This is a genomic window from Bacillus jepli, from assembly GCF_047238305.1.
Taxonomy (GTDB): Bacteria; Bacillota; Bacilli; order Bacillales; family Bacillaceae_L; genus Ferdinandcohnia.
The window spans coordinates 980,416-1,211,101 of record NZ_JBDFMO010000001.1 but is presented as its reverse complement, the minus strand read 5'-3'; the positions used below and the strand labels follow the sequence as shown (position 1 = coordinate 1,211,101).

The window sequence follows — 230,686 nt, the reverse complement described above, 5'->3', positions numbered from 1 at the left end:
GTGAAATGGAAAGTAAACCTCAACAAATTGAATTTGGTCGTATCAATTTAACAAATACTGTAATGAGTAAGCGTAAGTTGAAGCAACTTGTAGAGGAAGGACATGTGGACGGATGGGATGACCCTCGCATGCCAACCATTTCTGGGCTAAGAAGAAAAGGATATACACCTGAGGCAATCCGTACATTCTTGCGTGAGTTAGGTGTCGCGAAAAACAACGGTACCGTTGATACACAAATGCTTGAGCATTTCGTTCGTGAAGATTTAAAGTTAAAAGCACCACGTACAATGGGTATCATTAACCCACTTAAAGTCGTGATTACGAACTATCCGGAAGGTCAAGTGGAAATGCTCGATGCCGAGATTAACCCTGAAAATCCAGATATGGGGATAAGACAAATTCCATTTTCTCGTGAAATTTATATCGAACAAGAGGATTTCATGGAAAATCCACCGAAGAAATACTTCCGCCTCTTCCCAGGTAATGAAGTACGTCTAAAGCATGCTTACTTCATTAAATGTGAAGAAGTCATCAAGGATGAGGAAGGAAATGTAGTTGAGTTGCGTTGTACGTATGACCCTGAAACAAAGAGTGGTACTGGCTTTACGGGTCGTAAGGTAAAAGGTACGATTCACTGGGTTGAGGCTACACAAGCGGTGCCGGCTGAATTCCGTCTTTATGAACCACTGATTTTAGATGCGGAAGAAAATGAGGATGAGGAAGAAAATAAAACATTCCTTGATTATGTGAATCCAAACTCCCTTGAAATTTTAAATGGATTCGTTGAACCAAACATGAAAGATGCGAAGCCACAGGATAAGTTCCAATTTTTTAGACATGGCTACTTCAATGTGGATCCAAAACACTCGACAGAAGACCATCTCGTCTTTAACCGAATTGTTTCATTGAAAACTTCATTTAAATTATAAAAAAGAGACTCGTGCACCCAATGGTGTTGCACGAGTCTTTTTTTAGTATCTGTCCCTAGATCAATCCCTCGGTAAAAGTACTTAAGGATTTCCTAGCCTTTAAGATTGATATTGAACTTGATGTAAATTCGCGAAGATGCCACCCTTTTCAAGTAGCTCATCATGACCGCCTTGCTCGGCTATACCATCCTCTGTAACAACCACGATGCGGTCTGCATTACGAATAGTTGCCAGACGGTGAGCAATCACAAGTGTTGTACGGTTTTTTGAAAGCTCTGTTAGTGCTTTTTGAATAATTTGTTCTGTTTCTGTATCTAACGCTGAAGTAGCTTCATCTAAAATTAAAATGGGCGGATTTTTTAAGAACATCCGAGCAATTGCAATCCTTTGTTTTTGACCACCTGAAAGCTTAAGTCCTCTTTCTCCAACCTGTGTTTCGTAGCCATCCGGTAGGCCGGCGATAAAGTCTTCTAAATGGGCACGTCTTGCTGCTTTCTCAATTTGTTCGTCCGTTGCCCCAAGCATCCCGTACGCAATATTTTCCTTCAATGTTCCTGTAAACAGGAACACATCCTGCTGCACAATTCCAATTTGTGACCGCAACGATTGCTTAGTCATCTTTCGAATATCCATTCCATCAATTGAAATAGCACCACCATCTACATCGTAGAAACGTGGAATTAAGGAACAAATTGTTGTTTTCCCTGCTCCAGACGGACCAACAAACGCGACCGTTTCACCTGCATGAACCTGTAGATTAATATCTTTTAAGACAGGACCCTGCTTTTCATCATAGCCAAAAGTGACATGGTCAAACGCGATATCCCCATGAAGGGATGGAACCGACACCGCATCCTTTGCATCCTCCACCTCTGGCTCCATATCGAGAAGCTCTGTAAATCGTTTGAAGCCTGCCATACCCTTTGGATAAAGTTCTAATAAAGCACTTATTTTATCAATCGGCTTAAAAAGAACATTTGCGTAAAGGACAAACCCGACAAGTTCCCCGTAAGTCAGGTCTCCATTAAAACTCAACCATGCACCGAAAATTAACACGATTAGCACAAACAAACGTGTCATGAGATAGATCCCTGCAGAAGTTGATCCCATTACCTTGTAGGCACCAAGCTTAGAGCGGCGGAACTTACGATTGTCTACCTTAAACCTTGCAATTTCAAATTCTTCATTTGTGAAGGATTGAACCACTCGCGCTCCTGCAACACTGTCCTCTACCCGTGCATTGACATCGGCAATATTGCTATACATCGCTTTCCAGGCACGATTCATGCGGACATTCGAAAATGCAATGAGCCAAATTAAAAATGGCACAACAATGATTGCGATTAAGGCCAGCTTCACATTAATTGTTAGCATAATCCAAAATGCACCGACAAAGGTCATGATGGCAATGAATAAATCCTCTGGACCATGGTGGGCAAGCTCCCCAATATCAAACAGATCATTTGTAATCCGACTCATAATATGACCTGTTTTTGTGTTATCAAAAAAGCGAAAGGATTGCCGTTGCACATGTTGGAACAACTGCTGCCGCATATCCGTTTCAATGTTAATTCCAAGCTTATGGCCCCAGTAGCCCACGATAAATTGCAGCCCTGAACTAACTAAATATAAAACTAATAATCCAATGCTCACCCACACAATTGCTGACCAGTTATTGGTTGGCAGAAGTGAATCAATGAACCACTGCACCGCAAGTGGAAAGGCAAGTTCTAAAATCGCCACAATCACCGCACAGCTGAAATCAATTAAAAATAGCGTCCGGTGCGGCTTGTAATATGTAAAAAAACGTTGAATCATCTTACTCTCTCCTTATGACATATACCTATCTCGAATTATAAGCTGTTACACTTGAATTTGACAAACCATTTTGCCGCTCGAAATAGTTTATTTCAGGTGAGGTACACTCTTTCCACCACTCATGTACACTGTCCCCATTTACCCTTTTCCCAGAACCACAAGAACCGTCCCCTTGGCCCCTGAATAGTTATATAGAAATAACAAAATGGGATGGTGAGTCAAGTGGATCTACCAACGATTTTATCGGGGCCAATCCTGCGTCGTGTTGAGCCTTCTCATATCTATATTTGGATTGCTTTAAGTAAACGATACAAACTTGGTGCAAAGCTGTACCAATTTGAAAATAAAGAGAGTACAACTTTTTCGTACCATGAAATCAAATGTGATTCTGAAGCGACTACATTTCGTGCAGGGAAACAACTTTATATGAGCCTGATCAAACTGGCACCACATGAAACTCATTTTCCTGTAGATACACTACTTGGGTATAATATCCTTTTTCAAAAGAATAGTGACATTCAAGACCTACAGGATTTCGGTCTCTTAGGGAAAGACCAACCATATTCCATTACGTATGGGGACCTTCCGTTACCAAGCTTTTTTATTCCAGACCCCTGCCAAAAACAGACGAATCTCCTATATGGTTCATGTCGTAAGCTTCATGGAAAAGGTGAGGATGCCCTTAGTCAAGGGGACGAAACGATTGAAAGGAATTTCCTTGACCTTGAGAAACGCCCTAGCACCTTATTTTTAATGGGTGACCAAATTTATGCAGATGATGTGCCAGACCCGGTTTTTCCTTTCATGGTGGAAGCCGGTAAAAACCTTATTGGAAAAGGTGAAAAGCTTACTGAAATCGAGCCTCGTCTTAACGAGAAACCTTTTAATAAATCAATCTTTCAAACTCGTGGGAGACAATATATCATGGAACGTTTCTGCAACTTTACCTCCTCGCATTCATGTAATCATGCGATGACATTCGGTGAATATGCAACCTTATATTTACTATCTTGGTCACCTGAGCTTTGGGATTCATTTATAGACAGTGATGATTTCCCATCTTTTAAAGAAGCTACCCAGAAGGAACAAATCTATTTCATATACGAAAAGAAGCAAGAAAACAAACGAAAAAAAGAAGAAAAGATTTACAAAAAAGAATATAAAGAGCATGTGACCGATGTGAAGGAAACGTATCAAACCCTTTCAAAGGTGAGAAGATTACTTGCAAATATTCCAACATATATGATTTTCGATGACCATGATATTACGGATGACTGGAATATTAGCCATCATTGGAAGAACAGTGTATACCAATCTAACCTTGGAAGACATGTGATCGCCAACGGACTCATGGCTTACTGGTTGTTTCAAGCTTGGGGAAATGACCCTGACCGATTTGATCAATCCTTTCTTTGGAAAATGTGGAAATATAGTAAAACCTATGATACTTCTTCACATTCCCATGAGGCTTGGGAGGAATTACTTTGGAATTTTGATGAATGGCATTTTGTCGCACCAACAAACCCTACTTCAGTTTTTCTGGATACACGGACACAGAGAAAATACGATCCTTCCCCACTTCCTGTTTCCTTTGGTCGAAACATCAAAGAAAAGGATCGTCCTCCACAGCTTATCGGTGAACATGGTTGGCAGAGAACGACAGAGAGTTTATACGCAAGTGGATGGAAAAACGGCGAATCGCTCCTAGTTGTTTCCCCAACACCTGTCTATGGAATTGGCTTAATCGAATCTTTTCTCAATCGATATATTTATCCATTAAAAACAATTGGGATCCCTGTCACAACAGCATTTGATTTTGAATCATGGAAGTACAACGGTGAGGGTTTTAGTGAACTCCTATACCAGATTAAGGAGTGGCAACCTAGTCATTGCTTTATTTTATCAGGTGATGTCCATTACGCATCTGCAGTCAAAACCAATGTCGAATTCAATAACGGCGAAAATCTTTGCATCTACCAATTTACAAGCAGTCCAATAAACAATATGAGCTTTTCAGGCATGCAAGGCGGATTAATGAAAGCAATTGTCACAATAAATGCAGCAAAACGAAAAAACAAAGAAATCAACCGATATTGTGATGACACCTATGATATCGTAAAGCAAAAAAGAAAGGAGCCTTGTCCAGCCCATTTTACATGGAAAGAAAAAATCAGGTATCTATCAACAAACCAGGGTTCTGTTATTGAAACCGACAATAATCTCGGACATTTCATCCTCACCCCAGACACTGTTAAAAATGAATTGCTCCAAACTAATCAAGTAATCACCTATGATCCTATTTCACTCTCATAAAAAAATAACCCCGTGCTCACCTTAGCACGGGGTACATATCCTTATTTAATCGGTTTTTTTAGGAATCCAACTAACAGTGCTGTCACAATTGTACCAATGATAATCGCAAGTACATATAACATCCAGCTACCTGTCACAAACGGAATTACAAAAATTCCTCCGTGTGGAGCAGGTAATCCAATTCCAAACAGCATTGTTAAAGCACCCGTTATCGCAGACCCAATCACAGCTGATGGGATAACACGTCCTGGGTCAGCAGCTGCAAATGGGATGGCACCTTCAGTAATGAATGACGCACCCATAAAGTAAGCTGTTTTTCCAGCCTCACGTTCTTGTTTTGTAAATTTATTTTTAAATAGTGTAGTCGCTAAGGCTAGTCCGAGTGGTGGAGTCATTCCACCTGCCATGATTGCTGCATGTGGTGCATAATTTCCAGCATCAATCATCGCAATACCAAAGGTAAATGCCGCCTTATTGATAGGGCCACCCATATCAATCGACATCATTCCACCTAAAATTAATCCAAGTACGATTAAGTTTCCAGTTCCTAATCCTTCAAGCCAAGCAGTCAAACCATCCATGACATATTTTAAAGGACCTACTAGAACGTACATGACAGCGCCTGTAATTAAAATTCCAAAGAACGGATAAATTAATACCGGCTTAAGCCCTTCAAATGATGAAGGTAATCCTGAAACGACTTTCTTCACTAAGAGCACAACATAACCAGCGAGGAATCCAGCAATAAGTCCGCCTAAAAATCCTGCTCCACCCGTTGTCGCCATTAAACCACCAATCATCCCTGGTGCTAATCCTGGGCGGTCGGCAATACTCATTGCGATAAAACCTGCTAATACAGGAATCATTAATTGAAAAGCATTGGCACTTCCGATTGTCATCAATGCTCCAGCGATCGGGTTATAGGATGGATCAGTAGGGTCTGACGCATTGATTCCAAATATAAATGAAATAGCAATTAACAAACCGCCACCCACAACGAACGGAAGCATATTGGAGACACCATTCATTAAGTGCTTATAGAAGCCACTTCTTTCTCCACCTTCCGCTTTTTGCTTCGTTGTTTGTTCGGCATGATACGTTAGCGCATCCTGGTTAACGGCTTTTGTTAACAACTCTTCTGGTATGCGAATCCCTTGAGCAACAGGAACCTGAATGACTTTTTTGCCATTAAAACGAGCCATTTCCACTTGTTTATCGGCAGCAACAATGATCGCAACTGCTTCATCAATATCTTCCGGGGTAAGTGCATTTTTCACACCTGTTGAACCATTGGTTTCAACCTTGAAGTCAATGTTCATCTCTTTTGCCTTAGCTTTTAATGCATCTGCAGCCATATACGTATGGGCAATTCCAGTCGGACAAGCAGTCACCGCAAGAACCTTTTTCTGTCCCTCTTTTTTCTCAATTGGCGCTTCTTCTTCTTCCGTATCACTTTCTTTTTCATTAATCACTTGAATAAGTTCATCTGGACTTTGTACGTTCATTAATTTTTCACGAAAACCAACGTCCATTAACAATGAAGATAAGCTTGATAATGTCTCAAGATGCGCATTATTCGCCCCTTCACTTGCTGCAATCATGAAAAATAAATGACTTGGCTGTCCATCTAATGATTCATAATCAATTCCGTTTGTCGAGCGTCCAAACGCAATCGCCGGTGTTTTCACCGCAGCTGTCTTCGCATGTGGGATGGCAATTCCCTCGCCAATTCCAGTTGTACTTTGGCTTTCCCTTGTTAAAATTGCTTGTTTGTATTGTTCTCTATCTTGAAGTCGTCCAGCTTCATCAAGTTTTGAGACCAATTCGTCGATGACCTCGGCTTTCGATGAAGAAGAAAGTTCTATAATAATCGTATCTTTCTTCAACAGATCCGTAATTCTCATGCTGCATGTTCCTTTCTATAACTTCTTCACTTGTACTTGTGATATTAATTTATTTATTTTCTCTTCTGTTGCTAATCCTTCTAAATAGGCTGTTGCACTGCCTGCTGTTGCCCCAAAGTGAAAGCTTTTAGTTGCGTTTTGATTCTTTGAATACGATGCAATAAAACCTGCCACGACAGAGTCTCCAGCACCAATCGAGTTTATAAGTTTTCCATCTGGAATATTTGCAGAGTAGACTTCGTTTCCTACAAAAAGCAAACTACCCTTGTCTGCCATCGAAACGATTACGTGCTCCGCTCCCATTTCAATAAGCTTTTTCCCATATGGTATGGCTTCTTCTGCATTTTTTATCTCAACACCAAAAATTTCACCTAGTTCGTGATGATTGGGTTTGATTAGAAATGGCTTATACGGAAGGACTCCGACTAATAAGTCTTTTGTAGCATCAACGACAACTTTAACTTCCTTGTCCTTTAAGTTATTGGCGATTTGCTGGTACAATGTGGACGGCAATGATGACGGAATACTACCAGCTAGAACCAACACATCCCCTTTTTGAAGCTGATTAACCTTTTCAAAAAGTTGCTCAAGTTCGACAGATGAAATATTTGGACCAGCCCCATTTAGCTCTGTCTCGATATTTGAATGAAGCTTTACATTAATTCTTGTGTCACCTTCAACAGCAACAAAGTCTGTCTGGATGTTCTTTTCCGTTAACGTATCAACTAAAAACTTTCCCGTAAAGCCGCCAACAAACCCTAAGGCAACACTACTTATTCCGACATTTTTCAATACCATTGAAACATTTATCCCTTTTCCGCCAGGGCTTTTCCGATCGTTTTTAATGCGATTTAGTTCTCCTACCTTAAAATCATCCAACTCGATAAAATAATCGATGGAGGGGTTTAATGTAACTGTGTAAATCATGTTGTCACAACCTTTATGTTGATATGTTCCTGATAGGATGTAAGTTCTTTTTTTGTTAATCCATCATCTGTGATTAAAACGGCATCCTTTAATGAAGATATTTTCGAAAATGAAACCTCATTGAATTTTGAATGATCAGCTAAAATGAAACTTTTCTTGGCCAAGCCCATTGCTGTTTGTTTAATCAGTGCTTCTTCAGGATCAGGGGTTGTAAAGCCGTATTTCAAATCAATCCCATTCACCCCTAAAAAGCATTTATCAAACCGATAAAGGTTTAAGCTAGATAACGCTCTACTCCCAATCATCGCTTTCGTTTGTGGTTTAATAATCCCACCAATGAGATAGGTTGCGATTCCTTTTTCAAGCAATGGCTCAATTAAATGTACGCCATTCGTTACTACTGTAAGTCCTTCGTGGTCAAGAAACGGGATGAGTTCCTGTGTAGTTGTCCCTGCATCTAGAAAAATAGAGTCGCCCTCTTGAATGAGCTGAGAAGCAAATTTAGCGATCGCCATTTTTTCTTTTATATTCTTTGCTGTTTTTTCTTTATAACTCGGCTCTGTTCTATTTCCTTGTAAAAGAGCAGCACCACCGTGAACCCTTTTTAACTGATTTTCTTGTTCAAGTTGCACTAGATCACGACGAATTGTTGATTCCGAAGAATTCGTTCTTTCGATTAACTCTTGAAGTTTCACAACACCGTGTTCCTTTAGTAAGGATAAGATAAGCCGATGTCTTTCTGGAGTTAACATCATGTCACTTCCTTAATGGATTGTACTCTCATTATATTGAAGCCGTTTTTATAAATCAATCAAAAACGTTCATTTCCAATCAAATTCATTCATATGAAATTATTTCCTTTGATCACAAAAAAGCTAAGGCTAGAAATCTAAGAATCCATCATTAAAAAATCGGAAATTCTTTCGTCTTGTTGAGTTATTTCATGAGCAGATGAGCGATTATAGTGAGGGCTATATGCGAGGGCTTGACAACAGTCTTTAGGGAGCCTTTAATCGGCTCCCCAACAATCGACAATCCTCCCCTATTTCCGAGGAAATACAACGAGGGTCAATATTGAAATTTGTCTAAAAATGAGAAATAGTCCTTTAAAAAGTCATAAAAGAGTTGTTCCGTTGGAAGCAATTTTCGTTCTCTGGGAATAATAACACCTACTGAACGGGTTACTTCTGGTTGTACAACTGGGAGCTTTACAGTCGAATGCGGAATATTTTCAATCAAGGTTATTTCAGGTATGATTGTAATCCCAAGTCCTGCCGATACTAGTCCCTTGATTGCATCAATATCTTCTCCTTCGAATGAAACGGTCGGCTGAAAACCAAGTTGATTACATGCTTTAACGATAATATCACGTAACACAAACCCATTAGGAAATAACACAAATTGCTCTTCCTTTAACTGACTTAGACTCAACGACTTATTGGATGACAGTGGGTGTGAGCGATGCAATAGGGCTACCATTCTATCGGTAAACAAAGTGGTTCCGATCAGTTTCTTTTCCTGGTTTGGTACAGGTCCGAGCAATGCCATATCAATTTCACCCGTTTTTACCCGCTCGACTAACGAATAGTAATTCCCTTGTGACAATGAAAACTTCACTTTAGGATGCTTGTCTCGAAATGCCGATACAACCGTTGGCAACGTATGAGCAGCCAAGCTACTTGGAAATCCAATTCGAATCGTTCCGCGTTCTGGGTCTAAATATTCTTCAATCTCGCGTCTAGCATTATCCAATACATTTAATGCCTGCTCAACATGATCTAAAAAAACTCTTCCAATCGGTGTGAGTTTCACATTTCGTCCATCCCGTATAAATAAGTCTACGCCTAATTCGGACTCTAGATTGAATAATTGCCTACTAACCGCTGATTGGGCAATATGCATGGAATTTGCCGCTTCTGTAACATGTTCTCGTTTAGCAACTTCAATAAAATAGGTGAGTTGTCTGAGTTCCAATGGGCTTCCTCCTCGATTCATCTCATTTCGGCATCGTTTATATCTTTTATTAATATTGTTTAGATTAATTATTCATTATACAATAATTAATATCAAGAATTTATAGATAAAAATTTGTCCGTTGATTTTAAATGAAGGGTTTGTTCAAAAAAAGAAGGTGAAAAGTTCACCTGACTTTTTGAACATCCTTGAAAAAATATATAGCAAAGAAAGGGTGAATGTACACGATGGCTATGATCGAACAGTCTATTCCTGTACCAGAGTTAAAACAAGCAACCGATTATATGAACAAAGTATATGAGGAGGTTAAGAAGAGAAATCCTCACGAACCTGAGTTTCACCAGGCAGTGAAAGAAATTTTCCTTTCGCTTGTACCTGTATTTGCTAAAAATCCAAAGTACATGAAGCACGCCATACTAGAAAGACTCGTTGAACCGGAAAGAATGATTACATTCCGAGTACCTTGGGTTGATGACCAAGGCCAAATCCATGTAAATCGTGGCTATCGTGTACAGTTTAACAGTGCACTTGGCCCTTATAAAGGCGGATTGCGTTTCCATCCTTCCGTAAATGCAAGTATCATTAAGTTCCTTGGCTTTGAGCAAATTCTGAAAAACTCCTTAACAGGCCTACCAATTGGTGGTGGTAAAGGTGGATCAGATTTTGACCCTAAAGGAAAATCGGAAAACGAAATCATGCGCTTTACACAAAGCTTTATGACAGAACTAAGCAGACATATTGGACCAGACGTCGACGTTCCAGCTGGAGATATCGGTGTAGGCGCAAGGGAAGTTGGCTATATGTTTGGTCAATACAAAAAGCTTCGCGGTGGCTTTGAGGCAGGTGTACTTACTGGAAAAGGTCTTGGGTACGGTGGTAGCTTAGTTCGTACTGAAGCAACAGGTTACGGCACTGTCTATTTTGTAGAAGAAATGTTGAAAGAACAAGGACTTTGTTTCGAAGGAAGTACAGTAGTCGTATCAGGATCCGGCAATGTATCGATCTATGCCATTGAAAAAGCAGAACAGCTCGGTGCCAAGGTTGTTGCATGTAGTGATTCAAACGGCTATATTTACGACGAGAATGGCTTAAATCTAGAAACAATTAAACGTATCAAAGAAGTAGAACGGAAACGTATTAAAGAGTATGTGGTAGAGCACCCAGAAGCAGAATATGTTGAAGGCTGTACAGGAATCTGGTCGATTCCTTGTGATATTGCATTACCATGTGCAACACAAAACGAAATTGATAGCGAGTCTGCTCAAACTCTTATTTCAAATGGAGTAAAAGCTGTTGGTGAAGGTGCCAACATGCCTTCTACATTGGAAGCAATTGATTTATTCCTTGAAAGTGGTGTTCTCTTTGGACCCGCGAAAGCTGTCAATGCCGGTGGAGTTGCCGTTTCTGCTCTTGAAATGTCACAAAACAGCATGAGACTTTCTTGGTCATTCGAAGAAGTGGACAGCAAGCTACAAGATATCATGGCCTCCATCTATCGCAACAGCATGGATGCTGCTGAAGAATACGGTCATCCAGGAAACCTTGTATATGGAGCTAACATCGCTGGCTTCTTAAAGGTAGCTGACGCTATGATCGCTCACGGTGTAATCTAATATAAGCATAAGCATATAAAACGCTGTTTTCCTATTATGGAAAGCAGCGTTTTTTGTACCCCTTAAAGCAAAAAGCACATGCCCCAATAATTGGAACATATGCCTTATTTAAGATCAACCTTCTAATAATAGATCTTCTGGATCCTCTAATAGTTCTTTTACCTTCACAAGGAACCCTACAGCATCCTTACCGTCGATAATTCTGTGGTCATAAGATAGCGCCACATACATCATCGGACGTACTTCAACAGTGTCTTTATTATCTACAACTACTGGACGTCTTTGGATTTTGTGCATTCCTAAAATACCAACCTGTGGTGCGTTAATAATCGGAGTTGAATTCAGAGAACCGAATGTACCACCGTTTGTAATTGTGAATGTACCACCTTGTAGGTCACTTAAACCTAATTGGTTGTTTCTTGCTTTTTCTGCTAGGCGGGCAATTTCACTTTCAATTCCCGCAAAGCTTAATGTGTCAGCATTACGTACAACTGGTACAACTAACCCTTCTTCTGCAGAAACAGCAATGCCGATGTCGTAGAACTTTTTAAGAAGAATTTCGTTTCCTTGAATTTCAGCATTAACAAATGGATATGCCTTTAATGCACCGATAACAGCTTTTGTAAAGAAGGACATGAAACCAAGTTTGACGCCATGCTTTTTAAGGAAAGCATCTTTACGACGAGCTCTCACATCCATCACAGCTGTCATATCTACTTCGTTAAATGTTGTTAGCATCGCAGCAGTGTGCTGTGCTTCAACAAGACGTTTTGCAATAGTTTGACGACGTCTAGACATTTTAATACGCTCTACACGTGGGTCGTCATTTACTACTGGTGCCGCTGCAGGTTGTTTTGCTGCAGGAGCTGGTGCTGGACTACCTTGTGCTTGCTTATAAGCTTCTACGCCTTCAACACGAACGCGACCAAGTGGATCTTTGTATGGAACTTCATTTAAATCAATTCCAAGCTCTCTTGCTCGTTTTCTAGCTGCTGGTGAAGCAATAGCTTGCTTGCCTTTTTCTTCTGCAGTTTCAGCTGCAGCCGGCTCTTGTTTTTCTTCTGGTGCTGGTGCTGCCGCTTTAGGCTCTTCAGACGGTGCTGCTTCTTGCGGCGGAGCACTTGATTCAGAACCATTTTCATCAAGCTTTGCAATCACTTGACCTACTTCGACATTATCGCCTGGTTGGAATAAAAATTCCTTAATAACCCCTGTATGTTCACTGTTAATTTCAACATTTACTTTGTCAGTTTCAAGTTCAGCGATTGACTCACCTTTGTTAACGAGTTCGCCTTCTTTTTTTAACCATTCAACAATTGTTCCTTCTGTAATGGACTCAGCTAATTCCGGTACTTTAATTTCGATCATTGCTGATTCCCTCCTTTGTCTATATGCAATGCATCTTGCATGATCCAAGCTTGTTCTTGTTTATGAATATCTGGGTCGCCCGTAGCTGGACTTGATCGTTTCGGTCTACCAATATAATCAACTTTAATCCCTTCAGATAAAACATCCATTAATACTGGGTGTAGAGCTGGCCATGCTCCCATATTCTTAGGCTCTTCTTGAACCCAAACAACCTCTTTAAGGTTTGGATACTGACTAACTAATGCCTCTACCTCTTTCTTAGGGAATGGATACAGTTGTTCCACTCTTGCAATATGCAAGCTTTCTGCTTGTTCGGTAGGTAAGTTCGCTGCTTCTGTTGCTAGGTCAATCGCTACTTTACCAGTACAAAGTATTAAGCGTGTTACTTTCTCTTTCTCAGTTCCCATTCCCGGCTGCTCAAGTAATGGCTTGAAGCTTCCATTTGTTAAATCAGCTAGTGATGAAGCTGTTTGTGGGTGACGAAGCAGACTCTTCGGCGTCATGACGATCAACGGTCTTGCTTCATCCGTTGAAGTAAGCATTGATTGTCTTCTTAATAAATGGAAGTATTGTGAAGCACTAGTTACGTTCGCAACAATCCAGTTATATTCCCCGGCTGCATTTAAGAAACGTTCTACTCTACCACTTGAGTGCTCTGGACCCTGTCCTTCATATCCATGTGGTAAAAGCATCACAAGACCTGATTTTTGCCCCCACTTCGCATGACCTGAAGAAATGAATTGGTCAATAATTGGCTGAGCAACGTTCACAAAGTCGCCAAACTGTGCTTCCCAAAGGACAAGCGCATTCTCATCTTGAACACTATACCCATACTCAAATCCAAGAACAGCAGTTTCAGATAATGGGCTGTTATAGATAGAGAATGAAGCTTTAGCTTCTGGGATATTGTGTAATGGGATATATTTTTCATTAGTTTCATAGTCATTAAGCGCCACATGACGATGGGCAAATGTACCTCTTTCACTATCCTGACCCGTTAAGCGAACTGTTTTTCCTTCTGCAAGAACAGATCCGAATGCTAGTGTTTCAGCCAATGCCCAGTCTACTTTATTGTCTTCATCCAGAGCCGTTTCGCGGCGCTTTAATATACGCTCAAGCTTTGGATACACAGATAAAGATTGTGGCCATTGTAGTAATCCCTTATTCATGCTACGTAATAGCTCAGCAGGTACTGTCGTATCGAATTCTGGAATTGCAGATAAAGCTTTTGGCTTCTTCGGCTTCACACGCTCTTCATTTTCGACAAAATCATCATAAATTGTTTGAAGACTTTGCATGAATTCTTCACGTTTTGCAGCAAGCTCCTCAGTTGTCACCACGTTCCCGGCAACAAGTTCATTACCATATTTATCAGCAATAACAGGGTGATTTGCAATTTTCTTGTACAATAGTGGCTGCGTAACACTTGGGTCATCCATTTCGTTGTGACCAAAACGTCTGTATCCAACTAAATCAATTAAAATATCTTTTTCAAAACGCTTACGGTATTCATAAGCAAAATGAATCGCTGAAAGACATGCTTCAGGGTCATCTGCATTGACACGCAAAATCGGAATTTCATACCCTTTCGCTAGGTCACTTGCAAAACGTGTTGAACGAGAATCTGTATTATTGGTTGTGAACCCAACCATATTATTGGCAATGATATGAACCGTTCCGCCAGTTTCATAGCCTTTCAATCTGCTTAAGTTTAATGTTTCGGCTACCACACCTTCACCAGGGAAAGCCGCGTCACCATGAATAAGGACACTAATTGCACTTTGCTTATCTTGAACAGGGTATCCAGCTTTTCTAGTGTTGTCCTGTGCAGCACGGGTAAGCCCTAATACAACAGGGTTAACGAACTCTAGGTGACTTGGATTGTTCGCAAGATTAATACGAGTTACATGCTCCTTAGGACCTTTAAACTTTCGGTCAGCTCCCAAGTGATATTTCACATCACCAGACCAACCATAGTTAATTCCTCTTGAACCTTCAGATGGAATCAAATCTTTGTTTGGTGAATGATGGAACTCGGAGAAAATCAGTTCATATGGCTTGTGAAGAACATGTGCCAACACATTTAATCGGCCGCGGTGAGCCATACCGATCATAATATTGTCGGTGCCATCACTACTGCCTTCTTGAATTAAGCGTTCCAGCATTGGTACCAGCATATCCAATCCTTCGATTGAGAAGCGCTTTTGACCAACGAATGTTTTGTGTAAGAACTTCTCAAAGCCGTCTACATTCATTAGACGCTCTGCAAGTTGTTTCTTTTCATCCGCACTAAGCTTTAAGCCAATTCCATTGATTTCAACCTGCTGTCTTAACCATTGTCTTTCATCTTCAGCATCAACATGTCCAAATTCATAAGCAATGGTTTGCGTATAAACAGCTTTTAAATGTTCATATGCATCCCAACCGGTTTGAACGGATGAAGGAGCTTCCTCCCAAATATATGTCGCTGGAATATCCATTAATTCTTCTTTCGTGAGATTGTAATAACTTGGCTCTAAAAAGCTTGTATCTGGCTTCGGTCTAGTGCGAAGCGGATAGATATCAGCTGCTAAATGCCCATATGCACGAATGTTTTTGATTAATTTACTTCCAGATGTAATTGTCTTGATTGTCTTCGGTGAGATGCCCCCACTTACTACTTCTGCTGTTGTTTCTTGCTCATCTGCTGGTGGTGGACCAAGTTCTTCGAAAAGCGCTTTCACAGATGGGTCTACTGAACTTGGATCATTCTTGTATTTTTCATACATGTCAAAGACATAACCCATATTTGGGCCATAGAATGACTCCCACACATTTTTCCTTTGTTGGTTATCCATTTTGTTGTTAGCCTCCATATTACATTGCATACTTTGTAATACTTAATAGACAAATTTTTATTTTATAGAACTATGACGTCTACCCATACTATACCCCATTACCAGTTAATTTCTAGTAAAATGCTTACATTGTAATTTTCCAGAAAAAAGCCAGAAAAGCAGGCAAAATAAGAGTCATTATATAGTCATAATTCAGATTAAATATGTTATCCTTATCTTATAGTTGAAAGCAGAAAGTTTCCTTGATATAAATCAAGTTTTCAAAGGAATTTTGCTAAAGTAAAATATAAGATTTGGAATAACATAAAGTGAAGTCTCTATTGTAGTACAATATTCCACTTGAAGTAAAGAAACCGTTTAAAAAGTTGTTGATCTATTTGCACTTTTAGAACCAAAGACCGTTTAGACTTCGACAGGGTAGGTAAACTAAAGTACAACAGGAGTCCGCATTTTATGGGCATTTTGAAAGGAGAAAAAGTGTTCTGTATGATTAGCAGTCCACATGATCCAAGCTATATTTGTCAGGTACCTATTTTTCAAGGTTTAAATGAGGAGGAAATGAATCTTTTAAAAAATGTCGTTCAAATTCGTGATTATCACAAAGGGGATGTGATTTTTAGAGAAGGTGACCCTTCTGACACTCTCTATATTATTGGAGAGGGCATTATTAAAATCACAAAGGTGGCAGAGGATGGAAAGGAACAAATTGTTCGCCTGTTATTCCCTGACGACTTTTTTGGTCAGTCTGCGATGCTTCAATCAGAAAATCATTATGCAAATGCGGTTGCAATTAGTGACACCGTTATCTATACCATTCAGAAACAGGACTTTTTTAATACATTAGAACGCAATCATAAAATGGCACTACGCTTTATGCGGGCATTAAACGAAAGAATTTATCAAGCTGACGAGTGGATGAGTTTACTAAGCTTAATGGAGGTCGAGCAACGGTTAGCAAGTGTACTCCTTTTGTTCAATAACCGAGTTCGCTCCAAAGATGGTCGCTTTAAGCTTCCTATTACGAAAAAAGTTTTGGCTTCTCTTATTGGCACAACGCCTGAGACCATCAGCCGGAAATTTGTTAAGTTTATTTCAGAAAACCTCATTGAGGTAAATGGTCAAAGGAATATTCATATCCTTGATCTTGAGGGCTTAAAAAAGAAGGCAAAAACATTATAAAGGTGTATCCCCACATTTTTAAATGTGGGGTGATTTTTGTCTCAAAAGCAAAAACGCCCGACCATCTGAGGTCAGGCGTTTTGCTTCTATCATCAATATGACACATATTGAAGTGGATTAACTGCGTTTGAATGTCCTCCACTGTATTGGGTCGGGCTATATGGTCCGTCATAGATTTCAAAGTGAAGATGTGGCCCCGTTGAGTCACCAGTATTCCCCATGTAGCCAATCAATTGACCTTGTTCTACACGGTCATACTGACTAACAAAACGTTGATCTAAATGGGCATAGACAGTTGTCATTTGACGTCCATTGATATAGTGGGTAATCATGATGACATTTCCATAACTGCTTTCTAGACGAGAGCGTGTAACCGTTCCGCTAGCAGCTGCATAGATTGGAACATTTCCTACACGACCACCTTTTCCAATATCAATCCCAAAGTGCATTTTTCCCCAACGCATTCCAAAACCTGAAGTTAAACGCCCTGTTGTTGGGTTGATAAATGCCCCATTGTTCACAACAGGTGGTGGTGGTGGAGGCGGTGTAGTCCCTTCCACTTCCGCTTTTTTCCGCTCTTCCTCAGCTTTTCTTCGCTGCTCCTCAAGCTCTTTTTGCCTTTGGTTCCACGCGTTGATTTCCATCTGGATCGCCTTTTCCTGTGCGGCTAATAACTCTCCGACATCCTCCAATGCATGAAGCTCATCGTGCATCTTTTGCTCTTCAACCTCTAATTGGGCCATTACTTTATTTTGTTCTTGAATATGACCCTGTAGCTGGACTTCTAACCGATCAAGTTCCTTCAACTGATCTTCCTGTTGCACAAGCAGAGTTTTAACTTCTTCTTTGTTTTCTTCAAGTTGTTTAATGTCCGATTCATGCTCTTTCATGATTTCACGGTCAGCTTGTACGAACGTAGATACTGCGCTTACCCGATTTATAAAGTCATTAAAGCTTTTTGCACCGAGCAATACGTCCACATAACTAACCACTCCACCGCTCTGCTGTAGGCTGCGCATCCGCTCTTTAATAAGCTCGTCCCGCTTGTGAATACGTTCCTCAAGAACCTTCATTTCCGCTTCTAGTCGTTCAATTTCTTCTTTCGTTTCTTGAATTTGTGCTTTTGTACCCTCAATTTTACTGCGCGTTTCACTTACGGCAGTATCAAGTCGTTTAATTTCCTGTTCAACACCGACTTTTTGTTGTTTAATTTCACCGATTTTTTCTTCTTTTTGAGTAATTTCAGACTCTAGCTCTGATTTCTTTTCCTGAACTTCTTTCTTTTCACTTTCTAGCTGTTCATTTTTTTGAGTCGCTAATGCAGTATTAGGCATGGCCGTCAATAAACTTCCGAGTCCTATCGATATACCTACTCCAACCATTAGAAGTTTGCGCTTCAACGAAATAGCATCCCCCTTCTACCAACCTAGCAATCTATCATTTTAATGTGTGAAAAAATATATTTCTTTCACCACAATTATCATATTTTGCTATATATTCTCATGTTTTGTATTATAACATAAAAATTTGTCTCAAAACGTCAAAGTAATATTACAAATATATTTCACATTCTGTTGAAAACACTGGATTTCGCAAAGACTTTTCGACAAATACCAAAGACGCACAGACCGTGTCTCAAAATAAAAAACTCGCCTTATTAGACGAGTTTCCTATCATACTCCAAACATTTATTTTAGACGTTTGCCAGAGCGTAAAATCGATCTCTCCACTAGTACATTCATTGCGTCAATACTATACTTCGCAGCATGATCATTTAATTTTATGCAAGATAATTCCGTACACGCCAAAATGACTATTTTACAATTTTCTTTTTCAACAAGATGCATGATCAAGTCTTCAAGCTCATTCGAATCAACGTCAAGGTCACTTTTGACATTATTATAAATAATGTCCATAACCTTTTCTTGTAAGCTATCATTCGGGGCATGAAGAGTTAGGTTATACTTCTTACAAACATCCGCATAGATTCCGCTCTGAATCGTCCCGTTTGTGGCAAGAATACCAATCCTCGCACCTTCCCCAAACATATCATGAATATCCTTAATGGTCTCTTCGACCATGTTGATAATCGGGATCTTTGTCATCTTCTGCAGCTCATCGTAAAAATAATGAGAAGTGTTACAAGGAATGGCAATGTTCGCGACCCCTGCTTCTTCTAGCAGCTTGAAATCATGTTTGACGTCGTTTAAAAACGTTTCACCTGTATTTGTAAGAATTGCATGGGTTCGGTCTGGAAGGGTTGCATGATTAAGAATGACCATATTGAGATGGTCTTGGTCCTTATGAGCATCTGTTCGATTAACAATCTTATCAAAGAAAACAGAGGTTGCCTTTGGACCCATGCCACCGATAACACCTAATGTTTTTTGTTCCATGTTAACACCTATTTCCTAATTACTTTACTGTCATTGCATGACTCCCTAAGTCCTCATAGCTTGCAAAAAATGCATCTGCATCATAGGTGATTTGTCCCTGCAACGGATCCATGACATGCACCTTGTTACCTATATAGCCATTTAGGACAACTGAGTGTAAATTCGTCGGTGCATTGAACTCTGTGTTTGTGTTGTTAATATTCCAAGAATAATTCACTTTCTTCTTACTTAAGTCTAAAGTTACCCAAATCACTACAGGGTTCCCCTCTTCAAGTTCCATCATGATTTCCTCACGAGAACTCCCACTTAGGTCTATAGGTTCTAACTTAGCTCCCACCTCATCTATGTAAGCCTGAGCTGCCTTTACAATTGGAGGCGCATAGGAAAAGAATCCACTCCATTGCCGTGGGTTTCCAGCATATGCCTTATTCGGATCTGGTCCATACAATACATTGTTGACCGTTTTAAAGGGCTCCTTCGGCAAATAGTTATCAGCCAGGTCTAATTTAGAAACGTTATAGCCATTAAAATTTAAAATAGAAGTTAACGAAGTAATTTCACAGCCGTTCGGTAATTCCGGTAACTGCAGTACCTTTTCAACCGGAATAAATACCTCAATTTTACCATTCAATACTTCTCGATATGGATTCGCTTCCTGGGCATACACAGTTGTAAGCCCTGAAAACACTCCATCGGTTCCAGAAACCACGCTTCTAGCAATTCCCTTAACGGTTTCAACATTTAATAATAAATATATGACACATATGAGATTCAAAAATAATAATCCCGTTACTATTTTTTTCACTTCTATCTGCCCCTCCCCCCACTCTTAACGCGGGTTCCTTTTGCTGAATAAAGTTAGACAATTACTAGAAACCATTTATATGTGAAAAAACTGATTTTATAACTCGATGAAAAATTTCTTATACCATACAAGGAATACATAAACCGTATAGATGTTTCTTGCATAGTTATGTCTTCCATGGTAATGGTCTTCAAGGTATCTCAAAAGCTCTTCTGTTTGGAAGAATTCTTTTGCAATATCGGATTCGAACATTTCTTTTACGATTTTGTAGTATTTCTCTTCACGGAGCCAGTGTCTCATTGGGACTGGGAATCCTACTTTTTCACGTTTTGCCCATTCTTCAGGTAGCACCTTTTCAGATGCAGCACGAAGAGCATATTTGGTATCAATATCATTCACTCGTAAATCACTAGGGATGTGGGATGCCATTGACATGACTTCTTTATCTAAAAATGGTACCCGTAATTCAATAGAGTGTGCCATACTCATTTTGTCTGCTTTTAGGAGGATATCCCCTGGCAGCCAAAGCTTCAGGTCAAGATACTGCATTTTTGTAACGTCATCTTTCCCCTTAACCTTATCATATACTTTTTTCGTAATATTTTGTATAGAAGGGCCTGTTTGATATTCATCTTTTAGGACTTTGCGAGCATCTTCTTCCTCAAATATTCTCGCTTGACCGATGAATTTCTCCTCAACCGGTTGGCCACCCTTCACAAGGAAGTTTGTGATTTTATTTTGCGGTAGCGCAGCACTAATTCCGGAAATCACACGTCGAATTCCATATGGAATCTTTTCGTATTTTTCTAGCTTTCCAGACTTTTGGTACCATGCATAGCCACCAAAAATTTCATCTGCTCCCTCACCGGAAAGAACAACTGTTACATGCTCACTTGCTAATTTAGATAAAAAGTATAATGGAACGGAAGATAGGTTTGATTGCGGCTCATCCATGTGATATTGGATAGTAGGCAGCATTTCAAACGCCTGATCTGCTGTCATCAATTCTTTATAGTTCTCAATTTCTAGGATATCAGATAAATCCTTTGCCAAGTTTGTTTCATTGAAGATTCCCTCGTGATCCTGGAATCCTACAGAAAATGTTTTATTTGGCATTAATAAAGCCGTGATATAACTTGAATCAACCCCGCCTGAAAGGAAGGAACCAACTTTTACATCACTAATTTTATGGTAATTTACCGATTCCTTTAAGGTATTGTTAATTTCTTCAATATAATGGTCAAGCCCTTTATCATCGGAGTCAAAGTCAATATCCCAATAAGGCTTGATTTCGATATTTCCTTTTTTGTAGAGCATGTAATGACCAGGCTTTAATTTATAGACACCTTTGAAAAAAGTCTCATCAAGTACTGAATATTGGAAGGTTAAATAAGGCTTTATCGCATCTTTATTTAACTCTTTCTTAAAAGCTGGCTGTTTTAAAAATGACTTAATTTCAGATCCGAAGATAAGAGAGTTATCTGTTGTATTTTGCGTATAGTATAAAGGCTTTATCCCAAAGAAATCACGTGCTAAAAACATGGATTCATTGTTCTTATCCCAAATCGCAAATGCAAACATCCCGCGAACCTTTTGTAAAAGGTCAACTCCATATTCCTCGTATGCATGAACGACAACTTCACTGTCAGAATCACATTTAAAAATATGCCCTTTTGCAATAAGATCCTCGCGAAGCTCTTGATAGTTGTAAATTTCACCATTGAAAACTAAAACACAGCTACCATCTTCATTGAGCATAGGCTGGTTTCCCTCTTCAGATAAATCAATGATGCTTAGGCGACGAAAGCCTAAGGTTGCTTGATCATCGGAAAAATAGTTACCACTATCAGGACCTCTATGAATAATTGTGTCCATCATATCATTAATTACTTGTACTTTATCTATTTCAAGCTTTGAATCAGCAAAACCAACGAAGCCACACATAGTTTAATCACCTTTTTATTTTTATAAATTTTCTAGTTGACTGTAATTTGAGTTTGTTTTTCCGTATATTAGCTAGTAGTTCGTTCACAATTTCTTTTTCATTAAACGGAATTTCTTTGTTGCCAATTACTTGTGCAGTCTCATGGCCTTTTCCAGCTAGGAGGATAACATCTCCCTCTTGACTGTTTTCAATTGCATATTTAATCGCTTCTCTACGATCAATTTCCACATGATATTTACCGTCTACCTCATTCATGGATTCTACGATTTCTTTCGCGATCACATTTGGATCCTGTTCCTTTGGATTATCTGAGGTGACAATCGATAAATCAGCATATGTAGCTGCAACTTTTCCCATCGCTCTTCTTTTATCACTTCCATCTTTTCCAGGTGCTGCATACACACCAAAGACTACAATTAGTCTTCCTTTCGTATAAGGTCTTAAAGTGGAGAGTGCTTTTTCCAAACCATCTTCTGTGTGAGCAAAATCAACAACGACCTTTCTACCTTTATCTTGGTAGATGACCTCAAGCCTTCCTCTTATTCCTTTTACAGCATTTATTCCTTCTTTAATGTCTTCTAAAGAAATTTGATTTGTGTATGCAGAAGCAATGGCTGCTAAACTATTATAAACATAAATGACCCCTGGTATATTTACTCTTATGTTCACTGAACCAGTTGGAGTATTTAATTGGAAGGTACTGTAATCTGCATAAAAATGAAGATCCGTTGGGTAAATATCTGCTTTCTGATTGATACCATATGTAAGAATGGATTTGTTCGAGTCCTTTGCCATATCGATAAGTCTTCTTCCATATGGATCGTCTACATTTATGACTAAATGTTCCTGAGCTAAATCAAAAAGCTTTGCCTTCGCGTTAAAATATTCTTCCATATTTTTATGAAGTTCTAAGTGATCTGGCGTTAAATTCGTAAAGATAGCCGTATTAAAATCACAATAGGCGACACGATTTAAGTCTAATGCGTGAGAGGAAACTTCCATGATGCAATCTTCAATACCTTCATCTACCATCTTTGAAAAAATACCCTGTAAATTTAATGATTCAGGAGTCGTATTTTTATTTTCAAAATGTCTATTGTTTATTATAGTACCCATTGTTCCGATCAGACCAATGTTTTTTTTTGCCTGTTCAAAGATAGATTTCACAAAATAGGTTGTAGATGTTTTCCCATTCGTCCCTGTAATCCCAATCAGATTTAATTTTTCAGTGGGATTATCATAAAAGTTAGCAGACATTCTTGCTAATGCTAATCTTGTATCGGAAACCTTAATGATTGTCACATAGTCCTCAAGCCAAATATCTGTTTCAACTATAATGACAGCTGCGCCTTTCTTTATCGCATTTTCAATATAATCATGTCCATCAACTGTGAATCCAGAAATGGCAACAAAAACACCGTTCGCTGTTACTTCCCTTGAATCATAAGCGATGGAGGTCACATCTACATCAAGGTTTCCCTTTATTTCGGTATAATCCAGATTACGTAAAATTGATTTTAATTGCATTGTTATCCACTCCAAATTAATGACCTAAACTTAACGAGGATGTTCAAAAAGTCGTCCGAAAATGACACATCGAATTTCTTCGTTGGCTTGCTTCTCCGGTCCTCACGTATTAAATGCATACGCTCCGGTCCTCAAAGCTGCACCGCCTCGAAATTCTCGGTCCTTTTCACCCTCCTTTTTGAACCCGTACTGTTCGCATTATTTCTTTATTTTCTTTAGTAGCTTTTTGGAAATGATACCGGCATATGAAAACGCAGGCTTTGGATCCTTCCAATCCCATATCGCGTATGCTTTCGGTTTAAGGAATGACTTCATGACCTGTGACATCGTTAATTGACCCGTTTTTAAATAACCCTTTATTGCATAGAAGTCTTCATACGCATACCAAAAGACTAGGTTTGTATCATGTTCAATCGCCTTTGGTGGTAATGGGTTACCTGTTAGTTCTCGATATGTAATGTATGGGAAATTAAGCCCGACCTTGTAAAGCATACTATTCAAATTTGTAATCCTTACATTTAATTCAATTAAGTAATACTGACCTGTTTCTGAGTCCTTTTTAAATTCGATCTCTACAAAGCCTTTGAACCCAATTGCTTCTAGAAACTTAGAACCAATTTCATAAAGCTCTGGTACGTACTTTTGTCCAGTGTACACGGATGCACCAAAATTGATAGGATATTGGCGGAATTTCTGACAGGTCATCCAGTGCGTTACCTCGGCATCTTGATTTAAGTACGCATCAAATGTATACATATGGTCATCAAACCCAGGAATGATTCGTTGTACGATGACTTCTTGATTCGCATCTTTTGCTTTTTGTAATGCCTCATCTAATTCCTGACGGTTGTGTACCATAAATAACTTCCTGCGGAAAATAGATACAAACGTAGGAGAATCAGTTGGTTTCACTAAACATGGAAACTTAATATTTTCTTCGATTTTTTCATAAAAGTTTTCTTCTCCAAGATGAACGGTTTCCGGTACCGCAACTCCGTGTTCCACGGCCAATTTATGTAATTCATCCTTATCCATCGTTTTTGTATAGAGTCCTTGCTCCGTTTGAGGGATGAGATAGAATTCTTTTAGTTCATCTAAATATTCGTCTATCACTTCTACATAGGAGTCATGACATGGAATTAACACTGGTTTTGCCGTTTGCTTTCTTGCGTATTCCTTTAAAAAGGCAATAAATTGTTCTTTTTCATTACGATAATGGGGTGCAATTACACGTTCCGAGCAATATTTCGACTCCGCTCCGTACGTATTTTCATAGGAATAATCTACGGCTACCGTATGTATCCCTTCTCTACCCAAACATCTCATTGTGCTTAAGCCTATATAATAATTGTTTCCTAAAACAACTGCTTTATTGTTCATTCGTTACCAGACTCCTTGATTTGCTTCCTAATTTGACTCTTTGTCTAATATTACAATATTGACACAGAATAAGGGGTGTTTCAAGATGAAATACACCTTTATCCCGCTTGTTATTAAGCTGTAACAATTGAAAAATTAAAAACAAAAAATAGAGTACAGTATAGATATTTTCGTACTCTAATCCCCTTTTTCGACGCTTTTCCCCATTTTTAGTAGATTTGTCATCTTTGTTCTATTATATACTAATTCTGTGGTGTCACTCTTTTATGCCTGAATCGGAAAGCAGAATGTTTGATCAGTTGTTCCTGGGCCAGAATAAGTTCGTTCCACATATTGAATTTCTTTATCCGACATTAATAATACGGTAGAGCTTCTCGTCCCATACCCATTTGTTTGAATAAATAATGAAGAAAGAATTCGTTCCCACTCGAGTGACACGCCTGTTTTAGGGAGAAAATGATCATGTGGACGATCCGTGTTTTGAAGTAATTCTAATAGGTTCTCCACTAAATTGTCTCCCTTTATAATGGTAGAAAGCCCTTCTTTTCCTTTTTTCACTTTCGGCCAGTTTGTATCGAGCAAATGGTTACTCAGTCCATGGATACCTGGTTTTACTTTTTCAATGCTCTTTCCAACATTCGAATAATAATAGAGGTTATCCATTTCACCCACTAATAGATTATATCCCGGATACTGAGAGTTCGTCTTCTCTAGCTGCTTCATATATTCTGCAATGGCTCCATTGAAGGTAAGCGCATCTTTTACGAGTTTCCCTCTCGATTGTTTGCCTTCTAACATCTCATTTGGGTCGCGATAGTTTGTTAAGGCAGCAAAACGACCAAATGTAGTTACCCCCATCCAGGTTCCCATTTTCTCAAGGTCTCTTCCAGCCAATAGAGTAGGCTCATCCTCCCAGAAGTGAATCGGAGCTGTTGGTCGCTGTAGAAACTCATCCCGGTTTGCCGCAACAATTAACTTATAGACCGGATGTGCTTGATAGGCGAACAAAATTAAACACATTCTAGCCACCGCCCTTTTTTACAAATTATAGCATTTGTATCCTACTGGCGTAAAAACTTTAGGACTGGCTAAAGTTCCTTTACACAAAAAAGCAAGGGTACACACCCCTGCTAATATGACGAATCTACTTCATTTAAGGTTACATTTTTTAGCTAAATATCCATTTGTACTTTCTTATGAAACCTACTGTTTTTGAAGTTCACGAGCCTTTAGTTCTCTTCTTAAAATTTTCCCGCTGATCTTTGTTTTCGGAAGTTCATCCAACACTTCGATTTCCCTTGGTGCAGCATGAGCGGCAAGATGTTGTTTCACAAATACGCGAATATTCTCCAGTAAATCTGCTGATGGACGATAGCCTTTCTTTAACACAATAAAAGCCTTTACAATTTCCCCTCTTAATGCGTCAGGCTTTCCAATGACACCCGCTTCAGCCACCGCTTCATGTTCAATCAACTTGCTTTCGACCTCAAACGGACCGATGCGTTCACCTGATGAATTAATCATATCATCGCTTCGCCCTTGGAAGAACACATATCCATCCTTATCTAAAATAGCCAAGTCACCAGATATATACCAACCATTTAAAAAATAGGAATGGTATTTCTCTTCATTTTTCCATACTTCTCTCATGATGGATGGCCAGGAAGCCTTGATGCCTAGATGACCGACCTGCCCATTAGGAAGCAAACTTCCATCATCATCTAATACCGCAACTTCAATTCCAGGAATAGGTCTACCCATCGAGCCTGGTTTAATAATCTCTGATGGCAGATTGACAATTAACTGCGCTCCTGTTTCCGTCATCCACCACGTATCATGAATTCTTTTCCCTAATGCGTCAATTCCCCAAACAATGACCTCAGGATTTAACGGTTCACCTACACTTAAAATATGGCGTAGTGAACGAAGATCATATTTTTTAAGTACTTCATTTCCTTCCGCTTTCAGCATTCTAAATGCTGTGGGAGCACTATACCAAACTGTCACACCTGTTTTTTCAATTGTTGAATACCAGGAATCAGCATTAAATCTCCCCCCATTGACCACAATTGTTGCGCGATTTAGCCAAGGTGCAAAGATTCCATACACGGTCCCCGTTACCCATCCAGGGTGTGCTGTGCACCAATAAACATCATCCTCCTTTAGATCAAGGACCCATTTTCCCGTTTGGTACTGCTGAATCATGGCCCGATGTGCGTGTACAATCCCCTTTGGTTTGCCTGTTGATCCGCTCGTATAATGAATATTAAGCCGATCTTCAAGGTCAAGCCATTCAATTATCTGATTCTCGCTTGGAGTTTCAGCTAACACCTCTATAAGTGAGATTTCATTTCCCTCACACTTTTCTGGTCCTTCCGTAATGAACACCGTTTCTAACGAAGGCAATTGTTGTTTAGGAACTCTTTTGACCAACTCAGAATCCGTGATGAGAAAACGCCCCTCGCAGTCAGAAATCCTGTCCTTAACCGCATCCTCCATGAACGCTTCAAACAGTGGACCTGCAATAGCCCCTACCTTAATCGCTGCAATCATCGAAATATAGATGTCTGGATTTTTCGGTAAAAAGATAAAGACGATATCTCCCTTTTTCACTCCGTACTTTTTCAATACGGTTGCTAGGTGGTCAGACTTATCTTTTATCTCTTTAAATGTAAAAATCTGTTCCTCTTCTTCATTAATATAGTGAAGGGCAATCTTGTCCCCATACCCTTCTGCTACATGACGATCGATGCATTCATAGGCCATATTCACTTGCCCTGTTTCATACCAGCTAAATTCCTTTTTAACTTCTTCCCATGAAAAATTCTCGCGAACCTTATCATAATTGTGAAGATTATAATCTCCGTCGAAAGGCTTTATGATATCTAATTTTGTGGTTACCAAATCTGCACTCCCCTTTAACTAACTTAATAGTTCCAATATTTCCGCCTTTAATTGTGCAAGCTTTACATCACCACGGGACCTTGGCTTTGGTTCATCAATTTGAATCGATTGATAGACTTCGCCAGGCTGCCCCTTTAATACGATAATCCGATCACACAAATAAAGGGCTTCATCGATATCATGAGTCACTAATATCATCGTGGATCTGTATGTATCCCAAATGGTCAGCAACAAATCCTGAAGTTGCATTTTCGTAAATGCATCAAGTGCGCTAAACGGCTCATCTAAAAGCAACACTTCTGGTGCTGTGATAAGCGCCCGAGCAATCGAAACTCGTTGTGCCATCCCGCCGGATATATCCTTTGGATAATGATTTTCAAAGCCTAATAATCCAACTAATTTTATATATTCCTTTGCCTTTTCAAGTTTTTGACTATCATTTTTTAAACCAAATGAAATATTTTCAATTACTTTCAACCATGGCATTAAACGCGATTCCTGAAAAATAACGCCTACTTTTTCATGAACAGATGTGATTCTGTCACCGCTGATTTCAACCGAACCTGTGTAATCCGGATCTAATCCAGATAAGACCCGCAATAAGGTACTTTTTCCACAACCACTCGTACCTAAAACACCAATGATTTCACCTTGTTTAGTTTCAAAGCTGATATTTCTAAACCCTGTCGCACCGTTCGAAAAGGTTCGTGAAACATTTTGAACTGCCAGCATTCTTTTTCATCCTTTCACGCCTTTTTTACATAGCTATCCTGCCAATGAAGCGTTTTTTCCTCTGTTTTCTTCAAAATAGAGTCCGATATTTTACCTAGAATCGCAAAAAGCACAATACTAGCAATGACCGTTTCTGGAGAATAGGAGTTTTGGCCAACGACAAGCAAATACCCAATCCCCTGACTAGCCCCCATTAGTTCAGCCGCAACGACAAACATCCATCCTAGTCCTAGCCCGCTTCGAATCCCTACTAAAAAAGATGGAAGGGATGCAGGCAAGATGACTTTTCTAATTAAATCGAACGTAGAGAAGTTATAAATTTTTCCTACTTCAATCAACTTTCGATCAACACCCTGAATGCCAGACACGATGTTTAAATAAACTGGAAAAAATACTCCGACCGCAATTAGTGTAATTTTTGAAGGTTCAGCAATCCCCATCCAAAGAATAAAAAGGGGAACCCATGCTAGTGATGGAATCGAACGGAACGCTTGAAGCATTGGATCTAATAATGCTTCCGCAATTCGAAAATAGCCAACCAATGAACCAAATAGTACAGCAGCTACTACCCCAATAAGAAAACCAAAAAAGATTCGATATAAAGTAATTCCAATGTGCCCCCAAAGACTCCCATCTCCAGCAAATTCAAATATTTTTGCTAGGATGACCGTAGGTGCAGGCATAAGATGTGCTTCAAGGACACCGATATGGCTTAAATACTGCCAAACCACAAGCAAAATGGCAGGTATGATGCTTCCAAATAGAATGACTTTTACATTTCCTGATAAAACAAACTGAGTTTTCGACTTCACCTTTATTTGTCTAGATACCGCTCCACCTTTTATGTTCATAATGCCTCCTCTTATTGCTTTATTACTTTTTGAGCAAATGACGGATTAATCAATTCTTGAACCAATTTTTCTAATTCGACGTCTTTTTTGATAATACTCTGTGCTTGGAGAACCTTACCGGCTTCCGTTAAAGCCTCAATTTGTGCTTCACCAGGCACCGGATTAGAAAAATCATTACGTTCATTTAGTTGCTTGTTTGCTACTTCAATATCAATATTTGCGGATTTTGCTAGGATTTCCGCAGCTTCCTCCGGATTTTCTAGCACCCATGTACGAGCCTTTTCGTAAACTTCTATAACCTTTTCAACATATTCAGGGTATTTTTCAGCAAATTCCGAACGGACATTTAAGGTCCCATACGTATTAAAATCAGCATTGCGATAGAAAAGCTTCGCATCTGTTTCCAATTCAACCCTTGCCATGTGAGGATCTAATCCAGACCATGTATCTACTTGACCAGATGTTAAAGCACTTGCTCCATCTCCATGCTGCAGATTCACAATCTCAACATCTGAAGGACTTAGCCCTTCCTCATTTAAGGCACGCAATAGAAAAATATAAGGGTCAGTCCCAATCGTTGCGGCGACCTTTTTCCCTTTTAAGTCACTTACACGTTGAATCTTTGAGTCTTTATTTGCTACTAATGCTGTCCACTCTGGTTTTGAATAAATATAAACAACTTCAATCGGTGCACCATTTGCTTTAGCCATTAAAGCAGCAGCCCCTGCGGATGAACCAAAGTCTGAACTTCCACTATTCAAAAATTCAAGTGCTTTATTGCTTCCTTGGCTAAGAACAAACTCAACCTTAATTCCTTCTTCCTCGAATGCCTTTTCAGCCCAACCAAACTCTTTTAATACAAGACTTGTTGGCGAGTAAAAAGCATAATCCAAGACGATCTTCTCAGGTTTTTCATTCCCTTCACTAGCTTTACCTGAGGTACTAGAACAACCTACAATTCCGATAAATAACAAAGCAGTGATCAAAACGGCACTTAGTTTCTTCATTTCTCCCTCTCCTTTTCTACTAATATCCCAATCGGAAAACTGAGGATTATACCAATGTAACTCCAAACTTTTATCCCCATTACGATAAAAAAGCCCCCTTCAGTAAGAAGAGGGCTTTTTCCTCCTCTTATCTTTCAGGTAATCATACCTGATGGATTTAGCACCTTTTCAAGAATTACCTTGAAGGTTGCCGGGTTTCGTAGGGCCATGTCCCTCCACCGCTCTGGATAAGAGTTCTTTATTCAATTAGTACGTCTCTGTTTTGCTTTATAAAAGGATTATAGTATGTGAAAAATCAAAAGTCAAACACTTTTAAAAATATTTTATTTTCTTTGAATACTATTATAATTATTAATCAACCCCCTTATTCCTATGTTTCAGCTACTAAAATAAGACCTAAAAATCATTTGTGTCATATTTGTGAAGCCTATTGCTTTTACCTGAAATCCGCTGTATATTAAGAGTGTAGAAAGTTAGTGAAAAACTTCACAAACTAACTACTAAAGCTGGCAGCTAACGCACTCATATTTTTTTACAACCACTTGTGAAGAGTTTCACAAATTAATTATAAGGGGAGATTAAGATGAGAACATTCTTAAAAGGACCTAAAATGGCAGTTATTTGGACAGTATTACGTGTATGGTTAGGAATTCAATGGATAGAAGCTGGTTTTCATAAAATAACAGCAGGTGGATTTGATGCAGGTGGTTTTATCCAAGGTGCCATTGCAAATGCAGGTGGAGATCACCCAGCAGTACAAGGCTGGTATGCAGCATTCCTTGAAGGATTTGCCGTACCAAACATTGAGTTATTCAACGTACTCATTCCTTGGGGCGAATTCTTAGTAGGACTCGGTTTAATTGTAGGTTTTGCAACCATCCCAGCATTACTTGCAGGTGCATTCATGAACCTTAACTTCTTACTTGCTGGTACAACAAGCACTAACCCAACACTTTACACAGTAGCAATCATTCTCTTATTCGCAGGCGCTGCAACTTACTACTACGGTGTAGACAGATTCGCAGTACCTTACCTTACAAAACGAATTAACGACAAAAAAGCGACAAAAACAGCTACAAACGTAGCGTAACGAAAGAAAGTGTTCCTCCTACGCTAGGGGGAACACTTTTTTTGTGACTTTCTAATCAGTTTGAAAAAATGTACACTAGAGAAGGGAAACGGTAAAATAGTTCAAAAAATGGAGGTAAACCTTAGATGCGAAAAATAGAACTAGGAACTAGCTCGTTAGAGGTACCTGTTGTTGCGGTAGGCTGTATGAGAATTAACTCTCTGGAAAAGCCTGAGGCAGAAAAGTTTGTACAAACGGCATTAGATATCGGAGCAAATTTCTTTGATCACGCTGATATCTACGGTGGTGGTACTTGCGAGGAAATCTTTGCAGATGCGATACATATGAATGATGACGTGAGAGAAAAGATCATTCTTCAATCGAAATGCGGCATTCGAAAAGGAATGTTTGATTTTTCAAAGGAGCATATCATTGATTCTGTTGATGGAATCTTAAAACGACTCAAAACGGACTATCTTGATGTCTTACTTTTACATCGTCCAGATGCCCTTGTTGAGCCGGAAGAGGTTGCTGAAGCATTCGACAAATTAGAATCCTCAGGTAAGGTTCGTCATTTCGGAGTATCTAACCAAAAACCAATGCAAATTCAATTGCTTAAAAAATATGTAAAGCAACCAATCGTTGCCAATCAATTGCAGCTAAGCATACCAAATGCTCATATGATTGCAAACGGCGTCTCATCAAATATGCAAATTGACCAATCCATTAACCGTGATGGAGATGTGCTCGATTTTTGCCGATTAAATGACATTACCATTCAACCTTGGTCACCATTCCAATATGGTTATTTCGAAGGTCCGTTTCTTGGCAATGAAAAATGCCCAGAATTAAATCAAAAAATTGATGAAATTGCTGAAAAATACGGTGTATCCAATACAACGATTGCGATTGCATGGCTATTACGTCATCCGGCCAACATGCAGCCAATTATCGGAACCATGAATATTAACCGCTTAAAGGATTCCGTGAAAGCAAGTGAAGTTCAGTTAACCCGTGAAGATTGGTATAGCATTTTTCTAGCTGCTGGCTATCTTCTACCATAACAGAAAGAGGCACCTCAAAAAGGTGCCTCTTTCCTTTAGTTTTCCGTGAATCCTGTAGCAATGACGGTTACAATTATTTCGTCTTTTAAATTGTCATTAATGACCGATCCAAAGATCATATTGAGATCCTCGTGTGTTGCAGACGATATCACATCTGCTGCTTCCTGAATTTCAAATAAACTTAAGTTTCTACCACCTGTAATATTTAAAATCACGCCACGTGCGCCACTTATCGATGTTTCAAGAAGTGGACTATTGATTGCTTTATGTGCTGCCTCAACCGCACGCTCGTCCCCTTTTGCCATTCCAATCCCCATTAGAGCCGTTCCCCTATGGGACATAACTGTTTTTACATCTGCAAAATCCAGGTTAATTAAACCAGGGACAGCAATTAAATCGGAAATCCCTTGAACCCCGCGAAGAAGTACATTATCGGCTTCTCGGAATGCTTCTATCATAGGCGTACGCTTATCAACAATCTCCAATAATTTCTCATTCGGGATGATGATTAAGGTATCCACGGCTGCCTTCATTGCATCAATCCCCGCATCTGCATTGACCGCTCGTTTACGACCCTCAAATCGAAATGGTCTTGTGACAACACCGATTGTCAAAGAACCTAATTCCTTTGCAATTCTTGCTATTTCTGGTGCTGCTCCGGTTCCAGTGCCACCGCCCATTCCAGCTGTCACAAAGACCATATCGGCCCCTCTTAGTGCATCCTCAATTTCTTTTTCACTCTCTTCAACAGCTTTCATCCCAATTTGCGGATTTGCTCCCGCTCCAAGACCACGCGTTAATGTTGCCCCAATTTGAATGGTGACCTCTGCCTTTGATTGATTGAGGGCTTGTCCGTCCGTATTCACCGCAATGAATTCAACGCCTTCTACCCCTGCTTCTATCATTCGATTGACAGCATTATTCCCACCGCCGCCAACACCTACTACTTTTATTCTTGCAAATTGATCTATGTATGGTTCAAACTCGAGCATAATTTTTCCTCCTTACCGCCCAATGCCAACCCCCTAAGAAGAAGTCGGATTAATACTATATGTTTCGTAGTAACACTTCACTTTCTGTCATAATTATCCTCTAAAAATCGAAAAGAAACCACACCAAATACCCAAATCGCATAATATTAAATTTGTTTTACAAACTAATAACAATACATGACGAAAGGAAACGAGCTATGAAAATTAGGATTGCCTTGATAATCGGAGTTATTTTCTTATTTTCACCAATTTATACAGGTGCAAACAGTTACGAAAACACCTATGTCATTCAAGCAGGTGATACATTACCAGGGGTCGCAAAAAGATTTCAAACCACAGTTGATGATTTAAAGATCACCAATGGGCTTCAATCAGATCTATTAGTTGTCGGGCAAAAGCTTTGGGTTCCTTTTTCCTATGAAGTAGCATCTGGAGATACCTTAAAGGAGATAGCCACTCGGTTCCATTCAACTCCTGAGCAAATTAAAAGAACAAATGGACTTTCAGTCGAACAAGTTGTACCTGGGCAAGTATTGAAAATTGTCCCGAAAAAGATGAACATGCACGGGGAACATCTTTTAATGACCAAAGAAGAGTTTAAGGATTGGCTCATGAATCAGAAGATTAAACGAAAAATAACCCTCATCCAACAACATCACACATGGGTGCCTGATTATAGTCGATTTAATGGATCAAACCATTTCGCACTTCTAACAGGAATGGAAAATTACCATAAAAACACAATGGGGTGGAAGCATATCGCCCAAAATATCACGACCTTTCCAGATGGGAAGGTTGCTGTCTCACGGCCACTCTATATTGCCCCTGAAGGCACCATTGGTAACAAGGCCAACTCTGTCGGAATTGCAATTGAACACCTTGGAAATTTTGATATTGGCCACGATGTCATGACGAAAGAACACAGTGACACCATCATTTATGTCAATGCTATTTTGAGCCTTAAATTTGGATTAACGCCTTCGATTGACAGCATTTCCTACCATCATTGGTGGGATTTACGAAATGGAGAAAGGGTGTTGGACAAAGGTCCTGATTATAATGTAAAGACCTGTCCAGGAACAGGATTTTTTGGAGGAAACTCCACAACAAGTGCACAAAAGTATTTCTATCCACTCATTACCCGTAAAATGGACGAACTTCGAAAGGAAATGGAATAAAAATAATCCACTCATCTTATAGAAGGATGGGTGGATGTCATTTCCCTAATAAATCGAAATGCTTTCTTTCTTAAAAAAATTCGGTTGCTCCTTCTTGAATTCATATAAATGAGTAATCCCTTTTGTGATATGTTCATTTACAACTTCTTCTGCTGTTACTACGTCCTTATTTTTTAATGCACTAAAAATGGATTTATGTTCATCCAAAACAGTATTCCATTCCTCAGCCTTTGTTGTGATCAAACTTAGCATTCTAACACGTTTATACTGTCCATTCATTTGGTCAATCCCTTGCCAAATGCGGTCCATTCCTAACCCTTTATAGATGAGTTCATGAAATTCATCATCATGTGATAAAAAATCCTTATGATTTTCTTCCTTTAGAGCAATTTCTTGCATGGTTAAGCTTTTTTCTAATTTATATAATGTTTCAGAACTTAATTTTTCCGTTGCCTCACGAATAACTGCAAGCTCGACAGCCTTTCTCATAAATCTTGATTCCTCAATATTTTTTGGATCAATTAATGACACAAATGTCCCAATTTGTGGCCGTATATCAATTAAATCCTCCTTTGCAAGTTGCATAAGAGCTTCTCTAATTGGTGTTCGGCTAACATTAAGCTGGTTACCAATGTCACTTTCTGAAATGGGCATACCTGGTTTAAGCGATAAATCAATGATTTTATCATATAGATAGGAGTAGACAAACTCTCTTCTTGTACCCCCGCCATTTCGTCTAACTTCATTATATTTCATGGCAATATCTCCCTTGAACGAATACCACTTGCGAGCATTTTCCAGCATGTAGGTGATATATACTAGTAATCTATTACAATTATTTTACACTAAAACGCTTACATGTAACAGCCCCGATTAAAAAAGAAGGTGTCTTTTCTATTATTTTGGCTAGATAACATGGCAACTGCTAGAAAAGGCCGCTTTTCGTAGTAAAAGAAAAAACGACCGATACACATCGGTACCAGTCGTTTAAAATTTATTGCAATGATAACAATTTAATGATCGTTTTCATTACTGCATCTTCTTCGTTTGAGCGAGTAATGAAATTGGCTGCCTCTTTTAATTCTTGTACTGCATTTCGGACAGCAAAACTATAAGTAGCACGAGTCATAAGCTCTAAATCATTAAAGCCATCTCCAAATGCCATTGTTTCCTCAGGTGTCACATTCAACATTTGCTGTAAGTGTTCAACAGTAGTACCCTTATGCACATTGGCATTTGCTATATCAATCCATGCTGCTTCCGAAGCAACAATATAAGCTGATTCAAAAAATGGCGATAATTTTTCCCTCGTTTCCATACATCTTAACAAGGGGTCATGAATGGTAATCTTAACAAAGTCATCTGTTATTTCATTGAAATCAGAGACTTGTCTTACTTGTGCATAAGACCTTCTGACAATCGCAGCTTCTTCAGGAGGAATATTATCTTTAATGACTGCTCCCGTTCTGGTACACGCAATTATGGTATGATCAAGGCTGATTTCCTCTAGCATTCTGATAATTTCCAGTCCTAATTGATTACTAAGCAAGGATTCATAAACAAATTCCCCATTATGCTTGATTCGAGTAGCGCTATCTCCTAGAATCCATAAATCTTTTGCATCGTCCCCAAATAACTCTTCAACGCGCTCACATTGTTTACCTGTAACAGGAGCAAAAACAACCCCTTTTTCGTTCATGAGCTTTTTGACATCCTTGTACAGTTCCCTGTTGAAATCACCGCTATTATTTAAGAAGGTTCCGTCCATATCTGTTAACACTAATTTAATCAAGTTGTTCCCCTCCCGTAAAAAAATCTCTCTCTTCTAGGTATTCGTCGTTATTAAGGACCTCTGGTTAAACATGTAAAAACTTCACACACACTGGGAATGGTACAGTTATGTCTGAATCAACCAAAGATAGTTTTCCGGTTTGTTCATCCCTAGCATATAACACAAGATTGTTTGACTCTTGGTTGGAGCCTACAATGAATTTTTCAGTTGGATCAAATACAAAATCACGTGGCCAATCTCCTTCTGAAGAGACCATTTCTACAAGTGCTAACTCACCTGTGGCTTCATTTACTTGGAAGACAGCGATGCTGTTATGTCCACGGTTTCCAGCATATACAAATTTCCCATCCTTTGATATATGAACGGCACTACCTTGACTGTTTTCTGTAAAATCACTAGGTATTGTTGAGATATATTGAAGCTCGGTAAAGCTTCCAATACTGCTGTCATAAGATAGTGCAACAACTTCATTGCTAATCTCTGTCATGATGTATGCATATTTTCCGTTTGGATGAAAGGCAATATGTCTAGGCCCACTTCCTGGTCGAACCGATAAACTGTTAACCTCTTTTAAAGCCCCATCGATTACCTCATAGGTAATAAGCTTATCGATTCCTAAATCAATCGCAACAATATATTTCTCGTCTGGAGTAAAACCAGAAAAATGAGTATGCGGTTTTTCTTGTCTTTCATGTGGCCCCTTACCTTCATGCGCAACCACTGACAAAGAAGATTCAATGCTGCCAGTTTCGCTGTTCAATGAATATAACTCGATTGTTCCTTTATGATAATTGCCCGTAACAACTTGGTTGTTTGCTTTGTTCACACTAACATGGCAAGGAGATGCCCCTTCTGAAACATCGTTATTTAATTGTTTTAACTCGCCTGTTTGACTATCAACAGAGTAAGCTGCTACACCACCTGCTTCACCGTCTTTTACCACAGAGTAAAGAAAACGATTGTCCTGACTGACGGTAACATATGTAGGATTTCCTAATTCTGCTGCTAGTTTTACGTCTGTTATTTTTTGTTCATCTGTATCTAATGTAAAAGAATAAATTCCTTTGCTGTCCCCTTTTGTATAGGTCCCAACATATCCATTAAATTTGCTCATTTGGTAAAACCCCTTTCGTTAATATGTTCTTATTTTGCCGTTACACGGTATAAGCAATTCTCCTATTCAATTTTACCATTCCACATGATCGTACTTAAGAAAACTGCTCCTAACGAAAAGAAATTTCTTTTTCAAAAAAAAGGCAGCTCATTATGAACTGCCCTAAAACTTTATAGTACCTCACCATTTGATTCAATGACTTTCTTATACCAATAGAAGGAATCCTTTCTGCTTCTATCTAATGTACCGTTTCCTTCGTCGTCTTTGTCAACATAAACGAAGCCATAGCGCTTCGACATTTCACTGGTAGACATTGAGACTAAGTCAATTGGTCCCCAAGCAAGATAACCCATTAAATCTACACCATCTCCAACTGCTTCTTTCATTTGTTCGATATGCTTACGTAAATAATCAATTCGGTACGTGTCATGAATGGCGCCGTCTTCCTCCACCTTATCGTAAGCACCTAAACCATTTTCTACGATAAATAATGGCAATTGATAACGATCATACAATTCATTTAATACAACTCGTAAGCCAATCGGGTCAATTTGCCATCCCCAGTCTGATGCTTCTAGGTATGGGTTTTTTAATGAATTCATTAAGTTCCCTTCAGTCACTTCTCCTTCAGGGGAATCGGAAGACAACATAGACATATAGTAGCTAAATGTAATATAGTCTACTGGATATTGTTTTAAGATCTCATCATCGCCAGTTTCCTTCACGATATGAATGTCATTTTCCACAAAGAAACGTTCCATATATTTTGGATATTCACCACGAGCATGTACATCTGTAAAGAATAGATTTGCTTGATTATCCTGTTGTGCTTTTAATACATCTACTGGATTTGGCGTGTTTGGATAATGACTCATTCTAGCTAACATACAACCCATTTTACCTTCAGGCACGATTTCATGTAGCTTTTTCGTTGCAAGTGCACTAGCAACAAACTGGTGATGTAATCCTTGATATTTTGCTTGAATAGGATTATCTTCTTTATCTGACAAAATACCTGCACCAGTAAAAGGACTAATTGTAATAATGTTAATTTCATTAAATGTCATCCAGTATTTCACTTTATCCTTATAACGTTTAAATACGGTTTCTGCATAACGTACAAAGTGATCAATCGTTTCTCGTCCGACCCAACCGTTATATTTTTCCGTTAATCCATAAGGTGTTTCATAATGAGATAAAGTAACAACAGGTTCTATATTGTATTTTGCTAATTCATCGAAAACATTATCGTAAAATTGTAAACCTGCTTCATTTGGTATTTCGTCATACCCATTTGGAAAAATTCTTGACCAATGAATGGAAAGACGGAAAGCTTTGAATCCCATTTCTGCAAGTAGTGCGATATCTTCTTTATAACGATGGTAAAAATCAATTCCTTCTCGTTTTGGATGACGCGCAGTAGATTCCCCACTTAACGTTCTACGAATTTGTTCAGAAGTGATCTCCATTGCATTATCTTTAGTCCGCTTGTCTTTCGGAATATATTCTACGAAGTCTGCTGCAGATAAGCCTTTGCCATCTTCGTTATATGCTCCTTCAATTTGGTTGGCTGCAGTTGCGCCTCCCCACAGGAAGTTCTTTGGAAATTCAGGAATAAATTTTGTCATTGGTTATTCTCCTCTTTTCACCATATTTTTTCATTAACTAACAATCAAGGGGCTTGAACGCCCACATTGATTGTTGGATTAATGTTATTTCACAATAGTTAGTACTTGCTCTCCTGCAGATACATTCTTAAATTCTGCTGGCAAAACACTTGAAAAGTCATTTGTATTGGTAATAATAACAGGTGTCATTGTTTGATAGCCTGCACCCTTTATGCCTTGAATATCAAAGGTTACCAACTTGTCACCTTTTTTCACTACTGCATCAGGAGCTACATGAGCTTCGAAATGCTTACCTTCTAATTGAACAGTGTCAAGACCAATATGAATTAATACTTCTATTCCATCCTCACTAATTAACCCAATCGCATGCTTTGTCGGGAATAAAGTTGCAACCTTTCCATCAAATGGTGCTACAACAACTCCCTCTGTAGGTTCAATTCCTACACCTTTCCCCATCGCTGCACTCGCAAATACAGGATCATCAACTTTTTCTAACGGAATCATTTCACCATTCATTGGCGAATAAATTTCAACTTTCTTTCCAGTTTCCTGGTTTGGAGTTTCTTGTGGTGTGACATCAACATTTTTCTCTTCTTCATCAGTATCTTTACCACTTTTTCGTCCATCTGTTCCAAAAATAAACGCGAGTATCGTTGCTGCGATAAACGCTGCTCCAATACCAATGCTATAACCAAGTGCGGGATTGTACGCTGGAATCGTTAATACGCTGTTAAATACAAATGTAAATACTCGAACATCAAAAAATGCAACAATTGCTCCACCAATCGCACCTGAAATGAGTACAAGCGGAATTAATCTTCTATAACGTAAAATTAGACCATATAAAATTGGTTCGGTAACTCCGGCTAGAACGCCTGATAAGGTTGCTGCAAAAGATAAAGAGCGTAAATCTTTATTTCTCCTTGCACGCAGGAAGATACCGAATGCAATACCCATTTGTGCAAAAGTAGAAGCGGCGGTAATTGGACCAATCACATCTCCTCCACGTGTGAAGTTATCAATCATGATTGGAACAACACCCCAATGCACACCGAGTATGACAAGGATTGGCCAAATAAGGGCAATCAAAATTCCAGTTAGGATTGCAGAAATGTCTAGCATGAAAGTAACTGCATTTCCAATTGCCAAGCTAATATACTCACCAAATGGACCAAATACTAGGGCTGTAAGTGGAACCATAACTAAAATACCAATCATCGATACAAAAAATAATTGAATCGTATCAGGTGTTACTCGTTTTAGCCATCTTTCCAATGGAGCATAAACCGCCATTGCAATAAGGAGTGGGAATACGGTTGATGAATAATCCGAAACGATTAGTGGTATCCCTAAGAAAGACGTGCCGTCTGTTCTTTCTAGTAAAGCAGTGAAATTAGGGTCTAAAAGGCCAGCGGCAATTACACCACCAACAAACGGGTTTGCTCCTAATTTTTTTGCAGCTGATATACCAACTAAAATCGGTAGGAAATAAAATAGACCACTAGATGCTGCATTTAATACTGAATAGGTTGTTCCCTCTACGTCAATCCAATTAAGGGCAGTCAGAACAGCGAGTAATGCCTTGATCATTCCAGCACCAGCTAATGCAGGAATTAAAGGTGAAAAAGTACCTGAAATATACTCAAATACTTTTGCTATTACGCCAGTCTTTTTTCCACCACCATCGCTATCTTCTTTATCTCCGGAAGCAATATTATGATGATTCATAATTTCTGAATACACTTTTCCAACTTTATTCCCAATCACAATTTGGAATTGTCCGCCTTTCTCTACCACAGTTAATACATCGGGAATATCAGACAATGCATTTTTGTCAGCCTTCTCATGATCATCGAGTTTAAATCTTAATCGTGTTGCACAATGGACTAAAGAGTTAATATTGTCCTCTCCGCCAACTAAATCAACAATTTTATCGCCTAGTTCTTTGTTATTCATAGCTGTTTCTCCTTTGTTTTTTTCAAATAAAAAACCTGAACCAATTTAAACACACAAATTTTAGCGTGTTTAAAATCGATTCAGGTTATGCCCAAATTGGTAACATTCCTTCGAAGGATTATGAAATTCACAAGACGAATATAACATCAAATTTTAACAATGTCAACGTTTTCTTCGACAAAAAACATCATTTTTCGACAAATATCTACCCTTTCCTTTGATTGAGTAAATGTCGATTCGTAACTCGGTGAATATGCACGGTTAAGTAGATTTCTTCTTCCTTGGATATTTCCCAACCAAACTCCTTTTTTAAATAAGTAGCGATTTTTTGGGTACAAGTATAAGCATCTTTATATTTAAGTTTAATCTGCTCATGGAAAAAATCATCTATGGATTCTGCCGACTTTTCCTTGCGCATGTATCTCATCCCAAAGAAGCGTAAATGTGTTAAAAACCGTTCATAATTCAAAGAAGTTTCATCTAGTTCCATTTTAAAGTGGTATTTTACAATGTTTAAAATGTCATTCACCATCTGAGTAATTTGAACGGCAGCCGCCAGGTTTTCCCCGGAGAGCTGACCATTCACCAAATGAAGTGCAATCGAAGCTGCTTCATCTTCATCAAGCCTAATGCCCGTCTCTTTTTCAATCAAGTCCAATGCCTTTAATGCTATTTGAAATTCCCGTTTATAATATTTCCTAATTTCCCATAATAGGGCATTCTTCATTTGAATTCCCTGCTTATGTCTGCTAATCGCAAAGCTAAGGTGATCCGTTAAGGCGACATATAAATAGTCATCGAGTTTATAGGGCAACTTGGTTTTGGCATAATCTAAAATTTTGGATGATATGCTTAAATAAAGCTCTGATGTATCTTCAAGTAATTTGGCAAGCTTTTCGGTAATCCCATGCTTTTGTAGGATAAAGGTTTTTTCAATTTTTGAAGCATCAATTGTATCTCCTGATTTACGTTGAAAAGCTAAGCCCTTGCCCATTGCAACTATTTCTTGATCTAGTTCATTTCTGCACATCACAACATTGTTATTTAAAACCTTCTCAATCTTCATGCTTCCACCCCATGACTAAAACAGATTCCAATAATAAAAAAACCTATATTTGTATACAAGAATATCATTGATGATATTCTTTCACAAACATAGGTTTTGCCTGCCGAACAGTAACAATCCTTTTTATTGATTGCAAACGATTACCTTGTTTATATCAAATATATTTTGACTTGTCAATGAAACCGTTTAGGTATTCCTATAGATTATATTCCCTTAGCATCTCTTCAATCGCAAAAGCGACCCCATCTTCTTCATTTGTTTTCGTCGTATATTTACATAGATTTAAGATCTCTGGGTCAGCATTCCCCATCGCAACACCACGTCCTGCCATTTCGAGCATGCTTTTATCGTTTAAATTATCACCCATTGACATGACATCCCTCATGTCAATCCCCATACCTTTTGCCAATTCCTGGAGAGCTAGCCCTTTTTTAGCCTCTGGATGATTAAATTCAAGATTTAAATATCCTGAGGAGGTAATCACTACTCCGGCTTCATCTTTTAGTTCAGTATACACTTGCTGATAACTTTTCTCTTCTTCCGCAAAGCTTAATAATTTATATATTTTTAAATCCTTCAATGCTTCCAATTGTTCATAGTCCTCAACAAACTGAACACTTTCATTTTGGAAACGGAATTCAATCCTTTGATTGATTTCCTCATCTGTCAAATCAGGATTCACCGTTTTCCACCATCTCGTCATTCTGTCAATAAACCTGTCTCTACCAAATGAAAATAAACCCTTATTCGTAAAAAACTCCGTATACATCTCACCATTGTGACAAGCGGTGTACACTTTTTTACAAACCAATTTATCCATTGGTATATCGCGTAAAATGTTGCCATTTATATCAAATGAACTCGCACCGTTTAAGGTAATAATCGGACAAGTGATTCCTACTTCCTCAAGAGGCATTTTTGCGGCATCATACGATCTTCCAGTTACAACAACAAATTCTACCCCTTTTTCCATCGCCTTTTGAATCGCTCGCACATTTGCCGCGCTTACCTTGCTATCTTCATTTAACAGAGTTCCATCTAAATCAGAAGCAATCAGTTTCATATCCCAAATCCCTCTCTTTATTAAAATCAAAAAAACCTAAATAAACTGTCTCCCAAAACAGAAACACTTTACTTAGGTTTTGCCTGCTTTACCAGTAACAATCCTATGTTCTATTATAACAAGTTAAACGATTATTACAAAGTTCACGATTCATTACATAAAAAAGCTACTTACGATATATCGCAAGTAGCCTTATTCTTATTCTTCAATCGGCTCTGCACTTAGAGCGCCATTTTTGATAATGCTAATTAAATATCCGATTACCCCACCGATTACTGCTGGAACAATCCAACCTAACCCTACTGAATATAAAGGTAGAATCGATTCTAATACATCATTAATAGCTGCAATTTTAACACCAGCTGCATTTAACCCATCATTCAAACTTAAGATAAATGTAACTAAAATACTTACTTGGTATACTTCCTTACGACCTTTAAATAGAGGGTGTAAGAATGTTAATACCATTAAACACATAGCTAACGGATAAAGTGCAACTAGAACTGGAATAGAGAAGCTAATAATTGCATTTAACCCAAAGTTTGAGATAACTGCACTAAATAATGTAAAGATAACTGCCCATTGCTTATAAGAAAGAGCAGGAATTAATTTAGAGAAATACGCCGCACAAGATGTGATAAGTCCAATACTTGTTGTTAAACAAGCTGCCACAACGATTACAGCAAGAATGACTTTACCATACCACCCAAAGAAATGCTGAGATGCAGCTGCTAAAATGGCTCCACCATTGTCTAAAATACCAAGTCCGTCTACACTTGTAGCACCTAAAAAAGCTAATGATGAATAAATAACTGCTAATAATACCCCTGAAACTAAGGCAACTTTACCGGTTGAAACCATGATCTGTTTTCTAGAAGATGCCCCACGGTCTTTCATGATGTTAATAATAATGATACCAAATACGAATGCTGCAAGTGCATCCATTGTGTTATAACCTTCTTGGAAACCTTTAAAGAAACTGTTTGTCATATACGTTTTAGTAGGTTCTTGAATAACTCCAATTGGGTTCACAAATGCCGCGATAATTAAAATGGCAATGACCACTAATAAAATCGGTGTTAACATTTTTCCGACGATATCAACAATCTTACTCGTTTTTAAAGAGAAGTATAATGTTACTCCAAAGAAAACAACTGTAAACAGTAATAATGGAATATTGCTTGATTGATTCTCTAGGAATGGAACAATCCCGATCTCATAAGCAACCGTATTTGTTCTTGGAATAGCAAATAAAGGACCAATTGTTAAATAGAGAGCTACGGTAAAGAAAATTCCATATATCGGATTCACTCGACCTGCTAATGATTCCAAATCACTTTTACCTGAGAAGGCTAAAGCCAATATACCAAGTACTGGTAATCCTACTCCGGTAATGATAAAACCAAGATTCGCTGAAAAAACATTGCTCCCAGCTAATTGACCTAATTGAACTGGGAAAATTAAATTCCCCGCTCCAAAAAATAACGCAAATAACATAAATCCTACCGCTATGATATTACCAAATGAGTCTCTTGATGACATATCTATTTCCTCCTAAAACACCCTAGACATCTATTAATTCCGATAACATATCCAGAGCATAAAATTATTCTAGTAAACTTGCTTGCTTACAAACCTTAAATTGATAGTCATTAATATATCACACAAAATACCCAAAAGCAACACTTTTCAGAAAATAGAATTATATCAAAATATTATTTATAATAAATGTAAGCATTGGAATATAGTCCCATTGTACTAGAAGGGCCAGAGGGACGGTTCCTTTGGTTCCCTAGTTCATTTTTAACCTAAATCACTTGAAGGAAACCCTGCTTCTAATACAGAAGTAGTATAACTAAAAAGATGCAGGTTCTATTTTTCGAAACCAAAGCAAGCATTGAGTTATTAAGAATGTAGTGACGCTGTCTTGATTTGAACTGAGGATTAAAATCAAAAGAAAAGAGACCTTTTTAATTCATCTCCGAATTAAAAGGTCTCTTTTAAAGAATGCTTTAAAAAAGTGGTTCATTAATGTATTACTTCACTACAGTATCGGCCCCACCTTCGCCAAATACCACGATGACCACACATGTCATCCACCTGTCTTTATTATAATTGACAGCGCTTTCATTTTCAATGAAATCCATTCCCTAAAATTCGACACAAGGAACCGCAGGGACGGTTCTTGTGGTCCCTCCATCGAATTCAACCAGTTTCCAAACTTTTATGCTTGTGTGCTCGCCGTTCTTTGAACCACTGAAAAGTCCAAATTGAGAAACCTAGCCACGTGGCACTTGCAAAAAAGCCGCCTATTATATCAGTTGGGTAATGAACACCCAGATAAATTCGACTCATCCCAATTCCGAAAATCATCATTGCACTGAATAACACAAGTGCTGCTCTCCCCCACGATACTGAAATATGACGCCACAACAGGAACGTAATAATCCCATAAAGAGTAAAAGCACTCATTGCATGCCCACTCGGAAAGCTATAACCCGAAATTTCAACCAATCGGTGGAAATCAGGCCTAGCCCGCTTGAACAATTCCTTCAGTAGAAAGTTCAAAATTGATGACCCAACCATTACTCCTATAAACAAAATGAGCTCATAGCGGTGCTTCAACATTTTAAATAGAAAGAACAGAATAAAGATGGATAAAACTATAATAACCGGTGCTGAACCAATAACTGAAAGAAATTTCATCAGGAAAGTGAGCCTCTCGGACTCCACCCCCTGTACCAGCGCTATTACTTGGCTATCAAACCGGATAATATCATGACCATGAACAAAATACGCCAGTCGGCCAAACACGATAAGCGAAAAAAGACATAGAATAAAAGCAATAGATAGCTGACTTTTTAATTTCATATATGGCACTTTCTTTCCTTTAGATTACCTATAGTATTTTTGAATGTATAAAGATTATACAAAATTGGCTACTCCTCAGTAATAACAAGGGTGTGATAAAATAGAAGAACCGATATTGTAAAGGTTGTGTAATGTGTGAAGCGAATGCTTGCGATTAGTGATATTCACGGGGATATAGATAAATTTGAGCAACTGCTAGAGCTTGTACAATATAATCACAAGTATGATCAGCTTTTGTTGTTAGGAGACTATGTGGACCGTGGTCCCAGGTCAAGGGCTGTTTTAGATAAAGTGATGCAATTACGAAATGAAGGCGCGATTGCATTAATTGGAAATCATGAGAAAATGATGTTGGAAGCTTTCCGCGCTGATTCAATGAGCGTTAAAAGATGGTTTTACAATGGCGGAATTAAAACCCTACAAAATTACGGGTACCATATTGAAAAAGATGATGCAAAATATTGGTACACAACTGAAGAAATGCCAAACCTTCTTCAAATAAATGAAGAAATCCGCCCCCATCTAGATATTTTAAAAGAACTTCCTTATTACTATGAAACAGATTCACATATATTTGTTCATGCAGGTATTCATCCGGAGACACCACTGGAATCAACAGACCCTCATCTACTCGTCTGGATTCGAGAGGAATTTCACAATGGATATTCTGGAGAAAAGACAGTCGTATTCGGCCATACCCCTACTAAATACTTACATAAAAGCAATGAAATGTATTTCGGTAAAAATAACATCATTGGCATTGATGGTGGCTGCGCATATGGTGGAAGGCTTTATTGCTATGACGCTAGCCATTCGGAAATTTATTATGTTGATTAAGGATCTGGGACGGTTCACGAGGGACCGAGAGAACCGTCCCTCTGGTTCCTGATGATCTCGACAAATTTAGTAGATGCAGGTGATAGTGGAACATTTTTGACGTAGCAGATGCCGATGCTACGTTTTGGGATTTTTTCGTTGAGTACTACCTCGTGTAAGATGCCCTTCTTTAAATATTCCTGTGAAAACTCCTTGGTAACACACGCAATTCCTAGATTGATTTTCGCAAATTCTAAAAGTAAATCATGAGAGCCAAGCTCAAATTCTGGGGAAATCCTTAAGCCCTTAGATAATAAAAACTCGTCTACATATTTACGGGAAATGGACTTTGGTTCAAGGAAAATTAATGGATGCTTCATTAATTCCGTTACGCTCACTTGCTTTGGTAAGAGTGTTTTATACTTATTTCCACATACAAATATATCGTGAATATCCATGCATGGGATTTGGGCTAAAGTAGGCTCATCCACAGGGAAATTACAAATCGCAAGATCAACCTCACCTAGCTTCAATAAAGAAATCAACTCCTGGGTAGTCCCATTTTCAATTTTAAATTTGATATTGGGATATTCCGTGTGAAAGGATTCTAGATACGTTAGCAAAAAATACTTCGAGATCGTATCGCCCACACCTATTTTTAATTCGCCTTTTGTTAAATTCTTAAATTCTAAAATCATTTCCTCACCAACGTTGAGGAGATTCATTGCAGAATGGACATATTCAAATAATCGCTCTCCCTCATTTGTCAACGTAACCCCCTTTGGCGTTCGATTAAACAACCGTATGTCCAGTTCCCTTTCCAGCTGCATCATCGCTTGACTGACTGCAGGCTGTGTCATAAAAAGGTCCTTTGCTGCCTTTGAAAAACTCCCATTCTTTGCAACCACACTAAAAACTCTATATAAATCTAATTTACCTATCACATAATCTCCCCTTATACCCACCATTAGATATATTAATTTTACTTATAACACATTATAGATGTATAGTACCAATAGATAATATTTACATTAAGTTTATCATTATGTAGGAGTGATTGTTTTGGAAAGAGTAGTAGGAACAGTTGTAAGAGGTTTACGTGGTCCCATCATCAATAGAGGAGACAGCATTGAGCAAATCGTTGTAGATACTGTATTACGAGCTTCCGAGGTTGAAGGCTTTACTATACAAGATAAAGACATCGTAACTATTACGGAATCTATTGTCGCTCGTGCTCAAGGAAACTATGCGACCATTAATGATATTGCGCAGGATGTAGAAGCAAAATTTGGTGACGACACTATTGGCGTGATTTTCCCAATCCTAAGCCGTAACCGTTTTGCAATCTGTCTTCGTGGAATTGCAAAAGGCGCGAAAAAAATTGTCCTTATGTTAAGCTATCCATCAGATGAAGTTGGAAACCACTTAGTGGATCTTGACCTTCTTGATGAAAAAGGGGTAAATCCTTGGACAGACGTTTTAACAGAACAACAATTCCGTGACCTATTCGGACATAATAAACATCCTTTTACTGGTGTAGATTATATTGACTACTATAAATCATTAATCGAAGAATATGGCGTTGAATGTGAGGTTATCTTCTCAAACAATCCAAAAACCATTCTAAACTATACAAAGAGTGTGTTAACTTGTGACATTCATACAAGATTCCGTACGAAGAAAATTTTAAAAGCAAACGGTGGCGAAAAGGTCTTCAGCCTTGACAATATTCTTTCTGAATCAAACAATGGCAGTGGCTTTAATGAAGAATATGGTTTACTTGGTTCAAACAAAGCAACAGAGGAAAGCGTGAAGCTCTTCCCACGTAATTGCCAACCAATCGTTGATAAAATTCAAGAACTACTTAAAGATAAAACAGGTAAAAATGTAGAGGTTATGGTTTACGGAGATGGTGCTTTCAAAGACCCTGTCGGAAAGATTTGGGAGCTTGCTGACCCAGTTGTTTCTCCTGCATATACTGCTGGTCTTGAAGGTACACCGAATGAGGTAAAATTAAAATACCTTGCTGATAACAATTTTGCTGATTTAAAAGGTGAAGAACTTAAAAAAGCAATCTCTGAGTTTATCGCGAACAAAGAAGGTGACCTAGTTGGTCAAATGGAGGCACAAGGTACAACTCCTAGACGACTAACAGACCTTATCGGTTCCCTTTCAGACTTAACATCAGGAAGCGGAGACAAAGGTACTCCATTCATCTATATCCAAGGTTATTTCGATAACTATACAAAATAAATTGGTTCGAGTTCCCTGTAAACATGCAGGGGACTTTTTTTACGCAAACATGTTTTCATTTCAGCCGATTGTGGTATTCTCTTAACTAGGTAAAAAGAAAAGACAAGGAAGGATGATAGTTTGTTCGATTTACTCAGTTTCAATTGGGAAACCTTACTTATTAATATAGGAATCAAAGCTTTAAAGATAATTGGGATCTTCATTGCATTTTTCATTGTTAAAAAAATCGGCAACAAAGTGATTGACCGCATCTTCACTAATTTACAGAATAAACAGAATATCTCAATAGGACGGACTCATACCCTTCAAAAATTAATGGAAAATATTCTATCATATGGGCTAATCTTTATATTAGTGGCTTCCATATTTGGCATTTTTGAGATCCCTGTCGCAAGCTTAATCGCTGGGGCTGGAATTGTGGGACTTGCAGTCGGATTTGGAGCACAAGGACTCGTAAGTGACGTTGTGACAGGCTTTTTCTTATTGTTGGAAAAGCAGATTGATGTGAATGATTATGTCACCATCGGTGCTATTGACGGGGTTGTTGAGGCTGTTGGACTACGAACCACTCAAATTCGAGGATTCGACGGAACCTTACATTTCATTCCCAATCGAGATATTACAAGTGTGAGCAACCATTCGCGTGGAAATATGCGTGCCCTTGTTGATATCGGAATTGCTTATGGCGAAGACATTGATCAAGCGATAACCGTGATGCAGGAAGCATGTGACAAAGTGGCTGCCGATAACCCTGTTATAATTGAGGGACCAAATGTCATTGGCGTTCAAGCACTTGGAGTGTCAGATGTCGTGTTACGTGTCATTGCCAAAACCGAAAATGGGGAACATTGGGGTGTTGAACGTCAACTTCGAAAAGCCATTAAAGAAGCCTTTGATGTACACGGTATTGAAATACCATTTCCACATCAAGTTACCATTCATAAAAATGGGGAAAGTCCACAGAAAATGGGACAAGCATAATGTAAACAAGGGGCACCCAATCAACTGGATGCCCCTTTATCTATTTTATTATTGTGCAGTATATCCACCATCAACAATTAAGCTATTTCCTGTCATGAAAGTAGAATCATCACTTGCTAGGAATAACACAGCCTTCGCCATTTCCTCTGCTTGTCCAAGACGCTTCATTGGAGTCATAGTGCGTAATATCTCTTTGCTTTCTTCAGGAATGATTGGAGTATCAATGAAACCTGGGCATAAAGCATTTACACGAATATTTTGTTCTGCATATTCAAGTGCAAGGGAACGAGTTAAGTTCACTACGCCACCTTTTGCTGCGTTATACGCTGCCGAACCAGGTGATCCAACCCAGCCATACATAGAAGCAGTGTTCACGATTACGCCACCATCTGCTTTTAAGAATTCACGAATGGCTTCACGTGCTACTAAGAAAACACCGTCTAAGTCAACGTTTACTGTATTTCTCCACTCAGAGTATTCTAGTTCATGTGATGGTTGAACACGTCCAATACCTGCGTTGTTGAATACAACATCGACTTTACCAAACGCCTCAATGGTTTGTTTATAAATGTTTGCAACATCTTCTTCACTTGTAATATTTGCTTTTACAAATAAAGCCTCTTTATTTAGCGCTTTCAATTCTGCTTCAAACGCTTTTCCTTTTTCTTCGTTTAAGTCTACAAGAACAACCTTTGCTCCTTCTTCAACGAATAAACGAGCTGTTGCTGCTCCAATTCCTGAAGCTCCACCAGTTATGACCGCTACTTTATCTTGTAATTTCCCCATTATAAATCCTCCCCTTAATATATAATATGGATATAGCGTTACCCTAGAAACGACGCTGTCACCATTTGTTCACAATTTCATTCTACTAGTTTAGTTAGAGTAATCAATCATCAAAGAAAAGCAAACTGTTTATTTAGTAGACAGTTTCATCATAATTGTCTTTTTTTGAGGAGGTTTTTTTAATGAATGATGAAGTAGATATCCTATCGAAACGTCGTAATCGAACAAAAGAACATCTAAAGCTCGCCCTCATCGACCTTATCAAAGAAAAGGGCTATCACTCCATTTCTGTAAAGGACATCGTGAACAAAGCTTCCTATAATCGCAGCACCTTTTATGTTCACTACCAAGATAAAATTGATTTAGCCGAGGACTTGCTAGATTCCATGATGACTGGATTGTGGAATTCTGTTGGAAAACCATACAGACCTGGACAAAAAGTATTTACATTAAAGATTGGTAAGCCATCTTTTCATATTGTTTCCTACATTGATGAGCATCGTAACTTTTTTGAGTTAATTAAATATGAGGACACATTACCAGGGTTACATACAAGTTTCCCTCAAACGATTTTAAAAATTTATCAAGAAAAATTTATTTTTGAAACGATCAATAATATCCCTGTGAACATGGACTATTTTAAACAGTACACAGCCTATGGCTTTTACGGGCTTATCCAAAATTGGATTACTAGTGGTTTCAAGGAATTACAGGAGGAATTTATTGAGGAAGTCATAGAGCTAACCAAAACGCATATATACTCATTTAAATATACGGGCAATTAAAAAGGGCATGTTCTTTCTACTTTTAAGCATCAAATTAATAAGGGAAAGTAGGTTGAACCCATTCTTTCCCTTATTCTATAAATAGATTACTTTTCCATTACTAAGTGTCTTCTTTTTGTAAAGATGAACACTATAACTCCAGACATGAACAAAGAAGCCCCGATTAAAAGCAAATTGTAATAATTAGTTGCGGTTTTAGGTAATTTACCTTTTGATGTATCTTTCTTTGTATCCTTTTTACCATCATCTTTCGGTCCTTTTGAAGGATCTTCGGCAATAGGAGGCGGTGTCCCACCGTCATCCTCTGAATCGTCTACAGGATCTTTAGTAACAGGAGGTGTTTGTTTTTCTACTTGGGCAAACACACCATAGTTTGAAAAATGTGTTACATCTAAGCTAATTGCATGTAACTCCTTATTCTTTTCACCTTGCTGAATCTCCCATTTACCGTCTACTTCATTAAAATGATAAATAGCAATATTGTCAGGGGAGTCAGCATTATACCCCATTAGGAGAGTAAACGTACCTTCATAATCTTCAGATCCCTCTGGGAATTTAAATTCAAAATTCAAAGCATCCCCAAAGCTTTTTAAATTACTTTCTTCCGCTTTTAAAAGTGTATCTTCACTCGTATTAGTAACCGTCAGTTTTGTTCCTTCAGGAAGGTTATCTGGTAATAATAAGGATACATTCGTTTCGTTAATAATGATCAATTGACCTGAGTTTACAAATACCTCTTGGCCTAAATCAATCTTTTGTTCAATTGCAGGAAATGCTTTATTTATCTCAACCATGAACGCACTAGCAAGGGCTTTGTATCCAGCTTCACTTGGATGAATATTCGCTGGGTTTGGGAGATACTCTAAATGCTTTCCTTCGAACAAATGGGCAACAGGTACAAACGTTGCACCGAATCCAGAAGTAGGTGCATTAATTGCCGCATTTAACCCAACAAGCATTGGCTTTGTCATGCTTTCTTGTACTTCAGCAGGTAAATATGGTAGCGCATTATAATAACCCATGACATAAATCTTGGCGGTTGGGTTTACCGACCTAATTAAAGCTAATATTTGTGCTGTATTAGCGCCAACCTCTTTTAGGACCTCTGGGATTCTTACTCCGACTGCTTCTGCCGTTGCTGTTGTTGCAGCAAATTGTGCTGCCTCAGCCTTTACCTGGGCTTCAGTATACGTCTTTACTGCTAGTTTTGCAGATTCAACTTTTGATTTTGCAGAATTTGCTGCTCCATTCCCATCTTTTGCTTTGTCTTTTACTTCTAGGACTTCTTGAATTGGAATTGGAATATTTAATGATTCGATCAATTCTATAAGCGAGTTTAATTTTTGCACCACTACGTCTAAATTACTAACTGCCACTTCTAAGTTGCCTATAGCTTCTTGGTCATTTGTATCAAATGCTTCCCTTGCAGCATCCATACTTACTCCCGTTTTATTTACACTAGTTTTTGCTTCTTGAATAAGACCAAATGCTGAATCTAGTTTAGCTTTCTGATCAGGTGGTAAGATTGGAAAAATCGATTCTATTTTTCCAGCCGCTGAAATTACAGATTCTTCAACCTTCGCAACAGCAGATTGCACTTCATTTACTGACAGTTCCTCCTCACTTAACGCTTTGGACGCAGCAGCTTTCGCACTTTCAGCCGCTCCAGCAGCTGCTTGGGCCACCTGTTGTAAACCAAGTACTGGTTGAAGCACAGCTAAAATATCATTCGCACCAGCACTTATCGTAATTACATCAGCTTTAGCTAATTCTGGAATGTTAGGAACCCCTGCTAGTACATCTACTGTAGTAAAACCACGATAGCCCGCATTATGTACATTTACCTTGTATCCGTTGGTCTCAAGATTATCCTTTATCATCCCAACATATCCAGTTCCGAATGAATTATCAGATAACATTCCTTCCGCCAATGAATCACCTAGCGCAACGTAATTAATCGTATTTACATTTTCCCCTTCTGCTAGTACGGATAATGGTGAAAATGCAAGCATGACCACGAGCATAATCAGTAATGAACGTGATCGTCTTATTAACTTCTGCAACTTAAATCCACTCCTTCCCTTTTCTCTTTTTTTCCTCCAATTTACTTTTACACATAGAAAGATTAGTCGCTGCTGTGCTTAATAAAGAAACAACCCCCTCCGTTTGTTCTTTATATAAGTTTAACAGATATCAATCCCATTTCAATATAGTTGTGAGAATTTTTTTATTTTTCCGATATAACCTTATAAACATATTTTTCTCTATGTAAAAACACCTCCGAACTGTTTCTACCTTGTAAAGGTTTTTACAACTGTCAGAGGTGTGTTTTATATAGTCTTTTCTTATTTGTTAGTACTTGATCTGAACCCGTCCCTTTTTTAAATCTTTTTTTCATTCTGACTCTGCTATTCTTTTTTCTATTCTCTCTTCCAAATGACAATGGATTTGGACTCTATTTAGATTCTTCGCCTACCTTTTGTCCAAAATCTAGTACTCTTCCGAAATCTTGGACACAAAAAAGCCACTTGCTCGTAATTTAAGCAAGTGGCCTTCCTTTCGCTTTTACTCTACCCCATAATTAACAAATAAAGAAAGAACACAACCATCACAACTAAACCAAATGGGGCACCGAATTTTGCCCATTCTTTACTTGTAATTCCAAGTTTGTTTGCTGAAATGATGTTTGGGATATTTCCCGGAATAAGCATTCCACCACTAATGATTAGCCCTAGTAGCAAGAAGCGAATCGTTTCTGTACTCATCGATGAACTAATTTCAGCAGCTGCTAGTGTCGCATTATCAAGAACGGCTGAAATCATATTGATCCAGTATAAAGCTCCTGGTTGTAAATGCAGTAAATATTGATTGACTAATGGTTCATAACCAGCACCCAGTAATGTTAAGCCCATGACAAATAAGTAAATTTTAAAAGAACGAATGACAATCTCAGAGTAGCTTTCCGCTTGGTTGTCCCCACCTAAGCCACCATCACCTTCAACTGGTTTTAAGGTAAAGAACGCTACTACTCCTATCGCAAGAACGGCCACAATAACTTCAACACCAATCAACTGAAAGAGATAAAAGAAATCCTCATTTAATTTGTTTGTAGTTATCGTGGATAATGGTTCCCCCACTGGTGTAAGCACAGCTCCTAATCCAATTGAAAAACACGCTAAGATAACTGCTCTAATTTCAGTCTTACGATCTAAACTTAAGATACTTACAATTGATACAAGCACGATTGCAGCAATAATAGCAGTAATGACACTAGATAATAATCCTAAAATGACAATAATGATTGCAAGAAATAGACGTGTGTCCATTTTGCGACTTACTTTTAAGATGGCTCCTTCAATTGGCTTCTTCAACCATTTGAATAACAAGCCCGCAATAAGGACGGCTAGCGTAATGAAAATGGGGTCTTTTAAGGCATGAACAAATAATTCCCCATTAAAGACGCCACTTACAAGTGCTGCTAGAAAGCCCATGACAAATAAAAAGGGTTCTAAGTTTCGTTCTATTGGTTTTACAACGAAAGGTAAGAATAGAACAAGTAGTAAAATGATAACAAGTCCAGTAGTCATAGTTTTTTCCCCCAATCCCAGTGTTGTCGCGACTACTATTCAATAGTAAACTGTTTGTGAAACAATTCACATAATCCGTTTGATAACGTTATCTCGACTCTTTTTATTTTAACATACTTTTTAGAAGTTACTTCACTAAAAACTTTCCATGTCCAACTTTTTATAAATAATTGCCTACTCTTTTATCAAAAACCGAAAAATCCTCACCCCCTTCATGCTAACAATTCTTTTAAGCATCAAAATAACGTATATTTAAAGGAAACTCAGGAGTATAATTCGGTATTCGGGACTATTTCTAAGATATCGGCAGATTATGTCTACTAGAAGCGCCTTAATGAGTCCTTATCATGAAATACGATGGATTATCACATTTGATTCCTTTGCTTTATTATTGATATACTTACAATCGGTTAAGCGAACCGTACGTTACTATTTATTTTTCAGAATACCTTCTTGTGAAATTATTCACAAACAAAATGAAAAGGAGTTGATAAGATGGGATCTGTTATCCAATCGGAGCAAAATCGCAACGAAGCGTTGAGTGATGATTATTCCTTGGATAGAGTACCACTTAACAAGAGAAACATGAGTTGGTTAAGTATAACGAATATTACATTCGGAATTGCAACGGCTATTTTTTATTTTCAAATGGGATCTGTTATGGCTCTTCAGTTTGGTGCTATTAACGCGATCATTTCCGCTATATATGCGATCATCGTTGCCGGTATTCTTGGAACTTTCATTGCGTACTTATCTGCAAAGTCTGGTATGAACGTCAATCTATTATCAAGGGGTGGCGGTTTCGGTTATATCGGCGCATCATTAACCTCCATTATTTATGCCACAAACTTCATCATGTATTGTGCACTTGAAGGCTTAATTTTAGTTTCCGCAGTCCACGAATTCTTACCTATCATTCCTGAATGGGCTTTAATTCTATTCTTTGGAACCCTTGTCATTCCATTAAATTGGTTTGGAATCAAGCAATTGGACAAATTACAAAAATGGTCATTACCACTATTTGGCGTCTTTTTAATTGCCGCGATTATTGTAGCAGCTATGACACCGTCCTTATATGATGGAAGCTTCTGGTCTTACATGCCAGAAAACGTGCAAGTTGGAGGAACTGCTCTCTTGCTTTGTATTGGGATGCAGCATGGGATTATGGGATTAACTCCCCTACTTGCATCTGATTACGCACGTTTTCTTAAACCTAAGGACACGAAAATTGGCATATTTGCGATTGGATTTATCCCGCAAATCTTTTGTTTCGGTGTGATGGGAGGCTTAGGTATTTGGTTTGGCGTTCGTCTTGGTGAGCCAAATCCTGGTGTGTATATCGTTACGCTTCTAGGTATGTGGGGAGCACTATTTACGATGATTACCCAAGTAAGAATTAACGTTACAAATATTTATAGTGGTTCACTATCACTTTCAAACTTCTTCGAAAATATTTTTCATTTTAAACCCGGACGACGCTTTTGGGTCGTAGTAACCGGAGTATCTGCCATCATTCTAATGCTTACCGATATAGTCAATCACCTTGGCACAGTTTTGACCTTCCAAGGAGTTTTCCTGTTATCTTGGGCATCTATTTTAGTTACCGATGCTGTTTTTGTTAAGAAAATATTAAAGATTGGTCCTCGGTATTATGATGCTAAACAAGAGAACTTATACAAATGGAATCCCGTCGGTGTTGGAGCACTGTTAGTTTCATGTAGTATTGGTACTGTAGCTGCGCTAGGATTTATGGGAACCTTTTTACAAAGTACGGCAGCATTCTTTGCAAGTATTTTAGCATCGATCCTAACGATTATTTTGGCGATTGCTACAAAAGGAAAATATTATGTAAAGAAGGAAGCAACTGATATTAAAAAAGAAGAATACGTCGCTTAACGTGTTAACCCTCTACATTTCATGTGTAGAGGGTTTTTTCTTGTAAACATTTACATTAATCCAAAATTCACCTGGAAAATATATTAAAATAAGATATAATCAATTCTAGATATACAATCTTATGAAAATTGTGAAATGGAGGAATTAATAATGTATCCTAATATTCTTAGACACCCTGGACCTACTCCAATTCCTAAAAAAGTGGAACTTGCAATGGCCCAGAATATGATTAGCCATCGTACAGAAGAATTTGTCAAACTATATCGAGAAACTACGGAACGTGTCAAAACTGTTTTCGGAACGAAACAAGATATTTTACTTCTTCCTTCAGGAGGAACTGCAGCATTAGAAGCAGCTGTTGTAAATACGGTTTCCCCTGGAGATGAAGTAGTTGTCATTACAGTAGGTGCATTTGGTGATTATTTCGTTTCAATCTGTGAAAAATATGGCTTAACTGTACATAAACTTACAAAAAGTTGGGGTGAAGCTTGTACCAAAGAAGACCTAATTGAATTTTTGAAACCGCTATCTACTATTAAAGCTGTGTTTGCTACTTATAATGAAACGTCTACAGGAATATTAAATCCGATCAGTGAATTAGCAGAAGTGGTACGCAATCATTCAGATGCTCTCTTTATCGTCGATGGTGTAAGCTGTATTGGCGGTGCCCCTGCTGAAATGGACGAATGGGGTATTGATATTTTAGTAACAGGTTCACAAAAAGCGATGATGCTTCCTCCGGGACTTGCTCTTTTGGCCGTAAGTGAACGTGCTTGGAAAGTGATCGAGGCTAACTCTACTACTGCCTATTATCTAAATCTATTAAGCTATCGTGACTGGGCGTCAAAAGGAATGACGCCTAATACGCCTGCTATATCTCTCATCATGGGGCTTTCTGCGGTGTGCGATTTGATCGAAGAAGAAGGCGGATTTTCGAAAACGGTTGAACGACATGAAGTCATGAAGAATATGGTTCGGGAATCTATGAAGGCATTATCATTCGGGTTATTAACAAATGGTCAGTATGCATCACCAACAATTACAGCCATCTGCGCACCTGAAGGTTTGAATCTTCCCGCCTATTTAGGACACTTAAAGAAGACATATCACCTTGATTTTGCTGGTGGTCTCGGCCATCTACAAGGTAAAATTTTTAGATTTGGTCATATGGGCTACTGCTTCCCTAGTGATATTCTTCAAGCCGTTTCCCTAATGGAAGCAGGTTTACAGGACTTTGGCTATCAATTTGAGGCTGGTGCTGGAGTAAATGCAGCACAAAAGGTTTTCTTGTCCTCATTAAGGAAATAACTTAAGTAAAATGCCAAACCCCTTTTCATGTATTGCTAGTGACAAGGGGTCTGGCATATTTTCTTTCAAAATATAAGGAAAAACTAACTTAGTCGTGATTCATGTCGACCTCAATTCTACTCATGAATTCCTCTGCTGCGTTATAGCCTTGCTGCCTTAAATACCAGTTGTTCGCAGCCGCCTCAATAAGGCCGGCTACATCACGTCCAGGCTGTAGTTGGATTTCAATCGAGGGAATCTTAACACCCATATACTCCATTGTGTTAATTTCCTGATCCAAATCATTATACAAGCCGTCTATTTCCCATTTTGTCAAATGAATATCAAGGGAAATCCGTGTTTCATCCTGGAATGCCTTCCTTCCATACATGCGAACTACATTTAACAGCCCGATACTGCGGAGAGCCAAAAATTCTTTTGTCTTTTCATCATGTGTCCCCAGAATGGTTTGTGGACTTAGTTTTTTCAAAACAACGATATCATCGGCTACGAGTCGGTGTCCTCTTCGAATTAACGTATGGGCTGTCTCACTTTTTCCGACCCCTGAATTTCCACGAATCAAAACGCCAATCCCAGATACATTCATGCAAACCCCATGTACAGCAATTTTTTCCGCTAATTCTTTTATCAAAAAGGCATCTAATTTTACGATAAAATCAGAAGTAATTTCAGGTTCTCTCGTAACTAATAACGGAATCCCTTGTTCCACACAATGTTTTTTTAAATAAGTGAGCCCTTCTTCACCACATGTTACGATAAAACAAGGAGGATGATATTGAACAACATTCCCAATTCGAATTTTACGTTCTTCTTTTGAGAGTTTATGTAAATACGTAACTTCTTTTTTTCCAAGGATTTGAACCCTCTCTGTTGGAAAAAAGTCGAAGTGCCCAACAAACTCTAGTCCTGGACGATGCACACGTGACTGGCTAATCGTATTCTGTAACTTGCCTTTACCAGCCAGTACCTTTAATGAAAACTTGCGGACCAAGTCTTCTACTGTTATTTCCTTCATCCTTCCATTCACCCGCCCGATAATCTTTTATTAATAGAATTATACTTTATGTACGGTGGAAGCGTCATCATGTTAGAACTTTTTTATCTAATTATTAAGGGGAATTTTCATTTAATCTGATAGATAGCGGTTTGTGTTCGATACTTTTTGACTTTGTCCAACACCTTCATAATGTTTATCCAAAAACTCGAAAAAAGGAGCCCCATATGGAAAGCCCCTACTCTTCTTATTTCTTCATTGACTAGGATGCCCTCTTTAAGGGTCTAATAAAACATGTTCTCCATTTTTCTGTGAGATAGATCTAATCAACGGATTATTCCCGATTCGCTTCTCTGTTCCACCCCAAGGTGGCATATTAGGGAAAATGTTCGTCATACATATGCCAATACAGCCTGCATCTGCTGCCTTCAACCCATATGTACCGCCCCGTAGCCAGTGGTTCGAGTTACGTAACGCAACACAGCCGATTCCGAATTCTCAGGCTAGTTCAACCGCTCTTTCCATCACAATTGTGGCATTGATTGGACCAAATCCCAGTTGCCCATCCCATTCCTCAAGCGTGCCAATCCCATTTCGTTTTTCAGGGCGCATATTTGGTTTAATCGCACCCTCGTCTATCGCCTGCACGATTGAGGGAAACCTGTTCAACCCATGCGAGTAGACACCATCACGGCTATTATCGGCGATAATGGATGCAGCCGTCTCTGCCATATCCTCTTCAAATTCTCTCTTTAAAAGAACCGTTTAATTTCATTTTTCAATTCATCATATGGTACACGCATGTCTACTACTCCCTTTGCCAAAAATGTTATGCCTCTTTCCCTTTTGCTACTGGATTTTCCTTATATGAAACCCAATCACTATAGCTTCCGGCATATAATTTAACATGTTTAAACCCTGCCATTTTTAAGGCAATAACATTCGGAGTCGCTGTTACACCCGATCCGCAATAAACGATGATTTCATCTTCTTTGTTAAGGTCTGCAAACCTCTTTTTCTGTTCATCGTTATTTTTAAAGATGCCATGCTCGATACCCTCAACCCAGCACTTATTAATAGCACCTGGAATATGCCCCGCAACTCGGTCTATCGGCTCAACTTCCCCTAAGTAGCGACTTTCATCCCTTGAATCTATTAAAACGGGAGACTTTTTCTTCTGGTTCACGATTTCCTTTACTTCCTCGTAAGAAGCCAGCATGTCTTCACGAATACGAACTTCAAATGTAGTTGGTTCTCCTTTCGGCACTTCCATCGTCGTTGGGTATCCAGCTTCAGCCCAGCCCTTAAAACCTTCGTTTAATACATATACTTTGTCATGACCAAGATAGGTTAGCAGCCACCAAAAACGAGATGCAAACTGCCCCTCGCCACCATCATAGGCAACTACTACTTTTGAATGGTCGATTCCTGCCTTCTCAATTTCCTGCTTAAACTGCTCCATATCTGGAAGTGGATGTCTTCCCCCATGCTCTGAAACAGGCGCGGACAATTGCTTTTCTAAATCAAAATAAAAAGCTCCTGGAATATGGCTTTCCTGATAAAGCTGTTCCCCTTGGGTTGGATTTCCTAATGCAAACCGGCAATCGACTATTTTTACATCCTTGTTTTGTAGTTGATCAACAAGCCATTCCTTATTCACGGTAAAATCCACTCAAACCGCCTCCATCTTCCATCTATTTACTACATATCCCCATTTTACAATTAATTATGGAAATCATTCAAAGAAGATGAAGAAAAATTGTTTTTTAATTCATTCTAGGAGAAAGATAAGGAAAATGAAGGTCGAAAGGATGAGTTCAATGAAGGCAACTGATCTACTTATAGATTGTTTGGAAAATGAAGGCGTTGAGTATGTGTTTGGCATCATGGGAAAAGAAACGCTTGATCTCATGGATTCATTGTCAAAATCAAAACAAATTACATATATCAATGTACGTCATGAACAAGGCGCTGCTTTTATGGCCGACGTTTATGGAAGATTATCGAAAAAAGTTGGCGTCTGCCTGGCAACATTAGGGCCTGGTGCTACAAACCTTCTAACCGGAATAGCATGTGCTACGCTTGACCATTCGCCGGTTGTCGCGATTACGGGACAAGCAAGCTTTGAAAGACAACATAAGGAGTCCCACCAATATCTTGATATAGTGAAAATGTTTGAACCTGCTACAAAATGGAGCGTTCAAATTAAGGATTCAAAAACCATACCTACAATAATCCGCAGGGGATTTAGGGAAGCTCAAATGGAAAAGCCTGGTGCCGTCTTAATTGAATTACCAGAAAATCTTGCACCTGAACAGACTACCTCCCAGCCATTACCGGTTGTACCTATCCCAAAGGGTAAACCTACTGTAGAGGCAATTGAAACCGCACGAGCTTTAATAGAACAGAGCCAAAAGCCGGTTATAATCGTTGGAAATGGGATAATTAGACAAGAAGCTGTGGCAGAGCTCCATGCATTTGCAGAACAACTTCAATCACCTGTTATCCATAGTTTTATGGCAAAAGGAATTTTGCCAAAAGGCCATTCACTTAATTATTTCACATTTGGATTAATGAAGAAGGATAAAGCCCTACCTTTAATAGATGAGTCGGATTTACTTATTGTCATTGGGTATGATGTAATTGAAAAACCGCCTATGGATTGGAATAAAAGAAAACGTCCCATTTTACATCTCGACCCACTCCCTGCCGAAATGGATGAATACTACCCTGTAAAAGCAGAATTAATTGGAGATTTAAATGAAACCTTACAGGCACTTACTCAAACGGAGCTTCCATCTAAACGCTGGGTTCCAACTGGAAATCTAAAAGAGCGAATGGAAACAGTGTATCAAATTAATCAAGATGTAAAAGGCAAACAAGCACTTTCTATCGAGAATATTCTTACTGTGATCGAATCTCATACAACAGAAAAAACCATCGTGATCTCTGATGTTGGGGCCCATAAGCTAGCCATTGCTCGCACGTTTCAACCAAAACAAGCTGGTCGACTCATAATCTCAAATGGATTAGCCTCAATGGGGATTGCCTTACCTGGCTCCATTGGTGCCAAATTAGCATGCCCAGATGACCCCGTTATTTGTATTACTGGAGATGGTGGCGCTTTAATGAATATTTCGGAGTTAGAGACTGCCAAACGATTGGGGGTATCGATTATTGTGATTGTGTTAAATAATTTGACGTTAAAATTAGAGGAACAAATGATGGAAGAAAAATTCTTTCTCAGCTTCGGAGCTAACTTTGGAAACCCCGACTTTCTGAAACTTGCTGAAAGCTTTGGGGTAAAGGGAGTAAGACCTACTCATTTGAATGAATTTGAACAAGTTTTAAAAGGCGCATTAAATAGTGACGGTGAACTCACACTGATCGATATTCAAATGCAAAGTTAATAAAACAACAAGGGGATGGTTGTTCTGCTTTAATGCAAATGAACCATCCCCTTTTTCAAAGGATTTTAATTTCCCTGGAACGGATTGCTCCATCTATCCATTAAGCTTTTTAATAAACGCAACCTTAAGATAGTTTCCTTCCTTAAACTGTTTAATTGTTTGGAAATCCTGAGGTAGTGAAAATTCCTCGACAATTTTATATTTGCTGTTACTTTCCTTAAATGCCATATCAATAAAACCTTTAAATTTTTTCATATCAAATGCCGCACTATTTGTTGAAGCAACAATGACCCCATTCTTCTCCGTTATCGCAATCGCTTCCTTTAGAAGATTCTTATAATCTTTTTCGGCACTGAAGGTAAATTTCTTCGACCTCGCAAAGCTTGGGGGATCAAGGATTACCATATCAAATTTCAGACCTTTTTTACCCGCATATTTAAAATAGTGAAAAACATCTTCCACGATAATGTCATGGGCTTCATAATCAATTCCGTTTACACTAAACTGTTCAATCGTCTTCGGCAAACTACGGTTCGCCAAATCAACACTGGTTGTCTTTGTAGCTCCGCCCAATGCTGCAAAAACAGAAAATGCCCCGGTATATGAAAAGGTATTTAATACGGTTTTCCCTTTTGCATACTTATCGCGAATGGTCCTTCTCACATCCCGCTGGTCAAGAAATACCCCAACCATTGCTTCCTCGTTAAAATAGACTGCAAAATTGACCCCATTTTCTTTTACAATAATCGGAAACTCTCCTCGCTCGCCATCTACAAATCCATCTTCTTCAATATATTTTCCATCAGCACGAAATCTCTTTTTTTGGTAAATCGCTTTATACTGAACGAGATTTTTTAGTGAGGTAAGCACATCGTCGAAATATGTAAAAATGCCTTCACTATACCAATTAATTAAGTAGTAACCGTCAAAATAGTCAATGGTGAAGCCTCCGATTCCATCTCCTTCTCCATTAAATACTCGAAAGGCGTTCGTTTCCTTATCATGAAAAAAAGACCTTCTTTTATCTAAGGCTGCTTTAAGCTTCCTTTCAAAAAATGATTGGTCAATCTTTTCATCCTTGTTCCTCGTAAGTACCCAACCATACCCCTTATTTTGCTTTCCGTAATAGCCCTTACCTATAAATGCATGATGTTCATCAACAAGGTTAATAAGTACTCCCTCTTCTAAAGAACCGACGTCATTCATTACTTGCTTTGTGATTAGAGGGTATCCTCCCCGATACTTATTCACAAGATTTGATTTTACCTTTATATTCAATTCCGTTCCCATGATCTCCATCCTTATCTCTTACCTACTTTTTACCTATGATACCTTTCTCTAAGCCAATTTAAAAGGGGACAGTTCCACGCTACTTAAAAGTAACGAAGATCTGCCCCTTTTTTTACTTATTCATTGCAGATAGGAAATCCCCTAATAGGCCGTCCAAATCGGAAGTATCTTCATCCGTTTCCTCTTCAACAGGATGATCTTGCTTAGCTGTTTCCCAGTTAAATTGATTTAAATCATCCTCGAACGTATCCACATCATGAATAGAAGTGGTTTCTTCTTCCTGCTTTGAAGCTGCAATTTGCATCTCATTAGTTGTAACTTCCTCTTGGAGGTATAAAGCTTCGTCCAGATCCAAGGATTTGCTATTTAACGAAGCAAGTAGCGCAGTTGCACGAACTGGATCTGATAAGAGATGATAAATGATACTTCCAAGCAAGGCCTCGGAGTGCTCATGCTTTAGCCAATTCCGTTGGGATTTTCTTAATGTATGAGGAAGTGGAACCGTAATGACTTCTCTCTCCTTTGAATAGGACTGGCCCACACCCTGCATAACAAACTCGGCAATTTTACTCGAAAAATTCCTTCGCTCAGTTTCCTTTAACCTTTGTAGATGCTTTAATAAATGATCTGGTGTGTCGGATGGTACGCGAAACGATATCGCTTGGCCCCTTTTCACCTCGGTTGAGGTAGACTTTTTCATAGAATCACCTTATTCTATTTCTTTACTGGTTCTTTCACCGGCTCTTGTGATACCCTTTGCTTCTCATTCTTCCTTACATAATCGGTTATAAGCTTATAATAAGCGTTCGCCATCATCCAAATGCTCTCTTTTTCATCTTCAAAGAATTCAATATTATAGCCATCAAGATTATTATTTAATGTTTTGATATAATCCTTTAATACAATGGACCCGCCACCAACAAAATAGCAAATTTCCGTTTGTGAGTTTTTTAACCATACATTGCGAAGTAACCGATATTGCTTTTTCGCTAATTCGAGCAGGATTCGATCTGTTATATCATGAACGCTTGTCCTGCTCCCTTTTACCATAATATGATTACGGTTGTTTTTTCTAGTGATAATTTCAACTACATCTCGGCGACTATCTAATTCTACTCCGTGCTTGGAGCGGATTTCTTCTCTAATGGCTTCCAATGATTCAGACACCCCAAGATTAAAGCCTTGTGCTTTATCATCATCGACAGTTCGATTTCGAATGACCGCTATATCTGTTGAGAGTCCGCCAATATCTTGGATTAAAATTCGTTTATCAATCAAATCCTTATTGATTACCCTCAGATTATTATCCATTACAAGATTAATATACGCTGCAAAGCCTTCTGGATATATTTTGACTTCATTGAATTTGATATTAACCTTTAGCCCTTGGTATCTTGGTGTTACAAGGAATTCCACCTGATGAACGGAGCCTGTTAGCTTTGAACGATATCCAGCATCCTTTCCTTCCTTTACTTCTCGAAGCGGTAATCCTGTTCCCAACGTGTAATTAGCATCAATCACATTTTTTGAGCGTGGAAAGGAAGCCGTGTTTTCTTCGCTTACCGCATCTAATGCCAATGTAGCAAAAAGCATAATCAATGTTTGATCTTCTTCTGATTTACTGCTTCCTGGGTCCAATTCTGATGCACTGCCACTTTTTGTCGCCAAATGGCCAACACGATAAATCACGTTATTTTCCTTTAAAGCAGGGGAATGGACCTTAATATGTATTCCATCCAACGGATTCTTACTATTTAATTCTTCTATTCCAATTACCGGACGATCCTCGGTGTCTCTAGCGATTATATTAGGTATATTTAATTCGTAATCTAGCTCTCCGAAGATCGCCTTTATGGAGTCATTTCCCACATCAACAGCTGCAATTCTAGACATAGACATTCAAACATCATCCCTTTTAGTAGATTTTTTTATTGCTATGTATGCCTTAATAAAAGGGTATAAGAGATTACTAGATTCCTAAATAACTCTGGACGAAAAGAAACATAACTGTAAACCTGTAAACACCTTGTAAACATGTCGTTATTTGTAAACATTTTTTGTTATCTTTGTGTACAAATTCGTACACATGGCGCTATAACGGGATGTATACATATTTGTAAACATGTATACAGAATTGCACACACCGTGTTTACATTTCGTATACACGTAAACGTTTTTGTAAACATCAAAAAATGAAAAGGGGATGTTCCCAAATATCTTGGAAACATCCCCTACTTTTTGTATTAACTTACCTTATTTGCCCATTTCCCCGGATCGTATATTTCGTAGATGTAAGAGCAGGTAAACCCATTGGTCCACGTGCATGGAGTTTTTGCGTACTAATTCCGATTTCAGCGCCAAATCCGAATTCAAATCCATCTGTAAATCTGGTTGATGCATTATGGTAAACAGCTGCAGCATCTACTTCTGTGAAAAACCGCTCTACATTTTCAATTGATTCAGAAATAATTGCTTCTGAATGCTTTGTTCCATATTGGTTAATATGGGCAATGGCCTCTCCTACATTCTCAACTACTTTTACGGCAATCTCTAGCCCTAAAAATTCCGTACCCCAGTCTTCCGTTTGAGCAGGTGTAATCTCTTTTCCTGTTTGTTGGACTGCTTCATCACCATGAATTTGAACATCATGCTCTTGTAAAGCCGTTATTAATTCCCCTAAATGGTTGGATGCCCAATCCTTTTGTACAAGAACATTTTCAATCGCATTACATACAGATGGTCTTTGAGTTTTCGCATTAATCGTGATCTCTATAGCCATCTTTGGATCGGCTGTTTCATCAATAAACACGTGGCAATTTCCTGCACCTGTTTCTAGTACTGGAACGGTTGAGTTTTGAACGACTGTCTGAATCAATTTTGCTCCACCACGTGGAATTAAGACATCAAGATACTCATTTAGTTTGAACATTTCTGATGCTGTCTCTCGGCTAGTATCTTCTAATAATTGTACGGCCTCAATTGGTAGATTACTTCCTTCAAGCGCGCGCTGAATTACCTTTACAATCGCTTTATTAGAATGGATCGCTGTTGAACTACCTCGAAGCACTACGGCATTTCCTGTTTTTAAACAAAGACTTGATGCATCAACCGTTACATTTGGTCGTGCCTCATAAATCATACCGATTACCCCAAGCGGAACTCGAACCTGAGCGATTTTAAGACCATTTGGACGTTCCCATTCTTCTACCAATTGTCCAATTGGGTCTTCAATTTCTGTTAAGAGAATAAGGGCGTCTGCCATATCTTGAATTCGCTGTTCGTTTAATCTTAATCGGTCCAGTAATGACTCACTCATCCCATTTTCTTTTCCAGCCTGTAGATCCTTTTGATTTTCTTCTACTATAAATGCTTGTTCCTTCAGTAGTTGTTCTGAGATTGTAGAAAGTGCTCTATTTTTTTGTTCTGTCGACGCTTTTGCTAGTACTGCAGCTGCTGTTTTTGCCTTTTTCGCTTTTTCAATTAACTCACTCATACTTAACTCTCCTCCCTTTTTGACTTACCCAATTATCCCTATGAATGACAACGCCTTGATCACTGTTTACCTTTACCATTGCTTTTGTACTAGATAATCCTTTTATTTCTATTAATTGATCGGAAGAAAAATTGACTTTTCCTTTTCCGATAATATCTCCCTTTACGTTCACTACCTCAACAACGTCATTGATTCTAAAATTGCCAATAATATTCGTCACCCCTGCAGGGAGAAGACTTTTACCATGGCTTAGAATGGCCGTTGCAGCGCCCTGATCCACTTCAATTTTCCCACTTGGAATCGAATGTAAAGCTAGCCACTGCTTTGATGTATTCATACCAGTTAGTGAGGAGTTCCCAATGTATGTTCCGTCCCCTTTTCCAGCAACTATATCAACAAATTTCTCTTCACCTGACCCAGAGCCAATAAACACTTTAACCCCGAGGCCCAACGCAGTACGTGCTGCCTCAATTTTTGATTTCATTCCCCCTGTGCCTACCTTTGAACCTGCTTCAGTGGCACCACTTAATAGATCATCATGAATGTTTTCGAGGAAATTGTACCTTTTTGCTTCTGGATGTGTTCGCGGGTTTTGATCGTAGATGCCGTTGACATCAGTAATGATGATTAAAAAGTTTGCATGTACGAGTCCACTTACTAGCGCTGATAACATGTCATTATCCCCGAAATTTAATTCTTCTAGTGACACTGAATCATTTTCATTGATAATGGGTACAACATTTCGTTTTAACAGTTCTGATAAGGTTGCATAGGCATTATTATATTGGTCTTTATAAAGGAAATTCTGCCTAGTTAACAACAATTGTGCAGCAACAATCCCATGTTTTTTAAACTCTTCCGTATAGCCTCTTAAAAGTAAACCCTGTCCAACCGCTGCAGCGGCTTGCTTACCTGCCACGGTTTTAGGTCGAGAAGAATAACCAAGATCCATAAAACCAGCTGCCACAGCACCTGATGAAATGAGAATGACTTCGTGCCCGAGTTCCTTTAATCGCGCAATCGCATCAACGTGCTCACGTAGTTTCTCAATACTAAGACCACCATTTTGATTTGTTAATGAACTACTCCCTATTTTGACAACAATGCGTTTCTTCTTCATTTCATTCACCGCCAAATTGTTATAAAAAAAGGTCCTTCCGTCCCTAAAAAAGGACGAAAAGACCGAATCTTTCGTGGTACCACCTTTATTGACACTAGAAATTCATTCTAGCATCCACTCAAAAACCTTTAACGCGGGCAACGGTTAGGTTTTGCCTAACAGTTCAAGGGACAGGTTCAATAGCATTGCAGGCGCGTAAAATCTTTCAGCCGATGAATTTTACTCTCTTTTACCCGAGGACTATTTACTAGTTCCCTATCATTACCTCTTATTTATTTAACTCCATTACTATTTGTGTTTTATGATTAGGAATATTATGAATCAAATTTGTTGCAATGTCAATGTCGCTAAATGATAATATTATAGGAAGAATTGGGAATGAATGTTTTAACAAATAAAGAAGATACTATTTAATTATAATAATTAATGCTTTATCGTTGACATAAATAATAATATCTATATAATAATTAGTATAAACAAGTAATAATTATAGATTTTTAGTCCATACTACTAATAATCTATTTTTAAATAATATATCATTGGAGGAATTTAACATGTCACTTATTGGAAAACAAGTAGAACCATTCACATTACAAGCTTATAAAAATGGTGATTTCATTGAGGTTACTGAAGAAGATTTAAAAGGTCATTGGAGCATTGTTTGCTTCTACCCTGCAGACTTTACATTCGTTTGCCCAACTGAATTAGAAGATCTACAAGATCAATATCCAGCACTTCAAGAACTTGGTGTAGAAGTATTCTCTGCTTCTAGAGATTCTCACTTCACACATAAAGCATGGCATGATTCATCAGAAGCAATTGGTAAAATTACCTATTCAATGATTGGTGACCCTGCACACGTTCTTTCTCGCCAATTTGATGTATTAAGAGAAGAAGAAGGTGCTGCTGACCGTGGTACATTCATCATTGATCCAGACGGAATCATCCAAGCGGTTGAAATTAATGCAGATGGTATTGGCCGTGACGCTAGTCAATTAATTGATAAAGTTAAAGCAGCACAATATGTTCGTAACAATCCTGGTGAAGTTTGCCCAGCTAAATGGAAAGAAGGCGACGAAACACTTAAGCCTAGCCTAGACTTAGTAGGTAAAATTTAAGGGGTGCTTTAAATGATACTGGATGCAGATATTAAGCAACAATTAGCGCAATATCTTCAGCTTTTAGAAAATGATGTACTGCTCAAAGTCAGTGCGGGCTCCGATAATGTTTCAAAGGACATGCTGTCTCTTGTAGAAGAGTTGACAGCCATGTCTTCAAAAATTACAGTTGAGCACACACAATTAGATAGAACACCTAGCTTTAGTGTGAATCGTGTCGGAGAAGATTCTGGAGTAACATTTGCTGGTATCCCTCTTGGACATGAATTTACTTCTTTTGTGTTAGCACTTTTACAAGTTAGTGGAAGAGCTCCAAAGGTTGACCAAAAGCTTATTGATCAAATAAAAGATATTAAAGGTGAATATCACTTTGAAACTTACGTAAGCCTAAGCTGCCATAACTGTCCAGATGTGGTACAAGCATTAAACGTCATGAGTGTTCTTAACCCTGGTATCACACATACCATGATTGACGGGGCTGCTTATAAAGAGGAAGTTGAAAGCAAAGATATCATGGCAGTTCCAACCGTATTCTTAAATGGTGAAGCATTCGGCGGCGGTCGCATGACTTTAGAGGAAATCCTATCAAAAGTTGGAGGAACTCCGGACGCTTCAGAGTTTGCTGACAAAGACCCATTTGATGTTCTTGTTGTTGGAGGCGGACCTGCGGGTGCAAGTGCAGCTGTTTATGCGGCTCGTAAAGGCATTCGTACAGGTATTGTTGCAGAACACTTTGGTGGCCAGATTATGGACACATTAGGCATTGAGAACTTTATTAGTGTTAAGTACACTGAAGGTCCTAAGTTAGCAGCTAGCCTTGAAGAACATGTAAAAGAATATGACGTTGATGTAATGAACTTACAGCGTGCGAAACGTATTGAAAAGAAAGACCTTGTTGAAATTGAACTGGAAAACGGTGCTGTCTTAAAGAGTAAAACCGTAATCCTTTCAACTGGTGCTCGTTGGCGTAATGTCAATGTACCAGGTGAAGCTGAGTTCAAAAACAAAGGTGTCGCATACTGTCCACATTGTGATGGTCCATTGTTTGCCGGCAAGGATGTAGCTGTTATTGGAGGAGGTAACTCTGGTGTTGAAGCTGCAATTGACCTTGCAGGCATTGTGAAGCATGTAACAGTTCTTGAATTTAATTCAGAATTGAAGGCTGACACTGTACTTCAAGATCGCCTTCACAGTCTTCCTAATGTAACAGTCATTACGAATGCTCAAACTACAGAAATTACGGGCACTGACAAAGTAAACGGAATTTCTTATGTTGACCGTGAAACTAAAAAAGAACATCATATTGAATTACAGGGTGTGTTTGTTCAAATCGGTCTTGTACCAAATACGGATTGGCTAGATGACACAATCGAACGTAATCGTATGGGTGAGATTGTTGTTGATAACCGTGGTGCAACGAGTATCCCTGGAGTGTTTGCTGCAGGAGACTGTACAAATAGTCCATATAAACAAATCATTATTTCAATGGGTTCAGGTGCAACTGCATCTTTAAGTGCATTTGATTACATCATTCGAAATAATTGGGATACAAACGCTGATGAAGCTAATCAGAAAACATTAGTTCATCAATAAGATTATATATAGGAAAGTCACTTTATTGCTACCGGTAATAAAGTGACTTTTTTTAATTCAAAAAAGGTAAGAACGTTTTTGTTCTTACCTTTTGATTTGCATTTTCCCTTTTATTCATGATGATCATTTTCTTTTTTAGGCAATGTGGTTGGTACCTGTGATTCTGTCCCTGGTTCTACCAATAAAAATTGCCCCATCATACCGTCATCTTCATGACGCAATAAATGACAGTGATACATATAAGGAACATTAGGGTCTGAATAATTGCCAAACTCTACAACAATTCTAACCTTTGATCCATTTGGTACAAATACGGTGTCTTTTCTGCCTCTTTCATACTCTTGAGGTTCCCTATCATTAATGTCTAAAATCCGGAAAGCTGCATTATGAATGTGAAAATTATGAGACCAGCCAAAATTATTAATTTCCCAAATTTCTGTTGTACCTGCTGGAACAACCTCATCAATTCGATACATGTCCATCAATTTATCATTAATCTTGTTCTCCATTGTTAACTTGAATTGCCGAACCTGTGCATTCTCTGGAACTTCGATTGGTGGAACGCTTGAAAGCTGTCCATCTATTGGCGCTGACTCTTTTAAATCAGGAGCCGCTATGATCTTCAACAAATCAAAATCCCCATTATCAATGCCGTTATTTCCGCTAAAACTGTGGAGGATGGTCTCCTCCCCTGGCTTAAACTCTACAACAATTTCTGCACGTTCACCTGGACTTAACATGAAACGATCCAAAGAAACTGGCTCTTGAAGGAGTCCCACATCATTTGCGACTAGCTTAAAACTACGGCCATCGGTAAATCCAAAATGGTAGGCTCTTGCATTTGAGCCATTAAGCAATCGAAATCGGACCTGACTTGATGTCACTTCAAGATAGGGGTCATACGTTCCGTTCACTAGTATTTCATCACCAAGTGTGCCGAAAACTCCTTCGTTATCCTCTTTCATTTGGCCATCACTTGTAAACAATTTATCTTGTATGATGAGTGGAATATCATCAACACCGTAATCAGAAGGAAGTTTCTTAGAGTCTTCGTCTTCGATAATAAACATGCCCGCTAGTCCACGATATACATGTTGTCCTGTTTTTCCATGTAAGTGAGGATGGTACCAGGTCGTTGCAGATGGTTGGTCAATTGTCCAATGTGGAGTCCATGTTTCCCCTGCCTCAATCATCTGGTGTGGACCTCCATCCATCACAGCTGGCAATCTCATCCCGTGCCAGTGTAAAGTGGATGTCTCTCCTAAGTTATTCACGACATTAAAAGAAACCTTGTCACCGCGCGAAACTCTAATGGTTGGGCCTAAATAGGTACCATTGATTCCAAATGTGTCTGCAGGCTTGCCTGGCAACAATTCTGTTGTTCCTGTTTGCATCGTTAATGTAAAGTTTTTTGTACCATCAGGTTCTATTGTAGGTTCGACAAGTTCTGGAATTTTTAAGGCTTGCTTAAATTCTAGCTTTCCTACATTTGTTATCATTTCTTCCTTTCCACAACCTGCCAAACTTATCACAAGTAACGTTATTAGTAGTGCAAAAAGTCTATTATATGATTTCAATTTAACCCCTTACTTCCTCTCTTACCCATTTGGGAACTACCCTATTAACCTTGTTTCTACTCTATTTTACTACGTTTTTTCTTTGTCAATTTTGAATCATCGTTTTGTCACAAAATCGCCACATGATTTGTAAATTACCTCAACGTTTCGTCGATTAATTATGTTGTTTTCATTCAATCTTCGACACCTTTTACTTACGTTCCGTGGTACGATCCTGATAATGCTAATTACCTATATAACTAAACTAAATCTATAATCTAAGGAGGCTTGTAATGAAAGATAAAATTGTTTTAATTACAGGTGCAAATTCTGGGATTGGAAAAGCGGCGTCGCTTAAATTTGCCTCAGAAAAATATCATGTTATTATGGCTTGCCGCAATATGGAGATTAGTTCTACTGTCCAAAATGACATTATTGAAACCACAAAAAATACGAATGTAGATTTAATGGAACTTGATGTTTCTTCTTTTGATTCAATTCAAGCATTTTGTACAGCTTTTAAAACGAAATACCCTCGACTCGACATTCTGATACATAATGCTGCTTACTTAAATCACGGAGTAAAAGACTATAAACTAAGTCCAGAGCATATCGAATTGTCTTTCGCAACAAATACAATTGGTCCTTTTTTAATGACTCGTTTATTGATCGATCATCTATCGAAATCATCAGATCCAAGAATTCTTCATGCATGCACAACTAACATCAAACACTTCTTCGATTCTAAGAGGAGTATCGAGTTTGACAATTTGCGAGGAGAACATAAAGATACACGCCCTTATAGCACCTATAAGATGTACGGAGATTCGAAAATGGCATTATTAATGCTTACCTTTAAAATGGCCGAGGAATATAAAAGCTTGGGGATCAAAGTGAACGCTCTTCAAATTAACCGTGTAAAACTATCAAAAGAAACAATCAATAAACTGAATTCCATTTGGAAAGTGCTTGCCTATCTACAAAATTTCACTAATCCTCTACCATCTGGCATGGCGGATACTTATTTTCACATTTGTACATCAGATGAATTTAAACATGTGACAGGACAGCTTATCAATCATAAAAGCGAAATTGTTCATCCTGCTACATCCGAAAAAGGCTTTACCCAATTGAAGAATGTCTTTGGTTCAAACAGGTATCCAATTTACGCAATAGATTCTAATAATGTGGAACAAGTATGGGACATGAGCACTACGCTTACCAAAAATTATATTTTATAAAATGGGAAGACATCTTTTTCGAAGGGAAATTGTCTATGATTGAAGAATTCGGATAAAATAAATTTATATACGTTGCAAATTTTAAGGAGTGGATGAGATGTCTGTAGATGTGTATCTTGTTTTTAATGGGAATTGCCGGGAAGCAGTCGAATTTTACGCGAAGGTGTTTAATAATGAAACACCTCAAATTATGACCTTTGGTCAATCACCACAAAGTCCAGAATACCAGCTTCCCGAGGAAGCAAAAGATTTGGTGATGCACGCACGTCTTAACATCGATGGAAGTAATGTCATGTTTTCAGATAACTTCCCTGGTCAGCCATATACAATTGGCGACAATGTTACACTTGCGTTAATTAGTAAAAATATGGATGATTTAAAATCGTGGTATGAACAATTAAAAGATGGCGGCACAGTTGGTATGGAACTGCAAGAAACCTTCTGGAGCAAGCTCTACGGTCAAGTAACAGATAAATTCGGAATCCAATGGCAAATTAACTATGACAGTGGTGAAATGTCCATGTAAAGAAAGAGATACAGGAATTTTTCTTATGAAAAATCTGTATCTCTTTTTATTTAGCCTATAGCTGCTGTGCTTCTTTTAGCTGGAGAATTGAATGTATTGCAAAACGCCTCCATCGCAGCTGTTCTCCTTTTTTCCATTATCTTGATCGTCGAGAAAGGTTAAAAAGTGAAGTCGAAATACAAAGAAGAAAAAAATATAACCTGCTCCATTAAGAATTGACAGTACAAATATCTCCTTGATGATACCTTTCCAAACCTTTCCAAAGAGATTTTTGTATTGGATGACTTCCAAATAGAACCACTCTTATATAGAACCGAAAAAGACCCGCCTCCCTCCTCTGTATGCTATAATAGTCTAATAGTTTTGCGCAGCAGGAGGTTTCATAATGAAAATAAATAAGGGCATCTTATTTGTACTATTAGGTGCTGGATGTTTTGGTTTCACACCGATTTTTGCCAAATTGGGGTTCAGCTATGGCTATTCCCTTGGCCAAATTAATATCGTTCAAATGATTATTTCTTCATTTTTATTATGGTCGATCACTCTAATTAAACGCCCAAGTTTTAAAGGGCTGAATAAGAAGAATGTCCCACAAATTATGATTACTGGTTGTTTTATCGGATTGACAAGTATTTTTTATTATGGCTCGATGCAATATCTGCCAGCCTCATTAGCCATTATTTTAATGTTTCAATTCGTTTGGATTGGAATTATTTTAGAATGGATCTTCAGCAAAATAAAACCTGCCCCTATCACGATTCTATCGATCGTTTTGATTTTAATTGGGGTCTTTTTTGCTTCGAATATAGTAAATGGCAACATCCAGGGGCTCCCTTTTAAAGGTATCCTATTTGGGATTCTTTCTGCATTCACGTATGCGGGTTTTATATTTTTCAGCGGAAAGGTCGCCGTAGATGTAGACCCTTTAACTCGTACTTCCTTAATGGCAACTGGGTCCACCATCTTAATACTCGTCCTTTTCATGCGTGAAATACCATCTGTACTGCCACTTGAGACAGACTTATTAACGGTTACAGTAGGTGTTTCACTATTTGGAGCCGTTCTTCCCCCACTCTTCTTCGCAGTGGGCTCACCATTGGTTCCTGGTGGGATCGCCAATATATTAACATCCATTGAATTACCTATCGCTATCCTATCAGCCAGCCTTATTTTATCTGAAACGGTTACGGGCCTGCAGTGGTTAGGTACCATTATTATATTGGCAGCAATTGCGTTAAATGAACTTGGTAGTAGACTTAATAGAATGAGAAGGAGACATGTTGAGGGGTAGTGTTTTGGAAGCATTTGTAGAAACGTCCTTCATCTTTAAAGCGTCAAAGACATAGAAGAGTCTCTGACGCTTTTTTAAAATGAACCAATTATCCCTTTTTAACAAACTCTGATTTTAATTTCATTGCCCCAAAACCATCAATTTTACAGTCGATGTTATGATCTCCTTCTACCAAACGTATATTTTTTACTTTGGTCCCTTGCTTTAGTGTGGATGAACTTCCTTTTACTTTAAGGTCTTTAATGACAGTGACCGTGTCACCATCGTTTAATATATTTCCATTTGCATCCTTGACTACATTATTATCTTCATTATTCTCCACTTCTGAACCTTGTGCCCACTCATGATTACATATTGGGCAAACCAATAATGTTCCATCCTCATAAGTGTATTCAGAATTACATTTTGGACAATTTGGTAGATTGCTCATAAATTTAATTCCTCCATTAATTATATTGATATCATCCACTACATATTAGCATACTTTTATACCATACTATGACCCGCGGTATCCCTTTTTAAATACTGCCAGAAATATTCTTGCAATATAATTGCCATAGATGTTACCAAATTAACACCTCCCTGTTCTTTGTCTATCAAAAATCTATGTTACGATTATTGAAAATTAGCAACTAAAGGAACATGGAGGGTAAAAGAATGCTTAAAAAAATGGTCTCAATTTTAGCGGGTACTGTGCTCTCAGTAACAGTAAGTGCTAATGTACAAGCTTCAACGATTACAGTTCAAAAAGGTGATACACTTTGGGATCTCTCACGTGCAAATAACTCATCCGTAAAGAATATTAAAATGGTAAATCAACTTACGACAGACCTTATCCATCCTGGGGATGAACTTACTATAGTACCCGAAAAACAATATGCAGTTAAGCAAGGTGACACATTATGGGATATAGCTAGGGATCATCAGGTTACGGTTTCTCAACTAAAAGAGTGGAATCAATTACATACAGATCTTATCCATCCTGGATTAAATCTAGTCATCTTTGAAGGTGTAAAAGCAACGGCTGCTGTTACTGCGGAAAAACCGGTACAGTCTGTTGAAGTATCAACAAAGGTAAGTGCAAGTTCAGCACCAGCTGTTGAAACACAAAAGGAAACAACAGCTTCGGCACCGACAACTGAAGCTACAAATACTAGTACAGCTGCATCGCCAGCTACTGAAACAGGTAAAACCAGCTCAAAGGAATTTTTAATGGAAGCTACAGCTTACACCGCGACTTGTGAAGGATGCTCTGGCATTACATCAACTGGAATGAATCTATTAGAAAACCCAAATGCAAAGGTGATCTCCGTTGATCCATCTATTATTCCTCTTGGCAGTAAAGTCTATGTAGAAGGCTATGGAGAAGCAATTGCCGGAGACACTGGTGGAGCCATCAAAGGAAACAAAATCGATGTCTTTATTCCTTCTAAACAAGAAGCAATCCATTTCGGTAGAAAACAAGTGAAGGTGACTATTTTAGACTGATTGAACATTGTTTTTTCACACTGATCACTGCAAAATCAAAATGAACAAAGTTTTGCAGTGTAAAATAAATAAGGACAGGTACCCCTGTCCTTACATTATGTGGATGCTGCTGAAGAAGCTGCTGCTTGGTCGGCCTTTACACAATCGATTGCGACAACGATCGCAATAATAATAGCTTCCATCTCTTCATTCAATATTTGAACCTTGTAGCTATCGCCCCATGTGAACCACTCTTTACTCACTTTACCGACAACTTGACCATGCTGTACTACTTGAAAATCCATATCCCACCAATTACCTTGTACCTCAATACCTGCTGCATCAATCGTATAACGTGCTTTAAAGAATGAAAACTCCTTTTTAATCGTTAACACTTCTTGACCATTCACTTCAACGAAAAACTTAGGTAACCAACTGAATACCTTTTTCGTAATGAGTGCAACTTCATCTCGTTTTGTATTCATAATGGAGAAGGTCTTAGGAATTTTCATGAAGCTTCCCTCAACATAATAGACATCCTTCTCCTGCTGATCTTTGACTGTAAACTTTCCACTTAAACTAAATACCTTTTGCTTTATATACAGTTGTTTCATCCAACCCCCCTTTAAATTCTGACATAAATACTATTTTCTATTATAAAATTTTCTTACGATATGAATCCGTACGCCATATATGTTCTACATATTTTTCGAAAATACCTTCCTAATGAAAAAAGGTATACAACTAAAGATAGTTGCATACCCGACTTAGCCATTCAACTTTAAAAAGAACACACTATTTTACATAATTACGAAGTGTACCGATATGTTCAACTTCTACAGAAACAACGTCTCCTGATTTCATTGGACAGCTACCTGAAGGAGAACCAGTAGCGATTACATCCCCTGGCTCCAGTGTCATAACGTTCGAAATCCAACTGATAAGATAAGGAATGGACAAAGACATCTGATTTGTATTACCTTCTTGTACTACTTTCCCGTTTAACGTTGTAACAATGTTTAAATTTGTTGGATCCACTCCTGTCACAATCCAAGGGCCCAATGGCCCAAATGTGTCGAAACCTTTACCTCGTGTAAATTGGGGATCCTTTTTTGTTAGGTCCCGAGCCGTTACATCATTAAATATGGTATAGCCAAAAACAAAATCCAATGCTTCATCTTCTTTAATATTTTTCCCGCGTTTGCCAATAATGAGTGCAAGTTCGCCTTCCATTTCCACCTGCTGCGTTAGGTGTGTAGGAGGAAGAATAATTTCCCCCTCGTTTGGAATAAGGGAAGATGTAGGTTTTAAAAATAAAAAAGGTTCCTTGAGATTGGCCGTCCCCCCAGTCTCCTCTGCATGTTGTGCGTATGTCCATCCAAAATTAATCACCTTTTGGGGTCTAACTGGCTCCAGTATTTTCACATCTTTACCTTTTACTTTTACACCATCAAATGTGAACTTCTCGTTTATAATGTCATTGAAATTACTAGACAACTGTAAAATTTCGTCATTTTCTACAATCCCATAATATTCTTGGTTATTTTGATTCTGATAACGAACGATCGTTTGCGTTTTTTGTAATAACTTCATTCTCATACTAGTACCACCCAATTTTGTCATTTACTCTACTAAACTAGTCTGTTCCTCTATTTTATAGTAACCAAAATCTCCAAAAATGAAAACGTTTCCTTAATAAAATTATTTTCGTCAATTAAATAACATTTTGTACATATTGTTCACAAAAAGTAGAGCTTTTGCTTTTAAAAGGAATTTCAAGCAATCGTATGCTAGAATCATTTTAATAGAAAAGGTACCAAACCTATCAATTACAACCTATTGTTTGAACATCGTTGGAGGAAAGAAAAATGAAAACAAACATAAAAGAATGGAAAAGTGGTTTAAAAAATGGAATTCCCATTGCAATCGGTTATTTTGCGGTTTCATTTACTTTTGGCATTCTTGCCGAGCAAGCAGGGCTAAATCCATTTGAAGCCGTATTGATGTCCGTAACGAATTTAACTTCAGCTGGACAGTTTGCAGGACTAACTTTAATTGCAGGTGCTGCAACAATCGTTGAAATTGCTGTCACACAGTTAATTATCAACTCTAGATATTTTCTCATGTCGTTTGCGTTATCCCAAAAGATTGACCCAAACACATCCTTTTTCCATCGTTCCATCATGGCATATGGGATTACAGATGAGGTCTTCGGGGTGACTGTTGCGGTTCCGGGAAAGCTAAACCCTTATTACGCTTATGGCGTGATGAGTGCTGCGGTCCCGGGATGGGCACTGGGTACATTATTTGGAGTTATTTCTGGCAATATACTGCCACCAAGATTAATTAGTGCCCTGAGTATTGCCCTGTTCGGAATGCTGATTGCTGTTATTATCCCTCCGGCAAAAGGGGATAAAGTCCTTACCGGATTGATTGTCATATCGATGGTACTAAGTCTGCTATTCGCTGAGTTGCCGATCCTTGAATCCATCTCATCCGGTGTGAAAATTATCATCTTAACGATTTTAATTGCAGGCATCGCAGCATTTGCGTTTCCGGTAAAGGAGGATACGTATGAATAATGCTATTTTTTATATTTTGGTAATGGCAGTTGTCACGTACCTCATTAGGGTGCTCCCACTTACCCTTGTCAGAAAAGAAATCAAGAATGTCTATATCCGATCGTTTTTATACTATGTTCCATTTGTGACATTGGCGGTGATGGTTTTTCCGGCCATTTTAGACGCAACAGAATCGACATGGTCTGCGCTAGTTGGCTTTATTGTAGCCATTCTCTTTGCCTACCGGGGAGCAAGCCTAGTAAGTGTCGCCTTATTGGCCTGTTTATCGGTTTTTTTAATCGAACTGTTTTTGTATTAGGTAAGAGATTATATTCAAAACCATATCACCTCCTACAGATTTGGAGGAAGTGATATGGTTTTTTTCTTGGACTAATCCTTTTTAACTATATGCAACTCTCCAATTCAGGAATGCGTGTAAATAGAACCAGGACTAAATAACCAAAATATTTTAAATATTATTAACATTTGAAGCGAATTCTCTTAACATTTGAAGCCTATCATTAGGTTGTACAAATCATTTATCAAATTTTAGGAGGAAATTGTTTATGAATAAGAAAAAATTAGTCATTCCAGTTTTAAGTGCAGCACTTTTATTTCCGACTGCAGCAAACGTATTTGCACAACCAAACAAACCACTTGAGGTTACAAAGGTTGATTTTATAGGTATGGACGCCCCTAAAACACAAGAGGAAAAGTCAGCCATGTACACACATGCTAAAGCACTCGTTACACTATCAGATGGATCTCAAAAAACGGTCGAATTAGACTATCATTCCTTAGCTCAACCTGGTGAAGTTATTAATGGAAAAATTGTTGGTGGCGCCGTGGATGTTAATGGCAATCCTATCACACGTGCAGATGGTAGTCCCATTTTTTCTACTGCACCAGATATGAACTCCCTACTAAGTGTAAACGGAAAGAGTGGAAAATTATATTTAATCAACCATTTTGAAAGCATGCCCAAAAATGAAATTGGTGAAATGCCAAAAGCTGTTTACTTAAATACTGTTGTTCAAAATAAGAAAACGGGTGAATTGAAAATTACGGATATTGAACCAATTGATTTTTCTGCTGATGGTGGCGTATGGACACCTTGTGCGGGCGTTCTATCCCCTTGGAATACCCATTTAGGAAGTGAAGAATACGAGCCGGATGCACGTGCACATGAAGAAAGTCCAGAAAACTCCAAAGTCACACAATTTGCACGTAACTATTATCAAGATGCAAATGCAGTAGGAAATCCATATCTTTATGGACACACAACCGAAATCACTGTATCCCCTAATGGTAAAGCCGAAGCTGTAAAACACTACAGCATGGGTCGTTTATCCTTTGAAAACGTAGCCGTTGCTCCAGATAATCGTACAGTTTATTACGGGGATGACGGTGGTTATGTGATGCCATTCATGTATATTGCTGATAAAGCGGGTGATTTATCGGCTGGTACCTTATACGCCGCTAAGTTTAATCAAACCAGTGCTGAAAATGGTGGTGCAGGTGAATTTGATTGGATTAAATTAGGACATGCAACAGATAAGGAAGTGAAATACCTAGCCCAAAATTTAACCTTCAGTGACATTTTTGAAGCGACTAATGATCCTGCCTACGCTGAGGCGAATGGATTTTCTCATATCAAAACAACGGTTGGTGAAGAATACTTAAAAGTTAAACCAGGTATGGAAAAAGCTGCAGCATTCTTAGAGTCTCGCCGTTACGGGGCAATGCTTGGTGCCACATCTGAGTTTAATAAAATGGAAACTTTGACATTCAATAAAGCTGATAACAAGATTTATATGGCAATGTCCTATATAGAAGGCGGTATGTTAGAGAATCCAAATGACCCTGTTGATGATGTCCGTTTGCCAAAATTAAGAGCCGGAACAATCTATCAAATGAATATCGCAGCTGACCAAAAGGATCGTAACGGAAAAACGATAAATAGTGATTATGTTGTTACTGATATGCATGGAATGTTGAATGGGGAAGATCTCTCCGCTCCGGATGCTGATGGAAATAAGGCACACCCTGATAAGATGGCGAATCCTGACAATATTGTATACGATGAAGAATTAAGAACTCTCTTTATTGCAGAGGATAGTGGCATGCATACGAACAACTTTGGTTGGGCTTATAATATTGACACGAAAGAACTTTCACGAATTCTTTCCGCTCCAGATGGAGGTGAGGTAACCGGACTCCAAGCGATAAACGATTTAAATGGGGAAAATTACCTCATGATTGGTTCCCAAAACCCTGGAAATATCGGATATATCGATCTACCTAATGTTGGGGAAAAAGTAAAACCCGGTAAAAACAAATAATTAATTTCTCATATGGAAGTGAAAATCCGCCCTTGCAATTGCTTGGGCGGATTTTGATATTACAACAATAAATAAAAAAACTCCAAATAACATCTTTTTAAGAAATATTCGTCAATTGCCTACATTCCCTTTTTAATGTTATTCTATCTTTTCAGATATCGTGGTAGCCGAGAATCGTGTCTATTATTATTTCATCAATTTAAGATTGATGTATAGGTTCTTTTTCTAAAACATGGGCAAAATATCCATAGCAATCATAAAAAAGAGGTTGCTATGCGAGCGGTAACGATACTGGAAGCATATACATCATGTTTAAATCATCAGGAGGTTACATATGCAATATGTTATTTCAATTTTAGGTATTCTTGTTGTCTTATTTTTAGCTTGGCTAGCAAGCTCCAATCGAAAAAAGGTAAAAATTAAACCTATTATCACAATGCTTGTCATACAAATTATTTTATCGGTATTCCTTTTAAATACCGAATTTGGACTTATCCTTATCACGGCCATTTCAAATGTATTTAACAAACTGCTTGAATATGCAAGTGAAGGTATTTCCTTTGTATTTGGCGGCATGGCAAACGAAGGAGAGGCTCCCTTCTTTTTAACTGTATTGTTACCCATCATATTTATTTCTGTATTAATTGGAATTCTCCAGCATCTGAGAATTCTTCCGCTTCTTATGAAGGGAATTGGATGGCTATTAAGTAAAGTGAATGGGATGGGGATTCTTGAGTCGTATAACGCAGTTGCTTCATTAATGGTGGGACAATCCGAGGTTTTCATTACATTGAAAAAACAACTTGGTCTTCTTTCGAAACAGCGTTTGTATACTCTTTGCGCTTCCGCAATGTCGACTGTATCCATATCCATAGTGGGTGCTTATATGACAATGCTTGAGCCAAAATATGTCGTCACAGCTTTAGCATTAAATTTATTTGGTGGTTTTATCATAGCTTCTATTATTAATCCGTACGATGTACAGCCTAATGAAGATATGTTAAAAATACAAGAATTTAGAAGGCAATCTTTTTTTGAGATGCTCGGGGAGTACATCCTTGATGGTTTTAAGGTTGCCATTATCGTCGGGGCCATGTTGATTGGATTCATTGCTTTAATGGCGGGAATCAATCACGTGTTTGAGCTCATCTTTCATATTTCCTTCCAGCAAATTTTGGGATATCTTTTTGCTCCAATTGCACTCATTATGGGAATTCCACTTTCAGAGGCGGTTAGTGCAGGAGGAATTATGGCGACTAAACTCGTGACGAATGAATTTGTTGCGATGTTGGATTTATCCGGAGGCAATCATGACTTTAGTACCCGCACACTTGGGATTCTTTCCGTATTCTTGGTTTCCTTTGCCAACTTCTCATCGATCGGGATTATTACTGGAGCGGTCAAAAGTTTGAATGAAGAGCAAGGAAATGTCGTCGCAAGTTTTGGACTAAAGCTCTTATATGGTGCCACACTTGTAAGCATCCTTTCAGGTATCATCGTTAGTTTAGTTTTATAAAACACAGAACCCACTACTTAAAATAGTGGGTTCCTTTTTTGACCTTGCCTATATAAGGAATGGATTAATATCCATTAACAAAGTTATCAATGGTTTCCATTTCATCTTCTGTTAGTTCCCTTTTTACATACTTTTCGTATTCCTCTATTATTTTCGATTTATCACCACTGAACATTTCTGTATATTTCGCAACGGCTCTAAGCTTGGCAACTTCCTGATGATATTCCTCTTTTGAAATAGGCCTTTGGTGCGATGGGATATATGTATCTGCATCAAATAATTCTAACTCGTCTAAAAGCGCAAGGGTTGTCTTAATCGTATAGTTATCTTTCTCTGAGAAAATATCAGGATATATGCAATCACCGAGAAATAGAATCTTTTCTTCTTTGATATACACAATGACTGAGTCGGCTGCGTGATCTCCCCCAACATGTTGAACCACACAGGTTACCCCACCAAGGTCAATTTCTACTCGTTTTTCTATGGTTATATCCGGCAAGACAATCTTTATATCTCGGTGATCTGTATATTCATTCTTAATGGCTTTTGCACAAAATTCAATTTCTGTTCCTTCTCTTACTCGTTCATCTATAGCCTCGTCCGACCATGAAAGCGGAATGAGCTTCTCCATTTCCTCTTTTGTTTTTGTAGAAGCAATTGAAACTGTGTTCGGTAACGCTGAAAGGCCAAAGATGTGATCCCAATGCCAATGAGTAAGAACAACCATATCAGGATGTCCTACCTCATTTTTCAACGTTTCTTTCATAAAGTAATTTGCGTGATCTTCCGAGTTACCTGCATCTATCATTAATGTCTTGTTATTTCCAACTACCATTCCTAAAATAGGTCGGTCAGTCTCCGAGATTGGAGTGATATACCAAAAACTCTTTCCTATCTTGTTAATTGAGTGCATAACGGAGTGGCTCCTTTCTTTTATCATTATCTTTCTTCAAATTGCGGTTAATTACTCCATTTCTCCAAAAGCAAAAAATCTGCATTTACTTATAGTACGGCTCTTGTGTGATTTTTTAAAGGTTATTTTTGCAAACTTGTTACTACCGGTTCGAATTATTTATCTGTAGTACTTACATGATCAGTTTTTCTGCAATATTAAGAGAACAAACATTATTTTTACAAAATATTTACAGTAGGTTAACAGATTACCTATAGAATGGAAATGTTGACTTTGGTAGTACATTTTATTGGGGAGGTTGCACCTTGAAACTAGAGTTAAAAGATATATCCATGAAATTTGATGATGTGACCGCGGTTGATCATTTAAATGTCACGATTAATGAAGGTGAACTCGTTTGTCTTCTTGGGCCAAGTGGCTGCGGTAAAAGTACAACATTATTTATGCTAGCAGGCTTATATAAGCCAACTTCAGGTGAGCTATATTTCGGTGATACATTAGTAAATAACGTTGAACCGGAAAACCGTGGGATTGGCATGGTTTTTCAAAATTATGCGCTCTATCCGCATATGACAGTGCTTAAAAATATTATGTTCCCTTTAAAAATGACAAAAGTACCAAAAAAGGAAGCAGAAGAAAGAGCCATTGAAATGGCAAAGCTTGTTCAAATCGATCATCTTCTCGACCGTAAACCAAAACAACTTTCTGGTGGACAGCAACAGCGTGTTGCAATAGCACGTGCTCTTGTTAAAAAGCCATCATTATTACTTTTAGATGAGCCCCTTTCAAATCTGGACGCACGCTTACGCTTAGAAATGCGTGAAGAAATTCGTCGGATTCAGCAGGAGGTCGGTATCACAACGATATTCGTTACCCATGACCAGGAGGAAGCCATGAGCATCTCCGATCGAATTTTATTAATGAAGGATGGAAAATATCAGCAATATAGTCCACCACAAGAAATGTATGATCATCCGGTCAATACCTTTGTTGCAAAATTTATGGGAAGCCCCCCTATTAATATAATTCCAGTTTCATTTAATCAGGAACAATCGGTTTTTACCGTTGATCAATCGGACGAGTCTTTTACAATTGACCATCCTTTGAATACGGAACTTTCTACATCAAGCAAAATGATTCTAGGTGTGCGTGCCGAAGATTGGATAATTGCTTCCCAAAACGCCACTTTTTCTCTAAAAGCAAAAGTGGAAATGGTGGAGCGAATTGGGCGGGATACATTATTAAGTGCAACTATAGGTGAACACGCAATCCGCGCATTAGTTAGTCCCGAGTTTGAGGTTCGGCCTGGTGACCATGTGGATCTATCCGTTCGAAATAACCGATTCCATTTATTTGATACTCAATCTGAACTCAATTTGAACGTAGATAAGGTACAAGGAGGGCTTGTGGTTGAATCAAAAACCAACATTATCTAGTACATTAAAAGCTCTCTTATACTTAGCACCTGCACTTATTATATTAATTGTATTCAATTTTTATCCGATTATTAAATCCTTTTTAATGAGCTTTTATACAGACTATGACTATTTTAATGACATTGTAAAAGAATACGGGTTTGCTAATTTTATCTATATTTTTCAGGATGAGGAATTTTGGACAGCCATTAAAAACACCTTTATTTTCGTCCTTGGTGTAGTTCCTCTTTCCATCTTAATTTCACTTGGAATTGCCATTCTACTAAACTCAAATATTAAATTAAAGGGCTTATTTCGGTCTATCTACTTTATTCCGTTTGTAACCTCTGTGGTAGCCGTCTCTATCGTTTGGCGCTGGATCTACCATACAGAATACGGGTTAATGAACTATTTTCTTAGTTTCTTCGGTATCGAACCGATTAAATGGTTAACCGATCCGCAATGGGCAATGCCAGCCCTGATCATCATGAGTATTTGGAAAGGATTAGGCTATAACATTATTATCTTCTTAGCAGGCTTGCAGAATATAGACAAGCAGTATTATTTAGCAGCTCAAATTGATGGTGCCAAACCTTTTAAACGTTTTTTACACATCACTGTGCCACTCTTATCACCGACAACATTCTTTGTTTCGATTGTGGCTATTATCAATAACTTTAAAGTGTTCGATGAAATCTTTGCTTTGTTTGATGGTAAACCCGGTCCAGCTTATAGTGCCCAAACGCTAGTTTACTATATTTATGAAAAGTTTTATAACGAGTGGGAGTTTGGTATTGCCTCTGCAGCCGCCTATGTTTTATTTATCATCATCTTCATCTTTACCCTTATCCAACTATACATTGGAAAACGCAGGGTGACTTACTGATTTGAGGGGGAAAGAAAAATGCAGAGAAAAGCAGCACTTTCTAAAGGTTTTATCTATCTTATATTGATTCTTGGAAGCTTATTAATGTTATTACCATTTATTTGGATGCTAAGTACATCCTTAAAGTCTTCCGGTGAAGTAACAGCAATGCCTCCTATTTGGATTCCAGAGGATTTTAAATGGGAAAACTATGCAGAGGCCTTTGAAATGGCTCCTTTTGTTCGATATACCATCAATAGTGTTGTTGTAACGGTACTTTCAACAATTGGGGAATTACTAACGACGATCCTTGCAGCCTATGCATTTTCACGAGTGAATTTTTATGGACGTGATGTGATATTTGCCATATTACTAGGGACAATGATGGTTCCAGGTGAAGTTTTGTTAATTCCCAACTATGTTACCCTATCGAATCTCGGTTGGATTGATCAATACGAGGCATTAATAGTCCCATGGCTTGCAAGTATCTTCTCCATCTTTTTATTGCGCCAATTCTTTTTGGGAATACCGAAAGAATTGTCTTATGCAGCAAAAATTGATGGCTGTCGTGATTTTCGATTTCTGTGGACGATAATGGTACCGTTAGCGAAACCCGCTCTCATTACCATTGTATTATTAAAAGCAATTGGAAGCTGGAATGCATTCCTATGGCCTTTAATTGTCACTCAATCAAAAGAAATGCGAACTCTTCCTGTTGGACTTACCTCCTTCAGTACAGAAGCAGGTACGATTTATGAGTTATTAATGGCTGCATCAACCATGATCATTCTACCTATGATTATCCTTTATATCATTCTGCAGAAGTACATTATTGAAGGTGTTGCGAAAGCTGGTATTAAAGGCTAACAACTCTCATCCTTTTAGGAGGTGATACTCACAAATCTAGTCATCTATCATGTGCTTTATAAAAATTCATATCCATAAAAAATATTACGTTGATTTCTAGGAGGAAACGACTTTGAAAAAAATATTACTAACATTGCTTTTTTCAATTTTAACGGTTGCATTAATGGCATGTAACGGTGGAGAAAAAACGAACACAGATGGCAAGGAAGCTGAAAATAAGAATGAAACAGACGGTCTTGTCACTTCATTAAGTGAACCAGTTGAAATTGAATTCTGGCATGCTATGAGTGGTGGACACGAAGAAGCATTAGAAAAAATCACCAATGATTTTAATGAATCTCAAGATAAGATTACTGTTAAGCTAGTAAATCAAGGTAGCTATGGTGACCTGTCTACCAAAAATATGGCGGCAGCGAAAGCGAAAAATCTTCCTGTTTTAACTCAAGCCTATGAAGACTGGATTACAGAGTATCTAGAAAATGACTTGGTAGCAGATTTAACTCCTTATGTAACCCATCCTGAAGTTGGTTTCAGTGATGATGAATTGAATGATATCGTCGAAGTTTTCCGTGAAATGAATGTTTGGGATGGCAAATATTACGGAATGCCTTTTAACAAAAGTACTCGTATTATGTTTTACAATGTGGATTATTTAGAGGAAGCTGGAGTCGAACCTCCAACAACTTGGGACGAGCTTTATACAGTAGCTGAAAAAGTAACAGGCGAAAAAGACGGAAAAAAAGTGATTGGACTTGGGTTAGAAAACTCTGTAACTCTTGAGTTTAACCAATGGGTACACCAAGCTGGTGGTGTTTATTTCGATGAGGCATCAAAGCAATTTAAGATGAATTCCCCTGAAGGTAAAGAAGCATTAGAATTTGTTTACGGAATGATTGAAGATGGTATTGCTCGTACAGCTGGTGAAGATGGATATATGTCTGAACCATTTGCACGTGGGGATGTAGCGCTATATATTGGATCGTCTGCTGGTATTCCTTATGTAGCTGCCCCTGCTGAAGAAAACGGAATTAATTGGGCAGCAACCGTATTGCCTGAAGGTAAAAAAGCAGCGACTCCATTTGCAGGAACAAACGTATCTGTATTCGCATCTGCTACCGATGAAGAAAAATTTGCGGCTTGGGAATATATTAAATTCCTAATTAACACTGAAAACACAACTTACTGGGCAATGCAATCTGGTTACCTGCCTATTCGTTATTCTGCTTTAGAAAGCGAAGAATGGAAAGCATACACTGCAGAAAAACCGGAATATGGCGTAGGTGAACAACAATTTGATGCTGGCTTCTATGATCCTCGTATTAAAGGAGCATATGCATTAAAAAATGCAGTTGCAAAAGAGCTTGACCGAGTATTACTTGGTGAAATCTCTGTTGAAGAAGGCTTAAAAAATGCAGAAAATGCTGCCAAAAGAGAGCTTGGTCAATAATAGATAATCTAGTAGTTTAACGCGAAGGAGCCTGGGAAAACAGGTTCCTTCAATTTTATTATATGAAGGTGGAAAAAGCATGAATCCTACGACACTTACTTTTCATGGCGGTCTTAGAACAATTGGAGGAACCATCATCTCTTTACAATATGGCGATTCTCGAATCATCTTTGACTTTGGGCTTGTATATAGTCCTCAAAATCATATATTTGATGGACAAATCAAGTTAAGGAAAAACTCGGTTGTTAGAGATTATTTAAGACTGGGACTCATTCCAAGTATTGATGGAGTATACAGCAAAGAAGATCTTGCCGATCATTCAACACTTATTTCAGCTGATTCCTATCCTGGCAATACGGCTATTCTTATTTCACATTTACATTTAGACCATATGGGAGCAATGGGAATGATTGACCCTTCTGTACCTGTCTACATGACCGAAGACTCCTTGAGTTTATATCAAACATTGGACGTAATTGGTGAGGGTGTTCAAGGAAATCGCGGTTATCAATCATGTAAATACAATCAGCCTTTTACAGTCGGTGAAATTTCAATTACACCGATTCAAGTTGACCATGATATTTTAGGCGCTTGTGCCTTTCATATTCAAACACCTGATGGAGCTATCCTTTATACCGGAGATTTGAGAATGCATGGTGCACATCCAGAACGAATTCAATCGTTTATTCAGAAAGCAAAGGAAATTGGATTTGATGCTGTGATTATGGAAGGAACCACTTTATCCAGTGAAGAAGAATTATCTGAAGAAGCGCTTGTTCCTAACAAGGAACTTCCCGAAGATTTAGTCATGGAAATCATGATTCCTGTCAAATTAGCAGAGGTATTAAACGAAACAAAAGGTATCGGTATTTTTAATATCTACCACCGAAATATTGACCGAATACGCGGAATTTTACAGGCGGGAATGGAATCAGGTCGTAAGGTTGTGTTAGAAGCAGAAACTGCTCTAATCGCCTTAAATCATTTAGGCGCAAAAAATTTCCTCGTGTTTGAATCCGAAGAAATGAGACAAGCCTCTGCCCCAAAATGGATCGCTCAGTTACTTGATGGGATTTCCACGGTTTCGTATAAACAAATCAACCAAAATCCCAAGCTGTATTTTGTCCAAAATTCCTATGAACGTTCTTTGGAGCTTTTTGATTTAAATGTCGAGGATGGCGTTTATCTTCACTCAAACGGAGTTCCATTAGGTTCTTTTGATCCTGCCTTTCAAAACCTAGAACGGGTATTGCAGCTTATTGGACTTGAACGAGTATTGATTGGGACTGGCGGACACGCGATTCCCCAGCATTTAAAATATATTGTAGATGAGTTAAATCCAGCAACACTTATCCCGCTTCACAGCTTTTATCCAGAAAGATTAAAGCCGAAAGACGGAGTGCAGCTATTACCGCAATATGGAAAAACTTATCTTTTAAGAGAAGGAAATATAACGGAGCAATAACACGAAGCCGCCATTGAGCGGCTTCAATGTTCTATTTTAGAATATATTTATTGTGAGAAACTTTTTCACAACAGGTATTTATAAGTTTCATGGTTTTATTTTAAAATGTCTTCAATGGAATTCGTCACAATAATAGCCCGTGGTTTATAGGTAGCAAGATAGGTGACTGCCCCTTGTCCGCCAAGGTAGAAGGCTATGTCCTTTTGTTTTTCAGCAAATTGCTCCATACTCTCTAGCAGTTGAGAATCTGTTTCAAATGGTATAGTGGTTGTAGCAGACAACAAAACCACATCCGGCTTTAATTTGCTTACCAATGATTCAATTGCCCCCGGAGCAGGAGATGCCCCGATTAATTGGGTTTTCCACCCTTTCATCATGAACTGCAATAAGGTCAGGTGCAGTGGCACTTCATGATGTTCATATGGAAGGCATGCCCCGAGAACGAATGGTGCATCATCCCGATATTGATAATTTCGTCGAATTTGTACTAAGAAATCTCTTACAACTAGACTCGAAACAGATTCCTGATATTCATCCCACTCATGGTTCTCCCACTTATTCCCTACCTCTTTTAAAAAAGGAACCACGATATTCGTTAAAAAGCGCTCTAACCCTACATGATGGTATGCTTGTTTTAAAATATACGTTAATTCGATTTCATCACAGTGACTACCCTTTTCTAGTAACTGGAGGACATATTCGTTCCACTGTTCATAATTAGGGGATTTTCCCACTTGTATGGGAACTTCAGGATCTTCAGTAAACTCCTTTACAAGAAGAGCAGCTTGTTTAAGCGAGTGACCTTGTTCCGAAAGTAGCTTGATTTTTAAAAGCATTTTGACATCATGTTGACTATATATTCTATAACCATTCTCTAAACGCTTCGGTTGGATAATCCCATAACGTTCTTCCCACTTTCTAATGACTTGTTTGGATAATCCGGTCATATCTGCAACTTGTTGAATGGTAAATAACCCTTTTTCATCTGATTGACTCATTACGTTCATCCCCTTAATGCCTTGTCCAAATCCTGTAGTTATGTTAAGTATAACCAATCCCTCTATCTTGTACAACGTTGTCTAAATAACATTATACAAAGATTTAAGTCAAAGGATTAGCTTCTTAACTATCAAACACTGATACATATGTATATTGTTTACAAAAAATAATTATACAAACATTTGACAAATAAGGTTGTCTTAGTTAATAATGAAGTAAAATATAAATCTAATTTTTACATTACAAAGGGAGTGAAATGGTGTTCTTAGCATGGCAGGAGATTAAAAAAAATAAACTTCGCTTCACCTTAATTACAGGAATTTTAATGCTTGTTTCTTATCTTGTTTTTTTTCTCTCTGGACTTGCAACGGGTCTCGCTAGTCTGAATAGGGAAGCTGTTGATAAATGGAATGCAACTGCGATTATCCTAACTGAGGAATCAGATAAAAGCCTTTACCAATCATTCATGTCCACCAATCAACTTAAAGACATTAAAGCGGAAAAAACGGCTGTAATCGGTCAGCTAAACGCGATTGCCAACAACGGGGATAGCAAGCAAAATATCTCCCTCTTTGGTATTAAAAAAGAAGAATTTCTAATGCCGAATGTGACGGAAGGAAGGCCATTTGAAAGGACCAATGAAGTAATTGCGGACGATTATCTTAAAGAACTGGGATTCAATTTAGGTGATCAATTATCCCTATCTTCCAGTGACCAACAGTTAACAATTGTTGGATTTACAGATCAAGCACGATTCAATGCTGCGCCTGTTTTATATACCAATCTTGAAACCTTCCATCAGATTAAATTTGGCGAAGTAGCTGATCAGAATAAGGATCAAATCAACGGAATTGTTGTACAGGATGAGTCTATTTCAAACCTCACACAAAATGTTGAGTTAGAGACGATCGAAATTCAATCTTTCATCGAAAATTTACCTGGTTATACGGAACAGAAACTCACCTTAAATTTCATGATTTACTTTCTCTTCGGTATTTCGTCAATCATCGTAGCCATTTTCTTGTATGTGTTAACCGTGCAGAAAATCAGTATGTTCGGGGTTATGAAGGCTCAAGGTATTTCTAGTTCCTATTTATCGTTGTCTGTTGTCGCACAAACGTTTATTTTAGCGTTTATCGGGACCATGCTCGGATTTGTCTTAACACTCCTTTCTGGGGCTTTTTTACCCGCAGCAGTTCCTGTTTCATTTGATCTAGCCTTAATGGTATTTTATGGGCTAATCCTAATGGCCGTCGCAACTGCCGGTGCCGTTTTCTCAGTCTTGACGATTGTTCGAATTGATCCACTGAAAGCGATAGGAGGATAAACATGGCAATATTAGAGTTACATCAAGTAAAGAAAAGTTTTGGTAGTGGTCATAAGATGGTAGAAGCCCTAAAGGAAACTGATTTTCATGCCAACCGAGGTGAGTTAATTGCCATCATTGGACCATCTGGGTCTGGAAAAAGTACCTTTCTCACTATTGTTGGAGGGTTATTATCACCTACTTCAGGTGAGGTCATCATCAATGGGCAAAACCTAACCGCTTTGAATGAAAAAGCACGCTCACAAATTCGACTCAAGGAAATCGGATTTGTGTTACAAGCGTCCAACTTAGTTCCATTCCTTACCGTTGCCCATCAATTGAAACTATTGGACAAAGTGAAAAAAGGAAATATGACGAAACATGAGCGAAATCAACTATACGAAGACCTAGGTATTGCTGACTTACTTATGAAGTATCCATCCGACTTATCCGGAGGGGAACGCCAGCGCGTAGCCATTGCGAAAGCTCTGTATAGCAATCCTTCGATTATTTTGGCTGATGAGCCGACAGCCTCCCTCGACTCAGACCGTGCCTATGAAGTTATGGGTCTATTAAAAGAGGTAACGAAGCAGAAAAATACAACGACCATTGTGGTAACCCACGATATTCGGCTTGTAAGTTATTGTGACAAATTTTATAAAATGACAGATGGTGTCCTTTCAACAGCAATAGAGAAACATGTTAAAAGGCCACAGTTCTCATTTGAGGAGAGAACCGATCATATACTCCATTCAGAGGGTTGACATAAATATACGTAAAGCCAAATTGAAACATGTGATATGTCTTCGAACTAAAAGGTAGCTCTAACCTATGCCAGAGCTACCTTTGTTTATTACGACAAAAAACGTAAATCTTTTTTTGGATATAAACATATATCTATAAAAAAGATGGGAGTTGATTACTTGAGCACTTTTTACCCTGAAAAATTATCTGTTGAATATATGGATGGTGTTACCGCTACGGAACCTCTTATACCAAGACGTTATACACTCACCCACTCTGATTTAACTGGAGATCTATTTTTAACAATTGGATTTGATTATGCCTGGAATAAAGTCAATTCAATGAGAGATGAGGTATTAGCTGAATGGAAACCAAATGGAGGTTCGTTTTATTATTGTGTTTATTTATATATTGATCAAGGACAATTTAACCAGAATATAGCAGCAAAACGAAATGAAATATTTAGACGTGAATTACCCCTTGCATTGACTGCTATTCGGTATGGCGATCGGCTTTTTTTCAACACCTTCCCTCAATTAGACCAAGTTCCTATCATTATTCACTTTATGTCCACGTTTCCACAGTTTGCAAGACAGGAAAATTGGGGTACCTTCCAAAAATTTCGCAGTTAAATTTAACTACTCCCATATTGTTATGTTAATAAAGCACTTTAAAGACGCACTCACTTAGGTGTTGCTGTCTTTTCTTTAATTGCAACAATGATACGGTTCACCATAACAGATCCCCGCGTAATTTTTGGCATGTAAAAAAACACCTTGGGTATATTAACTTTATACTTTTTATAACTTGAGGTGATGTTTGTGAATCTACAATCTGGAACATATTATTGGCCCATTACTTTTCCTAATGCTCCATCATATCCAGCATTGGAAGAAGACTTATCTTGTGATGTATTAATTATTGGAGGTGGGAGTTCAGGGGCACAGTGTGCATATTATCTTGCTGATACTAATTTAGATGTGGTTGTGATTGAAAAAGCAAAAATTGGGAGCGGCAGTACTAGTACTAATACAGCCCTCATTCAATACTCCGGTGAAAAAATGTTTACAGATCTGATCAATACCTTTGGAGAAAATTACATAAAGAGGCATTTAGACTTACTAAAAGAAGCCATTAATGAAATTGAAGCAGCATCCAATAACGTCTCAATTGATTGTGAATTTAGTAGAAGAGACACCCTATATTCTGCTAGCTGTGCAGAAGACGTGGAAAGCCTAAAAAAAGAATATGAATTTTTAAAGCAAAATAATTGTGAACTTACCTTTTTAACAAAGGACCATATTGAAGCAAGATATCCTTTTAGCAGGGATGCCGCTATTTATTCGTACAATGATGCAGAAATCAACCCTTTCCGTTTCACCCATGCATTGTTAGACTACTCCACAGAAAAAGGAATCCGTGTATATGAACATACAGAAATGAACGGTCACCATTTTGATAAGGAACAAGGAAAGATGATTGTTTCTACAAAGAATGGATGGTCTATCCAAGCAAGCTATGTTATTTTTGCTGCAGGCTATGAAGGTATGGAAATCAAAAAGGAGAAAAAAGCTTCATTTGTAAGTACATATACGGTTACCACCAATCCAGTTGAAGATCTCTCTGAATGGTACAATCGGACACTTATCTGGGAAACAGCTCGTCCCTATTTATATTTGCGTACAACTAAAGATAACAGAATTATCATAGGCGGACTTGATGATACTACCACGTATCCTGAAGATCGCGACAGTAAATTGATTCACAAAAAGAATAAACTAATTGAAGAATTTAATAAAATGTTTCCCAATATTAGAGTACAGCCCGAATATTACTTGACTGCATTTTATGGAGGTATTTTAGACGGCATTCCGATTATTGGTAAATATGAAGAATATCCTAATAGCTATTTTCTATTTGCCTTTGGTGATAATGGGACGGTTTACAGCCAATTGCTTTCAAAGTTGATTGTAGAGGAGATTGTCGAAGGAAACAGTCCAGATCTCGCTTTATACTTACAGGAACGCCCTTTGCTAAACAAGGGATGAAAAATGGGGTCCCTTCCCCATTTTTTTGTTTTATACAAATTACTCCATCAAGAATGCCCATCTGTTTAAGCTGCAGTTTTTCAAAAGTATACAATCCTTATAAAAATTGTTATTTCCAAATAGCAACTAGAACGATTTACTCGAAAGTTACCATTTAATCTAAATTGAAGGCAGTCCGCCATTTGCCAATCTAGCCCTGAGTTTCCTCAAAATTTATGAATCTTTTAAGATTCCACAACATAAAAATAACTTGGTATTATTTTTGGGAATTGAGAGTTTTGCAAAAATCGCTGGCTTTCAAGAAAGGTGATGCAATTGTGAATATTTTAGAGGTTCGGAATTTAAAAAAATCCTTTGGTTCCATTCAAGCCGTTAAAGATATTAGCTTTTCTGTAAAAGAGGGAGAAATTTTTACCATTATCGGACCAAATGGGGCAGGAAAAACAACAATGCTTGAGATGATTGAAGGCTTGGTTACACCGGATCATGGAGAAATACAATTTGGTGAATTGAACTGGAACAAGCACGCAATAACCATAAAAAAGAAAATTGGTGTACAGCCTCAATCTAGTGCTATGTTTGATTTATTGACGCCTGAAGAAAATTTGAATCTATTTGCTACATTTTATGATAAGGCACGGTCAACAGAGGAAATTCTGAAATTGGTTAATCTGACCGAGCACCGTAAGAATCAAGTCAAAAAATTATCTGGTGGTCAACGGCAACGACTTGCAATCGGGCTTGCCATGATTAGTGATCCTGAAATCGTATTTTTGGATGAACCAACAACCGGACTCGATCCCCAGGCACGACGTAATGTTTGGGAGATTATTCTTGAGCTTAAGAAATTAGGGAAAACGATTATTCTCACCACTCATTACATGGAAGAAGCGGAAAAACTTAGCGACAGGGTGTGCATCGTTGACCAGGGGTTGGTCGTAACCTTGGACTCTCCCACCGGATTAATCGAAAAATTAACAAATGAAAGAGAGGTTAGACTATCCTTCCTTGATGGCGAGAAAGCCGCTCTTGATGCAGAGGTTTTTGCAAAAGCTCTTGATTCTGTGACACGGACGGAACGTGAAGATGCCGCGCTTAAACTGTGGACAATTAAACCCGAGGATTTACTATTTGACCTATTTAAGTTTACAAAAGACAAGGAATATCAAGTCGAACAAGTTTCGATTCACGAAATGAGTCTTGAGGATGTCTTTATTGCTTATACGGGTAAGGAGTGGAGGGATTAAGATGAATAATTTCAAGCAATTTAAACAAATGTTCCTTGCTCAATTAAAATTAACATTCCGTGAAAAACAAGCCTGGTTTTGGGGAATCTTTTTTCCAATTATTCTAATGGTTATCTTTATGACGATCTTTGGCGGTGGCTCAAATGATGATTTCAGCACCAAAGTTGTTATTGTTAATGAATCTTCAAATGAAATGTCTACTATGATGTCCAGTCAATTACAACAAATTCCTATTATTGAAACAAGTGAAAATAATTCTGTTAGTGAAGAGAAAGCAAAAGTTTTAGTAAAAGAGAAGGAAGTCAATGCTGCTATCATCTTGCCAGAATCAGCACAGGCAACATCGATTAAACTGATCGTAAACAAAGAAAATGAACAAAGTGTTTCAACCCAAGTCGTATCAGGTATCCTGGATAAATTCATTCAGCAGGCAAACTTGCAAGCAGTTGGTGCAACCCCAACCTATGAGCAGCAATTTGAAACCATTTCCTCAGGCAGTCCGGAATTAAAGTATACTGATTTTCTCTTAACTGGAATGATTGCTTTATCAATTGCCCAAGGTGGCTTATTCGGAATGGTTGAGTTAGTGGATATGCGAAGAAAGGGGTTAATTAAAAGGCTGCGGATGACCCCGGCAAAAATGGGTATCTTTGGCCTTAGTGATATGGTGATGCGTCTGTTATTTAGCATCGTTCAAATCATTCTCTTAACCTTAATTGGCGTATTCCTATTTGGGGCTAATCTTTTTATTAATTTCCCTAGTTTACTACTCGTATTCTTAATGGGGGCCCTTTCCTTCAATGCAATTGGCTATTTTATTTCTTCTTTTAGCAATACAAATGAGGCCTACATGGGAGTAGCAAACATTATCAGCTTTCTCATGATGTTTTTAAGCGGTATTTTCTTTCCAGTTGAAACAATGCCCGAATGGCTGCAGCCTGTATCAAACATTCTTCCACTCACCTATTTTGCAGAAGGTTTGAGAGACAGCATGGTCTATAATACTTCTATTCTTTCAGCCCCCCTTTGGTTTGGTTTTGGAAACATGCTCCTTTGGGGTGGAATTGCCTTTATCATGGGTTCCTTGTTATATAAAAGAAAATCAATTGTATCAACCAGGTAATGCGATAAACAAAGGACGGTATTATTGCCCCCAATTTATTCATTCTTCATGGGTTATTGAAATTTAACAAAAAAATCTTGCTCCTAATTTCCAAAGGCCCAACTGATTTCTATCCGCTGGGCCTTCTAAGGTGCAAAATTTCTTTAAAAGGCGTAATCAGTCCCCCTTCATTTAAAGCAACGAGGTCTGACCCATAATTTAACATAAATAACTGCAACAGGAAAATAAAAAAATATCACTCAAGCCAAATACAAATTTTTCAAAAACTACTTCTAGTTGTAGATTCGGTCGCCATATTGTTTCTAAATGAAGTTGGGCTATGATCAATATTCTCCCTGCTGACTTGTTAGATGGAATGGAGATAATAGATACATAGGTTTAATTAGTAGAAGGGCGTTTTTTCTGAGGTAAAGGAGGCATCTCATTTACAGAAATTACATCATCCGTCTTTTTTGTTGGTTTTTTCCAATATCGCTCATTATTTGGTAAATCGTCAAACCAAGATGCTGTAGGTGGACAGTCTAGAATCATGAAATTTCCATAATTCCCATCACGTGATTGGTGATATTTAAGGTAGGCCTTTCCATTCTCGATTGCAAGAATTTCAATTTTCCCAGAAGTATGACTCATAACTAATTTGACCCGTTTACCGAGGCCGGAGGTTTTAGCCTTCCCTTCCTCAACGATACGGTATACTTGTTCCAATGGCAGAACAAACGAAGCGTTTCCTGCTACAGGCCGATTCACAAAAAAATAATAAGGAGTAACTCCTGCCCATGATAGTTTATCTAACAATTCGCCTAAAACAGTCGGATCGTCGTTTATTCCCTTCAGTACTGGGGTCTGATTAACAACGGTTACTCCTGCTTCTTGTAGTGCTTCAATTGCTCTAAGAGCCTGAGATGTCATTTCTCGTGGATGATTGATATGGGCCATAACATATATTTTTTTATTCACAGTTGAGTGCTCTTTCAATAAAGCCAGTAGTTCTTCGTCTTCGTAAATCCGCATAGGATTAAAAACAGGTATTTTGGAGCCAATCCTGATAATTTGCACATGGTCAATATTACGTAATTCCTCAAGAATCCATCGCAATTTTGGGGTGCCTAGTATTAGAGGATCTCCTCCTGTAAGAAGTACATTATTAATTTCAGGTGTTTTTCTGATGTATTTAATTCCATCGGTTACATCGGACATAGCCTCTTTTACATCTGAACGAAACAACCGCTTACGAAAACAATATCTGCAGTAGGCCCCACAAACTTCAGAAACCAAGAGTAGAGCAGTAGTAGAGTATTTATGTTGGCAGCCTTTTACAGCATAGTTTGTATCCTCATCAGATGCGTCCCATCTGCCGTATTCCAATAATTCCTCAGAGGAAGGAATCACCAACTTGCGAAGTGGGTCTTCTGGATCAGACCAGTCAATAAGATTTAGATAATATTCATTTATTCGAAAAACAAACTTATTGGTAACGGTTTCGAGTACTCTTTTTTCCTCCTCACTCAATTCTTGTATTTTATTTATATTTGTTATATATTTTGGATTTTGCATGTTAAAAAAACCTCCTAGATAAAATTAAACCCTCATCTTATCTTTCATCTCTAGTCCAACCACGACCGGATTGCCTCGAGAGCGGCCCCCACATTCCCCCCCACCCTTTATCGGAAGAAGTTCTTTTTTGCATATATAAATATTTGGAGAATAATAGTGGATTAAGGAAAGCCTGATGAAACGTCTCTTGATCGTAGGCTTTCATAAGGGAGACTTTTGCTGATTTAGAATTCGGCTCAATAAACCATATCTCTCCTTCTTGATCAATACCAAAATCGATTCCTATTTCTCCAAATGTCCCATACACCTTTTCCAAGGATTCATAAATGGTAAAAAGAAATTGATAAACCCTTTCCATCAATTTCTTTAATTTAATATCAGAATAATTCAGGAATTTTTTAAAAAATATTTCTATAGGGTATGCTGATGAATGAATGGTAATAGGAGATTGCATTTCTCCAATTCTTGCACAAACTCCAATAATATTAATCTTTCCTTCTCCATCTCTCTGTAATTCTGCACGAAAATCAACTTTTCTGTCATTGATTTTAATTAGATTGATCCCTTTCTGGATGATAAATTCCCTTTCACCAAAAAACTTGTAAATTTCTCGAACTAAATCTTTCCAAGATTCTGCTTGACCTGTAAACCTTTTATCCAAATGGTAACTATACTCGAATTTTCCATTTGGCTTCTTCTGGATTCGGAAAATCCATCTCCCCCGTCCACCACGCACTCCTTTTAAATAAACTTCATTATACTTTTGTAATAACTCTCGCAAGTCTCTTTCCTCTTGATATAAAACTGAATATGGGAGGTATTTCCTAACCCTTTTTATTTGACTCAGATCTCGATAAATCTCCCATTTATTGAAGTAGGATTGAGAATTGAACTTTATTACTTGATGTTTATCAAGAACATCTTCGATACGTTTTGTGATAAATTTGCTTGATTTACCACCTGTACGTCGATTGTAGAGAACGTCAGGTAAAGGGAAATAATCTTGCTTCCATTGGTTTGAATTTATATCAAAACTAGTACCCAAAATTACATTCTTCTTAAAATCAAAGTCATTAATTGAGAAGAAAAATAGGGTAACACCTGCCTCAACACTTGCTTTAGCCAATTCTTGAAGTCTTTTGTAGCTGGTGAATTCATAATTCTGTTTGTTCAATTTTTTAATCACTGAATTATTAATAAAAGTACCCACAAGGGGACGTTTTAAAGGCACCATAAGTTCCGTCATCTCCCTGATATTCTATATAGGTATAGTAGCTGTAAGATTCACAAAGAAGCGACATTCACCCATTCATAGATAATTTGTTTTTGAATAGCCTAAATTAATAGCCACTACCTCTAAATAGAGTGACTCACCCACTTTTGTATAATTCAGAATCCGAATTCTAGACGAGTTTCTTTACTTAGCTATTTCCCGCAGAGATTTAATTCTGTTATATAGAGTCTTGTCAGGAAGGAGCCCGAAATTACCTCGAATGAGGGGTTCATTGTTTACTTCATAAATCCAGACCTGCTTCTCCTTGTCCAGCCCAATATCAACTGCAAACTCCCAGTTTCTAGGATAGATGGGACTCACTACTTTTACAGCTTTTAGAATACAATCATGAAGTCTTTCTATCACCTGTGTCTGCTCCTCTTCATTATAATCAAGTAGTTGGGTAAATAATGTCTCCAATGATGCTGGGGTTCCTCCAATGTGAGAAGTTGTGACAATATTTCCAGGTTCACCTACCCTGGCACAAATCCCACCGACCATCCACTTCCCATCTACACGAAGGGCATGACACCTCAGGTCAAAATATCGAGAATCCTTTGTTGTACTATTTATTCCCTGTTGAACGATGTAACGTCTATCCGAAGTTAACTTCTGTACTTCTGACCATAATGAGGTGAAACGATTAAATTCTTGTTGTTTCACTTCATTACTTCTACGAAGAAGATAGGAACTTGAGCCTACTCGTTCGACTCTTAGAACCCCCCTAGATTTTCTGCCTCGATCAGGCTTTAGATATAACTTTTTATATTTTCGGATCATATCCGATAATGTTCTTTCAGAAAGGATCTCTGTAGCAGGAAGATAAATGTTGGTTTCCGAATGACACTGAAGAACATAAGCGACCGTTGACTTACTTTTTACTTGATGCCTTCCAATCGGCATAAAATCACCTACCTATATCAAATTTTCCATATATCACACACGTTCTTCGTTCTCACGAATCCACTTTTTAGCATCAAGATATTTTTGATACGATACTTTATCATTTACTTTTTCGAGACCCTTTGAGTCTGGATTGGTGTTCGCCTCGATAAACCATACCTTTCCTTGCTTATCAATTCCCATATCTAAACCAATCACTAGTAATGGAAAGCTTGAACCCAAAACATGTACGATTTGATGGGATAGATCGGTCAATTCTCGAAGTATACTGATTGGATTCAATTTTTGATCGTTTTTTTGCAAGACTTCTTCCAAGGACAAATCAAAATTTCCCCTTGCTATATTAGTGACTACAGCATCTTTCTGCTTCGCCACAACGCCAGACATGAGAGAAGGCCGCCAGCAATTCTTTACCTTTTGCATAACCACACGAATATGAAAAGGGCCTTCGTTAAAAGTAGCTAAGTCTATTCCTTGCTGGACAAGATAAGACTTCCCAGTACTAAATCTACCCGTTAAATCCTTTACAAGTTCAGGGAAAGAGACTCGCTTAGTAATAGCTTCATAGGATAGCTCATATTCAGATTTGCTGATTCGCTTGACCCGGCTAATCCCCGAACCTTTTCTACCTATATTTGGTTTGATGTAAACTTGAGGATAGGATTGCACCATTGTCTTAAGACTCTCCGTAGAAAACCAATGGGTTTCCGGAACATGACGAGAGAGGATTGGATCCTGCAACAAAGGTATCGTTTTTTTCATCTTGCTTCTAATAATTTTATGCACCTGCAATATTTTAACCTCCTTGTATTGTTTGTCCTTCCCGTCCAACTCTAAGCAAAACAGCTTGGACCTAGAGGATAATTCTATTAACTCCTTAAATAGACAATTTATATTTTACCTGCTTTATTGTATTTGCTTTCTTCAAAAATGTAATAGGTAATCAGCCAATTTATGGGTATCTTTATTGTTTTTTGTCTCTTTTTAAAAATTTCTTATCTTCAATTTCATAAAAAATCGGAGGTTGTAATCGTAGCTTCCCCGTTATTTTTGATAAGGTTCACTGTGGTGTAAACCTTTTTGAGTACAATAAAAACCGCACCTATTTATGGTACGGTTCATTCCTATTAATCCTAAAAGCCCGATACACCTGCTCTACTAATATCAACCTCATCAACTGATGAGGAAAGGTCATCTTTGAAAAAGACAATGTATCATTTGCCCGCTTCATGACTTCCTTGCTTAATCCTAGGGATCCCCCGATGACAAAGGCGATTTTGCTTTTTCCGTAGGTTGCTAGGTTATCAATATCCGCTGCTAGTTGCTCGGACGATTTCATCTTGCCTTCAATCGCTAATGCAATTACATGGGTGTCATCCGATAGCTTTGCTAGAATTCGTTCACCCTCTTTTTGTTTCACCTGCTCCATTTCAGTCTCGCTTAAATTTTCCGGTGCCTTTTCATCAGCAAGCTCTACAATCTCCACTTTCGCATAGGCTGTTAGGCGTTTTAAGTATTCATTGATCCCCTGGATCAAATATTTTTCTTTTAACTTTCCAATCGTCACAATTGTGATGTTCACAGTTATCCCCACTCCACTCACATTTTACAAACAAACTATCCACAGGAGTTATCCACATATCCACATTTTCTATCCACATCTTGTATGGGAATATTAGTTCCCCACAACATATACCGCCTTATTTTGACAAAATTCGCACGTTGTTGATAAGTTTTCATCCTCAATTTTTGTCATAATTGGTGCCACCTCATGCTCGTCCACCACGATATCCAACGCTAATTCGATATGTTCTTCACAACATTTAATCATTTTACTTCCTCCATCTATCTTACCCACAACCCCTTGGGAATTATGGGTATAACTTTTTTCTATTTATTTTTCATTATCCACATGTTATTATCTTACCCATTTTAGCATATATTTTTGTCCACAAAAAACAGGAGAATCCACACTCTCCTGTTTATATTTTCTACATTGATTCTCTAGCCAATTGGATGGTCACCTTTTGCTTTTCGCCCGCTCGATAAAATGTGACCTCCATTTTGTCTCCTACCGATTTTTTATATAAATGCTTTCTTAATTCTACCACCGATGTAATTTTGTCACCATCTAGTTCTACAATAACATCAAGCTCCCGTAATCCCGCTTTTGATGCTGGTGTATTTCGTAACACTTCTAAAACGGCTACTCCTTCTGTTACCTCATTTGGTAGATGTAAAGTTTGGGCACGATGGTAGGAGGAAATTTCACTTAGTGATCGAAGTTGTCCCACGCCCATAAATGGACGTTTCACCTCACCATAGAGTTCAAGGTCCTCAATAATGGGCTTTGCACTTGTAATGGGAATCGATAGACCAATTCCTTCAACCGCTTCCTGTGCAATTTTCATTGAATTGATGCCAATGACTTCGCCCTTGATGTTTACAAGCGCACCGCCGCTATTCCCTGGATTAATCGCCGCATCTGTTTGCATGACATCGGCATTCCAATCTGGCACTCCATCCTGATTAATATCAATCGGAATCGTCCGATTTAAGCCTGATATTATGCCTTGTGTAACGGACCCGGAAAATTCAAGTCCTAATGGGTTTCCAATGGCAATGACCGGCTCCCCCAGATTAATAGTATCGGAGTTCCCAAATTGAGCAACCTTTTCTACATGACTCCCGTCAATTTCAATGACCGCCAAATCCGTCCAAATGTCACTCCCAAGTAGTGTTCCCTTTACTCTTGAGCCATCACTTAAGCTAACTTCTATATCCGAAGCTCCTTCAATGACATGGTGATTTGTAACAATAAATGCCTTGCCATTTCCTTTTTTATATACAACTCCTGAGCCTGTTCCTGCTGCAGTAGACTCCTCCAACCAAAAATTTGTTTGTTGAAGATTAACAATTCCTACGACCGCTTCGCTTACCCGATTCACAGCATCGGTGATTTCAGACGTTACGTTAACATTAATTGTCTGCTGGACACTCTCTCCTGTTGCCGGTGCTTTTTTCTCTACATCATCTAGTCCGTTTACCTCTTCGGGAGCGGTATTCTCCTCATATGGAAGTAAATGATACTTGGATAACGTCGGTAATAAAACAATAACAAGCAACGCTCCAATGATGGCTCCCATTAATGCTGAAAAAAACCATCCACCGCGGCCCCTTCGTTTTGATCTCTGATTTACATAATCTTGATCATAATACCCCATACCGTCATTTCTCCTTTTAAAAGATCTTTTATATTCAATTTTACCCATATTTTATGTAAATCATGACCGAGCTTTAGACGAAGAAAAGGGCAGGAGCTGATTGCCCCTGCCTTTTTTCCACCCATGGATTATGCATTTTTTCGTTCCATCACATTTATTCCGATTCCGATTAGCACCACTCCCATTAATGTCAGAATGCTGATTGGATAAAGTAATTCACTCATTGGTGCTTGATAAATGGTAGCGGCTTTTAATCCTTCCATTGCATGCTTAATTGGAACAAAGTTAGATACCTTCAATAAAAAGTCTGAACTAACAATTTCTAATGGCCAATATGCTCCACCAAGCATTGATAAAGAGACTGATATAAGTGAAATAATCGCATTGAATTGCTGCGTACTTTTTACAACACTGACTAAAAACAGCGCCAACGCGACAATTGAGAACACATATGGGATTAACACAATTAATGTTTTTCCAAATCCCCCGTAAAATTCTACCCCAACCCCATAGCGGAACACGAAAAAGATAAGCGCAACCTGAAGGTATCCCATGAGGAAGCTATACACTAAATTGCCCGCGTACATCTGCCATTTTTTTAATGGGGATAAAATCATCCGGTCCCACACTCCCCACGTTCTTTCCTGTAAAATGTTGTGGACATTATAGGAGATCGTGTAAATGACAAAGAATAAGGTAAACCCAAAAATCGTCTGTAGCTGGTTATCAATTATTACGGCATCATCACCACGGAAAGAAGCTGCCTCGATCTTGAATAACGGATTCTCTTCCTTTTCTTTTAATTCTTCTAAAACGGCATTGGAATCGATATGACCACTTGTAGCGGTTGCCTCTTTAATTTTATCTTCCATCAAAAGGTCCCCATAAAAGGTCTGCAGATAGCTTTCTAATAAATGAAGGTTAGACGACGTCTCTGTCACAACAACAATCGTGTAGGAGTCCTCCTCTAGCTTCACCGCAGCCTCAGCATCTCCTTCACTGACCATTTTCTTAGCTTCCTCTTCCGTAACTAGTTTAAACTCAAAACTTTGCGACTGGGTTAAATCCTTCCAGAGCGTCGTTTCTTCAATGTTTTCAATATCTGTATAAACGGGTATATTGATATTTGTATAATTTGCAGCACCTAATAATAATGCAAAGACAATACTCATCACGGTCATGCCAATCATAAGCATTGGCTTTCTCAAAAACAATTTAAATTTTGCCTGTAAAATACTTATCATATAGCATCACCTCTTTTCGGAAAACTAAATACAGCCGCTGTTAGCATCACTAAACCAAAGCCAACCAAATAATAGATATGATGATCAATTGCTGAAAGCTCTACTCCTTGCAGCAATTGCAATAAGGCAGTCATCCCTGCACCATTTGGTGTGAAATTGCCCAATACCCCAATTACCGAGGAAGTTTCGCCAATCGGTGTAAAACTACCACCTAAAAAGGCAAAAATCGCAACCATCACATTCCCAAAAAAGTTTGAGACACCTTCTGAGTCAATTCGGAAATTTAATGCAGTCAACAATGCCCCTACGCCACCAATTGCAAAGCATAATGAAAAATTAACTAGGAAAAATCCAAGAAGATCATTCCAAACCACATCAAATATAAGAGAAGTAACTCCGTATAAAATGGCTTGCTGAACAATCGAAATGACCATAACCGAGAGAAAGATGCCACCTAAATATGACCATCTGGATGTATTGGATAAAATAATTCGATTATACACCTGCAACTGCTTTTCCCGGTACGCAAATGAACCTAGATGTGAAGCAATAAACATAATAAACATAACGCTCATGCCGACGGAATAGTATTGCAAGGAGTTGATTGGCTCTCGTTCTGTTACCGTTTCAATATCCCCTAACTTTGCACTTTCAACTGCTTCTAACTGAATTCCCGCTTTTCCAATGACAGTCATAGAAGTCATTTGCTTTTGAAAATTCACTAGTACATCCTCCACTACTTTTGGAGAAATCTCTTTGCCTTCATTTTTATAAAGTTTAATTGTTGCTGTGGAAGGCTCATCAAGTAATGCGGAGGAAAGAACATCAAATGTATAGTTTTCAGGTATCTCAATGACAGCAGAATACTGGTCATCTTTTTTTAGTTCATCCAATTGTTCTGGCTTCACTTGCTCAAGCTCTAGAATTTCTTTTAATTCCTTACTCCCAAACACTTCATCTAGCAAAATATGAATAGGGCGTAGCTGATCTGCTCCCTGGATTAATGCAGTTTCTGCTTCCTGTGGCAGTCCTTTTGCTTTTACCTTTTGAACAAAAGCATCGATATCCTTTCGCTCTTCACTATGGTCAATGAAAGCGACTTTAGCTGAAATGGATGTTGTATCACCTGCCATAACCCCACCTAAAGCAAAGCCAAGAATGGCAATAAGGATGAGTGGCATTAGAACTAAAACGAGTAGTTCCTGTGGATTCCGTAGCAACACTAATAGATCTTTTTTTATAAATGGAATAATCATTGCTTCACCTCCTAGTCTCTTAGCGCTCTACCTGTCAAATGAAGAAAGACATCTTCAAGTGTCGGTGCTTTTACTTCAACTGAAATTAATTCTGTCCCTGTTTCTTCAGCAAATTGGGAGATTTTTTGGAACAAATTGTACTCTTTTGGGACAATCACCGTAATATCACGATCCTGCACCTTTACTTGACGAACGGTCGGATCTGCTTCAAGCATCTGAATAAACTTTTCTTTTGCACGTTCTACCTTGATAGAAATCGTATTTTCAGAGGATAAAATATTCTTTAACTCTTCCTTTGTACCAGATGCAATAATATGTCCTTTATCCATAATATAAATCCGGTCACATAAGAACTCGACTTCCTCCATGTAATGACTGGTATATAAAACGGTCATTCCCCGTTCTTTGTTCAGCCGCTTTACTGTTTCTAAAATATAGTTTCGCGATTGTGGGTCAATCCCAACCGTTGGCTCATCCATAATGATGATTTCTGGATTATGCAACAGAGCCACTCCAATATTTAGCCTTCTTTTCATACCACCTGAAAAGGTCTTTACGAGATCCTTTCTTCGGTCGGTTAAGCCAATTTGCTCCAATACTTCTTCGATTCGTTGCTTCAATTCGGCGCCCTTTAATCGATATATCTCTCCAAAAAAACGCAAATTTTCTTCCGCTGATAAATCAGTATAAAGGGCGATTTCCTGTGGAACCACACCTAGAATTTTTCGGATATTCTGTGGATGTTTAATCGTGCTTTCGTTCATTAACCGTACATCCCCAGAAGTCGGAACAACCAATGATGACAACATCGAAATGGTCGTCGATTTCCCGGCACCATTCGGACCTAGCAGCCCCACAATCTCGCCCTTCTCCAAAAACATATTAATCCCTTGTGCGGCAAATTTTTGTTTATATTTCTTCGATAAATCAATAATTTCTAACATCACGTCAGCCTCCTTTATAGTTTTATCTTAGACTTTGATGTCTCTTTAGAGCACTATCTCCGGTCACTTGTTTATGTAAAAAACATGACTTAAGTCATGTTTCCATTAAAAAAGGGTGTAATCCTATAATTTGGACACCCCCTTAAGCCTTATGTAATATCATTTTTTACAGCAAAAATTGCTAACTGAGTACGGTCCCGAAGCTCTAATTTATGCAAAATCTGTGTAATATGGTTTTTTACTGTACCAATCGATAAATATAATGCATCTGCGATTTCTTTATTTGTCTTTCCTTCCCCTACTAATCTTGTAATATCCAACTCCCGGGCGGACAAAGGCAATTCAAGCTTTTTCTCTACCTTATGTAATAATCGCGGCATGACTTTTGCCACAACCTCTTCATGAATTGGAAGTCCCCCTTGAAAGCAGCTATGAACGGCATGAATCAATGACTGTTGATCTGATGTTTTTAATAGAAATGCATTGGCACCATATTTTAATGCCTGGATTGCATATTCATCATCATTGAAAGTCGTGAGGATTAAAATCTTCACATTTGGCCAGCGTTCCTTAATCTTTCTCGTCGCTTCAAGGCCATTCATAACCGGCATTCGGATATCCATTAGCACAACATCAATAACATGGGCTTCCATCTTTTTGATGGCCTCTTCCCCGTTTTCCGCTTCTGCTACTACCCGTATTTGCTCGTCCTGTTGAAGCATAAGCTTCAACCCTTGTCTCACAATCGATTGGTCCTCTACAATCAACACATTCAACATACTCGTTTCCCACCTTTACAGTTTCTTCAACGGAATTATTCCTTTGATCACAAACTGTTCATCCGTTTGATAGACTGTTAGTATTCCATCTACTTCCTCAACACGTTTTCGCATATTGGTAAGCCCAAACCCCTCTTGAAAGGGTTCTTTCTTATAAATTCGGTTTTTAATGACAAACTCCATATGTCCGTCTGCTGTTTTTCCTAGTACCACCTGGACTTCACGTGAGTGAGCGTGTCGCATTGCATTTGTTAGTCCTTCCTGAATCACACGATAGAGCACTACACTTTGTTGATTCGTAAGTCGCTCTGAGAGAATACCTTGCTTTGTTGTAAACTGAACCATGATATGGCTTTCTGCCTCTAGCTTTTTAATTAGCTGTAAAATCGTTGCGATACCTTCATGCTCCCTGTCTTTTAAGGTTCGGACGGCAAAACGGGTTTCTTCTAAGCTCTCTTTCGCCAATTCCTTTAACTCGTTGTAATGTTCAGGACCTTGTTGGATCGAAAGAATCTCTACCTGCATAAGCAGTGCTGTCAGCTTGTGCCCAACTGAATCATGAATATCTCTTGCAATCTTGGTCCTTTCCTGATAGCGCGCTTCCTCCTCTGTTACAAGAGCAACCCTTTTTAGCTTGCGATATTCCCCAAGTAATTCTTCATATAGGCTGCGCTGTTCCTCCCGCTTAGTCCACAGTTCATTAACTTGAAGTGTAAGGAGGTAGAATAAGAGTATCGAAACATACACGGATAAGTTTATTTCCACTATAAAAAATAGGCCAAATAAAGCCACTATCGTGATAGCTCCGAACCATTTAAATGTTTTACTTTCTAACTGATTCGCTGCTAATATGACAACATACATCAATAATAAGTAGGTAAATGAGTTTCCTTCTTCAACAACTCCAAGTACCAAAAGAAGTCCAGTTATTCCCCCATATAGATAAACTGGGTTAGGTGTGATCTTCAGAAAAAAATAAAATGTCAGGACTGCCGCACAAATCAAAATTGATAACGCGGTTGGGACTGACTTTTCGTTGATAAAAAACAACCCCCAAAGCACCATTAAACCCACCGTACGCAAAACAAATGCTTTCATACCATCCCCACTTTCATCCTAGTTTCAAGTTACTAGAAAATTATGGGTACGGCAAGTATTTTCCAAAACAAAAAGCCCATCTGATCAAAATCAAATGAGCTTCTATTACAATTTACCCTAGCATAAATCCCCGGGCTATTTTATTACACATATGCAAGCTTGGTTGGAATCTTTGGATCAGTATCATACAAATCGAATTGCTCTCCAACCTCATACCCTTTGCTTTCCAAGGTTTGCTTAACCGACATGCGTGCTAATTCTTTTAAGTTATTATCCTTACTTAAATGCGCCAAATAGATTCGTTTCGTGCGGTCTCCAATTACATCTGACATTGCGAGTGCAGCATCCTCATTTGAAACGTGCCCAACATCGCTTAAAATACGGCGCTTGATGCTCCATGGATAATGACCCATTTGAAGCATTGACACATCATGATTGCTTTCGAACACATAGGCATCGGCATTTTCTATCGTACCCTTCATTCTGTCGCTGACATAGCCTGTATCCGTAATGACAACAACCTTTTTCCCCTCATGATGGAATACGTAAAACATCGGTTCGGCTGCATCATGAGAAACACCGAATGATTCAACATCCATATTTCCAAATGTCTTGACCGTCCCCATTTGAAAAATGAACTTCTGCTCTGTCGGGATTTCTCCAATATTGTGCTCCATTGCCTTCCATGTCTTTTCATTCGCATAAATGGGAAGCTTGTACTTTCTTGCGAGTACACCAAGCCCTTTTATATGGTCACTATGCTCATGCGTCACAAGGATGCCTGAAAGATGTTTAATTTCCTTGTTGATTTCTTTAAATAAAAGTTCTAGTTGTTTCCCACTTAACCCTGCATCTACAAGCAAGGAATGCTTGTCTGTACCAACATAGAACGCATTTCCTGTGCTCCCACTTGCGAGCACACTAAAATGCAACCCCATAATCATTCACTCCGTCTTATTTAGAATTTGTCCTTCAATGGCATTTACGTAAATATCTATCTCATCATCAATAACAACATGCCACGTCGGTGCTAATAGCTGTGATTCAGAATTTGGAACGAGTGGGTAATACCCAATTTCCACTTTAGACACATGGCTGCCTGATTTTAAATGGTAATTATCATAAAGATTTTCTAGGGTTTTGATAGGCGAAATTACCTCTTCCAACTTATGCTCTTCAAAGTCAGAAAGTAGTGTTTGCTCATAGGATACGACTTCATGATCTTCATTTATAGATAAGTAAATAACCCCACTAATATTTAGAGACGTATCAAATATCTTGTAATTGTTATGTTGTTGAACTAAAACAATCGTCCCTGTCTCTTGATCCACACTCCAAACGGTATATTTCTCACCGCTTAGCAAATGGTCCTTCACAAATTGATGCACCACTTGGTCAGTTAACGATATTTTAATAGAGTCACTAAATTTACCCTTTAACACCCCAGCGGTTTCTATGTTAACCTCTTGGTTTTTTAGTTTTTTGATATCATCTTCTTTAAAAATCTGTACCTTGCCACTGATATAACTTAATTCCTTCGGTTCCTTCGGCAAAGCTTCATACGTAATTTCTTCATCCGCTAGCTTCTCATCGATAGTACGTTCTGCAATGGCATCGAGTTGGCTATTATCCCTTTTCTGAACAAGCTGATACCCTAAAAAGATATTTAGAATCAGGAAGGTAATGATAAATACAGACTTGGTTTTACTCCAATCCATCTTCATGCCCCCCTATATCCTTAACCTTTTCCCATTTTCCATTATACCTGTAGTACCAAGTCGGTTGAAGTGAAACAAATTGGGAATTATCTTTATTCTCCTTTAACTCATATGCAACTGTCACACTGTCAAGCAGCTCAGGATTAAAATTCGGTATAGAGGTGATTGTCTCCATTACCAATTCACCATTTGAAAGTTTCTTCTCGCTTGGAGGCAAACCAATTTGTAGGCTTACCGATGGATGGTCATATTCCACAATCTCATTATTTTCCCATTGCTGTGTAATATCAACTAGACCATTACTATTAAAGACAGGAATGTTTTTAACAAATAATTTAAACTTTGTCATTTGGCTCTCTTTATTCCAGCTAAAAAAGCGATAGTCATCTGTCCAGCCAACATGTTCATTAACAAAATCAATACTTGTCTGAATTAAATCTGTCGTATCAGACTGATTTCCACTCATTCTCGTTGGATTAATGAATTCAATGTACTTCTGATTGGTATAGATTCTTAGAAGTCTTGTTCCATCCGTATAAACCTCACCTGTAGAAAGTCTATCCCCTTTTACAAGGTCGGAATCCGTAAATAAGCGGTCAACAAAGGTTTTGATATCGATTGTATCAGTAAAATAGTCAAGGCGATTTACAGATATCTCATCCTTTGGCAAATAAACCGAATTCGTCTCTGAAAGTGAATATTCAATTTGCTCAGGATATCTCGTTGCTGTAGTATAGAAACTTCTTCTAAAGTCTCGAGGTAACCCGCTATTAATCCTGCCCTCATACACCAAGTTGTCACCTGTTGACACAAAGTACACGATGCCCTCTTCACGATTCTCTGAATTAACATCAATGACAAATCGATCAAATGAAATCAACGAATGTTCTTTATCATTTATTTTTAAAAATGATTTATATAATTGCAAAGGAAATGGATCTGGGAAGAAAATTTCAACATGTCCATTTCGACTCAAAAAGTCCGCTAAACCATCATCTTGAACAGTATGTGTAATGTTTTGAACATCTTGAATCTCCCAGGTCCGGATCTCTTTCATCACTCGATTTAGTTCTGTCTCACTAAAGGTTCCAAAATGCCTGCCCTCAATGTGATAGAGAACTTTACTTGGTTTAATAATCAAGGATGTTTCCTTTCGAACATTTTCCGTTACTTCCTCAACTACACCGTCTGATTGTATGTCCTTATATTGGGGCTGATAAGTCCACAAAGTCCAAGTCAAAACAATGCTTAAAAGCACCAAGATGATTAATATGGTTGTTTTAATTGATTCATACTTCATCCCATTCATCCTCTAGCCCCTCTTGATTTCCATCAGATGGTAGGGTAAAGAAAACAGTTGTTCCAACCCCTTCTTCACTTTCAGCCCAAATCCTACCTCCATGAGCAACGACCATTTCTTTGGCGATTGCGAGTCCCAACCCAGTTCCCCCTAATTTACGAGTTCGTGCTTTATCCACCCGGTAAAACCGGTCAAAAATACGATTAATGTTATCCTTAGGGATTCCAACGCCCTGGTCAGCCACACTTATTACAATTTCATCATTTACCTCAATCAATCCAAAAGTGACCGTTCTTCCCTCTGGAGAATACTTCAATGCATTTGATATAACATTATCAAGTACCTGTGTAATTTTATCCGGATCCAATTCTAGATAAATTGACTTCTCTGGTAAATTACGGACGAATGATACATGCTGCTCCTTCGACATCTCAAATCGGTCAATAATTCGATGAAAATATTTTGTGAAATTAATGAGTTCCTTTGAGAATTTGTAGTCCTTGCTATCAAGTTTTGATAGTTTCAGCAAATCATTCACGAGTCGAATCATCCGCTCGGTTTCAGTTTGTGTCACATTTAAAAATTGTGGAGCTATTTTTTCGTCCTTCCAAGCACCATCTGCTAGTGCTTCAAGATAACTGCGCATGGTCGTTAATGGCGTTCTTAATTCGTGCGAAACATTCGCTACGAACTCTCTTCGTTCACTTTCAATTTTTTCCTGTTCGGTTACATCATATAAAACAGCAATTAACCCATTAATAAAGCCTGACTCCTTCTTAATAACCGAAAAGCTAACCTTAATAATGTATTGCTTTTTATGGGTACTAAAATCAAGTATTTCTGTATCAATATCGTGAACAAGCTGCTCAAACGTGTATTGCTCGTCTAATCCTAAGACAGATACAATGGATTCATTAAGAACTGTTTCACGTGAAACATCCAGCATATTGACTGCAGGTGTATTTATTAAAATAACCCTTCCCTTTTTGTCAGTGGCAATAACCCCATCTGTCATATGTGTCAATACCGAAGAAAGCTTCCGACGTTCACCTTCTGTTGTCGCCTGTGCATCCTGTATTTTGCTGGATAAATTATTAAAGGTCATGGCCAATTGGCCAATCTCATCTTGGCCAAACACCTTTACCTTCTTCGAATAATTCCCTTTCCCTAATTCCACTACATGCTTTCTCATTGCGGAAATAGGTCTTGTAATGGTCTGTGCAACAAAGATCCCGAGAATTGCGGTAATGGCCATCGCAATTCCGGTACCTGTCACGAATATATCATTGATTTCTTTAATATCATCATAGACATTTTCCATCCTTGCGATTAAATAAATGGCACCAATGATATTTCCATTCGAACGAATCGGTGTTGAAGATATATATACGCGGTCATATCCCTGACGACGTACATCATCTAGACTATCGCCTAATAATAACGTACGTTTGACCAAATCTATATTTGACTTTCGTCCAACAACGCCTTGACTATATGGATCTGAGTTTCCTATTACGCGGCTTTTATTATCAATTACCTGGATTTCCTGAATATCCTCTGACTCATAGTCTCTTAAAATACTCCGGATATCTTTTTCTAAAGTTGCCGGATCCTCTCGCTCCTTAATCATTTCCTGTTCCATGCTAAACGCTAACATATTGACGCGTTCATTTAACGATACTTTAAAATTTTCTACTAATCGCAACTCCAGTTTCCCAATAAAATACACCCCGATAATTTGCATGGCAATTAAAATGAGTAGCAAATAAATAAGTGCAAATTTAATGTGAATGGACTGAAAAAAACCTAGTCGTCTCATTTTGGGATTTACTCCTGATCAGGATTTCGTAAATAATAGCCAACTCCACGTCTCGTCACAATCCAAGTTGGATGACTCGGGCTGTCTTCAATTTTTTCGCGCAAACGACGGACGGTCACGTCTACTGTTCGTACATCTCCAAAATAGTCATAGCCCCATACTGTTTGTAATAAATGCTCTCTCGTCATGACTTGACCTAAGTGCTTCGCTAAATAATGCAAGAGTTCAAATTCGCGATGAGTTAATTCAATTGTTTCACCACGTTTACTTACTACATAGGCATCAGGATGGATGACAAGTGAACCTACTGTTATTTCACTAGATGTATCCTGGCTTACCGCCTCGGAAATTTGTTGGTGCCTGCGTAGATTTGCTTTTACCCGTGCAAGCAGTTCTCTTGTACTAAACGGCTTTGTGACATAATCGTCAGCACCTAGCTCAAGACCCAATACTTTGTCAATTTCAGAGTCCTTTGCTGTCAACATGACAATTGGCATATCATGTTTTTTTCGTACCTCACGACATACCTCCATACCATCCTTATGGGGTAGCATGATGTCGAGAAGAATAAGGTCAGGCTCTACCTCCTCCACCTTTTCTAAGGCCTCATTACCGTCATAAGCACAAACTACCTTATATCCTTCTTTTTCTAGATTAAATTGCAATATATCTGCAATTGGTTTCTCATCATCAACTACAAGAATTACTTTTTCCATTCGTGATTACTCCTTCACTTTGAAATAATTTACGGTTTCATTTATATAGTTCGAATTGTTCCTTTTATTTTGCACCTTTATCTTTAACTTTAGCAGAAAAAGGGAGGTATATCATTAGTAAGTGTGAAAAAAACGCTGATTTAGGGCATTTGTCCTCTCCTTTTACGCCTTTGTCATTCTTTATACTTATGAAAAAACCTCCAGCATCATGCTGAAGGTTTTAAGTCTGAATTAGTTTAGATATTCTAACGGGTTTTTCAGAGCCCCATTTATATATAATTCAAAATGTAAGTGAGTTCCTGTTGAGTTTCCTGTTGATCCCATTACACCAATTTGTTGACCTCTCGAAACTGTTTGTCCCACACTCACGTGAATGGAAGACATGTGTGCATAAACTGTTTTCATTCCATTGTTATGGTTAATCACAACTTTATTACCGAAGCTTCCATCATAACCAGCTTCTACTACTGTTCCATTGTCAGCTGCCTTAATCGCATAATTGCTTGGTCTTGCAATATCAATTCCTTTATGGAGTTTTCCCCATCTATATCCAACATGACTAGAAATATAACCGCCAACTGTCGGCCATGCAAGCTGACCAGATCCTCGAGATGGAACAACCTTCGTTCCTTTTTCGATAATCTCAGTTACTGGTTCCTTGATAATGGACTCATCAAGCTTATTTGTTTCAGTTGTCACGCCATTGATGATTTTATATTCATAGTGAACAGTCTTTTCACCATCTTGACCTTCTTGGGTTACTTTTCTGTCACCTTTAAACATATTTGAATTTTCATTTACCTTTGTTTCAAACTTAATTGTTTCTTTTTTGTTTTGCTCTTTTTTAACAACAACTGTTAAAAATGGTTTATATGCTGTTACATTTAGCTCTTGTCCGATTTGAAGCAAAGTATCTTCTGTCATCCCTGGGTTTAATGCTAGTAATTCAGCAGTTTTTAAATCATGGTCAACTGCGATAGATCCTAGTACATCTCCCTCTTTGACCTGATACTTTTTCTCCTCTAAAGTTCCCTTTTGAAGCAATGTAACAGTATCAGCAGGGTTATTAACCTGCTCAGGTGAAACTTTTTCGTCTGAAATTGAAACTTTTTCTACAAATGAAACGTCTAATAAACGAGACTGTCCTTCAGCTAATGCTGGTAAAGGCTCTTCTGAGTTTGCTCTAGCTTCAAGTTGCTGCAACTCTTCTTCGTTTACATATTGTAATTTTAATTGTTTAAGAGCTTCATTTGCTTCTTCCTCATTTTTAAGGTATGCAACTGGCTCTCCGTCAACAGTAATAGCTTTAGCTTCCGCTGCAATTTCAAGTTCCGTTTCTAACTTCTTTGCAGTAGTAACATTATTAAAAGTAGGATGAAAAGCTTGTTCTTCTATGATGGATACATTATCTGCGACTAGGTCTAGTTCTTGATATTGGTCCTTTAAAGAATTTACTTTCTGATCAATTACTTTTTCTACGACATTTTTGGAATCAACTGTTCCCACTCTTTGGCCATCTATGTATATGTGATACACGGTTTGAATTTTTGTATCAGCAGATACAGTTCCAAACACAAGTGTTGAAAGTGCAACAGATGTAATGGCAACTCGTTTAAATAAAGTCATGTATGTTCTTGGTGCTTTTTTATTATTATTTTGATTTGACACGGTCTTTCCTCCCTGAACAAAGGTTGCTTGTCCGAAAATTCGTTCCTCTCACCCTGTGAGTTGAAAAGCGTTATCTTACAAAATACGCCAAGACGTATTCGATAGTTCGACAAATCTCTCTATTTTATACTTTATTAATTTACCATAGAATTTGAAAAATAGTATACTAGTTTCCAATATGTAATATAATTGTAGCATTGCTTCCATTTTTTTACACGTTTTTGTAGGATTTTGACATAGACTTGGGTCTTTCCACTTATAGAACTATGCAATTTCTGTCGATTTCCTATTTCTAAAGGCATCCATTTAACATATTTCATAGATAAAATGACATAGATTAAAAAAAGGACGTATCACAATTGTGACACGTCCTTTTTACGCTCCTGGTGGAATACCAGCGTCGTCAAACCTTCGTTCGAGATTGACGAATTTATTATATTCTTTGACGAAAGCCAGCGAAACTGTTCCTACTGGGCCGTTACGTTGCTTTGCAATAATAATTTCAATGATATTCTTATTCTCTGACTCTTTGTCATAATAATCATCACGGTATAAGAAAGCTACAATATCTGCATCCTGCTCAATACTTCCTGATTCACGAATATCTGACATCATTGGACGCTTGTCCTGTCTTTGTTCAACTCCACGGGAAAGCTGGGATAAGGCAATAACCGGAACCTTCAATTCACGAGCTAATGCTTTTAAGGAACGAGAGATTTCAGAAACCTCTTGTTGACGGTTTTCGCCGCTTCTGCCGTTTCCTTGGATCAATTGAAGGTAATCAATCAGAATCATCCCTAATCCACTTTCTTGCTTTAGTCTACGGCATTTTGAGCGAATCTCATTAACACGAATGCCTGGGGTATCATCAATATAAATTCCTGAATTTGATAAGCTTCCCATTGCCATCGTTAGCTTACTCCAATCCTCGGGTGTTAAGGAGCCGGTACGTAGGTTTTGGGCGTTGATGTTTCCTTCTGCGCAAAGCATCCTCATCACTAGCTGCTCAGCCCCCATCTCTAGACTAAAGATGGCGACATTCTCATCAGTCTTTGTTGCTACGTTTTGCGCAATATTAAGAGCGAAGGCTGTCTTACCAACAGATGGACGGGCTGCCACGATAATTAAATCATTTCGTTGGAATCCAGCTGTCATTTTGTCAAGCTCTGTAAATCCTGTTGGAATTCCCGTAATATCGCCTACACGATTATGAAGGGTTTCAATATTGTCATAGGTTTGGACGAGAACATCCTTAATATTTTGGAAAGCACCCGCATTTTTACGGTTTGCCACTTCCATAATATTTTTTTCGGCCTCACTTAATAGAGAATCAACCTCGTCTTCACGTGAATAACCATCCGTTGCAATCGTCGTTGCCGTGCGGATCAATCGGCGCAAAATCGATTTCTCTTCAATGATCTTCGCATAATATTCAATATTGGCTGCGGTTGGAACAGAGCCTGCCAATTCACTTAAATAAGAAACTCCACCAATTTCATCTAAAATCTTGACATCCGCTAACTCAGAAGTAACCGTGACAAGGTCGACCGGTTCACCTTTATCTGAGAGATTTAGCATTGCGTCAAAAATCTTTTGGTGAGATGTCCGATAAAAGTCTTCTGGAATCAATACTTCTGAAGCAAGAGTAAGTGAACTCGGTTCTAGAAAAATGGCGCCTAAAACAGCTTGCTCTGCTTCTATATTTTGCGGAGGAATACGATCAGCAAAAATGTCACTCAACTATTCTCCACTCCCTTTATTTGTATAAATTTTTGTGATTGTTGTCTAGCTCCAGGCACCATCGACTCGAGGTCATAAGCCAATCGCTTCTGAAGGTAAAAGGCACCTTCTGTCAGCGCTCGTCTTATGCTTGTCGTCGATAAATGGGCGCCTTGCGCTTTTCTTATCTATCTATCTATCTATTATACTAATTTCGAAATGAAAAAGCTTGTTATACGAAAAAAATGTGATCCTGTATGTAAACAAAACCACATTTTTCATTCTATCTGTTTTCTATGTTCTTTTTCAATGGAAATTACTGTTCTTTGACATGTACTTTTACAGTTGCTGATACTTCTGGGTGTAATTTTACAGGGACATTAGTATAACCTAATGCTCTAATTCCATCCGGAAGATCAAATTTACGCTTATCAATTTTAATTCCATGTTTTTTCGCAAGCTCATCGGCAATTTGCTTACTAGTTACAGAGCCGAATAGTCTGCCGCCCTCACCCGCTTTTGCTTGTAACTCAACCGTTAAAGCCTCAAGCTTTTCTTTTAGTTGCTTTGATTGTGCTAATTCTTCTGCAGCTTCTTTTGATTCTTTATTTTTCTTTGCCTCTAATGTTTTCATGTTTGCTGGTGTCGCTTCAATCGCAAGGTTTTGCTTAATTAGGAAATTGTGGGCATATCCATCAGATACGTTTTTCACTTCTCCTTTTTTTCCTTTACCTTTTACATCTTTTAAGAAAATGACTTTCATTCCTTTGTACCTCCCTCTAAATACTCATCTATAACTAAAAGTAGCTGTTCTTCTGCTTCTTCGATCGTTGTGTCCGTAAGCTGAGTAGCTGCATTTGTCAAATGGCCACCGCCACCTAAACCTTCCATAATTAACTGGACATTGACCTCTCCTAATGACCGAGCACTGATTCCAACTCTTAAATCATGGCGGATGGAAATCACAAATGAGGCAACTACGTCATTCATCGTTAGCAATGTATCTGCTGCCTGAGCAATCATCACTTGATCGTACGTCTCATTTTCTTTTCCTTTTGCAATCGCAATTCCATTTTTATAAATAAACGCTGATTCAATCAGTTTTGAACGTTTTTTAAACTGATCCATGTTTTCCTTAAGGAATTTCTGAACGAGGACCGTATCCGCACCTTGAGCACGTAAATAGGATGCCGCATCGAATGTTCTTGAGCCTGTTCGAAGCGTAAAGCTCTTTGTATCAACAATAATTCCCGCAAGTAGAGCAGTCGCCTCAAGCATATCGATTTTCTTACGCTTTGGCTGATATTCAAGAAGCTCTGTGACCAATTCTGCTGTAGATGAGGCATATGGTTCCATATATACGAGTAATGGTGATTGTATAAATTCTTCACCGCGACGGTGATGGTCAATGACCACTACTTTATCAATTTTTGATACGAGTTTTTCCTCAATAACAAGCGACGGCTTATGGGTGTCTACAACAACAAGCAGCGTTTCGTTTGTAGCGATTTCAAGAGCTTGTTCTGGTGTAATAAAATAGGACCAGAGTTCTGTATTTTCTTTCACTTCCTCAAGTAGACGTCCTACACCTGAATCAATTTCATTTGGATTTAAAACAATGTACCCTTCTTTATGGTTCATTTGTGCCACTTTTAAAATTCCAATGGAAGCCCCTACTGCATCCATATCAGGGTATTTATGGCCCATTATGATGACTTTATCACTTTCAGAGACAATTTCCTTTAATGCATGTGAAATCACTCGTGCGCGGACCCTGGTCCGTTTTTCCATGGGATTCGTTTTGCCGCCATAAAACTTAACCTTCCCATTCGGAAGTTTAATCGCAACTTGGTCTCCACCACGTCCCAATGCTAGGTCTAAACTTGATTGCGCCGCCGCACCAAGCTCTGGAAGTGTTGGAACGCCTATTCCAATCCCAATACTTAGGGTTAATGCTACGCTATCTTTTGCGGTGTTTTCCCTCACATCATCCAAAATCGTGAATTTTGTTTTTTCAAGATTCGATAGGATCTCTTCATTCAACACGGCGATGAATCGCTCAGATGAAGTCCGCTTTAAAAAGACGCCATGCTCATTCGCCCATTCATTCAATATGGATGTAACTTGGCTATTAAGCGAGCTTTTTCGTTGATCATCCATTCCCTGGGTTACTTCATCATAGTTATCTAAAAAGATAATCCCCAAAACAGTTCGCTCTGCTTCATACAATTGCACAATTTCCATTTGTTCAGTTACATCAAAGAAATAAAGTAAACGTTCTTCTCTCTTTATGATGACCTTGAATTTCTGCTCATTTAATGTAATTGTCTCACTTTCGATCTCTTGTTGAATTAAGGGTACAATCAGTTCCTCAACCTCATAAAGCGATCTTCCTACCAGCGTATCTGCGTCAAGAAAGTTCGATAAATAGGCATTTGCCCACTCAACCTGAAATTCCTCATTATAAAGCAGGATCCCAATCGGCATTTCCATTAACGCTTCTTCGCCAACCTTTTTTAAGCGATACGAAAGGGTTGAGATATAATGCTCCATTTCCTTTTTTAGAATTGAGTTTGCTTTTAATAAAAAATACACAATAAATCCAAGGAGCAGAAAACATGCTAACCCGATCATCCATTTAAAATAAACAAGAATTGCACTAAAAATACTTGTTATCACAAGCAATGCATAAATAGGATAGCGAAATAACTTCCTTTTGTAAAAATCTGGCATGTAATTTTCAGCTCCCTAAAGCTTTGTTTTACTTCTTTCCGCTAATTCGATTTCTCAGTTGAAACCCTATGTCAATTATACCTAAGATTCGAATAATATAAAGGAGAAATGGTGTGAAGATTGTCAGTATAATTGGCACAGCCTTTGTAATTCCTTTTTGATGGCAAAAATAATAAATGAAGGACAGACCTTGAATTATCATAAATAACTGCAGAACAAAAAAGAGATTTAAAAAGGCGGTATACCCAAACGTACCCTTTTCCAATTCAACAAAGCTTAAAAGTAAAATTAGTAAGTAATACCATAAAATACTCTTAGGAAAAGTAATCTCCCGGAAAGGTGGAAATGGATTCATTTTCACTTGAAGTCGGGTAAGCACTGGTTTCATTGCTATTACCGTAACAAAGGCTAGAAGCATCGCAAACAAAACGAACATACTTGGGACGATGTATTGCATCATGTTAATTGACTCTTCAAGTTTTGCAATAGCCTCTTTATTCACTTCGCCCCCTGTTGCCCTCATTATACTCTCAGCCATGGCAAAAGATTCCCGTGAGCTCTCTCGAATCATGTCAAATACATCAATTTGCAGAACTGCTATAGCTGTTACATACAGTAGCACGATTGAGAACAAATACGATAAACAGGAGCCTAGAAAAAGCTCGATACCACTTCTTCCTCGGTTGATCAACTCACCTAGTAAGATTCCTGTTATTCCAAACACAATCGTATGTATAATCCCCAAAACCGAACCTAATAGCCCAGATAATAAAAAGGCAATTAGTAGAAATAGGAATGACTGCTTTACCCGATATTTCACCGTAAACAGAATAAATGGTACTGGCAAAAGGAATAAAAATAAAGCTCCTAATAGTGGGATATATAAAGTAAGAAGTAATAGCACACTATAAAAAGCTAGTAGCATGGCGCCTTCTGTTAAATTTTTTGCGTTTTTCACCTTTTCACCTCAACTTATATGACCCTTTAAAACATGAGCCTATTTTAACAATCACTTTCTATTTTAAAGATTTACTAGAAAGTCTTCAACTTTTGGACCTCCACTGAACATGATGTCTTCAAAGTTTGACATAGAAACCTGTCATTCTTTAGTCGAATATCTCCTGTTATAAAAACTTTTTGTTTTACTTTTCCCTATTTTCTATTATGATAGTAATTAAATGAATAAACGTAACCACAAGGGGAGCAATTTTGCTGAGAGTGAACATTAGAGTTCAGACCCTTCGAACCTGTTAGTTAATGCTAGCGTAGGGATGTGAGAGTTACCTGAGAACTTATACTTTTATTAAAGTTGTTCTCCTTTGGGGTGCGTTTTTTTACAACATACTTCAAGGGGGATTTTTTTATGAGAAACACAAGATTACAGGCAATGATTGAAGCTGCAATTTTTGCAGTATTGGCGTTGGCACTGGACATATTTGTACCATCTATTAAAATCGCAACAATATCCATTTCTTTTGCAATGGTTCCTGTATTTATTATTTCTTTAAGATGGGGATTCAAAACAGGGTTTCTTTCAGGATTAATATGGGGATTATTACAACTTGTATTCGACCCTCAAATTATTCATCCATTACAAGGTTTTATTGAATTTGTAATTGCTTTTCCTTTTATCGGTTTTGCTGGTTTATTTAAAAGTCCGGTTCAAAACATGTTAAATAAAAATAAAAAAGGATTAGCTTTAGTTATGATTGTATTCGCAATATTTGTAGGAAGTGTAGCACGTTACTTCTGGCATTTTCTTGCTGGATTTATATACTGGGGCATGTATGCACCAAAAGGAATGGACCCTGTGTTTTACTCCTTTACATTTAACAGCATTGCAATGCTAGGATCCTTTATTGCATGTTCAATCGTTTTAGTATTACTTATAGTAGCTTCACCTCGTTTTTTCATACAAAAGCAAACAATGTAAGAACCACAGGGACGGTTCTCTTGGTCCCGTCAAAAAATAACCATAAAAAAAGCGATGACCGCATTGACAGTCATCGCTTTTGTTTACTATTCACCAGATACATATGGTAATAATGCCATTTGACGAGCACGTTTAATAGCAACTGTTAATTTACGTTGGTATTTTGCGCTTGTACCAGTTACTCGACGAGGTAAGATTTTACCACGCTCAGAAACGAATTTTTTAAGTAAATCTACTTCTTTGTAATCGATGTGTGTAATTCCATTAGCTGTGAAGTAACACACTTTACGACGCTTTGCACGTCCACCTTTACGTCCGCCTGCCATCTCTTTTTCCTCCTTCCGAATTTCATTTTATAGATTAACTTACAAGTTAGAATGGAAGATCATCGTCTGAAATATCGATGGGTTGTCCATCATTCGCAAATGGATCTTGGTCTACTCTTGTAGGTCCTTGGTTTTGATTTGGGTTCTGACTCTGTCCAAATGGAGAGTATCCACCTTGGCCACCGCCTTGGCTTCCACCCTGGTTGCCACCGTAGCCACCTTGATTACCACCATAGCCTCCGCCATTATTGCCACCAAAGTTACCTCCACCGCTGCGCTGTTGGTCATTTGCATTTCGAGGTTCAAGGAATTGAACACTTTCTGCTACAACCTCAGTAACATATACGCGTTTGCCATCTTGACCTTCATAATTTCTCGTTTGAAGACGACCATCAACGCCTGCTAAACTTCCCTTTTTCAGAAAGTTCGCCACGTTTTCAGCGGGTCGGCGCCATACAACGCAATTAATGAAGTCAGCTTCACGTTCGCCTGACTGATTCGTAAATGTTCGATTTACTGCGAGTGTGAAGGTTGCAACTGCAACTCCACTTGGGGTATACCGTAATTCCGGATCCTTTGTAAGTCTCCCAACGAGAACTACGCGATTCATCATCAGAACCATCTCCTTAACAGGATATTGAAACAGAGTCTATACTCTAAAATATTCTTATTCTTATTCTTCTTCTTTAACAACGATATGACGGATAATGTCTTCACTGATCTTCGCTAAACGATCGAATTCGCTAACAGCTTCAGCGTTAGACACTACGTTAAGAATCATGTAATAACCATCGCGGAAATCATTGATTTCATAAGCTAAACGGCGCTTACCCCATTCTTTTACGTTTGTAATCTCCGCACCATTGTCAGTTAAAACGCCATTAAAACGCTCAACTAAAGCCTTTTTCGCTTCATCATCAATGTTTGGACGGATGATATACATAACTTCGTATTTTCTCATCACGTTACACCTCCTTTTGGACTAACGGCTCTTTATCTAAAAAGAGCAAGGAGCAATTTTTTCAATTACTCACAGAAAAATATTATATCACATGAATAAATTGTAGGCAAGAAATGTTTAACTTTATTCAGCTGCGTCCAACTTTTTTAAAAGAAAACCACAAAACGAGAACTCGTCCTGTGGCTACTTTACACATACCTTATACATTAAATCGGAAATGAATGACATCTCCATCTTGAACAACATATTCTTTCCCTTCAAGACGTACCTTACCTGCCTCACGAGCAGCAGTCATCGAACCACCTGCAAGCAAATCTTCATACGATACTGTCTCTGCACGGATAAACCCTCTCTCAAAATCAGAGTGAATGATCCCTGCACACTGTGGAGCTTTCATTCCTTTTCTAAACGTCCATGCTCTTACCTCTTGTACACCAGCTGTAAAATACGTAGCAAGACCTAATAAATGATACGCAGTACGAATTAATTGATCAAGTCCAGATTCCTCAATTCCCAACTCTTCAAGGAACATTTCCTTTTCTTCTCCGTCAAGCTCAACGATCTCTGACTCGATTTTCGCACAAATTACAATAACTTCAGCATTGTCTTTTTCTGCAAACTCACGAACCGATTGAACATACTCGTTTGAAGAAGGTTCAGCTACATCATCTTCACCAACATTGGCAACGTATAAAACTGGTTTACTTGTTAATAAATGCATGCCTTTTACATACTTCATTTGTTCGTCTGTAAATTCAATTGCACGAGCTGGTTGTTCATTTTCAAATGCTTCTTTTAACATAACAAGTACTTCGTGTTCTGCAACAGCATCCTTATCCTTTTGCTTTGCAAGCTTCGCAACACGATCAATACGCTTATCTACTGACTCCAAATCCGCTAAAATAAGTTCTAAATTGATTGTCTCAATATCAGCAATTGGATCTACCTTGCCCGCTACGTGTGTAATATTATCATCTGCAAAACAACGTACAACATGACAAATTGCATCCACTTGACGGATATGTGATAAAAACTTATTTCCAAGACCTTCCCCTTTGCTGGCACCTTTAACAATTCCTGCAATATCCGTAAATTCAAAAGTTGTTGGAACAGTCTTTTTGGGTTGTACTAATTCTGTTAATTTATTTAAACGCTCATCTGGAACCTCAACAATCCCCACATTTGGGTCGATTGTACAGAACGGATAGTTCGCTGATTCTGCGCCTGCTTGAGTAATTGCATTAAAAAGAGTTGATTTTCCGACATTTGGAAGACCAACGATACCTGCTGTTAACGCCATTGATTATTCCACTCCTCTTATCCGTAACATACTAACTAGCCTTCAACAATTATAGATATTCCTCATCAAAAACACAAGCCGTTTCGGCTAGAAACGGCTTTCGTAAGTATACCAAATATCTATTCGATAATCTTTTCAATTCCAACAAGGCAATCATATAACGTACTCCCAAGCCCATTATCGGAAACCTCATGTGAAGTCAGTTGATTTACACTACCACCAAAAAGATGCCATTGTCCTTCATCAATGCAAACGATATTTCGAGCTGAGTCCTTTAAAATCTGAACCTTTCCTGTAATTTCTCCACGATCATTAAACACTCTCACTCTATCATTTGGCTCTAGACCCTTTTGCTCTGCAATATCCTTTGAGATTTCAACCTTTACTGATTGCAATCCTTCAATCAAGTGATAATTTTGTGAATGATTTGAGCGTAAAGGATGAATCGTTAAAAGTGAATATGGGTATTTTTGGGCTAGATTTTGGTTTGAATGAATGGATTCTCTTGGATATGAGATTTTCAAACGTCCATCATACCCTTTTGTCTCCCCTAGCGATGAAGTAAATTCAAATTTTTTCGATCGAGTTTTAAATTGATAATCGTGCCAAGGTACAAGCTGTACTGGAAGTGGAACATGGTTTTTCTCTTTAATTACGTCAAAAGTAATTCCTTCATCCTGTAATGAACCCATTCCCATTTTGATAAACTCTTCTCTTGTATAGTCAAAATCTTCTCCAAAGCCTAGCTTTTTTGCTAGTTCTGTCCAAATCCATACATCTGATTTTGCTTCACCACGGGCTTCGACTAGCTTTGGTCCATAATTAACAAAATGATGATACATGGAGGAATAGTAAATATCTTCTTCCTCAAAAACGGTCGCTGATGGTAGCAGATAATCAGCCAATCTTGCTGTGTCGGTCATAAACTGTTCTAGTACAACAACCGTGTCTACTGACTGAAAAGCTTCCTCCACAAGTGCTGTGTTTGGCACCTGTGTCAACGGATTCCCACATGATACCATAATCATTTTGATTGGCGGATCTGAAGCCGTTAAGATTTTTTTCGCTTGTTCAGCCATTACAAATGCTCTTGTTTCCTTTTTTCTCTCAGGGAGAGTCAATGCATCACTATTAAAGCTTTGGCCAACCTGTGTATTACCAAAATTTGCACCACCACCAGGAATTCCAACATTCCCACTAATTGCAACAAGGGCATCAATTAAACGGATTGTATTTCCCCCATTAGCGTAACGCTGCATTCCTAATCCCATATAGGTCGTTGTTGGACCATCACTATAAACATGTGCTAAATGTGTAATTGTTTCACGTGGAACATTTGTTATTTTCTCGATTTGTTCCATTGATACTGAATCTATTACATCGACTAAATCTTCAAAACCAATTGTATAGTTTTCAATAAAATCTTGATTTTGTAGCCCTAGGCGAAGCATTTCCTTCATAATTCCAATCGCCAAGAACCCATCCATTCCTGGAGTAATGGAGATGTATGAATGTGCAATTTTAGCCGTACCATTATAGATAGGATCAATGACAATTAAGTTGGCACCCTTCTTTTTCACTTCCTGTAAATTAGCGAAAAGATGCATGTTTGTTCGGGTTACATTTCTTCCCCAAATAACTACATTTTTACTATTGTATATATCATCTGGAGCATGACTTGCCGCATTTCCAAAATCCCAATTTTGAGCTTCAATTCCGGAACCCCAGCAGATGCTTCCAATTAGTTCAGTAGCACCACCAAAACAATTAAAAAAGCGATCCGGGATTTTTGTTAATAGTCCTCCATTTGCATAGTCATGGCTATGTAATACAGCAGTAGAACCATATTTCTGTCTCACATCTGCAAGTTTCGCTGAAATTTCAGTTAAAGCCTGCTCCCACGTAATTCTCTGAAACTCTCCATCTATTTTTTTCAAAGGATAAAGAATCCGTTCATCAGAGTTTGTTCTTGCTTCCAACATACGGCCTCGGCCACAAATCTTCCCCTTTGTAATTGGATGTTCTTTATCGCCATCTATTTTAATAATTTTTCCATCTTCTACTTCAACAACAAAACCACAGCTATCCCAACAATTTAATGGACATGCAGATTTAAATGTGGCCAATCCACTCATCTCCCCACGTAGATCCAAATATCATATCCTATATTATAAATCACCTTTTTTAAAATACTACAAAAAAGATTTAGCACTTAAATGCAACTCTTCCCAATAAAAAAACATGAGGCTCTATTCCTCATGCTTTACTAAAATCTTTTTTAATTTTCGTCCGAATTCTTTTCGTGGAATGAGTACGCTATGCGCACAACCTTCACATTTTATTCGAATATCCATCCCCAGTCGAATGATTTTCCATTTATTTGTTCCACACGGATGAGGTTTCTTCATTTCAACAATATCATGTAATCCGTAGTCTTTTTCAACCATGACATTCACCCTTTATCCTTCATATTTATTGTATTGTACCAAGAAATCATTTGAAATTGTAGCGATTTACAATCGGATAAAGTAAAATAACAGCTAATAAATATAAATTTGCAATTCCATATATTGGATATAAAATTGAAACAAGGGTTGAAAAGCCAAAAGTGGTAAAGGGGATCATCAGTAAAATCAGCAAAATCGCAATTATCCACAACGGCATTTTCATTTTTTCCTTAAAACGTGTGGATAATCCTAATAACCCTGATGCCGCGGTTGTGAATATCGCACCAAATAAGAGAATGGACATAATAAACACCGCTACATAAGGAAAGTTCTTCAGAATCACAAACAATGGAATTTCATATAGCATTATTTCCTGTGCCACCTCAATGAGTGCTTCATTATAAATAAAAGTTATAACACCTAAAAACAAACCACTTCCAATACTCGCAACCCATGCCTCACCTTTTGACTTCATTTCTTTTCCAATTGCGCCTAACACAGCAACAAGTGGTAAAATGTTAAGTGCTGTAAACGTAAAGGCAGATGGCCAGTTGCTTTGCTCTTGGAGATTAAATGAGAATTCCTTTCCACCAGATGTTAAGAAAATAAACAAAACCGTGATTAAAAAAATAATTAAGGCAGGAATAATTGCCATATTTATCGAGACCAGGCCATTAATATTCCATAAAAACACCAAAACAAGGAAAAAACCAAAAATTAAAATGCCCCACCAAAACGTGATATTAAACAATTCTAAAGTAGCACCACCACCAGCTAACATTACGACTGTCGTCGAAAATAAGTATAGAATCGTAATGACATCATATACATGTGAAACCTTTTCCCCTACTAGTTCTTTTAATACCGGCACAAAATGTTCTGCTTTTTTTTCATAACTAATTTTCATTATGATATAGCAACAAATGATAAAAATAAATGTAAAAAAAATAATAGCCAGACCACTCTGTTCACCATAAAACTGCCAAATTTCTCTACCTGATGCATACCCTGCACCAATAGCCGTACCTAAAATTAGAAACATCCACCGAATTCCTGCTTGAAACATACAATCCCCCCGCCGCTCATAATTCCTCTATCTACTAAAACGACCAACATACAAGCTAAAGATTATTTTTCAGATGTATAGAATATAAGATTCTTCCGTATACTGTTACTACAGTTAAAAAGGGGTGAAAAACCTATGAATCTAAGATACAAATTATTTGACCATCTAAAAAATGAACCTTTTCGAATTTCACATGACCATGAATTAGCCGATCACCAAATTGCCTTAAAAATCAATTCGATGCTCCCACCTAAGACCGATCAGCCAATTGTTATCTTTTGCATTGGCACAGACCGTTCCACTGGCGACTGTCTTGGGCCCTTAATCGGTTCAAAAATTATCGAAAAAGGACTGTCCCACTTTCATGTATATGGCACATTGGACGAACCTATTCATGCAGTTAATCTTCAAGATAAAATTGAGGAAATGAAACAGAATTATTCAGATCCCTTTATTATTGGAATAGATGCCTGTCTTGGCCGATTAAAGAGCGTAGGGTTCATTACTATTGGCGAAGGGCCAATCAAACCTGGTGCGGGCGTAAATAAGGAATTAACCCCTATTGGTGACATGCATATTACAGGGATTGTAAATGTCAGTGGATTTATGGAGTTTTTCGTCCTACAGAATACAAGATTAAATTTAGTTATGAAACTAGCTGATACCATTTCAAATGGTATTTATAGGGCTGAACATAAGTATCTTCGAAAGATGGAACTCGACCCAATCGAGAAGGAGCGATTTACCCTATAAAAAAACCTCTTCTGTCATAGAAGAGGTTTAAATAATAGCTTGCGCGAAATAGATAATAGAATCCCAAAAATACAACAAAGTTACGAGAATCGCGACTACTAAAATACCTGGTAATAGATTGGCAACACGTATATTCGTTATGCCTAATAAATTTGTCCCAATTGCAATAATCATTAGGCCGCCCGCTCCAGTCATTTCGACAATAAACGAGTCCATAAGCTCAGCTGGAACCCATTTATCAATTTGTGTCGCAAATAAAGCAATAGAGCCTTGATACAGTATAACAGGCACTGCAGAAAACAGTACACCAATACCTAACGTTGTCGATAATATTAAACTTGTAAATCCATCTAGAATGGACTTTGTATAAAGAACACGGTGATCATTACGTAATCCACTATCAAGGGCCCCAATGATTGCCATTGCACCTATTACAAATATCAAGGTAGCTGTAACGAAACCCTTTGCAATTGTGCCCTCACCTGATGAGGAGCCAACCTTCTTTTCAATCCATCTACCTAATGTATTTAATTTGTCTTCAAGACCCCACCATTCACCGAGAATACCACCAAATACTAAACTAAAAATAACAATTAGGAACTGTTCACTTTTTAGTCCCATTTGAATTCCAAGCAAACAAACAGCAAGTCCAATTCCATGCATAACCGTTGTTTTTATCTTTTCGGGAATTCTGTGTAATACCTTTCCCAATAAGGTTCCAGCTGCAATACACAACCCATTTACAATCGTCCCTAACAAAACCAATTTTCATTTCCCCTAGTATATAAATTTGTATGTAATAAAAAACGCTGCACAGTCTTATTTGATTAAATAAAAACATGCAGGTTTTTTATTGGTCATTATGAGATTTTTGGTGATTCTAACAGTTCAAGAATTCTTTCAAGATCTTCATTTGAAAAGAACTCAATTTCAATTTTTCCCTTTTTCTTCGTTTGTTTAATCGTTACAGATGTACCAAAACGTTCGCGGAGGAACGACTCTTGTTCTTTAATAAAGACATCCTTTTCCTTTTTTGGTGGTTTAGATGTTTCACGTGGAACATTTTGATTCAGTTGATTAACCAACGCTTCTAATTGACGAACATTTAACTCCTCAGCAATGACCTTATCAACAATCGCATTCAATTTTTCCTTCTTTTTAAGTCCTAATAATGTACGTCCATGTCCCATGGACAATTTTCCTTCAGAAATTAAAATTTGTACATGTTTAGGTAGAGATAAAAGACGAAGGTGATTTGCAATATGGGGTCTACTTTTTCCTACTCTTTTTGAAAGCTGTTCTTGTGTGATTTTTAAATTGTCCAATAAGGATTGGTAAGCAAAGGCCTCTTCAATTGGTGATAAATCCTCACGCTGAAGATTTTCGAGTAATGCAATTTCCATCATTTGTTGCTCATCAAGCTCTCTAACAACAACAGGAACTGTTGCTAGCTTTGCCTCTTTTGCAGCACGGAATCGTCTCTCACCTGCCACAATTTGATATCCCTTAATCGTTTTTCTGACAATTAAAGGTTGCAAAACTCCATGTGTAAGTATGGACTCCTTTAGCTCAGCAATTGCCTCTGGCTCAAATGTCTTTCTTGGTTGATATGGATTTGGCTTTAACTCACTAACTTTAATCTCTTTTACAACCTCTTCTTTACCTACTTCGTCCATGGTTGGAAATAAAGCATTAAAACCTTTACCTAACCCCTTAGCCATTCACAATCACTTCCTTTGCAAGATCTAAGTATACTTCAGCACCTCTTGATTTTGGATCATAGATGATGATTGGTTCTCCGTGACTTGGAGCTTCACTTAATCGTACATTTCTTGGAATAATTGTTTTATAAACTTTGTCTTGGAAATACTTTTTAACTTCATCAATGACTTGAATACCTAAGTTTGTTCTTGCGTCAAGCATAGTTAAAAGTACTCCATCAATCATTAAATCTGTATTAAGATGTTTTTGAACCAAACGAATGGTATTTAAAAGCTGACTTAGGCCCTCAAGTGCATAATATTCACACTGAACTGGAATGATCACTGTATCAGAAGCTGTTAATGCATTTAATGTTAACAGACCTAATGATGGTGGACAGTCAATAATAATATAGTCATATTGGTCTCTAACTTCATCTAAGGCTCTTTTCAGACGAACCTCGCGAGAAATAGTCGGCACTAACTCAATTTCAGCACCCGCTAATTGGATTGTTGCTGGAATCATATATAAATTTTCAACTGTCGTTGGAACTGTAACATCCTTCGCTTCTACATCATCAACAAGCACATCATAGATGCATTGATCTACGTTTGCTTTTTCTATGCCGCAACCACTTGTCGCATTCCCTTGAGGGTCAATGTCAACAAGTAAAACACGCTTTCCGACATAAGCTAAACATGCGCTAAGGTTAACAGAAGTAGTAGTTTTCCCTACTCCACCCTTTTGGTTAGAAATTGAGATGATTTTCCCCACGATGTCACCTACTTTCACTTATAAACTACTTATCTACATTTTTTTACAAAGTGAGGGTTTTTATCAAATGCGCCTTGGCGTATTTGTGCCCAGATTTTTAGGCCCACTGGAGGTGGGTCACAAAGACGTTGCCACAGGAAGTGGCGTTCTTCGTCTTTGATCCTAAGTTCGAAAATTTCCTTTGAAAATCTGTGGCATCTGCCAGAGGCTTAAACTTATTCGGTTGAGGTTTGCCAACTGAATAAGTTTATACTATCACTTTTACTATTCTATCACGAAAAAATGATAGGGTTTATCTTTTTTTATAAAAAATGTTTCACGTGAAACATTTCCTATGATAAATGGTATGTTTTTTCTAAGTTGTTCGCAAAAAACAGTTTAAGAACCTAATCAAAAAAAATTCCCTCACCCCGAAAAGGTAAGGAAATGGATTTGTTTATTTTTTTTTGGGAATTCGTATCGTAAATTGGAAATAGTCATCGAATTCTTCCTCTTCTGTATTTAAGTTGACACCACTTTCCTCAACCATTGTTAATGATTGACGAATCGTATTCATTGCGATTCTCATATCGCGACTGACTGCTTTGAATTTTGGCTTTGGTCGCTTTCGCTCTTTTTCTAATTCAAGGATTTTCACGACGCGATCTTCTGTTTGCTTAACATTTAGTTCTTTTTCAATAATGTCATGCATCAGTTTAATTTGCTTTTCTGGATCCTTAAGCGGAATTAAGGCTCTTGCATGACGCTCTGTAAGCTTCTTTTGCATTAGCATTTGTTGGACTTCTTCAGGCAACTTTAATAAACGCAGCTTATTTGCGATTGTGGACTGCCCTTTCCCTAGTCGCTGAGCTAGCGCTTCCTGTGTAAGGTTATGTAATTCTAGTAATCTAGCATAAGCATACGCTTCTTCAATCGCTGATAATTCTTCTCGTTGTAGGTTTTCGATCAACGCAACGGATGCGGTTTCTGCATCATTGAATTCTTTAATAATTGCTGGAATTGTCTCCCATTCAAGAGTCTGAACGGCTCTCCAACGTCGTTCACCAGCAATGATTTCATATTGATTATCAGCAAATTGTCGAACAACTATTGGTTGGATGATCCCATGTGTACGTATGGTTAATGCAAGCTCTTTTATTTTATCCTCTGCAAAAACAGTTCTCGGTTGATATCGGTTTGGAACAATCTCATTTATCGGAATTTGTCGTACTTCCTCCAGGTGTGTCTCTTCATCATCTATTGAATCCTCTAATTGTGCTTCTACCACCTGTTCTTGATTCATTTGTTGTTTATCATCTTTTTCACCGATGCTAAATAATCGTGAAAATGGATGTTTCATAATTCCACCACCCCTTAGAACTCCCACTAATACGTATTCTCTATTTACTCTCTCATTCCTTCTATTATAACATGAATTTTACAAAAATCTTACTATCTTTCTACTAATTCGTGGGGCTTACAAATGATATACATGTAATAAAATCGTCCACCACAGATTATTTAATAGGTGAACGATTTGGTGTCCCTGGTTTACGAGGGTATTTTTTTGGTGTTGGTTTCTTCTTCTCGATGATTACAATGTTTCGGTCACTATTTTCAATCGGTAATAAAAAGTGATGTACCTCTTCTAGGTTGCCACCTAGTGTAGTGAGGGCTTTCTTCCCTTCCTCTAGCTCTTCTGCTACGGAGGCAGCCTTCATTGCGATAAATGTTCCATTTACCTTCACAAGTGGTAAACATAATTCACTTAATACAGACATTCTAGCGACAGCTCTTGCCATTACAATATCAAAGGATTCCCGAATTTCTCCCTTTTGCCCAAAGGTTTCGGCACGATCATGATAAAAGGCCACATGATCAAGCTGTAGCTCCTTTGAAAGCTCGTTAAGGAAAGTAATTCGCTTTTGAAGAGAGTCGACAATGGAAATTTTTAAATTCGGAAAACAGATTTTTAAAGGGATACTTGGGAATCCCGCACCCGCTCCTACGTCACAAATCGAATATTCCTTTGTAAAATCATAATAAAATGAAGCTGAAATCGAATCGTAAAAATGCTTTAAATATACCTCAGGCTTCTCTGTAATCGCCGTAAGGTTCATTTTTTCATTCCATTCAACTAATATTTTATAATAGGTTTCAAACTGATTTAGTTGGGTTGGAGAAAGGGAAATCCCCTTCTCCTCCAACATAGATGTAAATAATGAAGTGTCCATTTTCGTTTCCTTCCCCAATTAGTTTACCCGTGCAATTTTCCCTTGCTCAAGGTATACGAGCAGAATGGAAATATCAGCTGGATTTACACCTGAAATCCTAGAGGCTTGAGCAAGTGACAAAGGATGTACTTCTTTCAAATTCGCTCTAGCTTCATTTGCTAAACCAGAAATAGCGTCATAATCAATATTTTCTGGGATTTTTTTATCTTCCATCCGCTTTAACTTATCAACTTGCTGTAAGGATTTTTGAATATATCCTTCATACTTGATCTGAATCTCAATTTGCTCCGCTACATCAGGATGAATCTCTTGATTACTAGGAGCTAATTTACGAATATGCTCATACGTCATTTCAGGTCGTTTTAATAAATCTGATGCTAAAATGCCATCCTTTAACTCACTTCCACCAACTGAGCGAATTAGTTCTTGTACTTCATCTGTTGGTTTAATTCGTATACCTTGAAGACGTTCCATTTCTTGTTCAATAGCTGCTTTTTTATCTAAGAACTTTTGATATCTTTCTTCAGGAATTAACCCAATTTCATAACCAAGCTCTGTTAAACGTAGATCTGCATTATCGTGGCGAAGAAGTAAACGATATTCCGCACGAGAAGTTAAGAGTCGATAGGGTTCAGCTGTACCTTTTGTAACCAAATCATCAATAAGTACACCGATATAAGCATCTGAACGGCTTAAAATAACTTCCTCTTTATCAAGAGCACGACGTCCTGCATTAATACCAGCCATAATCCCTTGAGCTGCCGCTTCCTCATACCCAGATGTTCCATTTATTTGACCCGCTGTATAAAGGTTTTTGATTTTTTTCGTTTCAAGTGTTGGCCAAAGTTGGGTCGGGATAATCGCATCGTATTCGATCGCATATCCCGGTCTCATCATTTGGGCATTTTCAAGTCCTGGAACAGACGCAATCAAACGATGTTGTACGTCTTCAGGTAAGCTTGTAGAAAGGCCTTGAACATAGACCTCCTGCGTATTTCTTCCCTCTGGCTCAAGGAAAATTTGATGTCTTGGTTTGTCATGGAACCGTACTACTTTATCCTCTATGGATGGGCAGTATCGTGGCCCAGTACCTTTAATCATTCCGGAGTACATAGGAGAACGATGTAAATTTTCATCAATGATTTGATGTGTTTTTTCGCTCGTATATGTTAACCAGCATGGAAGCTGATCGGTGATGTATTTGACTGTTTCATATGAAAAAGCCCTAGGTGTTTCATCACCAGGTTGGATTTCTGTTTTACTGTAGTCAATCGTATGACTATTCACACGTGGTGGTGTACCCGTCTTAAAACGCACTAAATTGAAGCCTAACTCATCAAGTTGCTCAGATAACTTAATAGATGGCTGTTGGTTATTTGGTCCACTTGAGTACTTTAATTCACCAATAATGATTTCGCCACGTAAAAATGTACCTGTTGTAATAACAACTGTTTTGGCATGGTAGGTGGCACCAGTTTTCGTAATTACACCTTTACACACATCATCTTCAACAATTAGACGTTCCACCATTCCTTGGACAAGGGTTAAATTCGGTTCATTTTCTAATGTTCTTTTCATTTCATGTTGATAGGAAAACTTATCTGCTTGCGCACGTAAAGCACGAACAGCAGGACCCTTCCCTGTGTTTAGCATTCTCATTTGAATATGTGTTTTATCTATATTTTTGGCCATTTCACCGCCCAAGGCGTCGATTTCACGAACAACAGTTCCTTTGGCAGGTCCACCTATGGATGGGTTACATGGCATAAATGCGACCATATCTAAATTGATTGTAATCATCAGTGTCTTGGCACCTAGACGAGCAGAAGCTAAACCAGCTTCACTACCCGCATGACCTGCACCGATGACGATGACATCGTAATTACCGGCATCATAGCTCAATGTTACTTCCTCCTCTTAAAGGATGTTCAAAAAGTGACAGAAAAAGACACCATTTGAACTCATGTTTAATTTCTATTTTCCTAAACAAAATTGTGAAAATAGCTGATTGATTAAACTTTCGTGAACAGCATCTCCGACAATTTCCCCTAATAGTTCCCATGTTCTTGTTAAATCAATTTGAACCATGTCTATTGGTAGATCAGATTCCACGCCTGTAATCGCATCTTCAATTGATTTTTTTGCTTGCGTTAACAAGGCGATATGACGAGAGTTAGAAACATATGTTAAATCATTTGCTTCGACATTACCAGTAAAAAACAGGGAGGAAATCGCTTCTTCTAAAGCATCTACTCCTTTTTCCTCTAGTAAAGAGGTGGTAACGATTGGATTGTCTTTAGCAAGCTCCTTAACCTTTTCCATATTTATCTTTTGCGGAAGATCTGTTTTGTTAATGATGATGATTGAATCCATACCTGAAACAGCTTCAAATAAACGCTCGTCCTCTTCCGTCAACTCATCCCCATAGTTTAACACAAGTAAAATAAGATCCGCCTTTTTCAAAACCTCACGTGAGCGTTCAACACCAATACGTTCCACGATATCCTCAGTTTCACGGATTCCTGCAGTATCGACAAGACGTAATGGAACCCCTCGAACATTGACATATTCTTCAATCACATCCCGAGTTGTCCCTGGAATATCTGTTACAATTGCCTTATTTTCATGAACGAGGCTATTTAATAAAGACGATTTTCCAACATTCGGCCTACCTATAATAACAGTAGATAAGCCTTCTCGTAAAATTTTCCCTTGGTTTGAGGTTTCTAATAATTTGATGATTTCCACGCGTACTTTGCTGGCTTTTTCGAGTAACACACGATGGGTCATTTCTTCCACGTCATCATACTCAGGATAATCTATATTCACTTCAATATGTGCTAATGTTTCAAGCAATTCTTGACGCAAACGATTGATAAGGGTAGATAACTTCCCTTCCATTTGACCAATTGCTACATTCATCGCACGGTCAGTCTTTGCACGGATTAAATCCATAACTGCTTCTGCCTGCGAGAGATCTATCCGACCATTTAAAAAGGCACGCTTTGTAAATTCCCCAGGCTCAGCTAGTCTTGCTCCATTGGTAAGAACCAACTGAAGAACGCGGTTTACCGATACGAGTCCACCATGGCAATTGATTTCAACTACATCCTCTCTCGTAAAGGTCTTAGGTCCTCTCATCAAGGTTAGCATTACTTCCTCTACGACTTGGTTTGTATCTGGATCTACAATATGTCCATAATGAATCGTATGTGAGTCAACCTCTTTTAAATTTTTCCCTTTAAATACTCGGTTTGCTATATCAATCGCTTCATCCCCACTTAATCGAACGATAGCAATTGCTCCTTCACCCATTGGAGTTGAGATGGCCGCTATTGTATCAAACTCCATTTTTTCACCTTCTTATATATCAACATTCCATTGATTTGTGCTTTTTCGCTTAATCTGTGAATAACTTTTTCCTAATGCTCTTTTTACTAGTATTGCCTATTTATCCACACGGAAAACAAATTCTAGTTTTCCCAAAATAAACTACACTCCATTTTATCTTATCCACATGTGAATAACAATAATGAAGAATTCATTCATGTGCACATTAAACGTAATTCCTGTAATATAACAGTTCGTTCTTTAAAAAGACCAGGTCCCTTCCCCTATTAAAAAAGCGCACAAAAAAACCTAGGCACATACGCCTAGGCTTCTTCTCAATTTATTTTACTGGTGATATCACAATATAACGGTTTGGATCTGAACCACTTGAAGATGTTTTAACCTTCGCATGATCTGCAAGAGCAGTATGAATAACCTTTCGTTCGTAGGATGGCATTGGCTCTAATTTAACATCTTGCTTTGTTCGACCTACTTTATCAGCAAGTCTTTCTGCTAATTGAACCAAGGTTTCTTCTCGACGACCTCGATAGTTTTCAGCATCCACCGTAATGTTTAAATAATGGTCTGAAAATCGATTCGCAACCAGTTGTGTTAAATACTGTAATGAATTTAAGGTTTGGCCTCTTTTTCCTATTAAAACAGCCATTTTTTCACCGGATAATTGGAATGTCACATTCTTTCCATTTCGAACAACATCCAATTTCGCTTGAACACCCATTGATGAAATAACCTTTTCTAAAAACTTTTGTGCCTCTTCGACTGGGTCAATTTTCACAGTTACTTTTACAACAGCTGGCTTTGTTCCAAAAATCCCAAATATTCCTTTTTTACCCTCATCGATGATTTGAATTTCGGTGCGGTCTCTTGTTGTACTTAGTTGAGCTAAAGCTGACTCTACTGCTTCATCGACGGTTTGCCCTGTAGCAGTTACCTGTTTCACTTTTTGGCTCCTCCCGCATTTCCAGTTTTTGCTGCTCTAATATCTGGACCTTTAATTAAAATCGTTTGAACAATCATAAAGATGTTACCCACTACCCAGTATAAAGATAATGCTGCTGGGAAGCTGATCGCAAAGACAACAATCATGATTGGCATTAACCATAGCATCATTGCCATTTGTGGGTTGTTATCCATGCCCATCATGGTAATCTTCTGCTGGATAAATGTCGTCACACCAGCAACTAAAGGAAGAATATAATATGGATCTGACTCACCTAAGTCAAACCATAAGAAGTTGTGCTCAGCGATTTCTCTAGTTCTCATAATCGCATGGTAGAAACCAATTAAGATTGGCATCTGAATCAATAGCGGGAAACAACCTGCCAGAGGATTGACACCATGCTTTTGGAATAGCTGCATAGTCTCTTGTTGCAGTTTTTGTTGAGTTGCTTGGTCCTTTGAGCTGTATTTTTCACGAAGTGCTTTTAGCTCAGGTTGAATTGCTTGCATTGCTTTTGAACTCTTTGTTTGTTTAATCATTAATGGCAATAAAGCAAAACGAATTAATAGCGTAACAATGATAATTGCTAAACCATAGTTGTTGCTAAAAAGTTCAGCAAAATAAGTAATCAGCCAAGATAAAGGATAAACAAAGTATTTGTTCCAAAACCCTGTGCTTTCCGCTGTAATCGGATCATTGATTTGAGAACAACCAGATAAAAGAAGAATCAATCCTATTAGCGCACTTATTAATAATATTCGCCTTTTCAACTACTTTTCCTCCTAGTTCTAAATATCCTAAAGGTAAATATATATTATGAAACATATTCATTCGAAGAAAAATCAATATGTACCCTTGTATTCTACCATCTTTATAGTAAAATTTCTTTCTTTCCTTTGAAAAAATCCACTATTTTGGGACTTTTTTTAACACTTTTGCCACCTTTAGTACATGAAGTAAGCTTTTCTTTACTTCTTCATAACTCATCTCGGCAACAGGCTTCCTGGCAATGATCACATAATCCTTAATTTGAACCTGTTCTTTGTGCTCAAGAAAGAATTGACGAATCAATCGTTTAATACGATTCCTAGTAACAGCGTTTCCAATCTTTTTACTGACGGATAAGCCAATGCGGAAATGCTCTAACTCTTCCCTATGATAGACGTAGACAATAAATTGCCGGTTGGCTGATGACTTTCCTGCTTTAAACACCGTTTGGAAATCTTGATTCTTTTTTATACGGTATTCTTTTTTCATTATTTACAACTCCCGTACGGCATGTCCTTTTAGAAAAAAAGACCACTGAGCTTTCAGTGGCCTATGCTGATAATACTTTTCTTCCTTTTTGACGACGACGAGCAAGAACTTTACGTCCGTTTTTAGAGCTCATACGACTACGGAATCCGTGAACTTTGCTGTGTTTACGTTTGCTTGGTTGATATGTTCTTTTCATATATGACACCTCCCTGAGGAATTAACTCTCAAAATCAAATACGCCTTGGCGTATTTGCGCCCAGATTTTTTCGAGTGTGCTCGAAAAGTTTCCTCTAAAAATCTGTGGCATCCGCCGGAGGCTTTAACTTTATTCAGCCAGGGTTTGATCCCCTACTGAATTATTTACTCTCTTTGCATTCATCCTTCACTTAAGGAAGTAAGGATTTCTGCTGAATAAAGTTAAACATCAGACAGTCTTACTAATTATAGTGAAAACCAATAAAAGATGTCAACCTTATTTGAAGTACTATATTTTGGATAAAAATTATCGACTTAGAAAAAAGTATATGAGATCGCTAAATGTTCCCCTCAAATTTATTCAAATCTATATTCCTTCTTCCACTTTTCTATGTTGTGGACAACTTTTTTCGACAGTTTTTTTAATCCACAACAATTATCGACAAGTTTTACACATCATCTTGTGTTGTGGATAATTATTTTCCACAAGGTATAGATTATGTGGATAAGTTTTTAAAAACCATTGATTATCTAGTCATTATTTGATATTATAGTTTTGTTTTCACTCGTAATAAGTTATCAACATTTTTTATTTATCCACAGATTGTGGATATTGTGTGGATAGATTTTTCAACACTGTGAATAGAGACTTGTCCACAACTAGTGGATTATGTCGAAAAGATGTTTTTCTACTATATTATATAGTTATTCACAAATAACCAGAATGTATATTGATAAAACTCTATTCATTTACAAATAAAAATTTGCATAAGGACTTATTTTTATACATTTATAAATCATATTTAGAAAAAAGGAGGGAGATTGTTGGAGAATATTGCAGATTTATGGGCAAAAGCACTCCAGGAGATTGAAAAAAAGTTAAGTAAACCTAGCTTTGAAACATGGCTGAAATCAACAAAAGCCCATGCCCTACAAAAAGATACACTTATTATTACAGCTCCTAATGAGTTTGCTAGAGATTGGCTAGAATCTAGATATCTGCATTTAATCGCTGAAACAATTTATGATTTAACCGGTGCAGAACTCGGAATCAAATTTATTATTCCTCAAAATCAACTAGATGAAGAATTTGAACTGAAAACACCTGAGAAAAAAGCTACGAAACAAGATGAACCAGCTGAACACTCTCAAAACATGCTAAATCAAAAATATACATTCGATACATTTGTAATTGGATCTGGTAATCGCTTTGCACATGCTGCATCTTTAGCCGTTGCAGAAGCACCAGCCAAAGCCTATAACCCGCTGTTTCTATATGGTGGCGTTGGATTAGGTAAAACACATTTAATGCATTCAATTGGCCATTATGTCCAAGAGCATAATCCAAATGCGAAAGTGGTCTACCTCTCATCAGAGAAATTTACCAATGAATTCATTAACTCCATTCGGGATAACAAAGCTGTTGAATTTCGAAATAAATACCGGAATGTCGACATCTTACTTATAGATGATATTCAATTTCTAGCCGGAAAAGAATCAACTCAAGAAGAATTTTTCCATACATTTAATACCTTGCATGAAGAAAGTAAGCAAATCGTCATTTCGAGTGACAGACCGCCGAAAGAGATTCCAACCTTAGAAGATAGGCTTCGCTCTCGCTTCGAATGGGGATTAATTACTGATATTACCCCACCGGATCTTGAAACGAGGATCGCCATTTTACGCAAAAAAGCAAAGGCAGAAGGACTCGACATTCCAAATGAAGTCATGCTTTATATTGCGAACCAAATCAACACGAATATCCGTGAGCTTGAAGGTGCGCTTATTCGTATCGTAGCCTACTCATCTTTAATTAATAAAGACATAAATGCGGATCTTGCAGCCGAAGCTTTAAAGGATATCATTCCAAGTTCAAGACCAAAAGTGATTACCATTTTTGAAATCCAAAAGGTCGTTGGACAGCATTATAATATAAAACTTGAGGATTTTAAGGCAAAAAAACGTACAAAATCAATTGCATTTCCTCGTCAAATAGCGATGTACCTATCAAGGGAAATGACGGATTCTTCACTTCCTAAAATTGGAGAGGAATTTGGTGGACGTGACCATACTACGGTTATTCATGCCCATGAAAAAATTACAAACCTATTAAAAACAGACACACAACTACAAAAACAAATTAATGAAATCATCACCCAATTAAAGGGTTAAGGAAAAAATAAGTGGTATCTTTTATTTTGGACAAGTACTTGTAACGTGAATACTGTGAATAACTTCTTTGTTGTTGCGCACAGTCTGTCCACATGTGGATAGGCTGTTTTGATTTGTTTTATTCCAGTTATCCACATATCCACAGGACCTACTAGTACTTCTACGATCTTTTCTTTAAAAAATAAATAAATATATAACTTACAAATGTATTCACATGAAATCAAAAATAGAACCATCTTAGGAGGATTTTTGATGAAATTTATCATTCAAAGAGACTATCTTGTTCGAAGTGTTCAAGATGTAATGAAAGCTGTATCTTCAAGAACAACTATTCCAATTTTAACGGGGATAAAACTTGTTACAACAAATGAAGGTGTAACTCTTACAGGTAGTGATTCTGATGTTTCCATCGAATCCTTTATTCCTACAGAAGAAGCTGGAGATGAAATTGTAGAAATTAAAGAAACAGGAAGCATTGTTTTACAAGCTCGTTTCTTTAGTGAAATTGTAAAAAAGCTTCCTAAGGATACTGTTGAAATAGAAGTTCATTCCAACCTACTCACTATTATCCGTTCAGGTAAAGCTGAATTTAATTTAAATGGTCTTGATGCTGAGGAATATCCACATTTACCACAAATTGAAGGTAATCATGGATTTAGTATTCCAGCAGATCTACTTAAAAATATGATTCGTCAAACCGTATTTGCTGTATCAACATCTGAAACTCGCCCTATTTTAACCGGTGTGAACTGGAAGGTAGAAGACAATACACTACGCTGTATAGCAACAGATAGCCACCGACTTGCAATGAGAACGGCAACGATTGAAACAGAAAATGGTGGATCTTATAGTGCTGTCATTCCAGGTAAGAGCTTAAATGAACTGAGTAAAATTTTAGATGATACAACTGATTTAGTAGATATCGTCATTACTGAAAACCAAGTACTATTTAAAACAAAACATTTGTTATTCTTCTCTCGTTTATTAGATGGGAACTATCCAGATACATCTAGACTGATCCCTACTGAGAGTAAAACAGAGATTGTCTTAGCAACGAAAGAATTTTTACAATCGATTGATCGAGCTTCCCTACTTGCAAAAGAAGCAAATAACAATGTCGTAAAATTTACGACTATGCCTGAAGGGGTTGTCGAAATTTCGTCCACCTCCCCTGAAATTGGAAAAGTAAATGAGGAAATACAAAGTAAATCAATCGAAGGTGAAGAATTAAAGATTTCTTTTAGTGCAAAATATATGATGGATGCATTAAAAGCATTAGAAAGCTCTGAAATTCGAATTAGTTTTACCGGTGCAATGAGACCGTTCTATATTAAAGCACTTGATGACGATACAGTCTTTCACTTAATTCTTCCAGTGCGCACTTATTAAATTGATCAAAGACTAAGAACGCCACGTCCTGTGGCAACGTCTTTGTGACCCACCTCGTGTGGGCCTAAAAAGGAACTACTAGGCCGTAAAAACCTAGTAGTTTTCTTTTCTAGTTGTGGTTTCTTTAGTAAAATAAAAAGAAAGAAGGCGAAATAATGGCAAAAGAAATAGAAATTTCGACAGACTTTATCACATTAGGACAGTTTTTAAAGCTTGCAGAAGTCATCCAATCGGGTGGTATGGCAAAGTGGTTTCTTAGTGAACATGAAGTCTACGTAAATGAAGAGCTAGAGAATCGCCGTGGAAAAAAGCTAGTAGAGAAGGATGTAGTAGACATTCCTGGCTTTGGAACATTTGTCATATCAAAAGCTTAGCCCAGGAGATTTCCTTGGCGCTTAGCGCAAAGGGTGAATCCATTGTTCATTGAAGAAATAGAACTAACGAATTATCGAAACTATAAAAAATTGTCGATTCAATTCGAAGATAAAGTCAATGTCATACTAGGTGAAAATGCCCAGGGCAAAACAAATGTGATGGAATCCATCTATGTATTAGCGATGGCAAAATCACATCGTACCTCAAATGATAAAGAATTGATTCGCTGGGATGAAGAATATGCTAAAATAGAAGGTAGGGTTGAAAAAAGGAACGGTCCCCTCTCCTTACAGCTTGTAGTTTCTAAAAAGGGTAAAAAAGCAAAAAGCAATCATTTGGAGCAAAAAAAACTAAGCCAATATGTTGGAAATATGAATGTGGTCATGTTTGCTCCAGAAGATTTAAATCTTGTCAAGGGAAGTCCACAGGTGAGAAGACGATTTATTGATATGGAAATTGGGCAAGTATCGTCTGTTTATTTACATGACCTAAGCCAATATCAAAAAATTCTTCACCAGCGAAACCACTATTTAAAGCAGCTTCAGACCAAAAAACAACACGATCAAACAATGCTTGATGTATTAACCTCACAATTAATTCAAGCAGCTGCAAAAATTGTCAAAAAACGATATGAATTTCTTGTTTTATTACAAAAATGGGCAGAACCTATTCATCATGGAATCAGTAGAGGACTCGAAATACTTCAAATTGAATATAAACCGTCCATTGAGGTATTAGAAACCGCTGATTTGTCGAAAATGGTAGATGTATACGACGAAAAATTTGCTAAAATAAGAGAGAGGGAAATTGAAAGAGGCGTTACATTAGCGGGGCCACATAGGGATGACCTTGCATTTTTTGTGAATGGAAAGGATGTTCAAACCTTTGGATCCCAAGGACAGCAACGTACAACGGCCCTATCATTAAAGTTAGCAGAAATAGAATTAATTCACTCAGAAATTGGGGAATATCCAATTCTATTATTAGACGATGTTCTTTCGGAGTTGGATGATTTTAGACAGTCCCATTTATTAAATACAATCCAAGGCAAAGTGCAAACCTTTGTCACAACAACAAGCGTAGAGGGAATCACTCATGATACACTAAAGCAGGCTGCAACTTATGCTGTGTCTGCAGGAGCTATAACAAAGCTAAAATGAGGTGATGAAGTTTGTTCATACATTTGGGAGACAATGTAATGGTTCGTTCATCAGATGTCATTACGATATTAGATCGACAGCTTTTAAAATCCTCCTCTATCGTTAATGAATTTTTAGATGTACAAAAAGACAGAGTGGTAGAATTGTCTAATGGAAATACAAAATCAGTTGTGGTAACGGTAGATAACGTGTATTTTTCACCTTTATCCTCTAGTACATTAAAACGACGTTCACAGCAAGTAGCTGATTTTGAAACAATTTTAGAAGAGATATAAGGATGAAGAGCGACTCGAAACTCGACCTTTTTCGTTAAAATAAAGTGTAGGTGATATTGGTGGCTATGGAAGAAAAAGAATTGCAACAACAAGAATATGATGAGAGTCAAATTCAGGTTTTAGAAGGTTTAGAAGCGGTAAGAAAACGCCCTGGTATGTATATTGGTTCAACATCTGGAAAGGGATTGCACCATTTAGTATGGGAAATTGTCGATAATAGTATTGACGAAGCGTTAGCAGGTTATTGCGATGAGATTAACGTCATCATTGAAGAAGATAACAGTATTACCGTAAAAGATAATGGACGTGGAATACCAGTCGGAATTCAAGAAAAAATGGGCCGTCCAGCTGTCGAAGTCATCATGACAGTCCTTCATGCCGGAGGGAAATTTGACGGTGGCGGTTACAAGGTTTCTGGTGGATTACACGGAGTTGGTGCGTCTGTTGTTAACGCCCTATCCACTAAACTTGAGGTATACGTACACCGTGATGGGAAAATCCATTATATTGCATTTGAACGTGGTCATGTCGTTACCGAATTAAAGATAATCGGTGAAACGGATCATACAGGTACAATAACTCATTTTAAACCAGATGGTGAAATCTTTACTGAAACACTAGAGTATGACTTTGATACATTGGCAACCCGTCTTCGTGAACTTGCCTTTTTAACAAGAGGCGTAAAAATCACCATTGAAGATAAACGCGAAGAAAACAAACGTAGAGAGTACCATTATGAAGGTGGAATCAAATCATACGTTGAACACCTTAATCGTACAAAAGAAGTAATTCATGAAGAGCCAGTGTTTGTTGAAGGTGAAAAGGAAGGAATCGCTGTTGAGATTGCCCTTCAATATAATGATAGCTATACAAGTAATATCTATTCATTCGCAAACAACATCCACACCTATGAAGGTGGAACACATGAATCAGGGTTTAAAACAGCGTTAACCCGAATTATCAATGATTATGCGCGCAAAAATAATATTTTCAAGGATAATGATACGAATTTAACTGGTGACGATGTTCGAGAAGGACTAACTGCGATTATTTCTGTTAAGCATCCGGATCCACAATTCGAAGGACAAACCAAAACAAAGCTTGGAAACAGTGAAGCAAGAACGATCACAGAATCTGTGTTTTCTGAGAAGTTTGAAGCCTTTTTATTAGAAAATCCAGCAGTTGCTCGAAAAATTGTCGATAAAGGAACGATGGCAGCAAGAGCCCGTATGGCTGCTAAAAAAGCACGTGAATTAACAAGAAGAAAAAGTGCATTAGAGGTTTCAAGCCTACCTGGGAAACTGGCCGATTGCTCATCGAAGGATCCTTCCATTAGTGAAATTTATATCGTTGAGGGTGATTCAGCGGGTGGTTCTGCAAAGCAGGGGCGTGACCGTCACTTCCAAGCCATTCTGCCACTTCGAGGAAAAATTCTTAACGTTGAAAAGGCAAGACTTGATCGCATTTTATCTAATAATGAAGTGCGTTCCATGATTACTGCCCTAGGAACAGGTATCGGAGAAGACTTTGATATTACAAAAGCACGTTATCATAAGGTTGTCATTATGACTGATGCTGATGTTGATGGTGCACATATACGGACTTTATTATTGACATTCTTCTATCGCTTTATGCGTCAGATTATTGAACAAGGGTTTGTCTATATTGCACAACCGCCATTATACAAAATACAACAAGGTAAGCGTGTTGAATACGCGTATGATGACCGAGAGCTCGAGAAATATTTAGCAGAAATGCCAAGTAGTCCAAAGCCAGGTATCCAGCGCTACAAGGGTCTTGGAGAAATGAATCCTGAACAACTTTGGGAAACGACCATGGACCCAGACAACCGGACGATGCTACAGGTTACCCTTCAGGATGCAATCGAAGCCGATGAAACCTTCGAAATGCTCATGGGTGACAAGGTAGAACCAAGACGTAATTTCATTGAAGAAAATGCACAATACGTGAAAAACTTAGACGTTTAATAATTTTATGCAGGATAGTTCTGATGTCTAGCTTCAAGTGCCATCGGCTTTCTGAGATAAGCCAATCAATTTGGAAGGTAAAAGGTACCTTCTTCAGTCCTTGTCCTATCTCGCTCAAAAGCTGCCCACCTTGTGCTTTCCGTAACTATCCTGTGTTTTGGTTACATATATGAATGGGTTAAAATAAGAATCCGATTTATTTTATACCCCTGATAAGGGAGGTTTTCTTTTTATGTCTGAAAATCAAAATTCGCATATTCATGAGATTAATATAAGCCAAGAGATGAAAACATCATTTTTGGACTATGCGATGAGTGTTATTGTGTCACGTGCCTTACCGGATGTTCGTGATGGCCTAAAGCCGGTACACCGCCGGATTTTATATGCCATGAACGACCTAGGTATGACCTCTGATAAAGCCTATAAAAAGTCTGCTCGTATCGTTGGTGAAGTAATTGGTAAATACCACCCACATGGTGACTCTGCCGTTTACGATACAATGGTTCGTATGGCACAGGACTTTAACTACCGCTATATGCTAGTTGACGGCCATGGCAACTTCGGTTCTGTCGATGGTGATGCAGCCGCAGCGATGCGTTACACAGAAGCACGTATGTCCAAAATTTCAATGGAACTTTTGCGTGATATTAACAAGGACACCATTGACTACCAAGACAACTACGATGGTGCAGAAAAAGAACCAGTCGTTCTCCCTGCCCGTTTTCCTAACCTTCTAGTAAACGGAGCTGCAGGTATTGCTGTAGGTATGGCAACGAATGTACCACCACATCAATTAGGTGAGGTTATTGATGGTGTCTTAGCGATTAGTAAGGACCCAGAGATGACAATTGCTGAGTTGATGGATATTATTCCTGGCCCTGATTTCCCTACTGCTGGTCATATCCTTGGTAGAAGCGGGATAAGAAAAGCCTATGAAACTGGAAAAGGTTCTATTACCCTACGCGCAAAAGTGGAAATTGAACAAATGAAAAATGGGAAGGAAGTTATTCTCGTAACTGAACTTCCATACCAAGTAAATAAAGCAAAATTAATCGAAAAAATTGCCGAATTAGTTCGGGATAAAAAAATCGACGGCATAACCGATCTTCGTGATGAATCAGACCGTAACGGAATGAGAATCGTCATGGAAGTAAGAAGAGATGCCAATGCAAATGTTCTTTTAAATAATTTATATAAACATACTGCATTGCAAACAACGTTTGGTATCAATATGCTTGCCCTTGTGAATGGTCATCCACGAGTTCTAAACTTAAAGCAATGCTTACAATATTACTTAGATCATCAGGTCGTAGTCATTAAACGTAGAACAGCATTTGAACTTCGAAAAGCTGAAGCAAGAGCACATATCTTAGAAGGTTTACGTATTGCGTTAGATCACATTGATGAGATTATTACGTTAATTCGTGGCTCTCAAACTACAGATATTGCTCGAGAAGGCTTAATGACAAAATTTAATCTATCTGAAAAACAAGCACAAGCGATTTTAGACATGCGCTTGCAGCGTTTAACAGGTTTAGAACGCGACAAGATTGAGGCAGAATACCAAGAGCTAGTCGCATTAATTGCAGAATTAAAAGCAATTCTAGCAGATGAAGAAAAAGTACTCGAAATCATTCGTGAAGAGCTTCTAGAAATTAAAGAACGTTTTAACGATACAAGACGCACTGAAATTCTAGCAGGCGGATATGAAATGATTGAAGACGAAGACTTAATTCCAAGAGAGAATATCATTATAACTCTCACAAACAAGGGGTATATCAAGCGTCTTCCAGTATCAACATACCGCAGCCAAAAACGAGGCGGTCGAGGAATTCAAGGAATGGGTACAAATGAAGATGACTTTGTAGAACAACTTTTATCAACATCAACCCATGATACTATCCTATTCTTCACAAATAAAGGAAAAGTCTACCGTCTTAAAGGGTATGAAATTCCTGAATTTAGTAGAACAGCAAAAGGTATTCCGATCATCAACTTACTCGAAATTGATAAAGAAGAATGGATCAATGCAATTATTCCAGTATCAGAGCTTGTCGATGATTGGTTCTTATTCTTTACAACGAGAAAAGGTATTTCAAAACGAACTCCACTATCATCCTTTGCAAATATTCGTAAAGGTGGTTTAATCGCGGTTGGACTTCATGAAGGTGACGAACTTATTTCTGTTCGACTAACAGATGGCTCAAAGGATATTATTATTGGAACGAAGGACGGCATGCTTATTCGCTTCCCAGAGACAGATGTAAGATCCATGGGTCGTACTGCTGCAGGGGTTAAAGGAATTAACTTATCTGAAGGTGACGAAGTAGTAGGAATGGAAATACTAGAAGACAATCTAGATGTCCTTATTGTCACTGAACATGGCTATGGAAAACGAACTCCAGCTAGTGAATATCGGATCCAAAGCCGTGGTGGTAAGGGACTTAAAACAGTCAATATCACCGAAAAGAACGGAAAAGTTATTGCAGTTAAGGCGGTAACAGAGGAAAGTGACCTCATGCTAATTACTGCCGATGGTGTTCTAATCAGAATGTCCATTAGTGATATCTCTCAAATTGGCCGTACAACGCAAGGGGTTAAGCTCATCCGTTTAGATGAAAATGGTCATGTAGCAACAGTTGCGGTTGTTGAAAAGGAAGAGGAAGAAGAGCAAGAGGTTGAAACAGAAGGAATAGAAGAAACAGTAACTGAAGAACAAACAGAAACCAAAGATGAGATCGAATAAATTGTCTGAAAGGGAAATGCTGCAGTGCAGTATTTCTCTTTTTTTGGTAAAATGATTCTAGTATTCGAATGAGAGACGAGGGCGGAATAATATGCGTGTGAGGATAAGTCAACTACAAGAAGGATGCATTCTATCAAATGACATTTTTTCCTTAACAAATAAACCAATCATTCCTAAAAAAACTGTTTTAACAACCGAACATATTCATGTGCTTGAAGCATTTTTAGTAAGAGATGTTCAGGTCGAGGCATTTTTAATAAACGGAGAGACTTTTAATCCAACTGACCAAGTAGAAGAAACCGAAGTGTTAGAAAAAGAAAGTTCAATTGTGGAGGATTATCTTAAATCAGTAAAGGAATACAAGCAACTATTTCAAAATTGGCAGGCTGGTGCACTTGTTGAAATTTCAAAAGTTCGCCAAATTATTCTCCCTTTATTTAATAGAATACTGGAACAACCAAAAGAAGTCTTCTCCTTACACAGATATACAAATCGAGAAGACTATATATACCATCACTCCGTCATGCTAGGCTTACTCTCAGGATTTTTAGGGAAAAAGCTTAAATATAGTGACGCTGATTGCAATCATCTAGCAATAGCGGGGTTACTTAGTGACTGTGGAATGTCAAAAATAGATACCAAAATTCTTTTGAAGCAATCATCATTAACATTAGCTGAATACAATGAGGTTAAAAAACATCCTTTATACAGCTATCGAATGATTGAAAAGATACCATTGATAAAAGATAGCGTAAAATTAGCAGTTTTCCAACACCACGAACGATTAGATGGAACCGGCTATGTACTAGGGGTTACCGGGGAAAGACTACATCCATTCAGCAAAATAGTAGCGGTAGCTGATGTGTACTCGGCGATCACCCTTGAAAGACCCTACAGCAACCGCCAGTCCCCGTTCAAAGCCCTTGAGGAAATCAGAAGGGAATCGTTTGGGAAATTTGACATGAAAGTTGTAGAGGCTTTAACAAATGGAGTCGGAAACATTTCAATTGGAACAAAAATAAAACTCTCAAATGGCCAATCGGGGGAGATTGTATTTATAGATAAATCTCATCCAACAAGACCATTACTAAAGGTTAACGAAAGCGAATTTTTGGATTTAAAAAACTACCGAGAAATCTTTATAGAAGAGATCATTTAATTACCTCCAAATGTGGAGGTTTTATTTTTGAGAAAAATGGAGTTACATAATATTTATTACATAAACACTTGATAACAAGTTAATTTCCGTTTATACTTTTAAAGTTGTATCCGACACGAATTATTATTTTAAAAAAGTAATTGACTTTATTAATGATAATATGATATATTAATAAAGTCGCTTGAGAGCGGCAATAAAGTTCTTTGAAAACTAAACATAATACAAGCGTCAACGTTAATTCTAAGTAACAAAACTTATTGAGCAATCAATACTCTTATTGGAGAGTTTGATCCTGGCTCAGGATGAACGCTGGCGGCGTGCCTAATACATGCAAGTCGAGCGAACCTGAGGGAGCTTGCTCCCAAAGGTTAGCGGCGGACGGGTGAGTAACACGTGGGTAACCTGCCTGTAAGACTGGGATAACTTCGGGAAACCGGAGCTAATACCGGATAACATATGAGACCACATGGTCTCGTATTAAAAGATGGCTTTTAGCTATCACTTACAGATGGGCCCGCGGCGCATTAGCTAGTTGGTGAGGTAACGGCTCACCAAGGCAACGATGCGTAGCCGACCTGAGAGGGTGATCGGCCACACTGGGACTGAGACACGGCCCAGACTCCTACGGGAGGCAGCAGTAGGGAATCTTCCGCAATGGACGAAAGTCTGACGGAGCAACGCCGCGTGAGCGAAGAAGGTCTTCGGATCGTAAAGCTCTGTTGTTAGGGAAGAACAAGTATCGTTCGAATAGGGCGGTGCCTTGACGGTACCTAACCAGAAAGCCACGGCTAACTACGTGCCAGCAGCCGCGGTAATACGTAGGTGGCAAGCGTTATCCGGAATTATTGGGCGTAAAGCGCGCGCAGGCGGTCCTTTAAGTCTGATGTGAAAGCCCACGGCTCAACCGTGGAGGGTCATTGGAAACTGGGGGACTTGAGTGCAGAAGAGGAGAGCGGAATTCCACGTGTAGCGGTGAAATGCGTAGAGATGTGGAGGAACACCAGTGGCGAAGGCGGCTCTCTGGTCTGTAACTGACGCTGAGGCGCGAAAGCGTGGGGAGCGAACAGGATTAGATACCCTGGTAGTCCACGCCGTAAACGATGAGTGCTAAGTGTTAGAGGGTTTCCGCCCTTTAGTGCTGCAGCAAACGCATTAAGCACTCCGCCTGGGGAGTACGGTCGCAAGACTGAAACTCAAAGGAATTGACGGGGGCCCGCACAAGCGGTGGAGCATGTGGTTTAATTCGAAGCAACGCGAAGAACCTTACCAGGTCTTGACATCCTCTGACACTCCTAGAGATAGGAATTTCCCTTCGGGGACAGAGTGACAGGTGGTGCATGGTTGTCGTCAGCTCGTGTCGTGAGATGTTGGGTTAAGTCCCGCAACGAGCGCAACCCTTGATCTTAGTTGCCAGCATTTAGTTGGGCACTCTAAGGTGACTGCCGGTGACAAACCGGAGGAAGGTGGGGATGACGTCAAATCATCATGCCCCTTATGACCTGGGCTACACACGTGCTACAATGGATGGTACAAAGGGCAGCAAAACCGCGAGGTTAAGCCAATCCCATAAAACCATTCTCAGTTCGGATTGCAGGCTGCAACTCGCCTGCATGAAGCCGGAATCGCTAGTAATCGCGGATCAGCATGCCGCGGTGAATACGTTCCCGGGCCTTGTACACACCGCCCGTCACACCACGAGAGTTTGTAACACCCGAAGTCGGTGGGGTAACCGTAAGGAGCCAGCCGCCTAAGGTGGGACAGATGATTGGGGTGAAGTCGTAACAAGGTAGCCGTATCGGAAGGTGCGGCTGGATCACCTCCTTTCTAAGGAAACTGAAGTTCTACGAACTTCATAAAAAGACGCTTTGTATTATGTTTAGTTTTGAGAGAACTGATTGTTCTTGAATTAAATATTTGAATGGGCCTATAGCTCAGCTGGTTAGAGCGCACGCCTGATAAGCGTGAGGTCGATGGTTCGAGTCCATTTAGGCCCACCATTCAATTAAATATCTTACGGGGCCTTAGCTCAGCTGGGAGAGCGCCTGCTTTGCACGCAGGAGGTCAGCGGTTCGATCCCGCTAGGCTCCACCAAATTTTACTGACAAAATCATTATTGATTGAAATCAGTTTTTTCGTTCCTTGAAAACTAGATAACGTAACAAAACATTCATTGAAGTAGTAAAAGTTCTTTAAAACTTAAAGGTGAATGAGAAGCGAGAAGGTCGAGGAACCGATTGAGGAATCACCGGAGCGTACTTTAACGTACGTGAGGATGATGACGACAAGCGGTGACGAAGAGATTCGACGCTTATCAAAGCCGAATAGGTTAAGTTATGAAGGGCGCACGGTGGATGCCTTGGCACTAGGAGCCGATGAAGGACGGTACTAACACCGATATGCTTCGGGGAGCTGTAAGTAAGCATTGATCCGAAGATTTCCGAATGGGGAAACCCACTGCTCGTAATGGAGCAGTATCCTTACCTGAATTCATAGGGTAAGTGAAGGTAGACCCGGGGAACTGAAACATCTTAGTACCCGGAGGAAGAGAAAGCAAACGCGATTTCCTGAGTAGCGGCGAGCGAAACGGAAGATAGCCCAAACCAAGAGGCTTGCCTCTTGGGGTTGTAGGACACTCTATACGGAGTTACAAAAGAGCGAAGTAGACGAAGTGACCTGGAAAGGTCCGTCAGAGAAGGTAACAACCCTGTAGTTGAAACTTCGTTCTCTCTTGAGTGGATCCTGAGTACGGCGGGACACGTGAAATCCCGTCGGAAGCTGGGAGGACCATCTCCCAAGGCTAAATACTCCCTAGTGACCGATAGTGAACCAGTACCGTGAGGGAAAGGTGAAAAGCACCCCGGGAGGGGAGTGAAAGAGAACCTGAAACCGTGTGCCTACAAGTAGTCAAAGCACATTTATGTGTGATGGCGTGCCTTTTGTAGAATGAACCGGCGAGTTACGATCCCGTGCAAGGTTAAGTTGAAGAGACGGAGCCGCAGCGAAAGCGAGTCTGAATAGGGCGAGATAGTACGTGGTCGTAGACCCGAAACCAGGTGATCTACCCATGTCCAGGGTGAAGTTCAGGTAACACTGAATGGAGGCCCGAACCCACGCACGTTGAAAAGTGCGGGGATGAGGTGTGGGTAGCGGAGAAATTCCAATCGAACTTGGAGATAGCTGGTTCTCTCCGAAATAGCTTTAGGGCTAGCCTCGAGTTAGAGTCTTGGAGGTAGAGCACTGATTGGACTAGGGGCCCTCATCGGGTTACCGAATTCAGTCAAACTCCGAATGCCAAAGACTTGATTCTCGGGAGTCAGACTGCGAGTGATAAGATCCGTAGTCAAGAGGGAAACAGCCCAGACCACCAGCTAAGGTCCCAAAGTATACGTTAAGTGGAAAAGGATGTGGAGTTGCTTAGACAACCAGGATGTTGGCTTAGAAGCAGCCACCATTTAAAGAGTGCGTAATAGCTCACTGGTCGAGTGACTCTGCGCCGAAAATGTACCGGGGCTAAACGTATCACCGAAGCTGTGGATTGTTCTTACGAACAATGGTAGGAGAGCGTTCTAAGTGCAGCGAAGTCAGACCGAGAGGACTGGTGGAGCGCTTAGAAGTGAGAATGCCGGTATGAGTAGCGAAAGAGGGGTGAGAATCCCCTCCACCGAATGCCTAAGGTTTCCTGAGGAAGGCTCGTCCGCTCAGGGTTAGTCGGGACCTAAGCCGAGGCTGAAAAGCGTAGGCGATGGACAACAGGTTGAAATTCCTGTACCACCTCATTACCGTTTGAGCAATGGAGGGACGCAGGAGGATAGGGTAAGCGCGCTGTTGGATATGCGCGTCCAAGCAGTTAGACTGGTAAGTAGGCAAATCCGCTTACCGTAAGGTTGAGCTGTGATGGCGAGGGAAATAAAGTACCGAAGTTCCTGATTCCACACTGCCAAGAAAAGCTTCTAGCGAGGTAGAAGGTGCCCGTACCGCAAACCGACACAGGTAGGCGAGGAGAGAATCCTAAGGTGATCGAGAGAACTCTCGTTAAGGAACTCGGCAAAATGACCCCGTAACTTCGGGAGAAGGGGTGCTTTTTAGGGTGAATAGCCCTGAAAAGCCGCAGTGAATAGGCCCAGGCGACTGTTTAGCAAAAACACAGGTCTCTGCGAAGCCGCAAGGCGAAGTATAGGGGCTGACACCTGCCCGGTGCTGGAAGGTTAAGAGGAGGGGTTAGCGTAAGCGAAGCTCTGAATCGAAGCCCCAGTAAACGGCGGCCGTAACTATAACGGTCCTAAGGTAGCGAAATTCCTTGTCAGGTAAGTTCTGACCCGCACGAAAGGTGTAACGATCTGGGCACTGTCTCAACGAGAGACTCGGTGAAATTATAGTACCTGTGAAGATGCAGGTTACCCGCGACAGGACGGAAAGACCCCGTGGAGCTTTACTGCAACCTGATATTGAATTTTGGTACAGCTTGTACAGGATAGGTAGGAGCCTTGGAAGCCGGAGCGCCAGCTTCGGTGGAGGCGTCGGTGGGATACTACCCTGGCTGTATTGAAATTCTAACCCGAAGGCCTTATCGGCCTTGGAGACAGTGTCAGGTGGGCAGTTTGACTGGGGCGGTCGCCTCCTAAAGAGTAACGGAGGCGCCCAAAGGTTCCCTCAGAATGGTTGGAAATCATTCGTAGAGTGTAAAGGCACAAGGGAGCTTGACTGCGAGACCTACAAGTCGAGCAGGGACGAAAGTCGGGCTTAGTGATCCGGTGGTTCCGCATGGAAGGGCCATCGCTCAACGGATAAAAGCTACCCCGGGGATAACAGGCTTATCTCCCCCAAGAGTCCACATCGACGGGGAGGTTTGGCACCTCGATGTCGGCTCATCGCATCCTGGGGCTGTAGTCGGTCCCAAGGGTTGGGCTGTTCGCCCATTAAAGCGGTACGCGAGCTGGGTTCAGAACGTCGTGAGACAGTTCGGTCCCTATCCGTCGTGGGCGTAGGAAATTTGAGAGGAGCTGTCCTTAGTACGAGAGGACCGGGATGGACACACCGCTGGTGTACCAGTTGTCCTGCCAAGGGCATAGCTGGGTAGCTATGTGTGGAAGGGATAAGTGCTGAAAGCATCTAAGCATGAAGCCCCCCTCAAGATGAGATTTCCCATAGTGTTAAACTAGTAAGATCCCTCGAAGATGACGAGGTTGATAGGTCAGAGGTGGAAGCATGGTGACATGTGCAGCTGACTGATACTAATCGATCGAGGACTTAACCAAAATGATGAATGTAGGAGCGTTATCTAGTTTTGAAGGAATGAATCCTTCAACATAGTCTAGTGGCGATAGCGAAGAGGTCACACCCGTTCCCATACCGAACACGGAAGTTAAGCTCTTCAGCGCCGATGGTAGTTGGGACTTTGTCCCTGTGAGAGTAGGACGTCGCTAGGCACATTAAAGATCAGCCGATATGGTTGGTCTTTTTTTGTATTGTTTTTTTTAGTGGAATTAATTGTCGGGTGGTATGGTTTGCAGAACATGCCTATTTGGTACTTGTTAGGGGGAAAGACTAACGTCGTAACGAGAAGTGCCGAGTAACGCTAACCAATACACAAGCTTTTTTAGATTGTCATTTTAATAACGGCAAAAATTAGGTAATAATGACCAAGCGAACGTCTTAAAGAGACTCTTAATTGTAAAAGATTAGGAAACGCCAAACTCGCAAACAGCATTACCGGTATACCACGCACCCGCAAAACAATAAATGACATATCGCAACCCCCATTACCGGTATATCACGCACCCGCAAAACAATAAATGATATATCGCAACCCCCATTACCGGTATATCACGCACCCGCAAAACGATAAATGGTATACCGCAAACCCCATTACCGGTATATCACTCACTCGCAAACCAATAAACGATATACCGCAAACACCATTAGCGGTATATCACGCACCCGCAAACCAATAAACGATATACCGCAAACACCATCACCGGTATACCACTCACCCACAGAACAATAAATGGTATACCGCAAACCCCATTACCGGTATATCAAAGAACCACAATAAAACACACCTCAATCATTACTAACCACAATCCCAATCATTGAACTCAGTGCATCCCTTAAAACCCATCCCCTTTATGCATAATAAGCATTCAAATCCCATCAATTTTCTCCTTTAAAAAAAGATAAAGTAAAAAAGGTACTTTGTCTGCTGAAACTGCTAGGAACTGTCTTATAAACGGATAATCATTACTAGAGTATGTATGAAGTAATTCGCTCCACCACTCCGTTTCATATCTTGATATCATACTTAAATTGTACAATAATAAATAATGCGTCATGATTTCTGGGAAGAAGGTTAATAGGTCACGATCCTTTGGTAAATAATACATATTTTCGTACAAATGATATAAAAGGGGAGAGCTTGTCAGTGGTAAAAGAATGTTTGGTGTATTTATCTTGAATGAGATTGGATTACGATTCTCTCCTTCTGTTTCCCTAATACTTTGAGAAGTTGCAAAGGGAAGTGTGTGTGCAATGAAATCCAAGAATCGTCGGGATGTCATGTGATAACTATCTAATGCTTCTATCGGAATGACAAGCGTATCTCCATAAATAATGGGTGTTTCTAAGTACCATTGTTGTTGATAATGCAAACTGAACAAATTTTGCAATTCGGGAATCCTTTTGAATAGCTGCACCATTGTGAATTTTTCCCCTTCCATTTGTTTCACATGGAACATACGTTCAGAAAAGTGTGAAAACAATCCGTTTTTTTGAACCTTTACTTCATCTTGGAAAAACTCATAGCTCTGTTTTTTTCGTTTTCTAGTGGAGACCCCGTGAGCCAGAACTGAGGTCGATTCTGGATACTGAGGATCAACAGTGAGAAGGCAAGCCTTCAACAACTGAACCATTCCGTAAAAAAGAAGAACGGGTTTAATGGAGAGTGGAGCATTTTGAGAAAGATGATAGTAATTTTGACCATGCTCCAAATAATAAATAAAGGGATAGCTGTTTTCATAACTTTTTTTCTCAGCATCGGGAACAGCTGCTTTTTCATAGCATTTTTGCAGTAAATGTTGAGTAGTATTTGCAGCATGTAGTGCATTAAATGATTGCCAAATAAAACGATAATCCAACAAATTCGAAACCTCCAATATAACAAACAAAAAAGTGCAAGACTCAAGTTAAAATAATAATAAAAAACTCTGAATAATTAAACATATCGTTCCTTTCTTGACAGTAGTTTACCCAGTTGATAATCTACTAATAATATTTTTCAATCGAAGGGGGATTTATTACATGTGGGAAACGAAGTTTGCTAAAGAAGGATTAACGTTTGATGATGTATTATTATTACCGGCAAAGTCAGAAGTATTACCTAAAGATGTAAATCTAGGGGTTCAGTTAACAGAGACACTTAAATTAAATATCCCGATTATTAGTGCAGGTATGGATACTGTTACAGAGCACGAAATGGCAATTGCCATGGCACGTCAAGGCGGGTTGGGTATCATTCATAAGAATATGTCTATTGAGCAACAAGCCGAACAGGTTGATAAAGTGAAACGTTCAGAAAGTGGCGTTATCACCGATCCATTTTTCCTAACTCCAAGTCATCAAGTATTTGATGCAGAGCATTTAATGGGTAAATATCGTATTTCTGGTGTCCCAATTGTAAATAACCCACAAGAACAAATCTTAGTTGGTATTATTACCAATCGTGACCTTCGTTTTATTCAAGATTATTCCATTCTAATTTCTGATGTCATGACAAAGGAAAATCTCGTGACTGCCCCTGTTGGTACGACTTTAGAACAGGCAGAAAAGATTTTACAAAAGTATAAAATTGAAAAACTTCCACTTGTTGATGAGAGTGGTGTATTAAAAGGACTTATTACGATTAAGGATATTGAAAAAGTAATTGAGTTTCCTAATTCTGCAAAGGATGCACAGGGACGTTTATTAGTAGGAGCAGCTGTTGGTGTATCAAAAGATACGGCGCCTCGTGTTGCAAAGCTTGTAGAAGCTGGAGTTGATGCAATTGTTGTTGATACAGCACATGGTCACTCAGCAGGTGTTCTTGAAACAGTAAGAAAAATTCGAAACCAGTATCCAGACTTAAATATAATTGCTGGTAATGTGGCAACTGCTGAAGCAACCCGAGCTCTAATTGAGGCTGGTGCTAGTGTTGTAAAGGTTGGTATTGGACCAGGTTCTATTTGTACAACACGTGTTGTTGCAGGTGTTGGTGTTCCACAGATTACAGCTATTTATGATTGTGCAACAGAAGCAAGAAAACATGGTGTTTCAATTATTGCGGATGGCGGTATTAAATTTTCTGGTGACATCGTAAAGGCATTAGCTGCTGGAGGACATGTAGTCATGCTTGGTAGCTTACTTGCAGGTGTATCCGAAAGCCCAGGTGAAACAGAGATTTTCCAAGGTCGTCGCTTTAAGGTATATCGCGGTATGGGTTCAGTTGCTGCAATGGAAAAAGGCAGTAAGGACCGTTACTTCCAGGAGGATGCGAAGAAATTTGTTCCTGAAGGAATTGAAGGACGTCTTCCATACAAAGGTCCTCTTACAGATACGATTTATCAATTAATTGGTGGTATTCGTTCAGGTATGGGGTACTGCGGTACAAAGAATCTAGAAGAGCTAAGAGAAAAGGCTCAATTTATTAAAATGACAGGTGCAGGATTACGTGAGAGTCATCCGCACGATGTTCAGATTACAAAAGAAGCACCAAACTATTCAACACTATAAGCTAAATTCGACAAAATAATCCATTGGTAGGATTTTTATATTAAGGTAGATAGAGTCATGTACTCTGTCTATTTTTTTTGAAGCCGATGTGTTAAAATGATTTTTGTGCGTAATACGAAAGTGGAGGTTTAAAACGTGAAAAAACAAACACAAAAAAGATTGATTTTAAGTTTTATAGCAGTCTTTTTGCTATCGCTTATTGTAGGGCAAGTACCTCCGGCAAAGGCGGCTCCTGCTCTTGATATAAATGTAAAAAATGCAATATTGATAGATGCAAATACAGGTAAGATCCTATATGAAAAAAATGCAGATCAGGCAGCACCAATTGCAAGTATGGTTAAAATGATGACTGAATATCTAGTATTGGAAGCTATTGATGAAGGTAGACTTTCATGGGATCAAACGACTCAAATTAGTCAGTATGCCTATGATATATCTGCGAATAATAACTTTTCAGGTGTTGGCTTACGACTAAATCACGATTATACGGTTGAAGAGCTTTATAAAGCAATGGCGATCTATTCAGATAACGCAACTACTATTACACTAGCGGAACTACTAGCTGGTACTGAGGGTGAATTTGTAAAGCTAATGAATAAAAAGGCAGAAGAATTAGGTCTTCCTGACTATGAGTTTGTAAATAGTACAGGGTTATCTAATTCTATGCTAGGTGATAATTATCCCGAAGGAACAAGTCCAGATGGAGATAATATGCTTTCTGCAAGATCTGTAGCATTATTAGCCTATTCATTAATTCGTGATTATCCACATGTATTGGATATTTCTAGTATCCCACAACTTGATTTTTATGGTGAAAAACTAGACAACTGGAATTGGATGTTAAAACATGATCCAAGTGTTTCTCCATATCTAGCTCAATTCCATTATGAAGGAATGGATGGATTAAAAACTGGTACTACACCTGCAGCTGGTTATTGTTTCACTGGAACAGCTGAGCGAAATGGGAAAAGATTAATTTCCGTTGTGATGGGTGCTACAAGTGAACCTGAACGTTTCAAAGAAACAAGTAAGTTGTTAGATTACGGTTTTAATAATTTTGAGCAAATTGAAGTTTACCCTGAAGGCTACCAATTAAAGGGCCATAAAGATCTAAAGGTTGTTAAAGGAAAAGAAAAAGAAGTAGAAATTTCAACTGAAGCACCTGTGAAACTTATTGTTCCAAAGGGTGTAGATAAGTCAGCATTTAAAGCAAAATATGTTTTTGATAAAAAGGTACTTTCAAAAGACAAAGAGGTAACAGCACCATTTAAAGAGGGAACCAAAGTCGGTCATATGGCTGTTTCCTATGATGGTGATGATTTAGGGTATATCACACCAGGCGGTGGTGATAAATTACAGGTAGCACTTGTAACTGACACAGGCGTGGAGAAGACAAATTGGTTTGTTCTCATGATGAGAGGAATCGGCGGCTTCTTTGGTGATATTTGGTCAAGTGTAGCGAATACCGTAAAAGGCTGGTTTTAAGCATTAATCAATACTATCCTCCTTCTATTTATAGAGGGAGGTTTTTTCAATTTCTTCCAATGTATACTATTTTGGTATATTTACTAGGAAATATATTAAAACTGCGTTAGAATAATCTTAAGATTTTTTTAATAGGCATTTATATATTATTTATCAAAATATGATATGATAAAGCGTATAAATAAGCTAATCTAATTAAACATCATATAGGGGGAATCGTAGTGGCAAATACAGGTACAGATCGAGTAAAACGAGGAATGGCTGAAATGCAAAAAGGCGGCGTTATTATGGACGTTGTGAATGCAGAGCAGGCTAGAATAGCTGAAGAAGCCGGCGCAGTAGCAGTAATGGCATTAGAGCGTGTTCCAGCTGATATTCGTGCAGCAGGTGGAGTTGCTAGAATGGCTGACCCAACAATAGTTGAGCAAGTAATGGGTGCTGTTACTATTCCTGTTATGGCAAAAGCTCGTATTGGTCATATAGTAGAAGCAAGGGTACTAGAGGCTATGGGTGTTGACTATATTGATGAGAGTGAAGTATTAACTCCAGCGGATGAGGAATTCCATTTAAATAAACGTGATTTCACTGTTCCGTTTGTATGTGGATGCCGTGATTTAGGTGAAGCAACTCGCCGTATTGCGGAAGGCGCATCTATGCTTCGCACAAAAGGTGAGCCTGGAACAGGTAATATCGTTGAAGCTGTACGTCATATGAGAAAAGTAAATGCTCAAATTCGCAAAGTTGTTGGCATGAGCGAAGATGAATTGATGACAGAAGCGAAAAATTTAGGGGCGCCATTTGAATTATTACTTCAAATCAAACAAGAAGGTCGTCTACCAGTTGTTAACTTTGCAGCAGGTGGTGTTGCGACTCCAGCAGACGCTGCGTTAATGATGCAACTTGGTGCTGATGGTGTGTTTGTAGGTTCTGGTATTTTTAAATCAGACAATCCTGCTAAATTTGCTCGCGCAATTGTTGAAGCAACTACACATTATCAAGATTACGAATTAATTGCCCATCTATCAAAAGGTTTAGGAAATGCCATGAAGGGTATTGAAATTTCATCATTATTACCAGACCAACGCATGCAAGAACGAGGCTGGTAAGATAGAAGGTGTTCAGTCGTGGTTAAAATTGGAGTATTGGGACTTCAGGGTGCTGTTAGAGAGCATGTACGTTCAATAGAAGCCTCTGGGGCAGAAGCAGTAATTGTAAAAAAGGTAGAACAACTTGAAGAAATTGACGGACTTATTATCCCTGGTGGGGAAAGCACAACTATGCGTCGTTTAATTGATAAATATCATTTTATGGAACCTCTACGTGCATTTGCAGCACAAGGAAAACCAATGTTTGGCACATGTGCAGGGTTAATCCTTCTAGCAAAGAAGCTTGTTGATTATAAAGAACCGCATCTTGGTTTAATGGATGTGGCGGTTGAGCGAAATTCATTTGGTCGTCAACGTGAGAGCTTCGAAGCGGAGTTGATGATACCTGGAATCGCAGACGATTTTGTAGGTGTGTTTATTCGTGCACCACATATTGTAGAAGCGGGAGAAAACGTTGAGGTCCTGGCAAAACATGATGGTAGAATTGTGGCAGCGCGTGAAGGTCAATTTTTAGGCTGTTCCTTCCATCCAGAATTAACAGATGATCATCGTTTTACTGCGTATTTTGTAAAAATGGTCGAAGAATCAAAAGCAAAAAACCTTGTATAAACAATCAAAACGTGGTAAAACTGAAGATAATAATAAATGATAAATCTATGATAGGAAATAGTAACTTGCTTTTTTTCTTAAGAGAGTCGGTGGCTGGTGTGAACTGATGAAAAAAGCTTGTGAATCCATCCTTGAGTGAAATACTGAACCGTAAGTTTTCCAGTAGGTATTTTCGGTAAATCCGTTATCTTTTTCAAGAGGGGGATACTTGTATCCTCAACTAGGGTGGTAACGCGGGTTAACTCTCGTCCCTTTTTTAGGGGCGGGAGTTTTTTATTTGCCTTTTGACTGTCGATAAGCGGCGAGTTCTTTGTTAGCTTGGTTCTCCGAATCTGTGCTATCTCAAAACTCTTGTTTTATACAGTCGAGAGGAAGGTTTTATTTGTATACTACATAGATTTTAGGAGGTTTTAGTGATGTTGGATATTAAATATTTACGAAGCCATTTTAATGAGGTAAAAGAAAGACTTCAGTTTCGTGGTGAGGATTTAACGGATCTTGGTCGTTTTGAAGAATTGGACAAGACACGCCGTGAGCTTATTGCGAAAACTGAAGAGTTAAAAGGTCGTAGGAATGAAGTGTCTGGCCAAATTGCCGTTTTAAAAAGAGAGAAAAAGGATGCTGACGCTCTTATTTTGGAAATGCGTGAGGTTGGTGATCAAATTAAGGAATTGGATACGGAATTACGAGGTGTTGAGGAACAATTAGAACATCTCATGTTATCTATTCCAAACATACCTCACAAAAGTGTACCAATTGGTGAATCTGAGGATGATAACGTAGAAATTCGCAAGTGGGGTGAACTTCCTGAATTTGGTTTTGAACCAAAGCCACACTGGGAAATTGCCGATCAACTACAAATACTAGATTTCGAACGTGCTGGAAAGGTCACTGGAAGCCGTTTTGTATTTTATAAGGGGCTAGGGGCTAGATTAGAAAGAGCCTTATTTAACTTTATGTTAGACCTTCATGTGGAGGAACATGGGTATGAGGAAGTCATTCCTCCTTATTTAGTGAACCGTGCAAGTATGACTGGAACAGGACAGCTTCCTAAGTTTGAAGAGGATGCATTCCTCATTGAAAGTGAAGACTATTTTTTAATTCCAACTGCAGAGGTTCCTGTTACGAATCTTCACCGCGATGAAATCTTAAGTGGCGATGAACTACCAATTAAGTATGCAGCATTTAGTGCTTGTTTCCGGTCTGAAGCTGGTTCTGCTGGAAGAGATACAAGAGGCTTGATTCGTCAACATCAATTTAATAAAGTAGAGTTAGTAAAGTTTGTTAAGCCGGAAGATTCTTACGCGGAACTAGAGAGCCTAACAGCAAATGCTGAAAAAGTACTTCAACTACTAGGTCTTCCATATCGAGTTTTAAGCATGTGTAGTGCTGATCTAGGATTCACTGCCGCGAAGAAATATGACATTGAAGTATGGATTCCAAGCTATGAAACATATCGTGAAATTTCTTCTTGTAGTAACTTTGAAGCTTTCCAAGCAAGACGTGCAAATATTCGTTTCCGTCGTGACAGAGATTCTAAGCCAGAACATGTTCACACATTAAATGGTTCTGGACTTGCAATTGGTCGAACTGTGGCTGCGATTTTAGAAAATTACCAACAGGAAGACGGCACGGTGATTATTCCTGAGGTATTACGCCCATATATGGGGAATAAGGAAGTAATCGGTCCGAAGAAGTAATAAAGGAATGGGCCAGGATTTATATTTTCCTGGCCAAAAATTTTTTTAGAAAAAATGTTGACTTTCACTTTTAAACTATGGTATATTAATTTTTGTCGATACGGAGGAATACCCAAGTCCGGCTGAAGGGATCGGTCTTGAAAACCGACAGGGGTGTTAAAGCCCGCGGGGGTTCGAATCCCTCTTCCTCCGCCATATTATTGAAAATAATACTAGCGCATAAAGTATTGGAGATGGACTCGTTACTGTCATGGTAACGAGTTTTTTATTTTTTATCAAAAAGAAATATAGTCAAAAAAGACCCCCTTTTGAGATTGTCACTCAAAAGGGGGTTTTTTTAGCTTTTTAAAAGCTCAGTCTGTCTAATGAAACTTGAAATTTTTGCGATAATCGGTTCAATTGAACTTCCATCCTGCATAATATCGTACTCATTAATGTTTAATCGAAGAACGGGGCAAGCATTAAAGTTATTGATCCATTTTTCATATCGGCCGTGCATTTCCTCCCAATAAGAAATTGGGGTTTGTTGCTCCATTGGTCTTCCGCGTTCATGAATACGACTGATAATATCATCAAGACTTCCTTCAAGATAAATTAATAAATTCGGATGAGGAAAATATGGTGTCATCACCATTGCATCAAAGAGGTTGGTGTAGGTCTCATAGTCGACAGGTGCCATTGTTCCTTTTTCGTAATGCATTCTTGCGAAAATACCTGTATCTTCATAGATGGAACGATCCTGAATAAATCCACCGCCATATTCGAAGATTTTCTTTTGCTCTTTAAAGCGCTCGGCAAGGAAATAGATTTGAAGGTGAAAGCTCCATCTTTCAAAATCAGCATAAAACCGATCTAAATATGGATTAGTATCCACTTTCTCAAAAGAGGTTCTAAATCCAAGTGCATCAGCCAAGGCTTTTGTCATGGTAGACTTTCCTACTCCAACGGTTCCAGCAACGGTAATCACTGCATTACTAGGGATATCATATTTATTACGCAAATTCATTATGTCTAACTCCTTTTTCGAGAATGATGTCATCTATCTTTGATAGAATTTGATCTAGGTCACTTTTATTTTGCACAAAGTCAAATTCGTCCCCATTAAATCGAATGACAGGAATATCGGGATGGGATTTTTCGAACTGTGTCATGAATTGCTCATAATCACGGCTAAGTTGACTTAAGTATGCTGGATCTATATTTTTTTCAATGTCCCTACCACGCATTTCGATTCGCTCTAATAATGTATCAAGACTTGCGTGTAAATAGATTACGACATTCGGAACAGGCATATCTGCCGTTAATATCTTGTAAATCTGAAGATATTTTTGATATTGATGTGTTTTCAATGTTCGCTCGGCGAAAATAATATTTTTGAATATATGATAATCCGCAACAACTGGTTGATCTTTTTGAAGGTAAAAGTGATTAATGTCTTCAAGTTGTTTATATCGGTTACAGAGGAAAAACATTTCTGTTTGAAAGCTCCACTCATCAATATCTGTATAAAATTTCCCTAAGAATGGATTTTCATCGACAATCTCTTTAAGTAAGGCAAATTCAAAGCGTTCTGAAATCGCCTTAGCGAGAGAGGTTTTTCCAACTCCGATTGGACCCTCCACTGTAACAAAAGGAATCCTACTACCCATCTCGTGTCCCCCTTTTTACATCTAAATTGCACAGATAAGGATTATTTTATCATAGGAACAATGAAGATTGTTATGTATTGTCGAAAAAACAAATTGGGAAAATTTGAGGTGAACATGATGTGACGTTCTACCTCTCTATTCTGTTAAAGTGAGTCGTAAATAAAAAAGGAACTCGAGTAGTCGAGCTCCTTTTAGGAATCCTATCTTTTTACAACATTAAAATTGTTTGTGATCAACAGCCAGTTTTGTGGGAATGGAAGTCCAAGCTTCCAGTAACTAATTCCTCGCAAATTTAATTCCTTAATCAAATCAAACTTTGCCTGAATACTTCTTGCATCTTCAAACCACACTTTATGCTGCTTTCCGGCGGAGTCTGTATAGTCAAAGTGAGGTGCTTGTGCTTTTGTATCGTATTGGATTGGAACATTATTTTGCTTTGCGATTTCAATTGCTCGTTGCGGGCTAACAGCCTTCGCATACTCACCGCCTTGAACAAATGGAAGTGTCCAATCATAGCCATAGAGGTTTTGTCCCATCATAATTTTGGATCCTGGCATTTCGGTAAGGGCATATTCAATGACATCCCGGACCGGACCAATTGGAGATACCGCCATTGGTGGCCCGCCACTATATCCCCATTCATACGTCATGATGACGACAAAGTCGACGATTTCACCATGTGCCTTATAGTCATGGGCTTCATACCAATCGCCTTTTTGTTCGGCACTTGTTTTAGGAGCGAGCGCTGTTGAGAGCAGCCAGCCCTCTTGACCAAAGCGTTTTTTAGCCTTCCGCAAAAAGTTGTTATACGCTTCACGGTCTTGTGGACGTAAAAATTCCATATCAAAATGAATATCTCGGAAACCGTATTTTTTTGCCGTTTCTACAATTGTGTTTAAGAGCTTATTTTGGATATCTTCATTATTAAGCACAAGTTTACCTAATTCATCACTAAATTGTCCATTTTCTAAATTAGCTACGACCATCATTAGTGTCACATTTTTTTCTTTTGCAATGCTTGGGAAATTGTTCAGCAGTGGTTCCTTTAAAGTGCCGTCTCGTTTTATTTGAAAGTTAAATGGGGCTAAGTAGGTTAAGTATGGAGCTGCTTGTCGTGTACTTCTTTCAAGAGCGGGACTTACTGAAGATCCTAATGGTTCAACATAAGCATTGATTTCTGCATTTCGTTTCGGACGTTCCGGAATATAAATTCTAAGTCCGACTTGTAGTGGTCGATTAGGTGGAATTTGGTTGATCTGTGCTAATTGCTGATAATTAACCCCAAATTTATTGGCGATGGACCAAAGACTATCACCAGGCTGCACCCAGTAAAATTGACCAACAATCGGGATGACCATCGCCTGACCGACAACTAAGTTATTAGGTTCGGGAATTTGATTTGCACGAACAATTTCATCGGCCGTTGTACTATATGCTTGTGCAATTCCGGTTATGGATTGTCCCTGTTCTACAACATGAATTTGCATGTTTGACCTCCTCATTCTACAATCTAGGTAACACACCTTTATTACTCTATGAGAGAAAAGGGAAGAAGATGCTTGGTTAAAGTGCCTAAATGCCATGTAAGGGAGTATTTAATCCGATGAAGTCTGATGAGTATTATATGAAATTAGCGATTGAAGAAGCGAAAAAGGCAGCAGCTATAAATGAAGTACCAATAGGTGCCGTGCTCGTTATAAATGACGAAGTGATTGCCTCAGCTCATAATCTTCGTGAAACACAGCAACGTTCAATTGCACATGCAGAGTTACTTGCGATTGATGAAGCATGTAAAGAAATTGGTTTTTGGAGATTAGAGAACGCCACCTTGTATGTCACACTTGAACCATGTGCCATGTGCTCTGGAGCGATTGTACTATCTCGAGTGAATAGGGTTGTATACGGTGCAAGCGATCCAAAAGGTGGATGTGCAGGAACGTTAATGAATCTTTTACAGGAACAAAGATTTAATCATCAAGCAGAAGTTATTTCAGGTGTCTGTGAAGAAGAGTGCGGACAGCTGTTAAGTTCGTTTTTTAAAGAGATCAGAAGGAAAAAGAAAGAAGAAAAGAAAACGACAACTGGTACAACTTGAAAAAACTTACAGTTGGTATTGATTGATTTTTTTTTGCTAAGCCTTTATACTAAGAATGTGTCACAAAGACACCTAACAATTTGGTATCAATTTTGCCGTGCTAAGCGGGGAGGTAGCGGTGCCCTGTACTCGCAATCCGCTCTAGCGAGGCCGAATCCCTTCATAGAGGGTAGTTATTGTAGGGTCTGACTCAAGTAAGTGGTGTTGACGTCTGGGTCCTACGCAATGGGAACCCGTGAACCCTGTCAGGTCCGGAAGGAAGCAGCAGTAAGCGGACTCTCCCATGTGCCGTAGGGTTGCCTGGACCGAGCTAACTGCTTGAGTAACGCCTGGGGTAACTATTCGACGGAAGGTGCACGGCAGTTATACTACATAAAACAACTCACTCATCCGGGTGGGTTTTTTTATTATTTATTTTTACATGAATGGTATAATCACTTTGTACTGAATATTCACTTCCTGTATAATAAGAACTGGACGATAAGAAGGAGGGGCAAAACCAATGGCATATCAAGCATTATACCGTGTCTTTCGACCACAAGAATTTCATGATGTGGTGGGACAAGAACATATTACGAAAACCTTGCAGAATGCCCTTCTTCAAGAGAAGTTTTCACACGCCTATCTTTTTTCAGGACCAAGGGGAACAGGAAAGACAAGTGCTGCGAAAATATTCGCAAAAGCAGTAAACTGTGAGCACTCGCCTACAGCTGAACCTTGTAATGAGTGTGCGGCTTGTAAAGGAATTACAGATGGCTCAATCGCTGATGTAATTGAAATCGATGCTGCATCGAATAACGGTGTTGATGAAATCAGGGATATTCGTGATAAAGTAAAATATGCTCCAAGCGCAGTACGGTATAAAGTATATATCATTGATGAAGTTCATATGCTTTCAATCGGAGCATTTAATGCCTTGCTGAAAACATTGGAGGAACCTCCTCGACATGTCATTTTTATTTTGGCAACGACTGAACCACATAAAATTCCACTAACGATTATTTCTAGATGTCAACGCTTTGATTTTCGCCGCATTACTACACAAGCAATCGTCGGGCGGATGAAAACAATCATAGCTGAACAAGATGTAAATGTTGAAGAGCAAGCTCTTTATGTAATTGCAAGGGCGGCTGAAGGTGGAATGCGAGATGCCTTAAGCTTACTTGACCAAGCAATTTCGTTTAGTGATGAAGAGGTAAAGCTTGAGGATGTTCTTACGATTACGGGAGCTGTATCACAATCCTTTTTAACGAATGTAGTCAAGGCAGTTCGGGACCGTGATGTTCGAACGGCCTTAAAGACACTGGATGAAATGATGGATCACGGGAAAGATCCGATGCGCTTTATTGAAGATATCATCTTTTACTATAGGGATATGCTTTTATATCAAACTGCCCCTCAGTTAGAAGAGGTATTGGAGCGGGTCTTAGTCGATGAGGACTTTACGGAACTTGCAAAAAGTATACAGGGTTCTGAAATCTACGAAATCATCGATGTTTTAAATCAAGCACAACAAGAGATGAAGTGGACGAATCATCCACGTATATTTTTGGAAGTAGCGCTTGTAAAGCTTACCCAAATGGAACAACAACAATCGCTAGAGTCATTGCCACAAATTGAAGGCTTGCTGAATAAAATAAATAAGTTAGAATCTGACCTTGCTTCCATTAAAGAAAAAGGTGTGGTAGCCCACCCACAGGATACCAAGCCAGCCGAAAAACGTCCACAAAAGTCATCAAGAAACGGCTATAGGACACCAGTTGGGAGAATTAATGAGATATTAAAGAGTGCAACAAGACAAAACCTTGACTTATTAAAAGGAAAATGGGGCGATATGCTTGAGCAGCTTCGCAGTCAAAATAAAGTATCGCACGCAGCCCTTTTAATCGAAAGTGAACCAGTTGCAGCTTCTTCAACTGCTTTTGTGTTAAAATTCAAATATGAAATCCATTGTAAAATGGCTTCAGAAAACCAGGAAGTAAAAGAAAATCTTGAAAACATTCTTACTGGACTAACTGGACATACGTTTGAAATGATTGGTGTACCAGATGATGAATGGGGTAAAATTAGAGAAGAGTTTATCCGTGGGCAACGAACCGATGATGATGATGAAAGACCAGAGGATATAGAAGACCCTCTTATTGCAGAAGCAATGAAAATTGTTGGTTCAGAACTCATTGAAATAAAGGAATAATAAGAGTAATTTTAAGGAGGAAATGAACATGATGCGTGGTGGCGGAATGGGAAATATGCAAAAAATGATGAAACAAATGCAGAAAATGCAAAAGGATATGCAAAAGGCACAAGAGGAACTTGCTGAAAAGGTAGTTGAAGGAACTGCTGGTGGAGGTATGGTCACTGTAAAGGCAAATGGTCAAAAAGAAATTATTGATGTCGTTATTAAAGAAGAAGTGGTAGACCCAGAAGATATCGAAATGCTTCAAGACCTTGTATTAGCGGCGACAAATGATGCTTTAAAGAAAATCGAAGACCTTACAAATGAAACAATGGGTCAATTTACAAAAGGAATGAACCTACCGTTCTAATCGTCGGTTTGAAAGGACTTAGATAGATATGCATTATCCTGAACCAATATCTAAGCTAATAGATAGCTTTATGAAATTGCCAGGTATCGGCCCAAAAACAGCCGTGCGTCTGGCTTTTTTTGTATTAAATATGAAAGAGGATGTCGTACTTGATTTTGCGAAGGCACTCGTCAATGCGAAACGAAACCTCACATATTGCTCAAATTGTGGGCATATAACAGATAGAGATCCATGTTACATTTGCGAAGATGAACGTCGTGATAAAACCATTATCTGTGTACTTCAAGATCCAAAGGATGTTATCGCAATGGAAAAAATGAAGGAATACAATGGTTTATATCATGTGTTACATGGGGCTATTTCTCCAATGGATGGTATAGGGCCAGAGGATATCAAAATACCTGAATTACTCAAACGACTTCAGGATGATACAGTACAAGAAATCATTTTAGCGACTAACCCGAACATCGAAGGGGAAGCTACAGCTATGTATATTTCCCGTCTACTAAAACCAACAGGAATTAAAATTACAAGAATTGCTCATGGTTTACCTGTTGGTGGAGATTTAGAGTACGCTGATGAAGTAACACTATCAAAGGCGCTTGAAGGACGTCGGGAATTGTAGGAGGTCTTTTATGCTTTTTAAAAAGAAGAGAAAGCTTCGAAACGAATTTAACCAAGAGCTCTTTACTCAATTAGAAATCGCAAAGAAGGAATGGATGAGACAGAAAATCCTCATTGAAAAAAGTATTGAGCCTTCTGGTGCTATTTTAAATGATCTAAAAGTAGCGGAAACAAAATACTTCTTTTTATTACGGGAAGCAAAAAGGCGAAAAATATTTCTATAAAACAAATCCTACCAAGGTATAATTGACACCTTAGGTAGGATTTTTTATTGACAATTTGCTAAACAAAAAGAGGACAAGAGGTTCTTAAAACCCTTCATCCACATAGAATAGTAGTACAAATTGTGTGAAGGAGTGAAGTTTGATTGGAACCAAAGATTGTTATATCCATACTTGGAGGATTGATCGTGCTTGTGCTTCTAATGGGAGCTCCTCTAAAGCCCATACGATTAGTAGGACAAGTATTTGTTAAAGTTCTAATTGGAGCCTTGTTTTTATTTTTCTTAAATGCATTCGGAGCTTCATTTGATTTGCATGTTCCAATTAATCTAGTTACATCTGCTGTATCTGGTCTACTCGGTCTTCCAGGGTTAGCTGCACTCGTCATTATAGACTTATTTATTATAGGATAAAAAAACAAATGGACTTTCATTTGTTTTTTTATTTGGAAACCGTAGAGAAGCTTATTAAGGTAAGAATGAAAAATCACTTAAAATTATTTTAATATAATTTGTTGACATTCTGTTTAATCGGGTGTATATTTATATTCCTCACAGGGAATACAATATGAATAAGAAAACATTTAAAAAATATGGTTGACTTATTTTTGTGAGGATGTTATATTAATAAAGTCGCTTCTGAGAGGCGAGTTAATAAAGTTCTTTGAAAACTGAACACAATACAAGCGTCAACGTTAATTCTAAGTAACAAAACTTATTGAGCAATCAATACTCTTATTGGAGAGTTTGATCCTGGCTCAGGATGAACGCTGGCGGCGTGCCTAATACATGCAAGTCGAGCGAACCTTTGGGAGCTTGCTCCCAAAGGTTAGCGGCGGACGGGTGAGTAACACGTGGGCAACCTGCCTGTAAGACTGGGATAACTTCGGGAAACCGGAGCTAATACCGGATAATATATGAGACCACATGGTCTCGTATTAAAAGATGGCTTTTAGCTATCACTTACAGATGGGCCCGCGGCGCATTAGCTAGTTGGTGAGGTAACGGCTCACCAAGGCAACGATGCGTAGCCGACCTGAGAGGGTGATCGGCCACACTGGGACTGAGACACGGCCCAGACTCCTACGGGAGGCAGCAGTAGGGAATCTTCCGCAATGGACGAAAGTCTGACGGAGCAACGCCGCGTGAGCGAAGAAGGTCTTCGGATCGTAAAGCTCTGTTGTTAGGGAAGAACAAGTATCGTTCGAATAGGGCGGTACCTTGACGGTACCTAACCAGAAAGCCACGGCTAACTACGTGCCAGCAGCCGCGGTAATACGTAGGTGGCAAGCGTTATCCGGAATTATTGGGCGTAAAGCGCGCGCAGGCGGTCCTTTAAGTCTGATGTGAAAGCCCACGGCTCAACCGTGGAGGGTCATTGGAAACTGGGGGACTTGAGTGCAGAAGAGGAGAGCGGAATTCCACGTGTAGCGGTGAAATGCGTAGAGATGTGGAGGAACACCAGTGGCGAAGGCGGCTCTCTGGTCTGTAACTGACGCTGAGGCGCGAAAGCGTGGGGAGCGAACAGGATTAGATACCCTGGTAGTCCACGCCGTAAACGATGAGTGCTAAGTGTTAGAGGGTTTCCGCCCTTTAGTGCTGCAGCAAACGCATTAAGCACTCCGCCTGGGGAGTACGGTCGCAAGACTGAAACTCAAAGGAATTGACGGGGGCCCGCACAAGCGGTGGAGCATGTGGTTTAATTCGAAGCAACGCGAAGAACCTTACCAGGTCTTGACATCCTCTGACACTCCTAGAGATAGGATTTTCCCTTCGGGGACAGAGTGACAGGTGGTGCATGGTTGTCGTCAGCTCGTGTCGTGAGATGTTGGGTTAAGTCCCGCAACGAGCGCAACCCTTGATCTTAGTTGCCAGCATTAAGTTGGGCACTCTAAGGTGACTGCCGGTGACAAACCGGAGGAAGGTGGGGATGACGTCAAATCATCATGCCCCTTATGACCTGGGCTACACACGTGCTACAATGGATGGTACAAAGGGCAGCAAAACCGCGAGGTTAAGCCAATCCCATAAAACCATTCTCAGTTCGGATTGCAGGCTGCAACTCGCCTGCATGAAGCCGGAATCGCTAGTAATCGCGGATCAGCATGCCGCGGTGAATACGTTCCCGGGCCTTGTACACACCGCCCGTCACACCACGAGAGTTTGTAACACCCGAAGTCGGTGGGGTAACCGTAAGGAGCCAGCCGCCTAAGGTGGGACAGATGATTGGGGTGAAGTCGTAACAAGGTAGCCGTATCGGAAGGTGCGGCTGGATCACCTCCTTTCTAAGGAAACTGAAGTTCTACGAACTTCATAAAAAGACGCTTTGTATTGTGGTCAGTTTTGAGAGTGCTTTTGTGCTTTCAATTTTGTTCCTTGAAAACTAGATAACGTAACAAAACATTCATTGAAGTAGTAAAAGTTCTTTAAAACTTAAAGGTGAATGAGAAGCGAGAAGGTCGAGGAACCGATTGAGGAATCACCGGAGCGTACTTAAACGTACGTGAGGATGATGACGACAAGCGGTGACGAAGAGATTCGACGCTTATCAAAGCCGAATAGGTTAAGTTATGAAGGGCGCACGGTGGATGCCTTGGCACTAGGAGCCGATGAAGGACGGTACTAACACCGATATGCTTCGGGGAGCTGTAAGTAAGCATTGATCCGAAGATTTCCGAATGGGGAAACCCACTGCTCGTAATGGGGCAGTATCCTTACCTGAATACATAGGGTAAGCGAAGGTAGACCCGGGGAACTGAAACATCTTAGTACCCGGAGGAAGAGAAAGCAAACGCGATTTCCTGAGTAGCGGCGAGCGAAACGGAAGATAGCCCAAACCAAGAGGCTTGCCTCTTGGGGTTGTAGGACACTCTATACGGAGTTACAAAAGAGCGAAGTAGACGAAGCGACCTGGAAAGGTCCGTCAGAGAAGGTAACAACCCTGTAGTTGAAACTTCGTTCTCTCTTGAGTGGATCCTGAGTACGGCGGGACACGAGAAATCCCGTCGGAAGCTGGGAGGACCATCTCCCAAGGCTAAATACTCCCTAGTGACCGATAGTGAACCAGTACCGTGAGGGAAAGGTGAAAAGCACCCCGGGAGGGGAGTGAAAGAGAACCTGAAACCGTGTGCCTACAAGTAGTCAAAGCACATTTATGTGTGATGGCGTGCCTTTTGTAGAATGAACCGGCGAGTTACGATCCCGTGCAAGGTTAAGTTGAAGAGACGGAGCCGCAGCGAAAGCGAGTCTGAATAGGGCGATATAGTACGTGGTCGTAGACCCGAAACCAGGTGATCTACCCATGTCCAGGGTGAAGTTCAGGTAACACTGAATGGAGGCCCGAACCCACGCACGTTGAAAAGTGCGGGGATGAGGTGTGGGTAGCGGAGAAATTCCAATCGAACTTGGAGATAGCTGGTTCTCTCCGAAATAGCTTTAGGGCTAGCCTCGAGTTAGAGTCTTGGAGGTAGAGCACTGATTGGACTAGGGGCCCTCATCGGGTTACCGAATTCAGTCAAACTCCGAATGCCAAAGACTTGATTCTCGGGAGTCAGACTGCGAGTGATAAGATCCGTAGTCAAGAGGGAAACAGCCCAGACCACCAGCTAAGGTCCCAAAGTATACGTTAAGTGGAAAAGGATGTGGAGTTGCTTAGACAACCAGGATGTTGGCTTAGAAGCAGCCACCATTTAAAGAGTGCGTAATAGCTCACTGGTCGAGTGACTCTGCGCCGAAAATGTACCGGGGCTAAACGTATCACCGAAGCTGTGGATTGTTCTTACGAACAATGGTAGGAGAGCGTTCTAAGTGCAGCGAAGTCAGACCGAGAGGACTGGTGGAGCGCTTAGAAGTGAGAATGCCGGTATGAGTAGCGAAAGAGGGGTGAGAATCCCCTCCACCGAATGCCTAAGGTTTCCTGAGGAAGGCTCGTCCGCTCAGGGTTAGTCGGGACCTAAGCCGAGGCTGAAAAGCGTAGGCGATGGACAACAGGTTGAAATTCCTGTACCACCTCATTACCGTTTGAGCAATGGAGGGACGCAGGAGGATAGGGTAAGCGCGCTGTTGGATATGCGCGTCCAAGCAGTTAGACTGGTAAGTAGGCAAATCCGCTTACCGTAAGGTTGAGCTGTGATGGCGAGGGAAATAAAGTACCGAAGTTCCTGATTCCACACTGCCAAGAAAAGCTTCTAGCGAGGTAGAAGGTGCCCGTACCGCAAACCGACACAGGTAGGCGAGGAGAGAATCCTAAGGTGATCGAGAGAACTCTCGTTAAGGAACTCGGCAAAATGACCCCGTAACTTCGGGAGAAGGGGTGCTTTTTAGGGTGAATAGCCCTGAAAAGCCGCAGTGAATAGGCCCAGGCGACTGTTTAGCAAAAACACAGGTCTCTGCGAAGCCGCAAGGCGAAGTATAGGGGCTGACACCTGCCCGGTGCTGGAAGGTTAAGAGGAGGGGTTAGCGTAAGCGAAGCTCTGAATCGAAGCCCCAGTAAACGGCGGCCGTAACTATAACGGTCCTAAGGTAGCGAAATTCCTTGTCAGGTAAGTTCTGACCCGCACGAAAGGTGTAACGATCTGGGCACTGTCTCAACGAGAGACTCGGTGAAATTATAGTACCTGTGAAGATGCAGGTTACCCGCGACAGGACGGAAAGACCCCGTGGAGCTTTACTGCAACCTGATATTGAATTTTGGTACAGCTTGTACAGGATAGGTAGGAGCCTTGGAAGCCGGAGCGCCAGCTTCGGTGGAGGCGTCGGTGGGATACTACCCTGGCTGTATTGAAATTCTAACCCGAAGGCCTTATCGGCCTTGGAGACAGTGTCAGGTGGGCAGTTTGACTGGGGCGGTCGCCTCCTAAAGAGTAACGGAGGCGCCCAAAGGTTCCCTCAGAATGGTTGGAAATCATTCGTAGAGTGTAAAGGCACAAGGGAGCTTGACTGCGAGACCTACAAGTCGAGCAGGGACGAAAGTCGGGCTTAGTGATCCGGTGGTTCCGCATGGAAGGGCCATCGCTCAACGGATAAAAGCTACCCCGGGGATAACAGGCTTATCTCCCCCAAGAGTCCACATCGACGGGGAGGTTTGGCACCTCGATGTCGGCTCATCGCATCCTGGGGCTGTAGTCGGTCCCAAGGGTTGGGCTGTTCGCCCATTAAAGCGGTACGCGAGCTGGGTTCAGAACGTCGTGAGACAGTTCGGTCCCTATCCGTCGTGGGCGTAGGAAATTTGAGAGGAGCTGTCCTTAGTACGAGAGGACCGGGATGGACACACCGCTGGTGTACCAGTTGTCCTGCCAAGGGCATAGCTGGGTAGCTATGTGTGGAAGGGATAAGTGCTGAAAGCATCTAAGCATGAAGCCCCCCTCAAGATGAGATTTCCCATAGTGTTAAACTAGTAAGATCCCTCGAAGATGACGAGGTTGATAGGTCAGAGGTGGAAGCATGGTGACATGTGCAGCTGACTGATACTAATCGATCGAGGACTTAACCAAAATGATGAATGTAGGAGCGTTATCTAGTTTTGAAGGAATGAATCCTTCAACATAGTCTAGTGGCGATAGCGAAGAGGTCACACCCGTTCCCATACCGAACACGGAAGTTAAGCTCTTCAGCGCCGATGGTAGTTGGGACTTTGTCCCTGTGAGAGTAGGACGTCGCTAGGCACATTAAAGATCAGCCGATATGGTTGGTCTTTTTTTGTATTGTTTTTTTGAGTGGAATTAATTGTAGGGTGGTATGGTTTGCAGAACATGCCTATTTGGTAGTTGTTATGGGGAAAGACTAACGTCGTAACGAAAAGGACGTAATCGTGCCACTTTTGAGATTGTGAAGAAGGAAGTGGTAACGAAAAGTGCCGATTTGTTCCTGTTTCATGGATTAGATAAAGGAATAAGTAACGCTAGCCAATAAAAAAGCTTTTTTAGATTGTCATTTTTAATAACGGCAAAAATTAGGTAATAATGACCAAGCGGACGTCTTAAAGAGACTTTGAATTGTAAAAGATTAGGAAACACTGTTCCTGTAAATGCCTTAAAGAGGTTTGTGATTGTAAAATATTAGGAAACGCTGATCCCGCAAACGCCATAAAAAGGTTCTCATTTGTAAAAAAACAGGTAACAGTAAACCCGTAAACATCATTAACGGTATAACACTCACCCGCAAAACGATAACGGGTATACCGCAAACCCCATTAGCGGTATATCACTCAATCGCAAAACGATAACTGGTATACCGCAACCCCCATTAGCGGTATATCGCTCAATCGCAAAACAATAACTGGTATACCGCAAACCCCATCACCGGTATACCACGCACCCACAAACCAATAAATGATATACCGCAAACAAGCTAATTGATGTATCACCAGTGAAATATGCGCAAATGAGCCAGTCGTTTGACCACCCAGTAAAATAATTGCAACACACTGAGCAGCTGCCACAAAGTGCAGCTTTAGTTACTATTTTTTAATCTAAGACATACACAAACTAGCCCCGGAGTTTCATAGACTGCTAAATAAATTAAATTAAAACTGTTCGTTATTTTTATAATTGTGTATACATTTTGGAAACCCGGGCAAAATATGTGTATGGAGGTGGAGGCAGTGAGTTCACTCGCAAATAGAAACCATTATGGGGAAACGTGTATTATATGTGAGCAAAAGAAAGACAGAGGCATACACCTTTATACAAAATTCATTTGTTTGGATTGTGAGCAAGATATCATCCGTACAGAAACAAATGATCCTAAGTATCAATTTTATTTAGATCGGCTTAGAAAAGTTTCAACCCCAGAGATATATTCATAGTTTTAAACTACTTGGCATTGCTTTGCGTTAGGTGCAATCCCAAGTTAAAGTCGGACCTAGTGGAATAGGTCCCTTTTTTTGCTTTATAATAAGGTAAAGTACATAAGAAAGGTATATATCACTATGAATCAACAACAAACCCCATTGTTTGATGCACTCGATCACCATTCAAAGATGAGACCTCAATCAATGCATGTACCAGGGCATAAATATGGACAAGTGTTTTCCAATAAGGGATATGCCTATTTTCATAAAGTATTAGAAATTGATGCGACAGAATTGACTGGGCTCGATGATTTGCATCATCCGCAAGGGTCTATTTTGGAAGCAGAAAGATTAGTGGCAGACTTATATGGAGTTAAAAAAAGCTACTTTTTAGTAAATGGCTCTACTGTGGGGAATTTGGCAATGATTCTTGCAGCATGCTCTAATAAGGATACAGTCCTTGTGCAACGAAATTCCCATAAATCGATTTTAAATGGATTAAAAATGGCTGGAGCACGACCTGTTTTTCTTCATCCAACCTATGATGATGAAGTCCAGGTTCCTTCTTATGTTTCCTTTAAAACAGTAAAGGAGGCATTTGATACATACCCACAAATAAAGGCTGTTATTTTAACAAATCCCAACTATTATGGAATGGCGAATCAAAAAGAATTAGCCCAAATTATTATGTATGCACATAAGAAAGGTGCAGTAGTTTTAATCGATGAGGCCCATGGAGCCCATTTTTTGCTTGAAGGATTTCCTTCGTCTGCTGTTTCATTAGGTGCTGATATGGTGGTGCATTCTGCGCATAAAACTCTCCCAGCAATGACCATGGGTTCCTTTTTACATATAAATAGCCAGCTTATTACACATGAAGAGGTTGAGTATTATCTTCAAATGTTGCAATCGAGTAGTCCATCCTATCCAATTATGGCCTCGCTTGATCTTGCTAGGCATTACCTGGCTGAAGTGAAGGAAAAGGGGACAAACCAAATTATGGAGAGGATATCTAGATTGACTCAAAGACTTGAAGCAATACCACAAATAAAAGTTGTAACTTCAAAAAAACATGACATACAAACAGATTTATTAAAACTTACAGTCCAATCACAATGTAAGTTGACTGGATACGAGCTGCAAAGTTGCTTTGAAAAAGAAGGTCTTTTTACGGAAATGGCTGACCCAAATAATGTTCTTTTTGTGTTACCATTATCACAAGGCTTTGATGCTGATGAACTCTTTATAAAAATAAGGCGTGCTGTTAAAGAATATTTGCCGGTGAAACGTAGATTTATTGATTTACATCATGAAGGAAAGTCAGTTTCCACACTTGCTCTTTGCTATAATGAAATAAAAGGGTACAATAAAAAGGCTGTTTCCTTTAAAGATGCAATCGGAAACATTTCCGGAGAAATGATTATACCTTATCCACCCGGAATTCCTGTCCTAATGGAAGGAGAATGTGTAACTGAACGGCACATTGAAATCCTTACTACTTATATTGAGACAGGTGCACATTTTCAAGGCAGAGATATGAAGGAAAACAATATTAAGATATTAGATATGTAAGGGGCTTGAACGAAAAGTGACAGGTTATTTTATAACACTCGAAGGTCCTGAAGGTGCTGGAAAAACCACTGTTTTAGGAATCCTTCAGGAAGAGCTTTCAAAAAAAGGATATGATGTTGTTTCCACAAGAGAACCTGGTGGAATCGATATTGCTGAACAAATACGTTCTGTCATTTTAGATAAGAACAATACAAAAATGGATGCACGTACTGAGGCGCTTTTATATGCGGCTTCTCGTCGGCAACATTTAGTCGAGAAAGTTATTCCAGCGTTAGAAGAAGGAAAAATGGTTCTGTGTGACCGATTTGTTGATAGTTCACTAGCGTATCAGGGCTATGCACGTGAACTAGGAATTGATGAGGTTTTATCGATTAATGAATTTGCGATTAATGGTCTTATGCCATCATTAACGCTTTTCTTTGATATCCAACCTGAAAAAGGTCTAACAAGAATTAAGAAGAATGATGATCGAGAAGTAAACCGCCTTGATCTTGAGAAGCTTTCATTTCATCAAAAGGTGTATGAAGGATATGTAAAGGTTGCAGATCGATTTAAGGACCGATTTTACACCATTAATGCGGAAAACTCACTTGATGTAGTAACAAAGGAAGCACTTGAATTGATTGAAAGCCATGTACATAAAGGCTAATTGTGTAAATTACCTCAAAAGTCAGATGATTTTTGAGGTTTTTCTTTTCGTTCTGGCTATACTTGTTATAGAATAAAGACAAACATGGACATTCGCACATTTTGTTACCAAATTTCGTAATATGAAGGAACACGTAAAAGTGGTAAAATAAAGGGAGGCAAAACGATGAAGCTAGTTGTTGCAGTTGTGCAGGATAAGGACAGCAACCGTTTGTCACAGGCATTAGTTGAACATAATTTTAGAGCAACAAAGCTTGCTACTACAGGTGGATTTCTAAAATCAGGTAATACTACATTCCTTGTAGGAACAGAGGACATCCGCGTGAATAAATTATTAGATATTATCAAGGATAATTGCAAACATCGGGAGCAGATGATTGCCCCTGTTTCACCAATGGGTGGAAATGCAGATTCTTTTGTCCCATTTCCAGTAAAGGTTGAAGTGGGTGGAGCCACTGTGTTTGTATTGCCAATTGATGAATTCCATCAATTTTAACTTTATTCATGCACAAATACGCCAAGGCGTATTTGATTGTGAGGTGTTTTAACGTCTTATGAAGATAAACCAGGATTTTCGTGTGAATATAGATAAAAATCAGCCGAATACTTCCAATAAAGTTTCGGGAAATCTTACTTTCATCAAAATTGTTCATCAAGAAGGAAATAAGCTTCAAATGGAACAATTGACGAAGTTGCTTACTCAAATTGACATGGCGGGAGAACGACTCTCTCGCTCTCAAACTTTTCAGGATTTGGCTTCCTATAAATCCCTTGTAAAACGCTTTATCCATGAGGCAGTAGAGTATGGGATGGATATTAAAGATACCCATAGCTGGAATTTTAATGGACAAGGAAGAACACATAAGCTTGTTGAGACAATTGACAAAGAACTATTGGACTTAACCGAACAAATGGTTAACCAAGAAAAAGGGTCAATTGATATTCTCGGAAAAGTTGGATTAATAAAAGGACTATTAATCAACTTATATACGTGATTTGAAAGAGTGATATATAGTGGAAAAAACATGGGAACAACTGCAGGAATATCAACCACTTGTATTAAAAATGGTTGAAAATAGTCTCAGGAAGAACAGAGTGGCCCATGCTTACTTATTTGAAGGAAGTCGAGGGACAGGTAAAAAGGAAGTCGGTTATCTTTTAGCAAAGAGTCTTTTCTGTCAGCAACCAAACGGGTATAGACCGTGTAATGACTGCACGAATTGCCGGAGGATTTCATCGGGGAACCATCCTGATGTTCATCTCATTGAGCCGGATGGTCAGTCGATTAAAAAGTGGCAGATTCAAGCATTGCAGGAAGAGTTCTCAAAAACAGGTGTAGAGTCAAATCGTAAAGTGTATTTGATTAATCACGCTGATAAAATGACGACGAATGCCGCAAATAGTCTATTGAAATTTCTAGAGGAGCCGACAAGTCAAACAGTAGCGATTTTGTTAACTGAACAAATCCATCGGATTTTAAATACGATTTTATCCCGATGTCAGGTTTTATCGTTTCAGCCACTTGCTCCAAAAGTTATTTCTGAGCGGTTGATCGATGAAGGAATATCTCCTACGATGGCTTCACTTGTTGCTCATATCACCAATAATTTAGAAGAAGCACGCGAATTAAGTGAAGACACATGGTTTGGACAGTCCCGTTCAATAGTGTTACAATTATATGAAGTAATCCATACAAGGCCAACTCATGCTTTCTTTTTTCTGCAGGACCAATGGTTACCTCATTTTAAAGAGAAAGAGCAGCTTAGCTTTGGTTTAGATATATTATTGCTAATTTTTAAGGATTTATTATATATACAGCTTGGTGATGAAGAAAAGCTTATTTTTCATGACCAGATTACGAGTTTTAAACAACATGCACTTAAGACGTCAACTCGACGTGTGAGTGATCAAATAGCAGCGGTATTAGAGGCAAAACGTCGTCTATACACCAACATGAACCCACATTTATTAATGGAGCAATTGGTAATAAAGTTACAGGAGGGATATAAGCTTGTATGATGTAGTTGGTGTACGCTTTAAAAAAGCGGGAAAAATTTATTACTTTGACCCAAATGGTTTTACAATTCCTGATGGTGAATTTGTTATTGTCGAAACGGTTAGAGGAATTGAATTTGGCAAGGTTGTTATAAATAAAAAGCAAGTCGATGAACATGACATCGTACTTCCATTGAAAAAGGTCATCCGCATTGCGGATTCAAAAGATAAATTAATTGTAGAAGAAAATAAAGCAGCGGCTAAAGAGGCGTATGACGTATGTCAGGAAAAAGTAGCAGAACATAGCCTTGATATGAAGCTTGTTGATGTAGAATATACGTTTGATAGAAATAAAGTAATCTTCTATTTTACAGCAGATGGGCGCGTTGATTTCCGCGAATTAGTAAAGGATTTAGCGGCAATCTTCCGTACGAGAATTGAATTAAGACAAATTGGGGTACGTGATGAAGCCAAAATGCTTGGTGGAATTGGTCCATGCGGAAGAATGCTTTGTTGCTCAACCTTCTTAGGTGATTTTGAGCCGGTTTCAATTAAGATGGCAAAAGATCAAAACCTTTCATTAAACCCTACTAAAATATCAGGTTTATGTGGTCGATTAATGTGCTGTCTAAAATATGAGAATGATGAGTATGAAAGTGCAAAAGAACAGCTTCCAGACCTTGGGGATGTCATTGAAACCACAAGTGGTGCTGGGAAAGTTGTTGGACTTAATATTTTAGAACGAGTGCTTCAGTTAGAATTAATTGGCCGTGAACGAGTTGTCGAATATACGTGGGAGGAACTACTGAAAGAAGGAGCGATTTCGATTCAAGCCACAGAATGACGAGGTGGAATGCGTGGATAAAAAAGATATTTTTGAATCTGTTAGTAGTATGGAGAGTCAAATTGGAAATCTGTACAAACAGCTAGGAGAATTGAAAGAACATCTTGGGCAATTACTTGAAGAGAATCACAATCTGAAAATGGAGAACGACCTTTTACGGCGCCGACTTGATCAATCCATTTCAAAGAAAAAAGAGGAAAAAAGTGACAAAGTCTTACCAGAAGCTAGACTAGTTGATATCGGAGAGGGATATGATAATTTAGCTAGACTTTATCAAGAGGGCTTTCATATTTGTAATGTACATTATGGAAGTGTCCGTACTGATGGTGACTGCTTATTTTGTCTCTCCTTTTTAAATAAGAAATAAGTCCTTTCCAACCGGGAAGGGCTTTTTCAATTTCTAGGAAAAGCCTTATAATGATATATAGATTACTGTAGGGAAGGAAACAGATTGCAATGGTTCAATTATATGATGGTGAACGATTAGATCATTTATTAGCGGAGAACTTAAGAATCATCCAAAGTCCTTCTGTCTTTGCTTTTTCATTGGATACGGTGCTTTTAGCAAGATTTGTGTATGTGCCCATTCAAAAAGGAAAAATCATTGACTTATGTACAGGTAACGGGGTGATTCCGTTATTATTAAGCAGGAGATCGAAGGCAGAGATTACCGGCGTTGAAATACAAGAACGTATTTATGATATGGCAAAACGCAGCATCGAGTATAATGATCTAACAAAACAACTTTCAATTATTCATGGGGATATTAAAGATATGCCTGAAAAATTAGGTCGTGGGAAATTTGATGTGGTGACGTGTAATCCACCGTATTTTCCAACTCCTAAGGCAGATGAAATCAATAAAAATGAACATCTTGCGATTGCTCGACATGAAATATATTGTACATTAGAGGATGTTGTCCGTGTAAGTAGTCAGTTGGTTAAGCAAGGAGGAAAGGTTGCATTTGTTCATCGCCCCGGGCGGTTAATGGACATTCTTACCTTGATGAGACAATACAGGGTTGAGCCAAAACGATTGCAATTTGTACATCCAAGGTTGGGGAAAGAGGCCAATACGATCTTAGTTGAAGGAATCAAACAAGGTAATGCTGATCTGAAAATTTTACCTCCACTCTATGTATATGATGAACACAAAGAGTACACAAAAGAGATAAGGACAATTCTCTATGGAGACGAATAAGCATTATTTTTATGTCGTGGAGTGCAAGGATGGAACCTATTATGCAGGTTATACAACAGATCTTCATCAGAGGATGAAAAAGCATAATGAGGGAAAAGGCGCCAAATATACAAGAGGTAGAGGTCCAATTACGTTATTATTTGCGCAGGAATTTGAAACAAAAGAAGAGGCGATGCGCGCAGAATATAGATTTAAACGATTAAAGCGGCCTGAGAAGGAACGGTTGCTGGCAATGGAAAGTGAGGAACGCTATGTGGCAGCAAAAAAGCTTTCAACCAAATTATGAATATGGAACTTTATATCTTGTTCCAACTCCCATTGGGAATTTGGAGGATATGACTTTCCGTGCAATTAAGATTATGAAGGAATCTGCTTATATTGCGGCAGAGGATACAAGGCAAACAAAAAAGCTTTGTAATTATTTTGAAATTGAAACACCTGTGATTAGTTATCATGAACATAATAAAAAGGTAAGCGGGGATAAAATTCTGTCATTATTACGCGAAGGAAAAGATGTAGCACTTGTAAGTGACGCAGGCATGCCGACAATTTCTGATCCTGGCTATGAATTAGTGGTCGAAGCGGTTCAAGAAAAAATGTATGTCGTTCCACTACCCGGTGCGAACGCAGCGTTAACATCTCTTATCGCTTCTGGACTTTCGACTCAACCCTTCTATTTTTACGGTTTCCTAGATCGAAATAAGAAAGAGAAGCGAAAGCAATTGGAAGGCTTAGTTCATATTCAAGCAACGATGCTTTTTTATGAGGCACCACATCGCTTAAAGGAAACGTTGAAGTTGATGAAAGAGGTATTAGGAAATCGACAAATTACCGTTTCCAGAGAATTAACGAAAAAGTTTGAAGAGTTTATTCGTGGGGACTTGGATGAAATCCTTACATGGACGGAGGAGGATACAGTTCGCGGTGAATTTTGTCTTGTTGTGGAAGGAGCCCAGAAAAGCGAATTGGTTACTTCCGAGGTTTGGTGGGAGCACCTATCGATCGAACAACATGTAAACCACTATGTTGAGACGGGGGCCATGACAACGAAAGAAGCTATTAAACAAGTGGCAAAAGATCGGAATCAGCAAAAGAGAGAAATATATCAAGAATATCACGGCTTATAATAATGAAAAAAGCTTCTCGGGTAGAGAAGCTTTTGTAACATCTATTATTTTACAGCTGTAAGGTTGTCTTGAAGTTCTTTTAAGATTTGTTCAGCACCTTCACGGCTAAGAACGATTTTACCATTAGCAAGAGTGAAATTATCATCAGAAATTTCACCTGTAATTTGGCAAGTCATATTTGGCTTGTATTTCTTTAAAATGATTTTGTCATCGTCAACATAAATTTCAAGAGCATCTTTTTCAGCGATGTCTAATGTACGACGAAGTTCGATAGGAATAACAACACGACCTAATTCATCAACTTTACGAACAATACCTGTAGATTTCATTTGTTTTTCTCCTCTCAATATTTCTAATTATTTATCTCTCTCTATCGTCAATTTTCGACAAATTGATTTCTAGATAATAATATCAAGATTTCCATTTAACGTCAATCATTTTTAACTACAATTCTTTTAAAATTTGTATAAAAATGGTACGTTGTGTCTTATAACAGAAGGGTTTCATGAGATTTTTAACATTATCAATCTACTCATTCTTAAAAAAACCTGTACCATATTAGAGGGAAATTTGTAAAATGAATTCGACAAAATTCTACAAATATAGCTAGGTTTTTGTCGAAAAAATAGGTTTTCAACGTTTTTGTCGAATTGTAACTGTTTATTTTAATTATCATATAGATATTAATCTGTATAAATTGACATTCCTCTTGTGCTTTAGGTATATTTTGAAGATATAATAGGAATAGATGAATAGGAAAGTCTTGTTTATTCGAGTTACTTTTAAGAGGAGGTTTACGGAGATGGCTCAAGACAATAAAACATTTTATTTAACCACTCCCATTTATTATCCAAGTGGGAAATTACATATAGGACACGCTTATACAACTGTAGCAGCAGATGCTATGGCTCGCTATAAAAGACTACGTGGATACGATGTCATGTTTTTGACAGGAACCGATGAGCATGGTCAAAAAATTCAACGATCTGCAGCGGAAAAAGGCGTTACGCCACAAGAATATGTTGATGAGATTGTATCAGGCATTCAGGATCTTTGGAAGAAGCTTGAGATATCCTATGATGATTTTATCCGTACAACGGAAGATCGTCATAAGAGAGTTGTTGAAAAGATTTTTGATCAACTTGTAAAACAAGGGGATATCTATCTTGATCAGTATGAGGGCTGGTACTGCACACCTTGTGAGTCCTTCTTTACCGAAAGACAATTAGTTGATGGTAATTGCCCGGATTGTGGACGTCCAGTTGAAAAGGTGAAGGAAGAATCTTATTTCTTCAAAATGAGTAAATATGTCGACCGTCTACTAAAGTACTATGAAGAAAATCCAGAATTCATCCAACCAGAGTCTCGCAAAAATGAAATGATTAATAACTTCATTAAACCTGGACTTGAGGATTTGGCTGTTTCAAGAACAACCTTTGATTGGGGAATAAAAGTACCTGGAGATCCAAAGCATGTTATTTACGTATGGATTGATGCGTTATCAAACTATATTACCGCTTTAGGTTACGGTACAGAAGATGATAGTAAATATCAAAAATATTGGCCAGCTGATGTTCATTTAGTCGGAAAGGAAATTGTTCGTTTCCATACAATCTATTGGCCAATTATGCTGATGGCATTAGACTTACCGCTACCGAAAAAGGTATTTGCCCATGGCTGGTTGTTAATGAAAGATGGTAAAATGTCCAAATCAAAGGGAAATGTTGTGGACCCAGTCACATTAATTGACCGTTATGGACTCGATTCTTTACGTTATTATTTATTGCGTGAGGTTCCGTTTGGAGCTGATGGAGTGTTTACTCCAGAAGGATTTGTTGAAAGAATCAACTTTGACTTAGCAAATGATCTAGGAAATTTATTAAATCGTACGGTTGCGATGATTGGGCGATATTTTGATGGCACCATTCCAATGTATCAAGGAAATCAATCAGAATATGATACTCAACTAGCGGATTTTGCCGTGGAAACTGTTGCTAAATATGAAGAGGCAATGGAAAAGATGGAGTTTTCTGTTGCGCTGACAGCCCTATGGCAGTTTATTAGTCGTACAAATAAATACATTGATGAAACCCAACCATGGGTTGTTGCAAAAGATGAGGCGAAAAAGGAAGAACTAGGCTCTATCATGAGTCACTTAGCAGAATCCTTACGTTTTGCGGCTATTATGCTTGAACCATTTTTAATTAAAACTCCAGGAGAAATTTTTGCCCAACTTGGAATGAAAGATGATGCATTGAAAACTTGGGAAAGCTTAGCTGAATTTGGAATAAAGCAAGAAGGAATTCAGGTTTTAAAGGGTGAGCCAATATTCCCTCGTTTAGAAATTGCTGAGGAAGTTGAATATATTAAGGAGAAAATGCAGGGCGGTACGAAAAAAGAAGAGCCTGTAAAGGAAGTAGAACAAGCAGATGAAATCACAATTGATGATTTCATGAAGGTTGAGCTTCGCGTTGCTGAGGTGCTTCAAGTAGAGCCAGTAAAAAAAGCTGATAAGCTTTTAAAGCTTCAATTGGATCTAGGCTTTGAAAAACGTCAGGTTGTTTCGGGTATTGCTCAGTATTACACTCCAGAAGAACTAGTAGGTAAAAAGGTGATTTGTGTAACAAACCTTAAACCTGTAAAACTTCGTGGTGAGCTATCACAAGGGATGATTTTAGCGGGATCTGTGGATGGAAAGCTATCAGTCGCAACGATTGATCAAAGCCTACCAAATGGAGCTAAAGTGAAATAACAAGAAAAAGCACACGGAGCCCGTCTATCGGTGACAAGCATAAGACGAGCGCTGACAGAAGGTGCATTTTACCTTCCGAAGCGATTGGCTTAGACCAGAGAGCCGATGGCGCCTGGAGTTAGACATAAAAGGACAGAGTCATCTGTCCTTTTTACATACAAGAAATTAATAAAGGAGTCTTTAAAATGTTAATTGATACCCATGCACATTTAAATGCGATACAGTATCAAGAAGATTTAGAAGAAGTAATCGAAAGAGCACTGAGTGAAGGTGTTGAAAGAATCGTTGTCGTCGGTTTTGACCGAGAGACGATTACAAGAGCGATTGAACTAGCAGATCAATACGAGTTTATCTATGCAACAGTTGGCTGGCATCCAGTTGATGCGATTGATATGACGGACGAAGATCTCAAATGGATTGAAGAGCTTAGTGCCCATCCAAAGGTAGTGGCATTAGGTGAAATGGGACTTGATTATCACTGGGACAAGTCTCCGAAGGATATTCAAAAGGAAGTCTTTCGGAAGCAAATTGCGTTAGCAAAGAAAGTAAAACTACCGATTATTATTCACAATCGTGAAGCAACGGCTGATATTATTGAAATTCTACAAGAAGAGAATGCAAGTGAAGTGGGTGGGATTATGCACTGCTTTACAGGTAGTATCGAAGTTGCCAAACAATGTATTGATATGAATTTTTACATTTCATTTGGTGGACCTGTTACCTTTAAAAACGCGAAAAAGCCAAAAGAAGTGGCAGCAGAGATTCCACTTGATCGCCTCTTAATTGAAACGGATTGTCCTTATTTAACTCCACATCCTTTTCGCGGAAAACGAAATGAACCAAGCTATGTGAAATATGTAGCAGAGCAAATTGCCGAGCTAAAAGGGGTGTCATTTGAGGAAATTGCACAAAAAACATCCGACAATGCGATGCGATTTTTCGGCATAAAATGATAGCAATTTTTGTCAAATAGTAGGGGTGCTTGTCCAATGATAAGCTAATTAGAAAAAGTTCTACATGTCTCCTTCGTCTCATATATATCTTTGTCGACAACTAATTCTTTCTTTTTAAAAACTCTTCTTGCATAATATTTTACAACGGTGACGTGAAGAAGGGGTGGGGTTGACAGATTAATATATCCTTTATATAATCCACTGAGAGAAGGAGGCGTTTTTCATTTGCTTACAAACATGAAAAAACTGTTTTCCGAGTCGAAGCACAAAAAGAGAATAATAGTCTCGATAAGTAGTTTTATAGTCTTAATAGGTGCCGGTTCAGGTTATGCTGCATATGAAACAACCAAGGATACAGTTACACTATCGTTAAATGGAAAAGAGCAAGTTATAAGGACGCACGCAAACACGGTTGCTGAAGTTCTACAAGATTTAGAGATTGATGTCTCAAAACATGACGAGCTTTCACCATCTATGGATACGGCAATAAAGGACAATTTGAAAGTAACATGGCAAGAGGCCATTCCGGTTGAAATGGTTGTTGATAACCAACCGCAAAAGGTCTGGACAACAGTCAAAACCGTGGAAGATCTTTTCAAAGATGCGAAGGTAGAAATTACAGAGCACGATAAAGTCAATCCAAGTTTAGATACAAAGTTAACAAAAGATATGAAAGTAGAAGTTGAAAAAGCCTTTCAACTGACGCTTAATGACGGCGGTACTGAAACGCAAGTTTGGTCCACTTCGACTACTGTCGCTGACTTTTTAAAAGGTCAAAATGTTGCACTAAATGAATTGGATCGAGTAGAGCCAGGAATGGAAGAACAGATTACAGCAAATAGTGTCGTTAATGTTGTACGAGTAGAAAAAGTCACCGATGTAGTGGAAGAATCAGTTGCCTTTGGAGTTGTACGTAAAAAGGACAACAACATTGATAAAGGCAAGGAAAAAGTTGTAACTCCTGGTCAAGAAGGTAAAGTTGCAAAGCACTATGAAGTTGTTCTTGAGAATGGAAAAGAAGTTTCAAGAGATCTGATAAAAACCGAAACCCTAGCGGATAGTAAGGATAAGGTTGTTGCAGTTGGTACACGTGAAATCGTGCAACAGGTTTCCCGTGGTACAGCTAATGCAGCGAAGGAATTCTATGTATCATCAACAGCTTATACAGCGTATTGTAGCGGGTGTTCAGGAACAACTGCTACAGGAATAAACCTTCGTGCGAATCCAAATGTTAAGGTTATTGCGGTAGACCCAAGTATCATTCCTTTAGGTACTAAAGTGTATGTAGAAGGATATGGCTATGCAATAGCTGCCGACAAGGGTACTGATATTAAGGGTTATAAGATTGACGTCTTTTTCTCAGAAAAATCTCAAGCCTTTCGCTGGGGGCAACGAAAGGTCAAGATTCAAATTCTAAATTAACTTGCACATAACAGAGGAGATTTCCTCTGTTTTTTTATGTCTGTCTTTTTATGCTTTTGTCTTTTTTGTTATACTTATGTAATATTTGTATCTATATTGTTAGACGAATTAAATCCAGAAAGGTTTCATAAAAAATGAAAATAAAAGAAATAATTGTTGTTGAAGGAAAAGATGATACTGTCGCCATCCAACGAGCGGTTGATGCCGATACCATTGAAACAAACGGTTCAGCTGTTAATAAAGAAGTATTAGAACGAATTAAACATGCTCATGAAGTGAGAGGAGTTATTGTCTTTACTGATCCCGACTATCCTGGTGAACGAATTCGTAAGATTGTCGCAAAAGCCGTTCCAGGATGTAAGCATGCGTTTTTACCTAAAAATGAGGCATTAGCAAAGTCTGGTAAAAAGGTGGGCGTTGAGCATGCCACTCCAGAGGCGATTCGAAGGGCCTTAGCGGACGTTAAAGAGGAACAAGGGTACTTTCACTCAGAAATTGATTTCGACGCTCTGGTGGACGCAGGATTAATTGGAGGGACCAAGGCAAAGGAACGAAGGGAAAAGCTAGGCGTTCTTTTAAAAATTGGTTATACTAACGGAAAACAGCTTTATAAGCGTCTACAGATGTTCCAAATTACAAAAAGGGCATTTGACCAGGCAGTTGAAAAAGTGTTACAGGGGGAAAAGGCAAAGTGATGAAAGATATAGCCACACCTATAAGAACGAGAGCCATTTTAGAAAAGCACGGTTTTTCTTTTAAGAAAAGCTTAGGCCAAAACTTTTTAATTGATACGAATATTTTGCATCGCATTGTCGATCATGCAGAAGTTACAGAAGAGACGGCTGCGATTGAAATTGGACCAGGAATCGGTGCATTAACCGAGCAGCTTGCTAAGCGCGCGAAAAAGGTGGTTGCGTTTGAAATTGATGGGCGACTTTTGCCGATTTTAGCAGACACCCTATCACCATATCCAAATGTTGAAATTGTTCATGAGGATGTTTTAAAGGCAGATGTCCAGTCGGTCATTAATGAAAAAATGCAGGGAATCGATGATATTATGGTGGTTGCGAATCTCCCTTATTATGTAACAACGCCAATAATAATGAAGTTGCTAACGGAAAACCTCCCACTCAGGGGGATCGTAGTCATGCTTCAGAAGGAAGTGGCAGATCGCATTTCAGCTGTACCTGGTACAAAGGATTATGGCTCATTATCAATTGCTATCCAATACTATACAACCGCAGAAACAGTTATGATTGTACCTAAAACTGTATTTGTTCCTCAGCCAAATGTAGATTCAGCAGTGATTCGTTTGTTAAAAAGAAAAGAACCTGCTGTTAAAGTAGAAAATGAGTCATTCTTTTTTGACGTGGTTCGTGCTTCTTTTGGACAAAGGAGAAAGACCATTTTAAACAACTTGACCTCTAATTTGCCAAAAGGGAAGGCATTTAAGGAGGCGATTGAAGGATGTTTAGCCACTTCAGATATCGACCCAAGACGCCGTGGTGAAACATTATCAATCGAAGAGTTTGGACGTTTAAGTGATGAATTATATCGAACTTTTAACGAAGGACCTGCTGAATAGTAGGTCTTTTTTGCACCCTTTCTTTCTCCCTCACCACTTAGGGTCGTACTGCATAGGCTAACAAGTAGGCATCTCAATAGCGAAATAACCTCGAAAGTTGGAGTGGGTGAGGATGGAAATAAAGGTTGGCGATATTGTTGCACGTAAATCACATCAGTTTGATTTATTGTTCAAAGTAACAGAAATTACACATAACCAAACTGTTTATTTATATGGTGAGGATGTAAGGTTGATTGCAGATGCTCCGTATGATGACTTAGTTTTAGTGGATGAGGATGAAAGACAGAAAAGACAAAGAACTGATCGGGAAAAAATCGATCATTCATATCGACTATTTCGGCAGGACTATCAGCTAATTAGACAAAAAAATGAATATCATGCTACAGGAGGATATACCAATAATGCAGAGTTTTTTCAAATTCCGGGAAGAGTTCTGCATATTGATGGTGATCCGAACTATTTAAGAAAATGTTTGATGTTATATGAAAAAATCGGTATTCCTGTATATGGGGTTTATTGTCATGAAAAAGAAATGCCAGAAAAGATTGATGGATTACTTGATAGATACAGGCCAGATATTCTTGTTATAACTGGTCATGATTCATATTCAAAATCAAAGGGAAAGGTTACGGATCTAAAAGCATACCGACATTCCCGCCATTTTGCTCAAACGGTTCGACAAGCCCGAAAAAAATTCCCACACTTAGATCAACTTGTCATCTTTGCGGGCGCCTGTCAGTCTCATTTTGAGTCTTTGATACGTGCGGGGGCGAATTATGCAAGTTCACCGTCTAGAGTCAATATACACGCATTAGATCCTGTATATATCGTAGCAAAAATTAGTTTTACTCCATTTGATGAACGAATCAATGTATGGGATGTTCTTCGCAATACATTAACAGGAGAAAAAGGTCTTGGTGGGATTGAAACTAAAGGTGTATTAAGAACAGGTATGCCTTATCAAAGATTGGTTGTTGAAGAGGAAAAAGGGGATCTCTAACGGCATATCGCTAGAGGTCCTTTTGGTATTTTATTACATATGGGAGAAAGTGAAAATTTTGTCGATGAAAAGAAATCTTGATCTATATACATATTGGCTCCGCTTTTGAGCATACTATCGCTTGTGTGTTGAGAAATTTGTAATAAAAAATTTATTGACAAGTATTTTGTATCATTGTTATAATTTTAGTTTTGTTTGACGTTCGGTGATTTTTTTGGTATACTAATACATAGTGAGGTGGAGTGAAATGGCAAAAACTTTGCTTGATATTAAACGGTCTCTAGATACTAATTTAGGTAAGCGACTTACGTTAAAGGCTAATGGTGGTCGTAGAAAGACAATTGAGCGCTCAGGAGTGCTCGCTGAAACGTACCCCTCTGTATTTGTAATTGAACTAGACCAGGATGAGAATTCTTTTGAGCGAGTTTCATACAGCTATGCTGATATCCTTACAGAAACCGTTCAATTAACCTTCTTTGATGAGACATCCGGGAACGTAGCTATAAGTGGGCAGTAAACTTAAATGTTTGCTGCTTTTTATTTTGTCTAAAAAAGGTGGTACTTTTTTATAAAGTACCCCTTTTTTTGTTTAGTAGTCCCTATTTTCAATAATGAAGGTATATTACCCATATCATATGTAAATAATGAATAAAATTAAGCCTTCGGTGAATACATGCCATTTTTTAAAGGGATTTTTCAAGCATAAGTTCAAAGACTAAGAACGCCACGTCTTTGTGAGCTACATCCTGTAAGCCTAAAAATTGTTAATATAACTACCCCTTCATAATCAAATACTATGGATGTCGTAGATGTAGAAAGGGGTTGTAGTTATTGGGAAGACGTCGTGGTATCATGTCAGAAGCCTTTAAAGAAGAATTAGCAAAAGAACTTGGTTTTTACGATACCGTTAAAAATGAAGGTTGGGGTGCGATTCGATCACGTGATGCTGGAAATATGGTAAAACGTGCAATTGAAGTTGGACAACAACAGCTTGCCAATAAAGAGCGAAACCAATTGTGAACTACGACGCCGGAGCAGAGTTGCTTCGGCTTTCTTTATATCCAAAATTCTCTAGGGAAAAGGTCATGGAGAACAATTTTTTAAAAAACAGTGCAGACACTTTTGTATCACTATTTTACGAGGTTTACTTTATGGTACAATGGCAATATTGAATTTACGTTTAAAGCAGGTGTTTACATGAAATTATTAGTTAAGGCCCCAGCGAAGATCAATTTGGCACTAGATGTTTTACATAAACGCCAGGATGGTTATCATGAGGTACGGATGATTATGACAACCATTGATTTATCGGACAGGCTTGAATTATCCGATTATGAAGGAGATGAGATTAAGGTCATCTCTCATAATCGCTTTGTACCAGATGACAGCCGAAACTTGGCATACCAAGCAGCTAATTTACTTAAAAAACGATACGGTGTAAAAAGAGGCGTAGTCATTTCGATTACAAAATCAATCCCTGTAGCCGCAGGGCTTGCGGGAGGAAGTAGTGATGCAGCCGCGACCTTAAGAGGATTGAACGAATTTTGGGGCTTAGGACTTAGTTTGGATGAACTAGCATCAATTGGTGCGGAAATTGGCTCAGATGTATCCTTTTGTGTATATGGTGGGACAGCACTAGCTACTGGTCGAGGGGAAGTTATAACAGAATTACCCGCACCTCCACATTGTTGGGTCATTTTAGCCAAGCCTACAATTGGTGTTTCAACAGCAGAAGTGTATCGGAATCTATCCATTGAACAAATAAACCATCCGGATGTGGATGGGATGATTCGTGCGATCGAAACGAAGGACTTTGATGGAATTTGCAATCGAGTTGGAAATGTTTTAGAAGATGTAACGTTAAAGCTTCATCCAGAAGTAGCTCATATTAAAGAACAAATGAAACGATTTGGTGCAGATGCCGTTTTAATGAGCGGCAGTGGTCCAACTGTTTTTGGGCTTGTCCAAAGAGAATCGAGAATGCATCGAATATATAATGGATTACGTGGCTTTTGCGACCAGGTTTATGCGGTTCGACTGCTAGGTGAACGAAATAAAATGTAACTTTTAAGAAAAAAAGAACTCTACTTTGAGTGGGGAATGAATGTTAAAAAGGTATAAATCATTTGGCGTTTACCTTATCTTGAAACTAAGGAACTCAGATTAAAACCCACTTCCTATGCAACGTCTTTATGACCCATTTCATGTGGGTCTAAAAGCGGTCGCACACACGCCAAGGTGCATTTGATTTATAACGTACATTAATGGTATATTATCAATAAAACATTCGGTTTTTGGAGGCAAGCCATGAAATTTAGACGGAGTAGTAGACTTGTTGATATGACAAATCACTTGCTTTTACATCCACAACACCTTGTATCTCTTACTTATTTTGCTGAAAAGTATGATTCTGCGAAATCCTCGATTAGTGAAGATTTAGCGATTATCAAACAAACCTTTGAGCAACAGGGAATTGGCACATTAATCACAGTGGCAGGAGCAGCTGGTGGTGTGAAGTTTATTCCTATGGTCGGGGAAGAAGAAGCAAGTGAGGTAGTTAAGGAGCTTTGTGAGGTTATAGCCAACCCAGATCGGCTTCTTCCAGGGGGATATTTATATTTAACAGATATACTTGGAGATCCGAGAATTGTGAATAAAATCGGGAAAGTTTTTGCCTCTATCTATTCTAATCATGAGATTGATGTTGTCATGACTGTTGCAACAAAGGGAATCCCTCTTGCATACGCAGTGGCATCTTACCTAGATGTACCTGTGGTAATAGTAAGGCATGGTAATCGAGTGACGGAAGGCTCAACTGTAAGTATTAATTATGTTTCTGGATCAACAAAGAGAATCCAGACGATGGTATTGGCAAAACGAAGCTTGAAGGAAGGTTCTAATGTTTTAATCATTGATGACTTTATGAAAGCTGGCGGTACAGTGAATGGTATGGTTAGTATTCTTGAAGAATTCAATGCAAACCTAAAAGGGATTGGTGTTCTCGTCGAGTCTGAGGGAGTCGAGGAGAGACTTGTTGATGAATACATATCCTTAGTAAAGCTTACAGATGTTGATGTGAAGGAAAAACAAATAAAGGTAACAGTAGGTAATTATGAATCATACCTAAAGCAAGTTGAAATTGAAGATGAGATGGGGGAAGAGGAATGAGACAAATTCAAACAAACCAGGCTCCGGCAGCAATAGGACCATATTCACAAGGAATCGTTCTAAACAATATGTTTTTCAGTTCAGGCCAAATTCCGTTAACACCAGCTGGTGAATTAGTGAGCGGTGGAATTAAAGAACAGACAGATCAGGTGTTTAAAAACCTTCAAGCTGTCTTAGCTGAAGCTGGCGCATCATTAGATACAGTAGTAAAAGCAACTGTATTCATCAAAAATATGGATGACTTCGCAGAACTAAACGAAATTTACGGTGAATTCTTTGCGGGGCATAAACCAGCTCGTTCAACTGTAGAAGTAGCAAGACTTCCTAAGGATGTTTTGGTTGAAATCGAAGTAATTGCACTAGTAAAATAAGACTTTTTTCACTAATATTCTGTTCATTCACAAAAAAGTATGAATCTTTTTAAAAAAATATTTAATATTTAGCAGGAGATTCCGATTTTCCGTTGAATATGAATAACTAAGTTTTTATATAGTTAAAAAGGTGGTGAACAGAATGGAAGTGACAGACGTTAGATTACGCCGCGTTAATACGGAAGGTAGAATGAGAGCGATTGCATCAATTACGTTAGACCATGAATTTGTTGTTCATGACATCCGTGTAATTGATGGCAACAATGGTTTATTTGTTGCTATGCCGAGCAAACGGACTCCTGATGGAGAGTTTCGGGATATCGCTCATCCAATTAACTCAAGTACGCGTGGAAAGATTCAAGATGCAGTACTAGCTGAGTATCATCGTTTAGGTGAAGTTGAGGTTGAGTTTGAAGAAGCAGGGGCATCTTAAAATAAACGTATATAGCATCGAAGAGCCTACTTACACGATAGGCTCTTTTTCTATGATAAAAAAGAAACTACATTTTTTCTAGCTGTTCAATCCCCTACTAACAAGCATGTTGTACTTACCTTCGCAATAACATAGCCCCAAATAAATATTTCCAATCAAAAAAATCATGTACTTTCGTTAGTTTTCTTGAAAATGGACTGTTTTTAAGATATATTCGAAATGGATATTAAGGTTAATTTTATTTAATCGTGGTTTACACCTCGACTGGATATAATGAAAGCCGCCGATGGATATATGCGATTTTTAAAGGGATTTTCTCGAGTTTACTCGAAACAATCTGGATGGAAAATCGCAGAGGCGAATTTGATATGGAGGCCTAAACATGACAAATCGATATGGCGTAATTTTGGCCGCAGGGCAAGGAACACGCATGAAATCAAAGCTCTACAAGGTTCTACACCCTGTATGTGGAAAACCAATGGTACAGCATGTAGTGGATCAACTTTCTACATTATCCCTTCAAAAGCTTGTGACAGTCGTTGGACATGGAGCGGAAAAAGTAAAAGCCCAAATTGGGGAGAAAAGTGAATATGCCCTTCAGGAAGAGCAATTAGGTACAGCGCACGCGGTTATGCAGGCAGCCGATCACTTGGCAAATGAAAAAGGGGTGACCTTGGTTGTTTGTGGTGACACACCACTTATTACAGCAGAAACTATGGAATCCTTACTCGATCAGCACGAACGTGTAGGAGCAAAAGCATCTATTTTAACAGCTGTGGCAGCGGATCCTACTGGATATGGAAGAATTGTCCGTAATGCAGAAGGGCATGTTGAGCGAATTGTTGAACATAAAGATGCAACAGAAGAAGAACGTATGATTACCGAAATTAACACAGGTACATATTGTTTCGATAACGAAGCGTTGTTTGAGGCACTTTCGAATGTATCAAATGATAATGTACAAGGCGAGTATTACCTCCCAGATGTGATTGAAATTCTGAAAAACAAAGGTGAAATTGTAACTGCCTTTCAAACAGCTTCTTTTGAAGAAACGCTTGGAGTAAATGATCGTAATGCATTGTCACAGGCGGAAAAGCTAATGAAACAAAGAATTAATAAACAACAAATGATAAATGGTGTTACAATCATTGATCCTGACAATACGTACATTTCAGCAGATTCAAAAATTGGTTCAGACACAGTGATACACCCAGGAACGGTGATTATTGGAGATGTTGAAATCGGGTCTGATTGTGAGATTGGTCCAAATTCAGAAATTAAGAATTGTAAAATTGGAGAAAGAACAGTAATCCGCCATTCAGTTGCACATGATAGTAGTATCGGAAATGATGTAGCAATTGGACCGTTTGCACATATCCGTCCTGCATCACAAATTAGTGATAAAGTAAAGGTAGGAAACTTTGTTGAATTGAAAAAGGCTGTTTTCGGTGAGGGAAGTAAAGCATCTCATTTAAGCTATATTGGGGATGCGGAGATCGGAACAAACGTGAATATCGGATGTGGCTCTATCACCGTAAACTATGACGGAAAAAATAAATTCTTAACGAAAATTGAAGATAATGCCTTTATTGGCTGTAATTCAAATCTTGTGGCTCCAGTAACGGTCGGTAAGGGAGCATATGTTGCAGCGGGCTCAACGATTACAAGTGAAGTGCCAAACGACACCCTCGCCATTGCAAGAGCACGTCAGGTTAATAAAGAGAACTATGTAGAACGTCTAAATCAAAAGAAAAATTCCTAATGGAGGTCGGGTTAGATCATGTCTAAAGAATACCGAGACTCAAGTTTAAAGGTGTTTTCCTTAAATTCGAATGCACCTTTGGCTGAGGAGATTGCTAAGTCGATTGGTGTCGAGCTTGGAAAATGCTCTGTTACACGTTTTAGCGATGGAGAAGTTCAAATTAACATTGAAGAAAGTATTCGTGGATGTGATGTTTTCGTCATCCAATCAACGAGTGCACCTGTAAATGAGCATATCATGGAAGTATTGATTATGATTGATGCACTTAGACGTGCATCGGCAAAAACGATTAATATCGTCATGCCATATTACGGATATGCAAGACAGGACCGTAAAGCACGTGCACGTGAGCCAATTACTGCTAAGCTTATCGCCAATCTATTAGAAACAGCAGGGGCAGACCGCGTGATTACATTAGACCTTCATGCTCCACAAATCCAAGGCTTTTTTGATATCTTAATTGACCATCTAATGGGAGTTCCTATCCTGTCAGACTATTTCAAGAGCAAGAACCTTGAAGACATTGTCGTTGTTTCTCCTGACCACGGTGGGGTTACACGCGCTCGTAAAATGGCGGATCGTCTTAAGGCTCCAATTGCGATTATTGATAAGCGTCGACCAAGACCAAATGTGGCGGAAGTCATGAACATTGTAGGTAATATCGAAGGGAAAACTGCAATTCTAATCGATGATATTATCGATACAGCAGGAACAATTACATTAGCTGCAAATGCATTAGTCGAAAATGGTGCTTCAGAAGTGTATGCTTGCTGTACACATCCTGTCTTATCAGGACCAGCAATTGAACGCATCCAAAATTCAAAAATCAAAGAATTGGTTGTCACCAATACGATTCGTTTACCTGAAGAGAAAAAGATTGATAAAATCAAAGAGCTTTCAGTTGCTCCATTAATTGGTGAAGCAATCATCCGTGTTCACGAGCAACAATCTGTCAGCACCTTATTTGATTAATACGAATGCACAATCGTAAAAGAGGCTTTTCTTTTAAAAAAGAAGGTTTACTTCATCATCTTTAGGGGAAATTTAGTAATATGACTAAATCTTCCAAGGATGGTGTATAACATGTCTGCAGTTTTAGAAGCGACAGAACGAGTAAAAGATAAACATTCAACACTTACGAAAATCAGACAAGCGGGGAACATCCCAGCTATTTTAAATGGTCCAAATCAAAGTCAGCCAATTTTCGTAAGTAGTATAGATTTTTTAAAAACGATTCGGGAAACTGGGCGAAATGGGATTATTAAGCTTTCAATTAATAATAACCAGCATTCAGTCATGCTTCATGATATTCAAACAGATCCAATTAAAAGTGAAGTCATACATGCAGATTTTCAAATTGTTAATATGTCAACAGAGGTAACGGTTGACGTGAATCTTAATTTAGTTGGGGAAGCAGTGGGTGTGAAGGATGGTGGAGTCCTTCAGCAGTCAATTCATCAGATATCGATCTCTGCCCTACCAACAGACATACCACAAACCATTGATGTGGATGTGACAAATTTAGGGGTTGGGGATGTTATTAAACTTGAGGATATAGATACGAATGGTAAATATACCATAAACCAGGACCTTTCTCAGGTTGTTGCATCGGTTCTAGCTCCAAGACAGGAAGAAGAGATTAGTACAGGTGAAGAACAAGAGCCTGGTGAACCAGAAAATTTAGAAGGCAGAGAAACAAACGAATCTGAGTAAAGCAATGAATAGAGGACTAAAAGGTTGGACGTAACCAAAACGGTTACGTCCTTTTGCAACAGGGACACTAGCTTTTTTATTCAAAAAAATGGGGGAAATAACATGAAGCTAATTGTTGGATTGGGAAATCCAGGAAGGCAGTATGAGGAAACACGACATAATGTCGGCTTTAAGGTTATTGACGAGCTATCCGACAAATTACATATCTCGCTAGATAAAGCAAAATTCAACGGGGTATTTGGTCAAGGCTTAGTAAATGGAGAGAAGGTTCTACTTTTAAAGCCGCTAACATATATGAATTTATCGGGAGAAAGTATCAGACCACTTATGGATTATTATGATATTCTAGTAGATGATATACTAGTTGTCTATGATGAGTTGGATCTTCCTGTAGGAAAAATCAGGCTTCGTGAAAAAGGAAGCGCAGGAGGTCATAATGGGATGAAGTCCATTATCAACCATTTAGGTACTCAAGAATTTAAACGAATTCGAATTGGAATCAACCGTCCAACAAATGGCATGAAGATAGCAGATTATGTCCTAGGACGTTTTCAACCAGAAGAGTCACAAGATATACAGGATGCCATTCAAAAGTCAGCAGAGGCAGCAGAAAAGTGGGTATCCACACCATTTTTACAGGTAATGAACGAATTTAATGCGAAATAATATAGTATGATAAGGTAAGTCGTGGTGAATAAAGAATCTCTTCGCGGTTTATACTAGAAAGTGTAAACTTTGAGTCGTAATCTCACGAGGAGGATTCTTATGGCACTACATTACCATTGTCGACATTGTGGTGTGAAGGTTGGTAGCATTGATAGCTTGTCCCTACATAGTGAAAGTCTCGGGTTCCACCAATTAACAGACCAAGAGCGACAAGAAATGATTTCATACCAATCAAATGGGGACATTCATGTGAAGACAATATGTGAGGATTGTCAGGAAGCACTACAGCGTAATCCTGATTTTCATCAATATGAATCATTTATTCAATAAAATAAATAGAAAAAGCTTTGGCCCACACACCAAAGCGTTTTTCTATTTATTTTAAGATAAAGACTTGAGATTCCTAAGTTCGGTTAAACCAAAGGGAACATTACGAACTTAGAGAGGGGGTAACCGAGTTGCTAAAGGGACTACAGCAATATGTTGGAAATAATGATGAGTTAAAATCCATTATAAATGGAATAGATGAGGGGTTACGAGAACAGTTAATTGCTGGTTTATCGGGTTCTGCTCGCACTGTGTTTACGGCAGCTCTATATAGGCAGACAAAACGACCTATCTTAGTTGTGACGCATAATTTGTTTCAGGCTCAAAAAATTTATGAAGATTTAAATGCGCTTTTAGATGAAGACGAGGTTTTCCTCTATCCAGTAAATGAATTAATCGCATCAGAAATTGGAATCGCAAGCCCTGAACTAAAAGGGCAACGAATCGAAGCGTTGAACTATTGGAGCCACCAATCCAAAGGGGTCATTGTTGCTCCGATTGCGGGATTAAAAAGGTTACTTCCACCTAAAAAGTTATGGAATGAAAGCCAACTAACCTTTACGGTTGGTGATGATATTGAAGTGGCAGATACATTGGAAAAGCTCGTTGCTATGGGTTATGAACGGGTGTCAATGGTATCAGCACCTGGTGAATATAGTGTAAGAGGTGGAATTCTAGATATCTACCCGTTAACCGAGGAAAATCCAGTACGGATTGAGTTGTTTGATACGGAAGTAGATTCAATCCGAACATTCTCACTTGAAGATCAGCGATCACAAGGAAAAATCAACAAGGTTGTGCTCGGACCTGCAACGGAAATTCTATTAACGCCAACACATTTGGAAAAAGGCGCAAATGCATTAGAAGAAGGACTAGCGAGAAGCTTAAAGAAGATTAAAGATGAAAAAGTAAAGGAACTGTTCGTAGAGAATATTTCTGCCGAGCTTGAACAATTAAGAAATGGGCAAACTTTGCAGCAGATGTTCAAATATCTATCTCTCATCTACGACCAGCCTGCTAGTTTGCTAGACTATTTACCTAATAATGGGATTGTGTTGTTAGATGAAATTAGTAGAATCCAGGAGATGGCAGAAAGCCTGGATAAGGAAGAGGCTGAATGGGTGATAAGTCTTTTATTAAAAGGTGAGATCATTCATAATTTGACTCTGTCACATTCGTTTACAAAGCTTCTTCAACAATCAACCAATCCTTATGTGTATTTATCTCTATTTCTAAGGCATGTCCCGCATACAAGTCCACAGAACATTTTAAATATGTCCTGTAAACAGATGCAAAATTTCCACGGTCAAATGCATGTTCTAAAAACAGAGCTTGAACGCTGGCAAAAAGGGAATTACTCTGTTATTTTCATCGGTTCAAATGAGGAGCGAGTGAAAAAATTGGAGCAAGTCCTGTCTGACTATGAGATTGAAGTAATTCCTAGTAAAACGGATGGAGATATTTTGCTAGGAAAAGCACAAATCATGCTTGGAGATTTGCAGGATGGCTTTGAATTACCTTTGCAACGAGTCGCAGTCATCACTGAGGAAGAGCTCTTTAAGAAAAAAATGCAAAAGTCCAAGAGAAAGCAAAAGCTTTCAAATGCGGAGCGGATCAAAAGCTATTCTGAATTGCATGTCGGGGACCATGTTGTTCACATAAACCATGGGATTGGAAAGTATTTAGGAATTGAAACATTAGAAATCAACGGAATTCACAAAGATTATTTGCATATTCGCTATCAAGGGAACGATAAACTTTACGTGCCTGTAGATCAGATTGAACAGGTACAAAAGTATGTTGGCTCTGAAGGTAAGGAACCGAAGATTTACAAACTAGGTGGTACTGATTGGAAACGTGTTAAGAAGAAAGTTGAATCGTCTGTACAGGATATTGCGGAAGATCTAATTAAGCTATATGCCGAGCGTGAAGCCAGTAAAGGATTTGCCTTTTCTCCAGATGGAGAAATGCAAAGAGAATTTGAAGCTTCTTTCCAATATCAAGAAACAGAGGACCAGCTGAGGTCAATCCATGAAATTAAAAAGGATATGGAACGCGAGCGTCCAATGGATCGCCTCCTTTGTGGAGATGTAGGTTATGGAAAGACAGAGGTTGCAATTCGTGCAGCATTCAAGGCGATCATGGATGGAAAGCAGGTTGCCTTCCTAGTGCCAACTACCATTTTGGCGCAACAGCATTATGAAACCATCCGTGAAAGGTTTCAGGACTTCCCAATTTCAATTGGACAACTAAGCCGTTTCCGTTCCAAGAAACAGCAAACAGAGGTTATAAAAGGGCTAAAGGCAGGAACAATTGATATTGCCGTCGGAACACATCGCCTCTTGTCTAAGGACATTACGTATAAAGATTTAGGTCTTTTAATTATTGATGAGGAACAACGTTTTGGTGTTACACATAAGGAAAAAATCAAACAATTAAAAGCGAATATAGATGTGCTCACTTTGACGGCTACACCAATCCCACGGACACTTCATATGTCTATGCTAGGTGTTCGTGACCTGTCTGTCATCGAAACACCACCAGAAAATCGCTTCCCGGTGCAGACCTATGTCGTTGAATACAATGGTGAACTAATAAGAGAAGCGATTGAACGGGAAATGGCAAGGGATGGTCAAGTATACTTTTTATATAATCGTGTAGAGGATATTGAGCGAAAGGCAGAAGAAATCTCCATGCTAGTTCCTGAGGCAAGGATTGCGTATGCTCACGGAAGAATGACTGAAAATGAACTTGAATCAGTGATTTTAAATTTCCTAGATGGGCAATATGATGTCCTCGTGACAACAACGATTATTGAAACAGGTGTCGATATTCCAAATGTGAACACTTTGATTGTACAAGATGCCGACCGAATGGGCCTATCACAGCTTTATCAACTTAGAGGTCGTGTAGGACGCTCGAATCGTGTAGCATATGCGTATTTTACGTACCGGAAGGATAAGGTATTGAATGAAGTCGCCGAAAAACGACTACAAGCAATCAAGGAATTTACAGAACTAGGTTCAGGATTTAAAATCGCGATGCGCGACTTGTCTATTCGTGGAGCAGGAAATATTTTAGGCGCTCAACAGCACGGATTTATTGATTCTGTTGGATTTGACCTATACTCACAAATGCTGAAAGAGGCAATTGAGGAACGTAAGGGAGATGCGACAACAGTAAAACAAAAGAGTGTGGAAATTGATGTTGAAGTGGATGCGTATATTCCAGATGCATATATTTCAGATGGTCGCCAAAAAATTGATATGTATAAGCGATTTCGAGGTATCTCTTCAATGGAGGATGTAGAAGAACTTCAAGAAGAGATGGTGGATCGTTTTGGTGAATACCCAGTAGAAGTGGACTATCTATTTAAGATTGCCAAAATAAAGGTTTATGCATTAGCGGAGCAAGTCATCTCCATTAAACAGTCTAAACAGGAAATTACAATTCTTTTATCTGAAGAAGCAAGCAGTCACATTGACGGTGGGAAGATCTTTAAATTAGGAAATACATTTGGTCGAATGGTCGGTCTTGGTATGGAAGGCAGTAAGTTGAAAATTGTCATCCAAACAAAAGGACTAGATGTAAACCAATGGTTAGGCATAATTTATGATATGGTTAAAGGGTTACAAGATGTGAAAAAAGAAAACGTAAATGCGGTTTAACTCTTAGGACTAGTTAAACAATTTGATGAATAGAACCAAAGTCTAAGTGACCTATAGTTCTGATGTATGGTTAATTTTCCCTCTGATGAAAAATCACGATCATCGTGAATAGAACTTTGATGGTGTAAGATACTAAACTCAACAACAAATGGTGATTTATTCAAATCCAGACAAATTGTACATTAATCACCACTATTCTTTAATCATCAGATGAAAGTGAGGCATCATAAGAATGAAGGCAACTGGAATTGTTCGTCGAATTGATGATTTAGGTCGAGTAGTTATCCCAAAAGAGATCCGCAGAACGTTACGTATTAGAGAAGGAGATCCATTAGAGATTTTTGTTGATCGAGATGGTGAGGTTATTTTAAAGAAATATTCTCCGATTAGTGAACTAAGCGATTTTGCAAAGGAATATGCAGAGGCCCTATTTGATAGCCTTGGGCATCAAGTACTTATTTGTGACCGTGATGCATTTATTGCGGTGGCAGGAGGCTCTAAAAAAGAATACTTAAATAAAAACATTAGTGAGCTAGTCGAAAAATCGATGGAGGATAGATCCTCTATTTTGGAAACAGAGGAACGCCAAGTATCCATCGTGGAGGGTACCGATGAAACAATCTCATCATATACAATCGGTCCAATCATTGCAAACGGTGATCCAATAGGAGCAGTTGTGATTTTATCAAAAGAAAAAGCGCTTGGAGAAGTAGAACAAAAAGCAGTCGAAACTGCAGCTGGATTCTTAGCGCGTCAGATGGAACAGTAATATAAAAGCATGAATAGATGGAAAAGGTAGCTATTTTAGCTGCCTTTTCTTCCGTTAGGGAGGAATTGTCCTACGTAGAACTTTAAGTATGTTATAATACACTGGAAATTATCTGATTGGAAGGAGATGGGCGATGGACGTCCAATCCGCAGAGCGGTCAAACCGAATTTGGGAAGGGGCATTTATCCTTACCCTTGCCGGTTTGATCACCAAGATACTAAGTGCAGGCTACCGAATCCCCTATCAAAATATTGCGGGAGATATCGGTTTTTACATATATCAACAGGCATATCCGATATACGGAATTGTCCTCGTTTTTTCGACATATGGATTTCCAGTGATTATTTCAAAGCTTCTTGCCGAAAAATTGGAACAACAGGATGAAGCTTCTGTTGTGAAAATACTTTATATCACGTTACTAACATTACTCGGAATGGGGATTGTCCTATTTAGTTTTTTATACTGGGGAGCAGAAGTCGTTGCCGGCTGGATGGGTGACAAAGAGCTTTCATCCCTAGTAAAGGTGATTTCCTTTTCCTTTTTACTCTTACCGTTTATTTCTGTCTTTCGTGGGTATTTTCAGGGTCATAAAAATATGATTCCAACCGCTGTTTCACAAGTAACAGAACAATTAATTCGCGTTGTCACCATCCTACTCATGTCATTTATTCTCTTGGATTATGGCTATGGAGTATATGAGGCAGGGGCAGGGGCGATATTTGGATCGGTTACAGGTGGGGTTGCAGCAATATCCGTTCTGTTGTTTTATTTACTAAAAAGGAAGAAAGTCGACCAAAAACGACTCTATAAAAAAGCTTCAATTCACACGATGGAAATTGTTAAAATCCTTTTTACTCAAGGAATGACGATTTGTATCAGTGCTTTACTGTTAATTCTATTTCAGTTGGTCGATTCCTTCACCGTATATTCATTGTTAGTCTCCGGTGGAATGGAAGAAGAGGTAGCGAAACAGGTAAAAGGCGTTTATGATAGAGGCCAGCCTTTGCTTCAGCTTGGGACAATCGTTGCTACATCCTTGGCGTTATCGCTTGTACCACTAATCGCAAGTGCAAAGGCAAGAAACGATATGGCCTTTATTCGGAAAAAGGTCGATTTAACATTCCGTTTAAGTGTTGTTGTAGGACTTGGGGCAGCGGTAGGACTTGCTTGTGTCCTAGAGCCAACCAATATTATGCTATTTCGAAACGACCATGGAACAAATGTCTTAATGGTCTTCGGTTTTTCGATTTTATTTACGACAATATCGCAATCCATTACTGCGATTTTACAAGGGTTGGGTCATTCGTTTATACCTGCTATTGTCATTATGGGTGGAATGTTTTTAAAATGGATTTTTAATCTGTTACTTATTCCTACTTATGAAACGAGTGGGGCAGCTGTTGCAACATTGTTTGCTTTTGGGGTAATAGCCGTTATACAAATGATAATTGTAAAAAGAAAGTTACCTGGGGTGCTGGGCAATTGGACATTTGTTTATCACGTCTTTTTTGCAACAGGTGCTATGGCGTTCGTCATTTTTTGTTACTCTTGGGTCTTGCATCACCTTTTTCCGATACTAGGAGAAAGTCGAACATTTGCAAGCGTCGAAGCATTGACCTCTGTTTTTATTGGAGGGTTGACCTATCTATTTTTCATTTTAAGAGGGAGCGTATTTACGGAAGAAGAGCTCTCAGAAATCCCAATTGGATCAAAAGGAACCTTTCTTATTAGGTTACTTAAAGGGGGTAAAAAAATATGATTACTGTTATCGGATTAGGAGCGGGAGATTTATCACAGCTTCCACTCGGCATCTATCGTAAGCTTTTAGCGACTGAACATTTGTTTCTTCGGACGAAGGAGCATCCTGTCATTAAGGAATTAGAGGCGGAAGGAATTTCCTATCAATCCTTCGATGAGATTTATGAAAAGCATGATCAATTTGAGGCAGTTTATGATGAAATCGTTGCTATTTTAAAAGATGAAGCAAAAACAAAGGATATTGTCTATGCCGTACCGGGGCACCCAATGGTAGCAGAAAAGACAACTCAACTTTTGTTTGAGGAAAAAACCCTTCTGGTTCAAATTGAGGGTGGCCAAAGCTTTATTGACCCGTTATTCGCATCACTAAAGATTGACCCGATTGAAGGATTTCAATTCCTTGATGCCTTATCCTTTGAAAAAGATGAACTACAGCTATCACAGCATATCATCATTTGTCAGGTGTATGACCAGTACATTGCTTCCAACGTGAAATTAACTTTAATGGAGCAATTGCCAGATGAATATGAAGTGTATATCGTAACCGCAGCGGGTAGTAAAGAAGAAAAAATTACAAAGGTTCCTCTATATGAGTTGGATCGAGAATCGAGCGTCAACAATCTGACAAGCGTCTATGTTCCGCCTGTGAAAGAAGATGAGATGCTTTACCATGATTTTCGTTCCTTTAGAAGAATTATTGCGGCGTTAAGAGGTCCCGGTGGATGCCCCTGGGATCAAAAGCAAACTCACGAATCGTTGAAAAAATATTTGCTAGAGGAAGCTTACGAGGTTCTTGATGCAATCGACAGTGAAGATGATGCTCATTTAGCAGAAGAGCTAGGGGATGTGCTTCTTCAAGTTCTCCTTCACGCCCAAATTGGTGAGGATGAAGGAATGTTTACCATTGATGATGTCATTCGTGGAATTTCTGAAAAAATGATTCGAAGACATCCACATGTATTTGGAGAAGTATCAGCTGATACAGCAGAGGAAGTCGTGACCAATTGGGAGCAAATTAAACGAATGGAAAAAGGCAATGCTCTTAAAGAAAAGTCGATTTTAGATGAAGTCACAAAAGGCTTGCCAGGTTTAATGAAGGCTGTTCAGTATCAAAAAAAGGCCGCCAAGGTAGGATTTGACTGGGATGCTGTCGAACCTATGTGGGACAAGGTTTTTGAAGAAATACAAGAATACAAGGAAGCGGTAACCCAAAAACAAAAAGGAGAGGCTGTTCAAGAATTCGGCGATATCCTATTTGCTTTAGCCAATATAGCGAGATTTTATAAATTTGACCCAGAGGAAGCACTTGCGATGACCAATCAAAAGTTCGCAAGACGTTTTCGATTTATAGAAGAAGAACTCAAAACACAAGGGCTAAAGTTCGAAGAGCAAACTCTTGAACAACTTGACGCCATCTGGGAGAAAGCTAAACAAAACGGACTATAACTTTATTCAGTAGGAGTTCCTACTGAATAAAGTTATAGAGCCTCCGGCGGATGCCATGATTTTTCAAAGGGAGTTTTTCCTGCATTAACTGGTATTAAGGATTCTAGGAGGGCAACTACCGGTAAATGCCCGATAAAGTGAACGAAGACTAAGAACGCCACTTCCTGTGGCAACATCTTCGTGACCCACATCCTGTGGGCCTAAAAATCAGGCGCAAATACGCCAAGGCGCATTTGATAGAAAGAGGTGAAGGTAGATGCGATTGGATAAATTTTTGAAGGTTTCCCGGTTAATTAAGAGACGCACTCTTGCAAAAGAGGTTGCAGACCAGGGGAGAATCTTGATTAATGGACTAGCTGCAAAAGCAAGCAGCAATGTGAAAATCGGGGATGAGTTAACCATCCGTTTCGGCCAGAAAATTGTAACTGTGAAAATTGAGGATCTTCAAGAAACAACAAAAAAAGAAGATGCCACTAAGCTTTACTCCGTAGTAAAAGAGGAAAAAGTAGAAGCGTAATATTCGATAATCTCAGTAAGGCTTGTTCTAAATCCCACCATAAACTCATACATTTTACTATTAAACCATTGGTTATTTTTGACCAAAGTATGAATGTGGGGGATAAAAGATGAACCAATATCATGATGGAACGCCATCCAATAGAGGAACCGTACAAGAGCATGATGTGATCATGAGAAGTCGCAAGCTTCTTGACATAACAGGTGTAAAACAGGTAGAAAGCTTTGATAATGAGGAGTTTTTACTTGAAACTGTTATGGGATTCCTAGCAATTCGTGGCCAAAACCTGCAAATGAAAAACCTTGATGTGGAAAAAGGCATTGTATCAATCAAAGGAAGAGTCTATGATATTAGCTATTTAGACGAACACTCCACGGAGAAGGCTAAAGGGTTCTTTAGCAAGTTATTTAGATGACCTTAACAACCCAATTTTATACATTACTCGCAATGATTTGCATGGGGGGGTGGCTAGGAGCCTCTCTGGACACGTATCAGCGCTTTTTAAAGCGTTCAAGTCGAAAGTATTTCTTCGTTTTTATCAATGACATTCTTTTTTGGGTTGTACAAGGCCTATTGTTCTTTTATACGCTTTTGATGGTAAATGAGGGTGAACTGCGATTTTATGTGTTTATCGCGATACTATGTGGATTTGCCGCTTACCAAAGCCTCTTAAAAACAATGTATATGAGGATATTAGAACATATTATTCAAGCTATCATACGTATATATGAATTTTTACTTCGAACCGGTGAATTTCTCATCGTTCGACCCATAAAAATGCTCTATCAGCTAATTATTGTGATTCTTTTGGGGATTTTGAATGTCCTCTTGGTATTTGGGAGACTACTCCTCAAGATCTGTTGGATGATTATAAAAATTTGTTTTGCCCCAGTAAAGTGGATTGGAATCATGATCTGGAGGCTGTTGCCCTCCAACTTTACGAATAATGTAGAAAAGATTTTTCAAAAGTTTGCAGGATTTTTGAAAAAAGTAGAGAATATCAAACCTATATTGATAAAATGGTGGAAGAAGATAAGGAAACAATAGGAGGCATTCTCTACAATGAGTGCAGTACGAAAGAAGAAAAATGTAGCACAATTACAATCAACCTATATGGAAAAATATAAACAACAAGAAGAAGCCCTTCAAATAAAACGAAAAGGCTTAATGAGAAGATTGGCGGTCTTTTTTGTTTTGGTTGTCATTATTTCCTATGGGCTCATTTCAATGGTTGTATCCCAACATAAGACAATGAATGAAAAGGCTGCTAAAAAGGAACAATTACAAGAGCAGCTCACCACACTAAAAGATGAGCAGGTTCTTCTTGAAGAGGAAGTCGTAAAACTGAACAGTGATGAGTATATTGAAAAGATCATTCGCAGGGATTATTTTCTATCTAAGGAAGGAGAAATCATTTTTAAAGTTGGGGATGGGTCTTAGTCTTATTGACACTTGATTTTTAAATTATGTATAATATAGTAAATTGATTTTTTTTCAAATTTAAGGAGGAGCATTTTTTTTATGTCAATCGAAGTAGGCAGCAAGGTTCAAGGTAAGGTAACAGGAATTACGAATTTCGGAGCGTTTGTGGAGCTGCCAGAGGGCTCAACTGGTCTTGTCCATATTAGTGAGGTTGCTGACAACTATGTTAAAGATATTAATGAGCATTTAAAGGTCGGCGATCAAGTAGAGGTCAAGGTTATTAATGTTGAGAAAGATGGAAAAATTGGTTTATCCATTAAAAAAGCAAAAGAAACACAACAACCACAACGTCCACGACACAATGGTCCGCGCAATAATAGAAACGACCAACGTAATCAAAACAAAACTGAAAGCTTTGAACAAAAGATGAATCGCTTTCTGAAGGACAGTGAAGATCGTCTATCTTCCTTAAAGCGTAACACTGAGTCAAAACGTGGTGGGCGTGGAGCGAGAAGAGGATAACCTGCTGCTGTAACTTATATATATATAGATAAAGCACCCTAATCGGGGTGCTTTTTTGTGTGTTGTTTTTTATATGGTCGAGTTCGCCATTGTTAAAATGGAATTTTTGGTTGAAGGCACAAACTGGTAAATACGCAAAGGGATGCCATCTCTATACTAAGATAACCATAAAAAAACAGTGCAAGTAAAACAATAGTTTTACTTGCACTGTTCGTATGACCCGTACGGGATTCGAACCCGTGTTACCGCCGTGAAAGGGCGGTGTCTTAACCGCTTGACCAACGGGCCGTTAAAATATGGTAGCGGCGGAGGGGATCGAACCCCCGACCTCACGGGTATGAACCGTACGCTCTAGCCAGCTGAGCTACACCGCCATGTTTTTCAAAATAAAAAGTATTCGACAATCTCTGTCTCAAACTCTAGTAAGTAAGCACAAGTAATATAATACCTTGTGTCTATTCGTTCGTCAATATATTTTGTACTGAAGGAAAAAAATACAAAAATTCACACTATAGACATAATAAATGTATGAAATTTACTACAAACCTATCAAATTACAATCCTAAATTTCGTCATATAACATTTATTTTGTTGGAAAACTAGACAAGCAGTCGAATGATTTTCCTTTTTGCTCCTGTTGTTTTGACAAAATACGAATTCGCGCAACTGTATAATAACAGACAACTATTAATTACGGGGAGTGTTTATAAATGGAAAGAGTAGAAAGAAATCTGAGCGGACCAATCGCAGAGGTAGACATTGGAAAAACACAGGATACTGTAACCAGATGGTTTCATCGTATTCAAGCTAAGATTGTAAATCTATATCTACTAAAAGGGCTTTTACTAGTAGTCGTTGGGTTTTTATTAGGGCGGGCCCTCATCCTGAATGAATTAACCCCTTTTGCATTACCATTCTTCGCAAGTGTATTTATGATGAAAAAAGGAAAAGCAGGACTTGCAATGGCTGCTGTTATTGCGGGATCGTTTACCCTTTCAGCAGATGTCACTGTTTTCACATTTCTATCAATAGTCTTTTTTCTAGTAATCTATAAGGTTCTTAAAAGGTTTAAAGTAGATCTAATCAAAGCATTACCAACTCTGGTGTTAATCGCATCTGCCATTGCGAAGGTAGGAGTGCTTTATGTGACTCAAGGAACAATTACCATCCATGACGGAGTATTGCTTGGGGTCGAATCTGGTCTAGCCTTTATTTTAACCTTGATTTTCCTACAAAGCGTACCATTGTTAACAGAGAGACGAAGGAGACAATCCTTTAAAACAGAAGAAGTTATTTGTTTGATTATCTTAATTGCCTCTGTGTTAACAGGAACAATGGGTTGGCTCGTTTATGAGATGTCCGTTTCCAATATTCTCTCAAGATATGTTGTCCTCTTGTTTGCGTTTGTTGCAGGGGCAACGATTGGGTCAACGGTAGGGGTTGTCACTGGACTTATTTTAAGTTTAGCGAATGTAACGAGTTTGTACCAAATGAGCCTTCTTGCTTTCTCTGGATTATTGGGTGGTCTTTTAAAAGAAGGTAAAAAGGGCGGAGTTGCCCTTGGTCTCATTGTAGGAACGCTTTTAATTGGTCTATACGGTGAAGGCGCAAGCCAAATCATTCCTACATTATATGAATCCGTTGTAGCCATTCTCTTATTTTTACTAACGCCTAGGAGCTTAATAAGCAAGGTAGCTAAAAATATTCCAGGAACACCTGAGCATCATGCAGAGCAACAGCAATATTTACGTAAAGTTCGCGATGTAACGGCAAATCGCGTGTCACAGTTTTCAACAGTATTTGAGGCTTTGTCCAATAGTTTCTCGGAATATGGATATCCCATTGATGAAGAGGACAAAGACCGAGAAGTCGATTTATTTTTAAGCAATGTAACGGAAAAGACCTGTCAATCGTGTTTTAAAAAGGAGGCGTGCTGGTCCAAGAACTTTAATAAAACATATGACTATATGAAAGATATTATGCATGGATGTGATACAAATTCGCTTCAGTACAACCACAAGCTTACAAGAGACTGGGACAAGCATTGTGTACGCTCGAAAAAAGTAATCGATGCCATTGAACAGGAGCTGACTTATTATCAGGCAAACCAAAAACTAAAAAAACAAGTAAAGGAGAGTCGAAAACTAGTAGCAGAACAATTGTTAGGGGTTTCCCAGGTTATGAGTGATTTTGCGAAGGAAATTCAACGTGAAGGTGAAAATCATCATGTATTGGAAGAGCAAATCCTAGATGCGCTGCAGTCATTTGGTATTCAAATTGGGCATGTAGAAATTTACAGTGTGGAACAAGGAAATGTAGATATTGAATTAAGTATTCCGTATTGCAACGGAAGTGGGGAGTGTGAAAAATTAATTGCGCCGATGCTATCGGATATTTTGGAGGAAACCATCCTCGTGAAAAGTGAAGAATGCTCAGCCTATCCAAATGGGTATTGTCATGTGACACTCGGTTCGGCAAAGGCATATGTTCTTGAGACAGGTGTTGCTCACGCTGCTAAGGGCGGCGGATTAGTATCAGGGGACAGCTATTCAACAATTGAGTTAGGTGTTGGTAAGCATGCGGTTGCCATTAGTGATGGGATGGGAAATGGGGAACGAGCTCATTACGAGAGCAATGAAACCTTGGAGTTGTTAAAAAAGATTCTTCAATCTGGCATTGAGGAGAAGGTAGCGATTAAATCCGTTAACTCGATTCTCTCTTTACGTACAACAGATGAGATATTTTCGACGCTCGATTTAGCAGTGATTGACTTACAGGATGCAAGTGCGAAGTTCTTAAAAATTGGTTCTACGCCAAGTTATATTAAGAGAGGAGATAAGATTAGCAAAATACAGGCAAGTAATCTACCAATGGGAATCATTGAGGACTTTGAAGTGGAGGTAGTAGATGAACAATTGAAGGCTGGAGACCTATTAATCATGATGAGTGATGGGATTTTTGAAGGACCAAAGCATGTTGAGAACTATGATATGTGGATGAAACGTAAGATCAAGGAAATTCAAACAAAAGAGCCTCAAGAAGTTGCGGACCTCATTATGGAAGAGGTTATACGCACAAGATCTGGACAAATTGAAGATGATATGACTGTTGTTGTGACAAAAATTAAACATAATACACCAAAATGGGCAGCTATCCCTGCCTATGGTTATCATAAAACGAAAAGTAAAGCTATCTGACTCTATTAGGAAGGTTTAAAAAACAATAATTTCGTCCATCCTTATACTAATTTTACCTAGTTGGAGGGGATGAAACGTGCAAAAAGGCACATTGAAGCAAATTCTATTAATTACAGACGGTTGCTCAAATCAAGGGGAAGATCCGATAGCGATGGCTACACTTGCTAGAGAGCAAGGTGTTACAATCAATGTCATTGGTGTAGTGGAACAGGATACGATTGATGAACAAGGTATGCAGGAAATCGAAGGAATCGCTAACGCTGGTGGTGGAGTAAGCCAAATCGTCTATTCCACTCAATTGTCTCAAACAGTTCAAATGGTAACAAGACAAGCGATGACTCAAACCTTACAAGGGGTTGTCAATAAGGAGCTCCAGCAAATTTTAGGAGCCAAGACATCGATGGAAGACCTTCCTCCGGAAAAACGTGGAGAAGTAATGGAGGTTGTGGATGAACTGGGAGAAACTGTTGATTTAGAAGTTCTCGTGCTGGTGGATACAAGCGCGAGTATGAAGCATAAATTACCAACTGTGAAAGAAGCCTTGCTAGACCTATCCATAAGCTTGAATGCGAGAATGGGAGACAATCAATTTTCTGTTTTTGTATTTCCGGGGAAAAGAGTTGAGGTAGAAAGGGTATTAGATTGGACGCCGAGACTAGAATCCTTATCTAGTATTTTTCCAAAGCTAACAACTGGTGGAATTACACCTACAGGTCCGGCAATCCGAGAGGCACTTACCTACTTTAAGAAAAAAAGATCATTAAGGAGTTTGTTGTCTCGTGATGATGAACAATACTACGAAGAGTCAGGTATGTAAGGTTTCCCCTGGTACAGTTATTATCGGAAAGTGGCATAAAAAATCATATCGCATTGTGAGACCTTTAGGACAAGGTGCCAATGGAATTGTCTACTTAGCTGAGAGTATTGATGGTCCTGTGGCTTTAAAAATTAGTGAAAATGGCGTGACAATTACGTCGGAAGTAAATGTACTAAAACACTTCTCTAAGGTTCAAGGCTCTGCCCTTGGGCCTTCTTTTATAGATGTCGATGATTGGATTAGACCTGGATTTTCAAGTCCTATTTCCTTTTACGCCATGGAATATATTCGTGGTGAAAGCTTTTTATCTTTTATTGAAAAAAGGGGTAAAGAATGGACAGGCATCCTATGCTTACAACTGCTTTCCGACTTGGACAGGCTCCATCAGGAAGGATGGGTATTCGGTGACTTAAAACCTGATAATCTACTTGTTGTAGGGAATCCACCCAAAATCCGCTGTATTGATGTCGGAGGAACTACGGTACAAGGAAGGGCGATAAAAGAGTTTACTGAATTCTTTGATCGTGGATATTGGGGGGCAGGCTCAAGAAAAGCGGAAGCTTCCTATGACTTATTTGCAGTTGCGATGATTATCATCAATGCTGCGTATCCAAACCGTTTTACAAAAACGGATCAACCGGTGAAACAATTAAAATCTATTATTTCAAATACGGATTCGCTAAGAAAATTTGATACTGTCCTATATCATGCAATTGATGGGAAATACCAGCAGGCAGCTGAAATGCGTAAAGATTTAGTTATGAAGTTAAGTCAAGCGAATAAGGACCACACACCTTTACAAAAATCACGCACAACAAGAAAGTCACAAACGAGGATAAAGACAACTAGTCAACCCCAAGCTCGATCTAATGTATCACGGGCAAATAGACAGCTAAAACTGAAGAAACAAAAAGGTGGGGTGCTCGAAACAATATTATTACTGCTGTTTGTATCACTTGGGTATTTGCTTTATCTATATGGACAAATTCTGTAAAAATAAATAGGAAAATGCTACGATATAGTTAGATTTATAAAAAGGATTGGTCCGACAATGATGGAAAACGTAAAACGTTTTATAAAAAAACATGAATTAATTAAAAACGGCTCAACAGTAATAGTAGGGGTATCCGGTGGTCCGGATTCCCTTGCATTGCTTCATTATTTACTTCATCATCAGAAAGGAGTAACTCTTGTTGCTGCCCATGTTGACCATATGTTTCGTGGGAAAGAGTCCGAAGAGGATTTATTATATGTAAAAGAATTTTGTGAATCGTTTCAGATTCCTTTTGAATCAATTCAAATCGATGTGACATCCTATAAAAAGGAACACGGTCTAAGTTCCCAAGTAGCCGCGAGGGAAGTGAGGTATGATTTTTTTGATGAAGTCATGCGAAAACATAAAGCGGATTACTTAGCGCTTGGGCATCATGGGGATGATCAAATAGAAACGATTTTAATGCGTCTAGTCCGAGGTAGTAAGGGAGTAGGCTATGCAGGGATGCAGGTAAAACGCCCTTTTTCATGTGGGTCAATTATTCGCCCATTTTTAGTCGTGACAAAAGCAGAGATTGAAGAATACTGCAAAGAATGGAAGTTGTTACCAAGACGCGACCCATCAAATGATAAAGACGACTATACGAGGAACCGATTTAGGCATCATGTTCTCCCTTTTTTAAAAAAGGAAAATCCGGCGGTGCACGAACACTTTCTACAATTTAGCCAGTACATGACAGAGGATAATGAAGTTTTAGATGAATTAACAATCGAAAAAATGAATAAAGTAATGAAAAGGAATGAAGACAATGAAATAGAGATTGAAATTCCTCCCTTTTTAGCGATGCCAAAATCTTTACAAAGAAGAGGGATTCAACTAATATTAAACTATCTCTACAAAGAACTTCCTCCTTCTCTTTCTGCCGTACATATTGACAATTTGTTAACCTTCATGGCAAATAATCATCCATCTGGAGAATTGCATTTTCCTGCTGGTTTACGAATTGTAAAATCTTATGAGAGCTGTACATATACTTATACGGATTGTAAGGAAAACATAAGCCCCTATCGATTTCACATTGATACACCTGGGCTTTATAAACTTGAAGATGGTAGTGAAATAAAGAGTCAAGTGTGGAAGAGCTATCCTAATGAATTGGTTGGAAATGATTGTTTCGTCATCGACCCAGAGATCATCCAATTGCCAATTTATGTCCGAACAAGAAAAATTGGAGATAAAATGAGGCTAAAAGGAATGAATGGTTCAAAAAAAGTGAAGGATATTTTCATTGATAAAAAAATACCACTTCACAGACGTGACCATTGGCCAATTGTTGAGGATGAACAAGGAAAGATTTTGTGGCTTCCAGGATTGAAAAAATCACCATACGAAGCATCATGTAAAACAAAATCGCACTATATCGTACTACAATACACGCAGAATGTTTAGGGGGCTTTAAACGAATGAAGCAGGATATCGAGAAGGTTTTATTTAGTGAGGAAGAACTTCAGAAAAAAATTAAGGAATTAGGTAATACTTTAACAGAGGACTATAAAGACAAATTTCCTTTAGCCATTGGAATTTTAAAAGGGGCTATGCCTTTCATGGGCGATCTGTTAAAAAGGGTGGATACATACTTAGAAATGGATTTTATGGATGTATCAAGCTATGGAAACTCAACTGTTTCCTCTGGTGAAGTAAAAATCATCAAGGACTTAGATACATCTGTAGAAGGAAGAGATATTCTTGTCATTGAGGATATTATCGATAGTGGTCTAACACTAAGTTACCTCGTTGAGTTATTTCGTTACCGTAAAGCAAAGTCCATTAAAATTGTAACACTTTTGGATAAACCAACAGGAAGAAAAGCCGATATTCAGGCAGACTATGTTGGGTTTATTGTTCCTGATGAGTTTGTTGTCGGTTACGGTCTAGACTATGCTGAGAAATACCGAAATTTACCGTATATCGGTGTGTTAAAACCTGAGGTCTATTCAGAATAGTCACTTTCTAACAGAAAATCTAAGACATTTTTGAAACCTAATTGTAGGTTAAACGTATATCATTTGAATAGCCATTATTATCTATGATACTATTTACTATAGTTTGTTCACCGCGGGAGGAGGTAAGGGATGAATCGAATTTTTAGAAACGTCATATTCTATTTACTCATATTTTTAGTCATTATCGGTGTGGTTAGCTTCTTCCAAGGAGCAGGTGGCCAGCCTGAAGTGATGAAATATGGCAAGTTTGTTCAACATCTCGAAGCTGGGGATGTAAAAAATATTACGATACAACCTGAAAGAGGCGTCTATGAGGTTAGAGGCCAGTTAAACAACTATGATAAGGATCAATTCTTTGTCACTAACATTATCGGTAGCCAAAATGAGGTTGATCGGATTACAGAAGCTGCGTTGAATGCAGACGTAGATATCCTTAAAGCTAAAGAAACAAGTGGTTGGGTAACCTTCTTTACGTCGATTATTCCATTTGTTATTATCTTTATTTTATTCTTCTTCCTACTTAATCAAGCCCAAGGCGGCGGTAGTAGGGTTATGAACTTTGGTAAGAGTAAGGCCAAGTTGTATAGCGAAGAAAAGAAAAAGGTTCGATTTAAAGATGTTGCAGGTGCGGATGAAGAGAAGCAAGAGCTTATTGAAGTAGTTGAGTTCTTGAAGGATCCTCGAAAGTTTGCTGATCTAGGTGCAAGAATTCCAAAAGGGATCCTCCTTGTTGGACCTCCTGGTACAGGTAAAACATTGCTTGCCCGTGCGGCTGCCGGGGAAGCAGGAGTTCCATTCTTCTCCATTAGTGGTTCGGATTTCGTTGAAATGTTTGTTGGGGTAGGTGCTTCACGTGTACGTGACCTATTTGAAAATGCTAAGAAAAATGCGCCATGTATCATTTTTATAGATGAAATTGATGCAGTTGGACGCCAGCGTGGTGCAGGTCTTGGTGGCGGTCATGATGAGCGTGAACAAACCTTAAACCAATTGCTAGTTGAGATGGACGGATTCGGTGCAAACGAAGGAATCATCATCGTTGCTGCAACAAACCGCCCAGACATTCTAGACCCAGCCCTTCTACGTCCAGGACGTTTTGACCGTCAAATTACAGTTGACCGTCCAGATGTTAAAGGTAGAGAAGCGGTTTTACGAGTTCATGCTCGTAATAAGCCTTTTGATGAAACAGTTGATTTAAAAGCAATCGCTGCAAGAACACCAGGGTTCTCAGGTGCAGACCTCGAAAACCTATTGAATGAAGCAGCGCTCGTTGCAGCTCGTCAAAACAAGAAGAAAATTGATATGACAGATCTTGATGAAGCATCAGACCGCGTAATTGCAGGTCCAGCGAAAAAGAATCGTGTCATTTCGAAAAAAGAACGCAATATCGTGGCTTTCCACGAAGCGGGGCATACCGTTATTGGAATGGTGCTTGATGAAGCGGATATGGTTCATAAGGTTACTATTGTCCCACGTGGTCAAGCTGGTGGTTATGCGGTAATGCTTCCTAAAGAAGATCGTTACTTCATGACAAAACCTGAATTATTGGATAAAATCACGGGTCTCTTAGGGGGGCGTGTAGCCGAAGAAATTACATTTGGAGAAGTGAGTACAGGTGCTCACAATGACTTCCAACGTGCTACAGGTATTGCTCGTAAAATGGTTACCGAATATGGAATGAGTGAAAAATTAGGCCCACTTCAGTTTGGTCAGGCACAGGGTGGTCAAGTGTTCTTAGGACGTGACATCCATAACGAGCAGAACTACAGTGATGCAATTGCGCACGAAATTGATCTTGAAATCCAACGCTTCATTAAAGAAAGTTACGAAAAAGCAAGACAAATTCTTACAGAGAATCAAGATAAGCTTAAACTCATCGCAGAAACATTGCTTGAGGTTGAAACATTAGATGCTGCTCAAATTAAGAGCTTGTTCGAAGAGGGAAAATTACCTGATCGCCCAGAAGTATCTGATGTTGCAGTTAAACCAAAAGACGATGTAAAAGTTACGATTAACTCTAAAAAAGAAGAGGAAGTAACGGAAGGCGAAAATAAAGATAAAGAAGAGTAATAACAAGAGGTGTCTACAGCCTAAGTAGGCACCTTTTTTGTGTCGTTTTAAGCTCTTTAATTGTGGAATAATAAAAACGAGATGTGGTATGATGTTTCCATTAAGTTGCAAAAAGGTAACTGTGCTTTTGCATTTGGGGGTAGGGGGTACCACATGATTTTTGTTTTTGATGTAGGGAATACAAATATGGTTTTAGGGGTATATGAAAATGATGAGTTAAAACATCATTGGAGAATTGAAACCAGCCGAAATAAAACAGAGGATGAATATGGACTCGTGATAAAATCACTATTAGCACATGAGGGATTAGCGTTTAAGGACGTCAAGGGCATTATTATGTCTTCTGTTGTTCCACCGATTATGTTTGCTCTTGAACGAATGTGTTTAAAGTATTTTGGTATTAAGCCATTAGTAGTCGGACCAGGCATTAAAACGGGATTAAATATAAAATATGATAATCCAAAAGAAGTGGGTGCAGATCGAATCGTCAATGCTGTCGCTGGAATCCATCTGTATGGAAGTCCACTTATCATAGTTGATTTTGGTACTGCCACAACATATTGTTACATAAATGAAAGAAAGCAATACATGGGTGGGGCAATTGCGCCTGGAATTGCCATTTCAACTGAGGCTTTATATTCAAGGGCTGCAAAGTTGCCAAGAATCGAAATAGCCCGTCCAGAAGGTGTGATTGGGCGAAATACGGTAAGTGCAATGCAGGCAGGTATATTATACGGGTATGTTGGTCAAGTTGAGGGTATCGTCGGTCGCATTAAAGCCCAAGCCGTGGAAAAGCCAAAGGTCATAGCAACAGGAGGGCTTGCTTCACTGATTTCGGGAGAATCAACCGCGATTGATATTGTCGACCCTTTTTTAACGTTAAAAGGGCTACAACTTATTTATCAACGCAATAAAGAAACAAAATGAAAATAACATCAGAAGTGATGACACGAAAAGGAGTAAAAAAATGAGTGATTATTTAATTAAGGCGTTAGCTTTTGATGGACAGGTTCGAGCATATGCAATTAATTCAACGGAAACAGTTGCAGAGGCCCAAAGACGCCATTATACATGGCCTACTGCGTCCGCAGCACTTGGTCGAACGATGACAGCGGGGGTGATGCTAGGAGCAACTCTTAAAGGCGATGTTAAGCTTACCATAAAAGTTGAAGGTGGCGGGCCAATCGGCATTATTCTGGTTGATACAAATGCGAAGGGGGAAGTAAGAGGATATGTGACCAACCCCCAAACTCATTTCGACTTAAATGAGCATGGAAAACTTGATGTGAGAAGAGCAGTTGGAACAGAAGGAACCTTAACAATTGTAAAGGACATTGGAATGAGGGAGCAATTTTCCGGACAGGTACCGATCGTTTCAGGAGAACTTGGAGAGGATTTTACGTATTATCTTGTTTCTTCTGAACAAACTCCTTCGTCTGTTGGTGTAGGCGTTTTAGTGAACCCTGACAACTCCATTTTAGCTGCTGGTGGATTCCTGATCCAGCTTATGCCTGGAACAACTGAGGAAACCATTTCGCAAATTGAAAAAAGACTTCAAGAAATTGAGCCAATCTCAAAAATGATTGAAAAAGGTCTCACACCTGAAGATATTTTAAATGAGATTGTTGGCGAAGAAAACCTCAAAATTCTTGAGAAAATGCCTGTATCCTTTGTTTGTCCTTGTTCTAGAGAACGAATTGAAAGTGCCATTATTAGCCTAGGTTCAGAAGAAATTGAAGCCATGATTGAAGAAGATGGAAAAGCAGAGGCACAATGCCACTTTTGTAACGAAAAATATCATTTTTCAAAAGAAGAGTTAATAGAATTAAAAGACCAAGCAAAGTAAGGTAATGGGAGATGAGAAAAATGAATCAAAAGGTATTATGGTCAATTGTAGTTGCTCTCGTTATCACGAACTGTCTGTCGGTCGTGTACTTTGTGACTGATGAATCAGGGGAAAAGTCTCAAGAAAAGACGATAGAAGCGTCCAAGCCTGTTGTTGCTAGTGGGGAAGAAGAGGTAGTGGCTTCAGTTGGAGAAACATCCATTACAAGGCAACAATGGTTAAATGAGCTTGAAGCTAGATATGGGAAACAAATTTTAGAGGGAATGATTGATGAGGAAGTTGTTCGTCAAATGGCTAAAAAATATGACATCACTTTGTCAGAGGATGCCGTTGAACGTGAATTGACATTAATCAAGACAATGTATAATACCATCGATAATGAGAATATTGATGATGAGCACTGGCAAGAGCAAATTGAGTTAAGCATATTATTAGAAGAGCTCTTAACAAAGGATGCAATTATATCTGAGGAAGAAATGAAACATTTCTATGAGGAAAACAAGCACCTATACGAAATTCCAAAGTCGTACCACATTTCTCATATTGTAGTGCAAACAAAAGAAGCGGCTGAACAAGTACGACAAGAGTTAGAAAATGGTTCAAGCTTTGCGGCACTTGCTATGGAGAAATCAACTGATGAGTTTTCTGCAAATCGGGGTGGCGAACTCGGATTTGTAAATACGGAAAATGGATATGCTCCCGATAGCTATTTAGATATGGCTGAAAAATTAAAGCCAAATGAATGGAGTGAGCCTATCGAGGTTGAAGGTGGCTATGCGGTAATTATCCTACATGAGGTAATTGATGCAGTCACATATTCCTTTGATGATGTTAAGGGTCAAATTAAGCGTCAAATTGCAATAGACCAGATGAATGGTGCCATATCAGTAGAGCCATTTTGGAAAGAGCTTGGCGTTAAATGGTTCTTTGAAAATCACCAATAAATATTTAGAAAAAATTCATAATTTACTAGTAGTAAATTCGTTGACTTTTACGGTGAGAATTGCTAAATTGTAGATAAAACCAATAAAAATAGTAGGAATTGAGGGTGGAATCATGACAAGAGTAGCAAATTCAATATATGAATTAATCGGTCAAACTCCAGTTGTAAAACTTAATCACTTAGTTGATGAAGATAGTGCAGATGTATATGTAAAGCTTGAGTTCTTTAACCCAGGTAGCAGTGTGAAGGACAGAATTGCGTTAGCAATGATTGAAGCTGCAGAGAAGAATGGTGATTTAAAGCCTGGTGACACGATTATTGAACCGACAAGTGGAAACACAGGAATTGGTTTAGCAATGGTCGCAGCTGCTAAAGGATATAGAGCAATCTTAGTAATGCCAGATACAATGAGTATGGAACGCCGAAATCTTTTACGTGCATATGGAGCTGAGCTTGTTTTAACACCAGGTGCTGAAGGAATGAAAGGTGCCGTTAACAAAGCAGCAGAGCTTGTAAAAGAACATGGCTATTACATGCCACAACAATTCGACAATCCAGCAAACCCTGAAGTTCACCGTTTAACGACTGGTAAGGAAATTGTTGAGCAAATGGGTGATCAATTAGATGCGTTTGTTGCTGGAATTGGAACAGGTGGAACAATCACTGGTGCTGGCCAAGTGTTAAAAGAAAAGTATTCGGACATCCATATTGTAGCGGTTGAACCAGCTGACTCAGCAATTCTATCAGGTGAAAAACCAGGACCACATAAAATCCAAGGTATCGGCGCAAACTTTGTACCTAGTGTATTAGACACAGAACTTTATGATGAAGTGTTTACAGTTAAAAACGAGGAAGCAATTGAAACTGCACGCCGTACAGGTCAAGAAGAAGGATTCCTTGTAGGAATTTCCTCAGGTGCAGCGATTTTTGCAGCACTACAAGTTGCGAAAAAATTAGGTAAAGGCAAGAAAGTCCTTGCTGTTGTTCCAGACAACGGTGAGCGTTACTTAAGTACAGTTCTTTATCAATTTGATGAGCAATAAAGATGAACGTCTCAAAGAGTCTATTCTCCAATGAATAGACTCTTTTTTTCTATCTACGGTGTACTGAAAATCGTATATCATGTAAAATATAGAAATAGAGTCAAAGGATACAAAACAGTTCGATCTGAGTAGAAAACAAAGAGTGGAGTAAGTTGAGTAGGAAAAATTTGAGTATGAGGTGAGCTAGAATGATCGTAATGATTGATAATTATGACTCGTTTACATTCAATTTAGTACAATATGTTGGAGAATTAGGAGAAACGATCATCATCAAAAGAAATGATGAGATTACTCTTCAAGAAATTAAGGAACTAAATCCAGAATTATTAATGATTTCACCAGGACCCTGTACACCAAATGAAGCGGGTATAAGCTTAGAGGCAATTTCTCATTTTGCAGGGCGAATCCCGATTTTTGGCGTTTGCCTAGGACATCAGTCGATTGCCCAAGCATTTGGTGGAGATGTGATTAAAGCTGAAAGACTTATGCATGGGAAAACATCTGAAATCCAGCATGATGGTAAGACCATCTTTTCAGGGGTTGAACAACCTTTTATTGCAACACGTTACCATTCATTAATCGTAAAAAAAGAGACGCTTCCAGAGTGTTTTGAGATTTCAGCTGAAACAGATGCTGGAGAAGTCATGGCAATTCGCCATAAGGAATATCCGATTGAGGGTGTTCAATTTCATCCTGAATCAATTATGACGACAGCGGGTAAACAATTAATTAATAATGTTATTGAGTTATATATCAAAAGTAAAAATGAAACAGTGCCAACCAAATAAGATTGGACTGTTCTGACGGGTAAACAGAGTAAAAGGAGATTGAAAATGGATCGAGATAGAATAACAAGACCTACGCTAACATGTGGTCCGTATCAATTAGATTTTTCCAAAAAGACAATGATTATGGGGATTCTAAATATCACACCTGATTCCTTTTCAGATGGCGGCTCTTATTTTGATTTAGAGGCCGCTGTCGCTCATGCAAAGAAAATGGTCAACGACGGCGCAGATATTATTGATGTTGGCGGTGAATCAACCAGACCAGGATATGAAAGACTCTCTGACGAAGAAGAGATTGCTAGAGTAGTGCCTATCATTAAAGCGTTGGTTAAGGAAGTTCACGTACCTATTTCCGTCGATACCTATAAATCCGAGGTAGCTAAGCAAGCAATCGAAGCAGGAGCACATATTATTAATGATATTTGGGGTGCCAAGGCAGATCCAAAAATGGCTGAAGTTGCGGCATCCTACAATGTCCCCATTATCCTAATGCATAACAGAGATAATAAAAACTATACGAATCTCATCGATGATATGATCATCGACTTAAAAGAGAGCATTGAAATTGCAAAGGCAGCAGGTGTGAAGGATGAAAACATTATTCTAGATCCCGGAGTTGGATTTGCAAAAACCTTTGAAGACAATATTGAAACAATCCGTCAACTAGACCGTTTTTCTGAACTTGGTTATCCCATATTGCTTGGAACCTCAAGAAAATCCTTTATCGGCCACATTTTTGAGTTGCCGCCACAGGAACGTGATGAAGCAACCGGTGCAACTACCTGCCTTGGAATTCAAAAAGGCTGCGACATTGTCCGTATCCATAATGTAAAGATGAATGCAAGGCTCGCTAAAATGATGGATGTCCTTGTTGGTAAAGGTGAAGTGTAAAAATGGACAAAATCTATGTGAACCAAATGCAATTTTACGGATATCATGGAGTGTTTCCAGAAGAAACCAAATTAGGTCAACGCTTTTTTGTCGACCTGATGGTAGAAGTGGATGTTAAACAAGCGGGGGAAACTGATAATCTAGATTATTCAGTTCACTACGGAGAGCTTTACAATCTATGTAAGGAAATTGTTGAGGGACAACCATATAAACTATTAGAAGCTGTTGCTGAAAAAATGGCAGCGGAAATTTTAAGACATTTTTCATTAGTCTCAAGTTGTACCGTTAAAGTCATTAAACCAGACCCACCTATACCAGGGCATCTCCAGTCAGTTGCTGTGGAAATCTCAAGGAGTCGATAACATGAATAATACGGCATATATCGCCCTTGGAACGAATATAGGGGAACGAAAAGAATATTTGCATTTTGCAATAAAAGCGATTCAAGACCAAGGTATTATGATAAACGATTACTCGTCCATTTATGAAACAGACCCTGTTGGGTACGAGGATCAGGGTTTATTTTTAAATATGGTACTTAAGGTAAATACAGATTTATCACCATATGAGTTACTGCGGGTTTTACAAGAAATTGAGCTCGAGTCAGGAAGGGAAAGGAAAATAAGATGGGGTCCAAGAACATTAGACCTTGATATCTTGCTTTATAATCATGAAAAAATTGACACAGAGCACCTTATCATTCCACATCCCCGAATGACAGAGAGAGCCTTTGTGCTAGTGCCGTTGGCCGAAATAGATCAAAATCTACAATTTCCAGCAGTAACAAAGCCAATATCCTTATTACTAGATGAATTACAAGACAGAGAAGGTGTACGTATATGGAAGCGGAGAAGTGGGGAAGACGTATTCGTGCTTTTCGAAAGTTAAAGGGTTATACACAAGAAGGTTTAGCAAAAGACCTTGGGGTATCCGTATCCTTGGTAGGTGAAGTGGAGCGGGGAACACGAATGCCAAGTAAAACATTTTTAGAAGAGGTTTCAGAAATACTGAAAGTACCACTTGAAGACTTAACCCCAAAAGGGTAGATTAGTATTAGGACTTTTTATAAATCAAAGGTATCCATGGCAATGCGATTAACAACTGTAACACTTAACTTCGTTGACGAAGTGGAAGAAAAGCAACGAAATAGTGAGATGGTTGTTTGACATCAAAAGTTCCCTACTCTATAATACCCGTAAGTAGCCTACTGCCAGTTTTTTGCTGGCAGTTTTTCTGCTTTACGTTTATATTGGAATAGGACAAGTTATAGGTATTCGTATTTATGATAGATCATGTATCAATATAGGAGTTGATGAAAATGAATCATGAGGAATTAAATGACCAATTGATTGTCAGAAGAGAAAAGTTACATACCTTGCGTGAAATGGGAGTAGACCCATTCGGTAAAAGATTCGAAAGAACACATAGTACACGTGAGCTTATCGATTTATATGATGCATTTACAAAAGAACAATTAGACGAAAAAGAGGTAAATGTAACGATTGCTGGACGTATTATGACAAAGCGCGGTAAAGGTAAAGCGGGATTTGCCCATATCCAAGACTTAACTGGTCAAATTCAACTATATGTACGTCTTGATTCAGTTGGAGAAGAGCAGTATGAGGTATTCAATATTGCAGATCTTGGCGATATTGTCGGTGTATCAGGTACTGTATTCAAAACAAAAGTAGGAGAGCTTTCTATTAAAGCAAGTTCATTTGAACTTTTATCAAAAGCACTTCGTCCATTACCTGACAAATTCCATGGGTTAAAAGACGTTGAGCAACGCTATCGTCAACGTTATCTTGACTTAATTATGAGCCCGGAAAGTAAAGAAACCTTTATTACAAGAAGTAAAATCATCAGAGCT

General features: G+C 38.8%; 199 protein-coding genes, 5 tRNA genes, 6 rRNA genes, 1 other RNA gene, 2 pseudogenes, 2 riboswitches and 2 other annotated features (2 of these 217 running past the window's edge). Of the genes and pseudogenes, 119 read left to right on the top strand and 94 right to left on the bottom strand.

Annotation, left to right across the window (positions count from 1 at the left end; all coding sequences use genetic code 11):
• A protein-coding gene (locus tag ABC371_RS06135; RefSeq protein WP_412895979.1) for a glutamine--tRNA ligase/YqeY domain fusion protein crosses the window boundary here: on the top strand, positions 1–929 show its 3' portion. The gene continues 733 nt to the left of window position 1, outside the view; the window shows 929 of its 1,662 coding nt (coding positions 734–1,662); its start codon lies beyond the left edge, outside the window; the stop codon is at positions 927–929.
• Positions 930–1,028: 99 nt separating this feature from the next.
• Here the strand turns inward: ABC371_RS06135 and ABC371_RS06130 are convergent, their stop codons facing one another.
• Positions 1,029–2,747: an ABC transporter ATP-binding protein gene (locus ABC371_RS06130; protein ID WP_412895978.1), complete on the bottom strand. Its 1,719-nt coding sequence runs from the start codon at positions 2,745–2,747 to the stop codon at positions 1,029–1,031.
• A 222-nt stretch (positions 2,748–2,969) separates the two neighbouring features.
• Between ABC371_RS06130 and ABC371_RS06125 the strand changes: the two genes are divergently transcribed.
• On the top strand, positions 2,970–5,060 hold the full coding sequence (locus tag ABC371_RS06125; RefSeq protein WP_412895977.1) for a metallophosphoesterase family protein: 2,091 nt from the start codon (positions 2,970–2,972) through the stop codon (positions 5,058–5,060).
• Positions 5,061–5,101: 41 nt separating this feature from the next.
• On the opposite strand, the gene ABC371_RS06120 is transcribed toward ABC371_RS06125, so the two are convergent.
• From ABC371_RS06120 to gltC, 4 genes are all read right to left on the bottom strand, one after another.
• Complete coding sequence (locus tag ABC371_RS06120) at positions 5,102–6,964, bottom strand: PTS fructose transporter subunit IIABC (protein WP_412895976.1); 1,863 nt, start codon at positions 6,962–6,964, stop codon at positions 5,102–5,104.
• Positions 6,965–6,979: 15 nt separating this feature from the next.
• Complete coding sequence (gene pfkB, locus ABC371_RS06115) at positions 6,980–7,891, bottom strand: 1-phosphofructokinase (protein WP_412895975.1); 912 nt, start codon at positions 7,889–7,891, stop codon at positions 6,980–6,982.
• Complete coding sequence (locus ABC371_RS06110; protein WP_412899288.1) at positions 7,888–8,643, bottom strand: DeoR/GlpR family DNA-binding transcription regulator; 756 nt, start codon at positions 8,641–8,643, stop codon at positions 7,888–7,890. Before ABC371_RS06110 ends, pfkB begins: the two co-directional genes overlap by 4 nt.
• Positions 8,644–8,959: 316 nt before the next feature.
• Complete coding sequence (gene gltC / locus ABC371_RS06105) at positions 8,960–9,865, bottom strand: glutamate biosynthesis transcriptional regulator GltC (RefSeq protein ID WP_412895974.1); 906 nt, start codon at positions 9,863–9,865, stop codon at positions 8,960–8,962.
• 233 nt (positions 9,866–10,098) lie between these two features.
• Between gltC and gdhA the strand changes: the two genes are divergently transcribed.
• On the top strand, positions 10,099–11,478 hold the full coding sequence (gene gdhA / locus ABC371_RS06100) for an NADP-specific glutamate dehydrogenase (RefSeq protein WP_412899287.1): 1,380 nt from the start codon (positions 10,099–10,101) through the stop codon (positions 11,476–11,478).
• A gap of 114 nt (positions 11,479–11,592) precedes the next feature.
• Here the strand turns inward: gdhA and odhB are convergent, their stop codons facing one another.
• Together odhB and ABC371_RS06090 are read right to left on the bottom strand one after the other, a co-directional pair.
• A complete protein-coding gene (odhB, locus tag ABC371_RS06095) occupies positions 11,593–12,846 on the bottom strand; it encodes a 2-oxoglutarate dehydrogenase complex dihydrolipoyllysine-residue succinyltransferase (protein WP_412895973.1) in 1,254 nt (417 codons plus the stop codon).
• On the bottom strand, positions 12,843–15,683 hold the full coding sequence (locus ABC371_RS06090) for a 2-oxoglutarate dehydrogenase E1 component (protein ID WP_412895972.1): 2,841 nt from the start codon (positions 15,681–15,683) through the stop codon (positions 12,843–12,845). The genes odhB and ABC371_RS06090 overlap by 4 nt, the downstream gene beginning before the upstream one ends.
• A gap of 453 nt (positions 15,684–16,136) precedes the next feature.
• Here ABC371_RS06090 and ABC371_RS06085 point away from each other — a divergent pair, with 453 nt between their 5' ends.
• Entirely contained in the window at positions 16,137–16,862 is a 726-nt protein-coding gene (locus ABC371_RS06085; RefSeq protein WP_412895971.1) for a Crp/Fnr family transcriptional regulator, read from the top strand.
• A 92-nt stretch (positions 16,863–16,954) separates the two neighbouring features.
• Here ABC371_RS06085 and ABC371_RS06080 read toward each other — a convergent pair whose 3' ends face one another.
• The 11 genes from ABC371_RS06080 to ABC371_RS06030 form a co-directional block, all read right to left on the bottom strand.
• Entirely contained in the window at positions 16,955–18,262 is a 1,308-nt protein-coding gene (locus tag ABC371_RS06080; protein WP_412895970.1) for a murein hydrolase activator EnvC family protein, read from the bottom strand.
• 288 nt (positions 18,263–18,550) lie between these two features.
• A complete protein-coding gene (cuyB, locus tag ABC371_RS06075; protein WP_412895969.1) occupies positions 18,551–19,258 on the bottom strand; it encodes a cysteate racemase in 708 nt (235 codons plus the stop codon).
• Positions 19,259–19,277: 19 nt separating this feature from the next.
• Positions 19,278–20,063, bottom strand: a complete 786-nt coding sequence (locus tag ABC371_RS06070) for a C39 family peptidase (RefSeq protein ID WP_412895968.1) — start codon at positions 20,061–20,063, stop codon at positions 19,278–19,280.
• Between the two features lie 96 nt (positions 20,064–20,159).
• Positions 20,160–22,007: an asparagine synthase (glutamine-hydrolyzing) gene (gene asnB / locus ABC371_RS06065; protein WP_412895967.1), complete on the bottom strand. Its 1,848-nt coding sequence runs from the start codon at positions 22,005–22,007 to the stop codon at positions 20,160–20,162.
• Between the two features lie 7 nt (positions 22,008–22,014).
• On the bottom strand, positions 22,015–23,535 hold the full coding sequence (locus ABC371_RS06060) for a UDP-N-acetylmuramoyl-L-alanyl-D-glutamate--2,6-diaminopimelate ligase (RefSeq protein ID WP_412895966.1): 1,521 nt from the start codon (positions 23,533–23,535) through the stop codon (positions 22,015–22,017).
• A gap of 198 nt (positions 23,536–23,733) precedes the next feature.
• Positions 23,734–24,915 carry a carboxylate--amine ligase gene (locus tag ABC371_RS06055; protein WP_412895965.1) on the bottom strand — a complete coding sequence of 394 codons (1,182 nt, stop codon included), beginning with the start codon at positions 24,913–24,915 and terminating at the stop codon, positions 23,734–23,736.
• Positions 24,916–25,179: 264 nt separating this feature from the next.
• Entirely contained in the window at positions 25,180–25,935 is a 756-nt protein-coding gene (locus tag ABC371_RS06050) for an NRDE family protein (RefSeq protein ID WP_412895964.1), read from the bottom strand.
• A gap of 183 nt (positions 25,936–26,118) precedes the next feature.
• On the bottom strand, positions 26,119–27,819 hold the full coding sequence (gene acsA / locus ABC371_RS06045) for an acetate--CoA ligase (RefSeq protein WP_412895963.1): 1,701 nt from the start codon (positions 27,817–27,819) through the stop codon (positions 26,119–26,121).
• 18 nt (positions 27,820–27,837) lie between these two features.
• Positions 27,838–28,551: an ABC transporter ATP-binding protein gene (locus ABC371_RS06040; RefSeq protein WP_412895962.1), complete on the bottom strand. Its 714-nt coding sequence runs from the start codon at positions 28,549–28,551 to the stop codon at positions 27,838–27,840.
• 14 nt (positions 28,552–28,565) lie between these two features.
• Positions 28,566–29,402 carry an ABC transporter permease gene (locus tag ABC371_RS06035; protein ID WP_412895961.1) on the bottom strand — a complete coding sequence of 279 codons (837 nt, stop codon included), beginning with the start codon at positions 29,400–29,402 and terminating at the stop codon, positions 28,566–28,568.
• 11 nt (positions 29,403–29,413) lie between these two features.
• Positions 29,414–30,409, bottom strand: coding sequence for an aliphatic sulfonate ABC transporter substrate-binding protein (locus ABC371_RS06030; RefSeq protein WP_412895960.1), 996 nt, complete (start codon positions 30,407–30,409; stop codon positions 29,414–29,416).
• 124 nt (positions 30,410–30,533) lie between these two features.
• A riboswitch (SAM riboswitch) is annotated at positions 30,534–30,643 on the bottom strand.
• 349 nt (positions 30,644–30,992) lie between these two features.
• On the opposite strand from ABC371_RS06030, the gene ABC371_RS06025 reads away from it, so the two are divergent.
• The gene (locus ABC371_RS06025) at positions 30,993–31,499 is read left to right on the top strand and encodes a DoxX family membrane protein (protein WP_412895959.1); all 507 of its coding nucleotides are present in this window, start codon (positions 30,993–30,995) and stop codon (positions 31,497–31,499) included.
• A gap of 125 nt (positions 31,500–31,624) precedes the next feature.
• Complete coding sequence (locus tag ABC371_RS06020; protein WP_412895958.1) at positions 31,625–32,542, top strand: aldo/keto reductase; 918 nt, start codon at positions 31,625–31,627, stop codon at positions 32,540–32,542.
• 41 nt (positions 32,543–32,583) lie between these two features.
• Here ABC371_RS06020 and ftsZ read toward each other — a convergent pair.
• Positions 32,584–33,534 (bottom strand): annotated as a pseudogene (ftsZ, locus tag ABC371_RS06015) (cell division protein FtsZ); the annotation flags it as partial.
• A 197-nt stretch (positions 33,535–33,731) separates the two neighbouring features.
• Between ftsZ and ABC371_RS06010 the strand changes: the two are divergent.
• Positions 33,732–34,712 (top strand): LysM peptidoglycan-binding domain-containing protein, encoded by a 981-nt coding sequence (locus ABC371_RS06010; RefSeq protein ID WP_412895957.1) that lies wholly within the window; start codon positions 33,732–33,734, stop codon positions 34,710–34,712.
• Between the two features lie 45 nt (positions 34,713–34,757).
• Here ABC371_RS06010 and ABC371_RS06005 read toward each other — a convergent pair whose 3' ends face one another.
• The 9 genes from ABC371_RS06005 to ABC371_RS05965 form a co-directional block, all read right to left on the bottom strand.
• Entirely contained in the window at positions 34,758–35,468 is a 711-nt protein-coding gene (locus tag ABC371_RS06005) for a GntR family transcriptional regulator (protein ID WP_412895956.1), read from the bottom strand.
• A gap of 238 nt (positions 35,469–35,706) precedes the next feature.
• Positions 35,707–36,504, bottom strand: coding sequence for an HAD family hydrolase (locus tag ABC371_RS06000; RefSeq protein WP_412895955.1), 798 nt, complete (start codon positions 36,502–36,504; stop codon positions 35,707–35,709).
• Between the two features lie 64 nt (positions 36,505–36,568).
• Positions 36,569–37,618 carry a lactonase family protein gene (locus ABC371_RS05995; protein WP_412895954.1) on the bottom strand — a complete coding sequence of 350 codons (1,050 nt, stop codon included), beginning with the start codon at positions 37,616–37,618 and terminating at the stop codon, positions 36,569–36,571.
• Positions 37,619–37,788: 170 nt separating this feature from the next.
• Entirely contained in the window at positions 37,789–39,246 is a 1,458-nt protein-coding gene (locus tag ABC371_RS05990) for a glycoside hydrolase family 1 protein (RefSeq protein WP_412895953.1), read from the bottom strand.
• Positions 39,247–39,330: 84 nt separating this feature from the next.
• Complete coding sequence (locus tag ABC371_RS05985; protein ID WP_412895952.1) at positions 39,331–41,202, bottom strand: beta-glucoside-specific PTS transporter subunit IIABC; 1,872 nt, start codon at positions 41,200–41,202, stop codon at positions 39,331–39,333.
• 205 nt (positions 41,203–41,407) lie between these two features.
• On the bottom strand, positions 41,408–42,268 hold the full coding sequence (gene licT, locus ABC371_RS05980; RefSeq protein WP_412895951.1) for a BglG family transcription antiterminator LicT: 861 nt from the start codon (positions 42,266–42,268) through the stop codon (positions 41,408–41,410).
• A 196-nt stretch (positions 42,269–42,464) separates the two neighbouring features.
• Positions 42,465–43,331: a Cof-type HAD-IIB family hydrolase gene (locus ABC371_RS05975; RefSeq protein ID WP_412895950.1), complete on the bottom strand. Its 867-nt coding sequence runs from the start codon at positions 43,329–43,331 to the stop codon at positions 42,465–42,467.
• A gap of 198 nt (positions 43,332–43,529) precedes the next feature.
• Positions 43,530–44,873, bottom strand: coding sequence for a branched-chain amino acid transport system II carrier protein (gene brnQ, locus ABC371_RS05970; RefSeq protein WP_412895949.1), 1,344 nt, complete (start codon positions 44,871–44,873; stop codon positions 43,530–43,532).
• 663 nt (positions 44,874–45,536) lie between these two features.
• Positions 45,537–46,202, bottom strand: coding sequence for a phosphatase PAP2 family protein (locus tag ABC371_RS05965; protein ID WP_412895948.1), 666 nt, complete (start codon positions 46,200–46,202; stop codon positions 45,537–45,539).
• Positions 46,203–46,337: 135 nt separating this feature from the next.
• On the opposite strand from ABC371_RS05965, the gene ABC371_RS05960 reads away from it, so the two are divergent.
• Positions 46,338–47,039, top strand: coding sequence for a metallophosphoesterase family protein (locus ABC371_RS05960; protein WP_412895947.1), 702 nt, complete (start codon positions 46,338–46,340; stop codon positions 47,037–47,039).
• 14 nt (positions 47,040–47,053) lie between these two features.
• Here the strand turns inward: ABC371_RS05960 and ABC371_RS05955 are convergent, their stop codons facing one another.
• Entirely contained in the window at positions 47,054–47,962 is a 909-nt protein-coding gene (locus tag ABC371_RS05955; protein WP_412895946.1) for a LysR family transcriptional regulator, read from the bottom strand.
• Positions 47,963–48,080: 118 nt separating this feature from the next.
• Between ABC371_RS05955 and ABC371_RS05950 the strand changes: the two genes are divergently transcribed.
• Positions 48,081–49,271, top strand: coding sequence for a coenzyme F420-0:L-glutamate ligase (locus ABC371_RS05950; protein ID WP_412895945.1), 1,191 nt, complete (start codon positions 48,081–48,083; stop codon positions 49,269–49,271).
• A gap of 120 nt (positions 49,272–49,391) precedes the next feature.
• Positions 49,392–50,252, top strand: coding sequence for a mechanosensitive ion channel family protein (locus ABC371_RS05945; protein WP_412895944.1), 861 nt, complete (start codon positions 49,392–49,394; stop codon positions 50,250–50,252).
• Positions 50,253–50,300: 48 nt separating this feature from the next.
• Here ABC371_RS05945 and ABC371_RS05940 read toward each other — a convergent pair whose 3' ends face one another.
• Positions 50,301–51,038, bottom strand: coding sequence for an SDR family NAD(P)-dependent oxidoreductase (locus tag ABC371_RS05940; RefSeq protein WP_412895943.1), 738 nt, complete (start codon positions 51,036–51,038; stop codon positions 50,301–50,303).
• Between the two features lie 182 nt (positions 51,039–51,220).
• Between ABC371_RS05940 and ABC371_RS05935 the strand changes: the two genes are divergently transcribed.
• Positions 51,221–51,823, top strand: a complete 603-nt coding sequence (locus ABC371_RS05935) for a TetR/AcrR family transcriptional regulator (RefSeq protein WP_412895942.1) — start codon at positions 51,221–51,223, stop codon at positions 51,821–51,823.
• Between the two features lie 86 nt (positions 51,824–51,909).
• Here the strand turns inward: ABC371_RS05935 and ABC371_RS05930 are convergent, their stop codons facing one another.
• Positions 51,910–53,886, bottom strand: coding sequence for an SGNH/GDSL hydrolase family protein (locus tag ABC371_RS05930; RefSeq protein ID WP_412895941.1), 1,977 nt, complete (start codon positions 53,884–53,886; stop codon positions 51,910–51,912).
• Between the two features lie 507 nt (positions 53,887–54,393).
• A complete protein-coding gene (locus ABC371_RS05925) occupies positions 54,394–55,410 on the bottom strand; it encodes a DUF1646 family protein (protein ID WP_412895940.1) in 1,017 nt (338 codons plus the stop codon).
• A gap of 495 nt (positions 55,411–55,905) precedes the next feature.
• Here ABC371_RS05925 and ABC371_RS05920 point away from each other — a divergent pair, with 495 nt between their 5' ends.
• Complete coding sequence (locus tag ABC371_RS05920; RefSeq protein WP_412895939.1) at positions 55,906–57,306, top strand: purine-cytosine permease family protein; 1,401 nt, start codon at positions 55,906–55,908, stop codon at positions 57,304–57,306.
• Between the two features lie 150 nt (positions 57,307–57,456).
• Positions 57,457–58,614, top strand: a complete 1,158-nt coding sequence (locus ABC371_RS05915; RefSeq protein ID WP_412895938.1) for a pyridoxal-phosphate-dependent aminotransferase family protein — start codon at positions 57,457–57,459, stop codon at positions 58,612–58,614.
• 88 nt (positions 58,615–58,702) lie between these two features.
• On the opposite strand, the gene hprK is transcribed toward ABC371_RS05915, so the two are convergent.
• From hprK to ABC371_RS05900, 3 genes and pseudogenes are all read right to left on the bottom strand, one after another.
• Entirely contained in the window at positions 58,703–59,629 is a 927-nt protein-coding gene (hprK, locus tag ABC371_RS05910) for an HPr(Ser) kinase/phosphatase (RefSeq protein WP_412895937.1), read from the bottom strand.
• 255 nt (positions 59,630–59,884) lie between these two features.
• Positions 59,885–60,358: pseudogene (locus ABC371_RS05905) on the bottom strand (Ldh family oxidoreductase); the annotation flags it as partial.
• 79 nt (positions 60,359–60,437) lie between these two features.
• Positions 60,438–61,280 (bottom strand): sulfurtransferase, encoded by an 843-nt coding sequence (locus ABC371_RS05900; protein WP_412895936.1) that lies wholly within the window; start codon positions 61,278–61,280, stop codon positions 60,438–60,440.
• A gap of 139 nt (positions 61,281–61,419) precedes the next feature.
• On the opposite strand from ABC371_RS05900, the gene ABC371_RS05895 reads away from it, so the two are divergent.
• A complete protein-coding gene (locus ABC371_RS05895) occupies positions 61,420–63,018 on the top strand; it encodes an acetolactate synthase large subunit (protein WP_412895935.1) in 1,599 nt (532 codons plus the stop codon).
• A gap of 93 nt (positions 63,019–63,111) precedes the next feature.
• On the opposite strand, the gene ABC371_RS05890 is transcribed toward ABC371_RS05895, so the two are convergent.
• From ABC371_RS05890 to proB, 5 genes are all read right to left on the bottom strand, one after another.
• A complete protein-coding gene (locus tag ABC371_RS05890; RefSeq protein WP_412895934.1) occupies positions 63,112–64,308 on the bottom strand; it encodes a class I SAM-dependent rRNA methyltransferase in 1,197 nt (398 codons plus the stop codon).
• A gap of 112 nt (positions 64,309–64,420) precedes the next feature.
• Positions 64,421–65,008, bottom strand: coding sequence for a hypothetical protein (locus ABC371_RS05885; RefSeq protein ID WP_412895933.1), 588 nt, complete (start codon positions 65,006–65,008; stop codon positions 64,421–64,423).
• A gap of 14 nt (positions 65,009–65,022) precedes the next feature.
• Entirely contained in the window at positions 65,023–66,207 is a 1,185-nt protein-coding gene (locus tag ABC371_RS05880) for an Alp7A family actin-like protein (RefSeq protein WP_412895932.1), read from the bottom strand.
• 349 nt (positions 66,208–66,556) lie between these two features.
• On the bottom strand, positions 66,557–67,801 hold the full coding sequence (locus ABC371_RS05875; RefSeq protein WP_412895931.1) for a glutamate-5-semialdehyde dehydrogenase: 1,245 nt from the start codon (positions 67,799–67,801) through the stop codon (positions 66,557–66,559).
• A complete protein-coding gene (gene proB, locus ABC371_RS05870; RefSeq protein ID WP_412895930.1) occupies positions 67,794–68,921 on the bottom strand; it encodes a glutamate 5-kinase in 1,128 nt (375 codons plus the stop codon). Before proB ends, ABC371_RS05875 begins: the two co-directional genes overlap by 8 nt.
• 46 nt (positions 68,922–68,967) lie before the next feature.
• Positions 68,968–69,192 (bottom strand) — a binding site (T-box leader).
• A 283-nt stretch (positions 69,193–69,475) separates the two neighbouring features.
• Between proB and ahpC the strand changes: the two genes are divergently transcribed.
• Complete coding sequence (gene ahpC / locus ABC371_RS05865; protein WP_412895929.1) at positions 69,476–70,039, top strand: alkyl hydroperoxide reductase subunit C; 564 nt, start codon at positions 69,476–69,478, stop codon at positions 70,037–70,039.
• A gap of 12 nt (positions 70,040–70,051) precedes the next feature.
• Positions 70,052–71,632: an alkyl hydroperoxide reductase subunit F gene (gene ahpF, locus ABC371_RS05860; RefSeq protein ID WP_412895928.1), complete on the top strand. Its 1,581-nt coding sequence runs from the start codon at positions 70,052–70,054 to the stop codon at positions 71,630–71,632.
• Between the two features lie 110 nt (positions 71,633–71,742).
• Here the strand turns inward: ahpF and ABC371_RS05855 are convergent, their stop codons facing one another.
• Entirely contained in the window at positions 71,743–73,209 is a 1,467-nt protein-coding gene (locus ABC371_RS05855) for a multicopper oxidase family protein (RefSeq protein ID WP_412895927.1), read from the bottom strand.
• A gap of 272 nt (positions 73,210–73,481) precedes the next feature.
• On the opposite strand from ABC371_RS05855, the gene ABC371_RS05850 reads away from it, so the two are divergent.
• The 3 genes from ABC371_RS05850 (at position 73,482) to ABC371_RS05840 (ending at position 76,246) form a co-directional block, all read left to right on the top strand.
• The gene (locus tag ABC371_RS05850) at positions 73,482–74,429 is read left to right on the top strand and encodes an SDR family NAD(P)-dependent oxidoreductase (protein ID WP_412895926.1); all 948 of its coding nucleotides are present in this window, start codon (positions 73,482–73,484) and stop codon (positions 74,427–74,429) included.
• Positions 74,430–74,526: 97 nt separating this feature from the next.
• Positions 74,527–74,955, top strand: coding sequence for a VOC family protein (locus ABC371_RS05845; RefSeq protein ID WP_412895925.1), 429 nt, complete (start codon positions 74,527–74,529; stop codon positions 74,953–74,955).
• 385 nt (positions 74,956–75,340) lie between these two features.
• Positions 75,341–76,246, top strand: coding sequence for an EamA family transporter (locus ABC371_RS05840; RefSeq protein WP_412895924.1), 906 nt, complete (start codon positions 75,341–75,343; stop codon positions 76,244–76,246).
• A gap of 88 nt (positions 76,247–76,334) precedes the next feature.
• On the opposite strand, the gene ABC371_RS05835 is transcribed toward ABC371_RS05840, so the two are convergent.
• Positions 76,335–76,676 (bottom strand): zinc ribbon domain-containing protein YjdM, encoded by a 342-nt coding sequence (locus ABC371_RS05835; RefSeq protein WP_412895923.1) that lies wholly within the window; start codon positions 76,674–76,676, stop codon positions 76,335–76,337.
• A gap of 227 nt (positions 76,677–76,903) precedes the next feature.
• Here ABC371_RS05835 and ABC371_RS05830 point away from each other — a divergent pair, with 227 nt between their 5' ends.
• On the top strand, positions 76,904–77,734 hold the full coding sequence (locus ABC371_RS05830) for a LysM peptidoglycan-binding and 3D domain-containing protein (protein WP_412895922.1): 831 nt from the start codon (positions 76,904–76,906) through the stop codon (positions 77,732–77,734).
• A 95-nt stretch (positions 77,735–77,829) separates the two neighbouring features.
• Here the strand turns inward: ABC371_RS05830 and ABC371_RS05825 are convergent, their stop codons facing one another.
• Entirely contained in the window at positions 77,830–78,327 is a 498-nt protein-coding gene (locus tag ABC371_RS05825) for an LURP-one-related/scramblase family protein (RefSeq protein ID WP_412895921.1), read from the bottom strand.
• Positions 78,328–78,508: 181 nt separating this feature from the next.
• Positions 78,509–79,312, bottom strand: a complete 804-nt coding sequence (locus ABC371_RS05820) for a fumarylacetoacetate hydrolase family protein (RefSeq protein ID WP_412895920.1) — start codon at positions 79,310–79,312, stop codon at positions 78,509–78,511.
• A 269-nt stretch (positions 79,313–79,581) separates the two neighbouring features.
• Here ABC371_RS05820 and ABC371_RS05815 point away from each other — a divergent pair, with 269 nt between their 5' ends.
• From ABC371_RS05815 to ABC371_RS05800, 4 genes are all read left to right on the top strand, one after another.
• Positions 79,582–80,295, top strand: coding sequence for an AzlC family ABC transporter permease (locus ABC371_RS05815; protein WP_412895919.1), 714 nt, complete (start codon positions 79,582–79,584; stop codon positions 80,293–80,295).
• Positions 80,288–80,593 carry an AzlD domain-containing protein gene (locus tag ABC371_RS05810; protein ID WP_412895918.1) on the top strand — a complete coding sequence of 102 codons (306 nt, stop codon included), beginning with the start codon at positions 80,288–80,290 and terminating at the stop codon, positions 80,591–80,593. The genes ABC371_RS05815 and ABC371_RS05810 overlap by 8 nt, the downstream gene beginning before the upstream one ends.
• 247 nt (positions 80,594–80,840) lie before the next feature.
• Complete coding sequence (locus tag ABC371_RS05805) at positions 80,841–82,616, top strand: PhoX family protein (protein ID WP_412895917.1); 1,776 nt, start codon at positions 80,841–80,843, stop codon at positions 82,614–82,616.
• A 334-nt stretch (positions 82,617–82,950) separates the two neighbouring features.
• Entirely contained in the window at positions 82,951–84,132 is a 1,182-nt protein-coding gene (locus ABC371_RS05800) for a NupC/NupG family nucleoside CNT transporter (RefSeq protein ID WP_412895916.1), read from the top strand.
• 64 nt (positions 84,133–84,196) lie between these two features.
• On the opposite strand, the gene ABC371_RS05795 is transcribed toward ABC371_RS05800, so the two are convergent.
• Positions 84,197–85,045, bottom strand: a complete 849-nt coding sequence (locus ABC371_RS05795) for an MBL fold metallo-hydrolase (RefSeq protein ID WP_412895915.1) — start codon at positions 85,043–85,045, stop codon at positions 84,197–84,199.
• 305 nt (positions 85,046–85,350) lie between these two features.
• Between ABC371_RS05795 and ABC371_RS05790 the strand changes: the two genes are divergently transcribed.
• From ABC371_RS05790 to ABC371_RS05770, 5 genes are all read left to right on the top strand, one after another.
• Positions 85,351–86,481, top strand: a complete 1,131-nt coding sequence (locus tag ABC371_RS05790) for an ABC transporter ATP-binding protein (protein ID WP_412895914.1) — start codon at positions 85,351–85,353, stop codon at positions 86,479–86,481.
• A complete protein-coding gene (locus ABC371_RS05785) occupies positions 86,456–87,346 on the top strand; it encodes a carbohydrate ABC transporter permease (protein WP_412895913.1) in 891 nt (296 codons plus the stop codon). Before ABC371_RS05790 ends, ABC371_RS05785 begins: the two co-directional genes overlap by 26 nt.
• An 18-nt stretch (positions 87,347–87,364) precedes the next feature.
• On the top strand, positions 87,365–88,192 hold the full coding sequence (locus ABC371_RS05780) for a carbohydrate ABC transporter permease (RefSeq protein WP_412895912.1): 828 nt from the start codon (positions 87,365–87,367) through the stop codon (positions 88,190–88,192).
• Positions 88,193–88,304: 112 nt separating this feature from the next.
• Positions 88,305–89,639 carry an ABC transporter substrate-binding protein gene (locus ABC371_RS05775; protein ID WP_412895911.1) on the top strand — a complete coding sequence of 445 codons (1,335 nt, stop codon included), beginning with the start codon at positions 88,305–88,307 and terminating at the stop codon, positions 89,637–89,639.
• A gap of 79 nt (positions 89,640–89,718) precedes the next feature.
• On the top strand, positions 89,719–91,104 hold the full coding sequence (locus tag ABC371_RS05770; protein WP_412895910.1) for an MBL fold metallo-hydrolase: 1,386 nt from the start codon (positions 89,719–89,721) through the stop codon (positions 91,102–91,104).
• Between the two features lie 95 nt (positions 91,105–91,199).
• Here ABC371_RS05770 and ABC371_RS05765 read toward each other — a convergent pair whose 3' ends face one another.
• Positions 91,200–92,102 carry a MerR family transcriptional regulator gene (locus ABC371_RS05765; RefSeq protein WP_412895909.1) on the bottom strand — a complete coding sequence of 301 codons (903 nt, stop codon included), beginning with the start codon at positions 92,100–92,102 and terminating at the stop codon, positions 91,200–91,202.
• A 260-nt stretch (positions 92,103–92,362) separates the two neighbouring features.
• Here ABC371_RS05765 and ABC371_RS05760 point away from each other — a divergent pair, with 260 nt between their 5' ends.
• From ABC371_RS05760 to ABC371_RS05735, 6 genes are all read left to right on the top strand, one after another.
• Positions 92,363–93,430 carry an ABC transporter permease gene (locus tag ABC371_RS05760; RefSeq protein ID WP_412899286.1) on the top strand — a complete coding sequence of 356 codons (1,068 nt, stop codon included), beginning with the start codon at positions 92,363–92,365 and terminating at the stop codon, positions 93,428–93,430.
• A 2-nt stretch (positions 93,431–93,432) separates the two neighbouring features.
• Positions 93,433–94,173: an ABC transporter ATP-binding protein gene (locus ABC371_RS05755; RefSeq protein ID WP_412895908.1), complete on the top strand. Its 741-nt coding sequence runs from the start codon at positions 93,433–93,435 to the stop codon at positions 94,171–94,173.
• A gap of 159 nt (positions 94,174–94,332) precedes the next feature.
• Positions 94,333–94,785, top strand: a complete 453-nt coding sequence (locus ABC371_RS05750) for a staygreen family protein (protein ID WP_412895907.1) — start codon at positions 94,333–94,335, stop codon at positions 94,783–94,785.
• A gap of 189 nt (positions 94,786–94,974) precedes the next feature.
• Positions 94,975–96,201 carry an NAD(P)/FAD-dependent oxidoreductase gene (locus ABC371_RS05745; RefSeq protein ID WP_412895906.1) on the top strand — a complete coding sequence of 409 codons (1,227 nt, stop codon included), beginning with the start codon at positions 94,975–94,977 and terminating at the stop codon, positions 96,199–96,201.
• A gap of 317 nt (positions 96,202–96,518) precedes the next feature.
• Positions 96,519–97,448 carry an ABC transporter ATP-binding protein gene (locus tag ABC371_RS05740; RefSeq protein ID WP_412895905.1) on the top strand — a complete coding sequence of 310 codons (930 nt, stop codon included), beginning with the start codon at positions 96,519–96,521 and terminating at the stop codon, positions 97,446–97,448.
• A gap of 1 nt (position 97,449) precedes the next feature.
• A complete protein-coding gene (locus ABC371_RS05735) occupies positions 97,450–98,571 on the top strand; it encodes an ABC transporter permease (protein ID WP_412895904.1) in 1,122 nt (373 codons plus the stop codon).
• Positions 98,572–98,949: 378 nt separating this feature from the next.
• Here the strand turns inward: ABC371_RS05735 and ABC371_RS05730 are convergent, their stop codons facing one another.
• From ABC371_RS05730 to ABC371_RS05625, 22 genes are all read right to left on the bottom strand, one after another.
• The gene (locus ABC371_RS05730) at positions 98,950–100,125 is read right to left on the bottom strand and encodes a KamA family radical SAM protein (RefSeq protein WP_412895903.1); all 1,176 of its coding nucleotides are present in this window, start codon (positions 100,123–100,125) and stop codon (positions 98,950–98,952) included.
• Between the two features lie 37 nt (positions 100,126–100,162).
• Positions 100,163–101,359: a YheC/YheD family endospore coat-associated protein gene (locus ABC371_RS05725; protein ID WP_412895902.1), complete on the bottom strand. Its 1,197-nt coding sequence runs from the start codon at positions 101,357–101,359 to the stop codon at positions 100,163–100,165.
• A 183-nt stretch (positions 101,360–101,542) separates the two neighbouring features.
• Entirely contained in the window at positions 101,543–102,301 is a 759-nt protein-coding gene (locus ABC371_RS05720) for a YheC/YheD family protein (RefSeq protein ID WP_412895901.1), read from the bottom strand.
• A gap of 33 nt (positions 102,302–102,334) precedes the next feature.
• Complete coding sequence (locus tag ABC371_RS05715) at positions 102,335–103,087, bottom strand: YheC/YheD family protein (RefSeq protein ID WP_412899285.1); 753 nt, start codon at positions 103,085–103,087, stop codon at positions 102,335–102,337.
• 316 nt (positions 103,088–103,403) lie between these two features.
• The gene (rlmH, locus tag ABC371_RS05710) at positions 103,404–103,883 is read right to left on the bottom strand and encodes a 23S rRNA (pseudouridine(1915)-N(3))-methyltransferase RlmH (protein ID WP_412895900.1); all 480 of its coding nucleotides are present in this window, start codon (positions 103,881–103,883) and stop codon (positions 103,404–103,406) included.
• Between the two features lie 93 nt (positions 103,884–103,976).
• On the bottom strand, positions 103,977–104,132 hold the full coding sequence (locus ABC371_RS05705; protein ID WP_010677398.1) for a CxxH/CxxC protein: 156 nt from the start codon (positions 104,130–104,132) through the stop codon (positions 103,977–103,979).
• Positions 104,133–104,292: 160 nt separating this feature from the next.
• Positions 104,293–105,525 (bottom strand): S1C family serine protease, encoded by a 1,233-nt coding sequence (locus tag ABC371_RS05700; RefSeq protein WP_412895899.1) that lies wholly within the window; start codon positions 105,523–105,525, stop codon positions 104,293–104,295.
• Positions 105,526–105,653: 128 nt separating this feature from the next.
• Complete coding sequence (locus ABC371_RS05695; protein WP_412895898.1) at positions 105,654–106,769, bottom strand: ABC transporter permease; 1,116 nt, start codon at positions 106,767–106,769, stop codon at positions 105,654–105,656.
• Positions 106,766–108,025, bottom strand: a complete 1,260-nt coding sequence (locus ABC371_RS05690) for an ABC transporter permease (protein ID WP_412895897.1) — start codon at positions 108,023–108,025, stop codon at positions 106,766–106,768. The genes ABC371_RS05695 and ABC371_RS05690 overlap by 4 nt, the downstream gene beginning before the upstream one ends.
• Positions 108,026–108,036: 11 nt before the next feature.
• Complete coding sequence (locus ABC371_RS05685; RefSeq protein ID WP_412895896.1) at positions 108,037–108,969, bottom strand: ABC transporter ATP-binding protein; 933 nt, start codon at positions 108,967–108,969, stop codon at positions 108,037–108,039.
• Positions 108,970–109,118: 149 nt separating this feature from the next.
• The gene (locus ABC371_RS05680) at positions 109,119–109,748 is read right to left on the bottom strand and encodes a response regulator transcription factor (protein ID WP_412895895.1); all 630 of its coding nucleotides are present in this window, start codon (positions 109,746–109,748) and stop codon (positions 109,119–109,121) included.
• Between the two features lie 15 nt (positions 109,749–109,763).
• The gene (locus ABC371_RS05675; RefSeq protein WP_412895894.1) at positions 109,764–110,846 is read right to left on the bottom strand and encodes a sensor histidine kinase; all 1,083 of its coding nucleotides are present in this window, start codon (positions 110,844–110,846) and stop codon (positions 109,764–109,766) included.
• Positions 110,847–110,989: 143 nt separating this feature from the next.
• Positions 110,990–111,784, bottom strand: a complete 795-nt coding sequence (locus ABC371_RS05670; RefSeq protein ID WP_412895893.1) for an MBL fold metallo-hydrolase — start codon at positions 111,782–111,784, stop codon at positions 110,990–110,992.
• Between the two features lie 6 nt (positions 111,785–111,790).
• Positions 111,791–112,564 (bottom strand): two-component system regulatory protein YycI, encoded by a 774-nt coding sequence (locus ABC371_RS05665; RefSeq protein ID WP_412895892.1) that lies wholly within the window; start codon positions 112,562–112,564, stop codon positions 111,791–111,793.
• Positions 112,551–113,873: a YycH family regulatory protein gene (locus ABC371_RS05660; RefSeq protein ID WP_412895891.1), complete on the bottom strand. Its 1,323-nt coding sequence runs from the start codon at positions 113,871–113,873 to the stop codon at positions 112,551–112,553. Before ABC371_RS05660 ends, ABC371_RS05665 begins: the two co-directional genes overlap by 14 nt.
• On the bottom strand, positions 113,854–115,683 hold the full coding sequence (walK, locus tag ABC371_RS05655) for a cell wall metabolism sensor histidine kinase WalK (RefSeq protein WP_412895890.1): 1,830 nt from the start codon (positions 115,681–115,683) through the stop codon (positions 113,854–113,856). Before walK ends, ABC371_RS05660 begins: the two co-directional genes overlap by 20 nt.
• Before the next feature lie 8 nt (positions 115,684–115,691).
• Positions 115,692–116,399: a response regulator YycF gene (gene yycF / locus ABC371_RS05650; RefSeq protein ID WP_116354469.1), complete on the bottom strand. Its 708-nt coding sequence runs from the start codon at positions 116,397–116,399 to the stop codon at positions 115,692–115,694.
• Positions 116,400–116,630: 231 nt separating this feature from the next.
• Positions 116,631–118,067: a peptidoglycan DD-metalloendopeptidase family protein gene (locus ABC371_RS05645; RefSeq protein ID WP_412895889.1), complete on the bottom strand. Its 1,437-nt coding sequence runs from the start codon at positions 118,065–118,067 to the stop codon at positions 116,631–116,633.
• 375 nt (positions 118,068–118,442) lie between these two features.
• On the bottom strand, positions 118,443–119,807 hold the full coding sequence (dnaB, locus tag ABC371_RS05640; RefSeq protein WP_412895888.1) for a replicative DNA helicase: 1,365 nt from the start codon (positions 119,805–119,807) through the stop codon (positions 118,443–118,445).
• Positions 119,808–120,102: 295 nt separating this feature from the next.
• Positions 120,103–120,549, bottom strand: coding sequence for a 50S ribosomal protein L9 (gene rplI / locus ABC371_RS05635; RefSeq protein WP_412895887.1), 447 nt, complete (start codon positions 120,547–120,549; stop codon positions 120,103–120,105).
• A complete protein-coding gene (locus ABC371_RS05630) occupies positions 120,546–122,519 on the bottom strand; it encodes a DHH family phosphoesterase (RefSeq protein WP_412895886.1) in 1,974 nt (657 codons plus the stop codon). The genes rplI and ABC371_RS05630 overlap by 4 nt, the downstream gene beginning before the upstream one ends.
• 28 nt (positions 122,520–122,547) lie before the next feature.
• Positions 122,548–123,477, bottom strand: coding sequence for a YybS family protein (locus ABC371_RS05625; protein ID WP_412895885.1), 930 nt, complete (start codon positions 123,475–123,477; stop codon positions 122,548–122,550).
• Positions 123,478–123,706: 229 nt separating this feature from the next.
• Positions 123,707–123,808, top strand: a riboswitch (TPP riboswitch).
• A gap of 74 nt (positions 123,809–123,882) precedes the next feature.
• Between ABC371_RS05625 and thiT the strand changes: the two genes are divergently transcribed.
• A complete protein-coding gene (gene thiT, locus ABC371_RS05620) occupies positions 123,883–124,452 on the top strand; it encodes an energy-coupled thiamine transporter ThiT (protein WP_412895884.1) in 570 nt (189 codons plus the stop codon).
• An 86-nt stretch (positions 124,453–124,538) separates the two neighbouring features.
• On the opposite strand, the gene rpsR is transcribed toward thiT, so the two are convergent.
• The 7 genes from rpsR to ABC371_RS05585 form a co-directional block, all read right to left on the bottom strand.
• Positions 124,539–124,778: a 30S ribosomal protein S18 gene (gene rpsR, locus ABC371_RS05615; protein ID WP_010677416.1), complete on the bottom strand. Its 240-nt coding sequence runs from the start codon at positions 124,776–124,778 to the stop codon at positions 124,539–124,541.
• Between the two features lie 46 nt (positions 124,779–124,824).
• A complete protein-coding gene (gene ssb / locus ABC371_RS05610; protein ID WP_412895883.1) occupies positions 124,825–125,391 on the bottom strand; it encodes a single-stranded DNA-binding protein in 567 nt (188 codons plus the stop codon).
• Positions 125,392–125,451: 60 nt separating this feature from the next.
• Positions 125,452–125,739, bottom strand: coding sequence for a 30S ribosomal protein S6 (gene rpsF / locus ABC371_RS05605; protein WP_116354461.1), 288 nt, complete (start codon positions 125,737–125,739; stop codon positions 125,452–125,454).
• A gap of 199 nt (positions 125,740–125,938) precedes the next feature.
• Positions 125,939–127,039 carry a redox-regulated ATPase YchF gene (gene ychF, locus ABC371_RS05600; protein WP_412895882.1) on the bottom strand — a complete coding sequence of 367 codons (1,101 nt, stop codon included), beginning with the start codon at positions 127,037–127,039 and terminating at the stop codon, positions 125,939–125,941.
• A 119-nt stretch (positions 127,040–127,158) separates the two neighbouring features.
• Entirely contained in the window at positions 127,159–129,165 is a 2,007-nt protein-coding gene (locus ABC371_RS05595) for a molybdopterin-dependent oxidoreductase (protein WP_412895881.1), read from the bottom strand.
• A 123-nt stretch (positions 129,166–129,288) separates the two neighbouring features.
• Positions 129,289–129,486: a DUF951 domain-containing protein gene (locus ABC371_RS05590; RefSeq protein WP_412895880.1), complete on the bottom strand. Its 198-nt coding sequence runs from the start codon at positions 129,484–129,486 to the stop codon at positions 129,289–129,291.
• A gap of 46 nt (positions 129,487–129,532) precedes the next feature.
• Complete coding sequence (locus ABC371_RS05585) at positions 129,533–130,552, bottom strand: YkvI family membrane protein (RefSeq protein WP_412895879.1); 1,020 nt, start codon at positions 130,550–130,552, stop codon at positions 129,533–129,535.
• 135 nt (positions 130,553–130,687) lie between these two features.
• Here ABC371_RS05585 and yyaC point away from each other — a divergent pair, with 135 nt between their 5' ends.
• Complete coding sequence (yyaC, locus tag ABC371_RS05580) at positions 130,688–131,305, top strand: spore protease YyaC (protein ID WP_412895878.1); 618 nt, start codon at positions 130,688–130,690, stop codon at positions 131,303–131,305.
• Between the two features lie 27 nt (positions 131,306–131,332).
• On the opposite strand, the gene ABC371_RS05575 is transcribed toward yyaC, so the two are convergent.
• The 11 genes from ABC371_RS05575 to rpmH form a co-directional block, all read right to left on the bottom strand.
• Entirely contained in the window at positions 131,333–132,070 is a 738-nt protein-coding gene (locus tag ABC371_RS05575) for a DUF554 domain-containing protein (protein ID WP_412895877.1), read from the bottom strand.
• Between the two features lie 95 nt (positions 132,071–132,165).
• On the bottom strand, positions 132,166–133,026 hold the full coding sequence (locus tag ABC371_RS05570) for a ParB/RepB/Spo0J family partition protein (RefSeq protein WP_412895876.1): 861 nt from the start codon (positions 133,024–133,026) through the stop codon (positions 132,166–132,168).
• Positions 133,019–133,780 (bottom strand): ParA family protein, encoded by a 762-nt coding sequence (locus tag ABC371_RS05565; RefSeq protein ID WP_136381896.1) that lies wholly within the window; start codon positions 133,778–133,780, stop codon positions 133,019–133,021. Before ABC371_RS05565 ends, ABC371_RS05570 begins: the two co-directional genes overlap by 8 nt.
• Before the next feature lie 436 nt (positions 133,781–134,216).
• Positions 134,217–135,119, bottom strand: a complete 903-nt coding sequence (gene noc / locus ABC371_RS05560; protein ID WP_412895875.1) for a nucleoid occlusion protein — start codon at positions 135,117–135,119, stop codon at positions 134,217–134,219.
• A gap of 157 nt (positions 135,120–135,276) precedes the next feature.
• Positions 135,277–135,993: a 16S rRNA (guanine(527)-N(7))-methyltransferase RsmG gene (gene rsmG / locus ABC371_RS05555; protein ID WP_412895874.1), complete on the bottom strand. Its 717-nt coding sequence runs from the start codon at positions 135,991–135,993 to the stop codon at positions 135,277–135,279.
• 18 nt (positions 135,994–136,011) lie between these two features.
• Positions 136,012–137,895 carry a tRNA uridine-5-carboxymethylaminomethyl(34) synthesis enzyme MnmG gene (gene mnmG / locus ABC371_RS05550; protein WP_412895873.1) on the bottom strand — a complete coding sequence of 628 codons (1,884 nt, stop codon included), beginning with the start codon at positions 137,893–137,895 and terminating at the stop codon, positions 136,012–136,014.
• A gap of 72 nt (positions 137,896–137,967) precedes the next feature.
• Entirely contained in the window at positions 137,968–139,344 is a 1,377-nt protein-coding gene (gene mnmE, locus ABC371_RS05545) for a tRNA uridine-5-carboxymethylaminomethyl(34) synthesis GTPase MnmE (protein WP_412895872.1), read from the bottom strand.
• A gap of 319 nt (positions 139,345–139,663) precedes the next feature.
• A complete protein-coding gene (jag, locus tag ABC371_RS05540) occupies positions 139,664–140,284 on the bottom strand; it encodes an RNA-binding cell elongation regulator Jag/EloR (RefSeq protein WP_412895871.1) in 621 nt (206 codons plus the stop codon).
• On the bottom strand, positions 140,281–141,054 hold the full coding sequence (gene spoIIIJ / locus ABC371_RS05535; RefSeq protein WP_412895870.1) for a YidC family membrane integrase SpoIIIJ: 774 nt from the start codon (positions 141,052–141,054) through the stop codon (positions 140,281–140,283). Before spoIIIJ ends, jag begins: the two co-directional genes overlap by 4 nt.
• A 139-nt stretch (positions 141,055–141,193) precedes the next feature.
• A complete protein-coding gene (rnpA, locus tag ABC371_RS05530) occupies positions 141,194–141,541 on the bottom strand; it encodes a ribonuclease P protein component (RefSeq protein ID WP_136381722.1) in 348 nt (115 codons plus the stop codon).
• 61 nt (positions 141,542–141,602) lie between these two features.
• On the bottom strand, positions 141,603–141,737 hold the full coding sequence (gene rpmH / locus ABC371_RS05525) for a 50S ribosomal protein L34 (RefSeq protein ID WP_057997955.1): 135 nt from the start codon (positions 141,735–141,737) through the stop codon (positions 141,603–141,605).
• A gap of 824 nt (positions 141,738–142,561) precedes the next feature.
• Between rpmH and dnaA the strand changes: the two genes are divergently transcribed.
• The 13 genes from dnaA (at position 142,562) to rrf (ABC371_RS05460) (ending at position 158,426) form a co-directional block, all read left to right on the top strand.
• Positions 142,562–143,908, top strand: a complete 1,347-nt coding sequence (dnaA, locus tag ABC371_RS05520) for a chromosomal replication initiator protein DnaA (protein WP_412895869.1) — start codon at positions 142,562–142,564, stop codon at positions 143,906–143,908.
• 252 nt (positions 143,909–144,160) lie between these two features.
• On the top strand, positions 144,161–145,297 hold the full coding sequence (gene dnaN / locus ABC371_RS05515; RefSeq protein ID WP_412895868.1) for a DNA polymerase III subunit beta: 1,137 nt from the start codon (positions 144,161–144,163) through the stop codon (positions 145,295–145,297).
• 155 nt (positions 145,298–145,452) lie between these two features.
• Positions 145,453–145,671 carry a S4 domain-containing protein YaaA gene (gene yaaA, locus ABC371_RS05510; RefSeq protein ID WP_412895867.1) on the top strand — a complete coding sequence of 73 codons (219 nt, stop codon included), beginning with the start codon at positions 145,453–145,455 and terminating at the stop codon, positions 145,669–145,671.
• A gap of 42 nt (positions 145,672–145,713) precedes the next feature.
• Entirely contained in the window at positions 145,714–146,832 is a 1,119-nt protein-coding gene (gene recF / locus ABC371_RS05505) for a DNA replication/repair protein RecF (RefSeq protein ID WP_412895866.1), read from the top strand.
• A gap of 11 nt (positions 146,833–146,843) precedes the next feature.
• Positions 146,844–147,107 carry an extracellular matrix regulator RemB gene (gene remB, locus ABC371_RS05500; RefSeq protein WP_136381727.1) on the top strand — a complete coding sequence of 88 codons (264 nt, stop codon included), beginning with the start codon at positions 146,844–146,846 and terminating at the stop codon, positions 147,105–147,107.
• A gap of 65 nt (positions 147,108–147,172) precedes the next feature.
• Complete coding sequence (gene gyrB / locus ABC371_RS05495) at positions 147,173–149,095, top strand: DNA topoisomerase (ATP-hydrolyzing) subunit B (RefSeq protein ID WP_412895865.1); 1,923 nt, start codon at positions 147,173–147,175, stop codon at positions 149,093–149,095.
• 232 nt (positions 149,096–149,327) lie between these two features.
• Entirely contained in the window at positions 149,328–151,841 is a 2,514-nt protein-coding gene (gene gyrA, locus ABC371_RS05490; RefSeq protein WP_412895864.1) for a DNA gyrase subunit A, read from the top strand.
• Positions 151,842–151,932: 91 nt separating this feature from the next.
• On the top strand, positions 151,933–153,000 hold the full coding sequence (locus ABC371_RS05485) for an HD-GYP domain-containing protein (RefSeq protein ID WP_412895863.1): 1,068 nt from the start codon (positions 151,933–151,935) through the stop codon (positions 152,998–153,000).
• A 274-nt stretch (positions 153,001–153,274) separates the two neighbouring features.
• A 16S ribosomal RNA gene (locus ABC371_RS05480) occupies positions 153,275–154,824 on the top strand.
• A 96-nt stretch (positions 154,825–154,920) separates the two neighbouring features.
• Positions 154,921–154,997 (top strand) — tRNA-Ile (locus ABC371_RS05475).
• 18 nt (positions 154,998–155,015) lie between these two features.
• Positions 155,016–155,091, top strand: a tRNA-Ala gene (locus tag ABC371_RS05470).
• A 233-nt stretch (positions 155,092–155,324) separates the two neighbouring features.
• Positions 155,325–158,255 (top strand): 23S ribosomal RNA (locus ABC371_RS05465).
• 55 nt (positions 158,256–158,310) lie between these two features.
• Positions 158,311–158,426: ribosomal RNA gene (gene rrf, locus ABC371_RS05460) — 5S ribosomal RNA — on the top strand.
• The 16S, 23S and 5S rRNA genes sit together here with 2 tRNA genes alongside, the layout of an rRNA operon.
• Before the next feature lie 170 nt (positions 158,427–158,596).
• On the opposite strand, the gene ABC371_RS05455 is transcribed toward rrf (ABC371_RS05460), so the two are convergent.
• Positions 158,597–158,746 carry a hypothetical protein gene (locus ABC371_RS05455; RefSeq protein ID WP_412895862.1) on the bottom strand — a complete coding sequence of 50 codons (150 nt, stop codon included), beginning with the start codon at positions 158,744–158,746 and terminating at the stop codon, positions 158,597–158,599.
• Positions 158,747–159,140: 394 nt separating this feature from the next.
• Positions 159,141–160,133: a YaaC family protein gene (locus ABC371_RS05450; RefSeq protein ID WP_412895861.1), complete on the bottom strand. Its 993-nt coding sequence runs from the start codon at positions 160,131–160,133 to the stop codon at positions 159,141–159,143.
• A 160-nt stretch (positions 160,134–160,293) separates the two neighbouring features.
• Between ABC371_RS05450 and guaB the strand changes: the two genes are divergently transcribed.
• From guaB to ABC371_RS05420, 6 genes are all read left to right on the top strand, one after another.
• Positions 160,294–161,760 (top strand): IMP dehydrogenase, encoded by a 1,467-nt coding sequence (gene guaB, locus ABC371_RS05445; protein ID WP_412895860.1) that lies wholly within the window; start codon positions 160,294–160,296, stop codon positions 161,758–161,760.
• A 135-nt stretch (positions 161,761–161,895) separates the two neighbouring features.
• Complete coding sequence (locus ABC371_RS05440; RefSeq protein WP_412895859.1) at positions 161,896–163,245, top strand: D-alanyl-D-alanine carboxypeptidase family protein; 1,350 nt, start codon at positions 161,896–161,898, stop codon at positions 163,243–163,245.
• Positions 163,246–163,466: 221 nt separating this feature from the next.
• Positions 163,467–164,351 (top strand): pyridoxal 5'-phosphate synthase lyase subunit PdxS, encoded by an 885-nt coding sequence (gene pdxS, locus ABC371_RS05435; protein WP_412895858.1) that lies wholly within the window; start codon positions 163,467–163,469, stop codon positions 164,349–164,351.
• A gap of 18 nt (positions 164,352–164,369) precedes the next feature.
• Positions 164,370–164,960, top strand: coding sequence for a pyridoxal 5'-phosphate synthase glutaminase subunit PdxT (gene pdxT, locus ABC371_RS05430; RefSeq protein WP_412895857.1), 591 nt, complete (start codon positions 164,370–164,372; stop codon positions 164,958–164,960).
• 38 nt (positions 164,961–164,998) lie between these two features.
• Positions 164,999–165,216: a binding site (T-box leader), on the top strand.
• A 160-nt stretch (positions 165,217–165,376) separates the two neighbouring features.
• On the top strand, positions 165,377–166,660 hold the full coding sequence (gene serS, locus ABC371_RS05425; protein ID WP_412895856.1) for a serine--tRNA ligase: 1,284 nt from the start codon (positions 165,377–165,379) through the stop codon (positions 166,658–166,660).
• A gap of 102 nt (positions 166,661–166,762) precedes the next feature.
• Positions 166,763–166,855: transfer RNA gene (locus tag ABC371_RS05420), tRNA-Ser, on the top strand.
• Between the two features lie 142 nt (positions 166,856–166,997).
• Here ABC371_RS05420 and ABC371_RS05415 read toward each other — a convergent pair.
• From ABC371_RS05415 to ABC371_RS05405, 3 genes are all read right to left on the bottom strand, one after another.
• The gene (locus ABC371_RS05415; RefSeq protein ID WP_412895855.1) at positions 166,998–167,666 is read right to left on the bottom strand and encodes a deoxynucleoside kinase; all 669 of its coding nucleotides are present in this window, start codon (positions 167,664–167,666) and stop codon (positions 166,998–167,000) included.
• The gene (locus ABC371_RS05410; RefSeq protein WP_412895854.1) at positions 167,653–168,309 is read right to left on the bottom strand and encodes a deoxynucleoside kinase; all 657 of its coding nucleotides are present in this window, start codon (positions 168,307–168,309) and stop codon (positions 167,653–167,655) included. Before ABC371_RS05410 ends, ABC371_RS05415 begins: the two co-directional genes overlap by 14 nt.
• Before the next feature lie 200 nt (positions 168,310–168,509).
• Positions 168,510–169,796 carry a glycosyl hydrolase family 18 protein gene (locus ABC371_RS05405; RefSeq protein ID WP_412895853.1) on the bottom strand — a complete coding sequence of 429 codons (1,287 nt, stop codon included), beginning with the start codon at positions 169,794–169,796 and terminating at the stop codon, positions 168,510–168,512.
• A gap of 116 nt (positions 169,797–169,912) precedes the next feature.
• Here ABC371_RS05405 and tadA point away from each other — a divergent pair, with 116 nt between their 5' ends.
• From tadA to rsmI, 21 genes are all read left to right on the top strand, one after another.
• Positions 169,913–170,404, top strand: coding sequence for a tRNA adenosine(34) deaminase TadA (gene tadA / locus ABC371_RS05400; protein WP_412895852.1), 492 nt, complete (start codon positions 169,913–169,915; stop codon positions 170,402–170,404).
• Between the two features lie 95 nt (positions 170,405–170,499).
• Positions 170,500–170,764, top strand: an RNA gene (ffs, locus tag ABC371_RS05395) — signal recognition particle sRNA large type.
• 142 nt (positions 170,765–170,906) lie between these two features.
• Positions 170,907–172,598 carry a DNA polymerase III subunit gamma/tau gene (gene dnaX / locus ABC371_RS05390; protein ID WP_412895851.1) on the top strand — a complete coding sequence of 564 codons (1,692 nt, stop codon included), beginning with the start codon at positions 170,907–170,909 and terminating at the stop codon, positions 172,596–172,598.
• A gap of 31 nt (positions 172,599–172,629) precedes the next feature.
• Entirely contained in the window at positions 172,630–172,950 is a 321-nt protein-coding gene (locus tag ABC371_RS05385) for a YbaB/EbfC family nucleoid-associated protein (RefSeq protein ID WP_412899284.1), read from the top strand.
• A 28-nt stretch (positions 172,951–172,978) separates the two neighbouring features.
• Positions 172,979–173,575: a recombination mediator RecR gene (recR, locus tag ABC371_RS05380; protein ID WP_412895850.1), complete on the top strand. Its 597-nt coding sequence runs from the start codon at positions 172,979–172,981 to the stop codon at positions 173,573–173,575.
• Between the two features lie 10 nt (positions 173,576–173,585).
• Positions 173,586–173,798: a YaaL family protein gene (locus tag ABC371_RS05375; RefSeq protein WP_412895849.1), complete on the top strand. Its 213-nt coding sequence runs from the start codon at positions 173,586–173,588 to the stop codon at positions 173,796–173,798.
• A gap of 143 nt (positions 173,799–173,941) precedes the next feature.
• A complete protein-coding gene (locus ABC371_RS05370; protein WP_116354843.1) occupies positions 173,942–174,208 on the top strand; it encodes a pro-sigmaK processing inhibitor BofA family protein in 267 nt (88 codons plus the stop codon).
• Positions 174,209–174,529: 321 nt separating this feature from the next.
• Positions 174,530–176,079 (top strand): 16S ribosomal RNA (locus ABC371_RS05365).
• A 276-nt stretch (positions 176,080–176,355) separates the two neighbouring features.
• Positions 176,356–179,286: ribosomal RNA gene (locus ABC371_RS05360) — 23S ribosomal RNA — on the top strand.
• A 55-nt stretch (positions 179,287–179,341) separates the two neighbouring features.
• A 5S ribosomal RNA gene (rrf, locus tag ABC371_RS05355) occupies positions 179,342–179,457 on the top strand.
• A 923-nt stretch (positions 179,458–180,380) separates the two neighbouring features.
• Positions 180,381–180,599, top strand: a complete 219-nt coding sequence (locus ABC371_RS05350) for a sigma factor G inhibitor Gin (RefSeq protein ID WP_412895848.1) — start codon at positions 180,381–180,383, stop codon at positions 180,597–180,599.
• A 123-nt stretch (positions 180,600–180,722) separates the two neighbouring features.
• Positions 180,723–182,156, top strand: a complete 1,434-nt coding sequence (locus ABC371_RS05345; RefSeq protein WP_412895847.1) for an aminotransferase class I/II-fold pyridoxal phosphate-dependent enzyme — start codon at positions 180,723–180,725, stop codon at positions 182,154–182,156.
• Positions 182,157–182,172: 16 nt separating this feature from the next.
• Complete coding sequence (tmk, locus tag ABC371_RS05340; RefSeq protein WP_412895846.1) at positions 182,173–182,805, top strand: dTMP kinase; 633 nt, start codon at positions 182,173–182,175, stop codon at positions 182,803–182,805.
• Positions 182,806–182,970: 165 nt separating this feature from the next.
• The gene (locus ABC371_RS05335; RefSeq protein WP_077620134.1) at positions 182,971–183,300 is read left to right on the top strand and encodes a cyclic-di-AMP receptor; all 330 of its coding nucleotides are present in this window, start codon (positions 182,971–182,973) and stop codon (positions 183,298–183,300) included.
• Between the two features lie 58 nt (positions 183,301–183,358).
• Positions 183,359–183,799 (top strand): YaaR family protein, encoded by a 441-nt coding sequence (locus tag ABC371_RS05330; RefSeq protein WP_412895845.1) that lies wholly within the window; start codon positions 183,359–183,361, stop codon positions 183,797–183,799.
• Between the two features lie 19 nt (positions 183,800–183,818).
• Positions 183,819–184,823 (top strand): DNA polymerase III subunit delta', encoded by a 1,005-nt coding sequence (holB, locus tag ABC371_RS05325; RefSeq protein WP_412895844.1) that lies wholly within the window; start codon positions 183,819–183,821, stop codon positions 184,821–184,823.
• A complete protein-coding gene (gene ricT, locus ABC371_RS05320) occupies positions 184,816–185,643 on the top strand; it encodes a competence/sporulation regulator complex protein RicT (RefSeq protein ID WP_136380345.1) in 828 nt (275 codons plus the stop codon). The genes holB and ricT overlap by 8 nt, the downstream gene beginning before the upstream one ends.
• A gap of 13 nt (positions 185,644–185,656) precedes the next feature.
• Positions 185,657–186,010 (top strand): DNA replication initiation control protein YabA, encoded by a 354-nt coding sequence (gene yabA / locus ABC371_RS05315; RefSeq protein ID WP_412895843.1) that lies wholly within the window; start codon positions 185,657–185,659, stop codon positions 186,008–186,010.
• 89 nt (positions 186,011–186,099) lie between these two features.
• The gene (locus tag ABC371_RS05310; RefSeq protein WP_412895842.1) at positions 186,100–186,843 is read left to right on the top strand and encodes a tRNA1(Val) (adenine(37)-N6)-methyltransferase; all 744 of its coding nucleotides are present in this window, start codon (positions 186,100–186,102) and stop codon (positions 186,841–186,843) included.
• Positions 186,830–187,129 carry a GIY-YIG nuclease family protein gene (locus ABC371_RS05305; RefSeq protein WP_412895841.1) on the top strand — a complete coding sequence of 100 codons (300 nt, stop codon included), beginning with the start codon at positions 186,830–186,832 and terminating at the stop codon, positions 187,127–187,129. The genes ABC371_RS05310 and ABC371_RS05305 overlap by 14 nt, the downstream gene beginning before the upstream one ends.
• Entirely contained in the window at positions 187,095–187,970 is an 876-nt protein-coding gene (rsmI, locus tag ABC371_RS05300; protein WP_412895840.1) for a 16S rRNA (cytidine(1402)-2'-O)-methyltransferase, read from the top strand. The genes ABC371_RS05305 and rsmI overlap by 35 nt, the downstream gene beginning before the upstream one ends.
• A 44-nt stretch (positions 187,971–188,014) precedes the next feature.
• On the opposite strand, the gene abrB is transcribed toward rsmI, so the two are convergent.
• Positions 188,015–188,299 (bottom strand): transition state genes transcriptional regulator AbrB, encoded by a 285-nt coding sequence (abrB, locus tag ABC371_RS05295; RefSeq protein WP_229142056.1) that lies wholly within the window; start codon positions 188,297–188,299, stop codon positions 188,015–188,017.
• A gap of 419 nt (positions 188,300–188,718) precedes the next feature.
• Between abrB and metG the strand changes: the two genes are divergently transcribed.
• The 26 genes from metG to ABC371_RS05165 all read left to right on the top strand — a co-directional run bounded on the left by metG (position 188,719) and on the right by ABC371_RS05165 (position 214,224).
• Positions 188,719–190,722 (top strand): methionine--tRNA ligase, encoded by a 2,004-nt coding sequence (gene metG / locus ABC371_RS05290; protein WP_412895839.1) that lies wholly within the window; start codon positions 188,719–188,721, stop codon positions 190,720–190,722.
• Between the two features lie 185 nt (positions 190,723–190,907).
• Positions 190,908–191,675, top strand: a complete 768-nt coding sequence (locus tag ABC371_RS05285) for a TatD family hydrolase (RefSeq protein WP_412895838.1) — start codon at positions 190,908–190,910, stop codon at positions 191,673–191,675.
• Between the two features lie 225 nt (positions 191,676–191,900).
• On the top strand, positions 191,901–193,097 hold the full coding sequence (locus ABC371_RS05280; protein ID WP_412895837.1) for a resuscitation-promoting factor: 1,197 nt from the start codon (positions 191,901–191,903) through the stop codon (positions 193,095–193,097).
• Positions 193,098–193,231: 134 nt separating this feature from the next.
• Complete coding sequence (gene rnmV / locus ABC371_RS05275) at positions 193,232–193,792, top strand: ribonuclease M5 (RefSeq protein WP_412895836.1); 561 nt, start codon at positions 193,232–193,234, stop codon at positions 193,790–193,792.
• Positions 193,792–194,682 (top strand): 16S rRNA (adenine(1518)-N(6)/adenine(1519)-N(6))-dimethyltransferase RsmA, encoded by an 891-nt coding sequence (gene rsmA, locus ABC371_RS05270; RefSeq protein ID WP_412899283.1) that lies wholly within the window; start codon positions 193,792–193,794, stop codon positions 194,680–194,682. The genes rnmV and rsmA overlap by 1 nt, the downstream gene beginning before the upstream one ends.
• Before the next feature lie 112 nt (positions 194,683–194,794).
• The gene (yabG, locus tag ABC371_RS05265; protein WP_412895835.1) at positions 194,795–195,682 is read left to right on the top strand and encodes a sporulation peptidase YabG; all 888 of its coding nucleotides are present in this window, start codon (positions 194,795–194,797) and stop codon (positions 195,680–195,682) included.
• A gap of 247 nt (positions 195,683–195,929) precedes the next feature.
• Positions 195,930–196,199, top strand: a complete 270-nt coding sequence (gene veg, locus ABC371_RS05260; protein WP_116354422.1) for a biofilm formation stimulator Veg — start codon at positions 195,930–195,932, stop codon at positions 196,197–196,199.
• Between the two features lie 314 nt (positions 196,200–196,513).
• A complete protein-coding gene (locus tag ABC371_RS05255; protein ID WP_412895834.1) occupies positions 196,514–196,702 on the top strand; it encodes a small, acid-soluble spore protein, alpha/beta type in 189 nt (62 codons plus the stop codon).
• A gap of 177 nt (positions 196,703–196,879) precedes the next feature.
• Complete coding sequence (gene ispE, locus ABC371_RS05250) at positions 196,880–197,746, top strand: 4-(cytidine 5'-diphospho)-2-C-methyl-D-erythritol kinase (protein ID WP_412895833.1); 867 nt, start codon at positions 196,880–196,882, stop codon at positions 197,744–197,746.
• Positions 197,747–197,989: 243 nt separating this feature from the next.
• A complete protein-coding gene (gene purR / locus ABC371_RS05245) occupies positions 197,990–198,850 on the top strand; it encodes a pur operon repressor (protein WP_412895832.1) in 861 nt (286 codons plus the stop codon).
• The gene (locus ABC371_RS05240) at positions 198,847–199,221 is read left to right on the top strand and encodes a RidA family protein (protein WP_412895831.1); all 375 of its coding nucleotides are present in this window, start codon (positions 198,847–198,849) and stop codon (positions 199,219–199,221) included. The genes purR and ABC371_RS05240 overlap by 4 nt, the downstream gene beginning before the upstream one ends.
• A 142-nt stretch (positions 199,222–199,363) precedes the next feature.
• Positions 199,364–199,654, top strand: coding sequence for a septation regulator SpoVG (gene spoVG / locus ABC371_RS05235; RefSeq protein WP_010285377.1), 291 nt, complete (start codon positions 199,364–199,366; stop codon positions 199,652–199,654).
• A 382-nt stretch (positions 199,655–200,036) separates the two neighbouring features.
• Entirely contained in the window at positions 200,037–201,416 is a 1,380-nt protein-coding gene (gene glmU, locus ABC371_RS05230; RefSeq protein WP_412895830.1) for a bifunctional UDP-N-acetylglucosamine diphosphorylase/glucosamine-1-phosphate N-acetyltransferase GlmU, read from the top strand.
• Positions 201,417–201,434: 18 nt separating this feature from the next.
• The gene (locus tag ABC371_RS05225; protein WP_116354416.1) at positions 201,435–202,388 is read left to right on the top strand and encodes a ribose-phosphate diphosphokinase; all 954 of its coding nucleotides are present in this window, start codon (positions 201,435–201,437) and stop codon (positions 202,386–202,388) included.
• A gap of 111 nt (positions 202,389–202,499) precedes the next feature.
• Positions 202,500–203,129 (top strand): 50S ribosomal protein L25/general stress protein Ctc, encoded by a 630-nt coding sequence (locus tag ABC371_RS05220; protein WP_412895829.1) that lies wholly within the window; start codon positions 202,500–202,502, stop codon positions 203,127–203,129.
• Positions 203,130–203,231: 102 nt separating this feature from the next.
• Positions 203,232–203,795: an aminoacyl-tRNA hydrolase gene (gene pth, locus ABC371_RS05215; RefSeq protein ID WP_412895828.1), complete on the top strand. Its 564-nt coding sequence runs from the start codon at positions 203,232–203,234 to the stop codon at positions 203,793–203,795.
• A 99-nt stretch (positions 203,796–203,894) separates the two neighbouring features.
• A complete protein-coding gene (gene fin / locus ABC371_RS05210) occupies positions 203,895–204,125 on the top strand; it encodes an anti-sigma-F factor Fin (RefSeq protein WP_412895827.1) in 231 nt (76 codons plus the stop codon).
• A 128-nt stretch (positions 204,126–204,253) separates the two neighbouring features.
• Entirely contained in the window at positions 204,254–207,790 is a 3,537-nt protein-coding gene (gene mfd / locus ABC371_RS05205) for a transcription-repair coupling factor (protein WP_412895826.1), read from the top strand.
• Positions 207,791–208,022: 232 nt separating this feature from the next.
• Complete coding sequence (gene spoVT / locus ABC371_RS05200; RefSeq protein WP_136380365.1) at positions 208,023–208,559, top strand: stage V sporulation protein T; 537 nt, start codon at positions 208,023–208,025, stop codon at positions 208,557–208,559.
• Positions 208,560–208,692: 133 nt separating this feature from the next.
• Positions 208,693–210,318 (top strand): putative polysaccharide biosynthesis protein, encoded by a 1,626-nt coding sequence (locus tag ABC371_RS05195; protein ID WP_412895825.1) that lies wholly within the window; start codon positions 208,693–208,695, stop codon positions 210,316–210,318.
• Positions 210,315–211,763: a bifunctional methyltransferase/pyrophosphohydrolase YabN gene (yabN, locus tag ABC371_RS05190; RefSeq protein WP_412895824.1), complete on the top strand. Its 1,449-nt coding sequence runs from the start codon at positions 210,315–210,317 to the stop codon at positions 211,761–211,763. The genes ABC371_RS05195 and yabN overlap by 4 nt, the downstream gene beginning before the upstream one ends.
• 256 nt (positions 211,764–212,019) lie before the next feature.
• Entirely contained in the window at positions 212,020–212,280 is a 261-nt protein-coding gene (locus tag ABC371_RS05185; protein WP_412895823.1) for an RNA-binding S4 domain-containing protein, read from the top strand.
• A 109-nt stretch (positions 212,281–212,389) separates the two neighbouring features.
• Positions 212,390–212,695: a sporulation protein YabP gene (yabP, locus tag ABC371_RS05180; RefSeq protein ID WP_116354407.1), complete on the top strand. Its 306-nt coding sequence runs from the start codon at positions 212,390–212,392 to the stop codon at positions 212,693–212,695.
• Entirely contained in the window at positions 212,692–213,327 is a 636-nt protein-coding gene (yabQ, locus tag ABC371_RS05175; protein ID WP_412895822.1) for a spore cortex biosynthesis protein YabQ, read from the top strand. The genes yabP and yabQ overlap by 4 nt, the downstream gene beginning before the upstream one ends.
• Positions 213,328–213,342: 15 nt before the next feature.
• Complete coding sequence (locus ABC371_RS05170; protein ID WP_412895821.1) at positions 213,343–213,720, top strand: FtsB family cell division protein; 378 nt, start codon at positions 213,343–213,345, stop codon at positions 213,718–213,720.
• Positions 213,721–213,801: 81 nt separating this feature from the next.
• A complete protein-coding gene (locus ABC371_RS05165) occupies positions 213,802–214,224 on the top strand; it encodes a S1 domain-containing RNA-binding protein (RefSeq protein WP_136380371.1) in 423 nt (140 codons plus the stop codon).
• A gap of 216 nt (positions 214,225–214,440) precedes the next feature.
• Here ABC371_RS05165 and ABC371_RS05160 read toward each other — a convergent pair.
• Positions 214,441–214,512: transfer RNA gene (locus tag ABC371_RS05160), tRNA-Glu, on the bottom strand.
• 9 nt (positions 214,513–214,521) lie between these two features.
• A tRNA-Met gene (locus tag ABC371_RS05155) sits at positions 214,522–214,598 on the bottom strand.
• Positions 214,599–214,934: 336 nt separating this feature from the next.
• Between ABC371_RS05155 and spoIIE the strand changes: the two genes are divergently transcribed.
• The 16 genes from spoIIE to lysS all read left to right on the top strand — a co-directional run.
• Complete coding sequence (spoIIE, locus tag ABC371_RS05150) at positions 214,935–217,421, top strand: stage II sporulation protein E (RefSeq protein WP_412895820.1); 2,487 nt, start codon at positions 214,935–214,937, stop codon at positions 217,419–217,421.
• Positions 217,422–217,497: 76 nt separating this feature from the next.
• Positions 217,498–218,238, top strand: a complete 741-nt coding sequence (locus tag ABC371_RS05145) for a vWA domain-containing protein (protein WP_412895819.1) — start codon at positions 217,498–217,500, stop codon at positions 218,236–218,238.
• Positions 218,204–219,232 carry a protein kinase domain-containing protein gene (locus ABC371_RS05140; RefSeq protein ID WP_412899282.1) on the top strand — a complete coding sequence of 343 codons (1,029 nt, stop codon included), beginning with the start codon at positions 218,204–218,206 and terminating at the stop codon, positions 219,230–219,232. Before ABC371_RS05145 ends, ABC371_RS05140 begins: the two co-directional genes overlap by 35 nt.
• A gap of 57 nt (positions 219,233–219,289) precedes the next feature.
• Positions 219,290–220,681: a tRNA lysidine(34) synthetase TilS gene (gene tilS, locus ABC371_RS05135; RefSeq protein WP_412895818.1), complete on the top strand. Its 1,392-nt coding sequence runs from the start codon at positions 219,290–219,292 to the stop codon at positions 220,679–220,681.
• A gap of 14 nt (positions 220,682–220,695) precedes the next feature.
• On the top strand, positions 220,696–221,235 hold the full coding sequence (gene hpt, locus ABC371_RS05130; RefSeq protein ID WP_412895817.1) for a hypoxanthine phosphoribosyltransferase: 540 nt from the start codon (positions 220,696–220,698) through the stop codon (positions 221,233–221,235).
• 129 nt (positions 221,236–221,364) lie between these two features.
• The gene (gene ftsH, locus ABC371_RS05125; protein ID WP_412895816.1) at positions 221,365–223,305 is read left to right on the top strand and encodes an ATP-dependent zinc metalloprotease FtsH; all 1,941 of its coding nucleotides are present in this window, start codon (positions 221,365–221,367) and stop codon (positions 223,303–223,305) included.
• 153 nt (positions 223,306–223,458) lie between these two features.
• On the top strand, positions 223,459–224,232 hold the full coding sequence (locus tag ABC371_RS05120; protein ID WP_412895815.1) for a type III pantothenate kinase: 774 nt from the start codon (positions 223,459–223,461) through the stop codon (positions 224,230–224,232).
• A 40-nt stretch (positions 224,233–224,272) separates the two neighbouring features.
• Entirely contained in the window at positions 224,273–225,151 is an 879-nt protein-coding gene (gene hslO, locus ABC371_RS05115) for an Hsp33 family molecular chaperone HslO (RefSeq protein ID WP_412895814.1), read from the top strand.
• Between the two features lie 20 nt (positions 225,152–225,171).
• On the top strand, positions 225,172–226,095 hold the full coding sequence (locus ABC371_RS05110) for a peptidyl-prolyl cis-trans isomerase (RefSeq protein ID WP_412895813.1): 924 nt from the start codon (positions 225,172–225,174) through the stop codon (positions 226,093–226,095).
• Positions 226,096–226,207: 112 nt separating this feature from the next.
• Entirely contained in the window at positions 226,208–227,137 is a 930-nt protein-coding gene (gene cysK / locus ABC371_RS05105) for a cysteine synthase A (RefSeq protein ID WP_412895812.1), read from the top strand.
• A 188-nt stretch (positions 227,138–227,325) separates the two neighbouring features.
• Complete coding sequence (gene pabA / locus ABC371_RS05100) at positions 227,326–227,925, top strand: aminodeoxychorismate/anthranilate synthase component II (protein WP_412895811.1); 600 nt, start codon at positions 227,326–227,328, stop codon at positions 227,923–227,925.
• Positions 227,926–227,970: 45 nt separating this feature from the next.
• Positions 227,971–228,816, top strand: coding sequence for a dihydropteroate synthase (folP, locus tag ABC371_RS05095; protein ID WP_412895810.1), 846 nt, complete (start codon positions 227,971–227,973; stop codon positions 228,814–228,816).
• 2 nt (positions 228,817–228,818) lie between these two features.
• Complete coding sequence (gene folB, locus ABC371_RS05090) at positions 228,819–229,178, top strand: dihydroneopterin aldolase (protein WP_412895809.1); 360 nt, start codon at positions 228,819–228,821, stop codon at positions 229,176–229,178.
• A gap of 1 nt (position 229,179) precedes the next feature.
• A complete protein-coding gene (gene folK, locus ABC371_RS05085; protein WP_412895808.1) occupies positions 229,180–229,704 on the top strand; it encodes a 2-amino-4-hydroxy-6-hydroxymethyldihydropteridine diphosphokinase in 525 nt (174 codons plus the stop codon).
• Complete coding sequence (locus ABC371_RS05080) at positions 229,656–229,862, top strand: helix-turn-helix domain-containing protein (RefSeq protein WP_412895807.1); 207 nt, start codon at positions 229,656–229,658, stop codon at positions 229,860–229,862. Before folK ends, ABC371_RS05080 begins: the two co-directional genes overlap by 49 nt.
• A 272-nt stretch (positions 229,863–230,134) precedes the next feature.
• Positions 230,135–230,686 carry the start of a lysine--tRNA ligase gene (gene lysS / locus ABC371_RS05075; protein WP_412895806.1) on the top strand. The gene runs 933 nt beyond the window's last position, so only the first 552 of its 1,485 coding nucleotides appear in the window; its start codon is at positions 230,135–230,137; its stop codon lies off the right edge, out of view.

Excerpts from the sequence above, each read along its gene's own strand:
- ABC371_RS05120 (WP_412895815.1), top strand. The coding sequence starts at position 223,459 with ATGATTTTTGTTTTTGATGTAGGGAATACAAATATGGTTTTAGGGGTA.
- ABC371_RS06025 (WP_412895959.1), top strand. The coding sequence starts at position 30,993 with ATGAGAACATTCTTAAAAGGACCTAAAATGGCAGTTATTTGGACAGTA.
- pth (WP_412895828.1), top strand. The coding sequence starts at position 203,232 with ATGAAGCTAATTGTTGGATTGGGAAATCCAGGAAGGCAGTATGAGGAA.
- ABC371_RS05990 (WP_412895953.1), bottom strand. The coding sequence starts at position 39,246 with ATGACAAAATTTATTCCTGAATTTCCAAAGAACTTCCTGTGGGGAGGC.
- recR (WP_412895850.1), top strand. The coding sequence starts at position 172,979 with ATGCATTATCCTGAACCAATATCTAAGCTAATAGATAGCTTTATGAAA.
- ABC371_RS05680 (WP_412895895.1), bottom strand. The coding sequence starts at position 109,748 with ATGTTGAATGTGTTGATTGTAGAGGACCAATCGATTGTGAGACAAGGG.
- ABC371_RS05225 (WP_116354416.1), top strand. The coding sequence starts at position 201,435 with ATGTCTAAAGAATACCGAGACTCAAGTTTAAAGGTGTTTTCCTTAAAT.
- ABC371_RS06005 (WP_412895956.1), bottom strand. The coding sequence starts at position 35,468 with ATGAAATATAATGAAGTTAGACGAAATGGCGGGGGTACAAGAAGAGAG.
- spoIIE (WP_412895820.1), top strand. The coding sequence starts at position 214,935 with ATGGAAAGAGTAGAAAGAAATCTGAGCGGACCAATCGCAGAGGTAGAC.
- ABC371_RS05795 (WP_412895915.1), bottom strand. The coding sequence starts at position 85,045 with ATGCACTCAATTAACAAGATAGGAAAGAGTTTTTGGTATATCACTCCA.
- tilS (WP_412895818.1), top strand. The coding sequence starts at position 219,290 with ATGATGGAAAACGTAAAACGTTTTATAAAAAAACATGAATTAATTAAA.
- yabP (WP_116354407.1), top strand. The coding sequence starts at position 212,390 with ATGAACCAATATCATGATGGAACGCCATCCAATAGAGGAACCGTACAA.
- ABC371_RS05825 (WP_412895921.1), bottom strand. The coding sequence starts at position 78,327 with ATGAAACAACTGTATATAAAGCAAAAGGTATTTAGTTTAAGTGGAAAG.
- ABC371_RS06120 (WP_412895976.1), bottom strand. The coding sequence starts at position 6,964 with ATGAGAATTACGGATCTGTTGAAGAAAGATACGATTATTATAGAACTT.
- rsmA (WP_412899283.1), top strand. The coding sequence starts at position 193,792 with ATGAAAGATATAGCCACACCTATAAGAACGAGAGCCATTTTAGAAAAG.
- ABC371_RS06010 (WP_412895957.1), top strand. The coding sequence starts at position 33,732 with ATGAAAATTAGGATTGCCTTGATAATCGGAGTTATTTTCTTATTTTCA.
- ABC371_RS05670 (WP_412895893.1), bottom strand. The coding sequence starts at position 111,784 with ATGGGGTTGCATTTTAGTGTGCTCGCAAGTGGGAGCACAGGAAATGCG.
- guaB (WP_412895860.1), top strand. The coding sequence starts at position 160,294 with ATGTGGGAAACGAAGTTTGCTAAAGAAGGATTAACGTTTGATGATGTA.
- rsmG (WP_412895874.1), bottom strand. The coding sequence starts at position 135,993 with ATGGACACTTCATTATTTACATCTATGTTGGAGGAGAAGGGGATTTCC.
- ABC371_RS05350 (WP_412895848.1), top strand. The coding sequence starts at position 180,381 with ATGGAGGTGGAGGCAGTGAGTTCACTCGCAAATAGAAACCATTATGGG.
- rsmI (WP_412895840.1), top strand. The coding sequence starts at position 187,095 with ATGTGGCAGCAAAAAAGCTTTCAACCAAATTATGAATATGGAACTTTA.
- ABC371_RS05920 (WP_412895939.1), top strand. The coding sequence starts at position 55,906 with ATGGGATCTGTTATCCAATCGGAGCAAAATCGCAACGAAGCGTTGAGT.
- ABC371_RS05885 (WP_412895933.1), bottom strand. The coding sequence starts at position 65,008 with ATGAAAAAGTCTACCTCAACCGAGGTGAAAAGGGGCCAAGCGATATCG.
- ABC371_RS05410 (WP_412895854.1), bottom strand. The coding sequence starts at position 168,309 with ATGGGTAGTAGGATTCCTTTTGTTACAGTGGAGGGTCCAATCGGAGTT.
- gyrB (WP_412895865.1), top strand. The coding sequence starts at position 147,173 with ATGGAAGAAAAAGAATTGCAACAACAAGAATATGATGAGAGTCAAATT.
- ABC371_RS05815 (WP_412895919.1), top strand. The coding sequence starts at position 79,582 with ATGAAAACAAACATAAAAGAATGGAAAAGTGGTTTAAAAAATGGAATT.
- purR (WP_412895832.1), top strand. The coding sequence starts at position 197,990 with ATGAAATTTAGACGGAGTAGTAGACTTGTTGATATGACAAATCACTTG.
- odhB (WP_412895973.1), bottom strand. The coding sequence starts at position 12,846 with ATGATCGAAATTAAAGTACCGGAATTAGCTGAGTCCATTACAGAAGGA.
- ABC371_RS05660 (WP_412895891.1), bottom strand. The coding sequence starts at position 113,873 with ATGAATGGGATGAAGTATGAATCAATTAAAACAACCATATTAATCATC.
- pabA (WP_412895811.1), top strand. The coding sequence starts at position 227,326 with ATGATCGTAATGATTGATAATTATGACTCGTTTACATTCAATTTAGTA.
- ABC371_RS05415 (WP_412895855.1), bottom strand. The coding sequence starts at position 167,666 with ATGAATTTGCGTAATAAATATGATATCCCTAGTAATGCAGTGATTACC.
- spoVT (WP_136380365.1), top strand. The coding sequence starts at position 208,023 with ATGAAGGCAACTGGAATTGTTCGTCGAATTGATGATTTAGGTCGAGTA.
- ABC371_RS05755 (WP_412895908.1), top strand. The coding sequence starts at position 93,433 with ATGGCAATATTAGAGTTACATCAAGTAAAGAAAAGTTTTGGTAGTGGT.
- pfkB (WP_412895975.1), bottom strand. The coding sequence starts at position 7,891 with ATGATTTACACAGTTACATTAAACCCCTCCATCGATTATTTTATCGAG.
- yabN (WP_412895824.1), top strand. The coding sequence starts at position 210,315 with ATGATTACTGTTATCGGATTAGGAGCGGGAGATTTATCACAGCTTCCA.
- licT (WP_412895951.1), bottom strand. The coding sequence starts at position 42,268 with ATGAAGATTGAGAAGGTTTTAAATAACAATGTTGTGATGTGCAGAAAT.
- ABC371_RS05830 (WP_412895922.1), top strand. The coding sequence starts at position 76,904 with ATGCTTAAAAAAATGGTCTCAATTTTAGCGGGTACTGTGCTCTCAGTA.
- noc (WP_412895875.1), bottom strand. The coding sequence starts at position 135,119 with ATGAAACATCCATTTTCACGATTATTTAGCATCGGTGAAAAAGATGAT.
- ABC371_RS06030 (WP_412895960.1), bottom strand. The coding sequence starts at position 30,409 with ATGAAGAAACTAAGTGCCGTTTTGATCACTGCTTTGTTATTTATCGGA.
- ABC371_RS05345 (WP_412895847.1), top strand. The coding sequence starts at position 180,723 with ATGAATCAACAACAAACCCCATTGTTTGATGCACTCGATCACCATTCA.
- veg (WP_116354422.1), top strand. The coding sequence starts at position 195,930 with ATGGCAAAAACTTTGCTTGATATTAAACGGTCTCTAGATACTAATTTA.
- ABC371_RS05875 (WP_412895931.1), bottom strand. The coding sequence starts at position 67,801 with ATGAGTGAGTTAATTGAAAAAGCGAAAAAGGCAAAAACAGCAGCTGCA.
- ABC371_RS05330 (WP_412895845.1), top strand. The coding sequence starts at position 183,359 with ATGAAGATAAACCAGGATTTTCGTGTGAATATAGATAAAAATCAGCCG.
- cuyB (WP_412895969.1), bottom strand. The coding sequence starts at position 19,258 with ATGGAACAAAAAACATTAGGTGTTATCGGTGGCATGGGTCCAAAGGCA.
- ABC371_RS05195 (WP_412895825.1), top strand. The coding sequence starts at position 208,693 with ATGGACGTCCAATCCGCAGAGCGGTCAAACCGAATTTGGGAAGGGGCA.
- ABC371_RS05485 (WP_412895863.1), top strand. The coding sequence starts at position 151,933 with ATGCGTGTGAGGATAAGTCAACTACAAGAAGGATGCATTCTATCAAAT.
- yabQ (WP_412895822.1), top strand. The coding sequence starts at position 212,692 with ATGACCTTAACAACCCAATTTTATACATTACTCGCAATGATTTGCATG.
- hpt (WP_412895817.1), top strand. The coding sequence starts at position 220,696 with ATGAAGCAGGATATCGAGAAGGTTTTATTTAGTGAGGAAGAACTTCAG.
- ABC371_RS05935 (WP_412895942.1), top strand. The coding sequence starts at position 51,221 with ATGAATGATGAAGTAGATATCCTATCGAAACGTCGTAATCGAACAAAA.
- ABC371_RS05850 (WP_412895926.1), top strand. The coding sequence starts at position 73,482 with ATGAAAGATAAAATTGTTTTAATTACAGGTGCAAATTCTGGGATTGGA.
- ABC371_RS06090 (WP_412895972.1), bottom strand. The coding sequence starts at position 15,683 with ATGGATAACCAACAAAGGAAAAATGTGTGGGAGTCATTCTATGGCCCA.
- ABC371_RS05820 (WP_412895920.1), bottom strand. The coding sequence starts at position 79,312 with ATGAGAATGAAGTTATTACAAAAAACGCAAACGATCGTTCGTTATCAG.
- yabG (WP_412895835.1), top strand. The coding sequence starts at position 194,795 with ATGGAAATAAAGGTTGGCGATATTGTTGCACGTAAATCACATCAGTTT.
- ABC371_RS06050 (WP_412895964.1), bottom strand. The coding sequence starts at position 25,935 with ATGTGTTTAATTTTGTTCGCCTATCAAGCACATCCGGTCTATAAGTTA.
- ABC371_RS05585 (WP_412895879.1), bottom strand. The coding sequence starts at position 130,552 with ATGTTTCAAGCAGGAATTCGGTGGATGTTTCTAATTTTAGGTACGGCT.
- proB (WP_412895930.1), bottom strand. The coding sequence starts at position 68,921 with ATGAAGAAGAAACGCATTGTTGTCAAAATAGGGAGTAGTTCATTAACA.
- ABC371_RS05630 (WP_412895886.1), bottom strand. The coding sequence starts at position 122,519 with ATGCCAGATTTTTACAAAAGGAAGTTATTTCGCTATCCTATTTATGCA.
- ABC371_RS05835 (WP_412895923.1), bottom strand. The coding sequence starts at position 76,676 with ATGAGCAATCTACCAAATTGTCCAAAATGTAATTCTGAATACACTTAT.
- dnaX (WP_412895851.1), top strand. The coding sequence starts at position 170,907 with ATGGCATATCAAGCATTATACCGTGTCTTTCGACCACAAGAATTTCAT.
- ABC371_RS05915 (WP_412895938.1), top strand. The coding sequence starts at position 57,457 with ATGTATCCTAATATTCTTAGACACCCTGGACCTACTCCAATTCCTAAA.
- ABC371_RS05925 (WP_412895940.1), bottom strand. The coding sequence starts at position 55,410 with ATGACTACTGGACTTGTTATCATTTTACTACTTGTTCTATTCTTACCT.
- abrB (WP_229142056.1), bottom strand. The coding sequence starts at position 188,299 with ATGAAATCTACAGGTATTGTTCGTAAAGTTGATGAATTAGGTCGTGTT.
- folK (WP_412895808.1), top strand. The coding sequence starts at position 229,180 with ATGAATAATACGGCATATATCGCCCTTGGAACGAATATAGGGGAACGA.
- ABC371_RS05305 (WP_412895841.1), top strand. The coding sequence starts at position 186,830 with ATGGAGACGAATAAGCATTATTTTTATGTCGTGGAGTGCAAGGATGGA.
- ABC371_RS05805 (WP_412895917.1), top strand. The coding sequence starts at position 80,841 with ATGAATAAGAAAAAATTAGTCATTCCAGTTTTAAGTGCAGCACTTTTA.
- ABC371_RS05965 (WP_412895948.1), bottom strand. The coding sequence starts at position 46,202 with ATGAAATTAAAAAGTCAGCTATCTATTGCTTTTATTCTATGTCTTTTT.
- ispE (WP_412895833.1), top strand. The coding sequence starts at position 196,880 with ATGAAATTATTAGTTAAGGCCCCAGCGAAGATCAATTTGGCACTAGAT.
- folB (WP_412895809.1), top strand. The coding sequence starts at position 228,819 with ATGGACAAAATCTATGTGAACCAAATGCAATTTTACGGATATCATGGA.
- hslO (WP_412895814.1), top strand. The coding sequence starts at position 224,273 with ATGAGTGATTATTTAATTAAGGCGTTAGCTTTTGATGGACAGGTTCGA.
- rpmH (WP_057997955.1), bottom strand. The coding sequence starts at position 141,737 with ATGAAAAGAACATATCAACCAAGCAAACGTAAACACAGCAAAGTTCAC.
- ABC371_RS05590 (WP_412895880.1), bottom strand. The coding sequence starts at position 129,486 with ATGGTTGAAAAAGACTACGGATTACATGATATTGTTGAAATGAAGAAA.
- ABC371_RS05700 (WP_412895899.1), bottom strand. The coding sequence starts at position 105,525 with ATGGGGTATTATGATCAAGATTATGTAAATCAGAGATCAAAACGAAGG.
- ABC371_RS05080 (WP_412895807.1), top strand. The coding sequence starts at position 229,656 with ATGGAAGCGGAGAAGTGGGGAAGACGTATTCGTGCTTTTCGAAAGTTA.
- ABC371_RS05165 (WP_136380371.1), top strand. The coding sequence starts at position 213,802 with ATGTCAATCGAAGTAGGCAGCAAGGTTCAAGGTAAGGTAACAGGAATT.
- ftsH (WP_412895816.1), top strand. The coding sequence starts at position 221,365 with ATGAATCGAATTTTTAGAAACGTCATATTCTATTTACTCATATTTTTA.
- ABC371_RS05170 (WP_412895821.1), top strand. The coding sequence starts at position 213,343 with ATGAGTGCAGTACGAAAGAAGAAAAATGTAGCACAATTACAATCAACC.
- tadA (WP_412895852.1), top strand. The coding sequence starts at position 169,913 with ATGAAGTCTGATGAGTATTATATGAAATTAGCGATTGAAGAAGCGAAA.
- rpsR (WP_010677416.1), bottom strand. The coding sequence starts at position 124,778 with ATGGCAGGCGGACGTAAAGGTGGACGTGCAAAGCGTCGTAAAGTGTGT.
- thiT (WP_412895884.1), top strand. The coding sequence starts at position 123,883 with ATGAGAAACACAAGATTACAGGCAATGATTGAAGCTGCAATTTTTGCA.
- ABC371_RS05800 (WP_412895916.1), top strand. The coding sequence starts at position 82,951 with ATGCAATATGTTATTTCAATTTTAGGTATTCTTGTTGTCTTATTTTTA.
- ABC371_RS06060 (WP_412895966.1), bottom strand. The coding sequence starts at position 23,535 with ATGCAATTAAAATCAATTTTACGTAATCTGGATTATACCGAAATAAAG.
- brnQ (WP_412895949.1), bottom strand. The coding sequence starts at position 44,873 with ATGTCATCAAGAGACTCATTTGGTAATATCATAGCGGTAGGATTTATG.
- ychF (WP_412895882.1), bottom strand. The coding sequence starts at position 127,039 with ATGGCGTTAACAGCAGGTATCGTTGGTCTTCCAAATGTCGGAAAATCA.
- rpsF (WP_116354461.1), bottom strand. The coding sequence starts at position 125,739 with ATGAGAAAATACGAAGTTATGTATATCATCCGTCCAAACATTGATGAT.
- ABC371_RS05140 (WP_412899282.1), top strand. The coding sequence starts at position 218,204 with ATGATGAACAATACTACGAAGAGTCAGGTATGTAAGGTTTCCCCTGGT.
- ABC371_RS05735 (WP_412895904.1), top strand. The coding sequence starts at position 97,450 with ATGAATAATTTCAAGCAATTTAAACAAATGTTCCTTGCTCAATTAAAA.
- rplI (WP_412895887.1), bottom strand. The coding sequence starts at position 120,549 with ATGAAAGTCATTTTCTTAAAAGATGTAAAAGGTAAAGGAAAAAAAGGA.
- ABC371_RS05695 (WP_412895898.1), bottom strand. The coding sequence starts at position 106,769 with ATGATAAGTATTTTACAGGCAAAATTTAAATTGTTTTTGAGAAAGCCA.
- ABC371_RS05455 (WP_412895862.1), bottom strand. The coding sequence starts at position 158,746 with ATGTCATTTATTGTTTTGCGGGTGCGTGGTATACCGGTAATGCTGTTT.
- gyrA (WP_412895864.1), top strand. The coding sequence starts at position 149,328 with ATGTCTGAAAATCAAAATTCGCATATTCATGAGATTAATATAAGCCAA.
- asnB (WP_412895967.1), bottom strand. The coding sequence starts at position 22,007 with ATGTGTGGCTTCGTTGGTTTTGCTGATTCAAAGCTTGAAATAGATAAA.
- ABC371_RS05110 (WP_412895813.1), top strand. The coding sequence starts at position 225,172 with ATGAATCAAAAGGTATTATGGTCAATTGTAGTTGCTCTCGTTATCACG.
- ABC371_RS05840 (WP_412895924.1), top strand. The coding sequence starts at position 75,341 with ATGAAAATAAATAAGGGCATCTTATTTGTACTATTAGGTGCTGGATGT.
- ABC371_RS05895 (WP_412895935.1), top strand. The coding sequence starts at position 61,420 with ATGAGTTCAATGAAGGCAACTGATCTACTTATAGATTGTTTGGAAAAT.
- yaaA (WP_412895867.1), top strand. The coding sequence starts at position 145,453 with ATGGCAAAAGAAATAGAAATTTCGACAGACTTTATCACATTAGGACAG.
- ABC371_RS05780 (WP_412895912.1), top strand. The coding sequence starts at position 87,365 with ATGCAGAGAAAAGCAGCACTTTCTAAAGGTTTTATCTATCTTATATTG.
- ABC371_RS06020 (WP_412895958.1), top strand. The coding sequence starts at position 31,625 with ATGCGAAAAATAGAACTAGGAACTAGCTCGTTAGAGGTACCTGTTGTT.
- ahpF (WP_412895928.1), top strand. The coding sequence starts at position 70,052 with ATGATACTGGATGCAGATATTAAGCAACAATTAGCGCAATATCTTCAG.
- ABC371_RS05890 (WP_412895934.1), bottom strand. The coding sequence starts at position 64,308 with ATGGGAACGGAATTGAATATAAAGGTAAAATCAAATCTTGTGAATAAG.
- folP (WP_412895810.1), top strand. The coding sequence starts at position 227,971 with ATGGATCGAGATAGAATAACAAGACCTACGCTAACATGTGGTCCGTAT.
- dnaN (WP_412895868.1), top strand. The coding sequence starts at position 144,161 with ATGAAATTTATCATTCAAAGAGACTATCTTGTTCGAAGTGTTCAAGAT.
- ABC371_RS05570 (WP_412895876.1), bottom strand. The coding sequence starts at position 133,026 with ATGGCTAAGGGGTTAGGTAAAGGTTTTAATGCTTTATTTCCAACCATG.
- mnmE (WP_412895872.1), bottom strand. The coding sequence starts at position 139,344 with ATGGAGTTTGATACAATAGCGGCCATCTCAACTCCAATGGGTGAAGGA.
- ABC371_RS06055 (WP_412895965.1), bottom strand. The coding sequence starts at position 24,915 with ATGAACAATAAAGCAGTTGTTTTAGGAAACAATTATTATATAGGCTTA.
- rnpA (WP_136381722.1), bottom strand. The coding sequence starts at position 141,541 with ATGAAAAAAGAATACCGTATAAAAAAGAATCAAGATTTCCAAACGGTG.
- ABC371_RS05810 (WP_412895918.1), top strand. The coding sequence starts at position 80,288 with ATGAATAATGCTATTTTTTATATTTTGGTAATGGCAGTTGTCACGTAC.
- ABC371_RS05690 (WP_412895897.1), bottom strand. The coding sequence starts at position 108,025 with ATGATTATTCCATTTATAAAAAAAGATCTATTAGTGTTGCTACGGAAT.
- ABC371_RS05765 (WP_412895909.1), bottom strand. The coding sequence starts at position 92,102 with ATGAGTCAATCAGATGAAAAAGGGTTATTTACCATTCAACAAGTTGCA.
- metG (WP_412895839.1), top strand. The coding sequence starts at position 188,719 with ATGAATAGGAAAGTCTTGTTTATTCGAGTTACTTTTAAGAGGAGGTTT.
- ABC371_RS05375 (WP_412895849.1), top strand. The coding sequence starts at position 173,586 with ATGCTTTTTAAAAAGAAGAGAAAGCTTCGAAACGAATTTAACCAAGAG.
- ABC371_RS05995 (WP_412895954.1), bottom strand. The coding sequence starts at position 37,618 with ATGAGCAAATTTAATGGATATGTTGGGACCTATACAAAAGGGGACAGC.
- ABC371_RS06035 (WP_412895961.1), bottom strand. The coding sequence starts at position 29,402 with ATGAACATAAAAGGTGGAGCGGTATCTAGACAAATAAAGGTGAAGTCG.
- ABC371_RS05665 (WP_412895892.1), bottom strand. The coding sequence starts at position 112,564 with ATGGATTGGAGTAAAACCAAGTCTGTATTTATCATTACCTTCCTGATT.
- ABC371_RS05220 (WP_412895829.1), top strand. The coding sequence starts at position 202,500 with ATGTCTGCAGTTTTAGAAGCGACAGAACGAGTAAAAGATAAACATTCA.
- ABC371_RS05940 (WP_412895943.1), bottom strand. The coding sequence starts at position 51,038 with ATGGGGAAATTACAAGATAAAGTAGCGGTCATAACTGGTGGAGCTTCA.
- ABC371_RS05880 (WP_412895932.1), bottom strand. The coding sequence starts at position 66,207 with ATGTCTATGTCTAGAATTGCAGCTGTTGATGTGGGAAATGACTCCATA.
- ABC371_RS06110 (WP_412899288.1), bottom strand. The coding sequence starts at position 8,643 with ATGTTAACTCCAGAAAGACATCGGCTTATCTTATCCTTACTAAAGGAA.
- serS (WP_412895856.1), top strand. The coding sequence starts at position 165,377 with ATGTTGGATATTAAATATTTACGAAGCCATTTTAATGAGGTAAAAGAA.
- yyaC (WP_412895878.1), top strand. The coding sequence starts at position 130,688 with ATGAATCTAAGATACAAATTATTTGACCATCTAAAAAATGAACCTTTT.
- fin (WP_412895827.1), top strand. The coding sequence starts at position 203,895 with ATGGCACTACATTACCATTGTCGACATTGTGGTGTGAAGGTTGGTAGC.
- spoVG (WP_010285377.1), top strand. The coding sequence starts at position 199,364 with ATGGAAGTGACAGACGTTAGATTACGCCGCGTTAATACGGAAGGTAGA.
- ABC371_RS06085 (WP_412895971.1), top strand. The coding sequence starts at position 16,137 with ATGGGCATTTTGAAAGGAGAAAAAGTGTTCTGTATGATTAGCAGTCCA.
- ABC371_RS05335 (WP_077620134.1), top strand. The coding sequence starts at position 182,971 with ATGAAGCTAGTTGTTGCAGTTGTGCAGGATAAGGACAGCAACCGTTTG.
- ABC371_RS05975 (WP_412895950.1), bottom strand. The coding sequence starts at position 43,331 with ATGAAACTGATTGCTTCTGATTTAGATGGAACTCTGTTAAATGAAGAT.
- ABC371_RS05405 (WP_412895853.1), bottom strand. The coding sequence starts at position 169,796 with ATGCAAATTCATGTTGTAGAACAGGGACAATCCATAACCGGAATTGCA.
- ABC371_RS05705 (WP_010677398.1), bottom strand. The coding sequence starts at position 104,132 with ATGATTAAATGTTGTGAAGAACATATCGAATTAGCGTTGGATATCGTG.
- ABC371_RS05185 (WP_412895823.1), top strand. The coding sequence starts at position 212,020 with ATGCGATTGGATAAATTTTTGAAGGTTTCCCGGTTAATTAAGAGACGC.
- ABC371_RS05310 (WP_412895842.1), top strand. The coding sequence starts at position 186,100 with ATGGTTCAATTATATGATGGTGAACGATTAGATCATTTATTAGCGGAG.
- gdhA (WP_412899287.1), top strand. The coding sequence starts at position 10,099 with ATGATCGAACAGTCTATTCCTGTACCAGAGTTAAAACAAGCAACCGAT.
- cysK (WP_412895812.1), top strand. The coding sequence starts at position 226,208 with ATGACAAGAGTAGCAAATTCAATATATGAATTAATCGGTCAAACTCCA.
- ABC371_RS05385 (WP_412899284.1), top strand. The coding sequence starts at position 172,630 with ATGCGTGGTGGCGGAATGGGAAATATGCAAAAAATGATGAAACAAATG.
- ABC371_RS05725 (WP_412895902.1), bottom strand. The coding sequence starts at position 101,359 with ATGGTGCCTTTAAAACGTCCCCTTGTGGGTACTTTTATTAATAATTCA.
- ABC371_RS05285 (WP_412895838.1), top strand. The coding sequence starts at position 190,908 with ATGTTAATTGATACCCATGCACATTTAAATGCGATACAGTATCAAGAA.
- ahpC (WP_412895929.1), top strand. The coding sequence starts at position 69,476 with ATGTCACTTATTGGAAAACAAGTAGAACCATTCACATTACAAGCTTAT.
- ABC371_RS06040 (WP_412895962.1), bottom strand. The coding sequence starts at position 28,551 with ATGCTGGCAGTTCAAAATGTTTCACGAACCTTTTCGAACGGTGCGACA.
- yycF (WP_116354469.1), bottom strand. The coding sequence starts at position 116,399 with ATGGAAAAAGTAATTCTTGTAGTTGATGATGAGAAACCAATTGCAGAT.
- ABC371_RS05985 (WP_412895952.1), bottom strand. The coding sequence starts at position 41,202 with ATGAATAACAAAGAACTAGGCGATAAAATTGTTGATTTAGTTGGCGGA.
- ABC371_RS05720 (WP_412895901.1), bottom strand. The coding sequence starts at position 102,301 with ATGCCGATTGGAAGGCATCAAGTAAAAAGTAAGTCAACGGTCGCTTAT.
- glmU (WP_412895830.1), top strand. The coding sequence starts at position 200,037 with ATGACAAATCGATATGGCGTAATTTTGGCCGCAGGGCAAGGAACACGC.
- ssb (WP_412895883.1), bottom strand. The coding sequence starts at position 125,391 with ATGATGAATCGCGTAGTTCTCGTTGGGAGACTTACAAAGGATCCGGAA.
- ABC371_RS06130 (WP_412895978.1), bottom strand. The coding sequence starts at position 2,747 with ATGATTCAACGTTTTTTTACATATTACAAGCCGCACCGGACGCTATTT.
- ABC371_RS05675 (WP_412895894.1), bottom strand. The coding sequence starts at position 110,846 with ATGAAAGCATTTGTTTTGCGTACGGTGGGTTTAATGGTGCTTTGGGGG.
- walK (WP_412895890.1), bottom strand. The coding sequence starts at position 115,683 with ATGAGACGACTAGGTTTTTTTCAGTCCATTCACATTAAATTTGCACTT.
- ABC371_RS05240 (WP_412895831.1), top strand. The coding sequence starts at position 198,847 with ATGAGACAAATTCAAACAAACCAGGCTCCGGCAGCAATAGGACCATAT.
- hprK (WP_412895937.1), bottom strand. The coding sequence starts at position 59,629 with ATGAAGGAAATAACAGTAGAAGACTTGGTCCGCAAGTTTTCATTAAAG.
- rnmV (WP_412895836.1), top strand. The coding sequence starts at position 193,232 with ATGAAAATAAAAGAAATAATTGTTGTTGAAGGAAAAGATGATACTGTC.
- ABC371_RS05845 (WP_412895925.1), top strand. The coding sequence starts at position 74,527 with ATGTCTGTAGATGTGTATCTTGTTTTTAATGGGAATTGCCGGGAAGCA.
- ABC371_RS05685 (WP_412895896.1), bottom strand. The coding sequence starts at position 108,969 with ATGTTAGAAATTATTGATTTATCGAAGAAATATAAACAAAAATTTGCC.
- ABC371_RS05770 (WP_412895910.1), top strand. The coding sequence starts at position 89,719 with ATGAATCCTACGACACTTACTTTTCATGGCGGTCTTAGAACAATTGGA.
- ABC371_RS05730 (WP_412895903.1), bottom strand. The coding sequence starts at position 100,125 with ATGCAAAATCCAAAATATATAACAAATATAAATAAAATACAAGAATTG.